Origin of the sequence: Alistipes sp. AF14-19 (genome assembly GCF_003461645.1) — a bacterium.
GTDB classification, from domain to species: domain Bacteria; phylum Bacteroidota; class Bacteroidia; order Bacteroidales; family Rikenellaceae; genus Alistipes; species Alistipes shahii.
Map to the genome: position 1 here is coordinate 1 of NZ_QTXM01000006.1, position 175,608 is coordinate 175,608.

The following is a 175,608-nucleotide window of genomic DNA, read 5'->3' on the forward strand; positions in this document are numbered from 1 at the left end:
AATGTTTATCTTTAATTATCAATCACTGTAAACCTTTTTCAGGACGGGACAAAGTGGATAAGGATGAAGCCGAGGTGCTCTTCTGGCAGAAGATGTTGGAACCGTTCGACCGATACGGGCGCATGGATGTCAATGCCTACATGGAGAGTTTCATTCGAGTATGATTTCATTTTCAGAGCCAAGTACAGAACTGTTTATTGTGACCCTAATTTCACTTCGGAGGCGGATTCTTTCTATTAGATAAAGATAATCGAGAAAAAGTCTTTCAATGCGCGACGCAACTTGGTAACTGCCTGTTGAAGTTGTTTGTCGACCTTTTTCTGCGGAATGCCAAATTGTTCGGCAATCTCCTTGTAACTCTTTCCCTCCAGCCGCCGGGCCTTGAATATCTGCTGCGTCAGTTCCGGCATTTGTTCGAGTTGGGCCCGGCATATTTCGAGAATTTCGTTCCGGAACAGGATGTCCGGGTCGCAACTCTCGATAGCTCGGGTATAGTAATCCATTGCGCTGCGCTCTTTGAGTTTGATCTGTTCGTATACGGCCTGTCCTATTTGCTGATTCCGGCGATACATCAGGCAATTGTTCCGGATGACTTTATACAGATAGGCTTCGATGTTCGCCCCGTTAATGTTGTCGCGATGTTCCCATACGGCCATGAAACTGTCGTGCACGATATCTTCTGCCGTTTTGGAATCCCGCACATAGCTGTTGGCTATGAGCAGGTATTTCCGCTTGTATTGACGGAATAGCTGCTCGAAAAGTTGCTGTGAGAACGACGAAGCTGTGTCCATAGAGAGTATTCTATACACAAAGATATAATATTTTCCCGGAAGAAATTCTGAAAATAAAATTACGCCCGTACGGACGGAATGCGAAGCGGTTCCGGAAAGCGCGGATCAGAGAAGCCGGAGCATGTGCTTAATTCACACCGTTTCAATGAATTGAACATATTGAAAAAAATATTTTCGTGATTTGTTGTTTGTTCATGGGGGAAAGAGGAGCAGTTATGCATCTTTATTATCAGATAGAGCCCATAAAAGATGAAAGAAGAAATTACAAACGCCCAGTTGTTTCGGTTCTGTGCCGGAGAAACGACAGTCAAAGAGAATGATCGAATTGCCGCCTGGCTGGATGAGAATCCCGAAGAGCATCAGCAACGGCTGAACGACGTGCATTCGATGTACCTTGTAAGCATTTTATGCGACGAATCCGAAGCTAAGCTGCCGACACGACGCTCTGCATGGGCCACTTCTTTCCGTCGGTATGCTGCCGGCATTGCCGCCGCCTTGTTGGTCGGATTTGCAGGCAGCTATGCATTCTTTGCCTTCCGGCTGAACGGCTGGGCCCAACAGCAGACCGTCATCGAGGCTCCGGCGGGCCAGCATGTCCGGATTTCACTCAACGACGGTTCGGAGGTCGATCTGAATTCCGGAAGCCGGCTCATCTACCCTTCGATTTTCAGTGGCAAGGAACGCCGGGTCAAACTCGTCGGTGAAGCCCGGTTCGATGTCAGCCACAACGAAAAACAGCCTTTCATTGTGGAGACCTTCGCCTACGATGTCCGGGTGTTGGGAACCGATTTCAATGTGATTGCCGACGAGGCGAAAGGCCGGTTCTCGACGGCATTGTTCGAAGGCCGTGTGTCCGTCCGCAACCATCGGACCAGCGAGCAGGTCGTCATGGAACCCAATACGGTCGTCCGGCTCGAAAACGGCTACTTGTATGTGGACGAACTTGAGAATTGCGACGAGTATCTATGGACAGAGGGTATTCTGTCGTTCCGGAACGACTCGTTCGATGAGGTCGTTGAGAAACTCAGGAAATATTATGACGTCGAGATTGAAATCCGATGCGCTACGCTTCCGAAAGTGGCCTATGGACGCCTCAAAATCCGCATTTCAGAGGGAATCGAACATGCTTTACGCGTGTTGCAGCTCGCCTCTGATTTTACCTACGAATACGATCACGACCGGAACAGAATTATCATCCAGTGATGGTTTCATAAAGTTTAATACCACCCCCAAACGAAAATTGCCTATGAAGAAATGACCGAACGATCCACCATTGCCTTTCCGGTCGGACGTGAAAAAACCTGCAGGCGGGCAAACACCTGCAGGCCGGAGTCCAATCGGAAAATGATCAACCTTTTCTCAAAATTGAACTTTAATTCAACAAAAGTATGAATAAAAAGATTATTCAGCGAATTAGTTTGTTAATTCTTTTATTCGTTCTGCCCATCGCATATCCCGTAACCGACATTCACGCGCAAGACGTTCGTGTGACTATTCGTATGGAAAAGGTTCGTATGGAGCAGGTTATGAATGAGATTGAGCGTCAGACGAAATATCTTTTCGGAAGCGCCGAGAACGTGGATGTGAAACGTATTGTTACGGTACAGGTCGTGAATCGTCCGCTGCAGGAGGCGCTTGACGCCATGCTCCGGGGAACAAATGTATCCTATACGGTCCAGGGCTCGAACATTGTACTGAAGAACGGACGCTCTGAAGCCGAGGCGAAGAAGCCTGCTGTGATTTCCGGTGTCGTACGCGATGCGGCCGGCAACCCGGTTGTCGGAGCAGCCGTAGTCGTGAAAGGTACGACGATCGGGATCAGCACGGACTCAGAGGGCCGGTTTTCGCTCCAGGTACCCCCCCCCGCTTCGCAGGCCGTTCTGGAAATCAACTATTTGGGGTATGCCCCGGCGGATGTTCGGGTCGGCAGCGCCACTCGCTTCGACATTACGCTCAAAGAGGATAGCCAACAAATCTCGGATGTGCTCGTTGTCGGCTATACGCCCATGCGCAAAAGCGACTTTACGGGCTCGATAGCGAGTGTCAAAGCCAGCGAACTGACGACAACGACGCCCACCATGGCGCAGGCGCTTGCCGGCAAGGTCGCCGGCGTGGAGGTCCGGCAGGCCGACGGCGCGCCGGGTGAGGGCGTGCAGATACGTGTGCGGGGTGTCAACTCGCTCTCGGCTGGCAGCGATCCGCTGTATGTTGTCGACGGTTATCCTGCCTCGGAGGATGTTTACATCAATCCGGGCGATATCGAGAGCATCGACATTCTGAAAGATGCCGCCTCGGCTGCAATCTACGGTTCGCGCGGCGCTTCGGGCGTCGTGCTGATTACAACCAAACGCGGCAAAGAGGGCGAGCGCGCCAAGATCAGCTATGATTTCTCTTATGGTATTCAGCAGCTCGAACGTAAGGTCGATCTGTTGGATGCGAACCAATTCCGGGACCTGTACATTGCTTCGCGCAACGATTCCTATCGCCGGAAAGCGACGGCCGCCGGCATTGCGTGGAGTCCCAACGACGACAATACGATTCGTTCGGCCAAGGGATTTTCGCTCGCCGATGTCGGTATCCACCCCATGTTCTACGATTTTACGACCCGGACGCCTGTCGAACAGCAGTACAATACCGACTGGCAGGACGAGGTGTTCGGCAACGCCGGAATGATGCGCCACAACATTTCGGTGACGGGAGGTTCCAAGGCTATTCGCTACATGGCCAGCGTCGGCTACATGGATCAGGATGGTATTATCGCCCCCTCGAATCACAATCGCATTAATGCCCGTCTGAATCTCGATGCACAGATCACCAAGCACTTTTCGGCCAGCCTGAGCTATTCGATGTACGACGTCAAAAACAAAGTGGTACAGGCGGAAGGGCGTATGATCAATGACGGTGTTATTCAAAGTATGCTCATGTATCTGCCCAACCTGCCGGCCTATGAGGAGAACGGCGATTACGCTCGTAGCGCCATGATCCGGATGGTGACGGACTGGGGCATCAATTTCCCCGAAAATCCGCTCGTCATCGCCAACGAACTGGATATTTCGGAGAAGACTTCGCGCCACAACCTGAACTTCAACCTGGTCTATGAACCATTGCCCGATCTGAAGATCTCGGCGCGACTGGGACAGCAGTGGTACAACTACCGCTATTTCTACTACCGGCCGATGAGCATAGGCCGAAACAGCACGCCCGCCTATGGGCCCGAACTGGCCTCCTACAATATCGCCCGCTCGAGCTCGACCTACGATATCGACCGGCTCGGGGAGTTCACGGCAAGCTACAAGAAACAGCTCGGACGCCATCACGTCGATGCGCTCATCGGCTATACGCTTCAGCGCAAGACCTACGACCGACTCGGTGTCCAGGCTACGGGATTCGCCGACGACCGCATCCACGAGGTGACAGCCCACGGCCCGAAAGATTCGGACGTATCGCTTTATGAAACCCGCAAAGCGGCTTGGTCGATGATGTCCTATCTGGCGCGTCTGAACTATTCGTTCGACGACCGTTACACCGTGACCGGAACGTTCCGCACCGACGGTTCGTCGCGTTTCGGCGTCAATAACCGCTGGGGATATTTCCCGTCGGTATCGGCAGGCTGGACGATCTCGAACGAACCGTTTCTGAAAGATGCGCTCGAAAACATTGCTACGGTCCGTATCCGTGCCAGCTGGGGTAAGAGCGGCAACAACGACATCGGCAATTATTCCAGCATTGCAGGTATCTCGACCGGAAGTTATGCTTTCGGCACGACGGCCGTATCCACTTCCCGTCTCGGCGGGTTTGCCGATTCGGAACTCGGATGGGAAACGACGACGCAGACCAACATAGGTCTGGACCTGGGATTTTTCAACAGCCGGTTGAATGTGATTGCCAACTATTACAACTCCATCTCGACCGACATCCTCTATAACGCACCGATCTCCGCGATTTCCGGGTTCACCTCTTCAACGACCAACATGACCGATGCGAAGATCCGCAACCGTGGTTTCGACCTGCAGGTCGACGCCCGATTGCTGACCGGCAAGGTAAAGTGGAATGTCAGCACGAATATTTCGATCAACCGTAACAAAGTGGTTAGTTTGGGCGGACTGGACGACATTCTCTCCACATCGGAGCGTTCCGTGCAATCGCATATTACCAAAGAAGGCTATCCCATTGGGTCGTTCTACGGCTACAAGGCCGTCGGCATCATGTCGGAACTCGATTACAAGAACGCGCTGAAGGACCGGGAGGTTTATCTGGCCAACGGCAGCAAGTTCCCTGCCGGCTACACGCTGCAAGGGCCTGCCGTACCCAGCTATGCGCTCGACGATCTGTCCTACGGCAATACGATCTGGAAAGACGTGAGCGGCGACGGCGTCATCGACACGAACGACAAAACGATTTTGGGGAACGCTTATCCCGACTTTACGGGCGGCTTCTCGACCAGCCTCTCGTGGAAAGGCTTCGATCTGGGAGCGAGCTTCACTTACTCGTACGGCGGTGAGGTGATCAATTTCCAGGATTACTATCTGTTCAACGTGGAAGGATCGTCGAACCAGTATGCGATTGCCGCCGACCGTTATGTGTCGGATACGAATCCGGGGCGCAACAACGTACCCATCGCCACGCGGATCTCGGTGACGAACCAATCTCTCAAACTCTCTTCGTACTATGTGGAGGACGCCTCTTATTTCCGCTGCTCGAACATTACGTTAGGCTATACGTTGCCCAAACGTCTGCTCCGGAAGATCGGGGTCGAATCGTGCCGGGTATATGTCAGCGGCGACAACCTCTTCACTATTACCGACTACCGCGGTTACAACCCCGAGGTTTCGTACAAGAGCAGCAACCTGATGCCCGGATTCGACTGGGGTTGCTATCCGCTGTCGCGTATCTACTCGGTAGGTTTAAATTTAACGTTTTAATCCGTTCTGTTATGAGAATCAGTCATCTGTTTATTCTTCTTGCAGCGTCGGCTATGCTGACTGCGTGCGATTTTCTCGACGAATATAATCCCAATTCAGTGACAGTCGGCAATTACTATACTTCCGAAGAGGACATTGTCGCATCGCTTAACGGCGTCTACACCTCGCTGACGCAAAGTTATGTTGCCGATAACTATCACTATTTTACCGATGTGCGCGCCAATGCGACCGTCGTAACCAACAGCGGCGCCAACAGCGGCATTCCCTATCAGTTCTACAATTATACGCTTACCGAGGAGAATGTCTATGTTTACAACCGTTATTCGCAGTTGTACAAGATCATTTCGCGCGCCAATACGCTCTTCGCCCATCTGGGGGATGTCAGTTATGCTACTCCTTCGGCCCGCGATACGTATGAAGCCGAAGCCCGGTTCCTGCGCGCTTTGTCTTACTACTGGCTGGTAACCGAGTGGGGTGACGTGCCATTGGTGCTCAAGGTTCTGGAGAGTACGGAAGAGGTTCGGGCCAACAATTACCGCCGCCCGAAGGCCGAAATCTACCAGGCCATTTTCGACGACCTGAAATATGTGACCGAAAGCCCCCTGCTTGATGTGCAACCTGCCTCGGCATGCGGCAAGGTCAGTAAGGCTGCCGCATGGGCACTTTGGGGCAAAGCCTTGTTGCAGCAGGCTTGCGATGAAGATTTCATCGGCTCGAAATCCGAATTGCTCGGACAGGCGATCGGGAAACTGACTGCTGCCTGGGATCTGCGCAAGTTCGGCGAACTCTCGTCGGTTTCCTATTCCTCCGTCTGGGACCTCTCTACGCAGAAGTCGTGTGCGGAAAATCTTTTCCAGGTCAACTATATTCAGGGGAACGCCGACCTGGGATCGGTGTGGAATTATATGTACGGTCCTGAGGGAGCGGGCGTCACCTCGCAGAGAAAAGGCGAGATGCAGAACGTCACGATACAGGCTGTCTATGATTCATTCGAGCCGGGCGATGTCCGCCGCTCTTTCCTGCGGGCAACGAACAAGGCGGGGCAGACTTACTATCACACCATGAAGTATGCCGATCTGGAATGCGGCGCCAACGGGTATGGAGGCAACAACTGGATTGTGCTGCGTTATGCCGATGTGGCGCTGATGCTGGCTGAAGCCTATTATTGGTCGAAAGAGGAAACATTGGCGAAAACCTGGCTGAACAAGGTGCGTGAGCGTGCCGGGCTGGGCGATTGGTCGGGGAGCGACCTGCGTCAGGGCATCTACGATGAACGCCTGCACGAATTCATGCAGGAGGGGCTCCGCTGGCAGGATTTGCTGCGTATGTACGATCGTATGGAGATGCTGGAGCACTTCAGCGCGATCAATTCCAATTTTTCGTTGAAAGACTTGTTACTGCCTATTCCCTACAACGAACGGATTCTCAATCCCGAAGGCCTTTATCAGAATCCGGGATACGGAAGCAATTAAACGGTTCGGGACATGAAAAGATTCTCGTTAATTCTTCAGGCATTCCTGCTCGGTTGCACGGGTATCCGTCGTAGAGAGGCAACCCGTTAGACATTTGAAAAATTTTAACAGACTGAAACCATGAAAAGAATCATATCGTTGCTATGCGTCGCATGTTTGGTTTTGATAACCGCATGTTCCGACGACAAAGAGGTGGGGCCGATTTTCGATTCGGTCCTTACCCCCGATTTCACGTTCGATGACGGCGCAGAGATTATCGCCGGCGTCGATGCCGTACAGTTTACCGACAATTCAACGGCCAAAGGCACGGAGATCAGCGGCTATTTCTGGCATTTCGGATTCGCCGGACTGGGAAACTGGTCGGAAGAGGCTGCTCCGGACCCTGTCATGTACAAGGAGGCCGGCGAATATGTCGTTACGCTGACGGTCTACGGCGCCGACGGCAACAGCAGCTCGACCAAACGGACCATTGTCGTCAAGGCCGCCAATCTGGCGCCCTCGGCATCCTTCACGTATACTCCGGAAACGGTGGTTGTGGATACCGAAGTAACCTTTACCGACACATCGGTCGATTCCGATGGCGAGATCGTCGCCCGCCGGTGGACCCTTCCCGATAATACGACCTCTACCGAAGCTTCGGTCAAATATACCTTCACGAAGGGCGGCACGTTCGATGTGACGCTTCAGGTGACTGATGACCGGGGTGCAAGCAGCGAGGTTTCGAAGAAAATCTTCGTAGCAGGCGACGAGGGCATCGGCTCCGGCAGCGAGAGCGACCCGTGGCAGATTGCCACCGCCGACCGATGGAACGAGATCGCGCAGTCGATCAACGGCACCCAGCCGGGCGATTATAAAGCCGGGGACTACTATCTGGTGACGAACGATATCGATTTCAGCGGTAAGAACTTCATCGCATGGGACTGCTTCTCCGGTCAGCTCACCGGCAACGGCAACTCGCTGAAGGGCATTACGGCGACCCGCACGGTTGCGGAGGCCGACATCGACGCGGATGCTGCCATCTTCGGCGTCATCCGCATTAATTCGGGTACGGTCAAGGATCTCAAAATCGAAGCTACCCTCACCTCGAACGGCAACCGGATCGGCGGCATGACCGGGCGCAACAACGGAACGCTCGACGGCGTATACTTCGTGAAAGGCACGCTCACGGGTGTGAAGCGTGTCGGCGGCATTGCGGGCGAAAACAACTCGGTTATCGTCAACTGCGCAGTGTTGGGCGGCAACATCTCGTCATCGGGCGAGAATGCCGGCGGCATCACGGGCGGCAACACCAATGCAAAAGCCTTCGTCATCAACTGTTACAGCTGGATGGAGTCGCTCGTTTCATCGGGGCCCAATACCGGCGGCATCATCGGTTACGGTGGCAGTGACTCGTTTGCCGTCAACTGCTATACGACAACGGCGACCGTTGTCTCCGGGGGCATGTACGGCGGAGCTGTCGGATACGTCAAGAAGAGCAACCTGCAGAACATCTACGGCAATTCAGCGGTCGGCGTCGCTGTGGGAAGAGCGAAAAACACCGGCAGCAATGTTCCTTCGGTATGGCCGACGCAGACTTCCAGAGCCCTCTCGCTCGGAGAGATGATGTCGGGCAGCGTGAGCGTACCCTCGAATAACACGGAGTACGGCAGCTTCGTCGAGGCGTTGAATGCCGGCGTGGATATTTTCAACAGTGCGACGTTCAGCCAGAAACCCGAAGGCGTGGTACTCCGCCGTTGGAAGAGTTCGGGCACCTACCCGGTTCTGGCGGACTAACCCTTCATTCATGTTTGTAAAACGGCCCTGGAGGGTGATCTTTCGGGGCCGTTTTTATCCATTTAAAATTGAAACCAATGAACAAGCGTATTTTTATTTTTCTATTCATTATCGGGGCGTTATGTCTGTGCGGTTGTGCGGACGACTTCGCCACAAAAATCAATTTGGACGGAAATTCGTCCGAGGGAGAATTTAACAGCGAGGCCGCGCTCTATGGTACGGTTCAGGACAACTACGGCAAACCGATAGCGGGCGTACTTGTCAGTGACGGCATGCAGACTACTGAAACCGATGCGAAAGGCAATTGGCAGTTGTTCAGCGACCTGAAGCTTCGTCGGTTCGTGTTCGTCACGATTCCGGCCGGTTATGAAGTTCCGTCGAAGAACGGAATTCCCCAGTTCTGGCAGCGGATTCCCGAAAACGAGAAGCAATTCAAGGCCGATTTTACGTTGATGAAGCGCGCCGGCTCGGGCGATCGGTATACGATTTTGATGACGGCCGATCCGCAGATCCGCGCCAAGACCGCGGGAACGGACAAATACATGTTCCATTCGATCGACATTTACGAGGACATGTGCAAAGACATGAAGGAGCTCGCCGCGACGATCACCGACCGTCCGGTATACAGCATTTGCCTGGGCGACATGGTGCACAACAACATGAGTTTGTGGGAAGACTATTGCGAGGGCCTCAAGGATTTTTCGTTCCCGGTGTTTCATGTGATCGGCAACCATGACCACATTCAGAATGCTGCGAGCGACGATTTGGCCGTGGCGGAATATGAAAAATACCTCGGGCCGACGAATTATGCCGTCGATCTGGGACAAGTTCACTACATTTTCCTCGACAATATCGAAATGGCGGATAATTCCGCACTCACGGCCAGCGCCACGGGCGCCTACAAGAACGGGCTTTCCGAAGAGGCTGTCGAATGGCTGTGCGGTCATCTGTCGCATGTCGACAAAAACAAGATCCTCATGGTTTGCGGACACACCTCGTTTTACAAGAAGATCGGTTACGATCCGTCGGTGTCGGACCTGAATGCATCCGTCTATACGGGATTGTTCTCCGCCTACAAATTCGTGCATTCATGGGCGGGGCACAACCACGATTATTATAACTATGCCTATGCCGCCGAGGAGACCAGTCCGAAATACCCCAATGTCGAGTCGCATATCCTGGGACGTTCGACCGGTATGTTGGGACTCAATGCGTCCGTTACGTCCGACGGCGGCCCGCGGGGTTATCTGGTGATCGATGTCGACGGCGAGAACATCACGTGGAAATTCAAGGCCTGCGGTTATGAGGAGGGCAAAAAGCTGGAAAACCTACCTGCCGACTGGCAGCTCCGTGCTTATGCGCCTAACGAGCAGGGCTGGTACACTTCCGGGAAAGTTTATGTCAACGTCTGGAACTACGACGCCCACTGGGGGCCCGTTTACTATTCGGATAGCGGTAAAACGAAGGTGGCGATGAGCAAGGACAAGACCCACGACGGTTACGCCAATTCACTCTACGAGCAGTATAAGGATCAGTATACGGTATTGGCATACACCACGACACCCCATATGTTCAGTATCGAACCGTCGGAAGGTGCCACTTCGGCGACGATCGAGACAACCGACCGGTTCGGCAACCGTTATACTGCCAGTGTAAGTTGGTAACCCCTCTCCTGCGTTCCGGGCCGCCGGGGATTTTACAATAGACAATGTGTGATCTATGAGATGTGATTTTGTATTTTGGGGAGCCGCCGCATTGGGCGGATTGGTCCCTGTTCACGGGCAGGATAATACGATGCGCCGTCCGAATATTCTGTTCTGCATCGCCGACGATGCCGCATGGCTTCATTTCGGGGCTTATGGCTGCCAATGGGTCTCGACGCCGGTTTTCGACAGTGTGGCCGCACGGGGTGTGCTGTTCGAGAATTGTTACACTCCGAATGCGAAATCGGCGCCTTCGCGTGCGTCGCTGCTCACGGGACGCTACTCGTGGCAGTTGGGCGAGGCGGGTAATCACATCTGTCATTTTCCCGAGGATGCCGGGGTCTTCACCGAGGCGCTCGAAGAGGCTGGGTACGACGTGGCCTTTACCGGCAAGGGCTGGGCTCCGGGCAATCCCGGCATGAAGAACGGCCGTAGACGGCAGTTGACGGGTGAAGCGTGGCAGAATCGGAAACTGACGCCTCCGACATCCGAGATGCTCGCCACGGACTATGCGGCGAATTTTTCCGACTTCCTCTCCTCGCGTGAGGATGCGTCGCGGCCGTGGTTCTTCTGGTTCGGCTGTCGCGAGCCGCACCGCCGCTATGAATACGGCAGCGGAGCGGCCAAAGGCGGACGGACGACCGGAGAGATCGATCGTGTTCCGGCTTTCTGGCCCGACAACGAGACGGTGCGTAACGACATGCTGGACTACGGGTTCGAGATCGAACATTATGACCGGCAGTTGGGGCTGATGCTGGCCCGGCTGGAAGAACTCGGGGAGTTGGACAACACGCTTGTCATTGTCACGTCGGATAACGGAATGCCGTTCCCGCGTGCCAAAGGGACGCAGTACGAGTATGCTCATCACATGCCTTTGGCCATGATGTGGCCGCAAGGAGTGAATAGTCCCGGACGCCGGGAGGCGGTTTACGTCTCGTTCGTGGACATCGCACCGACCATTCTGGAGATTGCCGGAACGGACCCTTCGGCGGCCGGGATGGCACCGCTTCCGGGCGGGAGCCTCGTGCCGCTGTTGCGGAATGAACCGGACCCTTGTGCAGCGTTGCGCGAACGGGCGTTGCTGGGCCGCGAGCGGCACGACAACGGACGCCCCGGTGACCAGGGTTATCCGATCCGGGGGATTGTACGGGGCGGTTGGCTCTATCTGTGCAACCTCAAACCGTGGCTGCTGCCCGGCGGCAATCCGGAAACGGGCTACCGCGACATCGACAGTTCCCCGACGAAAACAGCCATTCTGCAATTGCGGCGCAGCGGGCAGGATCGTCGTTATTATGACCTGTCGATGGGACAGCGTCCGGCGGAGGAGTTGTACCATGTCGAAACGGACCGCGAATGCCTCGCCAACCGGATCGGGGACGTTTCATGCCGGATTCTGGCAGATTCACTGCGGGCCGAGCTTTTCCGGACGCTGCGCGGGCAGGGCGATCCGCGGATGACGGGCGACGGCGACGTATTCGATCGCTATCCCTACGACAAGCCGGGAAAGGACAGCGTTTACGAACGGACCGTCAGTGGGGAGATCATTCCGTGGGAACAGTCGAACTGGGTGCTTCCGACCGATTACGAACAATACGAAACAGTAAAAAACAACTAACCCGAATATGATGATAAGATTATTGATTTTTCTTGCATCCCTTTTCCTGTTTGGTGCTTGTGCGAGTTCCGAATCCGTTTCCGGCACCCGTGCCGAACGGGTTGTTTCAGAGATTCACGACCCCGCCTCGAAAAAGGTGCTGGTCGCCTCCCATCGGGGCGACTGGCGCAACTATCCTGAAAATTCACTCCCTGCCATCCGCAGCGCTATCGAAATGGGAGTCGACATTGTAGAAATAGATTTGGCGCTGACCTCGGACAGCGTGCTGGTACTCTGTCACGACCGCACCATCGACCGGACGACTTCGGGCAGGGGACTTATTGCGGAAATTACTTATGATTCCATTCGGCGGGTGAATTTGCGTGCGGGGCAGAATGCGGTCACACATTGGAAAGTACCCACGCTCGAAGAGGTGCTCATATTATGCAAAGACAAAATTGTCGTCAATATCGACAAAGGATTTCAATATTACGGGTTGATACATCCGTTGCTTGAAAAATACGGCATGCTGGAACAGGTGCTCATCAAAAGCAATGTCACCGCCGACCGTGCCGCCGCGACTTTCTCGAAATATGACGACAATTGTCTTTTTATGCCCATTGTAAACTTCGGGAAGAAATCGTACCGAAAAATTCTCGAAAGCTATGAACGACTGAAATATCCATTGCTGGCTTACGAAATCTGCTGGTCGGAATACACGCCCGAGGTCGAGACCTGCATGCGCGAAGTCATCGCCGGCGGCTCGAAACTGTGGGTGAACTCCCTGTGGCCCTCCCTGAACGGCGGGCTTTGCGACGATGCCGCGGTAGAGGGCGACCCGGCCGAGGTGTACGGGAAACTGGTCGATATGGGCGCCACCATGATCCAGACCGACCGCCCCGAACTGCTGATCTCCTACCTCCGCTCGCGCGGACTGCACGACTGACGCCATGAGCCGTATTACGGAATTCTACCGCATCAGTCCTGCGGCTCCTGCCCGGGAGCAGGACGAAGCATCGCGCGACAAGTACTACCGCCGCCTGCGCCTGCAGGCATTCGTCGCCGCAACGCTCGGATACAGCCTCTACTACGTCTGCCGCACCAGTCTCAACGTCATGAAGAAACCCATTCTCGACAGCGGGTCCTTGGACGCATCGCAGTTGGGAGTCATCGGCTCGGCACTCCTCTTCGCCTATGCCATCGGCAAGTTCGTCAACGGATTCATCGCCGACTACTGCAACATCAAGCGCTTCATGGCCACGGGACTCATCGTCTCGGCCGCGGCCAACGCCCTGATGGGGCTCATGGGGCTCGCACATTCCGTAGTCCCGACAGCCGTGATATTCGTTGCATTCGCCGTGATGTGGGGTCTGAACGGGTGGGCGCAGTCCATGGGAGCGCCTCCGGCCATCATATCCCTCTCCCGCTGGTATCCCCTCAAGGAGCGCGGGACCTACTACGGGTTCTTCTCCGCAAGCCACAACCTCGGGGAGTTCTTCTCATTCCTTTTCGTAGGCTCCATCGTCTCCTTTGCGGGTTGGCAGGCCGGGTTCTTCGGATCGGCCGTGGCAGGGGCCATCGGCGTGGTGCTGGTACTCTGCTGGCTCCACGACACGCCGGAGTCGAAAGGACTCCCGCCGGTAGAGGCGCTGGCCCATGAAAAACCCGTCCCCGGAGCGGAGAAGTCCGTCAAAGAGATTCAGAAGCAGGTGCTCCGCACCCCGGCGGTATGGGTGCTGGCGGCGGCAAGCGCGTTCATGTACATATCCCGCTATGCCATAAACGGCTGGGGAGTGCTGTTCCTGCAAGAGGCCAAGGGATTCTCGGATGTAGAGGCGATTTCCGTAGTCTCGATAAACGCACTGCTGGGAATACTCGGAACCGTGCTCTCGGGATGGTTCTCGGACAAACTCTTCAAGGGAGACCGAAAGATACCCGCCCTGCTGTTCGGCATACTGAACTCCCTGGCCCTGGCACTGTTCCTGTACGGAGGAAATGCCATGTGGGTGAACGTCCTCTCGATGGTGCTGTTCGGAATAGCAATCGGCGTGCTGATCTGCTTCCTCGGAGGATTGATGGCTGTGGACATCGTGCCGCGAAAGGCCACGGGTGCCGCGCTGGGGGTCGTGGGAATAGCAAGCTACATCGCGGCGGGCATTCAGGACGTAGCATCGGGATGGCTTATCGACAGGCACATCACCGTAGCCGCCGACGGCGCGAAGCACTACGATTTCGGGCCCGTGGCACTATTCTGGATTGCGGCGTCAGTAATATCATTTCTGCTCCCGCTATTAAACCGGAAAAAAGATAAAGGCTAACTATTGAAACTATGACTTACAACCGAACTTAGAGCATCAGATACAATCCTATATGAAATAATATCAGGAAATGGAGCATTATCCTATCTGCAAGCCCTGGGACTTCTTGAAGTTCCGGGGCTTGTCGTTTCCGAATATCAAAAGATCCGAGGACCTCCTACGGATTTGCAAAGTAATGTAATAAACAAATTATATTGAAATTCAAAAAACAGATAGCCATGTTACGAAATACCCGATCTTTTGAAAAGAATAGTTTTATCCGTTTTCTGCGTCTTTCGCAAGTACGTTCTCTCTTTGCTTCGGAATACGAACAAGCACAAACAGCATACGAACGTTATATCAACTGTATTCAGCGGTTGTTCCGACCCGGAAAATTATCTCCTGCGGATACACTTCATATGATGGCAAAGTTAAAAATAAAGTTGATAGCAATCCAAGAAGAACCGGTAAAAGTGGCTCCGGAAATGGAATCGTTACTTCGGGCAGCCATTGCATTGACAAATTTCGAAATAAAAATGGTCTGGTTGAAAGTAAGCCATCCTGCGGTCATGGACTGTAGTAAGAAAGTCGCATTGCCGAAGTCTCCGATTTATTTGGCAGAACAATTTACGCCCACAGATCTTATGGAAATAGTAACTTCGATGCAGGGACTCGGAGTCGGACGATGTCTCGATGGTTCACAGGCTTCTTTGGATATGTTCGTAGAAAGTTTCTCGTGGATGTTCAATGTTCGGATAAACAATCCCAATCAGTGTAAGCATGCAATACTGAACCGAAAACTGCGGTTGACTCGTTTTTTGGACTTATTGAGAGGATATCTCATTGAAAGAAGCCAACAATGATAATCGGCAGCCCTCACTTAAGGGCTGTTTCCAATTCTGGAGAATATAATTTTATAGAATACAAAAAAGAAATTTGTTATACCTTTATCGTTTTCGACAATTTGCCTATTTTGAGAATTTTTCATATCTTGCGAGAGGTTATTTGAAATGCGGTATTTGAGCGCAAGTCGCTGAAAATAAGCCGTTGTCTTTTCGTTACCTATTCTCCTGTACAAAGATGTAACGACTCGATAAATCAAGTCGTTACATCTTTATAAACCCACACCGATGATTATTCGGTATTTTCCGATAGCGCTATTGTCGTAGCTTATCAGGCGTTTCTGTTTGCCCCTCTCCGGGCGGCGGATCGGAGGCGGGACGTCCGGTCGTGGAGTTCCGGCTGTTGTTATTCGTGCGCTTCGCGGATTAGTTCGCCCAGCACTTCGATGCTGTCGGCCGTGATATGGGGCTGCGGGTCGGCCTTGTCGGCCACGTCGAGCGTCGTTTCGCCCGAGAGCACCAGCACGCCCATCGCCCCGGCGTTGTGGGCCATCTGGACGTCGGTGTAGATGCGGTCGCCGACCATGGCGATCTCGTAGGGCTGCAACCCGTGGCGCGAGAGGATGCCCGAAAGCATGTTCGGGTCGGGCTTGCCCAACGTGATGTCGGGGCGGCGTCCCGTGGCGTGTTCGAGGCAGGCGCAGATCGAGCCGCAGTCGACCAATACGGTCGGCTGATCGGTGGGGCACACCCGGTCGGGGTTGGTGGCGATATAAGGCACTCCTTGTTTGATCCACCAGGCCGCGCGGCAGAGCCGTTCGTAGCGGAGCGTCATGTCGAACGCCGCCACGATCACGTCGGGCACGTCGTCGGCCGAGTCGGCGCACGACTCGAAGCCCGCAGCCTCGAATTCCGAGATCATCGACGGCGTGCCGAGCAGGAACAGCCGCTTGGCCGCAGGGTGATGGGTCTTGATGTAGTCGATCGTGGCCAGCGCCGTGGTGTACATCTCGTCGCGCGAAGCCCTGATGCCCAGCGTGTCGAGTTTATGGAGGTAGTCCGCGATGCTTTTCGACGGGTTGTTCGTCAGGAACGAGTAGCCGATCCCCTGTTCCTTGAGTCCGTGCAGGAAGGCCTGCGTGTAGGGGAACAGCGACATCCCCATGTAGATCGTGCCGTCCATGTCGAGCGCCACGTGGCGGATGCGGCGCAGGCGTTCCATCAGTTCGGCGTGCTCCCAGACGGAGCGGTACTTGTGAAAGGGTTTGTTTTCCATGTCGTTATTTGTTCTTTTTGTCGATGCGGTGTTGTTTGATCACGGCGCCCGCGGTGTTGACCACCTTCAGGTCGATGCCCTTCGCGTCGGCCGACACGCGGAGGCAGTCGTTGTTCGAGTTGACGAGGATCGGGAAGTCGACCCCGCGGCTGCCGTCGTCGATCCAGTGGTAGCGGTGGTAGTGGCCGCAGAGCATCAGGTCGATGCCTTTGCCGGCGAGTTCGGGTATGAACAGCCTGCGGATCTGCTGCTCGCCGTACCAGCTGTCCTCCTTGCCCGGGATCATGTGCATCAGCACGATGCGCACGGGGGCCGCCCGGAATTCGTCGCTGTTGACGACGCCTTTCAGCCATTCCGCCTGCTGCCGGCGGTATTCGTTCCAGTCGCCCATGCCGTAATAGCGGGGATCGTTGTCGGGCTTGTCTTCACAGCCGTCGAGCACGATGAAGAAGGCCGGGCCGCGGCGAAACGTGTAGTAGGTTTCGCCGGTCGGTGTGGGGAAATAGTCGAGCCAGTGCTGTGCATAGGCGCCGCGGTTCTCGTGGTTGCCGCGCGTCACGGCGAGGGGGATGCCCGCGGGCGTGAGTATCTTCGATGCCGACCCGAGGCAGGCGTCCCAGAGCGTCTGCTCGGTCTCGGTCTGGCTGGCCAGGTCGCCGTTCAGGCAGACGAAGTCCGGCTGGGCTTCGGGGGCCTCCTTGATCAGCAGCTGGAAAACGGAGTCGCGGGCGTGGATGTCGTTGACCATCCAGAAATCGACCTTTTCCTGTGCAGGGTCGAGGGTTCTGATGGTGTAGGGCTTGCGCCGGTACACTTCGCTGCCGTCCCCGTCGTCGAGGATGACGCGCCGGTTGCCCTCGTTCAGGACGATTCCCCGCTGCATGATGCGGTAGCGGTAGGTCGTGCCGGGTTGGAGCCCTTCGATCCGCACCCGGTGCATGCGTCCGACGCGGCAAAGTCCGAGATGCGAGTCGTAATACCTGGGCCGTTCGGCCGAGTAGAAGTGCGATCCGTCCATCGGGGCGAGTTCGACCCAGCCGATGGCGTCGGCCTTTGCGTCCCAGACGACCGTGAAGCCGTCTTCGGTGACATTCAGTACATAGGGTCCGTGTGCGATGCGTACCGTAGGCGGCACGGCGGTTTGGGCGAGGGCGGCGGCCGTCAGCAGGAGCGCGCCCAGCAGCAGGGTAAGTCGTTTCATGGTGAAAGTTGTATCGGTTCGAAATCCAAAGGTATGTTTTTATTTTCTTTTATCCAATTTTTCGTTTTATTAATCCGAAAAGAAATAAAATGCATTGTGAAAGGAAAATTTTTTCGTCGCTTTTGGCTGTCGAAAGGAAAATAATATCTATATTTGCCTTTGTTTTGGGAAACCCGGGAGCTTTCCTGCGGGTTTCGTTTGTGAAAAATTGGAAACGGTAAAATCAAGCAGATATTCTATGAATAAGGTAGAGAGCGCCCTTCAGCGCACGACCGACACCAAAGCGCTGGTGATCGGCGTCGGAACCCTTCCGCGGACGGCGGAGATGTTCAACGAGTTGTTTCCCGGCTGCCGCGCCGTCGTGGTCGCCGACACCAATACGTGGCGCGTCGCCGGCGGCGAGGTGCACCGCATCCTCGCCGATGCGGGGATCGGGCAGGACGAACCGCACGTGTTCGCCGATCCGAAACTCTACGCCGAATGGTCGTTCGTCGAGGAGCTGGACGGTGTGCTGGCTGCGACCGATGCCGTTCCCGTGGCCGTCGGTTCGGGCGTGATCAACGACCTGACCAAACTCTGCTCCCACCACAACGGCCGCCGTTACATGGTGGTCGGCACGGCGGCTTCGATGGATGGTTACACGGCCTACGGAGCCTCGATCACCAAGGACGGCAACAAGCAGACCTTCGACTGTCCTGCGCCGCTGGGCATGGTTCTCGATCCGTCGATTTCGGCGGCTGCGCCCGCCAGAATGTCGGCTTCGGGCTACGCCGACCTGATCGCCAAGATCCCTGCCGGGGCCGACTGGATGCTTTCCGACGCCGTGGGGTCGGAGCCGATGGACGATTTCGCCTTCGGATTGGTGCAGGACGGGCTGAAAGAGGCTCTGTCCGATCCCGCAGGCGTGCATGCGGGCAATGTGGAGAAGGTCGAACAGCTGGCCGAAGGGCTGCTGTTGAGCGGTTTCGCCATGCAGGCCACGCAGTCGAGCCGCCCGGCTTCGGGCGCCGAACACCAGTTCAGCCATCTGTGGGACATGGAGCACCTGAAATACAACGGCGCTTCGGTGTCGCACGGCTTCAAGGTCGGTATCGGCACGCTGGCCTCGACGGCCTTTCTCGAAATGCTGCTCGACGCCCCCGTGGAGCAGCTGGACATCGAGAGGTGCGTCGCTGCGTGGAAATCGTGGGACGAGACCGAGCGGGACATCCGGGCCATTTTTAACGACGATCCCGAATTCGTGGCCCGCGGCCTGAAGGAGACCCGCGACAAATATGTCGACAGGGAGGGGCTGCGCGACCAGCTCACGCGGCTCAAAAAGGCGTGGCCCGAACTGCGCGAACGCATCCGCCGGCAGATCATTCCTTTCGACGAGGTGCGCCGCCGCCTGGAACTCGTCGGGGCGCCTTATGAGCCCGAACAGATCGGCGTTTCGCGCACCCGTTTCCGCGAGGCGTTCGGGAAGATTCCCTACATGCGCAGCCGCTATACGGTCATCGACACCGCCTTCCGCTGCGGCTGGATGGAGGAGTGGCTCGACCGGCTGTTCGGCAAGGGCGGCGTCTGGGAGGTCGGAAGCCCTGCGCCGGGTTCTGGCGAACCGGCTCGCTCCGCCGCGGCTCCGGTCCCGGGCGCATAGAGCCGTGTGCGGCTTCCGGGCGATAAAACGGAAAAATCACGAAAATAATTTAGAATATCGCTCCGAAAGTTGTATATTTGGCTTCTGAAACTACTAACTTTCATTTCGAAATGACATCTGAACAAACCAAGCGCTTCAAGTATTGGCAGATGCGTACGATCATCGCGACGATGGTCGGTTACGCGCTCTTCTACTTCGTGCGCAAGAATTTTTCGCTGGCCATGCCCGGCCTGGAAGCCGATCTCGGCATTTCGAAGACGAGCCTCGGCATCTTCCTCACCCTGAACGGCCTGATCTACGGCTTTTCGCGTTTCGCCAACGGCATTCTGGCCGACCGCATGAACGCCCGCTGGTACATGGCCGTCGGTCTGGCGCTGTGTGCGCTGGCCAACTTCGCGTTCGGATTCGGCGAGGACGTCTCCTACTGGATCACGGGCGAGCATTCGGGCGACCAGTTCGGCAACACGATGATCCTCTTCATGGGCGTCATGTGGGTCGTCAACGGGCTGTTGCAGGGTACGGGATTCCCGCCCTGCGCGCGTCTGCTGACCCACTGGATTCCGCCTACGGAGCTGGCGACGAAAATGTCGGTGTGGAATACCTCGCACTCGATCGGCGCGGGCCTCGTGGTGATCCTCTGCGGTTACATCATGGGTACGCTGGGCACGAACATGGCGGGCGATCCCGACGCCGTGGCTTCCATCGCCGCCAACCTGGGCGTTTCGCCCGACGATGCTGCGGGCATGGAGCGCGTGATGACCTCCGCGGCGCATGTCGGGGCGTGGAAATGGTGTTTCTGGATTCCGTCGGCGATCGCTTTCGCCGGAGCCATCGGGCTGGTGGTTTTCCTGCGCGACACCCCGACCTCGGTGGGGCTTCCCGAACTGGAAGGAACCGAGACCAGGCAGGTGAAGACCGAAAAGAAGGGCGCCGAGCACAAGGCGTTCCTAATGAAATACGTCTTCAAGAATCCGCTGATCTGGATTCTGGGCTTCGCCAACTTTTTCGTCTACATCGTCCGCTTCTCGGTGCTCGACTGGGGGCCTTCGCTGTTGAGCCAGTCGAAGGGCGTCTCGATGTCGCACGCCGGATGGCTCGTGGCGATGTTCGAGATTGCCGGCATCCTCGGCATGCTCTTCGCCGGCTGGGCGACGGACAAGTGGCTCAAGGGCCGTGCGCACCGCACCTGCGTCTTCTGCATGGCGGGCGCCGCGCTGTTCGTCTTCCTGTTCTGGCAGCTGCCTGCCGACGCTCCGATCTGGCTGCTGTTCACGACGCTCTGCGCCGCAGGGTTCTGCATCTACGGCCCGCAGGCGCTGATCGGCATTGCCGCCGCGAACCAGGCCACGAAGAAGGCCGCCGCCACGGCCAACGGCCTCACGGGGCTGTTCGGCTACGCTTCGACGCTCGTTTCGGGCGTGGGACTGGGCTTCGTGGCCCAGCACTACGGCTGGAATTGGGCCTATGTCGGCATCCTGGGCATGGCCGTCGTGGGCATGCTGGTCTTCCTCCTGATGTGGGGCGCCAAGGCCGACGGCTACGAACCCGAGGCGGAATAAGGGAATCGAAGGTTCTGTTTTAGATGATGATACGGACTTCGGTCCGGAAGGGTCCGGCCCGTCACGGGTTGCGGACCTTTTTTTGCGAAATACGGAATCTTTTTTTATCTTTGGTGGCGTAACGATACTTTTATCAGTCGGAAGGTTTTGCCGAACCGTTAGGTAATCCGGGTGTGCGCCCGTCCGACTTTTTTTGTATCTTTGCTTTTGTAACACTTTAAATATCCGACCGATATGCTGAGCATTGCCGAACGGCACAAATACATTCTCGACAGTCTGAACAAGCACGGTTTCGTCCGGATTACCGACGTTGCCAACGAACTGGGCGTTACGAAGGTGACCATCCGCAAGGACATCAAGATTCTCGAAAGCAAAGGCCTGTTATATAAGGTGCACGGCAGCGCGCGTCCGGCCAATCCCCACGTTGCGGACCTCGACGTGCATGTGAAGGACAACATCAACCGCGACGCCAAGCGCCGCATCGCCCAGCGGGCGGCGGAGATGCTCGGCGAGACCGACTCGATCATCGTGGCCTCCGGCTCGACCGTCTACGCCTTCGCCGAGGAGATCAAGATGCGCATGTGGCATCACCTGAACATCGTCACGCCGTTCCTGCGGCTGGGCGTGCTGCTGAACGAGTCGGAGAACGTCAACGTCGTGCAGCTGGGCGGCTCGGTGCACAAGAAGTCGCTGTCGGTGCTGGGCGAAGAGGCCGCGCGCGAACTGGACGACTGCATCTGCTCGAAGGTCTTCTTCGGGGTGGACGGCATCGACCCCGAGCACGGCATCACGACTTCGACTATCGACGAGGCGAAACTCACGCGGCGGATGATGCACGCCGCCTCGCAGGTCATCGTGCTGGCCGACTCGTCGAAATTCGGACAGCGCGGTTTCGGCCGCATCTGCGCGCTGGAGGACATCGACGTGATCGTCACCGACGAGCGGATTCCCGAACAGATGATCTCGATCATCGAGGAGGCGGGCGTCGATCTGATCATCGTCCGATAGCCCGCTCTCCGGGGCGGGCGGTTCCGGGAGCCGGGGCCTGCCGCGCCGGAAATCCGCGGACATGCGCCTTCCGCCCCGCCGCATGCGGAGTGCGTGCGGCGGGGCGTATACGGCATGTTGAAAAATTTTTCCGGAAAAAGTGTTGCAGAGGCGGCGAAAATGCCCTATCTTTGTGCACAATTATAGCGACACCTGAATCCTATGAATTGTAAACCCAACATAGCATCGGCGCAAGCGTTCTGGCAGCAGGATTACTGGTCGGGTTTCCAGTCTCCGACGGATTCGGGCATTATTGTTTTATTAGGGTAACTGTTTTGGTTGCCCTATTTTTTTGTGTCCAGCGACGAATGAAGACATTTTACACCAACGCGAAGATTTTCCGCAACGGTCGTTTCGAACCGGGGCTGATCGCCGTCGAAGGGGGCCGCATCGCGGCCGCCGGGGAACCGCGCCCGGGCGACCGGGTGGTGGACCTCGGGGGGCGGCACCTCGTGCCGGGGCTGGTCGACGTGCATGTGCACCTGCGCGAGCCGGGCTTCCCGCAGAAGGAGACCATTGCGACGGGTACGGCCGCCGCGGCCCGCGGGGGGTATACCACGGTCTGTTCGATGCCCAACCTGAACCCTGCGCCCGATACGCCGGCGACGCTCGGCGAGCAGCTGGAGATCATCCGCCGCGACGCCGTGGTGCGCGTGAAACCCTACGGTACGATCACGATGGGCCAGCGCGGATGCGGCGAACTGGTCGATTTCGCGGCCTTGGCCCCGCAGGTCGTCGGCTTCTCGGACGACGGCCGCGGCGTGCAGTCGGCGGAGCTGATGGAGGAGGCGATGCGCCGGGCCGCGGCTGTCGGTAAACCGATCGTGGCTCATTGCGAAGTCGATGAACTGCTGCGCGGGGGCTATATCCACGACGGGGTTTACTGCCGCGAGCACGGACACAAGGGCATCTGCTCCGAGAGCGAGTGGCGGCAGGTCGGGCGCGACATCGCGCTGGCGGAGAAGACCGGCTGCCGGTATCACGTCTGCCACGTCTCCACGAAGGAGAGCGTCGAACTGGTGCGCCGCGCCCGGGCGAAGGGGCTGCGCGTGAGCTGCGAGACGGCGCCGCACTACCTGCTGCTGTGCGACGAGGATTTGCAGGAGGAGGGCCGCTTCAAGATGACCCCGCCGCTGCGGAGGCGCGCCGACCGCGAAGCGCTCGTCGCGGGCATTCAGGACGGCACGATCGAGGTCATCGCCACGGACCATGCCCCCCACACCGTCGCCGAGAAGGCGCGCGGACTGGCCGGGAGCGCCATGGGCATCGTGGGGCTGGAGACCGCTTTTCCGCTGCTTTATAAATACCTGGTGCTGAAGGGGGTGATCACGCTCGAAAAGCTCGTCGCCCTGATGTCGGCGAATCCCCGCCGGATTTTCGCGCTCGAAGGAGGCGTGGAGGAGGGCGATGCCGCCGATTTTACGGTGCTGGACCTCGGGGCGGAGTATGCCGTGGACCCCGGGACGTTCCTTTCGAAGGGGCGGGCCACGCCCTTCGCCGGATGGAAGGTGCAGGGCCGCGCCGTGCTGACGGTGGTGGGCGGCAAAGAGGTTTATGACGATAACTACGAATCAAACAGATAAGGATGAAAGCTTTTACGAAAAAAATTGTCTTGGAGAACGGTCGCGAGTTCTACGGATACGGTTTCGGCGCCGACCGCGAGGCCATCAACGAGATCGTCTTCAATACCTCGATGGTGGGGTATCAGGAGATCATGTCCGATCCGTCGTATACGGATCAGATGGTCGTGATGACCTACCCGCTGATCGGCAACTACGGTATGGCCGACGAGGATTACGAGACCAAAACGCCGACCATCGGCGGCATGATCGTGCGTGAGTACAACGACTCGCCGTCGAACTTCCGCTATACGAAGACGCTGAACGAGGTCTTCGAGGAGCACGACATTCCGGCCATCTGGGGCGTGGACACCCGCGCCCTGACGCGCATCATCCGCGACGAGGGGTCCCAGAAGGTGCTCATCACCGACGTGGCGACGCCGCGCGACGAGGCCCTGCGCAAACTCGGCGAATACGTCATGCCGCGCGACATGGTTTCGCGTGTGAGCTGCAAGAAGCGCTGGATGTCGCGTGTCCCCAACCACAAGTACGACGTCGTGGCCGTCGACTGCGGCATCAAGTACAACATCATCCGTCTGCTGAACCGTGTGGGGTGCAACGTGACCGTCATGCCCTACAACTCCACCGTGGAGGAGATCATGGCCTTCCATCCCGACGGGCTTGTGCTTTCGAACGGACCCGGCAATCCCGAGGACGTGACGCCGGTGATCGAACTGGTGAAGCAGCTCCGCGGCAGGCTGCCCATCTTCGGAATCTGCATGGGCCACCAGCTGATTTCGCTGGCCTACGGCGCCCGGACCTTCAAGATGAAGTTCGGCCACCGCGGCGCCAACCACCCGGTGAAGAATCTCGTGACGGGGAAACTCGAAATCACGAGCCAGAACCACAGCTACGCCGTGGATGTCGATTCGCTCGCCGGCACGGGGCTTACGCTGACGCACGTCAACCTGCTCGATGGCACGGCCGAGGGCGTGGAGTGCGCCGCCGACCGGGTTTTCTCGATGCAGTACCACCCCGAGAGCGCTTCGGGTCCGCAGGACAGCGCTTATTTGTTCAAGAAGTTCACAAAAATAATGGAGGAGCACAAAAATGCCTAGGAGAAAAGATATCAAGAAGGTTCTGGTCATCGGTTCGGGGCCCATCGTCATCGGACAGGCCGCCGAGTTCGACTATGCGGGTACGCAGGCGTGCCTCGCGCTCAAGGAGGAGGGTTACGAGGTGATCCTCGCCAACTCGAACCCCGCTACCATTATGACCGACACGCACATTGCGGACAAAGTCTACATGGAGCCGCTGACGCTGGAATACGTCGCCAAGATCATCCGCTTCGAGCGTCCCGACGCCATCGTCCCGGGGCTGGGCGGACAGACGGGTCTGAATCTCGCCGTGCAGCTGGCCAAGAAGGGCATTCTGAAAGAGTGCCAGGTCGAAATTCTGGGCACGTCGTTCGAGTCGATCGAGCGCGCCGAGGACCGCGAGCTGTTCAAGGAGCTGTGCGAGTCGCTGGGCGAGCCGGTGCTTCCTTCGCACATCGCCATGTCGATCGAGGAGGCCGTGGCGGTGGCCGAGGAGATCGGCTATCCGGTGGTGCTGCGCCCTGCCTTCACGCTGGGCGGCACGGGCGGCGGTTTTGCCGACGACGAGACCGAACTGCGCGAGATGATGCGCAACGCCCTTTCGCTCTCGCCCGTGCACCAGGTGCTCGTCGAGAAGAGCATCAAGGGCTATAAGGAGATCGAGTACGAGGTGATGCGCGACCGCAACGACACGGCCATCTGCATCTGCTGCATGGAGAATATCGACCCGGTGGGCATCCACACCGGCGACTCGATCGTCGTTGCCCCGAGCCAGACGCTCACCAACAAGGAGTTCCAGATGCTGCGCGACTCGGCGCTGAAGATCATCCGCGAACTGAAGATCGAGGGCGGCTGCAACGTGCAGTTCGCACTCGACCCGCTCTCGTTCAAATACTACCTGATCGAGGTCAATCCCCGCGTGTCGCGCTCCTCGGCCCTGGCGTCGAAGGCCTCGGGCTATCCCATCGCCCGCGTCAGCGCGAAGATCGCCGTGGGACTCACGCTCGACGAGATCCGGATCGCCAATACGCCGGCTTCGTTCGAACCGACGCTGGACTACATCGTGACGAAGGTCGCCCGCTTTCCCTTCGACAAGTTCTCCGACGCGTCGAACAAGCTCGGCACGCAGATGAAGGCCACGGGCGAGGTGATGTCCATCGGCCGCACGATGGAGGAGTCGCTGCTCAAGGCCGTGCGTTCGCTCGAAACGGGCGTCTGCCACATCTATCACAAGAAATTCGACAAGTGGTCGAACGACGACCTGCTCGCCTACATCAAGGGGGGAACCGACGACCGGCTCTATGCCATCGGCCAGCTGATCCGTAACGGCGTCGACCTGGCGCTGATCTACGACAAGACGAAGATCGACATGTTCTTCCTGGAGAAGTTCAAGAACATCGTCGAGTTCGAAAACGTCGTCCGCGCACACCCGATGGACGTCGAGACGCTCCGCGCTGCCAAGCGCATGGGTTTCAGCGACAAGTACATCGGTCAGCTGTGGGGCCTTTCGCAGAACGAAATGTACCGTCTGCGCGAGAAGAACAACGTCTTCCCGGTCTACAAGATGATCGACACCTGCGCCAGCGAATTCGCCTCCTACGTGCCCTATTTCTACTCGACCTACGAGGAAGAAAACGAGTCGATCGTCAGCGGGAAAGAGAAGATCATCGTGCTCGGTTCCGGCCCGATCCGCATCGGCCAGGGCGTCGAATTCGACTACTCGACCGTGCACGCCATCTGGTCGATCCGTGCGGCGGGCTACGAGGCCATCATCATCAACAACAACCCCGAGACCGTCTCGACCGACTACACCACCAGCGACAAGCTCTACTTCGAGCCGCTGACCGTGGAGGACGTGATGAACGTCATCCATCTCGAAAAACCGAAGGCCATCGTGGTGTCGCTCGGCGGACAGACGGCCATCAACCTCGCCGAACCGCTCGCCGAGCTGGGCGTGCCCATCATCGGCACGGACACGCAGGCGATCAAGAACGCCGAGGACCGCGGCTGCTTCGAGAGGATCATGGAGGAGCTGGGAATTCCGCAGCCCGAGGCCGAGGCCGTTACCGACATCGAGTCGGGCGTCCGGGCCGCGGCGCGCATCGGCTATCCGGTGCTGGTGCGTCCGAGCTACGTGCTGGGCGGCCGCGCCATGCAGATCGTCTCGAACGAGGAGCGCCTGCGCCACTACCTGCAAACCGCCGTGGAGATCGACGTGGACCAGCCGGTGCTGGTCGACCGCTATATCATGGGCAAGGAGCTGGAGGTGGACGCCATCTGCGACGGCAAGGAGGTCTTCATCCCCGGCATCATGGAGCATGTCGAGCATACGGGTATCCACTCGGGCGACTCGATCAGCGTCTATCCGACCTTCAGCGTGAGCCAGAAGGCCAAGGACAAGATCATCGACTATACGGTCAAGCTGGGCCTTCGGATCGGTATCGTCGGCCTGTACAACATCCAGTTCATCGTCGCCGGCGAGGACGACGTCTACGTCATCGAGGTCAACCCGCGCTCGTCGCGCACCGTGCCCTTCCTCTCGAAGTCCACGGGCGTGCCGATGGCCCACATCGCCACGCAGGTGATTCTGGGCAAGTCGCTCCGCGAGCAGGGCATCACGGAGGTCTACGGTCGTGAGAAGGAGCGCTGGTACGTCAAGGCTCCGGCCTTCTCGTTCGCCAAGATCCGCGGCATGGATTCGTATCTCTCGCCTGAAATGAAATCGACGGGCGAGGCCATCGGCTACGACGACAAACTGACGCGCGCGCTCTACAAGGCGTTGCAGGCCACGGGCATGCACGTCTCGAACTACGGAACGATCTTCGTGACGATCGCCGACCACGACAAGGAGCAGGCGCTTCCGCTGGTGAAGCGGTTCTACGACCTGGGCTTCAACATCGAGGCGACGACCGGGACCGCCGAGTTCCTGCGGGCGCACGGCATCCGCACCCGTACGCGCCGCAAGCTCAACGAGGGCAGCAACGAGATCATCGAGGCGCTGCGTCAGGGGCATGTCAGCTACGTGATCAACACCATCGACATCAACCAGCACAACACGCGCCTCGACGGTTACGAAATACGCCGCACGGCCGTCGAGAACAACGTGACGGTCTTCACGGCGCTGGAGACGGTGAAGGTGCTGCTGGATGTGCTGGAGGAGATCACGCTGCGCGTTTCGACTATTGATTCGAAATAAAATTCCGACAAGACGCCGGAGCCGTCAACGGAATGCGGACTAAAAGCGCGAGAAACGGGGCCGGTTTGCTTGCAAACCCGCGAATAGGCGCCCGTTTCCAGCGTTAGGTCGCATGAAGTAGGCGAAGGCGATCGTCGGGCCGGTTTTGGACACTTTTGCCGGATCAAAAGTGCTGAAAAAATTATGTATAAGAAAGGTATCTATAAGATTCTCACGAACGAGCCGCTGACCGACGCGGTGTGGCGCATGACCCTCGCGGGCGATACGCAGTGGATCTCGGCGCCGGGGCAGTTCGTCAATATTGCGCTGGAGGGCAAGTACTTACGCCGCCCTATCTCGATCTGCGATTACGATAACCGTTCGATTGCGCTGATCTACAAGGTCGTGGGCGGGGGAACGGAGCAGATGAGCCGCATGCTGCCGGGCGAAACGCTCGACCTGCTGACGGGTCTGGGCAACGGATTCTCGACGAAGAACGACGCGCGGAGACCCCTGCTCGTCGGGGGCGGCGTGGGCGTGCCGCCGCTCTACAACCTGGCGAAAAAACTCCTCGCCGAAGGAAAGCCCGTGCAGGTGGTGCTGGGCTTCAACACCGCGTCGGAGGTCTTCTACGAGGAGGAGTTCCGCGCGCTGGGCTGCGAGGTCGCCGTCTCGACGGTCGACGGTTCGCGGGGCGTCGGGGGCTTCGTCACGACGGCCATCGCCGAACGGGGGCTGGATTTCGATTACTTTTACGCCTGCGGGCCGCTGCCGATGCTCCATGCGCTCTACAACGCCGTGGAGCAGGACGGCCAGCTGTCGTTCGAAGAGCGCATGGGGTGCGGATTCGGCGCCTGCATGGGCTGTTCGTGCAAAACCAAATACGGCTACAAACGTATCTGCAAGGAGGGGCCGGTCCTTACCAAGGATGAAATCATCTGGTAAGAACAATTCACAATTCATAATTCAAAATTTACAATTATGACAGATACTTCGGTTGAACTCTGCGGCCTCAAATTGGACAATCCGGTCGTGCCGGCCAGCGGAACCTTCGGCTACGGCAACGAGTTCCGCGAGTTCTACGACATCAACATCCTCGGGTCGTTCTCGTTCAAGGGTACGACGCGCGAGGCGCGCTTCGGCAATCCCACGCCGCGCATCGCCGAGTGCGGTGCGGGGATGATCAATGCCGTGGGGTTGCAGAACCCCGGCATCGACGCCGTGATCCGCGAGGAGCTGCCGCGGTTGAAAACCTTCTTCCGAAAACCCGTCATCGCCAATATTTCGGGTTTCTCGGTCGAAGAGTACGCCTATTGCTGCGAGCGCATCGACAGGCAGGAGCAGGTGGGGCTGATCGAGGTCAACGTCTCGTGCCCCAACGTGCGGCACGGCGGCATGTCGTTCGGGACCTGTCCGGACGCCGCCGCCGAGGTGACGCGCGCCGTGAAGGCCGTGACGACGAAGCCCGTCTTCATCAAACTTTCGCCCAACGTGACGGACATCGTCGCGATCGCCCGGGCGTGCGAGGAGGCGGGGGCCGACGGCATCTGCCTGATCAATACGCTGCTGGGCATGCGTATCGACATTGCGCGCCGCCGTCCGGTCATCGCCAACACGATGGGCGGATTCTCGGGCGCCGCGGTCTTCCCCGTTGCGCTGCGGATGGTCTACCAGGTGGCCCGGGCGTGCCGGATTCCCGTGATGGGGTGCGGCGGCGTCACGACGGCCCGCGACGTGATCGAGATGATGATGGCCGGAGCCTCGGCCGTGCAGGTCGGGGCTGCGAACCTCGTGAATCCCTATGCCTCGAAGGAGATCGTCGAGGCGCTGCCCGGCGAAATGGAGCGGCTGGGCATTGAAAAGTTGAGCGACATAATCGGCTGCATCGAGTGATCGCGCGGCACCTTCGGCGTTTCCCTCGTCGGCTCCGACAGCCACATGCGTCGAATATGTTCTGCGAAACTCCGAATTTGCCGCACGCTGACCCGATGTGAAAAATAAATGCTAAATTTGTATATTATGCAACACGATGTAATCATAGCCTGCGACTTCAAGTCGGCGGAAGACACCTTCCGGTTCCTCGACCTCTTTAAGGACGAGGAGCGCAAACCCTTTCTGAAAATCGGCATGGAGCTGTTCTATGCCGAGGGACCCGCCATCGTGCGGGAGATCAAGCGCCGGGGACACCGGATTTTCCTCGATCTGAAACTCCACGACATCCCCAACACCGTGAAAAAGGCGATGGCCGTGCTGTCGCGGTTGGACGTGGACATGTGCAACGTCCATGCGGCCGGGACGATCGAGATGATGCGAGCCGCGCGCGAAGGCCTTACGCGCGAAGACGGCACGCGGCCCCTGCTGATCGCCGTGACGCAGCTCACCTCGACCAGCGAGGAGCGCATGCGGGAGGAACTTCTGATCGACGCCTCGATCAACGACACGATCGTGAAATATGCGCAGAACACCCGGGCCGCAGGGCTGGACGGCGTGGTCTGCTCGCCGTTGGAAGCCGGCATGGTGCACGGGGCGTGCGGCGAGGAGTTTCTGACGGTCACGCCCGGCGTGCGTTTTGCAGATGGCGACGTGGCGGACCAGGTGCGCGTCACCACGCCCGTCCGCGCCCGGGAGATCGGTTCCGACCTGATCGTCGTGGGACGCCCGATCACCGCGGCGGAGGACCCTGTGGCGGCTTACCGCCGGTGCGTCGCCGAGTTCGTCGGATAGACCGTGGTTCTGGTTGCCTTGTGGTCGCGATGCGACAAGCCCCGGCTTGAGGCAGGGGATCGGATTTGTAAACGCCGCCATAGGCGGCGAATACGGCATTCGGCTGCGTGAGATGGAACGATATTACAAAAATTGTTAATTCTATGAAACCGGTAAAACTTTTCTACCTGCGCTCGTGCCCCTTCTGCAAGAAGGCGCTGCGTTACATCGACGAGGCGCGTGCCGCCCATCCGGAGCTGGCCGCCGTCGGGATCGAGATGATCGAGGAGTCGGAGCAGCCCGAAGTGGCCGACGCGTTCGACTACTATTACGTGCCCACGTTTTACGTCGACGGCGTGAAGGTCCACGAGGGCGGCATTTATCCCGAGGAGGTGGAGAAGATTTTACGTTCGGCGCTGGAATAAATGAGTGTCTTGCTGCGTGTTCTGCCGCTTGTCGCGGCCGTTGCCGGGCTGTTGTTGCCTGCCGGGGCGCAAGTCCCGGTGAAAGGCGGCGAGGTCTCCGATTTCGACTTCGCCGTCGGCGTCGTGGAGCGCGCCTATGCGGGCTATCCGGACAAGACGGCGAACCGCGCGGCGGAGTACGGGGCGCTGAAAGAGCGGCTGCGGAGCGGGATCGCTTCGGGGCGCGACACGTATGACGCCGTTGCCGAGTATCTCGGCTGGTTCGACGATTCGCACCTCGGAACGGAGGGCGTGAGGGCTTACCGGCCCAAATCAATCCGCCGACCTTCGGATTACGCGGCACGGATGGAGCGTTATGACCCGCAGTTCACCCATTGTCGGGTGGACGGCGAAACGTATCTGATCCGTTTCCCGTCGTGCGACCTGAATGAAGAACAGACCGCTTGGGTGCGGACTGCCGTGCGGGCTTATCTGGCCTCGGGGTGTGAAAACCTGATCCTCGACATCCGCGGCAACGGCGGCGGGAGCGACAGCGCCTATGAACCGCTGCTCCGGCTGCTCTACGACCACGAAGGGGCGGAGGATGCCATGGAGTACCGCGTTTCGGACCTGGCCGTCGCCCACGTGCGGGAGTTTGCCGGAGATACGGAGCGTGGACGCGGGAAGATCGCACGGATGGAACGCACTCCGGCCGGGGAGTTCCTGACGGACGGACCGAAAACCTACCGGATACACTACGATTCCGTCTCGCCGCGGCCTCGCCGGGCGGGGCTGCTGATTGATGGGAAAGTCGGCTCCTCGGGTGAACAGCTGGTGCTCGAAGTCAGGGCCAGCAGTCGCCGCACGACCGTTTACGGGCAGGATAACACGCTCGGGTGCCTCGATTTCTCGAACTGCGAAATACTTTATTTTCCGCAGGACCCGACCCGGTGGATGATGCTCCCCACGACCCGTTCCTGCCGGGTTCCGGAAGGCCGCGGGATCGACTCCGCGGGCATCGCGCCCGATGTGCGCATTCCGCTGCCGCTGCCTGAAGTCCTGACCGACAACGTCGATACATGGACGTTGTGGGTCGCCGAAGATATGAAAACTGAAAAACGAAAAGAATAAATGGGTTTCCGCCCCGAAGTCTCCCTTTGCCAAAGGGAGATTTAGTGGGAATGTCAATATGAAATCGGCATCGCAGATGCCGTTAACGCAGGTTCGGCGGATTTCATGGTTGACACTCTTCCCATGGGGAGGGGAAAGAATGAAGAATTTTGCCGAACCTGCGTTCAAGTAAGATGGAGAAGAAAATTGCTAAAGACCTGCTGTCGATCGGCGCGGTGTTCCTGCGCCCCGAACAGCCTTTCACCTGGGCGAGCGGCATCAAAAGCCCGATCTACTGCGACAACCGGCTGACCCTGACGGCTCCTGTCGTCCGCGGCCATGTCGAGGCGGGCCTCGCCGAAATCGTCCGCACGAAATTCCCCGAAGCCGAGGTGCTGATGGGAACCTCGACCGCCGGAATCGCCCATGCGGCCATCACGGCCACGATCCTCGACCTGCCGATGGGCTATGTGCGCAGCGGCTCGAAGGACCACGGCCGCGGCAACCGGATCGAGGGCCGGCTCGAAAAGGGCCAGAAGGTCGTCGTGATCGAGGACCTCATCTCGACGGGCGGTTCGTGCATCGAGGTGGTTGAGGCCCTGCGCGAAGCCGGCGCCGAGGTGCTGGGCGTGGCTTCGATCTTCACCTACGGGATGCAGAAGGGGCTTGACCGCATGCGGGAGGCGAACGTCACGAATTACAGCCTTTCGAACCTCGACGCGCTGGTCGAAGTGGCCGCCGAGGAGGGGTATATCAAGCCTGAGGACAAGGCGCGGCTGATCGCCTTCCGCAACAATCCGTCGGACGAGAGCTGGATGCAATAATTCCGATTTTAGCGGGCGATTTTCGTCCTTCCCCGCTCGTCCCGAATGGGCAGTGCCTCATGTACAGCCCATCCGTGCCGATCACCGGGCAGGCTAAAAATCGCTCCCCTAAAATCAGAATCAGGGTTTGCCGCGATCGCCCGGCGCCTTCCGCCGATCCGTTGCGTGCCGCGAGCGGGAAATACCGACGGCGCAATGAAAGCGGAACAATGCGGATACCCGCGCAGCCAAAGTCTCCGCCGAGGCGGGGATTTAGGGGCGGGTCCGGTTTGCAAACACGGCGGAAGGCCGTGAATCGGGACCGACCGAAAAGAGGGACCGTTGAAGAATTTAAAATCCGAACTTCTATAAATAACTTATGCGACATTTGATTGATCCCACAGACCTCACGGTTGCCGAAACCGAGCAGATCGTAGCTCTGGCCGAGGACATTATCGCCAACCGCGCCAAGTACAGCGAGGCGTGCAGGGGCAAGAAACTGGCCACGCTCTTCTACGAGCCTTCGACCCGCACGCGGTTGAGTTTCACGGCGGCGATGCTCGAACTGGGCGGGCAGGTCATCGGCTTCTCCGACGCCAACTCCTCGTCGGTGTCGAAGGGCGAGACGGTGGCCGACACCGTGCGCGTGATCCGCTGCTTCGCCGACATCATCGCCATGCGTCACTTCAAGGAGGGTGCGCCGTTGGTGGCCTCGCAGTATGCGGGCATCCCGGTCATCAACGCCGGCGACGGCAGCCACGCCCATCCCACGCAGACGCTTACCGACCTCTTGACGATCAAGCGCGAGAAGGGCCGTTTCGACAACATGACGATTGGTTTCTGCGGCGACCTGAAATTCGGCCGCACGGTCCACTCGCTGATCAAGGCGCTGTCGCGCTATTCGAATATCAAGGTGATCCTGATCGCTCCGCAGGAGCTGCGCCTTCCGGACTACATGCTCGCCGAGATGGCCGAGAACTCGCATCTGGAGTTTCGCGAGGTCGAGACCATGGAGGAGGTGATGCCCGAATTGGACATCCTCTACATGACCCGCGTGCAGAAGGAGCGTTTCCTCGACGAGGAGGAGTTCGACCGCGTGAAGAACAGCTTCGTGCTCAACCCCGAGAAACTGAAGACCGCCAAGGAGGATATGATCATTCTCCACCCGCTGCCGCGCGTCAACGAGATCACGCGCGCCGTGGACAACGATCCCCGCGCGGCTTACTTCCGCCAGGTCGAGAACGGAAAGTTCGTGCGCATGGCGCTGATCTATACGCTGCTGCGCTGGGCCGACGAGAACAGGCCCTTCGAACGCACCCCGGTCTTCAGCGAACGGTATGTCGTGAACGAATACGAGTGCCCGAACCGCCGCTGCATCTCCGCCACGGAGGATGTCGACCGGCTGTTCCACCGTCAGGCGGACGGGACCTGCCGCTGTGCCTACTGCGAGGCGAAAGCCCGGTAGCTTGTCTTTTTACTCAATCCGGTAATTTGGAATAAAAAAATGAAGAACCTCATACTGTTGTTTTTTTCGGCTTTGGCCTGGGGCTGTTGCGAAACCCCGAAACACGAAATTTCGCTGCGCCCTTCTGAATACGTCACGACGCTCGTGGGCACACAGTCCGACTACTCGCTTTCGACGGGCAACACCTATCCGGCCGTGGCCCTGCCGTGGGGCATGAACTTCTGGACGCCCCAGACGGGCAAGATGGGCGACGGCTGGGCCTACACCTACGGATCGCACACGATCCGGGGCCTGAAGCAGACGCACCAGCCCTCGCCGTGGATCAACGATTACGGACAGTTTTCCATCATGCCCGTGCGCGGCAAAGACAAGGTTGATGAAAATGCGCGCCAGAGCTGGTTCTCCCACCAGTCGGAGACGGCGAAGCCCTATTATTACTCGGTCTATCTGGCCGACCACGATGTCGTGGCCGAAATGGCTCCGACGGATCGCGCCGCCGTGCTGCGCTTCACCTTTCCCGAGTCGGACGAATCGGGCGTGGTGATCGACGCCTTCGACCGCGGGTCGCAGGTCAAAGTCATGCCCGACAGCCGCACCGTCGTAGGATACACCACGCGCAACAGCGGCGGCGTGCCCGACAATTTCCGCAACTGGTTCGTCATCCGCTTCGACAAGCCGATCGAAAGCAGCAAGCTGTTCGATGGGGAGCGGGAAATCGCCGGTTCGTCGGTCGAAGGCGGCCATGCGCTGGCGGCGGTGTACTTCACCACCCGCCGCGGCGAGCAGGTGACGGCGCGCGTGGCCTCGTCGTTCATCTCCGAAGAGCAGGCTTTGCGCAACCTCGAAACCGAGGTCGGCGATGCCGATTTCGAGACGGTGAAAGCCCGTGCGCAGGAGCGCTGGGACGAGGTGCTGGGGCGGATCGAGGTCTCGGGCGGCACCGAAGAGCAGTACCGGACCTTCTATTCGTGCCTCTATCGCTCGACCCTGTTCCCTCGCAAATTCTACGAGATCGACGCCAAAGGCAATCCGGTGCATTACAGCCCCTACAACGGCGAGGTGCTGCCGGGCTATATGTATACCGACACGGGTTTCTGGGATACGTTCCGGTGTCTGTTCCCGCTGCTGAACCTGGTCTACCCGTCGGTCAACGCCGAGATTCAGGCCGGGTTGGCCAACACCTACCGCGAGAGCGGCTTCCTGCCCGAATGGGCCTCGCCGGGCCACCGCGGCTGCATGGTGGGCAACAATTCGGCTTCCGTAGTTGCAGATGCGATCCTGAAAGGAGTGACGCCCGCAGAGGATGTCGCCACGCTCTACGAGGCGATGCTTGCGGGACGCGACAAGGTGCATCCCACGGTAAGCTCCACCGGTCGCCTCGGACACGAATATTACAACACGCTGGGCTACGTGCCCTATAACGTGGGCATCAACGAAAATGCCGCCCGGACGCTCGAATACGCCTACGACGACTGGTGTATCGCGCAGACGGCGAAGATGCTGGGCAAGGACGAAGATGCGAAACGGCTGGAAAAGGCTTCGCAGAACTATAAAAACATGTTCGATCCCGAAACCCGCCTGATGCGGGGCCGCAACGAGGACGGCACGTTCCAGTCGCCGTTCAGCCCCTACAAGTGGGGCGACGCCTTCACCGAGGGCAACTCGTGGCACTACACCTGGTCGGTGTTCCACGATCCGGAGGGCCTTGCAACCCTAATGGGAGGCAAAACCGAATTCGGAAAAATGCTCGATTCGGTGTTCGTCGTGCCGCCGATCTACGACGACAGCTACTACGGGTTCCGCATCCACGAGATCACCGAGATGCAGGTGGCCAACATGGGCAACTACGCCCACGGCAACCAGCCGGCGCAGCACATGATCTACCTCTACAACTACGTCGGCCAGCCGTGGAAGGCGCAGTGGTGGACGCGCGAGGTGATGGACCGCCTCTATTCGTCGAAGCCCGACGGCTACTGCGGCGACGAGGACAACGGACAGACCTCGGCGTGGTATGTCTTCTCGGCTCTGGGATTCTATCCCGTGTGCCCGGGATCGGACGAGTATGCGGTCGGCTCCCCGCTGTTCCGGAAAGCGGCGATCCATCTGGAGAACGGCCAGACCGTGGAGATCGACGCCCCGCAGAACTGCGCTGAAAACCGTTATGTGGGACGGATGACCGTCGACGGCAAGGTCACCGGGAAGACGTTCCTCGAATACGGCGAGTTGCTCGGCGGCGCAAAGATCGCCTTCGGGATGCAGCCGGAGCCAGACAAAGACCGGGGCGCGAAGCCCGGGGATGCGCCCTATTCGATGAGCCGGGAGGATTGTCGATAAATTGTCGATAGAATCTGTCCGGGAATTTTGAAAGTATGTCGAAAAGCGCTATTTTTGTAACGTTGTTTTTACAACTGTTAGGTTAATTCCCATGAATTCAGGCTGCAATATCGACCAACGCGAACGAAAGAAACAGCAGGGCCAGGCCGCTGCCTTCTATTCGCGGGCGTGTCAGCAGCAGATGCGACGTGCAGCGTCCCTGGGGCAGCAGATGCCTGCTCGTGGGGTGCTTGGATAGATACCAGACCGCCATGACATGCGATGTCGTGGCGGTCTGCTTTTTTCACCCGTCCGAAAGACGGGATTCAGGGGCGGAGGCAGGTCGGGGCGTTCCGGCGCCGGTTCTCCGTCCGCTCAAGAGACGGGTTTTAAGTGATATAAAAAACGAATTCATATGAAAGTAGGCGTGATTATGGGCTCTGTGAGCGATTACGAGGTGATGGCCGAAGCCGTCGCTATGCTCGAAGCGTTCGGTGTCGATTTCGAAAAACGGGTGGTCAGCGCTCACCGCACGCCCGATCTGCTGTGCGAATACGCCAAGACGGCCAGGGAGCGCGGTATCGGCGTGATCATCGCCGGGGCCGGCGGCGCGGCGCACCTGCCGGGCATGGTGGCCTCGATGACTCCGCTGCCCGTGGTGGGCGTTCCCGTGAAGTCGCGCGCCCTGAACGGGCTGGACTCGCTGCTGTCGATCGTGCAGATGCCCGCGGGCGTTCCCGTGGCCACGACGGCCATCAACGGGGCGAAGAACGCCGCGCTGATCGCCGTGTCGATCCTCGCTTTGCAGGATGCCGCTCTGGCGGCGAAACTCGACGCCTTCCGCGCCAAACAGACCGCGGATGTGCTGAAGGCTGAAATATAGTTGGGAAATTTCCAACCGCGTGCGACAAGCTCCTCCCGAGAGAGGGGGTTGGGATGGGGCAGACTGGTAAACGCGGCGGCACGCCGCGAATGACAACGGTCGAAAGTAAAACAACGAATGACGAATAAACAACATAAAGGCGGATTAATGAAGACCATCGGTATCATAGGTGGCGGTCAGCTGGGGCTGATGATCGCCGAGCAGGCGCGGGAACTGGGCGTGCGCACCGTGTGCCTCGACCCGGCGGCCGACGCTCCGGCGTTCAACGTTTGCGACGATCATATCGTTGCGGCCTACGACGATGCCGCGGCGCTCGAGGAACTGTGCCGCCGCAGCGACGCGGTGACCTATGAATTCGAAAACGTACCGGGGGATATTCTGATTCCGCTGTGCGGGAAATACAACATCCCGCAGGGCTACAAACCCCTTTATGATTCGCAGGACCGCCTGCGCGAGAAGTCGAACGCCCGCGACCACGGGCTGCGCACGCCCGGTTTCGAGGCCGTGGACGACGAAGCGTCGCTGCGCGAAGCCGTGCGGCGGCTGGGGCTTCCCGCCGTGCTGAAAACCCGCACGCTGGGCTACGACGGCCACGGGCAGCGGGTGCTGAAGACGGAGGCCGACATCGCCGGGGCGCTGCCCCTGCTTGCGGTTCCCTGCATCCTGGAGGAGTTCGTGCCGTTCGATTCCGAGGCCAGCATCGTGATGGTGGCGGACGGCGAGCGGGTCGTGAGTTTTCCCGTGGGGCGCAATGTTCACCGCGACGGGATTCTGGATTTGTGCATCGTACCTGCCGAAGTCGATTCCGGGGTGCTGGCGCGCATGAAGGCCCAGAGCGAGCGTTTCATGCGCGATTGCGGCTATCGGGGCATCCTGGCCATCGAGTATTTCATCAAGGGCGGTGAAATCTACTTCAACGAGATGGCCCCGCGCCCGCATAACTCGGGTCACTACACCATCGAAGGCGCGACCACGAACCAGTTCCGCGAACTGGTCCGCTATCTGGTCGGGGAGCCTTTGCAGGAGCCGCAGCCGGTGGCTCCCACGGTGATGAAAAACATTCTGGGACAGGATCTCGAAGCCGCGGAGCGAATCGCCGCGGAGAACCTCCCGGGCGTATATGTCCACCTCTACGGCAAGACGGAGAACCGTCCCAAGCGCAAGATGGGCCACATCACGTTCGTGGGGATGGATGCCGCACGGTTCGAGGCCGAATGGGCCGGACGTTTTGTGAAATAACCGATCGAGCCGTCCCGCAGGCAAGTCCCCTCCGGGGAGGCCGCTTACGTACACGGCCAAAGGACGTGATAACGGCGTATTGAGCCGCTGAACGATGAATGAAATACAAACAGAGATAAATGAATAATACGACCAATTACCGCATTTTTGTCGAGAAATTACCCCGCTTCCGGGTCGAGGCCGAGAGCCTGCGCCGCGAGCTGAACACCAATCTGAACCTGTCGCTGGGCGAGGTGCGCCTGCTCTGCGTCTACGACCTTTTCGGCTTCAGCGAAGAGCTGCTGGAAAAGAGCCGCTATACGGTTTTCGGCGAGGTGGTGACCGACTCGGTGACCGACACGTTCGACCTCGCGGGGCGCAAGTATATCGCCGTGGAGTATCTGCCCGGGCAGTTCGACCAGCGCGCCGCTTCGGCCGTCGACTGCGTGCGGCTGATCGATCCCGAGGCCCGGGTCGACATCCGCTCGTCGAGGCTGCTCGTTTTCGATGACAAGACGACCGACGGGGAGCTGGCGAAGATCCGGCATTACTACATCAACGCCGTCGAATCGCGTGAGAAGGACCTTTCGGTGCTCAGCGACATGGAGCAGGCCGAAGTGAAGCCCGTCGGGGCGCTCGAAGGGTTCCGGGAGATGGCGGATTCCGAACTGGAGCCTTACTGCAAGACGATGGGTCTGGCGATGAACGCCGACGACCTGCGCGAGGTGGTGAAATACTTCCGTTCGGAGGGGCGCGATCCCTACGAAACCGAGCTGCGCATCCTCGACACTTACTGGAGCGACCACTGCCGCCACACGACTTTCACGACCGAGTTGGAGGGCATCACCGTCGAGGAGTCGTTCGTCAAGGAGGAGATCGAAGATTCGCTGGCGCTGTACCTGCGTATCCGCCGCGAACTGGGGCGTGAGCACAAGAGCCTCTGCCTGATGGATATGGCGACCATCGGCGCGCGCTACCTCCGGCAGAAAGGCCTGTTGGACGATCTGGAGGTCTCGGAGGAGAACAACGCCTGCTCGGTCTACATCGACGTCGATGTAGACGGGCGGACCGAGAAGTGGCTGTTGCAGTTCAAGAACGAAACCCACAACCATCCGACCGAGATCGAACCTTTCGGCGGGGCTTCGACCTGTCTGGGCGGCGCCATCCGCGACCCGCTGTCGGGCCGCAGCTACGTCTATCAGGCGATGCGCGTAACGGGCGCGGGAAACATTTACCTGCCTGTGTCGGAGACCCTTTCCGGAAAACTGCCGCAGAGCGTCATTTCGAAGAAGGCCGCGGCGGGCTATTCGAGCTACGGCAACCAGATCGGACTGGCTACGACCCATGTCCGCGAGATCTATCACGACGACTATGTCGCCAAACGCCTCGAAGTGGGGGCTGTGGTGGGGGCCGTGAAGGCTGCGAACGTCCGCCGCGAGCGTCCCGCACCGGGCGATAAAATCATCATGTTCGGCGGCCGCACGGGCCGCGACGGCATCGGCGGTGCGACCGGCTCTTCGAAGGAGCACGACGCCAAGTCGCTCGAAACCTGCGGCAGCGAGGTGCAGAAGGGCAACGCCCCCGAGGAGCGCAAGCTCGAGAGGCTGTTCCGCCGTCCGGAGGTGACGCGCCTCGTCAAGAAATCGAACGACTTCGGTGCGGGCGGCGTCAGCGTCGCCATCGGCGAACTGGCAGACGGGCTGGACATCTACCTCGACCGCGTGAAGACCAAGTACAGCGGTCTGAACTCCACGGAACTCGCCATCAGCGAATCGCAGGAACGCATGTCGGTGGTGGTCGAGGCGAAGGACATGGAGGAGTTCATGGGCTACTGCCGCGAGGAGAACATCGAGGCGGTGCACGTGGCCGACGTGACGGACACGGCGCGCATGCGGATGTTCAACGGCGACAGGAAGGTCGTGGACCTCAAGCGCGAATTCATCGACAGCGCCGGGGCGAAGCATTATGCCGAGGCGCGGATCGGCGCGGTGGAAAACCGCGATCCCTTTGCCCGTGAAGTGGCGGGGGAGACCCTCGCCGAGCGTTTTACGAACAACCTCAAGGATAACAATGTCGTCTCGCAGCGGGGCCTCGTGGAGATGTTCGACGCGACGATCGGCCGCTCGACGGTGCTGATGCCCTTCGGCGGCCGCATGCAGCGCAGCGAGACGCAGGTCTCGGTGCAGAAACTCCCCACGGACGGCTATACCGACACGGCCAGCATCATGGCCTTCGGCTACAACCCCTACGTGGCTTCGTGGAGTCCCTACCACGGCGCGGCCTATGCCGTCGTGGAAGCTGCGGCGAAGGTCGTGGCCGCGGGTGCGCGTTACGAGAGGATGCGCTACTCCTATCAGGAGTATTTCGAGCGTATGACCCGGAATCCCGAGTCGTGGGGCAAGCCGCTCGGCGCGCTGCTCGGTGCGCTGAAGATGCAGGTCGAACTGGGCCTGCCTTCGATCGGCGGCAAGGACTCGATGTCGGGCACGTTCCAGGACATCAACGTTCCGCCGATGCTGATGGCCTTCGGCATCACGACGGTCGACGCTTCGAAGGTCATTTCCACCGACCTCAAAGGCGCAGGACATCGCATTTACCTCGTCCGCCATACTCCGCTGGAGAACCGGATGCCCGACACGGCGCAGCTGAAGGAGAACTTTGCGTTCGTCAGCGGGCGGATCGAGTCCGGGAAAATCCTCTCGGCGTGGTCCGTGGGCTTCGGCGGCGTCGGAGAGGGCCTTGCCAAGATGGCTTTCGGCAACGGCGTCGGCGCGGAGATCACCCTCGACGAGCCGAAATTGTATGAATACGCCTACGGTTCGATCCTCGTCGAGTGTGAGGGCACGTTGGAATATCCGCATGCCGAACTGCTGGGCTTCACCGTCGCCGAGGAGGCGCTGACGGTCAACGGGGTGAAGATGCCGCTCGAAGAGCTTTACAAGGCCAATACGGAGAAATTTGCGGCCGTTTACCCCGACAAGGGCCGGAACTCGGCGGAGGTGATGACCTCCGCACCCGCCCCGAAAACGTTCGTTTATCCCGGCGAGGCGGTCGAGACCCCGGTGGTCTATATTCCGGTGTTCCCCGGCACGAACTGCGACTACGACACCGCCAAGGCGTTCCGCGCGGCGGGGGCCGAGGTCCGGACGAGCGTCTTGTGCAACATCGCCGGCGACGACGTTTTGCGCTCGATCGCCGAAATGAAGGAGCATATCCGCCGGGCGCACATCTTCGTGCTCGCAGGCGGTTTCTCGGCGGGCGACGAACCCGACGGAAGCGCCAAATTCATTGTCAATGTGTTGAACAATAAGGATATTCGCGACGAAATCCACGCTTTGACCGACCGCGGAGGCCTGATCCTGGGCATCTGCAACGGTTTCCAGGCGTTGGTCAAGTCGGGCCTTTTGCCTTACGGACGTCTGGGCATGGTCACCAAGGAGTCGCCGACGCTGTTCCGCAACGACGTCAACCGTCATATTTCGCAGATCGTCTCGACGCGCGTCGCGACGACCGCTTCCCCGTGGCTCCGCGGCTTCCGTCCGGGTGAACTGCATTCGATTGCCGTCAGCCACGGCGAGGGTAAGTTCGTGGTGAGCGAGGAGCTTGCCCGCGAGCTGTTCGCCAACGGGCAGGTGGCCTTCCAGTACGCCGATGCCGCAGGGAACCCCACGGCAGAGGCTCCCTGGAACCCCAACGGATCGTCGTACGCCATCGAGGGCATCATCTCGCAGAACGGGTTGATTCTTGGAAAAATGGGCCACACGGAGCGTTACGAAAACAACCTGTTCAAGAACATCGCCGGCAACAAGCAGCAGTCGTTGTTCGCCAATGCCGTGGCCTATTTCCGCAAAGTGCAATAACCTTAAAAAAACGATAACCGATGAAAACCTCCCTGTTCCGATTTTGCGGCGTGCTGCTTCTTGCGGCGATGCTCGCTCCGGTCTGCGTTCATGCCCGGAAAAACCCGAAGAACCCGAAAAACAACATGCGCCTGCTGTACTGGAACATTCAGAACGGAATGTGGTCCGGGCAGGGCGACAACTACGACAAGTTCGTGGAGTGGGTCAGGGCGTACGATCCGGACGTCTGCGTCTGGTGCGAGGCGCAGTCGATCTACAAGACCGGCACGGCCGACAAGATGGATGTCGCCGACCGTTATCTGGTCGGGAACTGGGGCGAACTGGCCGCCCGTTACGGCCACAAATACTGGTATGTGGGCGGACACCGCGACAATTACCCGCAGGTGATCACGTCGAAATACCCGATCGAGAACGTCGAACGTATCGTCGGCTCGAAACCCGACAGCGTGGTGACGCACGGAGCGGGCTGGGCGCGCATCGAGAAGAACGGCAAGACGGTCAACATCGTAACGCTTCACACCTGGCCGCAGGGGTATGCCTTCCAGGCTAAGGACCGCGATGCGAGCCGTGCCGAGAACGGCGGCGACAAATACCGCCGCATGGAGATGGAATACATCTGCAACCATACGATCCATTCGGTTCCGGGCGCCGAAAAGCAGTTCTGGATGATGATGGGCGATTTCAACGCGCGTTCGTCGCGCGACAACTGGTTCTACAAATATCCGGCGGGCGACACGCGTTTCCTGGTGCACGACTACATTCTCCGGCACACGCCTTATGTGGACGTGATCGCCGGGAAATATCCCGGGGAGTTCAAGACCACGACGGGCGGCAAGTCGCGCATCGACTTCGTTTACTGCACGCCGCCGCTCTACGAGCGCATCACGCATGCCGACGTGGTGACCGACGCCTACACCGAGCCGGTCCGCGACCCGGCCAAACTTTCGAATTTCTGGCACCCCTCGGACCACCGTCCGATCGTGGTGGACTTCAATATGAAATGAGACAACGAATCAAATAATCAAAAAACACCCAAACAACATGAAACAGCTCGAAATGCTCTACGAGGGCAAGGCAAAACAGGTTTTTCGCACGGACGATCCTGATAAGATCATCATCCACTACAAGGATGCCGCTACGGCTTTCAACAACATCAAGAAAGCTACGATCGAGAACAAGGGCGTGCTGAACAACGCCATTTCGACCCTGATCTTCAAGGAGCTGCATAAGGCCGGCGTGAAGACCCACTATATCGAGACGATCAACGACCGCGATCAGGTCTGCCGCCGGGTGACGATCATTCCGCTGGAGGTGATCGTGCGCAACGTCATCGCCGGTTCGATGGCCCAGCGTCTCGGCATCGAGGAGGGCACGCAGCCCTCGAACGTCATTTTCGACATTTGCTACAAGAAGGACGAGCTGGGCGACCCGCTGATCAACGACCATCACGCCGTTGCGCTGGGCGCCGCTACGTACGAGGAGCTGAACGAGATGTACGCCATGACGGCCAAGATCAACGAGGTGCTCAAGGAGCTGTTCCTGAAGATGAACATCAAGTTGGTGGACTTCAAGATCGAGTTCGGCAAGACGTCGGACGGCGAGATCGTGCTGGCCGACGAGGTGTCGCCCGACACCTGCCGTCTGTGGGATGCCACGACCAACGAGAAACTCGACAAGGACCGTTTCCGCCGCGACCTGGGCAAGGTCCGCGAGGCTTACGAGGAGATTCTGGCGCGCCTGCAAAAAATCGTCGGGTAGTATGATGGAAGTGATCCGCGACCGTGAATTGCACGAGGAGTGCGGGGTGTTCGGCATCTACGGAGTGCCGAACGCCGCGTCGCTGACCTATTACGGTCTCCACGCCTTGCAGCACCGCGGGCAGGAGGGGGCCGGCATCGTCTCGGTGGACGAGAGCGGCACGTTCCGCCGCATCAAGGGCGGAGGGCTGGTGACGGAGGTTTTCGACGAGGCGAAACTCGCCACGCTGAAAGGTTCCACGGCCATCGGCCATGTGCGTTACACCACGGCCGGAGGCGGCGGCATGGAGAATGTCCAGCCGTTCCTCTTCCGCCACAACACGGGCGACTTCGCGCTGGCGCATAACGGCAATATCGTCAATTCGGAGTTGCTGCGCCGCCACCTCGAAAACAAGGGCAGCCTGTTTCAGTCGACCTCCGACAGCGAGATCCTGGCCCACCTGATCAAGAAGGAGACGCGCTACCACGACCGGCCGCGCATCTTCTCGATCATCGACGCGCTGAACATGCTCGAAGGGGCTTTCGCCTTCCTGATTATGACGGCCAACCGCATCTACGCCTGCCGTGACAAGTACGGCCTGCGTCCGCTGTCGATCGGCAAGCTGGGCGACGGATGGGTGGTGTCGAGCGAAACGTGCGCGTTCGACGTGCTGGGCGCGGAGTTCGTGCGCGACGTCGAGCCGGGCGAGATCGTGACGATTGATAAACAGGGCATCCGCAGCCGCGACTACTCGATGTACAAGCGTCACGAAATGTGTTCGATGGAGTACATCTACTTCGCACGCCCGGACAGCGACATCGACGGCTGCAACGTCCACGCCTACCGCAAGGAGTCGGGACGCCTGCTCTGGAAGGAGGCTCCCGCCGAGGCGGACATCGTGGTCGGCGTGCCCGATTCGAGCCTCAGCGCCGCGATGGGTTACGCCGAGGCGAGCGGACTGCCGTATGAAATGGGACTTATCAAGAACAAGTATATCGGCCGCACCTTCATCCAGCCCTCGCAGGAGCTGCGCGAGAAGGGCGTGAGGATGAAACTTTCGGCCGTGCGTTCGATCGTCAGGGGCAAGCGCGTGGTGCTGGTCGACGACTCGATCGTGCGCGGCACGACCTCGCGGCGCATTGTCACGATGCTCAAGGAGGCGGGAGCCACCGAAGTGCACGTGCGCATCGCCAGTCCCCCGATGACCGATCCCTGCTTCTACGGCGTGGACACCTCGACACGCGAGGAGCTGATCTCGGCCCGCAAGAACACGGCGGGGGTCTGCGAGGAGATCGGCGCCGATTCGCTGGTGTTCCTCTCGCCCGAGTCGCTGTTGAAGGCGGGCAGCCGCAAGGAACTTTGCATGGCCTGCTTCACGGGGCAGTATCCCACGGCGCTCTACCAGTCGCCCGAGGAGGCCAACAAGGACGTAAAATGTTAGCGGACGCGAAGCGGTCATTGCGAGGAGGACGCAGGTCCGACGCGGCAATCTGAACCGGTGTTGTGACGTTACGGCATTTTTCCCGGATTGCCACGGCATCTGGCGATGCCTCCCAATGACGGGCCCGGAGAATGGGGATAAAAACAGGGAATTTAAATTATTTAAACCATATATTGCTATGGCTCAAAGTTATGAAAAGGCCGGCGTGAATCTCGAAGCCGGATACGAAGTGGTGCGGCGCATCAAAAAGCATGTGGCCTCGACCTCGCGTCTGGGTGTGATGGGCAACATCGGCGCCTTCGGCGGTATGTTCGACCTCTCGGCCCTCAAGGTGAAGGAACCGGTGCTCGTGAGCGGGACCGACGGCGTGGGAACCAAACTCAAGCTGGCCTTCGAGATGGACAAGCACGACACGATCGGCATTGATGCCGTGGCCATGTGCGTCAACGACGTGCTGGCGCAGGGCGCCGAACCGCTGGTGTTCCTCGACTACGTGGCCGTGGGGCGCAATGAACCCCAGAAGATCGAGGCCATCGTCGCGGGTGTCGCCGACGGCTGCCGTCAGGCCGGCTGTGCGCTGGTGGGCGGCGAGACCGCCGAGATGCCGGGCATGTACGCCGAGGGCGAATACGACATCGCCGGATTCACGGTGGGCGTTGTGGAGAAGTCGCAGCTGATCGACGGTTCGAAGGTCAGGGCGGGCGACGTGCTGGTGGGCGTTGCGTCGAGCGGCGTGCACTCCAACGGCTTCAGCCTCGTGCGCAAGATCGTCGCGGACAACTGCCTGAACCTGCGCGAGTCCTATCCCGAACTGTCGAACAAACAGCTCGGCGAGGTGCTGCTCACGCCGACGAAAATCTATGTGAAGCAGGTGCTGGAGGTGGTTCGCAACTGCGACGTGCACGGCATCAGCCACATCACGGGCGGCGGTTTCGACGAAAATATTCCCCGCATCCTCCACGAGGGGCAGGGGCTTGAGATCGACGAAGGGTCGTGGGAGATTCTGCCCGTGTTCCGCTTCCTCGAAAAGTACGGCAAGGTGGCCCACCGCGAGATGTTCAACATCTTCAACATGGGCATCGGCATGGTCATCGCCCTCGATGCCGCCGAGGCGCAGAAGGCCATCGGCATCCTCACGGAGCAGGGCGAGCGTGCCACGGTCATCGGACGCGTAACCGACACCGAGGGTGTCGTCATCCGATAGAGGGATGCGGCGCCTTGCGGTTTTCGCCAGCGGCAGCGGCACGAACTTCGAAGCCATCGTCACGGCCTGCGAGCGGGGCGTGCTGGATGCCGAAGTCGTGCTGATGGTCTGCGACAAACCCGGTGCGAAGGTGGTCGAAAGGGCTGCCGCTCACGAGGTCGGGGCGTTCGTCTTCGCGCCGAAGCAATATGCCTCGAAGGCCGACTACGAGCGGGAGATCGTCGCGCGGCTGGATGCCGCGGGCGTGGAGCTGGTCTGCCTGGCGGGCTATATGCGCATTGTGGGCGACGTGCTGCTGGGGGCCTACGGCGGGCGGATCATCAACATCCACCCCTCGCTGCTGCCGGCCTTCCGCGGGGCGCATGCCATCGAGCAGGCGCTGGAATACGGCGTCAAGGTCTTCGGCGTGACGATCCATTACGTCGACGCCGAGCTGGACGGCGGACGCATCATCGCCCAGCGGGCCTTTCCCTACGAGGGCGATGACATCGGGGAACTGGAAGCGATGATTCATGCCGTGGAATATCCGTTATACATTGAAACTATTAAAAAACTGATCGAATAATGCGCGCATTAATTAGTGTAAGTGACAAGACCGGTGTCGTGGAGTTTGCCAAAGGGCTGCGGACTCTGGGCTGGGAGGTGATCGCCACGGGCGGTACGATGAAGCTCCTGGCCGACAGCGGCGTGGAGGTAATCAACATCAGCGACGTGACGGGATTCCCCGAGATCTGCGACGGCCGCGTGAAGACCCTGCATCCCAACGTGCACGGCGGACTGCTGGCCCGCCGCGACGATCCGGAGCACCTGAAAGCCCTGAAGGATAATCATATCGAGTTCATCGACATGGTCTGCGTGAACCTTTATCCGTTCCGGGAGACGATTTCGAAACCCGGCGTGAAGATGGAGGACGCCATCGAGAACATCGACATCGGCGGACCTTCGATGCTTCGCTCGGCGGCCAAGAACTGGGCCGACGTGACGGTGGTGTGCGACCCCGCGGACTATGACGCGATTCTGGACGAGATTCGCGCCGGCGGCAATACCGAAAAGGCCACGCGCCTGAAGCTCTCGGCCAAAGCCTATACGCATACCGCCGAGTACGACGCGATGATCGCCGCCTATATGCGCGCGCAGGCGGGTCTGAACGAGAAGCTTTTCCTCGAGTTCGACCTCGTGCAGTCGCTGCGCTACGGCGAAAACCCCCACCAGTCGGCCAAATTCTACCGCGAGGGGAAGGAGGTGCCCTATTCGCTGGCATTCGCCAGACAGCTCAACGGCAAGGAGTTGTCGTACAACAATATCCAGGACGCCAACGCCGCGCTGTGCATCGTGCGCGAGTTCGACAAGCCGTTCTGCGTGGGCCTCAAACACATGAATCCCTGCGGCGCCGCGACGGGCAAGGATGTCGTCGAGGCATGGACGAAGGCCTACGAGGCCGACAAGGTGTCGATCTTTGGCGGCATCGTGGCGACGAACTGCACGGTGACGCGCGAAGCGGCCGAGCTGATGAAGCCGATCTTCCTCGAAATCATCATGGCCCCGAAATTCGACGAGGGGGCGCTCGAAGTGCTCTCGGCGAAGAAGAACCTGCGCCTGCTCGAGGTCAGCATGGACAAGGGCGACGTGGACCCGAAACAGTATGTGAGCGTCAACGGCGGCCTGCTGGTGCAGGACCTCGACGTGGCGACGAAGGCCGTTACGGCCGATATGTGCGTCACGAAGGCGAAGCCCGCTGCGGAGCAGATGGAGGATCTCAATTTCGGCTGGCATATCGTCAAACACGTGAAGTCGAACGCCATCGTGGCGGTGAAGGACGGCCGGACGCTGGGCGTCGGCGCCGGACAGATGAACCGCATCGGCTCGGCGGAGATCGCCCTGAAGCAGGCGCATGCCGCAGGCGTCACCGAGGGTCTCGTGCTGGCGTCGGACGGTTTCTTCCCCTTCGACGACTGTGTGACGCTGGCCGCCGAATACGGCGTGACGGCGATCGTGCAGCCCGGCGGTTCGGTCCGCGACGAGGATTCGATCCGGAAGGCCGACGAGAAGGGTATCGCCATGGTATTCACCGGTGAGAGGCACTTCAAGCATTAGTATCACCGGCGTTACCATGTTTGGGTAGTACAGAAATCCGACCGGATACCGGAGCCGTTGGCAAGGGACGGGCTAAAAGCGCGAGCGGAGGGGACGGTTTGTTTACAAACCCGCGAATAGTCGCCCGGAGCCAGCGTTAGACCGTTTCGGGCAGGCGGAGGTATCGTCGGAGAGTTTTTGTGGCACTTTTTGCGGAAAAAAGTGCCGGAATCTGCGGAGTTTATTCTGCGATAAAAAGGAATTTTGTTTATGAAGGTACTGGTTATCGGCGGCGGAGGCCGCGAACACGCCATTGTCGACGCGCTGTCGCGTTCGCCGCAGGTTGAAAAAATTTACTGCGCACCCGGGAATGCGGGCATCGCCCGGCAGGCCGAGTGCGTGGCCATTCGTGAAACCGAGGTGGAACGCCTGCGTGACTTTGCCGCGGAGCGGGGCATCGGCCTCACGGTCGTGGGTCCCGAAGTGGCGCTGGCGGCGGGTGTCGTCGACTGCTTCAGGGCCGCGGGGCTGCGCATCTTTGGTCCGACGAAGGCTGCGGCGCGCATCGAGTCGTCGAAGGAGTTCGCCAAACGGCTGATGGCTAAATATGCCATCCCGACAGCCGGATTCCGCGCATTCACCGACTATGCCGGGGCGCTGGCCTATGTGCAGGGGCGTCCTCTGCCCGCAGTGCTGAAATACGACGGACTGGCCGCCGGAAAAGGCGTGGTGATCGCCCGGACGATGGCCGAGGCCGAAGCGGCGTTGCGGGATATGTTGCTCGACGATAAGTTCGGCGAGGGCAAGGTGGTCGTCGAGGATTACCTCGAAGGTCCCGAGTTTTCGTTCATGTGCTTCGTTTCGGGACACAAGGTGTGGCCGATGGCGCTGGCGCAGGACCACAAGCGCGCCTACGACGGCGATGAGGGTCCCAATACGGGCGGTATGGGCGCCTATTCGCCCCTGCCGTTCGTGACGGCGGAGGACGAACGCTATGCCCTGGAGAAGATCATGCAGCCCGTGGCCGACGCGATGATCGCCGAGGGGTGTCCCTTCGAGGGCGTGCTCTACGGCGGACTGATGAAGACTGCGCGGGGTATCGAGGTCATCGAGTTCAACGCCCGTTTCGGCGATCCCGAGACCGAGGTGGTGCTGCCGCGCCTGAAGAGCGACATCGTCGACATCTTCTGTGCCGTGGCCGAGGGACGCGATACGCAGCTGGAGTGGCACGATTTCGCCGCGCTGGGCATCGTGCTGGCCTCGAAGGGCTATCCGGGCGACTACGAAAAAGGACACGAGATCAAGGGCCTGGACCGCGTCGAAGGGGCTGTTTATCACATGGGAACCCGGGCCGACGGCGGGCGGATTCTCACCAACGGAGGCCGCGTGCTGTTCGTGGTGGGCAAGGGCAGGGACCTGGCCGAAGCGCGGAGGAATGCGCTGGCCGACGTGGCCCGCATCGACTGCGACAATCTGTTCCACCGCACCGACATCGGCCACCGGGCTTTCGACGATTTGGAAAGATAATACGAGCGATATATGGCAAAAATAATCAGCGGAAAAGAACTTTCAGCGAAACTGAAACTTGAAATGGCGGACGAGGTGAAGACCTTCCCCGCGAAATACGGCCGTGTGCCCCATCTGGTTGTCATCCTCGTGGGCGAGGACCCCGGCAGCGTGAGCTATGTGACGGGCAAGGCCAAGGCTTCGGCCGAGGTGGGCATCCGCAATACCACGATCCGAAAGCCCGAGTCCGTTTCCGAGGCCGAACTGCTGGACATCATCACGGCCCTGAACCTCGACGACGAGGTGGACGGCATTCTGGTCCAGCTGCCCCTTCCGAAACATATCGACGAGGACAAGGTGATCGCCGCCATCGACAAACAGAAGGATGTCGACGGCTTCCATCCCCTGAACGTTGCGGCGCTGTGGCAGAAACAGCCCTGCACGCTCCCCTGCACCCCGAAAGGCATTCTCAAGATGCTGCGGGCCGCAGGCGTGGAGATCGCCGGCAAGCGCGCCGTGGTGATCGGCCGCAGCAATATCGTGGGACTTCCCGTGTCGAAACTGCTCTTGGACGCGAACGCTACGGTGACGATGGCCCACAGTCGTACGCGCAACCTCGCCGAAGTGACGCGCGGGGCGGAGATTCTGGTGGTGGCCATCGGTCGGCCGAAGTTCGTCACGGCGGAGATGGTGTCGCCGGGCGCCGTGGTGATCGACGTGGGGGTGAACCGCGACCCGGAGACGGGCAAACTGTGCGGCGATGTCGATTTTGCGGCCATCGAACCCAAGGCCTCGGTGATCACGCCCGTGCCGGGCGGCGTCGGGCCTATGACGATCTGCTGCCTGATGGAGAACACGATCGAGTGTTTCCTCCGGCGAGCGGGCCGGTAGCCGGCGGAACGGAGCGAAAACTTCGGTTTTTTTTGCGCCTCCGCTGAAAAAAATCAGCCGTTGACTCACGGGTCAACGGCTGATTTCGTTTTATAAGGTTCCTGTTATCAGAGTTTGATCGGTTCGGATATTTTGATATTGTCGAGGAACCAGCGGTTGGCTGTTCCGACTTCCCACTGCGTCTGCGTAATGGTGATCTTCGTATCCTTGTTGACCGTAATGCCCTTCAGGCTGACTTCGGCGCGAACCCATTCGAGCTTGTGACCATCCTCCCATCCCAGTTCGGGTATGTCGATCTGCACTTTGTCGCTGCCGTTCTCGAAGATGACGATCAGATTGACGGGGTCGATCTTGCCGGACCCCTGGCGCATTCCGCACCAGTCGAACGAGAGTGTCACATTGTCCTTTGCTTCGGGAACCCCGTCTATCGGAGGAAGAATGATACCTGCGTGATTGCCGGTCTTGCCGAATTTGAGGTAGTTCTGCTGGAGGTAGATGCGTTTGTTGTCGTTCTTGTCGTAGATAAACTTGTAACCGAGTTTTTCGACAGCGTCGAATGCAGTCACTCCATCGACAGTTATGGAGGTAAGCGCTGTCGCTTTTGCATCGAGGTTATCCGTCTCGACCGTTTGGCCGACACCGCTTGCTACGGACCACGGTTCGAGCCATTCGAAGTTCTCCAGGAAATAGACGATCTCGTTCAGGCCGTTGTCCTCGACATCGGTGGCCATGATGCGCTGTACAGGCTCGGCCAAACCGGCGTAGTAGCCCGTGACGGTTACGATATGGCCGGTCAGGGAGGAAAGGCCCAGACTCGACGGGGCGTCCACGACGCTGACCGAGTACTTGGCGTCCTCCGAAACGGTGAGGGTGCTGCCGTTGAAAACGCCCTTGACGGTGACGTAGCCCCGTTTGGAGGAGGTGTAGTCGTCGATCTTTGCGCTGATGTCCTCCGGTTCGGGGTAGTTCACCGCTCCGCCGGACAGAACCGTCACCTCGTCGCAGTCGATTACCGTAGCGAGTTTCTGCGAGTCGGACGACTTGGTGCCCAAGAGCGAAATCTTGTCGCCGACGGCAACCGTCGTGGCGTCCGAGACGAAGATATTGTCCGTGTTTTTGTCGTCGCTGATGACGAAGCCTTTGGTCGTCACGGCCACGACGATCGCCGACGGTACGGAAATGACCGTTTCGTCCGCCAGGGCGGCGAGTTCACCTGCCGTGTACTCCTTCACATCGCGGTATTTGTCTCCGTTCTGCGTGATGAGCACCTGTGCGCGGCTTGCAAGAGTCCGTCCCTTGAAGACGAGGGTGGCCTTGCGGGGGTTGTCCTCCGCGCCGTCGCGCATGTTGTCGGTCACCGAAACCGTCACGTCCATGACGCCGGTTCCCGAGTTGGGCGTGACCGTCACCCAGTCGGGGACTTCCGTCACCCAGTCGGCGTCGGCATAGATGGTGATGATCTTTTCCGCCGCTCTTTCCGCTTCGAAATTCAAGGTGTTGGCGCTCGCCAGAACAGCTTCGGAAAGGTGGTCCTCATCCTTGTCGCAGCCCCAGAAGGAACATAGGGCCGCCATGAGGATCGGGGCTGTCATATATTTTACAAATCTCATAATCTTGTTTTTTAGGTTATTTCCGACTTAAAAATCGAGTCCGTCGCTCCATCCCGGATTCTGCGTGAGGTTCGGGTTGAGCGAACGCTCGCCGCTGGGAATCGGGTAGAGGTAATCGCGTTCCTCGTTGAACGGAGTGCGCAGATTCTCTACGGTTTTGTGATAGTAGACATAGCCTTTGTCCCCCTCGGAGAGAATGATGTCCGAACCGAGTTCGTATACCGAAACTCCTTCGCCGGCTTGGGGTTTGGTCTCTCCTGCCTTATAGAGAATCAGATCGGCCGTTTCTTTGCCCGCAAGCTTGTATTCGCCGGGGCCCGGGAAATACATGCCGGAAATGGCCTGGTCGATGCAATAGCCGGCTTTCCAGCGATACAGATCCTGAAGGCGGAAACCCTCCTGGATCAGCTCGACGGTTCGTTCGCGGCGGATTTCCAGAATGGCGTTTACGATTTCGTTGGAGCCGGTCACATTGGGATAGCCGTACTCCTCGGACGAAAGATACCAGTCGGGTTGTTTGTCGAGATCCCTCATGGTGAGGGCCGGCATCCCCACCCGGCTTCGGATTTCGTTGACGGTGATATTCAGATCATCAGGCGAGAGCGATCCCAGTTCGGCCTTGGCTTCGGCATAGTTGAGCAGCACTTCGGCATAGCGGAAAACCGGCATGTCGCAGGTCGAACGGTCGTTGCGGTCGATCTGTCCTCCCGAGGCCGTCGTGTCCTGAACGAATTTGATGGGTTGGTAGCCGGTGATCGTGACGCCGAGATCGGGTCCCTGTACCCGCTTGGCGCCGATGCGCTTGTAACCCGGGGTGCGGATCGACTGCGCCAGGCGCGGGTCGCGGTCCTTCACCTCCTCGGTGAAAGGCATTGTTTGCCACTCTGTCTTAAATTTGTCGGTGAATGCCTTGCCGTCCTTCATCAGGTACATGTTGATGAATTTGCGGGTGTAGCCCGGGCGGCCCTGTGTCGGCAGCAGCGTGTAGGCCGTCGCATTGTGGTAGACCTGGGCCTCGTAGCTGTTCCGGATGGCGAGGATATACTCTTCGGTGCTGGCATTCTCCTGTGCGAAGAGCATCATGTAGTCCTTGTCCGGATTTTTGGTGGAGTAGAGCTTGTAGGGACCTTCGTCGATGATCGTTTTGGCGGCCTTGGCAGCTTCCTCCAGATAATAGGTGTAGTCATGTCCTTCGAGGTTGATGCCGTGGTATTTGCGGTAGGTTCCCTCGAAGAGGCAGAACCGCGCTTTCAGCGCCAGCGCCGCCCATTTGTTGACGCGGTAGGTCGATATATCCTCCGTAAGACCGCCGCTGTTGATGGCTTCGTCGATATCCTTGATCATATTGGTCATGATCAGTTCGCGTGAATCGCGCGGTTTGTAGAGCGCTTCGTCTGCCGAGCCGAGCTGCACCTCGTACCAGGGCACGTCGCCGAAGCGTTTCACCTTGTCGAAATAGAAGGCGGCGCGGAAGAATTTGGCCAGGGCCGTATATTCGGTCACGGCCTTCTTGTCCTCGCATTGATCGACATATTCCAGCAGGGTGTTTATGCGGCGCAGGTTGCCCCACGACCAGCCGCCGCCGGTGTTCGGAACGGTGCGCTTGTCGCCTCCGTAGAGAACATCGGAGAGGGTCATCTGAACGAGCAGGTCGTTCTGCTCATCGTAGGGCGTCTTGTCCAGCAGGTTGTCGTAAAAGGGGTTGGAGAAGAGTTCCAGATCGCTTCTCGTCTTGAAATAGTCGAACTGCGTCACCCGATCCAACGGTTCTTTGTCCAGCAGGGAGTCGCAGGCCGATAATCCTGCAATCAGCGTTGCTGCCAGTATGATTAATCGCTTCATGGTATTCGGATTTTGAAATTATTAGAAGGTGATGTCGATGCCGAACATGAACGTCTTGGCCCACGGATAGTAGGCGTTGTTGTTCACGCCGGAACGGTTGATAGCCGCTTCGGGATCGACGTACTTGGAGTTCTTTTTGAGCGGCGACCAGTAGCAGAGGTTCTCGCCCGAGAAATAGATGCGGATCTGGTCGATGCCGGCCTTCTTGGTGAGGGTCGCGGGGATCGTGTAGCCGACGGTCAGGTTTTTCAGGCGCAGGTAGCGGATATTTTGCAGGTAACGGTCGTTGACCTTGCTCAGATAACCTCCCGATGAAGAATAGGCTCTTGCGCGCGGGAAATAGGAGTTGGGATTGTCCTCCGCCCATACCTTGCCGAGGAAATCCGTCGGGAGGTAGGAGAGGTAGGGATAGGAATAGCAGCCCCAGAAAGGCATCATTTCTCCGTGGGGATACCAGTAGTGGTTGCCGGTTCCCTGGAAGAAGACCGAAGCGTCGAAGCCCATCCAGCGGATCGAGGCGTTGATGCCGTAGGAGAGCGTCGGGAGCGAGTTGCCCAGGATCGTCCGGTCGCCCGGCTTGTCGACGGTGTCGTTGCCGACTCCCCAGACGCCGTTGCCGTCTAGGTCGACGAACTTCAGGTCGCCGGCCTGCCAGCCGCCGGTCAGACGGCCCGTGCTGTAACTCAGGTCGACCTCTTTGGCATAGGCCTGCGCCTCTTCGGTGGTCTTGAAGAACCCGTCGGTCTTGAAGCCCCAGATTTCGCCGATCTCCATGCCGACGTAATAATCTCCCTTTGTCAGGTTGGTCAATGACTTGTTCGGGTTGTTGTCGTATTTGGTGATGACGCTCTTGTAGTCGCTGAGGTTGAAACCGACGCTGTATTCGAACGGTTTGCCGGCGAGTTTGAACTGGTCGCGCCAGCTGACGGAGAGTTCATAACCCTTCGTGCGCAGTTCGGCGGAGTTCATGCTGGGCGAATCGGCCCCGTATACGCCGGGCAGCGCCATTCCGTCGGTCAGCATGTCCTTCGTGTCGCGGATGTAGACGTCGCCGGTGAAGTTGAGCCGGTTGTTCAGCATGGTGAGATCCAGACCCAGGTCCCACTGCTGGGCGGTTTCCCAGGTCAGGTCGGAGGCTACGGGGGCGCCCAGCGAGGAGTATTTGCCCTTTATGCTGCCGTCGAAGGTGTAGTTGCTGAAATCCTTGTTCGTGATCAGGCGCATGTAGGTGTAGTAGGACGACACGTTCTGGTTGCCCAGGCTGCCGAACGAAGCGCGCAGCTTGAGGTTGTCCACCAGGTCTTTGGCGTTGCCGAAGAACGGCTCCTCGGAGATGCGCCATCCGGCCGATGCCGAGGGGAACAGGCCCCAGCGGTTGCCCGGTGCGAAACGCGACGATCCGTCGTAGCGTCCGCTCACCTCGAAGAGGTAGCGCCCTTTGTAGTCGTAGTTGATACGGGCGAAGAAGCCTGCCAGGGCGTATTCGTTCTGGCCGCCGCCGTAAGCGCCCTCCGTGGGAGATCCCGTTGCCAGATTCAGGTCGTCGAGGTTTATGGAGGAGAGGTTGATGCCTGCCACCGAGACGTTCTTGCTGGACCACGTTTCGTAGTTGAATCCGGCGGTTGCCGACACGTGGTGCGCCTCGCCGAACGTTTCGTCGTAGTTGGCGTAGACATTGGCCGAATAGTAGTTGCGCGTCTGAACCACTTCGTCGAGCTGGTTCATGCCGGCGCCCGTGTCGTAGGCGAGCAGCGGCCCGTCGGGGTATTCGCGGTAGTTCATTGCGGAACTGCGGCTCGTATTGCGGTTCTGGTAGAGGCGGTAGGTGAAGTCACCCGTGATGCTCAACGTCTTGAACGGCGTGATGACCAGGCGTGTCGTGTTCGAGAAGTCGTTCGAGCGGTCGACGTTGCGGTGCGTGCCCTCGTTGAGCAGGATGTGGCGTCCGTTGGCGATCTTGTAATCGAGATACGGCGTGCTGTAAAGCCACGATCCGTCGGGGTTCTTCATGGGGAAGTTGGCCAGTGCGTGGCGGGCGCTGTAAGCGATGGTGTTGTCTACGCTGCCGTCTCCCAGAGACTTGTAATTCGACGAGAAGAACGACGTGTTGTTCGAGAGCGTTGCCCACCGGTTGATCCGAAAATCGAGTTTCGCACGCAGGTTGTACTTGTTATACACGTCGGGATGTGCGCGCTGAATACCTTCCTGGCGGTCATAGGCGCCCGAGACGAGGTATTTGATGTCCTTCGTGCCGCCGCTGAGCGAGATGTTGTGCTGCTGCACGGGCCGACGCTGCTGGAAGAGCATGTCCCACCAGTCGTAGTTGCCGTAGTAGACCCACTGTTTGCGGCCGTTGCGGATCTCTTCGACGACCCACGGACGGTCGGGATGCTCGGTCCTGTCGTTCACGCGCGCCAGCAGCTGCTGCATGTCGTGATCGTTGTATTTGACATAGTTCGTTCCGGAGTCGGCCTGCCAGAACTTGTTGACCGTATAGACCGACCAGTAACCGCGGTTCTCGTAGTCGGTCGAGGTCGTGGCCTCCTCCCAGCCGAAACGGCCGCTGTAACGCACCGTCGCCTTGCCGTCCTGGGCCGAGCCGTTCTTGGTGGTGACCAGGATGACGCCGAAGGCTGCGCGGGCGCCGTAGACGGCTGCCGCCGAAGCGTCCTTGATGACCGAGATCGACTCCACGTCGTTGGGGTTGACGCGGTTCAGGTCGCCCACCACGCCGTCGATCAGCACGAGCGGGTCGGCCGAGTTGATCGAGTTGACGCCGCGGATGTTGATCGCCGGCGTGCTGCCGGGTTTACCCGAGGAGGTGGTGATGTTGAGACCCGCTACGGAACCCTGCAACATGCTGCCCAGCGAATGGGTGACGCGGTTTTCGAGCTCCTTGCTCCCTACGGTCGCAACGGCGCCGGTCAGGTTGACTTTTTTCTGCGTACCGTAGCCGATTACGACGGTTGCATCGAGCATGATGGCGTCCTCTTGCAGGTAGATCGTGATGCTGTTCCGGCTTGAGGGAACCGTCACTTTCTGGGGCAGGTAACCCAGGCAGGTGACCTGGAGAACGGCTTCTCCCGACGGAACCTGGATTTTGAAGGTGCCGTTTTCAGAGGTTGTGACGCCTTTGGTCGTACCATCGACCAGAACGGCTACACCCACGAGCGGCTGTTGATTGGCGTCGAGGACTTTTCCCGACACCTCCCTGTTCTGGGCCGAAAGGGCTGTTATTCCCCCTCCCAATACCAGAAGAAGAGATAGAACCAGTGGTCTTAATACTCTCATAAGATCTGTGTTTGTTGGTTAGTAAATGATGATTGTGGTTGGGTATGTAGCGAAAATCACTTGCGTCGGTAGGCATCCGTGGAGAATGCTTTCGGCCGCTGCATGTTTTCGGTCCACTCGTTTCCGAATTCGTCCTTGACGGTGATCACAAGGTCGGTGTCCGCATCGTCCGCCTTCACCTTGAAGAAGTGCGTGAACTTGTCGGTGATGAACGACGGGGTCGACTTGAGTCCCGCGTTGTTGAACCGCTTGACCGAGAGCGCCGCGATATGGAGCGGGTCGTAGGCCCAGACTTCGGTGTAGGGCAGCGTCTTGCGGTTTTCGTCGACGACGCTCAACGTCCAGTCCGAATTCCAGTTCCAGATGTTGATCAGCACCTCGTTGTCGTTGTTCTGCGGATAGGCGTTGACATATTGCATATAGGCGTTCTTGACCGAAGCGGAGATGTCGGAAGGCATCAGCGGAACGTCGGCCATCGAAAAATGCACGTTGTTCAGGTCGTAGCTGCGGAACTGGTACTCTTCGGGCCATCCGGTCGATTTGTAGAGACATTGGAAATCGGTTCCCGTGACATCCCAGATGCCGTAGCCGCCCGGAGTTCCGTCGGTTCCGATGTGGATTCCGGGCGTGAGGTTGCCGGACCACCACCACGAAGCGCATACCGAGCCGGAGTTATACTCCCGGAAGTTATGCCCGTCCACGATCGGAGCGTCGGGCGTCACGTTGAAAAGTTTGTGGGTATGCCCCGTCACGAAGCGGACGGTATATCCGTCGAGGATGTCGAAAAGCCGCAGGGTGTTGACCTGATCGTGGTCGATCTTGAATCCCGATGTGGTCGGATAGAACACCTGCGCATGCATGGCAACGACGACGGGGGTCGTCTTGGCCACGTGCGACAGGTCTTTCGCCAGCCAGTCCAGCTGCTCGGCGGAGAGGCTCTTGACATAGTTGCGGGATTCGGTTCCGTCGTAGCTGCTGCAATCGATGTCGTCCATGACGACGTAATGGACCTTGCCGATGTTGAACGAATAGTAGGTCGGGCAGATCTGATCCACATATTTGACCGCCGCATCGTAGTCCGACCTGGTCTGGAAGTCGTTGTCATGGTTGCCCATGGTGTGGAAGATCTGCAGATTCTTGATCTGGCTGTTGATGGTGTTCAGGTACTGGGGGAAATAGTAGCTGTTCGAATACCAGTAGAGGTCCCAGGTCATGTCCCCGAGGGTGAGCGCATACATCTTCTCGCCCTTGTGGCGGGTCATGTAGTCCGTAAGGTCGGAGGTGAACTGGGCGAACTGTCCCAGGTCGCCCGTTCGGTTGGCGAGGTGCATGTCGCCCAGCATGAAGATCTTGTAGGAGTCCTGTCCGTCGACCTTTTCGAGCTTGAAGTCGGCCCGTTCGACGACGTCGGCGCTGTTTTTGAGCGCGCGGTGGAACTGCGGGAGCACCCCGACGGACGGAACTTCGTAGCCGCTCGGGACGGAGATGAAGACATATCCCCACTTTTTGGCCGATTTGAGCTGGTAGATGCCCTTTTCGTTCGTGACGGTCACCTCCGCGCCGTCGGAGACCACGACGTTCTCCACGCCGACGCCGGCCGACGACACGATCCCGTAGACCGTGGTGCCTGCATCCGGTTTGAAATCTATGTCTTCGACGATGTTGATGTAGATTCTTCCGAACGATTTTTTGCGCGCGTCTCTTTTGACGAAGACTTTGTAGTAACCCGTTTCACACCCGTCGGCCAGGCGTACGGTGAAACTGTCGGAAGTGGTGTTGACGATGGGGCAGACGTAGGAGATGCCTGCGTCCGACTCAAGAATGAATGTGTCTGTGGTCAGGGGCGATTTCCCCCCCCCACTTACGGCGAAAGTGCACTCGCCGCCTTCGGTGACGTCTACCGACCCCGGAACCGTGAATTGCACGTCGAAATTATCCGCGGGGGTCTTTTCGTCATCGCTGCCGCCGCAGGCGAAGAGTTGCGAGACGGCGATGAGTGCCAGTAACAGATACTTTAATACGTTTTTCATTTTAAGTTCTTCGATTATAATTTTTTTATTTGTCCGCGTTTTGTAAATCCGGTTGTTTGGACACCTCGAAGGCCCGGAAAGACCCGGTCGGGGACTCCGTCCCGAAGTCTCCGTTTGCGGCCCTGCCGGCCTTCGCATCTTCCGTTATATATATGGTAACCATCTGTTTACCGTGTCGCTTCTGTCTGAAAAACTTTTCAAATATAACTTGTTTGTGTTTCGATTGTGTTTCGAATACATTTCAAAATTAAACTTATTTTATTAAAAAACAAAATCGGATGATTTTTTTTGCAAATAAAAAATTTTAATTTTTAGTCGTGTTTCGTTTGGTAGATTTGCCATTTCCCTTTCATTTCTTTTTCGTTGCCCTTGATTTGTGGAATGGTTGTGAAGCGAGACTGTCGGGCGTCTGTTTTTCGGCGACGGCAGTTCGGAAAACGGCATGGCGGAGAAGAGTGGCGGGCGGAACCGGAGGTGTTGTCGGAACCGGTCCCGGCCGCTCGGGGCGGGCTGTCGCCTGCGCCGGGAGCGGCAGTGTGGCGGACGGATTCCGGCGCAGGCCGAAAAGACGCTCGCGGAGGTGAGTTCCGGAGGCTATGAATGCCAGGAGGCGGTGAGCTGTTCGGGGAGCGGAACCGAGGAGTCGCGCCGCCAGACCATCGCCCGGTCGGCGGCCGCGTCGCCCGTGCCGAAGTCGAAGCGGTCTGCGGAAACGAACCTCGCCGGAACGTCGCCAGCGAACCCGAAGCGTCCGTAAAATTCCCGGAGCCACTCCTTGCCGGGCGTCGGGATGAGGAGCGCCGCATCGTCGCCGCGCTCCGCGATGAGCCGCATCGCTTCGCGCATCAGCTGCGAAGCCAGTCCGCGTCCCCGGAACGCCGGGTCCGTCGCTACGCCATAAATATAGGTCGTGCGGCCCAGCTCCGTCCGGAACGGCAGGAGGTGGAGCATCGCCGCCATGCGGCCTTCGGCCTCGGCCGTCAGCATCCGGCGGCGGGAGTAATAGCGCATGATGAACGAGTCGGCGAACTGCTCGTCGTCGCCGAAGGCCTTCATCCAAAGCTCTTTGCAGGCCACTTCGTCGGGGTGCATGCAGATCGCCGCGAATTTGTGCTGGAGGAACGCCGGGTGGTAGGAGAGTTTGGCCTGCCGCAGTCCGTCCAGCCCGAGGTCCTCCTCGCGGTTGATCAGCGTGAAACGTTCGGGGAGGTGCTGCGCGAAGAGTTTGTTGATGATCGTGAAAGCGCCGTCGAACTCCGTGTCGGCCTTCTCTACATGGGTGTCGAAGGTGTGGTCGTTGACCGCCGAGCCGTAGGTGAAGGCCGCGAGGCGGTCGCCGACGTAGATGCAACCGCCGATCAGCCCCAGTTCTTCGAAATGCTCGAAGGCCCGCTGCATGGCCCGCTGCTCGGCGCACAGCTCCGAGGTGTGGCCTTCGTGGGCCTTGCGCCATTCGCGCTCGAGGGCCATGCACTCCCCGAAGCGGTCGGGCGTCAGCTCTTCGTAGCGGTAGTCGGGATATTCGGCCGTGAAGCGGTTGATGTGGTTGCGCTTGGGCTGATAGCGGCGTCCGGCAAGGTTGCGAAGATCGTCGGCGTTGTAGACGTAATCTTCCAGCGCGCGGTCCGACTCGAACGCGAAATGGCAGGGAACGATCCGGCGGATCGTGTCGCGGCCTTCGTCCGTCAGGCCGATGATCCGCAGCCGCTGTCCGTGGGCGTGGGCGTCTTCGCGCAGGAGGGGGAGGATCGGGCCGAAGTCGCCCTCGCCGACGGGCTGCATGTAACCGATGCGCTCGCCGCCGTCGATCTGGAAGCGGATCACCAGGAATCCGCCGATCTCGGCCCACGCGCTGTGGAACACCGCCTGCCAGCAGTACATGTTGGCGAAGGCGAGGTCGCAGTTGCAGATGCCCGAGGGCATGGTATAACGCTCGATGACCGCCCGGTCCCCGAGGCGCACGGGTTTGAAATCAATCATTTGCCGTGTAATTCTTTTTCTCGATATGGGTGTAATACTGCTGGACCAGCGCCCGGAAATTCTGTGCCAGACTGTCGGCGGCCGGGGTGGCCGGGCATTCCTGCACATTCATGTCCGAATCGTCGAGCACGATTGCGCCTTCTCCGGTCAGCGCGCGGAACCGTCCGTCGTAGCTGACCGACCAGCGGGGCCGCTGCGGTTCGTTCAGCACGTCGCGCCCGAATGCGAAATAAGGCTCCCGGTTGCCCGTGAGTCCCAGCAGGGTGGGCATGATGTCCAGTTGCTGCGTGATCTCGCCGACCTCGCCCCGCAGGGCGCCGTCGGGGGTGTAGATGAAGCCGATGATGTGCATGTTGCCCGGGTAGGAGCGCGTCTCCTCCGCGAATTTCTCCGACGACACGTGGTCGGCCACGAAGACGAAGATCGTGCGGCGGAACCACTCCTCGCCGCCGAAACGCTGGAAGAAGAGGCGGAACGCCCGGTCGTCGTAGGCGACGCCCTTGTGAATCCGGGTGTAGCCCTCGGGCAGCGTCGCGGCGTACTTTTCGGGTACGACGAACGGGTGGTGCGACGAGAGGGTGAACAGCGCGGCGAAGAAAGGTTCGGGCATCGCCGTCAGCTCCTCGCCCGTGAATTGCAGGAACTCTTCGTCCCAGATGCCCCAGTAGCCGTCGAAATCCCTTGTTCCGTGCTTCGCCTCGTAGTCCTCGCGGCTTACGAGCCGCTCGACGCCTGCCGAACGGGCATAGGCCCCGAAGCCCATCGAGCCGCGTTCCGAGCCGCAGAAGAAGGCCGTCGCATAGCCTTTGTCCGCCAGCATGGCGGGCAGCTGGCGGCTCTCGCCCAACGATTGGGGCATCAGTACGAACGGCGTGCGGAACGAGGGGATGCTTCCCAGTACCGAAGGCATGGCCTGGATCGAACGCGAGCCGTTAGCGTACATCCGTTTGAATGTCAGTCCATTGCGCATCAGCGAATCGAGGAACGGCGTGAAACCTTTTTCCGGGAGGTCGGCGTAGAGTTCCGGATGGAGGAACGCGGAGTGCTCGGCCGACATGCTCTCCATGATGAAAATCATCACGTTGCGGCCCGTGAGATCGACCGCCGTGCTGTCGGCGGGCCGGTGCACGGGCGTGAAGCGCTGCGGCAATTCCTCCGGGGTGAAATATTTCCTGTATTTGACGCTTCCCGCGTTGCCGATAGTGCGCAGGATGCAGAACGGGTTGCTTAAAATCAGATTGGCTTTGCCGCTGTCCGCCGTGTAGAGCATGGCATTCGACAGCGTGATCGGACGGGTCATGCGGGTCATGCCGCCGCGCATCCCGGCGACGCTCAGCCCCGCCGCGAGGGCGAAGACGACCGTGCCGCCGGCATAGTAGGCCCAGCCGCGTCTCAAAAGGCTCTCCTCGCGCGTCCGGCGGCGGTAACCCCACGCCAGCAACGCCACGAGTCCCGCCCACAGCAGCACGAGATACCAGTTTTCGGCCATGAACTTTCCGGCCAGCTGCAACGAGTTGTCGTTGTCGGCGAAGAAAATTTCGTCGGCCGTGAAACGCTTCTGCGTGTAGCGGAAATAGACCGTGTCGGCGAGATTCGCGGCTGCGATCAGCACGGCGTTGACGATCACGTAATACCAGAACAGCATGCCCCGGTACCAGCGCCGTTCGCGCAGGTGCAGGGGCAGGAGCGACAGCAGGATGAACACGCCGTCGGCATAGACGACCGATACGGTGTCGAATTTCAGCGACCCGGCCACGAGCTGCCCCAGTTCACTCCACACCGGCGGACCGAGCAGGGCGGCGTTGTAGACCCAGAACGCCGCGCGGCAGAGCATCAGCGCCGCGTAGAGCAGTGCGATGCGCCACACGAGCAGCGCCAGCGGCGTATGGAGCAGGCGTTTCATCCTCTATTCGCAGGCTTTCAGCGACATGTCGAGCGACTTGATCTGGTGCGTCAGCGCGCCCACCGAGATGAAGTCGACGCCGCACTCGGCATAGTCGCGCATCGTGTCGAGCGTGATGCCGCCGCTCGATTCGGTTTCGCAGCGTCCGGCGACCTTCTCGACCGCCCGGCGGGTCATTTCGGGGGTGAAGTTGTCGAACATGATGCGGTCGACGCCGCCCGCCGCGAACACCTCGTCGATGTCTTCCAGCGTGCGGACCTCGCACTCGATGGGGATCGTCTTGCCTTTGGCCGCGAGGTATCGGCGCACACCTTCGATCGCGGGGCGGATGCCGCCGGCGAAGTCGATGTGGTTGTCCTTCAGCAGGATCATGTCGAAGAGGCCCATGCGGTGGTTCTCGCCGCCGCCGATCTTCACGGCCATCTTGTCCAGCACGCGCATGCCGGGCGTGGTCTTGCGCGTGTCGAGGACCTTGGTACGAAGTCCCTCCAGCCGCTTGACGTAAACGGTGGTCTGGGTCGCCACGCCGCTCATGCGCTGCATGATGTTCAGCAGGATGCGCTCGGCCTGAAGCAGCGAGCGCAGGCGTCCCGAGACGTAAAAGGCCACGTCGCCGGGCGCGACACGGTCGCCGTCGTGCAGGATCTGTTCGAATTTCATTTCCGGATCGAGGCGTTGCAGAACGAGTTGCGCGATTTCGATCCCGGCGATCGTGCCCTCCTGCTTGCACAGCAGGCGCATGCGTCCGTGTTCGTCGGCCGGGATGCACGAGAGCGACGTGTGGTCGCCGTCGCCGATGTCCTCCCTGATGCAGAGTTCGATCAATTCATCTACGAAAGGTTTGTATTCGGGTTTCATGGTTCGTGGATATTTATTCTTTGATAATCAGTCGTCCTTCGTATATTACCTGAAAAACGCCGGCGCAGGTGAAGCTGACCCGGCAGTCAACGCCGTCGATTGCGCCTGTGAGATTGGTGATTTTATAGCGTTCGACGGGCTGGTAGCTCGATCCTCCGCCTTCATTGTTCTCTTTGAGGGCGGAGGGAATGATCTCCTCCCTGACAAAGTTGAGCGACTTGTCGCCCTTCGGGGTGTAGGTGACCGTTTGGAGCCGCATTTCCACGCCCGGCATGTTGGCCGCGAAGCGCGTTTTGTGCATGTAGAGGGAGAAACTCTCCGGACCGCCTGCGAATTCGAACCAGGCTTCCGGGTCCGTAAACGTTTCGCCTTTGGCGTCGGTCACGGTCGAGGTGCCGTAAAAATGCAGGTTGGCACCTTGCAGGTATCCGTTTTCGATGCCGTCATTGGTTGTGGCGTAACGGACTTTGGGTTCGCCGTCGTCGTTGCAGGCAGCGAAAGCTGCGGCGGCGAAGAGGAGGAAGAGGATTTTTTTCATGTGTTGGTATTGTTAGATGTTTATATTCAGAGTGATGCCGAAGGTGCGGGGGCGTCCGCGCTGGACGAACTCGTTGCCGATCGACTTGAAATAGAAGACGTCGTAACGCGCTCCCCCGAGGTTGCGGCCCCAGATGTCGAGCGAATAGTGCTTGTGCTCGAACCGCACGGAGGCGTCTGCTAACGCATAAAAGGGCTGCGAAAGTGTGTTCTCCTCGTTCCACCAGATGCGCCCCGCGCAGCGGACTCCCGCTTGCAGGACCACGTCGCCGAGCCACTTGACGCCCGTGGGCAGGGTCCATGCCGCCTGGGCCGAGAGGGTGTGCTGCGGGGCGTAAGGGATGCGGTTGTCCTTGAAATCCTCGATGCCGTTGTCGTAACGCACGAAACGGGCGTCGGTGTATCCGTAGGCCGTGTTGATCTCCAGCGACCGCCACGGCGCGAATTGCAGGGCCGCTTCGGCTCCGACGCTGCGCGTGCGGCCCGCGTTGGTCATCATCCGGCCCGTGCTCTGTCCCTCCGGGAAGATCGTGAGCTGTTGGTCGCGGACATCAATGTAAAATACCGCGAAATCGCCCCGCACGGCGCCGTCCATGCACGAGAAGTGGCCGCCCAGTTCGTAGTTCCAGCTGTATTCCGGCTCGTAGGACATCAGGTCCGCTTCGTCGTACTGCGAACCGGCCATCCGCCATTTGAGCTTTTCGCTCAAGATGTCGGAGAACATCTGCGTGTTGAATCCCCCGGCCTTGTAGCCCTTGGCTACCGAAATATAGAGGTTGCGCACTTCGTCGAAAGCGTAGAGCAGCGAGACCTTCGGCAGCACTTCGCAGTAGGTGTGGGCGATGCGGTTCCCCTCGTCGATCGAGATGCGTTTCGGCGCGGGCGCGCCGCCCTCCTTGCTGACGAAATAATCCATGTCGGTCCGGCTGTGGTAGGCCAGCGACGTGTGTTCCACGTCGAAACGGATGCCGGCCGTGAGCCGCCAGCGGCCCAGCCGCAGGTTCGACTCGTGGTAAACGGCGCCTCCGTACACGGGCATACGGAAATCGGAGTAGAGCGGCAGTTCATCCGCGGAGATCGAGTATTCCTCGTTCCAGATCGCGCCCAGATGCTCGTTGGCGTTCTTGACGATCAGCTCCTCGATGCCCGTGCGTTTGAAGTGCACCGGGGCTTCCATCACGCCGTGGCGGTAGAAACCGAAGGCGCCCAGCAGCCAGCCGTAGCGCCGTCCGTCGTGCGAACGGAAAACGATGTCCTCGGTCAGGGCGTGTTCGCGCCGGGCCTGCCGGAGCGTGAACCAGGGTTCGGGCGTGAAGTCCTGGTCGAGCGTCATCTCGTCGTCGGAGTACTGGTACGAGGTGATCGACGAGACGGAATATTTCGCGGCGTCGTAGCGCACCGTGAGTCCGTCGCTGACCGTTGTGCGGCGGTAGGACGACGGGTCGTTATAGCTGATCTGGCCGTTGCGGATGACGGTCTTGCCGTCGCGCACGATGTCCTCGCCGGCGTAGGCGTAGGGATAACCTCCCTGGTCGAGCGCCGAGAACGAGAAGGTGTTGTCGATGCGCACTCCCCGGTTGTTGCGCCACTGCGTTTTCCAGCGTCCTCCGCCCAGACGCTCCCAGTCGCATTTCTCGCCCGTGCAGTCGTTGTCGAAGAAGCCGCCCGTGTGGGTGAAATAGCCCGTCACGGCCATTCCGAGGTCGGGCGAGAGCTTGTAGTAGGACGATGCCCGGAAGCGGTAGGAATCCCCGCTGCCGTATTCGGCCGTCAGCCGCACGCCCTCGTAGGTGAGCGGCGAGAGCGTGTAGACGTTCACCACGCCGCCCATCGTGTTGCGGCCGTAGAGCGTCGACTGGGGCCCGCGCAGGACCTCGATGCGTTCGGCGTCGGCCAGCTCCGTGTCGAAGTTGTCCTTGTTGAGCACCGGGACGTTGTCGATATTCAGCCCGATGACCGGCTGGTCGATGCGCGCGCCGAGGCCCCGCACGTAGATCGACGAGGTCATGCGCGAACCGTAGTCCGGAGCGTGGAAGTTGGGAACCGTTTGCGAGAGGTTTTTCACCGCCCCGATGCGTCCCCGTTCGATGGCGCGGCCGCCGACGATCGACGCCGCGACGGGCTGCGAACGCAGCACGAGGCCCTGTTTGATGGCCGTCACCTGCACCTTGTCCACCACGATCACCGTGTCGGCCGTCTCCGTGTCCGGCGTCGGGCCGTCGCCGCCCGCGGTGCGGGCCGCGGCCGCGGAGGCCAGCAGCAACAGGGGTATGACGAGCGATTTGCGGTGCATGTATCGGTTGCGGTTATCGGGAGTACAAAGTAACGGTTTTATTTCGGTCGGTGCAATCCTAATTTATGAGGAGGCGCGTCACATCCCGTCGGGATCGACGTAGCCCGCCGCCAGGGCGTAGACCACCAGCCCGGCGGTGGTGCGGATGCCGAGCTTCTCCATGATGTTGCGGCGGTGGGAGATCACGGTCGTCAGGCCGATTCCCAGCCGGTCGGCGACCTGCTTGTTGATCAGTCCGCCGGCGATGAGCGTCAGCACTTCGGCCTCGCGCTCCGTGAGCGGCTGCGCGGCCTGCGGCTGGACGGGCAGGGCGTGTTCCGGTCGGCGAACGCTGTGTTGCAGTCGCATGAGCGAGCGCACGAAACGCTCCTCGTCGGTCTGCACGTCGATGCAGTGCACCCCGGCGGGCGTCTGTCCGTTGGCGAGGACGATGGTTCTGTGGCTGCGGGCGCGGAAGAAGGCGTTGTGCGCCGCGAAGAGCTGCGCCGTGACGAAATAATGGATGAACCGCTCCGGATCGGCCTCCGCAAATTCCTGAAAGTTGCCGAACAGTTCCACGTCGGCGGCCGGGGCCGCTTTTTCGAGGATGGAGCGCAGCCCCACGCCTACGAGAACGTTGGCGGTCAGGATGGCTATGACGGGGCGCTGCTGCATCATTCGTGGTGGTAGGGTTCGTTGTTGAGGATGGTGAAGGCCCGGTAGATCTGTTCGGCGAAGATGGCCCGCACGATCTGGTGGGAGAAGGTCATGCGCGAGAGCGACAGCCTGCCGTCGGCGCGTGCGTAAACTTCGTCCGAGAAGCCGTAGGGACCGCCGATGACCAGTACCAGGCGTTTCACGCCGCTGTTCAGCCGCTTTTGCAGCCACAGCGCGAACTCCACCGAACGGTATTCTTCGCCGCGCTCGTCGAGCAGCGTCACGTAGTCGCCGTCGGCAAGCTGGCGCAGGATGGCCTCGCCTTCGGCCGTGCGCTGCTGTCGGACGGTCATGCTTTTGGTGTTGCGCACGTCGGGCAGCGCGGTGACGGCGAACCGGCAATAGTGATTCACGCGCCGGGCATACAGTTCCACCAGCGCGGCGATCTCTTTCGAGTCGGTCTTTCCTATGACGATCAGCTCTATGGTCATTGCGTTCCGCCTGTGCGTCGGTCGGGCACAGTACGGCGCAAAGATAGCCTTTTTATTCGGTTCGGGCAAATCGTTTTTCCCGTCCGGAAACGGCGATGCCGCGCTTCGGGGCGCGGCATCGGGGCTTCGGGGCCGGGGGTGCTATCCGAACAGTTCGTTCAGCACACGGGCAAGACGGTATCCGGCATTGCGGATCTGGCGCTCGATCAGCGGCAAGGCCTCGTTCAGGAAATCCTGTCCCAGCCGCTGGCCGGGCTTCGCCCATTCGAACTGCGCCTCGCACACGACGGCGTTGTCGTGGAGCCAGTCGCGCGGCGTTCCGGCTGCTACGGCCTGCCTTTCGGCCTTCGGAAGGCGGTCCAGCTCATCGGCCCACTCGCTGACCGACCAGATGCGCGTGGTGGTGATGATCTCGTTGTCCCAGACGCTGTGGATGGGGAATTTGTGCGGCTTGTGGTACTTGTCCTCGAACAGCACGTCGTATTTCGTGTCGTGCGTCGTGTACTTGATGTGCGCCGGGCAGTGCATGTCGCCCACCAGATGGATGATGTACTTGAGGTTGACCTCCACGGCCGAATCGGTGAGGCTGCGGTAGTTCTTCAGGTTCTCGATGGCCTGCTCCAGTCCGTAGATGGCGTTGCCGCCCGTCGCGAGCATCGAATCCTCGTAACGCAGTTCGGCGTTCACGGGCACGGTGTGCCAGTTGTTGGTGAACTTATACTCGGGGGTATGGCGGTATTCGTCCATCCACTTGGCGAAGTAGACGATCGAGTGGCCCCCGAGGTACTTCTCGATGCGCTTTTTGGCTTTTTTCGTCAGATTGCGTTCGGCGATCTTGGCGATCGTCTCGTGGCCTTCGCGTCCCCATCCGAAGACGCTCCCCGTGTTGAGCAGGCCGGCGAAGAGCAGCAGTAACAGCAGTTTTTTCATTGGGTTGTCGTATTTACAGGTCCGAATTCCACTCGCCGTCGGTGTCGGAGTAGATCACCGGACGGGACTTTTCGACCGATTTGAGCCACTGGTAGGCCTTGTACATATTGTAACCGTTGCCCGAAGGACCGCCCAGGGAGTAGGCGATGACGCAGGTGAAATTGCGCGAACGGTAGTACATCGCCTTCACGCGTTCGAGGTAGTCGTCGACAAGCCGAGGGTCGTTCGACGGCGTGCCTCCGACGGTGCGGTCGCCGCTCCGCTCCGGGGCGTTGATGTTGGCCCGGTCGATGACGTAAAGGCCCAGAGAGTCGCACAACTCGTAGAACCATGCGGGCTGCGGATAGTCCGGGCAGATGGTGTTCTTTCCCTTGGCCTTCAGGGCTTTCAGCTCCGCGAGCGTCGTCTTGCGGTCGGCGGCGGCGTTGTATCCGGCCTTGACGGGTTTTAGCTCCTTGCCCAGCCGCATGATGCGTCCGTCGACGAGTTCGGTCTTGCCGAAGCCGATCTTCAGGGGCATATACTCCTTGTAGACTCCGTTGCGGCGCGTGAAAAGCATCACCTTGTAGAGGGGCGGCGTTTTGCTTTCGGCCTCCCATTTGTTCTTGTAGGTGTGGTAGATGAACGGCGAGAAGCGCACCGTGTCGGTCGAGCGGCCCGGGATGGTGATTTCGGTCATGTTGAATTCGAGCAGCTTGCCCTGCGGTGAGTAGATGTCGTAGCCGACGGTGACGGGTTCCTCGTAGTTGTATGCGTTCTGCGTCACGATTTTAAGGTCGAGCATTCCGAAGTCGCGCCCCAGCGAGTCGGGCACCAGTCCGATTTCGAAATCGGCGATCGAGCGTTTGTTCTGGTAATAGAGGTAGCTGTTTTCGAAGGACTTGCGGACAACGGGGGCCGCGGCGTCGAGCTGCCGGGCGGGATTGTCGTTGCGCATCAGCAGTTTGAAGTCGTTGGCGCCCTCGCGGATGAAGGGGGTCAGGTCGAACTCCGCGGGCGTCAGCGGGTCGCTGACCTCGGCTACCTGGCGGTCGTTGAGCCAGAGCGAGTAGGCCGAACCGGGATTTTCCACGTGCAGGTAGACCATGCCGTCGGTCCAGGCGAACGGAATCTCGATCTCCTGTTCGAGAACGGCATGAAGAGGACCTTCGGTCGCAATCGTCACCTCGGGTTCGAAAGCCTTCCAGTAGCCTCCGGCTTCGCGGTTGCGGGCCTCGGCGTCGTGGCGCGCGTCGTAGGGGACGACCTCCGTACGGTAGACGCGGCCTCCTCCGGGCGTCATCGGGACCGGATTCCTCTCCTCCATGATCTGGGCCGTCGCAGAGAGCGCGCAGGCTGCCAGCGCAGCCGTCAATATCGTTCGTTTCATTGTTTACGGGGGTGTATAATCACGACAAAGGTACAAAAAAGTTGAATGGGTTCAAAACGGAATTGCATGCGGCCCGGTGAAACATTCCGACGCATGGAAGTGTCGTTACGGCACCAAAGGTACTTTTTTTTTGACAAATCGCAAATAATCGTTAACTTTGTCAATTCGGAAAAAACGACTGGAAACACAGACAAAATCGAGATATGAAAACGCAGAGAATCGTAGAAATCCTGAAATCGGACGCTGTCGATACCGACGTCGTCGTAAAAGGCTGGGTGCGCACCAAGCGCGGTAACAAGAACGTGGCGTTCATCGCCCTGAACGACGGGTCGTGCGTAGGTAATATACAGGTGGTGGTCGATCTGGCCAAAATCTCCGAGGAGCAGCTCAAGCCCGTGACCACGGGCGCCTGTCTCCGCGTCGACGGCCGTCTGGTGGCTTCGCCGGGCGCGGGGCAGGGCGTCGAGGTGCAGGCCGAAAAAATCGAGGTTTACGGTACGGCCGACCCCGAGAGCTATCCCCTGCAGAAGAAGGGGCATTCGCTGGAGTTTCTGCGCGAAATCGCCTACCTGCGTCCGCGCACCAACACGTTCGGTGCGGTGCTCCGCATCCGTCACGCCATGGCTTACGCCATCCACGAATATTTCAACAAACACGGATTCTACTATTTCCACACCCCGATCATCACGGCTTCGGACTGCGAAGGCGCCGGCGCGATGTTCCAGGTGACGACGCTCGATATGAACAACCTGCCCCGGACCGGGGAGGGGGCGGTCGACTACGCGCAGGACTTCTTCGGCAAGGCGTGCAACCTCACGGTGTCGGGCCAGCTCGAAGGCGAGCTGGGCGCACTCTCGCTGGGCCGCATCTACACCTTCGGCCCCACGTTCCGTGCCGAAAACTCGAACACCCCGCGCCATGCGTCGGAGTTCTGGATGATCGAGCCGGAAGCGGCCTTCTTCGAACTGGAGGACAACATGGAACTGGCCGAGGATTTCCTCAAATACCTCATCCGGTATGCGCTGGACAACTGCATGGAAGACCTCGAATTTATGAACAAGATGTGGGACAAGGGGCTGCTGGAGCGTCTGCACTTTGTGCTGGAGCACGATTTCAAGCGTCTCGACTACACCGAAGGCATCGAGATTCTGAAGGCTTCGGGCCGCAAGTTCGAATTCCCCTGCGACTGGGGCTGCGACCTGCAATCCGAGCACGAGCGCTACCTCGTGGAGGAGCACTTCAAGCGTCCGGTCATCCTGATCAACTACCCCAAGGACATCAAGGCCTTCTACATGAAGCAGAACGACGACGGCAAGACGGTGCGCGCCATGGACGTATTGTTCCCGGGAATCGGCGAAATCATCGGCGGTTCGGAGCGAGAGGCCGATTATGGCAAACTTCATGCAAGAGTCGCCGAATTGGGCATGAGCGAGAAGGAACTCTGGTGGTATCTCGATACCCGCCGCTGGGGTTCGGCGCCGCACTCGGGCTTCGGCCTGGGCTTCGACCGCCTGCTGCTTTTCGTGACGGGCATGACCAACATCCGTGACGTGCAGCCGTTCCCGCGGACGCCCCAGCACGCCGACTTTTGACGAAAGCCGTCCGAGTGCGGCGCCTTCCGGCCTTCCCTCGCCGTCCGCGACAGCCACATACTTGAGTGTGCTCCTGCCGCGCCCGACTTCCCGAAACCCGGAATCTGTCCGCCCTGAACGACTTTCGAAAACCCTAAAACCCGATAAATGAAGAGACCAAATTCGGAATGCTGAACAATTCTTAATTTGGACCCAATATGGCTATTAATCAGAAACAGGTACTTTCGCTTCAGCAGAAGCTCTCTCCGCAGCAGATACAGATGATCAAGCTGCTGGAACTGCCCGCCGTGCAGCTCGAACAGCGCATCAAACAGGAGATCGAAGACAATATCGTGCTGGAAGAGGAGGAGCGTTCGGCCGAGGACGAGGAGCAGCCTCCCCAGCAGATCTCCTTCGACGAATACCTCCGGGAGGACGACACGCCGTCGTACAAGAGCCGCATCAATAACTTTTCGAAGGACGACAAGCAGCGTCCGGTCTATCTGACCGAAGGACGGTCGTTGCAGGAATATCTCGTCGAGCAACTGGGCTACCGCAATCTTCCGGAGCGCGACTTGCGGCTGGCGGTCTACCTGATCGGCAGCATCGACGAGGACGGCTACCTGCGCCGCGACCTGGAGTCCGTGGCCGACGACATCGCCTTCACGATGGGGCTTGAAACGACGGCCGAGGAGCTGGAACGCCTGCTCGGAATCATTCACGAACTGGAGCCGGCGGGCATCGGCGCGCGCGACCTGCGCGAATGCCTGCTGTTGCAGATGGCGCAGATGCCGGTCAACACCCGTCCGCGGCGGCTGGCCAGGAAGATTCTGACCAGCTATTTCGACGAGTTCGTCAAGAAGCACTACGAGAAACTGATGGCGCGGCTGCAAATATCCGAGGACGATTTCCGCGACGCGATCGCCGAGATCCGCCACCTGTCGCCCAAGCCCGGCAACCTCTACGCCGAGGGCGGCACGGACACCACGCCCTACATCATTCCGGATTTCATCCTCGACTATCAGGACGGGCGGTTCAACCTCTCGCTGAACTCCTACAACGTTCCCGAGGTGCGCGTCAACCGCCGCTATATGGAGATGATCCGCGAAATGGTGGGTTCGGACGGACGGGTCAGGGAGAAGGACAAGGAGGCCATTCAGTTCGTGAAGAACAAGATCGACTCGGCGAAGTGGTTCATCTCGGCCATCAAGCAGCGGCACGACACGCTGATGCGCACGATGCAGACCATCCTGGACTACCAGCAGGAGTATTTCAAGGACGGCGACAAGTCGAAACTCCGGCCGATGATCCTCAAGGACATCGCCGACCGCACGGGGCTGGACGTGTCGACCATCTCGCGCGTGGTGAACAGCAAGTACGTGCAGACGCAGTTCGGGATCATCCTCCTCAAATCGCTCTTTTCGGAGGCCATGCAGACCGATTCGGGCGAGGAGGTGTCGAGCTACGAGATCAAGAACATCTTGCAGCAGTGCATCGACGAAGAGGACAAGCGGCGTCCGCTGACCGACGAGACGCTGATGGACATCCTCAATTCGAAGGGCTACCGCATCGCCCGGCGCACCGTGGCCAAATACCGTGAGATGCTGGGAATACCGGTGGCAAGGCTTCGGAAACAGATATAGCCCGCTTAAGAAGCGGGATTTAAGGGCGGCAGGCTTTCGGATATCGGATTCGGGTCTGCGCTGCCTGCCTTGAAAAACGTTTTTTAAGCGGGCGGGTCATTGCGAGCGAATGCAATGAGCGTGGCAATCCGATGGATAGTCGGGAGGTTCCGACATGATCCGCAGATCGCCGCGTCGGACTGAAAGTCCTCCTCGCAATGACGCCGTCTGAACGGCGGGCATTAAAGAATTGGAAATGAACTATAAAAAAATCGCTACCGGCATATCCTGGGTCCTGCATCCGTTCCTGCTGCCCGTCTACCTGATGGCGGTGCTGCTGACGATGACCGCCTTTTCGCACTATCCTCCCAATGTGAAGTTCTATTTGCTGTGGGTGGTGGCGCTCTACGCGATCGTCATTCCGCTGCTGTCGCTCGGGGTGCTGCGCTCGCTGGGCCGCATTTCGGACTACCGAATCGACGACCGCAGGGAACGCTTCCTGCCGCTGCTCGTCGGGGCCGTCTGCTACGTGCTGTGCGCCATCACCATCGCGAAGATTCCTTCGGCGATTTTCCTGCGTAAATTCATGGTCGCCGCGGCCTGCTGCGAGGTGCTGTGTCTCGTGGTGTCGTTCTACTGGAAGATCAGCCTTCACCTAACGGGCATGGGGGCCGTCGTGGCGCTGCTCGTGGTGATGAACGTCGTGGGCGTGGGCAACATGCTCGTTCCCCTCATGGTCGCCATCCTCTGCGCCGGGGCGCTCGCGTCGGCGCGCCTCTACCTCGGATGCCACAACGGCTGGCAGGTGCTGGCCGGATTCTGCGGCGGTTTCGCCGTGTCCGTCCTCGCGGTGCTTTTTCTGTAAATCGTCCCGAAAAAATGAAAACCGGCCGGAAACAGTTTCCGGCCGGTTTTTCGTAGTTGTACCGCCTGTTAGACGCAGCCCTGGGCGAGCATGGCGTTGGCGACCTTCATAAAGCCGCCGATGTTGGCGCCCACGACGTAGTTGATGTAACCGTCGGACTGGGTTCCGTAGCGCACGCAAACCGCGTGGATGTTCTGCATGATGGACTTCAGCTTCGCGTCGACCTCCTCGGGCGACCAGGTGAGGCGTATCGAGTTCTGGGTCATTTCGAGTCCCGAGGTGGCGACGCCGCCGGCGTTGGCCGCCTTGCCCGGAGCGTAGAGTAGCTTGTGCTGCTGGAAAATCCGGATGGCGTCGGGCGTCGAGGGCATGTTGGCGCCTTCGGCGACGCACATGCAGCCGTTGTCGACCAGCGCCTGCGCCTCGTCGCCGTTCAGCTCGTTCTGCGTGGCGCACGGCATGGCGATGTCGCACTTCACGCCCCACGGACGTTCGCCGGGGTAGTAGGTTGCCGACGGATATTTTTCCGCGTATTCCTTGATACGGCCGCGGAAGATGTTCTTCAGCTCCATGACGTATTCCAGTTTCTCGGGGCTGATGCCTTCGGGATCGTGGATGTAGCCCGACGAATCGGAGAGCGTCACCACCTTGGCGCCCAGTTCGGTGGCCTTCTGGCAGGCGTACTGGGCGACGTTGCCCGAGCCGGAGATGCAGACGGTCTTCCCTTTGAACGAGTCGTTGCGCGTGGCGAGCATCTCCTGCGCGAAGTAGCAGGTTCCGTAGCCCGTGGCCTCGGGGCGCAGCGGGCTGCCGCCCCAGTCGCGGCCCTTGCCGGTGAGCGTGCCGGTGAATTCGTCGCGCAGACGCTTGTACTGGCCGAACATGAAGCCGATTTCGCGGCCGCCGACGCCGATGTCGCCCGCCGGAACGTCGGTGTCCTGTCCGATGTGACGTTGCAGCTCGGTCATAAACGACTGGCAGAATTTCATCACCTCATTGTCCGACTTGCCTTTCGGGTTGAAGTCCGAACCGCCCTTGCCGCCGCCCATCGGGAGCGTCGTGAGGCTGTTCTTGAAGGTCTGCTCGAAAGCCAGGAACTTGAGGATCGAGAGGTTCACCGAGGGGTGGAAGCGGATACCGCCCTTGTAGGGGCCGATGGCGCTGTTCATCTGGATGCGGTAGCCGCGGTTGATTTCGATTTCGCCTTTGTCGTTGAGCCACGGCACGCGGAAAATAATCACGCGCTCGGGTTCGGCAATGCGTTCCAGCACCTTCATCTTTTGCAGGATCGGGCTGGTCACGATGTGCGGGGCCAGCGATTCGGCCACCTCGCGGACGGCCTGATGGAATTCCGGCTCTCCGGGATTGCGTGCAATCAGCCGGGCCATGAAGTCTTCGACGTACTGTTGGGCTTGTTCGTTCATAAGCGATTCGATTTTGAGGGGGTTTGTATTTGTTTCTCGCCCCTAAAAATAGAACATTTATCGGAGTTTTGCAACTTATTTAAGAATTTCGTAAAATATTTTATTTATCCGCTCCCCGAATTTGCTTACTGTCTGCGAGAAGGTTGGACTTCGGGAATGAAAATCCGTAACGAAAAATGACGGATTTGCAGTAAATCCGTCATCGAAATTTTTTCAAATTTTTTTCGGCTTTTCCCGCCGGGAAGCCCGTATTATTTCGAAAAGGCGAAGCCGACGTAGACGTTCTTGTATTTCGACAGCAGCGTCGTGGCCGTCGAAAAATAGGAGACTTTGCTGCCGAGCGCCGTGACGACCTCGACGAGTCTGGTGACCGGGAAGACCAGCACCAGTTCCTGCCCGCTGATGTAGGCGTGGCCGGGAACCGAACCCAGGTTGAGCTTGCCCTTGGCGAAATGGAGCGTCACGACGTGTGTCGGGGCGTCGTATTCGTAGGTTCCCGAGAGGGTGTGGGAGCCGAGCGTGGCGGTGAAGGCGTCGTCGTCCTTGCCGAAGGTGAACGTTCCGGCGCCGGGGCGGATGCCCGCCTTGGCATAGGCCTTTTCGAGCTGTTTGACGACGGCGGTTTCGAGCGCCGCGCCCCCGACCTCCGAAGCGATGTCGCCTCCTTCGAACTTGACGCCCGGACCCGTGTAGTTCCACGTTCCGGCAAGAGCATATTGGGTCAGCTTGCCGTCGGTGGCTTTGTCGGCGGCCGCCGTGGCGGCTTTTTTCAGGGCCTCTTTCCAGTCCTGCGCCGAGGAGGTCGTGCCGCCGAGCAGGAGCAGGGATGCTGTGAATAACAGGAGTTTCTTCATTGGGTCTATGTTATAACGTGTCGAGTTCGCGCAGCCATGCCGCTGCCGAGGCGTCGGAGGGCATGCGCCAGTCGCCGCGGGGCGAGAGCGTCACCGAGCCGACTTTCGGGCCGTCGGGCATGGCCGAACGTTTGAATTGCTGGGTGAAGAAACGGCGGACGAAGACCGTGAGCCACCGAAGAATCGCGGCGCGGTCGTAACTCCCGTCGAAGGCCTGTTCGGCCAGCAGTAGGATTTTCGCCGGACCGTAACCCGCGCGGAGGAAGTTGTAGAGGAAGAAGTCGTGGAGTTCGTAAGGCCCCACGAGGTCCTCGGTCTTCTGGGCGATTTTGCCGTTGTCGTCGGCCGGGAGCAGTTCGGGGCTGACGGGCGTGTCGATGATGTCGAGCAGCGTGGCGCGCGTCGCGGCGTCCTGTTCCGTCGCGGCGGCCCACTTCACGAGGTGGCGCACCAGCGTCTTGGGAACCGAGGCGTTGACGCCGTACATCGACATCTGGTCGCCGTTGTAGGTCGCCCAGCCCAGCGCCAGTTCCGACAGGTCGCCCGTGCCGATGACCAGTCCGCCCTCCATGTTGGCCACGTCCATCAGGATTTGCGTGCGTTCGCGCGCCTGGGCGTTTTCGTAGGCCGCGCCCCGGCAGCCGGGGTCGAGGCCTATATCCTGAAAATGCTGCGTGCAGGCGTCGCGGATCGGGATTTCGCGGATCGTCACGCCCAGTCCGCGCATCAGCTCCAGCGCATTGTTGTAGGTGCGGTCGGTGGTCCCGAATCCGGGCATCGTGATGCCGATGATGCCCGCGCGGTCGAGGTGCAGGAAATCGAAGGTCCGGGCCGTCACGAGCAGTGCGAGCGTCGAGTCCAGGCCGCCCGAAATCCCGACGACGGCCTTTTCGGAGCGGGTGTGAACCATCCGCTGCGCAAGTCCGTGCGACTGTATCCGGAAAATCTCCTCGCAGCGTTCGCTGCGGTCGGCTTCGTCCTTGGGTACGAACGGCATCGGGTCGATGTCGCGGTCGAGCGCCACGCCGCGAAGCCCCTCGGGAATCTCCATTTCGATCACGGTGTTCTCCGTGGCCCCTTCGTTCGCGCGGAACGAGGTGTTGCGGCGGCGTTCGAACTCCAGCCGCTCGATGTCCACGTCGGCGACGACCAGCTGTTCGTCGGGCGAGAAGCGCGCGGCTTCGCGCAGAATGCAGCCGTTTTCGGCGATGACGGCGTTGCCGGCGAACACGAGGTCGGTGGTCGATTCGCCGAAGCCCGCCGAGCAGTAGACATAGGCCGCAATCGCGCGTCCCGACTGCTGGGCCACCAACTGCCGCAGGTAGGCGTGTTTGCCGACCGATTCGGGCGATGCCGAGAGGTTGAAGATCACCTTCGCGCCGTTGAGCGCCAGCTGCGACGAGGGCGGTGCGGCGGTCCAGAGGTCCTCGCAGATCTCGATGCCGAACTCCGCGCCGTTGACTTCGAACGTGAGGTCGGCGCCGAAGTCGGCCTGCTGCCCCGCGACGGCGATATGCTCGTCGGAAATCCCGGCGCCCGACGCGAACCAGCGGTTTTCGTAGAACTCCCCGTAGTCGGGGATATAGGTTTTGGGAACCACGCCCAGCACTTTGCCTTGCGTGAAGACCACGGCGCAGTTGTAGAGCGTCGACCCGTGGCGCAGGGGAGCGCCTGCGATCAGCGTGAGGGGGAGTTTGCGCGTGGCGCGCACCAGGCGTTCCAGCGCCTCGTCGGCCGCGTCGAGCAGCGTCTGCTGCAACAGGAGGTCGCCGCAGGTGTAGGCCGTGACGCCCAGTTCGGGGAACGCCACGATCTCGACGCCCCGCCGGGCGGCCTCCTCGGCCATCGCCGCCATCCGTTCGGTGTTGTAGTCGCAGTCGGCGACCCGCACGTGCGGAACGGCCGCCGCCACCTTGAGAAAACCGAAATTGTCCATAGACTTCGTGATTTTTAATTGTTCTTCGGGCTATTCAGACCAAAGAACCGCCAGATTCAGGATCACCTGCTGGGCCTTGCGCATCGTCGTGAGCGAACAGTATTCGAACTTGCCGTGGAAATTCATGCCTCCGGTGAAGAGGTTGGGGCACGGCAGGCCCATGAACGAGAGGCGCGCGCCGTCCGTGCCGCCGCGAATGGGCCGCACGAGGGGTTTCACGCCGGCCATCTCCATCGCTTTCAGAGCCTTGTCGATCACCTGCGGGTGCGGCTCGACCATCTTGCGCATGTTGTAGTACTGATCCTTGAGCGTGAGGGTCACGACCTGGTCGCCGTATTTCTTTTTCAGCAGGTCGACTGCGGCCCACATGAAGACCTTTTTCTGCTCGAACTTCTCGGCGTCGTGGTCGCGGATGATGTAACTGACCGAAGCGTTCTCGACCGTGCCGTTCAGCCCTACGCAGTGGTAGAATCCCTCGTAACCCTCGGTGAACTGCGGACGCTGCGAGGCGGGCAGCAACCCCTGAAGTTCGCACGCCACGTCGATGGCATTGATCATTTTGTTCTTGGCGTAGCCCGGATGGACGTTGCGGCCCTGAATCTCGACCTTCGCGCTCGCCGCGTTGAAGTTTTCATACTCCAGTTCGCCCTCCATGCCGCCGTCGACCGTGTAGGCGAAATCGGCGCCGAAGGCCTTCACGTCGAAGAAATCCACGCCGCGGCCCACCTCTTCGTCGGGGGTGAAACCGATGCGGATCTTGCCGTGTTTCACCTCGGGGTGCGCCATGAGGTATTCCGCGGCGGTCATAATCTCCGCAACGCCGGCCTTGTCGTCGGCGCCCAGCAGCGTCGTGCCGTCGGTGTGGATCAGGGTGTGGCCCTTGAAGAAGGCCAGCTCGGGGAAGTCCGCAACCCGCATCGTCAGCTGGCCGTTCAGGGCGATGTCGCTGCCGTCGTACTCGTCGATCACGCGGGGTTTCACCTCCTTGCCGCTCATGTCGGGCGAGGTGTCGACGTGGGCGATGAAGCCGATGACGGGGGCGTTCTCGCACCCTTTCGAGGCGGGGACGGTGCCCATCACGTAGCCGTACTGATCCATCGTGACCTCGGTCATGCCCAGGGCCTCCATCTCGTCGCGCAGGGCCGCCAGGAGGACCTTCTGCTTTTCGGTCGAGGGGAATGTCGTGCTCTCCTCCGACGACTGGGTGTCGTAGGAGACGTATTTCAGAAAACGTTCTTTCAAGTCCATTGTCGTTGCAGATTAAATGTTATTCTTCCTTTTTGGCCCGCAGGGTGTGCCAGGCGAAGTAGCCGATCAAAACGAGGTACATCGCAAGGCCCGTCCATTCGGCGGCGTTTGACGAGGCCCAGCCGGAGAGGAACCAGTCCACGCCGACGAATTTCAGCACGGCGCTCACCACGCCCATCAGTGCGCCGCCGGCGATGAATCCCGAGGCGATCAGCGTGCCGCGGTCGAAGCGGGCTTTGTTCAGACCCTCGTCTTTCGAGCGGCCGGAGACGAACCAGGCCACCAGTCCGCCCACCACCAGCGGGGCGTTCAGCTCCATGGGGATGAACATGCCCAGCGCGAAGGCGAGGGCCGGGACGCCGATCGACGTGAGCACAAGGGCCAGCGCAGCGCCGCAGAAATAGAGCATCCACGGGGTCTGGCCGCCGGTCATCAGGGGCTGGATCACCGCCGCCATGGCGTTGGCCTGCGGAGCCACCAGCGCCCCTTCGCCCACGAATCCGTAGGATTTGTTGAGGATGATCATCACGCCGGCCACGGTTGCCGCAGCAACGAACGTGCCGAGGAATTTCCAGGCCTCCTGCTTTCGGGGCGTCGTGCCGAGCCAGTAGCCGATCTTGAGGTCGGTGATGAAGCCGCCGGCCATCGACAGGGCCGTGCAGACCACGCCGCCGATCACCAGCGCGGCGGTCATGCCCGTCGTGCCGCTCAGCCCCACGCTCACCAGCACCAGCGACGAGAGGATCAGCGTCATCAGCGTCATGCCCGAGACGGGGTTCGTTCCCACGATGGCGATGGCGTTGGCCGCGACGGTCGTGAAGAGGAACGCGATGATGAAGACGATCAGAATGGCCGTGACGGACTGCACCCAGCCGTCGAGCAGCCCGAAGTGGAAGAAGACGAAGACCGAAATGAGCGTGGCGATCAGGATCGTGAGGATGCGCTTTATCGAGATGTCGCGTTGCGTGCGCTCGGGGGCCGCGGCGGCGCTTTTGCCGCCTCCGAACTCCGAGACCGCGAGGCCTACGGCCTGGCGGATGATCTTCGACTGGCGGATGATGCCGATGATGCCCGCCATGGCGATGCCGCCGATGCCGATCGGCTTGCCGATGAAGGCGAAGAGGTTTTCGGCGGTGAAGATCGACTGCGGGTCGGCGACGATGTCGGCGCGCGTGACGCCCAGCAGCGAGAGCATCGCGGCGGAATCGACCGCTTCGGCCAGCGAGCCGACCACCGGGACGATCACGAACCAGACGAGGCACGAGCCGGCGGTGATGATCATGGCGTATTTCAGGCCGATGATATACCCCAGACCCAGCACGGCGGCCGAGGTGTTCAGCCCGAAGACCACTTTGAACTTGTCGGCGGCGACAGCGCCCCATTCGCAGATGCGCGTCGAGACCGATTCGGTCCACAGTCCGAACGTACCGACGACGAAGTCGTACAATCCGCCCACGAGTCCCGCGACGGCCAGCAGTTTGGCCTGCGAGCCGCCCTTCTCGCCCGAAACGAGGACCTCGGTGGTCGCCGTGGCCTCGGGGAAGGGATATTTGCCGTGCATCTCCTTGACGAAGTATTTGCGGAAGGGGATCAGCAGAACGATGCCCAGCAGGCCGCCGAACAGCGACGAGAGGAACACCTGCCAGAAAGCGGCGTCGAGGCCCAGGATGTAGAGCGCCGGGAGGGTGAAGATGGCTCCGGCGACGATCACGCCCGACGAGGCGCCGATCGACTGGATGATGACGTTCTGCCCCAGCATGTTCTTCTTGCCCAGCACCGAGCCCATGCCCACGGCGATGATGGCGATCGGGATGGCCGCTTCGAAGACCTGCCCGACCTTGAGGCCGAGGAAGGCCGCGGCGGCCGAGAAGACGACGGCCATGACGACGCCCATCGTGACCGAGTAGGGCGTCACCTCCTTCGGGTTGGACGAAGCCGGCATCACGGGCGTGTACTCTTCGCCCGGCTTGAGTTCGCGGTAGGCGTTTTCGGGCAGCGAAGTTTGGATTTTTTCGGGTTCCATGTATGATTATGAATTTTGAATTCTGAATTTTGAATTTTGAATTGCAATCGTTCGGTTTTGCCGAACGATTAGCGGTTGTCGCCGCTGCCCGTCAGGTGGTTGCGCTGCATGCGCGAGCGGAGTTTGTCTACGTTCATCTGCGCCACGTCGTCCAGTTCGTAGCCCAGGTCGCGGGCGAGGGTGGCGCAGTACCACATGACGTCGCCGATCTCCTTGACGATTTCGAGTTTCTTCTCGGGGGTGAACTCCTCGTGGGCGTCGCGGATCACTTTTTTGACCTTGTCGGCCACTTCGCCCGCTTCGCCCGTAAGTCCGAGCGTGGGGTAGATGATGCGGCGGTCGTCGGGGTAGATCGCCGTTTCGAGGGCGTGCTGCTGGTATTCGTTGAGAGTCATCGTTTGGGGTTTATGAGTTAAATCGGACAAAAATAACGATTTTTTCGCAAGAATGCACGAAAAGTCCCGGCAACCTGTCTGAAAATCGGGTTGTCGTGACCTCTTTTTATGCCGTATTGCGGACCGTCCGGCGGATCAGAGCGTATTCAGCGTCGCGCGGGCATTGCGCAGGGTCTGCTCCCAACCGTCGAAGGCGACCGACGAACGGAACGGCTCCAGCAGGTCGTGGAGGGTTTGCAGTTTCGCATCGTCGCCGCTGAATTCCGTTTTCAGCAACCGGATTTTCTCCCAGTCCTGGATGCCTTCGACGAGGCGTTCGAAACGGATCGACGAGCGGCCTTCGGGATAGACGAGGTAGGTGTCGCCGGCGGCCCATTTCCGGAACCGCGAGTCGCGGATCGGGTCCTCGACCCACGAGTTGTAGGCCCAGCGCAGGAATCCGTCGTAATCCTCGGCGGCGGCGTACCAGCTCAAATAGGTCGCCTCGGCCGGCGCCGACGAGGTGTAGGTGTTCGGGAATCCCGACGAACAGCAGACGTAGAAGGTGGTCGTCAGCCCCTTGCTGCGGCGCTGGACGATGTCCGTCTGTTCGATCGGGCCGAAGATGCTGGCGCACATGTCCTTGATGTAGGGATACTGTTTGAAGATCTTGTGGTTGTCGGCCAATGCGATGCCCAGTTCGGGCGCGACCTCCTTCAGCAGGGCGGTCGCGGCGGCCATCACCTCGGGCGAACGCTCGTCCATAGCGATGTTGGTGATGCCGAGCCATCCTTTTTCGCGGAGGTGACCGACGAAGGCGGGCAGGAACGGGCCCCACATTTCGCGGAAGGCCGGCGTGCCCGGATCGGCCTTGACGTCGACGAATTCGCCCGTCACGGCATCCTTGTAGTGGAGCATGTTGTTCCACGGCAGCATCGAATAGCAGTTGACGTACTTGCCGACGCCCAGGTCGAGCATGAACCGCACCCAGCGGTCGAAGACCGTGAAGTCATACTCCCACGTGCCGTCGGCCAGGCGCGTCCAGACGATCATATCGGCGTAGGCGTCGTAGCACTGGTTGTTCCAGGGGTCCTTGTTGAGCGTTGCCGTGATGACTTTCTGCCCGGCGTCTGCGAGTTGCCGCATCGTCGGCCGCATCCGTTCGAAATGCTCGTCGCTCCAGACCTCTACCCCTTCGGCGCGGGCCACGGCCGCCGGATGCTGCCACAAGTCGAGGTGGTAGGTCCACTCCGAGGGCGCGGGCAGGGTGCGTTCCGTGACGTTCAGGTGCAGCGTCAGCGTTTCGGCGACGCCTTCGCCCTTTACCGCAACCGGAGCCGTGTAGCGGCCGGGGGTGGCGTCGCGCGGGATATCTACCGTGATCCAGACGGGACGGGTCGACCGGGCGGGCACGTCGCATGAAGCCGCCTCGTCGAGCAGGTCCGCTTCGAGGTGCGCCGGGTTGTTCTCCGGCCGTGCGCCGCAGGGTTGGTCGGTCAGAAAGCGGTCGCTGACGACGTATTTGACGAAGCGTGCGCAGGCGATGCCGGGGAGCTTCGCGCCGTTGTCCGCGACGAAGTCGCCCACGGTGCAGGTCAGGCCGCCGACAGCCGCGGGAGCGGAGATGACAGCCTGGGCCGAGACCTTCTCGCCGCGCCAGCCCGTGAGGGTCGTTTGATCCGTCACGGCTGCTGCGCAGGGTGTCGCGCGGGGATAGCGGACATCCGTCGAGCCAAACGTGACGATCGGTTTTTCGACTCCGTTCCAGGTTTCGGGTTTCTCTCCCTGCGGATCGGCGGGTTCCGTCCAGTCGAAATGCGAGAGAGCATGCTGCGGGGGGATGCCGGTGCAGGAGAGCAGTGCCAGCAGGGGGAGAGTTGCGAGTAGTTTTTTCATGGTCCGTTTATTTTGGGTCGGTTTGTTTCGGTTGTTTTCGGGTGCGGTTCCGGGTGCGGTTCCGGGTGCAGTCTCCGGGTGCAGTCTCCGGGGCGGTTTCCGGGGACGATCAGAGCGCCTCCAGCGCCTGCTCCAGCCCCATGCCGTGCGAACCTTTGACCAGCACGAGGGAGTGCTCCACGGGGGAGACTTTCAGCAGCGAGATCAGGTCGTCGCGCGTGGGGCAGAGCGTGACGTTGGCCGGCTTTTCCGCGAGTCCGTCGTAGGCCTTGGCGAATTCCGGACCTACGAGCAGCAGTTCCGCTTCGGGGTCCTGTGCGGCCATCTCGATGATTGCGGCGTGTTCGCGTTCGGACCAGTCGCCCAGTTCGAGCATGTCGCCCAGAATCAGCACCCGGCGCTGACGCTCTTCGAGCGGCTCGGCGAGAAAATTCCCGACCGAAGCCCGCATGCTCGACGGGTTGGCGTTGTAGCAGTCGGCGACGAGCGTGTTGCGGGACGTTCCGATGCGCTGCGAGCGGTTGTTGTCGGGAACATAGCTGGCGATGGCGTGGCGGATGCGTTCGTCGGGAACGTCGAAATAGTGTCCCACGGCGACGGCGGCCGCGATGTTGAACCGGTTGTAGCTGCCTTCCAGATGGTTTTCGATGCCGTCGGCCAGCGATGCGGAGTAATATTCGGCGGCCAGCGAATCGCGTTCGGCGGCCATGCCCGTCAGGATTTCGTCGTCGGCCGGAACGAAGGCGTGGCCTCCGTTCGCCGCGAGGAAGTCGAACAGTTCGCCCTTGCCGCGGCGAACCCCCTCCGGTCCGCCGAAGCCTTCGAGGTGCGCCAGGCCGATGTTGGTCAGGATGCCGTAGTTCGGCTCGGCGACCGATGCCAGCAGAGCCAGTTCGCCGCAGGCGCTCGCGCCCATCTCCACCACGCCGAACTCCGTGTCGCGGGTCATGGCGAGCAGCGTCAGCGGCACGCCGATGTGGTTGTTGAGGTTGCCGCGGGTGGCGTAGACCTCGAACCGCTCGGCCAGCACGCGGCTGACAAGCTCTTTCGTGGTGGTTTTGCCGTTGCTGCCCGAGATGGCGAGGATCGGGATTCCGAGCGCCCGGCGGTGGCAGCGGGCAAGGTCCTGCAAGGCTTTCAGCGTGTCGTCGACGAGCACGATGCGCTGCCGCTCGTCGGAAGCGGCGACCTGCGGATCGTCGGAGACGGCGTAGGCCGCGCCTTTTTCGAGCGCTTCGGCGACGAAACGGTTGCCGTCGAAGGTATCGCCCCGCAGGGCGAAGAAGATGGAGTCCGGCTCGATCCGGCGCGTGTCGGTCGAGATACGGGGGTGCTGGCTGAAAAGTTCGTATAGTTCGCTCATGGAAGATGTTGGCAAGTATTGTTTTGAGATTATTCGGTCACATGCGATAAGTCCCCTCCGGGGAGGGGATTTGGAGGAGGAGCAGACTCGCAAACACGGCGGAACGCCGTGGATGCGAACGTTGGAATGCACAGTGACGGGCGATGGAAATCATAAGGTCTGGAATGATTTCATCAAGCACATCTGATCCAACGAATCAGATGTGCTTGTCGCCGTTGTGGAACTTGACTTCGTCGATGAATTTTTTGATGTTCTGCTCCTCGGAGCGGGGGCAGACCATCAGCACGTCGTCCGTGTCGACGACGATGTACTCCTTCAGTCCGCTGATCACGGCGATCTTGTCCTTTGGGAGCGAAACGATCGAACTGCGTGTATCGTAGAGGTAACAGCCCTCTTCGGGCACGGCGTTGGCATAGCGGTCCTTGCGCGAATGCTGGTAGACCGAACCCCACGTCCCGACGTCGCTCCAGCCGAACTCGCCGCAGCGGACGTAGACGTTGTCGGCCTTCTCCATGATGCCGTAGTCGATCGAGATGGCGCGGCACTCCGAAAAGGCGATCTCCACGACGTTGCGCTCGGCGTCGGTTCCGATGGCGCGCATCACGCCGCTGAAGAGCGCGTGGTGCTCGGGGAGGTATTTCTCGAAGGCCTCGACGATCGAGCGCACCTTCCACACGAAGATGCCCGAATTCCAGTAAAACTCACCGGATTGCAGGAACACCCGCGCCAGTTCGATGTCGGGCTTCTCGGTGAAGCACTTGACCTTGCTGATGGGCTTGTCGTCCGAGACCTGGATGTAGCCGTAGCCCGTGTCGGGACGCGTGGGTTTGATGCCCACGGTCATCAGCGCGTCGTGCTCCGAGGCGAAGTCGAGACACTCGGCGATGATCGCCCGGAAGTCGTCTTCGTTGAGGATCAGGTGATCCGCCGGGGTGACGATCATTTCGGCATCGGGATTGCGTTTCAGCAGCGTGTAGGCCGCATAGGCCACGCAGGGGGCCGTGTTGCGGCCCACGGGTTCGCAGAGCACCTGTTTTTCGCCGATTTCCGGGATGTGTTCGAGAACCAGGCTCTTGTATTTATCGTTGGTCACCACGAGGAAATTCTCCGCAGGAACCATTTTTGCGAAGCGTTCGTAGGTGTGGCGGATGAAGGATTTGCCCGTCCCGAGAATGTCGAGGAACTGCTTGGGCATCGACTGCCGGCTCTTGGGCCAGAAGCGCGTCCCGATGCCGCCCGCCATGATGACACAATATTTATTGCTTGACATGAGTTATTATATGGAGTTAATTTCGACAAAGATAAAAATATTTTAGTAACTTTGCCGCCTATTGGAAAATTAAATTTTCGCCCCGGCAATGAAAATCAAACTCTTCACGATACCCAATCTGCTGACTCTGTCGAACCTGTTCTGCGGTTCGGCGGCGGTGGTTTCGGCGCTGGTTTGGGGCGACCTGAAGCTGGCCTTCGGCCTGATGGTTCTGGCCGCCGTGTTCGACTTTTTCGACGGCTTCGCAGCGCGTCTGCTCAACCAGAGTTCGCCCATCGGGCTGCAACTCGATTCGCTGGCCGACGACATCTCATTCGGACTGGCCCCGGCGGCGATCATGTATTCGCTCTATCAATGGATGCCCGGCATCTGGCTGCCCGAAGGGTATCCGGGGCTGGTCGTTTTCGTCTTTACGGCCTGCGCCGCGTTGCGGCTGGCGAAATTCAATATCGACGACACGCAGCGCACGGAGTTCTGCGGACTGCCCAGCCCGGCGGCGGCGATGCTCTGCGGTTCGCTGGGGCTGTTGTTCGAGACCAGCGGACTGGAACTTCCGCGCGAGGCGATTTCTGCCATTGCCGTGGTCGTGGGACTGCTGATGATCTCGAATGTGAGGATGTTCGCCCTTAAATTCCACGGCTTCGGCTGGAAAGGGAACGAACTGCGCTACGGATTCATCATCGCGGCCGTCGTGACGGCCGTCCTCCTGCGCGGTTACGCCGTGCCGGCGATCATCGTGCTGTATATCCTCGTTTCGCTGGTGCGGGGGCTTGCCTGCCGGACAAAAGGCTGTGGGAAAGCCGAATAGTTGTATATTTAAAATTTTTTAATTACATTTGCCGCGGATTTCCGCTCTTTGGCTGACATGTCGAGATTTTCGAACCGCATATTGCTGACGCTCCTGCTCGGTCTGTTTTTTGCAGCGCCCGAGGCGGTGCGCTCCCAGGGCTTCGATGCGAAGACCTTGCAGCGCGCGCAGCGCAACGGCCAGACGGGTAACCTCTACGGCAGCAATCCCTACGAGCAGACCGAAGGCGAGGAGGGCGAGAACCAGCAGCCGCAGGACACCACCAAGAAGGAACGGAAAATCCGCAAGCCGCTCGAGTCCTATTTTTTCAATGACTCGATCCGCGCGCTGAACAACTTCAAATGGCACGTGAGCCGCGATTTCAACCGCGTCGAGATCGGGCCTTTGGACACCACGCTGACCGATTACCGGATCGACTATCCGTTCTACCGGGAGGACGTGGGCGACATCGCCCAGGGGGCTTTGGGCCAGACGTCGCTGCCGTTGAACTATTTCCGGCGTCCGCAGTTCTTTGACTTCAGTTTTGCGAGTCCCTACTACGCGTACACCTACAACATGGAGAACGTGCCCTTCTACAACACGAAGAAGCCGATGATCCGGATGAATTACGCGGAGTCGGGGCAGAAGCGTTTCCGTGAGGAGAATTTCGGCATCATGCATGCGCAGAACATCTCTCCGACGACGGGTTTCAACATCGACTACAAGGCGCGGGGCACGCGCGGCCAGTACGTCTGGTCGCGGACCAAGAACCACAACCTTGCGGTGGCCGTCAGCCACACGGGCAGGCGGTATTCGGTCCATGCGGGCTACTACAACAACCACATCGAGCAGCAGGAGAACGGCGGCGTGGTCGGCGAGTGGGCCATTGCGGACACGACGTTCGAGATGCCTTCGGGCGTGCCGATGCGGCTGGCCGACGCCGAGGCCAGGAACCTCTACCGCAACAACGCCTTCTTCGTCACGCAGTCCTACGGCATCCCGCTGCAACGGCTCACGGAGAGCGATTTCTCGATGGCGAACCTCTCGGCGGTGTATATCGGCCATTCGTTCGAGTACAGTTCGTGGAGCAAGGTCTACACCGACAGGAACGAGCCTTATACGAATGAACGGGACCACCGGGACGAGAACGGCGATTTCGTCTCCGCGAAGGGGCATTATTACGATAACTGGTTCATCAACCCTGCGGAGACGCGTGACTCGATCTACGAGCGGAACATTTCGAACCGCTTCTTCGTGCAGGCGCAGCCCTGGGACCGGAACGGAATCGTGGGGACGCTCGACGCCGGCATCGGCATCGACATGCACACCTACTCGCAATTCGAACTGAAAGATTACCTGACGGGGAAGTACACGAAGGTCAACAAGACGAGTTACTTCTTTTACGGCTCCGTCAGCGGAAAGATAAAGAAATATGTCGACTGGGACGGAAACCTCCGTTTCTACCCGTCGGGATACAGAGGCGGAGATCTCTCGATCGGCGCGCACCTCGCGCTGAAAGGCTATCTGCGCGGACACCCCCTGATTCTCGAAGGCCGGTTCTCGATGGACCGCCGCTCGCCGACCTACTGGCAGGAGAATCTGTTCTCTAACCATTATATATGGAACACTCCTTTAAGCAAGGAGAATGAAACTCGGTTCGAGGTCAAGTTTTCGGTTCCCGATTTCGCGTTCGAAGCGGGGGCATGGCAGGGAGTCGTCTCCGACAAGATTTACTATGCGTCGGACAGCAACGTCGCCCAGCACAGCGGCAACGTCAGCCTCACGAGTGTGTATGCTCGCAAAGATTTCCGTTTAGGCGGACTTCATTTGGACAACAGGGTATTGTTGCAGTGGAGCACGGATCAAGATGTTGTACCCGTTCCGCTTTTGAGCGCCTTCCTGTCGTATTACTACGAATTCTGGGTCGTGCGCGATGTGCTGCGCCTGCAGATCGGTCTGGACGGACGCTATAATACCAAGTATTATGCGCCCGGTTACAATCCGGCTCTGTCGGTGTATTACAACCAACGGGAGGTCGAGACGGGGAATTACCCCTATATGGACGCTTTCGTCATGGGAAAGTGGAAGAGAATGCGGATATTCCTGAAATATCAGCATGTGAACAAGGGACTGTTCGGTAACGGAGAATATTTCTCGGCGGCTCGCTATCCGCTCAATCCGGGCATGTTCAAAATCGGTATCTCATGGGGATTCTATGATTGACGTGCTGTTCTGTGCGGTGTAAGCTGCCCGCAAAACAACATTTTATGTTAAAAAAGACCGTATTAACGTTTGCGTTCTTAACCATTCTTACGACATTTTACGGCTTCAACGCCCAGTTCAGCGCACCCGCGACGGACGACGCACTGAACGCACTGGCCGAGATGCACCACTCGCTGCTCCCCGAGGGCAGTTACGTCATTTCGGCCTACGACAATCTGATTCGCAACATCAGCGAAGAGGAGGGCCACGACTGGCGCCTGATGAGCGCCATCGCCTACCACGAATCGCGCTTCACGCCCGACATCACCTCGCGCAGCGGGGCCCGCGGCCTGATGCAGATCATGCCTTCGGTGGCGCGTCAGTTCGACGTCCCCGCGGCCGAGATCACTGATCCGAGGACCAATATCTGGTTGGCCAACAAACTGATGTCGAAGATCATGTCGTCGCTCCGTTTTCCGGAAGGGACACCTGAAAAAGACCGCATGAGCATCATCCTGGCCTCGTATAACAGCGGTATCGGCCATGTGAACGACGCCCGCCGTCTGGCCCGCCTGAACGGAGAGAACCCCAACTCGTGGGAGGTCGTGGCCCGGTACCTTACGCTGAAGGCCGAGCCGGAATTCTACGAGAACGAAGTGGTCAGATGCGGACGATTCACCGGCAGCCGGCAGACGCTGGCCTATGTGAACGACGTGATAGGACGCTACGACAGATACTGCCGCATCGCCGGAAGGTGACGGCGGCAGGATAAATTAAAGGCAGGACCCGCAAGAGCGGTCCTGCCTTTTTTGTGCCTGTGCCCCGCGCAGCGGGGACAGGATGCCCTGCGGTGTGGAATCTACTCGAAGACGAAGATAGTTGGCGGCAGTCCAAATTTTGCAATTTCCCGAATTATCGCTATATTTGAATGATTCGGAGTATTCCGACATATTTTGAGAAAACTGTGGAAAACCATTCGGCGTATTTTCAGCAACTATTCCGCGATCACTATGAACCCTTGTGTGCACGGGCTTTTCAGATGGTCCATGACCGCAAGGCGTCGGAAGACATCGTGCAGGATGTCTTTCTTGCCTTGTGGGAACGGCGGGAGGAGGTGGACTTCGACCGGCCGCTGCTGCCGCTGCTGTTTGTCGCCGTGAAGAATCGTGCCATAGATTTGCTGCGCTCCAAAAAATGGCGGGGGGGGGGAATCCGGACTGGACGAGTTGGATGTCTGTATTCGTACGCTTGTCGCCGACCATATCGAAGAGGAGTTCCAGTTATCGCAGTTGAGCGAGGAGATCGACTGCTGCATTTCGGGACTTTCCGAGCAGTGCCGCCAGGTGTTCCTGTTGAGCCGCACGACAGGCCTGAAAAACCGGGAGATCGCCGAGCGGCTCAACATCAGCGTCAAGACCGTCGAAAAGCATATTGGGGCGGCGCTCTCCCAGCTTCGGCTCCGGCTCAGCCGCAGCGGATTTCTGCGGCTTTTCCTCTGAAAAACAGAAGATGCCCTGCACCGTTTCGGTGCAGGGCATTGTTTTTTCCGCCTCGTTAGCGGAGTGGGAATTCGTGTGTGTGTGCGACGCGTCCGCCGGGACCGACGATTCGGATCGCGATTCGGTCGCCCGTCATGTCGCACCGTATGTAGCTTTGATTGCCGTTGACCACGACCGGGAACCGAACTTCGTCGTTTGCCGGGTGGAAGCCGTAGCGGTGCGTGTGGCCGGAGAACATGATATTGATGCCGGCCTCGTTGAGGATCGGCAGGAACAGATTCCGGAGGTGGTTGCTGCCGTGCCACGTTCCGCCGTCGAGCGGAATATGGAGGAAGACGACGCGTGCCGAGGCGTTGCGGAAGGTTTCGGAGGCCACCGCCCTGCGGAGCCATTCGCACTCTTCGCGGCGATAGGCGTCGTAGTCGGCAAGCCCTCCGTATTCGATGTCCGTGTCAGGCTTGTCTTCGCCGCAGTCGAGCAGCAAGAAACAGACCGATCCGACTTTGCAGAGTTGGTAGTGGCGGCCGTTACGCGTCGGGAAATAGTCGTGCAGACGGTCGGCGAAGACGCCGCGCGTCTCATGGTTGCCGCGGTTGTAGAGTATCGGGGTCTCCGAGGCGTAAAGGTTTACCGAGGCGTCGATGAAATCCCGGAACAACTGCTCCTCATTTTCAATGCTGCTGGACATGTCGCCGTTGAGCATTACGAAGTCGTGTTTGCCGAAATTGATTTCCCGGCACAGTTCGGTCATGTCGTCGGCGCGTCCGTGGATGTCGTTCAGGATGACGAACGAACAGTCGGTTCCCGTTGCCGGGAATGTCCGGAACCGGAACGGCGCGCGTTTGTAGACATTGCTGGCAACGGTCCTGCCGTAGAGGACGTTGTCTCCGTGTTTCCATTCGAGTACCTCCTGCGAGAAGATGCGGTAGCAGTATTTCGTTCCGGGACGCAGGTTGTTCAGCCGCACGGCGTGCAGTGTCTTGTGCGCCTGTTTGCGGCCCGCGACGGTTTCGTAATGGCGGGTATGTTCGGCGGCGTAGAAACTGCGTCCGTCGTCCTCGGTTGCCTCGACCCATGACAAAGCGGGTTTGTTGGTAGTCCACAGGACGGTTACGCCGTCTTCGGTCATGTCGCACAGCCACGGGCCATGCGTGATCTTGAAATCCTGGGCCGGCAGCGTCAGTGCCGCTGCCAGCCCGAGGAGTGTGAATAGCAGTTTTTTCATCTTCCGAACGCTTTATTCCTGATTCTCCGGGAGGTCTTCCTCGGTCTGGAACCGGATGTCGGCCACGACGGGGCGGTGGTCCGAGGCGTCGACGCCGTCGACCTGCTGGTCGCTGCGCGAAACCACTGTGCAGTTCTGTACGCCGAAGTGTCCGATCGGGGCATACAGTATGTAGTCGATCTTGCGGGTGGGATTCTCCGACGGGAAAGTGTATTGGTCGATCGTTCCGACATTGGTCAGGAACGCGGTCATCGTGGCGATGACGTTCGAACTGGGAATGGCGTTGAGGTCGCCCGCAAGGATGAGGTCTCCGTCCAGTTCCGTGTCGCGGATACGGCGGATCTCATTGGCCTGCACCAGGCGGCTCGCATCGCCCGAAAGATGATCGAGGTGCGTCGAGGCGACATAGAGGTCTTTGCCGTCGATCTCGACGCGGATGACGCACAGCGAACGGTCCTCGCCCGGTTGCGAAGCGGCGCAGGGGAGCCGGTAACTGCGGGTCTCTATAATCGGGTGTTTCGACAGCACGGCGTCGCCGTATTCGCCTCCGTCGCGGTCGATGGCTTTCGAGAAGTGCCACTCCATACCGAGTTTGGCTGCCAGGTCGCGGGCCTGGTGTACGTCTTTTCCCGTGCGGTTGGTGAAGACATCCACCTCGTTGAGGGTTACGAAGTCGGGGTCCTGCCGGCGGATTACCTCGGCCAGCGCGTCCAGATCGGCTGCATTGGCGGGGCTTGTGGCGCGTGCGCCGTAAATGTTGTAGGTCATTATGCGGATGATCCTGCCTTTGGGTGGAATGACTGCCTTGTCTCCGTGCTCGTCGTTGTAATTGTCGTCGTTGGTGCATGAAACGACAATCAGGAGCAGCGCCCACAGACATATAGTCTTTTTCATAGTCTTTTGTTTGGTTTAAAAATTTGTTAGTCGGATCAGAATGCCCATACTTCGGCGATGCAGGTCTGGTAGAGGTCGGCCTGCGTGGCGGTGACGAAGATACGGAAATAGCGCCCCGTTGCCTTGTGGTCGAGGTATACCGTGTTCTCGATCCGGTTTTCGACGGTAAAGGTCCCTGCATGGGTCCAGTTTTGGTTGTCGTCGCTCACGTCGATGTTGAAGATACGCGGGTTGCCGCTGCTCTTGGGAACGTCGGAGCCTTCTTTGTCAGACCGTCCGCGGATTGTGAGTCCGTGCAGTTCCTTGGGTGCGCCCATGTCGACGGCGATCCAGTGCGGCGGGCCGGGTTTGGCGTTGCGCCACTGCGTACCCCAATAGGTGTTGTTTTCGCCGTCGATGATCGAAACGGCCAATCCGCGGTTGGGGTAGGTTGATGTCGCTTCAGCCTCCTGCGTCGAGAACCCGGCGATCGACCAGCCGCTCCTGTCGTATCTCGGGAACGGATTTTCGGTGTAGTAGCCGTTGATGCGCAGGTAAGCCGTCTGCAACGATTCGTTGACGGCCAGGTCGGGTGTCACATTCTCGATCCGTACCGGCAGCAGGAAGACGCCCACGCCGTCGAACGCCTGGCTGTTGATGGCGATCCGGATGGGCGAGGAGATGTATTTCCCGTTAGGAATCACGGCTTCGAGGTTCTCGATCGTGTAGCTTCCATCAAGCATCATCGGGTAGTTGCTCTGGTGCTTCTGATTGTAGGTATCCACCAGTTCGGGGGCGACGCGAAATTTGACCGTCACATCGCATCCCGGGTTGCGGATTCCGCTCAAGTTGGCGTAGACCATGAGCGACGTGTCGCGTTCGAGCGGGAATGAGAGTGTGTTCTTGGAGGCGTCGTCGACGGCGTTGACCGTGTAAATACGCGTATAGTTCTCGGGGTTGTCCACGTTCAGGTCGTCCTGAATCGGGTTTTCGCAGGCTGCGAAGAGCGTTCCGCAGCAGAGGACAGCCAGGTATTTCGTAAGTTTCATAGTCGTTATTCGTTTTTACGGTTACCATCCGGGATTCTGGACGATCTGCGGATCGCGGTTGATTTCGGACTGGGGAATGGGGAAAAGGTAGAACTCGGGCCGGAACACGCGGGTTTCGAATACGGTTTTCTCGTAGAACGCCTCGTCGGTGAAGCTGTTGCCTGCGTCGACGTTCATGCCGTAGAAGGGTCCTCCGTCGGTCTGGTCGGCGATCAGCCAGCGGCGGGTGTCGAAATAGCGCAGTTGCTCGAAGCAGAGTTCGATGCGGCGTTCCAGCCGGATCTGCTCGCGCATTTGACTCTGGTTGAGATCGCTTTGGACCGGTCCCAGGCCGCCGCGCTCGCGGATTTTGTTCAGGTAGGTTTCGATGTCCGCATTCCCGGGATCGTATTCGTTGAGCGCCTCGACGTAGTTGAGCAGTATCTCGGCGTAACGCATGATGACGAAGGGACGCTTGATGTAGTTGCCGTTCTTGGGATTGGACGAGGGCGAAACGTTTTTGATGGCGATGTATCCCGAACGCGGGAAGTCCCACGTGCCTTTCTTTCCCGATCCTCCGGTGTAGTAGAGCTGGATGCGGGTTTTCTGATCGCCGATCCAGTAGGCGCCGTTGAAGCAGATGTTGACGTAGAAACGCGGTTCACGATTGACGAACATGTTGCGCGTACCGGCGGGAGCGAATACCCAGCCCGATTTGGGGTCGGAGTAGTTCGCCTTCGAATAGCCGCTCTCCTTGTCCGGGGTAATGGCCGTGCCGTCTTTCATGCGGAAAGCGTCGACCAGTTGCTGGGTCGCCCCCATGCTTTCATAGCCGCTGAACTGCCGGGGTGAAGCCGACCGTTCCCAATGTTTGAGGTAGTTGCTGATGCGGACCATCATCACCTCGCTGTTCCAGTTCTCCAGGAAAACGTTGCGGCAGGACAGGTAAGGGTCGAGCGTTCCGTCGGTGTGGTACTCCTTGTAGAGGTCGAAAATTCCCAGGTCGATGACATCTTTTGCAGCCTGGGCGGCCTTGTTCCACTTTTCGGGGTCTTTTCGGGTCGAAAAAAGGTGTTTGCCGTCCGTGTTGACCACGTTGGCGTAGGCCGGGTTGCCGTTGAACTGGTCGCTGGCGGCCAGCAGCAGTACGCGGCTTTTGAGTCCCATGCACATGGCCAGTGTCGCCCGGCCGTAATCCTTGTCGGCCTGCACGGTGAAGTGCAGCGGCAGGCGGTTGTTGTCGATCATGTCGTCCAGTTCGCCGACGATGTAATCCACGCACTCGTCGTAGGAACTGCGCGGCAGGTTCATCTTCACATCGTCGCGGTCGAGGTCGCCCGGAAGGACTTCGTCGCCCAGCAGTACGCACGGACCGTACTGGCGCAGCAGGCAGTAATAGAACCAGGCACGCAGGAAGCGGGCTTCGTTCTTGTATTGTTCGACGACGATCGGGCCGCGCGTAGGATCGTCGAGCATCTCCTGGTTCGAGCCGATGTGCTGGATGAAGTAGGTTGCCGAGCGGATGCCCCGGTAGTAGTGCGACCAGTACTCGTAGTAGTTCGACGATGCGCTCCAGTTGCCGAGGTTCATCTTGAAGGAGTTGTAATCCTCGCGGTCGTAGGTAACGTCCAGGTCGTCCGAACACGGGTCCCAGGGCACGCCGTTGGTGCGGTGCGACTCGTCGCGGATGTAGCTGTAAACGGTAGCCAGGTATTTCTCGGAGTAGGAGGTGCGCTGGAATACCTGCTCGATGGTGATCCGGTCGTCGGGAACCTGGTCGAAGAAGTCGTCGTTGCAGGCGGTCAGGATGCCGAGGGCGGCCAGTAAAGTGAGTATTGTTTTAAGTTTCATAGCTTGTCGGGGATTTTAGAAGTTGAAATTGATACCCAGGCTGACGGAACCGATGTTGGGATATTTTGCGCCGCGGCCGTCGCCCAGTTCCACGTCCCACAGTTTGAATTTGCTGAATGTAAGCAGATTGACGCCCTGTATGAAGATGCGCGCATTGTTGATGTGGATGCGTTTCATCCAGCGGTCGGGGAGCGTATAGGAGAGTTCGATGTTTTTCAGACGCAGGTAGCTGGTATTTTTGAGCCACCACGTGCTGGCTTCGTAGTTCATGTTCATGTTGCCGATCGAGAGGCGCGGGTAGAAGACATCCTGGCGGGGATTGGCCTCGGTCCAACGGTCGGTGATGTTGCTCTGCAGGTTGCCGCGGCTCGATCCCTGTGCGAAAGGCAGTACGCCTTCGCCGCTGAGGATCGCGTCGACGTGTGCGGCGCCCTGGAACATGGCCGACAGCGAGAGGCCTTTCCAGCCTACGGAGAATCCGAAGCCGTAGACGATTTCGGGGACACTTCCCCAGCCGATGGGCACTTTGTCATATTCGTCGATTTTGCCGTCGCCGTTGATGTCCTTGTAGCGGATGTCGCCCGGGCGCGTGTCGCCGACCTGTACAGGCGCTGCGGCGATCTCCTCCGGACTTTCGAAGAGTCCCAGTGCGATGAGCCCGAACCGCTGGTCGACCTTGTTGCCGATGGTTTTCTGCCAGGGATAGGCCACGGTGCTGTCGTCTTCGAGGACCTTGTTTCGGTTGAACGAGTAGTTACCCATGACGCTCAACGACCAGTCCCGCCACGAATTGGCATAGCTGACCGACATTTCGATACCTTTGTTCTCGACTTTGCCGATGTTGCCGTAGGGGTTGTTGATCATACCGAAATAGGACGGAATGCTTGTGCGGCGCAGGTAAATGCCTTTGCGCGACTCCTTGAAGGCGTCGAATTGCAGGTTGAACTTGTTGTTCAGCAGGCGCATGTCCAGTCCGATGTTGGTTTTGTCGGCGATCTCCCACGTTACGTCGACGGCATATTCGTCGATGGCCGTAGTCCCGTAGGTCTGGTCCATGTTCTTTCCGAACTGGTAACTGGTGTCGTTGGTGTCCTTGACCGTAGCCAGGTAGGCGAAACGGCGTCCGCTGATCTGGCTGTTGCCGACACGACCCCATGTGCCGCGCAGTTTGAGGTACTGGATCACCTCTGTGGCGCCTCTGAAGAAGGGTTCGTTGCTGATTACCCAGCCAAGTCCGACCGACGGAAAGAAGCCGTAACGGTTTTTCGGGGCGAAGTTCTCCGAACCGTTGTATCCGAAGTTGAACTCCCCGAAATAACGGTCGTCGAACGAGTAGGTGAAACGTCCTGCCAGGCCGCGGAAACGGTAGGGCAGCGCCTCTTCGACGTTGGTGGCTTTGGTATTGATTTCGTCGCTCTGGTTAAAGAGCATCATGCCCGATACGGTGTGCCTGCCGAAAGTGTTGCGGTAGTTGACTGCGGCTTCCAGATAGATGGCGCGGTTACCCTTTGCACTGAGGCTGTAGGCCAGGTTCTCGGTTCCCTGGCGGGTTTGCTCGTAGAGCAGGTTGCCGTTGGCGTCGCGTCCTGTGGCGTGGTAGGTGTTCGGGGTTTTGGTGAAACGGTTGCTCGTGTAGTTGTAGGTGTCGAACGAGAACATGCCTGAAACCGAGAGCCCTTTGTAAATCTGCTGCGTGATGCGCAGGTTCGAATAAACCTGGCTGCGCCACTGGTTGGCATAGCCCGTTGCGCCGAGCTGTGCCACCGGGTTTATATCGCCGCCCGAGAAGGCGCCGAGCTTGCCGTCGGGGTAGAGCGGCGCGATATAGGTCGGAGGTGTGAAATAGGCCGATTCGAAGATGCTTGCCTGCGAAGATGCCGGATAGTTGGCGTTGGCCAGGTAGCCCTGGATGCCCAGTTTGATTTCGGTGGTGCGGAACGGGTTGAGCGTGAGGTTCGAGGTGACGTTGTAACGGCGGTAGAAGGTGTTCGAGTTGTAGTCGGCCAGTTTCGTGTCCTTGTACATGCCGTTCTCGTCGTAGTAGGCCAGGCCGATGTAGTAGACCGCCTTGTCGGAACCGCCCTGCACGTTGACGTTGGCCGAGCGGTTGCGGCTGAAGTTACGCAGGATCTGTTTCATCCAGTCTACGTCGGGATAGAGATAGGGGTCTTCCCCGCGGCGGGTCTTATCAATGATCTCCTGGCTGTATAGTTTGCCGCCGCCGCGGGTGAGCGACGCTTCGTTCGACATCTCCATGTAAGTCGCGCCGTCGGCGAAATCGGTGATCTTGGTCGGTTTGGTGAGGCCTTCGGTATAGCGTACGCTGAATTTGGGGCGTCCTTTCAGACCGCTTTTGGTATTGATGATAATGACGCCGTTGGCGCCGCGAACGCCGTAAACAGCAGTTGCAGAGGCGTCCTTCAGGATCGAGAAACTCTCGATGTCTTCGGGGTCGACGTTGGAGAACGAGCGGGGAACGCCGTCGACGAGCGTCAGAGGGGCGCTCATGCTGGCTGTCAGCGTTGAGATGCCGCGGATGTAGATGTTCGCGTCGTCGAAGCCCGGTTCACTGGTTCGCTGTACCGAGACCAGGCCCGATACGCGGCCCGCAAGGCCTTGTGTGAGGTTGGCGACGGGAACTTTCAGTTCCTTGGTCGCTATGGTCTGCTGCGAGCCGATGACGCTGATCTTTTTCTGCACGCCGTAGCCCACCACCTCCACGGCGTCGAGGATGGCGTCGTTTTGCAGCATAACCACGTCGACGATTTCCTGCCCTGCGACCGAAACGTCCTGCGATTTGTAACCTACATAGCTGAATTCCAGTACTTCGTCGGGATAAACGTCGAGCAGGTATTTGCCGTTGATGTCGGTGGCTGTACCGATGTTCGGACGGGCCTTGATGCGGATCGTGACGCCGATGAGCGGATCGTTGTTCTGGTCCCTGACGACGCCTGTGATGCGTGTGATCTTCCGGGGTGTAGCTGCGGCCGCAGTTACGGAGCGTCCGATGACGATCTGCCTTCCCGAGAGTTTCCAGGTGTTGTCGGTTCCGGCGAACAACTGTTTCAGTACAGCCGAAATGGGCTGATTCGTTACTTTCAGGGTGACTTTGCGGTGGATGTCCAAGATGTTGTCGTAGTAAACGAAGATGTAGTCGCTTTGGCGTTCGATCAGTGTGAGGACCTCCTTGATGGGGCGGTTCTGTACGTTGAGCGTGATGGTTTTCGCCGCCTCTGCCGTTTGTGCACTGACGGGCCGGATGAACCCGATTGTTGCCAGCAAAAACAGGAATGTTATCCGGAATAGGTGGAATAATCCCCCATTATCGGCCTTAAAAAGACCGATTTTACCATTTTTGTTGTACATTTGTAAAGATTTGAAGTTTAAAAGGCTATTTTAGATTTTCAATCGCTCCGGATGTCGTTGAGGGACGACATCCGGTCTTTTTTTGGAGGGATACGGGCTGTTACATAGGCAGGTCAGTTTGGGTTGTTGGTAGTCGGGTTATAGTCGATTCGGAAATTCCCGGATCCGGTGATTTGCAGGTTGATGGGGGCTGTTGCGCTCAAGATTTTCAGCACTTCGGCCGGATCGTCTTTGAGTTCGAGTTTGCCCGAGAGCGTCAGCGCTTCGGCTTCGGGCGTACACTCGATCCGACAATTGTAGTAGCGGGAAAGGCGTTCGAGGATGTTCGACAGCGGGTCGTTGTCGAAGGGCAGGTATCCGTGAATCCAACTGATGTAGCTTTCGGCTTCCACTTCGCGGACCTCCAGCGATTCCGAGGTGCCGAGGATGGCTTGTTGGCCGGGAACGATGCGAATTCCGCGGTCGGATCGTCCGGCAGGGGCTACGCTGACGGAGCCGGAGAGCAGGACGACCTCCTGCGTGCGATCGCGGCCGTAGGAGGATATGTAGAATTTGGTTCCCAAAACGCAGACATCCATTTTGCCTGTGTGTACCGAGAAAGGCCGTTCGGCATCGTGCGCCACTTCCATGTAGATTTCGCCTTCGACGTATATTTCGCGCTTCTGCTTTTCGAATACGACGGGGTAGACCAGCCGTGATCCGGCGTTGATCCAGACGCGGGTTCCGTCGGCGAGCGTCAGCGTCGTCTGCTTGCCGTAGGGAACGACCAGCTGGTTGAACGTCGCAGCCTCTTTTTTGGGAATGGTTTTTTCGGCGTTGTTGATCCGGATGGCGGTCGAATCGTAACGGATTGTCGATTTTTGGGTTTCGAGCAGGAGGGTTTTCTGCTCGGACAGCACCAGTTGCACCTCTTTCTGGGTGAATACGGGGGTGTCGGCCTGCCGGATAAACATTTCGATGTCCGGGACGGTCGACGGTTGCAGTCGGTAGTAACCGACAACGGCCAGCATGACGCAGGCTGCCGCTGCGATGCCGATGCCCAGACGGCGCAGTTGCGGCCGCAGGAAAGACCGGGGTCTGGATGCTTCGGCAATCCGGGCCATGACGTTTTCGAGGGCTTGCCCGGTGTTGAACCGGGTTTCCGCAAGGCGGGCGTTTCCCCAGGCTTTGTAAGCCCGGAGAAAGGCGTCGCGGTTGGCTTCGGATGCTTCGAGCCACTCCTGCAGTTCCCGGCGTTCCGTGTCGGTGAGGGGTGTGCCGTCCAGTTGGCGGGTTATCAGATCTTCGATGATATGTTCGGGTCTCTTCATTCTATCTATATCACGGATGAAAGCGCTGAAACCCTACCTCCTCCGGTGTTTTTTTTCGGACCGCCAGGGTAAACAAAAAGCAGAACCGGTGAGGCTCTGCTTTTTGCGGGTTGCGAAAATAGGCATTGTCAATAGACCCACTCGAAATTGTCGACGTAGAGTATGTTCGACTTGCAGCCTGCCATGAAGTCGCCGTAGGCGCTCGTCGAGCAGGAGATCACGATCTGGTACAATCCGGAGGGTTTGGCCTTCGTGTCGTAGAAGTTGAGCGGAAGCTGTACGTCGATCATCTTGCCGCCGGTCGAACTTTGGTCGATGAAAAGCGAGCCGTAGGCGATGATCGGTCCCTCGTCGACCGAAGTGGTCTCTTCCGGATCCCAGGTCCCGGTGGGGGCTTCCGTGCCCGATCCGACTTCGCGGCGGGTGTTCCAGTCCACGATGGCGACCATGATGCGGGCCTTGTCCCGGTCCCCTTCGTGAATCGGGGCGCCGAAATTCTTTTCGATGTCGACGATGCCGATATGTTCTGCATAGTATTGCAGTTTCAGCGCCTTGGGACGGGCTTTCCAGGCGTAAGGCTGGCCGAACGACACGACACCCCGGGTCAAGACGTCCTTCTGGAACAGCCCCGAGAAGAGGTTGCCCGAAGCGAGGACTCCCACGGCGGACGTAGCCTGGAGTTTGGCGCGCGTGCCTCCGTCGAAGGAGGCCTGCGTGCAGAGTCCCCTGGTGAAGGTGTTGTTGCCGCTGCCCCAGAATTCTGCGGTCTTGTTGTTCTGGGTCCAGCAGCTCAGCGAGCTGTCCTCCAGGTCGCCGTTGGGAATCGTGTTGCCCGCGGGGGCCGCATATTCCATCAGCTGGGTCTGCTCGCCCCCGACTGTCAGGCGGAATTCGTAGGTGTGCCCTGCGAAGAGACCCTTGTCCGGCACGAAGTTGTAGACGGCAAGCCCGTGGGGGTTGGTCGACGAGCTCCATTCGGGCGCGAGCGTTGCCGTCAGGATGCCGGCCTCGTAGCTGCTTTCCGCCATTCTCTGCCACTCCGTGGCGCCCTTGATCCGGTATTCCAGCGCGGCGCCGGCCGCATACTCCTCGGCAGAGACGAGAGCGGTGGCCGTGGCCGTATTGTTCCACAGGTCGGTTGCCCGGAGGGCGACCTTCACATTGGTAGGCTCCACGTAAAGCAGCCACCGTTCGGTGATTCCGTGGCAGGTGACGTCTACGAAACGCACCGATTCGAAGCTGCTGCCCGAAAGCTCTTCGAGCGAGGGCGAATAGGTCGTGATGTCGGCGGGGCCGAGTTTGAGTTCCGTGACCTCGATATGTGCCAGATCGGTGTCGCTGGGGACGAGGACCCGGGCGATGCGGTTTTTCTCCTCGATCTCCGTGGCGCCGATCTGCCCCGTCACGCTGAAACGGCGCTCGATGGTCTGTGTGGCGCGGATCGTCCATTCGTAATCCTGGTAGAGCGAAAGCGTGGTGTAGATCGGCGAACGCAGGTCGAACGTGCCGGTCAGCTCCCGGGAGCTGCGGATCTGTTGCAGGACCTCCTCCTTGTCGAGCTGGATGCTGTGGATGACGGCGTCGTAACCCACGGCGTCGATCCGCACGTTGCGGATGTCGGTCGCTTCGTCGAGCGAGAGGGTGACTGTCCGCGACGTGACGTTGTTTTCCGAGACCGAGAAGCCCTGGCCTTCGACGCTCGCGATGCGGAGTTCGACGACCGGATAGGGGATGTCGTTGTGGATGCACGACGCGAGGAGCGCCGCGGCTGCAAGGAGTGCTGTTTTCAGGTATCTGGTCATAATTTATTTCTTTTTCTTGTCCCACAGGTGTACCGTCATGCCGAAGTTGATGGCGGCGACGTTGAGCCTGAAACGCATGTTCGAAGCCTTGCGCGTTCCGATCTTGTTGCCGGCGTCGTCCTTCTGCGTGACGGAGGTGTACTGGATGCCGCCCAGCCCGAACGACAGCGTGGCGCAGACGTTGGGGAAGATATAGACGGCAGCTCCCGGATTAAACGCCAATTTGAGCTGCGTATTGTCGCTGAACGTGGTTTTCATGTTGTCGCTGGCGGTGTCGGGCTGGTAGGAGAGTTTCGACGTTCCGGTCGACAGCGAGAGTTCGAACTCGGCGAACAGTCCGAAACGGCCCTTCGGGTCGAGTCCCGCGTAGGAGCGGTGGAAAATGCCGAACGAGTAGTTGTCGCTGTTGAAATTGACCTTCGGAATGCTGCCCGAGGCGTCGTTGCTTTCGCCCAGGTCGTAGCGTGCGGCATCGAGGTTGCCGTCCATGTGGCGGTAGCCGAAACGCACGCCCAGACAGTTGTTGTCGCGGTAGAAATAGCCGATGAAGGGTTTGACGGTGGCCACCGTGCCGTCGGCGTCGATGCCGTCGAGGATGAGCATGATGTCCGTGTCGTCGCTCGACATCGTGCCGTAGGAGGCCGTCAGACCCATGATCACCTCGCCCTTGTAGGCGAACTTGAGCTTGTTGATTTCGCGGTCGATACGCCGGCGTGTGGGCAGGAACTGTTTTTTGCCGCGGATCGGCGACTGAACTTCCGCGGCCTTGAGTGCCTGCAATTGCTTCTGTCCGTCGGCCGGGACTGCCGCTTCCGAGGCCGGCGCTTCGGCGGCCGGCGCATTTCCGGTTGCCGGGGCTTCTTCTTCGGTGGAGATCGTTCCGGCTGCGGCGGGTGCGATTGCGGCTGCCGGAGCGGCTGTTTCCTTCGGATTCCCGGTTGCGGCGGTTTGCCGCGCCAGCGCGTTGCCGCACGAGATAATTATGATCAGCAGGGTGCAGAGTATGCTTCGTGTCATAGTGTGCCGTTTTTAGAGATAGAAGGCCATGCCGAGGCCGATCGAGAAGATATTGACCTTGAAGTTCATCATGCTCGTGTTGCGTTTGCCCACGGTGACCTGATTGTGAACCTGTTTGGTATGGGTATAGCTGATGCCCATCACGCCCACGTTCACTTCGACGGCCATGTTGTTGGTGGCGAAGGCTACGATGCCCGGCGAAATGCCCAGCGAGAGGGTGTAGCCGGTTTCGTAGGTTCCCTTCACGGGCGAGTCGTTGGCGAAGCGCGCCTGCGTGCCTCCGGCCGCGAGCGACATCTCGTTGAACAGCGCGAAGCGTTTGTTGCGTCCCAGCGGGATGTACTGCCGCCAGATCGCCGCCGCCGAATAGGTCTGCTTGAGCGAGTAGAAATCCCTGGCCACGATGTTCGTGCCCGTCTCCTCGTTGCCGAAATGCAGTTCGGCGTTGTCCAGCTTGAGCAGCGTGCGCGAATAGATGAAGCGTCCTCCGAGGGCCATGTTGTCCCGGAAGGCGTAGGCGATCATCGGGCTGACGCGGAAGGTGTAGCCTTTCGAGTTGATTCCCTCGATGACGAGGAACTGATAGCCTTTGTTGGTATGGGTCGAGTAGGAGGCCGTACCGCCGAAAATCCACTGTCCTTTCGGCACGAACAGGTTGTGCGTGTCGGTAAGTCCGCGCTCCTGGCGCATTTCGTTGATTGTTTTCGGACGCTGGTCGGCTGCCGCCGCAGTTTGGGCGGCGGTTGTTTCCTGTGCGCGCAGCGCCTGCGCCGTGCCCGTGAGGCACAGCGCGAGGGCGAGCGTGCGGATGAATAGCTTGCGCATCTGCTTGCGTTTAGTGATTAGTATACCCATTCGAAATCGTCTACGTACATGACATTGCCCAGACAACCGACCTTGAAGTCGCCGTAGGCGCTCGTCGTACAGGAGATGACGAGTGTATATGCACCCGTAGGTTTGGTCGTTCTGTCGTAATATTCGATCGGAATCTCCACGGTCGTCATCGCGTCGCCTGGTGTGGTTTCGCCGATCAGCAGCGATCCGTAGGCGATGACGGGGCCTTCGGCGGTTTCGGCGGTTTTGGCGGGGTCCCACACGCCTGTCGGCGACCCCATGCCGGCGACAGTCGCGTGACGGCTGTTCCAATCGACGATAACGGCGAAGATACGCGAACGGTCTTGGCCGTCCTGAATGTATTCGTGCTCTTCGGTGACGGTTCCCTTATTGACGGCGCCCACGGTGGCGTGGTATTTGAGCCGCAAGGCCGTCGGACGCGCTGTCCACTGGTAGGGCATTCCGAAACTGGCCGTTCCCGAGAGACTCGCAAAACGGAACGTTGCCGAGAAGAGATTGCCCGCGGCGAGCAGGCCGAACGCCGGCTGCGATTCGAGCTTGGCGCAGTAGCTGCCGCCCATGCCGGGTTTGGTCGACTGCGCACACAGTCTCGAAGTTGCGGCATTGCCGCTGCCCCAGAACGTCGTGGATTCCGACGTGCTTTTGCCGAAACAGGGGAGTGATCCGCTTTCCATATCCCCGTCGGGGATGACCTGCCCGGCAGCGGCCTGAAACTCTGCCGAGGAGACGGTTTCGCCATCGAGCGCCGCCCGCGCCTCGTAGCTGTTGCCGGCGAAGACGCCGGTGCCTGCGACGGGGGTGTGGACGGTCAGGCCCGCGGCATTGACCGATTCCTTCCATTGGGCCGTGAACGTGGCCGTATAAATGCCCTCGCCGGCGTTTACGCCCTCGGCGTCGGACCACTCGCCGTCTTTGACGCGCAGCCCGAAGGTCGCCGTCGTGACGTTCGGATCGAGGACCAGCGCGCGCAGCGTGAGGCTGTTCGTCCAGAGGTCGTAATCCGTCTTTTCAATGGGCAGAAGGCCTTGCAGACGGTATTCCGAGATGGCGGTGGCTTCGGCGCCGGCCGAATCCGTGACGCGGATGCTCACCGGATGGCTGCCGCCCGGACGCCCTGCGAAGAAGGCGTCGGAAAGGGTGACCGTCAGGCTCAAGTCGCTCTCCCTGGTCACCTCGACGCCCTCGGTCGTGCCGTTCAGCGCTTCGTAGCTGTCGTCGCCGATGCCTATCACGACGCTCTTTACGGCGGCCATCGTGGTTATCATGTAACGTTTCGGGGAGGTTGTCCCGGGGATGAAATCCTGCGGCTGGTCCATGTCGAAACCGTCGCTTTCGATGCTCGGCTCGGGGCTGAACGGGAACGTGTCGTCGTAGTCGTCGGTCGAGGTGTCCACCTTGACGACGAAGCATTCGATGAAGCCCGGCAGGTCTTTCGAGAACCGGAAGGAGACGCTGTATTTGCCGCCGGTCTGCACGCCTTCGAATCTGGCCTCCCTGACGATGACGCCGCGGTCGGGGTGCGTGCCCTCGAAGCGGGTCGTGAGCGTGGTCGCACCCTCGGGCATGGTGAAGTAGCCCGTGCCGTCGGCCGTGTAGTTCAGCGCCGGGACGCCGCCCTGCTGAACCTGCCCTTCGTCGAACGCGTCGGCGGCGACTACCCACGCATGGAAATTCTCGCCGAAAGCGGCGGAAACCGTGGCGTCGAATTTCACTTCGGCGACGACGTTCTGCCGTTTGCACTCCACTTCGGCTACGGTCGTCTGTCCGGCTGCCACCGTAAAGGTCTTCTCGCCTTTGTAGAAACGTTTGGTGAACGACGCGGGGACGGCTTCTCCCGCATCGACCTCCACGCGGTATTCGCCCGCGAGCAGCTCCAGCCGTGAGGGGAGCGTCTCTGCGGTGTATTGGCGCAGCAGCTCGCCGCTCGCGCGGTAGATGCGTACGGCAAGGCGTTGCAAGGGGTCGTATTCCCCGTCGGCTTCGGCCCGCGTGGCCGAAACCCGCATTTCGAGCGCACCCGTGTCGCCTGTGTCGGCGCTCCCGGCCGTCTCTTTCGAGCAGGCGGCCGTCAGCGCGGCGCAGAACAGCAGGGCGGCGGTAATGTATTTTTTCATAATTCGTCAGCCTTAATTCGCCGGTACGTAATACTTCAGGGTCTTGGTCGTGCTGAGACCGTTGTTCTCCGTCACCGTGAGTATGAAATTGTTGTTGCCGGGGAAGCCTGTCAGCAATCCGGTGAACATCTTGTCGATCTTGAGCCGAATGGACGGTTTGTCCTTGACTGCGTCCTCGATGGGGAATCCGAGGGCTGAAATCGCCTCCCGGACATCTTCGGCCGGATGCATGGTTCCGTTCGTATCTTCGAAGCCTTCGATATTGCAGAGATCGAACCGGGCCGGGATGCCCATCGTGCCGAGTTCCTTGGCGTCGAGGTTGTCGCAGTCGATGGTCACGTCGAGCGATTTGATGCCTGTTTGCGCCGTGATGTCGATCTCCGTGTCGCGGTCTGCGGACGGCGTTTGCGTTTCGTCGATATTGAAATCTACGCCGACAATCGAAGGGCCTTCGTTGGCCGGATCGACCGTGAGCGTCAGCGACGCCCGGGCCGAAAGCCCTTTGGCGTCGGTTATCTCGAAGGCGAATGCGTGCGTGCCCTCGTATGCGGGATAGAGCAGTTTCATGGCTCCTGCGATGTCGAAACTCTTCGAAGTCGCCCCCTTGAGATCGTCGCCCAGCGGGAAGCCGAGGCCTGCGAGAACCGTGTAGGCGGGGTCCGACGCCCCGATTGTGCAGAGGTCGAATTCCGGACCGCCGATTCCGGACACCATGCCGGTCAGCCGGGAGTTGTCCGACGTGATTTTCACCGCGAACGACCCGATGCCGTTGGACGAGGCGAGATTGAATGCGAACGGCCGGGTGTAGTTGCCCTGGGCGTCGAACATCGAGGCCAGAAGCTGGAAGGGTTTCGTGAGGTCGTAGCCCGGACATTCGAGGGTCGGGGCGACGGGAAGTCCGGGTTCGCCGGGGTTGTCGGGATCGTTGACCGGGATTTCGTCGTCCTCCATGAAGTCGTTGACGTCGATGTCCAGTTTGATGTCTCCCTTGTCCGAGTAGGTGATCACGATCGAGAGCTTGCGCCATTGTCCGGCCTTGACGCCCGAGATGCTCTTGTTGATCCGGACGGGTGCGTCGGGCGTATCGGCGAAAGCCCCTTCGAGGTGCAATTTGAGCGTGTTGGTCTCGCCCTGCGGCATGAAGTAGGCCGCGCGGGTTTCATCCTTCAGGAAGGTCATCGTCGTTTCGCCCAGCGTGACGGTCGACTTGGTGTCGGCGGTGAGCTGGTCGGCGAGGTCTTTCGAACACATCAGCGTCACCTTGATGTTGTTCAGCGTGCAGACGACCTCGTTGATGGGCGTGGTTTGGTTCTTCTCGATGACGAACTCCTGCGAACCGAAATAGACGGGGTGTTCCCATTCGGCTGCCGGCGTCGTGGCGGCCTCTTCCGAACGGACCTCCATCGTGTAGCCGCCCACCGGAAGCTCCAGCCTGCCTGCCTCGCCGATCGAGACCTTCAGATCGCCGTAAGTCTCCTGGAGCGCCAGCTTGCCCGTTGCGTCGCGAATTTCGATGATGAATGTGTCGACGTCGGGCTGCGCCTCGTCGGTGCGCGTCTGGGGCTTCGCCGTCTCGTCTGACGTGTCGTCGGGGCGGGTTTCGGTATCGGTGTCGACCACGACGCGCATGCTCATGTCCGCCAGCGTCAGGTAGCCTTTGGCGTTGGGATCGGGCGGAGTGCCCGGCTCGTTGTTCTTATAGGCGGGATCTTCGTTCACACAGCCGGTCGCGAGCAGCGCCGTCGCTGCCGCAGCCGTCAGAATCTTGGTAAAGGTTTTCATATCTCGGTGTTTTTATTTGCGTTATTCGGTGGCCTCGTCGTTGAGTTCCACGTCGAGTTCCACGGTCTCGGTGTATCCTTCGCCGAGGGTGACGGTCAGCGTCGCGCTGCCGGCCTTCTTGGCGTCGAGCGTGAAGATGTGGCGCGTGGCTGGGCGTGCCGCTTCGAGCGGCTCGGGGGTGAAGGTGTAGAGCGGCCCCTCCGACGTGCCGTCCTGGCTCTGGCCCCGGGCCGTACCCTTCAAGGTGAGCGGCTTTCCGGCCTGCACCCAGACGGCTTCCGCTTCGGCCTCGTCGCAGGGACGGAACGTGAAGATGCCGCCCGCTCCGGTCGTCACGGTGAACTCCGCGTTGTTGTAGTATTTTTTGAACGACTCGGTGGCGCGTACCAGGGTCTGCGAATTGCCGATCGTCGCCGTGATCTGCGCGGTGCTGGTGCGGCGCGCCGCGACCTCCACTTCGGTCGCGCCTGCGTAGTAGGGTTTGTCCGCGCCTTCGGCTTCGGGATCGCCGTAGGTGACCGTGATCGTGTAGCGGCCTTCGGGGAAGGAGTAGGCGGTCTCCTCGGCGTTATACGCCGCGACCGTCGCCCAGCTTTTGTCGAAATTTTCACCCCGGATGCGGAGCGTGAAATCTTTGCCGTCGGGTTTTGCCGCAGCGCGGGTCGCGCCCTGAACCGCGGCCATCGCCGCAGCGGCATCAATCGTGGCGTCGGCCTCGCAGGCGATGCGGATGGTTCCGCAGCCCTCTCCGGCCGGGGTCTCTTTCTTTTCGGAGCATCCTCCGGCCATGACAGCCGCCGATGCAAGCAGGTAAAGCAGTTTTCTCATGGCGGTTATTCGTTGACGATGGATACTTTGATGTTGTCGAGGTAGAGGTAGTGATTGCCGTTGGCGCCGAATATTCCGGTCCAGGACGATACGTTGCCGATACGGTTGACATTCACCTTCCATGAGATTCTGTGGGCGCTGTTAAAGTCGGCCAGGAATGTTTTGGTGTTCCAATTCGAAAGCGGGGTATTCCACGATTTGTCGGTTTCGAGGGCTATGTCTTCCGCTTCGACGGGGTTTTCAAGATTGTCTCCGCCGTTGGGCTGGCCCGAATTGGTCGTGTAGCCGTAATTGAACGTAGGATTGCCGTATGTTCCGCCCTTATTTTTGTTACTGTCCATCATCCAGGAGTCCTGTCCTCCGACGTAATCGAATGAAACCCGGACTCTGACTGTTTTGCCGGATTTGATACCGCTGACGGGCGGCGAGTCGATACGTCCCGGGTAGCGGGCATACGATGAAGCCTTGCCGGCTCCTCCGCCTTCGAACCGGCAGGAGCTTCGGATACATTTCCCGGTTTCCCCGCCCACACGAGCCGCCGTCCATCCGATGGCGCCCTTGTCGGACAGCAGGTGCGCATCCTTGTTTCCGGCGCTGCTGCTGCTTGTTCCCGTTCCGACGTTGCAGTCGTAGTCGAACTGGATGATATTGCTGAAATCCTCCGCCAGCAGGTAGGGGACGCTGAGCGTGATGTCGTTGTTGCCGAATTCGGTGATCTGCGGCATTGTCAGCGTGTTCGATACGACAGCGCTTTCCGATTCGTACTGTACCGTGACGGCTTTTCCCGAGAGGTTGTCGGTCCACGAGGGTTTGAGCACCATCGTGTATTTGCCCTCGGCGTCGGGCGTGAACTGGCAGATGTTCGTGCCGTTGTCGAACAGCGAGCCTTCGGGGGCGGTGAGGGTGATCTTTCCGACCGCCTCGCCCAGCGTCGCCGTACCCTTGTCCGCAGGCAGCGAGAAGTTCAGACGCGTGTAATAGCGGCCGATGGCGGGAATGTGGTAGGCGATCGGGGTGGTGTGGCCTTCGGAGAAGTGTTTGCCGGGGATGTTGCGCGGCTCGGATTCCCCGGCTTCGCAAATCGCGGTGATGGTCACCGGCTGCTCGGCGGTGAGTTCCACCGGTGCGATGACGGCGAAGACCACGTCGCTCGCATCCTTCGGAGTGTCGAAACGCAGCGTCAGCGTGTTGTTGCTGCCGGTGAGCGTCGGCGCGGCATCGGGGTCGGCGGCATCGACCGTCATGCGCCCCGTGACGGGCTGCGGAAATGCCAGCGTGATCTCCGAGACCTTTTCGCCCAGGTCGTTTTTCGGAATGCGTATTTTCAGCACGTGAACTTTGTGGCGGAACTGGAACTGCACCGTCTCGCCGGTGTCGTTCTTCTCCAGAGCCGGGGCCTTGACCGGATCGGCCACCATCACGTCCCAGTCGCCGTTGAAGCCGCCGTCCTGCACGTCAGGGATCAGGTAGGTGGCCTGCGTGCCGTCGCTTTCGGACGGAACGGGCGACACGGCATAATAGGTGTAGGTGTCCGCGGGCATTTGCGGGATGTCTCCCCTGAACTTGGCCGTGTTGTAGTCGGTGTTGTAGTGGTAGAGTTTGAAAGCCTGTTTGCTGAAGACGGTCTCGGATCGGGAGTTGACGGCCCAGAGTGCGATCTGGTCGTCGGAAGCCCATTTGACCGACACTCCGTCTTCGCCGAGCTGGGTGCGGGACCTGTCTTCGGATTCGATGTCGATCTTCGGACCGGAGCCTACCGATACGCTGATTGTTTCGGTCGCGGGCCGGGTGTCCGCATCCGAAGAATCGGAGCATGCCCCGAAGACCAGAGGCAGCGCGAGCCAAATAATCCGGAAATTAATTCGCATAGAATAGATTCTTTTATCTGTAATGTGTACAAAAATAGGTACAGGTTCCCGTTCGCGGAAATAAATTCAACGAACGCCGGATTTTTCATCACGAACAGCCTCCTTTTTATCCTCACGGATGCGCCTTTCCGGCGGTGCGGAGCGCAAAAAACCTCCCTGCCCGCCGGCAGGGAGGTTTTGCTTTCACCGGAGCGCAGTTCCGGTCCGGGTGGCCCTCGTTCGCTGTCGGGTCGGCTATTTTACGTACTTGTCGAGCCAGCCGAAGAATTCGCGGTTCCAGACCAGCGAGTTCTGGGGCTTGAAGACCTGATGCGCCTCGTTTTCGAACGCCACGAGCCGCGCCGGAATGCCCAGCGTGCGGGCCGCCGTGAAGGCTTCGAGCGACTGGGTGTAGGGGATGCGGAAATCCTTCTCGCCGGTGATGATCAGGATCGGCGTGTCCCATTTCGAGACGAACTTGTGCGGCGAGTTGGCGTAGGAACGCTGCGCCGTGGCATTCGCCGTGTCCCAGTAGGGGCCTCCGTAGTCGTTGTTGACGAAGAACAGCTCCTCGGTTTCGCCGTACATCGAGTCGAAATCGAAGATGCCGCAGTGGGAGATGAAGGCTTTGAAACGCTTCTCGTGGCATCCGGCGAGGAAATAGACCGAATAGCCGCCGTACGACGCCCCGACGCAGCCCATGCGCTCCCGGTCGGCCCACGGTTCGCGGGCCACGTCGTCGATGGCCGAGAGGTAGTCGCGGATGTTCTGGCCCGAGTAGTCGCCCGAAATCTGGTCGAGCCACTCCTGTCCGAACGAGGGCAGGCCGCGGCGGTTCGGCGCGACGACGATATATCCCTGTGCGGCCATCAGCTGAAAATTCCAGCGGTAGCTCCAGAACTGCGATACGACGCTCTGCGGGCCGCCCTGGCAGTAGAGCAGCACCGGATATTTTTGCGACGGGTCGAAATCGGGCGGCAGGATCACCCACGTCAGCATCTGCTTGCCGTCGGTGGTCTTGACCCAGCGTTTCTGCACCTCGCCCATCCTGATATTGTCGTAGACCGATTTGTTGATGGCCGAGATTTGCGCCAAAGAGCCGTCCTCCGGATTTATCTCGAAGAACTCCGTGGCCATCGAGATCGTGCACATCTCGGCGGCGATCCGCTCCCCGGCCATCGTGAAGGCGTTGATGTCGTGGTCGCCGCGGGTGATGACCTCCACCTCGCCGACCGACGGCGCGACGCGGCAGATCTGGTGCGTCGCCTCGATCGGGGCGATGAAATAGATCAGGTCGTTGCCGCTCCAGACGACGTTCTGGGCGTTGTAGTCGAAGTCGGCGGTGAGGTCCTGCATTTCGGCGGTGTGGCAGTCGTAGACGAACAGGCGGGCCTTGTCCGACTCGTTGCCTGCGCGGCGCTGCGAGAGGAAGGCGATCTTCGAATCATCGGGCGACCAGACGGGATATTTGTCGTAGCCGACCATGGCCGCCTGATCGTTGACGGGTTTGCCGGTATTGAAGTTGGTGGGCTTGCAGATGTTTTGCGTCGCGCCGCTTTCGAGGTCGTAGACGAAGATGTCCGAATCGGTCGACACGGCGTAGGCGGTGCCCGTCAGCGGTTTGCAGGTGTAGGCCAGCATCGTCCCGGCGTTGTTCCAGGCGATCTCGGCCATGTCGAAATAGGGCGCCAGCGGGGCGTCCCACTGCGCGTCGGGCATGATGTCCCTGCCGCCCGTCACGACTCCCTTGCCCAGCTCGCCGACGAAGATGTGGCGGTATTCGCCCTCGTCCCAGTAGTCCCAGTGGCGGGCCATCAGGTCGTCGTAGATGCGGGCTTTCGATTTGTCCATGTCCTTGTAGATGTCCGACGAACGGCGGTCGGCCGTCCGCACGGTCTGCACCCACCAGATGTGCTTTCCGTCGGGGCTTACGCCGAAGCCCTCCACGTCGGGAACGCCCTCGCCGTCGCCGCTGCCCGTGATCTGCGTCGCGTCGCCGCCCGAGGCGTTCATCCGCCACACCTGCATCGAACCGCCGCGGTCCGAGAGGAAATAGATGTGCCGTCCGTCGGCGCTCCACTTCGGCGAGAGGCTGTTCGACGTGAAGTCCGTCAGGCATGTCACGGCCTTCGAGTCCATGTCCTCGACCCGGATCGTCGTCACGCCGCGGTTCTCGGCCATGTTGTAGTCGGTCTGCTGGTAGAGGAGCGTCCGGCCGTCGGGCGAGAGCGACGAGCCGCCCGCGCGGCTCATCTTCCACATCACCTCGGGGGTGAGGCGTCCGGCGGCGATCTCTTCGGCCGTCAGCGCATTGTCGATCTTCAGAGGCTCGGGACGCTTGTCGCATCCGCCGAGGCCCATAGCTGCAATAGCCGTCATCAGGAGAATTTTTTTCATTTTTTGAGGTTTCTTACGTATATTTGTTCACAAATTTCCGATGAAAAGATGAACCGTACCGTTTATTTCGCCGACAGGGCCGTGGCGTTCACGGCCGAAGCTCCCGGCGGGGCGTGGTACGCCGTTGCGGCCGAAGCCTGCGGCGGCATATCACGGGCCAAGATACTCAATTTTCTCGAATCGCACAACTCCGTGGCCGTCGTTTCGGACGATCCCGACAGGGCTTTCGCGGCCTTTGCTGCGGAGTTCACGCCGGTCGAGGCGGCGGGCGGCGTGGTGGTGAACGACTGCGGCGAGTGGCTGATGATCCACCGCAACGGCCGCTGGGACCTGCCCAAAGGGCATCTGGAGTGCGGGGAGCGCATCGAGGAGTGCGCTGCGCGTGAGGTCGAAGAGGAGACGGGCGTGGCGGCTCGGGTCGTGCGGCCGCTGTGCGAGACGCTGCACGCCTACTATTTTCCGAAAACTGCGCGCTGGGAACTGAAACGGACCCACTGGTACGAACTGCATGCGTCCGGGTGCGCCGGTCTGACGCCCCAGACCGAGGAGGGGATCGACTCCGCGGTGTGGTGTGCGCCCCGCGAGGTGGCAGACAATCTGCGCGACGCTTTCCCGACGATCCGCTGCGTGGCGGCGGCTATGGGCCGAAATTAGGCGTTTGCGGCCTGCTCTGTGAGCTGTCGGCGCGCGGCCTCCCGGTATTTGCGCGAAATCTCGATGGTCATTCCGCCGATCTCCACGTGTGCCGGGCAGCAGCGGTCGATGCGCGCCGTGTTGACGATGAACGAGCGGTGGATGCGCAGGAAACGGCTGTCCAACTGTGTCTCCCATTGCGAAATGCGGGTTTTGGTGCGGTAGGCGAGGCCCCCGGCGGTGTGAATCCACACTTCGCTGTCGTTCGATTCGACGTAGCTGATTTCCGCGGGGTCGAGCGTGATTTTGCGGCGGTCGGAGACGAAACTGATCGAACGGGCGTAGGGACAGCGGCGTTCGAGGTGTTTTTCGAGAGCTATTTCCGGAGCGATGAGGGCCGTCAGGACCAGCAGGATGAAGGGCGGGTTGAGCAGCAGCCCCGGCATTCCGCCTTCGTCGGCGCCGAGCACCACCGCATGGCCCAGCATCAGCGAGAGGTATTCGATGCCGAGGATCGCCAGCGCAAGGTAGACGGTGTCGAGGATTCCCTGCCGTCGGTTTTCGAACGACAGCTGCGGCACGAAGTAACGCGCCGTGAGCATTCCGGGCAGGAACAGCACTCCGAGCAGGAGGGCGTCGGCGAAGAGATACCCCAACCCCACGAGGACAAAGGCGATGACGAGCGTGGCCGTGAGCCACCAGACGACGGGCAGAAACTGTTTCATGCGGAATTTCCGTTTTTACAAATATAGGTAAAATCAGTCTCCGGTGTCCCCGCCCGGTCCCGCAAAAAACGCTCCCGGGGCCGATCGGCGGGATTCGACGGCGTAAGAACGGGATTCGACGGGCGGTTTTTTTGTGGTTTCGGCCTGCGGCAGCCTATCTTTGCCATACGGGAATGGTCCCGCGATGACTTAAAACTTTTGCGTTATGTTCGATTTGTTTCTTCAGGGCGGGACATGGATCATGTCGATCCTGACCGTGGAATTGATTTGTCTGTTGTTTGCCGCGTGGAAAGCCCCGGCATGGGTCAGAGAGATCGGCCTGCTGGTGTTGGTGACCGACCTGATCTGGCAGTTGAAAGGGATGTTCAATGCCGCTGAAGTCGTGCAGCAGGTAGGCGACGTTCCTTTGACGCTGGTTGCCGGCGGCTTGAAGGTATCATTCATATCGCTGATTTACGCCCTGCTGATCTATGCCGCCTCGCTGGTGATCCGCATGTTGCAGAAGCCGCGGATATAGCCCGGTTAGGAACCGGGGCGTATGGGCGGAAGATGGCAGCCGGGCTTCCGGTCCGGTTCTGCGCCCTTTCCGGTTTCTGAACGGATCGCGCCCGGTTATAAAACGGGCGCGATTTAACCGTTGCCGAGCAGTTTCTGCTGCGTGTCGTACGCCTCGGCGATCAGTTCGGGCGGGTAGTCGTACAGCTCCAGAATGCGGATGGCGTTGCGCGTGGTGAGGGGACCGGTGTGCAGGCAGTAGTCGAATACCAGCCGCCCGTCGGCCACCTCTTCACGGAAGTGGTGCAGTTCGTAGCCGTCGCCGCGCAGCAGTTCGGCCAGTTCGATGTCGTGCGTGGCGGCCAGCACGATGTGCGGCCCGCGGTTGAGGCGCGCCAGCACGGCTTTCCCGGCCGCGATACGTTCGGTGGTGTTCGTGCCCTTGAACAGTTCGTCGAGCACGAAGAGGCACGCCGCGGGCCGGTCCGCGTCTTCGAGCAGCCGCTTGACGGTGAGCACCTCCTGCAAATAGTAGCTCGTCCCTTCGGTGATGTCGTCCGAAATGCGGATCGACGAGTGGAGCCGCATGTAGGGCGCCGTGAACCGCTCCGCAAAACAGGTGCAGAGGGTCTCGCCCAACAGGGCGTTGAGCATCACCGTCCGGATGAAGGTGGTTTTGCCCGACATGTTCGACCCGGTGAGCAGCAGCCCCGTGCCGTCGAGCGTCAGGGTGTTCGCTGTGCAGCCCTCGATCAAAGGATGCACGACCTGCACGGCTTCGAGGTATTTGCCGTCGGTGAACGTCGGGCGGCAGGTCTTCGCGGCGCGGCGCAGGCGCATGACCGAGATGGCCGCGTCGGTCCGGCCGATGAAGCGGAACACGTCGTGGATGGCGTCGCGGTGAGTCGCGATGCTGCCGGTGAAGCGGTGGAAAAGAATCACCTCGATGTTGAACGCGATCTTCACCAGCTCGAATGCCAGCCATCCGACGGCCGCCAGTTCGTTGCCTCCGTCGCCCTGCGTGCCGACGATGCGGCTGCGGTGCTCGACCTCGGCGACCCGGCGGATCGGCCGTGCGGCTTCGTCCGAGCCGGGAACCCCCTCTGCCGCAAGGTGCCGCGCGGTTTTCAGGGCCGTGGAAAGCTGCTTTACGGCCGATGTGTAGAGGGAGATGTTGATTTTGTTGCTGTAATGAATATACATGTTGACCGCGTAGATCGCCATGAAGAGCAGCAACAGCGCCGGATAAAACGGCGCGAGAAGCAGCGCGGCCGCGGCCGCAGCGGTCAGCGCGTAGATCAGTCCGATGCGGCGGACCCGGACCGGGGTGTCGAAGATCAGCCGGCAGAGGTCGTAGGCGTCGTCGCCCGCGAGGCGTGCAAGGTGTCCGGCGCACCGTTGCGTCAGTTCGTCGTCGTTTTCGAAAGCACCGACCCGGCGGTCGAAATCCGCGGCGTCCTCCTCGCCCCGCAGCGTCCGCAGCCGGGCGTAGAGGTATTGCTGGCCGACACGTGAGGTCGTGCGGTCGATCTTTTCGAACACGGCGTTCAGGTCGAGGTCGGCCGTCGTCTCGGCGTCGACGATCTGAAAGACTCCCTCTTCGGCCGGGCAGTTGTAGAAATAACTGCCGATCGGATCGAAGTCATATGCCGCAGACTCCCCTCCGGGACCTCCGGAAGGCTTGAACAGCGAAGCGATGTAGTCGGTCGGTCTCATATCTGCGGTTGTCTTCTGAAAATTTTTACGCTGCGGAAGCGGCGGTCGGGGTCGGAGGCCGTGTCGTCCTGCGATTGCTTTTTTAAGCAGGCGTCCTACGCTGCGAGTGCAATGGTCGGGATCGGAGGCCTGTCGGCCTGGGGTCGCCCCTGAAGCAGGCGTCCTACGCCTGCGCCTGCATCGCGCGGGCGATGCCTTCGGCGATCTGGTCGATGGCGCCCTGGAGCTTGCCGCCGATCATCATCTTCATCATCATGTTCAGCTCGATGTGCAGCACCAGCCGCATGCGGGTGTCGGTGTCGGAGACTTTGTGGAGCTGAATCCAGAAGGCGAAATCCATCGGGATTCCCCCGTCGTCGCCCACGATCTTGACGTGGCGCGGTTCGATGCGCTCCTCCATGCGGAGACGGACGGTGAAGCCTTTGGCCTTGAACGAACAGGTCTCCTCGGTGGCCTGCCACTCCTCGACGCGGTCGGCGACGGCCGGGGTGAGGTTGTCGAAGCGGCTGATGACGGCGTAAATCTGTTCGGCGGGACGTAAAATCCGGTGTTGTTTCGAAATGTATTCCTGCATATTGCGCGTTGAAAATTATAAGTTGAAAGTTTTGCGGGTCCGGATCATTCCGCCGGCTGCGGGGCGGCCCAGAAACGGTCGGCGTCGGAGGTCCGGACGGTGGATTCATCCAGCGAGAATCCCTCGAACCCCGGGGGCAGCAGGGCGATGGCGCGGCCTTCGTATCCGACCTCCTTGTCGTATCCGGTCTGCTCCCAACAAGTGAACCAGTAGAGGTTCTTGGCCCAGTAGGAGAGGTAATTCTCCGGGTCGCGTGTTCCGAGAAGCCGGTGTACGGTCATCGGCTCTCCGGCGACGGTACGCTGCCGCATCTCTTCGAGTGAGAGCGCTTCGCCTTCGGGCGAGGCGACGTAGGATTGCATGTCCGAGTCTATCATCGCCCATTTCTCGCATTCGGGCAGCCAAACGAGGTTGACCACGTGGCAGTCCCGATCGAGCGAGTCGGCCGGAAGGCACGTCACGAAGCGGTTGACGATCCCTTGCGAGAGCAGCAGCTCGTGGAGCAGGATCGAGTGCAGGCGGCAGTTGAAAGCCGGTTCTACGGTACGGGTATACTCCCACAGTCCGATTGCGTTGCGCGTTTCGGGCTGGACTTTCTGATTGGCGTGGGGAATGTTCCGGGCGACGAACTGCGCCAGCGCGCGGGCGTTGTCCCAGGTCGTCGCGGCGGGATTCACGAGGGTGTCGAGCCGGAAGTATTCGCGGATTTCACGGGCGCGGACGGTGTCCTGTTTATAGGTGAAGCGATACTGCACGGTGTCGGCGGCGTAAGGGCCTGCGGCGCGGAGCAGCTCCACGCGCTGCTGTTTTTCGAGACCGGTCAGATAGTCAATGGCCTGTTCGCGGAAGACGAAACGGGCCAGCAGAAAGATTGCCAGCAGCAGGCCGATGAGCGAAAGCAGAGCGATACCTGCGATTTTGAAGAGTTTTTTCATGGGCGGCGATTATGTCCGCTGCAAAGATAGGGATTTTTCCGGTGGCGGCAAACGAACGGGACGAACCTTTGCGGGGTTCGTCCCGGGATGCGGTTGCGAAGCGGCAGGGGCCTTGCGGAAACGGGGGCGGGGCCTTGGAAAAACGGGCCGGCGATATGGGGGCTGCGCGCGGACAGCTCCCGACGGCGTGATCCGGGGTTGGCGGTCTTTGAATCCGGCCGGTTCTGAATCCGGCTTTTCAAGCCGGCGGTCAGTCGATCTCGAAGGTGCGTGCCGTGTCGCTGTCTACGGTGATGCGCACCGTCATCGTGTTGTCGGGCAGCAGCTGTTCGATCTTCTCGGGCCACTCCACCAGACACAGGTCTCCCGAGTAGAAATACTCCTCGTAACCGAAGTCGAAGGCTTCCCGCAGGTCGTTGATGCGGTAGAAATCGAAGTGGTGGATGCGTCGGTTGCCCTCGCCCTTGTATTGGTTGACGATGGCGAACGTGGGGCTGGTCACGGTGTCGGCGGCCCCGAGTTCTGCGGCGATTTCACGGATGAGCGTGGTTTTGCCCGCGCCCATCTCGCCGCGGAAGGCGACCACCGTACGGCGGCCCAGCGAGCCGATGATCGCCCCGGCGACCTGCGGAAGCTCGTCCTGCGAGGTGATGTGAATGGTTTTCATCTATTGTTTTGGCTTTAGAACGATATACGGTACGATCATCTCCTCCATCGAAATTCCGCCGTGCTGGAACGTGTTGCGGTAGTAGCGGATGTGGCGGTTCGCGTCGTTGTTGTAGACGAGGAAATCGGTGTTGTAGGCGAAGATGTAGCTCGACGTGAGGTTGCTCGACGGCAGCTGCACGTCCTCGGGTTTCAGGATTTCGTAGACTTCGCGGGAGTTGTACGCGAGGTTGCGGCCCGTCTTGTAGCGCAGGTTGGCCGAGGTCTCGCGGTCGCCGGTCACCTTCACCGGGTTGTCCACGCGGATCGTGCCGTGGTCCGAGGTGATGACGACGGTGTGTCCCCGCTCGGAGAGGAGCTTGAGGATGGTGTAAAGGTCCGAGTGCTCGAACCACGAGCGCGTCAGCGAGCGGAACGCCGCGTCGTCCTCCGTGAGTTCGCGGATGATGTCGGTCTCGGTACGTGCGTGCGAAAGGATGTCGAGGAAGTTGTAGACGATGACCGAGAAATCGGCGTCGTAGACCTTCTGGATGTTGTCCACCAGCTTGCGCCCCTGCTCCGGGCGCACCAGCTTGTCGAACGAGAACTTCCAGTTCTTGCCGTTCTGGCTCATCAGCCGCTTCAGAAACTCCTCCTCGTACTGGTTCTTGCCGCCCTCCTCGTTGTCGTTGAGCCACTTGTTGGGCATCAGGCGGTCGATGGCCAGCGGCATAAGCCCCGCGAAGACGGCGTTGCGGGCGTACTGCGTGGCGGTGGGGAGGATGGCGCAGTAAAAGTCGTCCTGCGCCACGTCGTACCAGCCCCGCAGCAGCGACGAAATCGACCGCCACTGGTCGTAGCGGAAGTTGTCGATCAGCAGCAGCGTGGTCTTGGGGTTCTCGTCGACGACGGGGAAGATGTTGGTGCGCATGAGCGTGTGCGACATCACGGGGGTGTCGTCCGAGCGCTTGTTGATCCAGTTGTAGTAGTTGCGGCGCACGAACTTGCAGAACTCCTGATTGGCCTCGCTTTTCTGGTAGGTCAGCACCTCCTTGATGCTCTGGTCGGTGGATTCCGCCAGTTCGACCTCCCATGCGGTGAGCTTGCGGTAGAGCGCGCACCAGTCCTGGAACGTGTCGGCCATCTGGAGCGAGGACGAGATGCGGCCGAACTCCGAACGGTAGTCGGCGGTGGTCTGCTCGGTCACCAGCTGTTGCTGGTGCACGTTCTTCTTGATCGAGAGCAGCACCTGGTTGGGGTTGACGGGCTTGATGAGGTAGTCGGCGATCTTCGACCCCACGGCCTTGTCCATGATGTTCTCCTCCTCGCTCTTGGTGACCATGATCACGGGCGTCGTGGGGCGCACCTCCTTGATCTTGGGAAGGGTTTCGAGTCCCGTCATGCCGGGCATCATTTCGTCGAGGATGATCAGGTCGTAGGCTCCTTCGGAAGCCATGTCGATCGCGTCGTATCCGTTGTTGCAGGTGTCCACTTCATAGCCCTTCTGCTGGAGGAACAGCACGTGGGGTTTCAGCAGTTCGACTTCGTCGTCGACCCAGAGTATTTTGACCATACCGTTATCGGATTTAGAATTTGCAAAATTAATGTTTTTATCATCAAACGCAAAAACCCCGCGGTTTATTGGCCCGGCTGCCGATTAAATGCTACCTTTACTCCGAAAAAAACAAAATAACGGTCATTGTGCTTAAAACAGAAAAATCCCGTATCGACGCGGTGGATGCTTTGCGCGGCTTTGCCGTGATGGCGATCCTGCTCGTACACAGCCTCGAACATTTTATCTTTCCGGTTTATCCGGCTTCGTCGCCTGCGTGGCTCGCGGCCCTCGACGAAGGTGTCTTTGCGGTCGTGTTCGCGCTTTTCGCAGGCAAGGCCTATGCGATCTTCGCGCTGCTTTTCGGCTTCACCTTCCATCTGCAATACGCCTCCCGGCAGAGCCGCGGCGAAGACTTCGGAGGCCGCTTTCTCTGGCGGCTGCTGTTGCTGGTGGGGTTCGCCACGCTCAACGCCGCCTTTTTTCCCGCGGGGGATGTGCTGCTGCTGTTCAGCCTCGTGGGCGTGGTGCTGTTCGCCGTCCGGCGTCTGAACGACCGGACCGTGCTGGCGCTGGCCCTGCTGTTTCTCGTGCAGCCCGTCGAATGGTACCATTGCTTCCGTGCGCTGGCCGACCCGGGTTTCGCTCCGCCCGATCTGGGCGTCGGAGCCATGTACGGCGAGGTTGCGGCCTATACGAAAGCCGGGGATTTCTGGCAGTTCGTCGCCGGGAACGTCACGCTCGGGCAGAAGGCGAGTCTGCTGTGGGCCGTCAATGCCGGACGGTACAGCCAGACGGCGGGCCTTTTCCTGCTGGGTCTGCTGCTCGGCCGTCGAGGGCTTTTCTCGGATTCGGCGGACAATGCGCGCTTCTGGGTGCGGACGCTGATCGTCGGGGCCGTTGCCTTCGTGCCGCTCCAGGCCCTGCACGGGCTTTTCGGCGAAGCGACGGCGGCCCGCATGGCTGCGACCGTGCTCGACATGTGGCAGAAACTTGCCTTCACGGCGGTGCTTGCGGCTTCGTTCGTGCTGCTCTACCGCACGGCCCGTTTCCGCCGGGTGACCGACGGCCTGCGCTTCTACGGGCGGATGAGCCTTACCAATTATATCGCGCAGTCCGTCGTCGGCGCCCTGATCTTTTTCCCGTTCGGACTCGGTCTCGCCTCCCGGTGCGGATATGCGCTGAGCCTGGTGATCGGCGTTGCGGTCTTCGTTTTGCAGGCGGCTTTTTGCCGTTGGTGGCTGCGCGGCCACCGGCAGGGACCGCTGGAAAGTCTCTGGCACCGTCTGACGTGGCTGGGCGCGAAGTGATGCGTAACGTATTGTTTCGCAGCTTTTTGCCGATTGTCGGGGCGGAAGAGGCGCAGTGCGGAATAAATAACTGATATAGAATATTTTAATTTTGGCCCGGGTTTTGCCCGATATTTGTTATCGTGTTGTGAACGTGCAGACTACACTGCCGCGGGAAAAAAGTGAAAAAAAATTGCCGATTATTGGCGGATATGTAAATAAAGCGTATATTTGCACTCCGAATCATTTTGGATGAACTTAATTTTAAATACTATATAAACATGACAAAGGCAGATATCGTAAGCGAAATCGCTAAAAGCACCGGCGTTGAGAAGGTGCAGGTGCAGGCTATCGTCGAGGCTTTCATGGAGAGCATCAAGACGTCGCTCACCCAAAAAAATAACGTGTATCTCCGTGGTTTCGGCAGCTTCATCGTGAAGAAGCGCGCCAAGAAGGTTGCCCGCAACATCTCGAAGAACACGACGATCACCATTCCCGAACACAACATCCCCGCTTTCAAGCCCGCAAAGAGCTTCGCAGCGAAGGTGAAATAACGGATAATAAGAACCTCTTAAAATTTAAGGACTATGCCAAACGGAAAGAAGCATAAGCGTCACAAGATGGCTACCCACAAGCGGAAAAAACGTCTTCGTAAGAACCGTCACAAGAAAAAGTAGGGTAGCACCTTTGTGCTAACGATAGATAAAGCTAAAGGGGCCAAGGGGTTCTTTTAGCTTTACCTATTTTCGGGTTTCCGATTTTTCGGGCGGTTTTTCCGCCTTTTTCGCGGGTTTTCCGGACGCCGGGCCCCGCGTTCTGCCGGACGTTTCCGGCATCCATTTTTCCCTTTGGAGTTCGCCGCCACTTCACAGCAAAACGCGGCTTCAGTACTAATTTCAGCCATACCGCGCCCGGTTTCCCGGAGCGCGACACACGATAGATGAACAGAGAATTAATCGTAAACGTAACCCCGACCGAGATATCAATCGCCATGTGCGAGGACAAGGTGCTCGTCGAACTGAACAAGGAGCAGTGCCAGACGGGCTTCGCCGTGGGGGACATCTACCTCGGGAAGGTGCGCAAGATCATGCCGGGACTGAACGCGGCATTCGTCAACATCGGACACGAAAAGGACGCCTTTATCCACTACCTCGACCTGGGGCCGCAGTTCCCCTCGCTGCAGAAGCTCGTCGCCTCGCAGCAGCCCGGAAAACGCGGGTTCCGCGTCGAGAGCATGAAACTCGAACCGCCCGTCGAGAAGACCGGGAAGATCGGCGAATACCTCCAGGTGGGGCAGCAGATCATGGTCCAGGTGGCCAAGGAGGCCATTTCGACCAAAGGTCCGCGCCTGACGGCCGACATTTCGCTGGCCGGCCGCAACGTGGTGCTGGTTCCCTTCACCTCGAAGGTTTTCCTTTCGCAGAAAATCCGCTCGGCGGACGAGAAGAAGCGTCTCAAGCGCATTGCCGCGGCGGTGCTGCCGAAGAATTTCGGCGTCATCATCCGCACGGCGGCCATGGAGGCCAAGGACGAGGACATCGAGCACGACATCCAGACCCAGATCGACCGCTGGCGCAAGACCTGCGCGGCGATCAAGAAGAACGCGGCGTCGGCCCCGGCGCAGCTGATGAGCGAGATGAACCGCGCCAACACGATCATCCGCGACTCGCTGAACGGCTCCTTCTCGCAGATCGCCGTCGACGACGAGGCGATGTACAACGAAATCCGCGGCTACATCCGCCAGATCGAACCCGAGAAGGAGAAGATCGTCAAACTCTACAAGGGCAACGTGCCCATTTTCGACAACTTCGACATCTCGAAGCAGATCAAGTCGCTCTTCGCCAAGTACGTGTCGCTCAAACGCGGCGCCTACCTCATCATCGAGCGCACGGAGGCCATGAACGTCATCGACGTCAATTCGGGCAACCGCACCAAGGCCGAGGACAACCAGGAGCAGACCGCCATGGACGTGAACCTCGCCGCGGCGAAGGAGATCGCCCGCCAGCTGCGGCTGCGTGATTTGGGCGGTATCGTCATCATCGACTTCATCGACCTGCACAAGGCGCAGAACAAGCAGGCGTTGTTCGACGAGATGGTGAAGCTGATGGCCACCGACAAGGCCAAGCACACGGTGCTGCCGCTCACGAAATTCGGCCTGATGCAGATCACCCGCCAGCGGGTGCGTCCCGTGGCCGTCGAGAGCGTTTCGGACGTCTGCCCGACGTGCAACGGTTCGGGCAAGATCGAACCTACGGTGCTGCTGGACAAGAAGATCGAGAACCAGATTTCGTTCCTCACGCAGGACCGCGGACACAAATTCATCAAGCTGGTCGTCAGTCCTTACGTGGCGGCGTTCCTCCGAAAGGGCCTTTGGTCGCTGCGCCGCCGCTGGGAGTGGAAGTACAAGGTGCGCCTTGAGATCGCCGAGGACCAGAGCATCGGGATCGTCGAGATCCACTACCATGACAAAAAGGATAACGACCTTATAACCAAATAAGGCATGGCAACCGCCCGCGAGCAGCTGGCGCAGTTCGCCGCCGGGTCGAAAGCCCTCGGCAGACTGTGCCGCGAATATAAAAACAGGAGTGCTACCGTCCACCTCGAAGAGCTGGTCGGCGGCGCTCTTTCGTTTTATGCCGCGGCGGCCGTGGCCGAATCCGGGGGCGTGCATGTCTTTGTCGCCGAGGACCGTGACGCCGCAGCCTACCTTCTGAACGACTTCTACAACCTGCTGGACGAACGGCAGGTTTACTTCTTTCCCTCGTCGTGGAAGCGTTCGGCGGCCTATGGCGCCGAGGATGCGCAGGGCGTGGTGCAGCGCACGGCGACGATGCACGCCGTGCGGAATTTCACGGGGAAGGGCTACCTGGTGGTCTGCACCTGCCCCGAGGCGCTGGCCGAGCGGGTCGCCGACGCCGAAGCCCTGCAACGGGAGACGATCACCGTGAGGGTCGGCGACCGGATTTCGATCGAGGTGCTGGAGCAGGCGCTCGTCGATGCTTCGTTTACGCGCGTGGATTTCGTCTACGAACCCGGCCAGTACTCGGTGCGCGGCGGTATCGTCGACGTCTTCTCCTATTCGGAGAGCAAACCCTACCGACTGGATTTCTTCGGCGACGAGGTCGACTCGATCCGGCGGTTCAACATTTCGAGCCAGCTGTCGTCGGACAGGCTGGAGCGCGTGGAGATCATCCCCGACCTGAACGCCGGGACGCCCGCCGCGGCGAAGGTCTCCTTCGCGCGGTTTGCGGGCGCGGAGGCTTCCTGGTGGTTCTACGACGCCGATTTCGTGTTGCGGAGGGTCAACGACATCCGCCGCAGGACGCTCTCGGACATGGAGCATCCCGATGAGATCGACTCGCTGCTGACGAGCCGCAACTCGCTCGTGGCCGACCTTTCCGGAAGCCGGATTTTCCTGCTGCGCGACAATCTTCCCGAGCGGCCCGCGGCCGCAACGGTGAAGTTCGCGACGTCGCCCCAGCCGAAATTCAATAAAAATTTCGAGATGCTGGCCGACGACATGATCCGGGGTGCGCTGCGGGGTTACGATACCTATATACTTTCGGAGAACAAGGCGCAGGTCGAGCGTCTCGAAAATATTTTCCACCAGATCGGCCGCGGACAGGCCGTCGTGCGGTCGCTGTCGACGACCCTGCACGAGGGGTTCGTGGACAACGACCTGAAACTGTGCCTCTACACCGACCACCAGATTTTCGACCGCTACCAGCGTTACCGCATCAACGGCGAGATCCGGCGCGACGAGCAGATGACCGTCGCCGAGCTGAACCAGCTGCGCCCGGGCGACTACGTGGTGCATATCGACCACGGCGTGGGCCGTTTCGACGGGCTGGTGAAGATCGCCGCGGGCGATGGACGCATGCAGGAGGCGATCAAGCTGGTCTACAAGGACGGCGACGTGCTGTTCGTCAACGTGCACTCGCTCCACCGCATTTCGCGCTACAAGTCGGGCGACGGCGAGCCGCCGAAGGTCTACAAACTGGGCAACGGCGCCTGGCAGAAGCTGAAGAACGCCACCAAGAAAGCCGTCAAGGACATTTCGCGCGAACTGATCGCCCTCTACGCCAAACGCAAGGCCTCGAAGGGCTACGCCTTCTCGCACGACAGCTATTTGCAGCACGAGCTGGAGGCGTCGTTCCGCTGGGAGGACACTCCCGACCAGCAGTCGGCCACGGCGGCCATCAAGAAGGACATGGAGTCGGATCAGCCGATGGACCGGCTGGTGTGCGGCGACGTGGGCTTCGGAAAGACCGAGGTGGCGATCCGCGCGGCGTTCAAGGCCGCTGTCGACGGCAAGCAGGTCGCCGTGCTGGTTCCGACGACGATCCTCGCCTTGCAGCACTACCGCTCGTTCACTGAGCGTCTGCGCGATTTCCCGGTGAGGGTGGAGTACATCAACCGCACCAAATCCACGAAGGAGGTCAGCCAGATCCGCGAGGACCTCGCCTCGGGGAAGATCGACATTCTGATCGGCACGCACAAGATGCTGGGCAAGCAGATCGTGTTCCGCGACCTGGGGCTGCTGATCATCGACGAGGAGCAGAAATTCGGCGTCGCCGCCAAGGAAAAGCTCACCGAGATGAGCGTTTCGGTCGATACGCTGACGCTCACCGCCACACCGATTCCGCGCACGCTGCAATTCTCGCTGATGGGTTCGCGGGACTTGTCCGTCATTTCGACCCCGCCGCCCAACCGCCAGCCGATCCTCACCGAGTCGCACGTATTCTCGGAGGAGATCATCCGCGATGCCGTCGAGGCGGAACTCGCCCGCGGCGGCCAGGTCTATTTCGTCCACAACCGCGTCGAGGACCTGCTGGCCCTCCAGGGGCTGATCACGCGCCTCTGCCCGAAGGCCCGTGTGGCCGTCGGGCACGGCAAGATGCCGGCCGAGCAGCTGGAGAAACTCATCATGGACTTCATCTACGGGGAATTCGACGTGCTGGTGTCGACGACCATCGTCGAGAACGGCATCGACATTCCCAACGCCAATACGATCATCGTCGACAATGCCCAGAACTTCGGTTTGAGCGACCTGCACCAGCTGCGCGGTCGCGTGGGGCGTTCGAACCAGAAGGGCTACTGCTACCTGCTTTCGCCGCCCGACGAACTGCTGTCGTCCGACGCGCGGCGGCGTCTGCGGGCCATCGAGGAGTTTTCCGACCTGGGTTCGGGGTTCAACATCGCCATGCAGGACCTCGACATTCGCGGCGCGGGCAACCTGCTGGGCGCCGAGCAGAGCGGGTTCATCGCCGACATCGGTTTCGAGACCTACCAGAAGATTATGAACGAGGCGGTGGCCGAACTGCGTGCCGAGGGGCTTCATGTCCCGGGCCTGAGCGACGGGGAGCAGGAGGTCGTGGAGCAGATGCGTTTCATCGACGACGCGCACATCGACATCGAGGTCGAGGCCGCGCTGCCCGACGCCTACGTTTCGCAGCAGGCCGAACGCCTGAAACTCTACCGCGAACTCGACTCGACGAAGGACGAGGAGGCTTTGCAGGCCTTCGAGAGCCGTCTTGCGGACCGTTTCGGTCCCCTGCCGCGCGCCGCGAAGGAGCTGTTGAACGTCGTGCGCCTGCGCTGGGAGGCCATTCGTCTGGGCATGGAGCGCGTGAAGGTCAAGAACGGGCTGATGATCGTGCATTTCGTGGGCGAGGAGAACTCGCCTTTCTACAAGAGCGAGGCCTTTATGACCCTGTTGCAGCGGGTTACGCAGCGGCCCGACCGATTTGTGCTCAAACAGCACAATAATCGGTTGGCGATGACCGTTAGGAATGTCAAAGACGTGGAAGACGCATACAAAACGCTGCAGCAGCTTTGAATCTGATCGTAGACATAGGCAACACCCTTGTCAAGTTGGCCGTTTTTGACGGCGGACGGATCGTCGCCCAGCGCTGCGTGGAGCGGCTGCATCCGTCGATGCTCGGCGAGTTGCTGGAGGGCCGCAGGGCCGCGAAGGCCGTCGTCGCTTCGACGCGCGGCGAAGCGGACGACGTGGTCGAAACGGTCAGGCCCTATGCGGATTACCTGCTGGAATTCACCTCGCAGACCCCCGTGCCGGTTGCCAACGCTTACCATACGCCCGAGACGCTGGGCCGCGACCGGCTGGCCGCCGCCGTGGGCGCCACGGTGCTTTACCCGGGGCGCAACGTGCTGATCGTCGATTTCGGCACGGCCGTCACGATCGACCTGGTGACGGCCGACAACACGTTCCGCGGCGGGTGCATTTCGCCGGGGATGAAAACCCGTTTTCGGGCGCTCCACGACTACACGGCCTGCCTGCCGCTGTGCGGTCCGACCGAAAGCGGGGAGTTGCAGGGGCTCACCACCGAAGAGGCCATCCGCCTGGGGGTGATGAACTCGCTGACCTTCGAAATTGAGGGCTATATGGCCCGGATGGAGAAAAAAATCGACGATTTATGCGTAATTTTTACCGGCGGGGACGCGAAATACTTTGCGAAAAGAATTAAAAACACGATATTTGCAAATTGTAATCTGGTCTTTTGCGGATTGGATCGAATTTTAGAGTACAATGCAAGTGAAGAACACCTTGATTAAGCTGGTTGTCGCGGCTGCAGCGATGTTTCCTTTTGCCGTTTCGGCCCAGACAAGCAGTATTAACGCATTCTCGCCCTATACGATGTACGGCATCGGCGAACAGAATACCCCCGGTACGCTGCAGATGCGCTCGATGGGCGGTGCGGGTGTGGCCATGCGTTCGGTGAGTACGGTCAACCTGCTCAACCCCGCGGCTTACAGCGCGGCTCCGCAGAAGACTTTCCTTTTCAACTTCGGGTTGGAGGGGCAGAACTACTACAACGCCCAGACGGTCGGAGGCGTCGGGAAACGGACGGCCTACAACACGTTCAACTTTCACGACATCGCTTTCCAGATGCCGGTGGCGAAGCGGCTGGGACTCGGTTTCAGCCTCACGCCTTACAGTTCGGTGGGTTACAGGACCAAGTATTATCACGAATACGATCCCGAAGACCCCATTTACGCCAACGTCGGCAATATTCAGTACAACTACCAGGGCGAGGGCGACGTGACGGAGGTCAAGGTCGGCCTGGGCTGGGAGCCGTTCAAGAATTTTTCGGTGGGTATCGCCGCACAGTATTACTGGGGCGACATCGACCGTACGTTCGTGATGACCCCGACCGCCATTACGGGCGAGGGAACCTTCACCTCGACGGTGGGGCAGGACAATTACAGCATTTCGAGCATCAAGGGGCAGGTCGGCGTGCAGTGGAACGCGATTCTGAACGCGAAGCGCATCCTGACCTTCGGCGCGACGTACGACTTCGGCGGCGACCTGAACCCGGAGGTGACGAAAAAACTCTATATCGGCGACCTGTACAACACGGTCGTCAAGGGCGATACGACGCACCTGAAGCTGGTGCTGCCCCGGCAGCTGGCCGTGGGGGCCTATTACCAGACCGGCAGGTGGGCCGTCGGCGTGGATTATGTGTTCCAGAACTGGGGCGGTCGCAACTCGGGCTACGAGATGACGGGAACCAGCGGCAGCGGGGAGAACAAGACGGAATACAAGGTGGCCTACACCAATACGAGCACGATCAAGATGGGTGTGGAATACACCCCGAACCGTTACGATGCGCGTCACTTCCTCAAACGCTGGTCCTACCGTGCGGGTTTCCGCTACGGGGCCTACAACCAGACGTTCAACGGGGACAAGCTCGCGCAGTACGCCGTGACGGCGGGCATCGGCATTCCGGTGAGGCGCGGTGCCTTCTCGGCCATCGACATCGGTGTCGAGTACGGTCGCCGCGGTTACAACATCGCCGACCGCCTGGGGCTGGTCCGGCAGCAGTATTTCAAGTTTGCGATCGGCTTCACGCTCTTCGCGGGACAGATGGAGAACGGCGAATATTGGTTCATGCGCTCCAAGTTCGATTGATGTGACAGGCAAGCAAAAATAAAAGATAGAAACACAAAAATTAATCTGACCGATGAAAAACGTTAAATTCCTGCTTTCTGCTGCGTGTGCGCTTTTTGCAGTCGCAGCGATGGCACAGCAAGATTTCAGTGATCCGAAGTACGCGGTCTGGGGTGACACTCCTCAGGAGCGGGAGCAGAACATTCTGAACAGCAACTTCCTCAAGGAGTCGCTCGACAACAAGGATTACAACGCTGCCGCGCATTACCTCAAGGAGCTGCTCGACAAATGTCCGAAGGCTTCGCAGAATACCTTTGTGCGCGGCATCACGCTTTATAAGAACAAGATCGCGCGCGCCAAGAGCATCGCCGAGAAAAACACCTACACCGACTCGCTGATGATCGTTTACGACCTGCGCAACGAGTATTTCGGCGACCATCCCAAGTACGGCACGCCCTATATCCTCGACCGCAAGGCCCGTGAGTATCTGATGTACAAACCCGCCGACCGCAAGGGTATCCGCGAAGCGTTCCGCGCAGCCATCGAGGCCGGCGGCGACAACACCGATCCCGAGACCGTCGTGGCCTATTTCTCGAACCTCTGCGACGATTACAGGAATACCGACGAGGTGATGCCCGACGAGATCATCGCCGAGTACGACCGTCTGACGCCATTCTTCGAGAAGAACCCCGCTGCCGCCGAGTACAAGAGCCAGTTCGACGCTGCGTTCGGATTGAGCGGCGCCGCAAGCTGCGAGAATCTCGAAAGACTCTTCAAGGGCAAGCTGGCCGCCGCTCCCGACGACGAGGCGCTGCTTTCGCAGGCCGTGGCTCTGATGTCGCGCGCTAAGTGCGACGGTGATTTCTACTTCTCGATCGCCGAGAAATACTATCAGGTGAAGCCTTCGTCGGAGACGGCCATGTTCCTGGCCCAGGCTTTCCAGAACAAGAAGGACTATGTAAAGGCGAAGACCTACCTGAACGAGGCGCTGGATGTCGAGAAAGACCCCGCCGAGCGTCAGAAACTGCTCGTGCGCATCGCGCTGGTGGGCCTCGTGTCCAACGACATTCCGGGCGCTGCCGCCGCTGCGCGCCAGGCCCGCGACCTGGATCCCGAGGACGGCGTTCCGTACTTCATCCTGGCGCAGTGCTATGCTTCGTCGGCAGGTTCGTGCGGCGGTTTCGCCGGTCTGGCGACCTATTGGGCCGCTTACGATACGATGGCCAAGGCGGTCGAGCTGCTCCCGGCCGATTCGGAGTACATGGAGCACGCCAAGAGTTCCCTCGGCAAGTTCCGTTCGGTTTTCCCCAGCTCGGAGGAGTGCTTCTTCAACGAGTTGCAGGAGGGTGCGCGCTATACGGTGACCTGCGGAACGGCCGCCGGTATCACCACCACCGTCCGTGCCCGCTAAAAAACACGCTCCCGACAGGCTTCGATGGGAAAACGCATGACAAGAACGATCAGGGTAGCACTCTCCGTGACGGGGAGTGCTATCTTGCTATTCTCGTGTGCGGACAAGGATGCGGGCCGCGCGTCGGCTTCCGAGGAGACGATGATGACCGAATACAGCGAGGACCTTTCGGTCGTGATGTCGCAGAACGGCCGCCGGTCGTACCATTTCGTCACGCCGCTGCTCGAAGGTTATTCGCTGGCCCGCGAACCTTACCGCGAATTCCGCAAGGGCGTGAAGATCACTACCTACCAGAACGATTCGCTGACCACGGTGGACGCCGTGCTGACGGCCAACTACGCCATCTATTACGAGAACCGCGAACTGTGGGAGGCCAAGGGCAACGTCGTCGTCGAGAAATCCGACGGCAAGACCCTCTACACCCAGCAGTTGTTCTGGAATGCGCGGACCAAGAAAATCTATTCGAACGTCGATTCGAAGATCGTGCAGAACAACGGCCGCGATGTCTTCATCGGCGAAGGTTTCGAATCGGACGAGGAGTTCAAGGACTGGCGTTTTCGCCGCATGAAGGGCCGTATGGAGGTCGAGATGAAGCAGAGCGCCGACTCTGCGGCCACGGATTCCACGTCCGTGCGCCCGGTTCCGAAACCCTCCGACAGCCGGCCCTCCGACAGTCGGTCCGCCGTCCGGACGTCCGAATCCGGGAGGGCCGCTCCGGCCCGGGAGATTCCCGCCGGACCGGCTGAAAGGCAGGTCGGAAGACCCGAGGCGGAAGTTGAGCGCCGGCCGCTGAAAATGCTGGACGGCTCCCGGGAGGAGCAGGTTTCCGTCGAACCCAAACTCAAAAACTGAAAGCGATGCTCACCACCGTCGTCCTGATTGTCGTAATGCTGTTGCTGTCGGCTTTTTTCTCGGGGATGGAGATTGCCTTTACGAGCAAGAACCGTCTCAAGCTGGAGATCGACCGCAAGCAGAACCGCATGTTCGACCAGATTGCCGAGGTTTTCGCCCGCCATCCGGGGCAGTATATCACCACGATCCTCGTGGGCAACAACATCGCACTGGTCGTCTATTCGCTGGCGATGTCGCTGCTTCTGCGCAGCATCTATGCCTCGCTGGGGTGGGAGCAGCTCGCCCGGAGCGGCTCGGTCGCCGTGGACACCGCCGTTTCGACGGTCATCATCATCTTCTTCGCCGAGTTTCTCCCCAAGTCGATTTTCAGGAACAATCCCAATTTCTATTACCGCGCGCTGGCGCCGGTGATCTATTTTTTCTACATCGTACTCTATCCGGTGGCGCGTTTCACGACGCTGCTTTCCCACGGCATTCTGCACCTTCTGGGCCGCCGCGTCGAGGAGCGGAACATCACTCCGAGTTTCGACCGCGAGGACCTTGCGGCGCTGCTCGACACGAACAGCCCGGAGCAGCATTCGGAACCGGACAACGAGCTGAAACTCTTCCAGAACGCGCTGGATTTCGCCGACCTGCGCGTCAGGGACTGCATGGTTCCGCGTGTGGACGTCGAGGCCGTGGACATCGACGACACCTCGATCGAACAGCTCACGGCGCGTTTCGTCGACTCGAAATATTCGCGTATCTTCGTCTGGCGCAAGTCGATCGACAACATCGTGGGCTACGTCAATTCGAAAAGCCTTTTCACGCGGCCCCGGCAGATCGCCGACGTGATGATGGAGGTCAATTTCGTGCCCGAGACCATGCCTTTGCAGCTGATGCTGGAGAATTTTATCAAGCACCGTTCGAACATCGCCGTTGTGATCGACGAATTCGGCGGCACGGCGGGCGTCATTTCGCTCGAAGACGTGCTGGAGCAGATTTTCGGCGAGATCGAGGACGAGCACGACATTCCGGACCTCACCGAAAAGCAGGTCGGCCCCGACGAGTATGTTCTCTCGTGCCGCCTGGAGGTGAAATACCTGAATGAAAAATACAACCTCGGCATCGAGGAGAGCAAGGAATACGACACGCTGGCCGGTTTCATCATCTTCAATTACGAGGGTATTCCCACCGCCGGGGAGACGGTTTTCATCGGCGGCCTGCAATTGCGGATTCTCCGTACGACGCGTTCGCGCATCGAACTGGCGCGGGTGAAGAAATTGTAGCGTGGGCCGGATTCCGCCGCCTTTCCGGTAAATTCCCGTCCCGGCGGGGATTAGGGGGGGCGAAGCGTGCGTATATTTTTACTTTTATTCTGTTCTTTTTACAATTAATTTTACTACCTTTGGCTGATAATTCGAAACAATACGAATAATTAACAATTTATATGGCAAGTTTAAACACTTTACGAACCAAGTTCGGCATCGTGCTTTCGATCATCATCGCACTGGCCCTCTTGGCATTCATCCTCTCTCTGAAGACTGAAATGGGCTTCTCGGGCAACGACCCGCGTGTCGGTGTGATCGACGGCGAGAAGATCAACTATTCGGAGTACTACGACCAGTACGAGACGATCAAGTCGCAGAACAACATGCCGGAGAGCGACGAGCAGCAGTCGGCCATGCTGGCCAATGCCGCCTGGCAGGCGCTGATCGCCAAGCACGTGCTGACGCCCGGTTTCGACCGGATGGGACTTCGCGTCACCGAGCCGGAGCGTCTGGCGATGGTCAGCGGACAGCATCCTTCGCAGGCTTTCTACAATGCTTTCGCCGATCCCCGCACGGGCGAGTACAGCGTGGCTGCCATCAGCCAGTTCCTCGCGCAGGCCGAGACCAACCCCGAGGCGGCCAATGCCTGGGCGCAGCTCAACGAGCAGGCCCGTCTGGAGCGCGAGGTGCAGAAGTACTTCGGACTGGTGAAGGGCGGCGTTTACGTCAATTCGCTGGAGGTCGCCCGCGGTGTCGAGGCCGCCAACAAGTCTTTCTCGGGCAAGTGGGCCGGCAAGAAGTTCTCGGCCGTTCCCGATTCGCTCGTCAAGGTGTCGTCGGGTGATGTGAAGGCTTACTACAACAGCCATAAGAACCAGTTCAAGCAGACCCCGTCGCGTACGATTTCGTATGTCGTATTCGAGGTCTCCCCCACGGACGACGACCTGCTGGCGCTTGAGAAGAGCGTGACGGAGGTGGGCCGGGAGTTCGCCGCCGCCGAGGAGGTGAAGACCTTCGTCCGCGCCAACCGCAACGGCAAGATCGCCGACAGCTACGTTTCCGCCGCACAGCTCTCCGACGAGGAGGCCAAGGCGCTGATGGCGGGCGAGATGTACGGTCCCGTGCTGAAGAACAACGAGTGGACGATGTCCCGCGCGCTCGATTCGAAGATGGTTCCCGACTCGGTGGGCGTACGTCATATCGTGCTGCCCTATGCGCAGGAGGCGCTTGCCGACAGCCTGCTGACGGTGCTGAAGAAGGGGGGCGATTTCGCGCAGACCGCTGCCCGTTATTCGGTTTACGACGCTACGGCCGCCAACGGCGGTGAAGTGGGAGTGCTGCCTTTCTCGGCCTTCACGGGCGAGTTCGCCGCCGCTTTGGCCAATGCCAGACAGGGCGACATCGTGAAGATCGCTTCGGGCGACGCCATCCAGCTGATGCAGGTATACCGTGCCGACAAACCTTCGAAACACGTGCAGGTGGCTACGATCACCTATCCCGTGGAGGCTTCGGCCGCCACGCGCCGCGACGTGCACAACCAGGCCGGTTCGTTCATGGTCAACGCCAAGGGTTCGGCCGCCGCATTCGCAGATGCCGCTTCGACGGCTGCCGTGACGCCCCGCGTGGCTGCGATTGCCCAGGGCGACCGTACGATCCGCGGCCTTGAGGATTCGCGCGAGGTGGCCCGCTGGGCCTACGGAGCGAAGGAGGGCGACCTTTCGGCGATCTTCAATGTAGGCAAGGACTACGTGATTGCCACGCTGACCGAGATCGACGACAATGAGTACGCACCGCTGAATAAGGTTTCGGCCCAGATCCGTTCGCAGCTTCTTCGCGACAAAAAATACGATTATATCGTCAAGAGCCTTTCGGGTTCGACCCTCGCCGAACAGGCTGCAAGTCTCGGCTCGGAGGTGGAGGACTTCTCCGATGTGACTTTCGGTTCGTTCTACGTGAACGGCGTGGGCATGGAGCCTCGTCTGGTGGGCGCCATCGCATCGGCCGAGAAGGGTGCCCTGTCGGCTCCCGTGAAGGGACTTTCGGGCGTCTATGTCTTCGAGGTCGGGGATGTCAAGACCGACGACAAGCAGACCGCCGAAGGCGAGAAAGTTCGCGCCCAGGCCATGGCCGAGGGCATGGCCCAGCAGTTCGCCATCCCGGCTATCCAGCAGATGGCCAAGATTCAGGACCTGCGCGGCAAGTACTTCTAAACGATTGATTTTACGGTGCATCTTTGCACTTGCTCCTGCAGGGCGCGAATGGGACGTACTTCGGTACACCCATCCGCGCTCTGCTTCGTTTAAGCACAAACCGGCAGCTCTCACCGCAAAGATTGAAAATTAGCGGAGAATTCTCTGCGCAGTCCGGCTTTTTTCGTATCTTTAGAGGCGTAACGGCTCTTTTAACAGCCGGAGGCCCTGTCAAACCAGGTGCAATCCGGTTTCGGAGCCGTCCGGTCATTCATTCTCTTCGTAATAGGATAAATAAATATTCGCCATGAACAACTTCATCTATCACAATCCGACCAAACTGGTTTTCGGCAAGGGCCAGATCGCCCGTCTGCCGAAGCTCATTCCCGCCGGAAAACGCATCATGCTGACCTTCGGCGGCGGAAGCGTCAAGCGTAACGGCGTCTACGATCAGGTCGTCGCCGCACTCGAAGGCCGCGACCTGGTCGAGTTCTGGGGCATCGAGGCGAATCCGTCGGTCGAGACCCTGCGCGAAGCCATTGCGCTGGGCAAAGAGCGGAAGGTGGACTTCCTGCTGGCTGTCGGCGGCGGGTCGGTCATCGACGGTACGAAACTCATCGCTGCGGGCCTTCTCTACGACGGCGATGCATGGGACATCGTGCTCAAGGGGCAGGCCGGCAAGACCGTGCCGCTGGCTACGGTCCTCACCATGTCGGCCACGGGTTCCGAGATGAACTCCGGGGCGGTCATTTCGCGCTACGAGACCAAGGAAAAATATGCTTTCTACGGCGATTATCCGGTCTTCTCGATCCTCGATCCCGAGACGCTCTATTCGCTGCCGAAGCGTCAGGTAGCCTGCGGACTTGCGGATACTTTCGTGCATGTGCTGGAGCAGTATATGACTACGCCCCATCAGTCGCGGCTGATGGACCGCTGGGCCGAAGGCATCCTGCATACGGTGGTCGAAATCGCTCCCAAAGCGCTGGCGGACGAGCGCGATTACGACACGATGTCGGAATACATGCTTTCGGCGACGCTGGCCCTGAACGACATGATCCGTATGGGCGTGACGCAGGACTGGGCGACGCACATGATCGGCCACGAGCTGACGGCGCTGCACGGCTTGACGCACGGTGCGACGCTGGCCATTGTCATCAACGGTACGCTGCGCGTGCTGCGCGGGCAGAAACGCGGCAAACTGCTGCAATACGGCGAGCGTATCTGGGGCATTGCCGGCGGTTCGGAGGAGGAGCGCATCGACCGCACGATTGCGGCCAACGAGGCGTTCTTCCGTTCGCTGGGCCTCTCGACACGCCTTTCGGAGGAGGGTATCGGCGAAGAGACCATCGCCGAGATCGAACGCCGCTTCACGGCTGCGGGCGATCGGTTCGGCGAGGCGCAGAACGTCGACGGCGCCATGGCCCGCCGGATTCTGGAGGCCTGCCTGTGATCCCATTGCCGGCTGCCGAAAGAACAATCCCCGCAACCGAGGTTGCGGGGATTGTTTGTCATGGAACGCGGGTTTATTCGTCCACCCCGAATGTCGAAACGTTGAGACTGCCCAGCGCATCGACCGTGATGCCGTATTCTCCGGTCTCGACGCCTTTCAGGATGATGAGGTAGGAGCTGCTTCCGAACCGGCGCGAGGTGAAGGGCTGCCGTTCCAGCGTGTTGCGCTGCTGGTCGCCGAAGGTTCCGACCGACGCGTATTCGGCGATCCGCATCTTCTTCTTGACCTTGAACCGGAAGACGCTGATCACCGACATCGGGTCGATCAGGTTGTCCGGAACGCGGATGATAAAGGCGATGCCGTCGCTCTTCCGGAGCCGGACGGGGGACTGCGCGCCTTTCAGCGTCATTTCGTCGATGTGGTTCTTTCCGATGCCGAACAGTTTCTGCCCGGTGGACGAACGGTGGCGGGGAGCCAGGCTCTCCTGAACGAGCTGCTCGGTTCTGTTGTCGGGCCGGATAGCCAATGCCTGGCCGATGAATTCAGGTTCGGGGAATGTCAGGGTGCTGTCGGTCCGGGTTACGGAGGGTTCCGGTGCGGCGGCTGCCTCCGGAGTCTGCGCCTGCGACCGGATGCAGGCACAGCAGGCAAGCAACAGAATGAGGGTTTTCTTCATGCGAATGGAACGTTGGAATGAATGAATTTGTGTATTTCAGTCGTAAAGATAATGCAAAAACTCCCGTTCCGGTCTTTGGCGGGTGAAAAAAGTCCCTCCCGAAGTGCTCCGGAACAAAAAACGCCCCGGTCTTGCGACCGCGGCGTTTCTCTTGTCGGAGCCGGGAATTTACTCGGCGAGCAGGATTTCGAGGATCTTGATGGCTGCCGTGGCGATCGGCGTACCGGGGCCGAAGATGGCGGCGGCGCCGTCGCGGTAGAGTTCATCGTAGTCCTGCGCGGGGATCACGCCGCCGACGATGACGATGATGTCCTCGCGGCCCAGCTTCTTCAGCTCGGCGATGATCTGCGGCACGAGCGTCAGATGGCCGGCGGCCAGCGACGATACGCCGACTACGTGCACGTCGTTTTCGACGGCCTGCTTGGCGGCCTCCTCCGGAGTCTGGAACAGCGGACCCATGTCGACGTCGAAGCCGATGTCGGCATAACCCGTAGCGACCACCTTGGCGCCGCGGTCGTGTCCGTCCTGGCCGAGCTTGGCGATCATCACGCGCGGCTGACGGCCCTCTTTCTTGGCGAATTCGGCGCACAGCTCCTTGGCGCGCTCGAAGGATTTGTCGTTTTTCACTTCTGAAGAGTAAACACCTGAAATGGAACGGATAACAGCTTTGTAGCGGCCTACGACCACTTCGCAGGCATCGGAGATTTCGCCCAGCGAGGCGCGGACCTTGGCGGCCTCGACGGCCAGTTCGAGCAGGTTGCCCTGCTTGGTCTTCACGCACTCGGTGATGGCGGCCAGCGCCTTCTTCACGGCAGCTTCGTCGCGGTTGGCGCGCAGCTCCTTGAGTCGCTTGATCTGGCTCTCGCGCACGGCCGTGTTGTCCACGGCAAGAATGTCGATCGGGGCCTCCTTCTCCAGACGGTATTCGTTGATGCCGATGATCTTCTCCTCGCCGGAGTCGATGCGGGCCTGCTTGCGGGCCGAAGCCTCCTCGATGCGCATCTTCGGAATGCCGGTCTCGATGGCCTTGGCCATACCGCCCAGCTTCTCGACCTCCTCGATGCGCTCCCAGGCTTTATGGGCGATCTCGTTGGTCAGCGTCTCGATGTAGTAGGAACCTGCCCACGGGTCGACCTCGCGGCAGATGTTGGTCTCCTCCTGAATGTAGATCTGCGTGTTACGCGCAATACGCGCCGAGAAGTCGGTCGGCAGGGCGATCGCCTCGTCCAAGGCGTTGGTGTGCAGCGACTGGGTGTGTCCCAGCGCGGCGCCCATGGCCTCGATGGCCGTGCGGGCCACGTTGTTGAACGGGTCCTGCTCGGTGAGCGACCAGCCCGAGGTCTGCGAGTGGGTGCGCAGCGCCAGCGACTTGGGGTTCTTGGGGTTGAACTGTTTAACGATCTTGGCCCACAGCATACGCGCGGCGCGCATCTTGGCGATCTCCATGAAGTGGTTCATGCCGATGGCCCAGAAGAACGACAGACGCGGTGCGAAGGCGTCGATCGACATGCCTGCGTTGACGCCGGCGCGCAGGTACTCCAGACCGTCGGCCAGCGTGTAGGCCAGCTCGATGTCGTTCGTGGCGCCCGCCTCCTGCATGTGGTAACCCGAAATCGAGATTGAGTTGAACTTGGGCATGTTCTTCGAGGTGTACTCGAAGATGTCGGCGATGATCCGCATCGAGAACTCGGGCGGATATATATAGGTGTTGCGCACCATGAACTCCTTGAGGATGTCGTTCTGGATCGTACCGGCCAGCTGGTCGAGCGTGCAGCCCTGCTCCAGGCCCGTCACGATGTAGAAGGCGAGGATCGGCAGCACGGCGCCGTTCATGGTCATCGACACCGACATTCGGTCGAGCGGAATGCCGTTGAAGAGCACCTTCATGTCCTCCACCGAGCAGATCGACACGCCGGCCTTGCCCACGTCGCCCACCACGCGCGGGTGATCGGCGTCGTAACCGCGGTGCGTTGCCAGGTCGAAGGCCACCGACAGACCTTTCTGTCCGGCGGCGAGGTTGCGGCGGTAGAATGCGTTGGACTCCTCGGCGGTCGAGAATCCGGCGTACTGACGGATGGTCCACGGACGCATCACGTACATCGTCGAGTAGGGGCCGCGCAGGAACGGGGCGATGCCTGCCGCGTAGTTCAGGTGCTCCATGCCTTCGAGGTCTTCGGCCGTATAGGCGCCCTTGACGGGGATGCGCTCGGCCGTCAGCCACGGCTCCACCTGTCCGCAGCCTTTCGAGGCGCAGCAGCTCTTCTGCCCGCCTGCTTCGTATGTCAGTTCTGAAAATTTAGCTCTCATGATCAGATGCCCATTTCTTTAAGATAAAACTTCAGAGTCTCCAGGACGTTCGACTTCACCGAGATGAAGTTCGTGATGCCTTGGGCCTCCAGTTCGGGTGCGCATGCGGGAGCGCCTGCGACTACGAGAATGGCTTTGCCGGCGAGCAGCTCCTTCACCTTCGGTGCGGCCTCTGCGTAATCGTCGTCCGAAGCGCAGACCACCACGATCTCGGCTTTCGATTCGAGTGCGGCCTTCACGCCCTCCTCGATCGACTTGAAGAAGGTGTTGTCCTGCACGCGGATTCCGGCGCAGGCGAAGAAGTTGCACGAGAACTGGGCGCGGGCGCGGGCCATCGCCAGGTTGCCGCAGGTGAGCATGAACGCCTTGGGCTGTTTGCCCGAGCGGTCCACGTGCAGGCGCATCGCCTCGAAGGCCATGGCGCCGCGGTAGGGCGTGAGGACGTTGCCTTCGGCAGCGGGACGGGTGACGGCTTCGGCGGTGATCTCCTTCGGGGCCACCTCCGTGAAGTTGGGGAACTGGTTGGCGCCGAGCAGCGTCTGGCGGCGCGTTGCGATGGCCTTGTCCTTGGCGGCGGCCGAAGCCTCCACGCGCTCCTTGATGAAGCCGGCCTTGTAGGCCTCGGCGTAGCCGCCCTTCTCCTCGATTTCGAGGAAGAGCTTCCAGGCCTCGGCGGCGATCGACTGCGTGAGGTTCTCCACGTAGTACGAGCCGCCTGCGGGGTCTACCACCTGGTCGAAGTGCGATTCGTGCTTCAGGAGCAGTTCGACGTTGCGGGCGATGCGCTTCGAGAACTCCGTGGGGCTTTCGAACGCGGCGTCGAACGGCGTCACCTCCAGCGAATGTACGCCGGCGATGGTGGCCGACATGGCCTCCGTCGTGCCGCGGAGCATATTGACATAGGGATCGTAAACGGTCTGGTTCCAGTCTGCCGTGCGGGCGTGGATGTGCATTTTGCAGGCGCAGTTCTTCGAGGGGTTGTAACCCTTGACGATGTTGGCCCACAGCATGCGCGCCGCGCGGAACTTGGCGATTTCGAGGAAGTAGTTCGAGGTGACCGAGAACGAGAAGCGCAGCTTGCGGGCCGCCAGCTCGGCGTCCACGCCGGCGTCGGTCAGGCGCGCGATGTAATCGTTACCGGCCGAGAGGGCGAACGCCAGCTCCTCGACGATGGTCGATCCGGCGTTCGAGAAGATGCCGGCCGAGACGGTCACGATACGGATGTGCTTGTACTCGCGGGTCTTTTCGATCAGCGAGGCGATCTTCGCGAAGCACTTTTCGCCGTTGGGCGAGCAGAAGTCGCCTTTCTGCGACAGTCCCTTGACCAGCGGGTCGATCGAGAAGGCCACGTGCGCCTCGGAGGCAGTGCCTTCCTTTTCGAGCTTGGCGATCACCAGTTCGGCGATGCTGCCCGTCTGCGCGCCGCAGAAGACCATTTCGATGGCCGGGATCGAGATTCCGGCGAGCAGCTGATCGAGTTCTTCGGCCGTGAAGCCCTCCTTCGCGATTGAGAAGCCCAATGAATCGACGCCCGAGTTGAGGAGTTTCAGCGCCTCGGCGTTGGCCTCCCTGGGACATTTTACCTCGACGGTCTGATGCACGCGCCAGCGATTGTGGCTGCGCGTACCTCTGACGTACGGGAACTCGCCTGCCTGCGAGCCCAGAAAACGGATGCCTTCGAGGTTTTCGGCGCGGTAGTAGGGGCGGACGTTGAATCCTTCTCCCGTACGCCACACCAGCTTGCGCTCGTAATCGGCTCCTTTCAGGTCGGCTGTAATCACCTCTTCCCACTTTTCGGTCGGGACCGGCGGGAACTCGGTGAACAGCTTTTCACGTTTGGTATTTGCCATGACTATTTAGAGATTAGTATGTGTGTAGTTTCGTTCTGTTTCAAAATTGCACGTAAAGTTACAAATTAATTACCGAATTGTAACAAGAAATTGTTACGAAAATAACAGTGCGGCGGAATTTTTCCGGATTTCGCCGCCCGCCGCATTTCCGGACGGCCCGGCGCGGATGCTGTCTCCGGTGTGGTTGAATGGTTGAAAAATGGTCTTTATTTCTGCTTATTTTTGGGAAAACGGGAAAATGCATTTTGGGGATTTTTCGTGAAAAATGAGGCTGTTTTTCGGGAAATGACTGAAAATTTCGGGTGTGTGTGGCGAAAAATGGTTGTTTTTTCGGGAAAATGATGAAAAAAACAGCTGTTTTTTGAAAAAACGGTGATTTTGTAAAAACAACGTAACGGAATAATTCGTACATTTGTAGCCGGAACGAAAGATGTACCGCAGCGGGGGAGCGGCCCCGGGTTAGTTAGGTCGGCAGGTCCTGCCGGGAGGCAGTTGTCCGGTTGAATTTCAGGTTAGGTTTTAGTTTGCAATTATCGGGTCCTTCCCCGCGCGGTTTTTTCTACGAACACTAAACCCTTAATCAGTCAGGTATATGTCATCATTACTCAGATTCAAGATGGTCGATGCGGCCATAAATCACACGGCCGTCGAGGTGAAAGTTCCCGAGGGACGCTCGTCGGACTACTTCGGAAAGAAGGTATTTGGACGTGCGGCTATGCGGAAGTATCTCGACAAGCGCACCTATGCGGCCCTGCTCGACACGATGGAAAAACGCACGCCGCTTACGCGCGAAGTTGCCGACAGCATCGCGGCGGGTATGCGCCAGTGGGCGCTGGAGCACGGTGCGGACCACTATACCCACTGGTTTCAACCCCTGACGGGCGGTACGGCCGAGAAACACGACGCCTTTGCCGAGCCGGACGGTCAGGGCGGCGTGCTGGAGGAGTTCTCCGGCAAGCTGCTCGTGCAGCAGGAGCCCGACGCCTCGTCGTTCCCCAACGGCGGCATCCGCAATACGTTCGAGGCCCGCGGCTACTCGGCCTGGGACCCCACGTCGCCCGCCTTCATCGTCGACACGACGCTCTGTATCCCTACCGTCTTCATCGCCTATACGGGCGAGGCGCTCGACTACAAAGTGCCCCTGCTGCGCTCGCTGACGGCCATCGACAAGGCCGCCACGGAGGTGTGCCGCTATTTCGACAAGAATGTCGAGAAGGTCTTTTCCTACCTGGGCTGGGAGCAGGAATATTTCCTCGTGGACGAGAGCCTCTGGGCCGTGCGTCCCGACCTGATGCTCACGGGGCGTACGCTCATGGGACACGAGTCGGCCAAGAACCAGCAGTTGGAAGACCACTATTTCGGGGCGATTCCGACGCGTGTGATGGCCTTTATGAAGGACCTCGAATACGAGTGCCTGAAGTTGGGAATTCCGGTCAAGACGCGCCACAACGAGGTGGCTCCCAGTCAGTTCGAGCTGGCTCCGGTTTACGAGGAGGCCAACCTGGCCAACGACCACAACCAGTTGCTGATGACCATTATGGACAAGATCGCCCGCCGTCACCAGTTCCGCGTGCTGCTGCACGAAAAACCCTTCAAGGGGATCAACGGATCGGGCAAGCACAACAACTGGTCGCTGGGAACCGATACGGGCGTGAACCTGCTCGGTCCGGGCAAGACCGCTTCGGAGAACCTCCAGTTCATCACTTTCCTGGTGAACGCCATTTCGGCGGTTTACAAGCACAACGGCCTGCTGAAGGCGTCGATTATGAGCGCGACGAACGCTCACCGGCTGGGCGCCAACGAGGCGCCTCCCGCCATCATTTCGACCTTCCTCGGAACGCAGGTGTCGGCCGTGCTGGACAAGCTGGCCGCATCGAAGGGCGACGATGCCATCCGTTTCGACGCCAAGAACGTCTTCAAGATGAGCGGCATTTCGCACATCCCGACGCTGCTGCTGGACAACACCGACCGCAACCGCACCTCGCCGTTCGCCTTCACGGGCAACCGCTTCGAGTTCCGCGCCGTGGGTTCGTCGGACAACTGCGCCGAGGCGATGATCGTGCTCAACTCGGCGATGGCATACGAACTGACCGAGTTCAAGAAGGCCGTGGACGCCAAGATCGAGGCCGGGGCCAAGAAGGAGAGGGCCATTTACGAGGTGCTCAAGCAGATGATCAAGGCCTGCAAGGCCATCCGGTTCGACGGCAACGGCTATTCGGACGAGTGGAAGGCCGAGGCGAAGCGGCGCGGTCTGGACTGCGAGACGTCGACGCCGCTGATCTTCGACCGCTACCTGGACAGGGAGAGCCTGAAGATGTTCGGCGATATGGGGGTTTTCACCAAGGTCGAACTCGAAGCCCGCACCGAGGTGAAGTGGGAGACCTATACCAAGAAAATCCAGATCGAAGGCCGCGTGCTGGGCGACCTGGCGATGAACCACATCGTGCCGATCGCTTCGAAATACGAGGCGCAGTTGCTCGACAAGGTCTATAAGATGCATCAGATCGGAGGGCTGAACGCCTCGTCGGACATTCTGCTTATCAAGAAGATTCAGGACCATACGGCCTCGATCCAGAAACTCACCGGCGAGATGATCGACGCCCGCAAGGTTGCCAACCGGATCGAGGACCCGCGTGAAAAGGCCATTGCCTACCACGATACCGTGGCTGTCTGCTTCGACGAGATCCGCCGCCATATCGACAAGCTGGAAGAGATCGTCGACGATCAGATCTGGCCGCTGCCGAAGTATCGCGAACTGTTGTTCCTGCGCTGATCGGGCTGATTACGGCATAGAAAAACCGGGAACATTCCTTTCGGAGTGTTCCCGGTTCTGGTTTCATATCTTGCGGAAATTATTCGTCGTCGCGGTACATGTGTTCCACGTAAATGGCGTGCTGCATCGCCTCGCGCTTCGCGATCGAAGGCTTGGTGAAGTACTGGCGGCGGCGAAGCTCCTTCAGGACGCCCGTGCGCTCGTATTTACGTTTGAACTTTTTCAGGGCGCGCTCGATGTTTTCGCCCTCTTTTACCGGCATGATAATCATAATATTCTTTGTTTTTTGTTGTTTTGAATCTGTTTGTTCGTTCTGAAAACTGCGGGGTGCGCATCCTCGATGCATCTTCCCCAAAAACGGTCGTTTTATTCGTCGGCAGGTCCGCTGTCCGACCCGAATTGCAGATAAGGAGCCAGCCGTGCTGCCTCCTCGCGGGTCAATATGTTCTGTTCCACCAATTCTCCAGCGGTACTCCAACCTCCTTTCAACTGTCTTGCTTTCAGCAATTTTCGTAATGCCTGCGGTGCTATGTAGGGGTGTTTCCCCAGCACTTTCGGACTTGCAAAGTTAATATCAATTTTCCGAATTTTGCAACTATCGCAGTAAATTTGTTTCAAAATTTTTTCATAATTGCGTTCCCGCACTCCCGGAACCTCTGCGAGTTGCTCCGCGCGGACGAATCCGCCGAGCCGTTCGCGGTAGTGCATGATCGCCACGACGGTCCTGGGACCGATGCCCACAACCGAGCGCAGCGTCGCCGAATCGGCCGTGTTCAGCTCCACGGGCTGTTCGATCGGCCGCGCCTTCCGTTCCGGGAAGATGACGTAGGGTTCCAGCGCCGCGGCCACCGAGTCGCTCACGACGTAGCATTCGCGCAGGTCCTCCATGTCGTAGATGCCGCTCAAATCCCGCCAGCGGATGAACGCCTCGGCCTGACGCTTCGACAAGGCCCCGATGGCGCGCAGGTAGCGGGCGCTCACGGTGTCGATGCGGAACGGCCCGGGTGCGAGCGGTTCGGGGAGAATGCGCCCCGTGCGGTATTTTTCGGGTGCGATGGCGTATTTGCGGCCGATGCGCACCCAGGGTTCGAGCCGCCGGTAGAGCGAGTCGCTGATGCCGTAGCAGAGCGTCAGGTCCTCGGGTATGCGGAACACTTTGCCCGCGGCGCGGTATTTCAGCAGGCTCACCGCTTCGTGCTTCGTAAGCCCGAGTCGCCGCAGGTCGTCGAGCGAGGCCGTGTTGGGGTCGAAATGCGACATCACGACGCTGTCCGCGGGCAACGCCTCCTCCATCTCGGCCTCGGCGCGGCGGGCCGCTTCGGGGTCGGCTGCCGGGCGTACGAGCATCAGGGCTATGATCAGCAGCCCGGCCAACGGCAGGAATACCGCAATGGCGCGTATTTCGCGGTCGGAAAAAAGTTTAGCCATTGTTCTGTTTATGCGGTCATATGCTTTATCGTTTCAACTGCCGGGAGCATGCGTCGTCTCCCTTCCGGAGGGAGGCCGGGGCGGGGCCATGCTTGTAGATGGCTCCGCAGGCGGCAATGACGGCGGTCGAAAGCGATTTGTACGTCGAAGTGTGTATTCGTTTTGTCTATTTTCCGATCTCCTCCAATGCCCGCTTCACCGAACCCCAGCGCAGCAGCAGTTTGCGGGCCTCGGTTTCGTCAAGCCCCGACGCTTCGGCGACCATCCGCGTTCCGCGGGCCACGAGCTTGTCGTTGGTCAGCTGCATGTTGACCATGCGGTTGCCCTCGACACGCCCCAGGCGGATCATCACGGCTGTCGATAACATGTTGAGCATCAATTTCTGGGCCGTTCCGGCCTTCATGCGCGTCGATCCGGTCACGAACTCCGGTCCTACGACCGCTTCGAGCGCATACTCCGCTTCGGCAGCTACGGGCGACGCGGGGTTGCAGGTGATCGAGCCGGTCAGCAGTCCGTGGCGCCGCGCCGCGCGCAGTCCGCCGATCACGTAGGGCGTCGTTCCCGATGCCGCGATGCCGATCAGCACATCGCCGGCTGTGGGGTGGTAGGGCGCCATGTCGCGCCAGGCTCCTTCGGTGTCGTCTTCGGCGTGCTCCACGGCCCGCCGCAAAGCGCCGTCGCCTCCGGCGATCAGCCCGATCACCCGGTCGAACGGCACGCCGTAGGTCGGGGGCAGCTCCGAGGCGTCGGTGACCCCCAGCCGGCCGCTCGTCCCGGCGCCGATGTAAAACATCCGGCCTCCGCGCTGCATGCGCCCGACGATGCGTTCGACGAGTAGCTCCATGACGGGGATGGTCTGCCGCACGGCTTCGTGCACACGGGCGTCCTCGCGGTTGATGCCCGTCAGGATGTCGTGCACCGACATCCGTTGCAGGTCGTCGTAGGCCGAATCCTGTTCGGTGATTCTATCTTCCATAGTGGTATTTCAAAAGCCCTTCGGCGGGCGATTCTACAATGGTTTCCACGCGGCGGCCCTCCGCTTCCAGCGCCTCGCGCAGCAACGCCTCGAAGTGGGCCGCCACGCCGCCCAGCAGCGATACGGGGAGTTCCGCCGGATAACGGCTCAGGTTGCGGGACGCAAAGTCGCGGAACGACCGGAGTACCAGCTCCCGGATCTCCGGGCGGTCGATATGCGCGCGTATGAAAGGTGCGAACGAGGCCAGAAAGCGGTTGGCGTAAGGCTCGCGGTAGACGCGGCGGATGATCTCCTCGTAATTCAGCCCGTGCGCCGCGAGAAACTCCTCTTTCAGCGGAATGTGCCCCTTGAAGATGCCGTTCACCAGGTTGCGCCCCAGCACGGCCCCGCTGCCCTCGTCGCCCAGCACATAGCCCAGCGGTGGGACGTTTTTCAGGATTTCGCCGTCGCGGCACAGGCAGGAGTTCGATCCCGTGCCGAGGATGCAGGCGATGCCCTCCCCGCGGCCCCAGAGCGCCCGCACCGCGCCCAGCAGGTCCGATTCGACCGTAATGTCCGTCGTTCCGAAGTGCGCTTCCAACTCCCGGCGCAGCTTCTCGCTCGCTTCCGGGAAGGTCTCGCCGCACCCCGCGCCGTAGAATCTCACGCTCGTCACGCCGTCGCATGGCGGCAGTTCCGCGAGGGCTTCGCGTATCTGTTCGGCCGAGTGCTGCACGGCGTTGATCCCCTGCGTGCGCACGTTTGTCGTCCGTGCGCCGTCGCTGGCGATCCACGTGCATTTGGTCGATCCGCTGTCGGCTATAAGTACCATAATTCAAAGATACGGATTAATCTTCAAATTCCGGAAAAAAGTCATAACTAAATTTTTTAGTTTAAAAACTATGTAAAATAGTTGCATGTGAATTTTTTTTAGTTACCTTTGTTCCCGGGTGCATGAAAAAGGACCGATGAAGCGATGGGCGGCTGTTCCGGAGGGAGCATTGCCGGCCGGGCGTGTCCGGGAAGTCGTGGGACGAATCCGGCGTCGGTCGGACGCCTTCGGCAGGATCGTCGGCCGCGAGGGCGCCGTTCGCCGCATCGGGACCGGACCGGGCGTTTTGCTGCGCCGCCGTATGCTGGAATGCCTCCGTTTCAACTGAAAACGATACCTGATAAAGCTTGTTTGAGTGAAATATGAAAGAGAATCCTGAAAAACTGACACGCAGGGAAGAGGAGCTGATGCGCTGCTTCTGGGAGCACGGTCCGCTGTTCGTACGCGAACTGGTGGCCCTTTCGCCCGATCCCAAACCCCATTTCAACACCCTTTCGACGATGGTCCGCGCGCTCGAAGCCAAAGGCTATGTCGCCCACAACTCCTTCGGCAGCACCTACCAATACTATCCGGTGGTGAGCGAGGAGGAGTTTTCGCGCTCGACGCTCGGCAGCGTGATCAGCCGCTATTTCGAGAATTCCTACCTCGGGGCGGTCTCGGCACTGGTCGAGGAGGAGAAGATCTCGCTCGGCGAACTGCGCAGCCTGATCGACCGCATCGAAAATCAAAACCGATAGCGCCATGTACGACCTGATGATTTACAGCCTGAAAGTCGGCGTCTGCCTGGCTGTCTTCTACCTCTTTTTCAAATTGCTGTTGAGCCGTGAGACCTTCCACCGCTTCAACCGGATCGTGGTTCTGGGGGCGATGTTCCTCTCGTTCGTGCTGCCGCTGTGCGTGATCACGGTTTACCGCGAAATCCCCGTCCTGCCGGAAATCCCGGACGGGGAGGCTGTTGCGACGGCCTTCGCCGAACCGCTTTCCGAACCTTTTCCGTGGGAGATGCTCGCCGGGGCGGCATTCCTGCTCGGGGCGGCCGCCACGCTGCTGTGGACGCTTTGTTCGCTCATCGGAGTCCTGCGTCTGATCCGCGGCGGACGTCGCGAACGGCTGGAGGACGGGGCTGTGCTGGTGCGCACGGAACGGCCCGTGACGCCTTTCAGCTGGGGACGCTATATCGTGATGTCCGAGAGGGACCTGGCGGAAAACGGCGGGGCGATTCTGCTTCACGAACGGGCGCACCTGCGGCTGCGTCATTCGCTCGATTTGATCGTGACCGACGTTGCGGGCTGCCTGCAATGGTTCAACCCCGCGATGTGGCTGCTGCGCCGCGAACTGCGGGCCATCCACGAATACGAAGCCGACGAGGCGGTGCTCGACAGCGGCGTCGACGCCCGGAGTTACCAGATGTTGTTAATAAAGAAAGCTGCCGGCGGGAGGTGGTACTCGATTGCCAACAGCTTTAATCACAGTAAACTTAAAAACCGTATTACCATGATGTTGCGTAAAAAATCGTCGCGGTGGGCCGGGGCCAGGGCGCTCCTGCTCCTGCCGCTCACGGCCGTCGCCCTGGGGGCTTTCGCCGAAACCGCTTATGTCTTTCCGGAAGACAAAGGTAAAAAAGAAACCAGTACGATTTACATTCGGGGGTCGAAATCTTTTTCCGATGGGCAACAACCGCTGATTCTGGTCGACGGCCGGGAGGTGAAGTCGATGGACAGCCTCGCTGCCGACCGGATCGAGGCGATCACCGTGCTCAAGGATTCCGTTTCGATGGCTGTGTACGGCGAAAAGGCCGCCGACGGCGTGATTCTTGTAACGCTCAAAAAGACCGGAGAACCGGGCGATGGGGCGCAGGTCCCGGGACTGAAAGGCAAAGTCGTGACGGTCACCCGGGCGGACAGCGCCGGGACGAACGAGTCGACAACCGTGCGGGTGATCGGTCACGGTACGAGGCCGAAAGACGGAACGGTTGTGGTGAATACGGCCGGAATCGCGAAATCGTATCGGTTCAAGGTCGAGAACGGCTCGTCGGTCGAGTCGAATCCTGTATTTATCGTCGACGGCGTACAAGTGTCTGAAATCGAATCGCTCGACCCGGATCAGATTGAAAGCATGTCGGTGATCAAAGGCACGAATCTCCCCGGGGAGTTTGCCGACAAGGGGTATGAGGGCGTGATAACGATTACGACCAAACAGGCGGCTGCCGCGCAAAGAGCCGCCGCGAAGTCGGCCCGGGAGGGTATCGAAGCCGGGAGAGCCGGGATCGAAGCCGCCCGCGAAGGGTTGAAACTGGCCCGCAAGTATATGAGTTCCGATGACTGGAAGCAGGCCCAGAAAGCGCTCGACAAGGCCCAGAAGGAGCTTGAAGCGGCCCGCAAGGAGACTTCGGCACAGCTTTCCGAAATGCAGAAAGCGGTGGGAACGTCGCTTAAACTTTCGGCGGACGCCGGGCATGCCGATAAGGTGACGATCCAAGGAACGCCGGAGAGTTCGATGTCGGTTTATAAGGGAAGGGTGACGCTGAAAGGCGGATTTCCCGACGGCATGCTGATCCGTATCAACGGCAGGGAGGCCTCGAAAGAGGATGTTGAACGGCTGGAATCCGGGAAGATCAAGCGCATGGAGGTCTACAAGGGCGACGAGGCCGTGAAGCGTTACGGCGAGAAGGGGCGCAACGGCGTGGTCGAGATCCGCGCCCGCAGGTAAAGGCTTAAAGGAAAAACCATAAGCAGATAAAAAGTTCACGAAGGCGGGGGATTCCACGGAATCCTCCGCTTTTTTGTGCGTGCCTATTTGAATTCGACGATCTCGGGCCGCGTCGGTCGGTAGCGGTACTGCTCCATGCGTGTCGGGTTCGAAAGGCGGAAATATTCGCTCTCGACCAGTCCGCGTTTGCCGAAGGCCACGCCCAGCCGGATCTGGATCGTGTTGAACACCAGCCGTTCGTTTCGCAGCCGCACGCCCAGTCCGAACGAGGTGAAGAAGTCGTTTTTGAAGATATTGGGCGAATAGCCGATCAGCCCGAAGTCGGCGAACCCGAAGACGGCGATGCGGAATCCCAGCGGCTGGTAGGGGGTGAATACCACCGTCTCGGTGTTGAGGATCATGCGGTTGGTTCCGATGATGTACTCCTTGAGGGCTTGCAGGCCGTCGGTGCGCGTGAAGCGGATGCTCTCGTCGCTGCCCGTCGCACGGTTCCAGCCCTGCGTGTAGTTGAAGGCGAGGAACTGGCGGATGCGGCTGCGCTTGAACAGGAAAAGGTTGGAGAACCACCGCAGGTCGACATCTACGGCGCTGCGCTGCCACATGCCGTTTTCGAGGTCTATGTAGCTTCCGAGCGTGAAGCCGCCCATGATGTAGCCCAGTCCGCGGAATCCACCCGTTTCGTAGCTCGCGCCGAGGTAGAGGGCGTCGTTGAATTCGCCCCACGAATAGCCCGTCGTCACTTCGGCCTTGTAGCCCGTCGCGAGATACTCGCGCGTACCGAATCCGTAGATCATGTTGGCCGTGTAGAATTTTTCGCGGTAGAGACCCCCGCCGACCAGCAGGGCGTCCTGGTCGTGCAGCGCGGGGTTGTAGTCCGGGGCTACGAGGGGCCTGCGGCTCACGCGCCGGTAGTTGTAGCGTCCCGAGAGATAAACGCTCGATTTGATCCCGCGCAGGTAGTGCGAGTAGCCGCCCCAGACGTCGAGGTTGCGCTCCTTCACCAGCAGCGACGTGTCCTGTTCGATCATGTAGCGCTTGGCTTTGATGTCGCTGTATGTAAGGCCTATCTCGTAGTCCGTCGGTTTGAGGAACTCTTTGCGCAGCCCCATGTTGAGCGTCGAGTTGTAGAAGTCGCGCCCTCCGCCGATCTCGGCGGTGTAGAAGGTCCCGAGCAGGTTGGGGATTTCGTATTCGACCATGTTGCCGCCGTAGGAGAAGTCCTTGCGGCTGAAGTTGGTCATAAATTTGAGTTTGTTGCCCGATCCGAAGATGTTGGCGTCGGAAAGCCCCACCATCGTCCGGCCCTCGGAATGCCATCCTCCGTCGACGGAGATGGTCCAGCTGTCGCGCGTGGTGATCAGGAGGTTCACGCGTGTCGAGTCCACCGCGTCGGGGAGCACCGTGACGTCGATGTCCGAGATGTAGTCGCGCGAGCGGATCAGCTGCTTGTTGCGCACGATGAGCTGCGGGTCGAGCTTGTCGCCCGAGCGGAACAGCAGGTCGCGCCGGACGACGCGGTCGCGGGTGAGCATGTGGGTTTTGTTGGCCATGCGTTCGAGCCGGTTGCCGCCGGGGTCGAAAACCTGCTGGCGTTCGATGGTGATGTCGCCGATGGTTTTCCCGGCGTAGGGTTCCAGCAGGCGGCTCTCGTCGGTGACGCGGCCGCTCATCGTGGTGTCGAGCACGGGTTTTACGAAGAGCATTCGGTAAAGCATGCGCGGCACGGCGCGCCGGCTGGTTTTCGACTGGATGCTGTCGTAGAGGCGCTGGTTGCGCGCCGATGCATCGGGATTCGCCACGCGGGCGCTGTCGGGCGTGAACCGGTCGGGGGCGTGCGTGCCGGGTCCTGCGGCACGGACCGAGAGGACCGTTGCCGCCCCAATCAGGATCAGGGAAAATATGCAGAACCGGGCGAACATTGTGTCAAAGATAACGGATTTTTTCGGCAAAAAGTGCGACACAGGGGCCTAAATTGAGGATTCGATACCCATATCCCGATTATTCCGTCTCGGCGGCGGGTGCAGCTCCCCGCATGGCTTATAATCGGTGTTTTCCATCCCTCTCTTTTCTTTGCCGCGACGCCCTCCCCCGGAGAAGACGAAAAAGACGGCCCGAAGGTCGTCTTTTTCCATTTTCCGTTCAGCGTGGAATGGGGGTCATCCCTTCCCCGCCTTATCTGCGGCCCTCTTTGGCCTCGATGCATTCCGTGGCGTGGGGCACTTTCATCAGCCGCTCCTTGGGAATGAGCTTTCCGGTCGTTTTGCAGATGCCGTACGTCTTGTTCTCGATGCGTACGAGCGCCATTTCGAGGTTGCGGATAAATTTCATCTGATGGGCAGCCAAACGACCGCTTTCCTCTTTGGAAAGAGTTGCAGCGCCCTCCTCCAGCACCTTGAACGTCGGCGATGTGTCTTCCGTATCGTTGTCGGCGGTATGGGTGATCGTGGCGCGCAGCAGCTCGTAGTCCGCACGCGCGTTCTCAAGCTTTTTCAGGATAAGCTGCCGGAACTCTTCGAGTTCGGCGTCGCTGTATCTGGTTCTTTCGTCTGCCATAATAATCTCCTCTCTTTTAAGGTTTACTGTAAAATTAAGCAATAATTCCGATATTACCAAATTTTACCGGAATATATCAAGGGGCTATATCCGCGTCACGGCGATGCGCAGCGGTTCGTCGTCCACGTCGGTTTCGACGACCGTTTCGCCTGCCGGTTCCGCTGCCGGACGGACCTCCACGGCGAGGGTCTGCGAAGCGATGTAACCGGCGAATCGGGCGATTGCGTCGGCCACCAGGGGCTTCTGTTCGATCTCTGCGCGGATCTTGTCCGTGACCTCGAATCCGGAGTCCTTGCGGATATTCTGGATGCGGTTTATCAACTCGCGTGCCACACCTTCGGCTTTCAGCTCCTCGGTGACGGTAATGTCGAGCGCCACGGTGAGTTTTCCCTCCGAGGCAACGAGCCATCCGGGCATGTCTTCCGAGGTGATCTCGAAGTCGGCGGGCGTCACGGTGATCCGCTCCGCTCCGAGGTCGAGCACCGTTTCCGGCGCGGCCTCCACCTCGGCGATACGTTCCTGCGAGAACTCCGCGACGAGGGCGGCGATCTGCTTCATCCACTTGCCGTAACGCGGCCCGAGGGTCTTGAAGTTGGGCTTGATGCGTTTGGTAATCAGCCCCGTGGTCTTTTCGATCAGCTCGATCTCCTTCACGTTGACCTCGTTCATAATGAGGTTCTTCACGGCCGAAATATGCTCCGCCGTCGCGGGGTCGAGCACCGGGATCAGGATTTTGGTCAGCGGCTGGCGCACCTTGATCGACACTTTGCGGCGCAGGGCCAGCACCATCGACGAGACCTTCTGCGCCAGCGACATCATCTCTTCGAGGCGGGCGTCGATCAGCCGTTCGTCGGCCGTCGGGAACGCCGCGAGATGCACCGATTCGTCCTTGTGGCGGCCGCTCACGGCGTTGAGGTCCGTGAAGATGCGGTCGGAGATGAACGGTGCGAACGGCGCTGCGAGCATCGTGACGGTCTCAAGACAGGTGTACAGCGTCTGATAGGCCGCCAGTTTGTCTTCCGACATGCCGCCTCCCCAGAACCGCTTGCGGTTGAGGCGCACGTACCAGTTCGAGAGGTTTTCGCCCACGAACTCCTGAATGGCGCGGGCCGCCGGAGTGGGGTCGTAGTCTTCGAGAGATTCGGTAACGTTCTTCACCAGCGTATTCAGGAGCGAGATGATCCAGCGGTCGATTTCGGGACGCTTCTCCATCGGAACCTCCTCTTCACGGCCCGTGAAGCCGTCCACGTTGGCGTAGAGGGCGAAGAACGAGTAGGTGTTGTAGAGCGTTCCGAAGAATTTGCGGCGCACTTCGTCGACGCCGTCCCTGTCGAACTTGAGGTTGTCCCACGGCTGCGAGTTGGAGATCATGTACCAGCGCGTCGCGTCGGCTCCGTAGGTGTCGAGCACCTCGAATGGATCGACGGCGTTGCCCAGGCGTTTCGACATCTTGTTGCCGTTCTTGTCCAGCACCAGACCGTTCGAAATGATATTCTTGAAAGCCACCGAGTCGAAGAGCATCGAGGCGATGGCGTGCAGCGTGAAGAACCAGCCGCGCGTCTGGTCGACACCCTCGGCGATGAAGTCGGCGGGGTAGACCTGGCCGAAGCCCTCCTTGTTCTCGAACGGGTAGTGCACCTGCGCATAGGGCATGGCGCCCGAGTCGAACCATACGTCGATCAGGTCCGATTCGCGCCTCATCGGCTCGCCCTTCGACGAGACCAGCACGATCGAATCGACATAGGGGCGGTGCAGGTCGATGTTCTCGGTCGAGTAGTTCTCCTTCGACATGTCGCCGACCCTGAAATTCCTGTACGGGTTTTCCTGCATGACGCCCGCCGCTATCGAACGCTCTATTTCGGCCATCAGCTCTTCGACCGAACCGATGCACTTCACCTCGGAGTAGTCCTCCGTGGCCCATACGGGCAGCGGGGTTCCCCAGAAGCGCGAACGCGAGAGGTTCCAGTCCACCAGTCCTTCGAGCCACTTGCCGAAGCGGCCCGTTCCGGTCGATTCGGGTTTCCAGCGGATCGTTTTGTTCAGTTCGATCATCCGCTCGCGCAGCGCCGTGGTGCGGATGAACCACGAGTCGAGCGGGTAGTAGAGCACGGGTTTGTCCGTGCGCCAGCAGTGGGGGTAGGAGTGGGTGTGCTTCTCGATCTTGAAGGCCTTGTTTTCGGCTTTCAGCATCACCGCGATGTCGATGTCCAGCGTCGGGTCGGTCTCGCTCAGCCGCTCGTCGTAGGCGTTCTTCACGTAGCGGCCCGCATACTCCCCGTATTTCGCGGCGTCGACGTGCGTCTTCACGAACTCCGGGTCGAGCTCTTCGATCAAAAAGAATTTGCCCTGCCTGTCGACCATCGGCTGGTTCTTGCCCGCGCGGTCGACCATGAAGAGCGGCGGGATGCCGGCGGCCTTGGCCACACGGTCGTCGTCGGCGCCGAACGTCGGGGCGATGTGCACGATGCCCGTACCGTCCGAGGTGGTCACGTAGTCGCCGACGATCACGCGGAAGGCGTCGCCTTCCGGCTTCACCCACGGGATCAGCTGCTCGTAGCGGATGCCTTCCAGCTCGGGACCTTTCCAGCTCCCCTCCATGATCTCGTATGTGCCTTCCATCTTCTTGGTGAAGTAGGAACCCAGTAGCTCTTTGGCCAGAATGACCGTCTGCGGCCGGTCGGTGTAGGGGTTGCGGCACTTGACCTTCACGTATTCGATCGCAGGGCCTACGGCCAGCGCCGTGTTCGAAGGCAGCGTCCACGGCGTGGTGGTCCAGGCCAGGAAATAGAGTTCACCTTCGATTCCTTCGAAGAGTTTCTCGCTCTTCGCGTCGCGGATCACGCGGAACTGCGACGTGCAGGTCGTGTCCTTCACGTCGCGGTAGCAGCCGGGCTGGTTCAGTTCGTGGGTCGAGAGACCCGTTCCGGCGGCGGGCGAGTAGGGCTGGATGGTGTAGCCCTTGTAGAGCAGCCCCTTGTCGAAGAGCTGCTTCAGGAGCCACCACAGCGTCTCGATGTATTTGTTGTCGTAGGTGATGTACGGGTCGTCCATGTTGACCCAGTAGCCCATCTTGCGCGTGAGGTCCTCCCACTTGCCCGTGAACTCCATCACCGCCTCGCGGCACGTGCGGTTGTACTCCTCGATGGAGATCTTCTTGCCGATGTCTTCCTTGGTGATGCCGAGCTTCTTCTCGACGCCCAGTTCCACGGGCAGTCCGTGAGTGTCCCATCCGGCCTTGCGGTGCACGAGGTAGCCCTGCTGCGTCTTGTAGCGGCAGAATACGTCCTTGATCGTGCGGGCCATGACGTGGTGGATGCCGGGCATGCCGTTTGCCGAGGGGGGACCCTCGTAGAATACGAACGTGGGATGGCCCTCGCGGGTCGTGATGCTTTTGTGGAACGTGTCGCGTGCGTCCCATTCGCCGAGCACGTCGGCGGCTATGCCTGCCAGGTCGAGGCCTTTATACTCCTTGAACTTCATATCGGTAGAAATTTCTTCGCTAATTTTCTGACAATTGGCAAAGATATAAAAAAGATTTGAAAAACGGGTCTGAAGCGTTCGATTTATGGATGTCCGTTCCGGGAAGCGGGGTCTGCGGGGGCCTTCCCTTCGTCGGGGCTGTCCGCGTCCGGCTTCGGGGCGATGACCGTCCCGGTCGTTTCCCGTCCGGTTCTGCGCCCGGGACGGACGCGGGTTTTGGGGATTACTCCCCCGCGGGAATGTCGATCCGGAAACAGGAGCCTTCGCCCGCCACGGAGTCGACGCCGACCGAGCCGCCCAGCTGTTCGGCGATCGACTTGCAGATCGACAGCCCGAGCCCGGTCCCCTGGGTGAAGGTGTCGAGTTTGACGAAACGTTCGAAGATGCGTTCCCGGTCTTCGGGCGCGATGCCGATGCCCGTGTCGCGGACGTAGAAACGGATGTGGCCGGGAATCCGGCGGAATCCGATCGTTACCGATCCTTTTTCGGTAAATTTCAGTGCATTGCGCGTAAAGTTGTTCAGCACCTGGGCAAGCCCCTTCCTGTACTCCGTGACGGGGAATTCCGGCAGCCCTTCCTCGACGCGCAGTTCCACGCCCGGCCGGCGCTGGAGGCGGAGCGAGTCGGCGACCTCCCGGCATAAGTCCCGGGCGTCGAACTGCGTGCGCTCGATGTCCGTGCGTCCCGACTCGATGCGCGCCAGATCCAGCACGTCGGAGATGATTTGCAGCAGCAGGGTGTTGTTGCGCAGGATGATGTCGGTGTACTCCCGGCGGGTTTCGTGCCTGCTTTCGTCTGCCAGCAGCTCCGAGAATCCGACGATGGCGTTCAGCGGGGTGCGGATTTCGTGGCTCATGTTGGCCAGGAACGCCGACTTGAGTTTGTTGGACTCCTCGGCGCGCTTCTTCGCTTCGCGCAGCTCCTCCTCCTCGGTGCGTTTGAGTTCGCTGATGTCGTAGTTGACGCACGCCAGGTCGATCACGCCCTCCTCCGGACGGTAGTCGCGGCAGAGCAGGTGGATTTTGATCCAGCGCATCGGCTCCTGATCGCTCACGATGCGCACTTCGTTGACGAAAGTCCGGATTTCTCCGGTTTTGAGGCGTTCGAACTCCTCCTCAAGGTGTTGCCGGTCGTCGGGATGGACCTGCCGCCAGTGGCCGAGAATCTGTGAGGCGGGCGTGTTTTCCGCTTCGCCGTAATTTTTGGCCCAGGGACCCTTGGTGTAACCCTCTCCCGTAAGGGGGTTGTAGCTGACGCAGCCCACGTGCGCGAAGTCCGAAACCAGGTTGAAGAGATGCTCGAAATCGTCCAGCTGTTCGCGGCTGCGCGTGGCGTCGGTGATGTCTTCGAGCAGGATGACCAGTTCGTCGTCGTCGCCCGGCGTGTTGTAGATCAGGCAGCGGCAGGTGCGTTTGCCGTCCGGGCTTTTCCCGGTCTGCTCCCAGAAGGAGCAGGAGGGGATGTGCTCGAATGTGGGGATGTGTTTCAGGGGATCTATTCCCACCTCGCGGGCCGTCTTTCCGGCATGGCCCTGCGTGTGGATGCCCAGTATCCTGCCGGCCTGCTGGTTGATGTACGAAAGCAGGTAGTCGACCGCTTCGCCCGATTTGTCGCGCAGGATGTTGACGCGCAGGTAGCCGATCGGCAGGTGTTCGATCAGTTGTGCGAGGTGGCTGTAATTGCGTTGCGTCGCCTTGTAACTCTGATTGATGGAGGCTAGTTCGGCATTTTCGGGAGTGCCTTCCGTAACGCGGCGGACGGTTCCGAAAACCGAGCGGACGCCCGTCAGCGGATCGTTGGCGGCAGCCACGGCTCTGACTTGCAGGCATCTGTCGCCGTTGGCCGTGACGAACGTTTCGTCGAGCGAGTCGGAGACCTTGAGGGCGGCGCAGCGGGTGTAAATGCGCGCCCGGTGCTCCTCGCCGGGCAGCAGGTAGACCTCCTCGAACGAAATGCGGGTGCGATCTGCGCCGAAAAGGTCCGCCGCCAGCCGCGAACAGGTCATTTCGCGCTGTCCGAAGTCGAGCTGCCACCATCCGACGCCGGAGGCGTCGAGTGATTTTTGCAGCAGGTCGGGGGCGGCTTGTTCGGAGTGCATGGCAGAAATACCCTTTTTTCGATGTTTCTGCAAAAATAGAAAATTTCGGGAGAAAACGAATTTTGTCCGGATGATTTTTTGCGCGGCGGCGCTATTCGGTTTCGTCCTGCCGCGTCAGCGTGCGGATCACGCGCGCCGGGTTTCCCACGGCCACCGAGTCGGCCGGGATGTCGCGCGTCACGACGGCTCCGGCGCCGATGACCGAACGGTCGCCGATGGCGACGCCCGGGCAGACGATCACCCCTCCGCCCAACCAGCAGTCGTCGCCGACGGTGATCGGACGGCCCGCTTCGAGTCCAGTGCGGCGCTGTGCCGCGTCGAACGGATGCAGGGCGGTGAGCAGCTGCACTTTGGGCCCTATGAGCGTGTGGCGGCCGATGCGGATCGGCGCCAGGTCGAGGAACACGCAGTCGAAATTGACGAACGACCCTTCGCCGATTGAGATGTTGAGTCCGTAATCGCAGCGGAACGGTTCGCGGATGAATCCTTCGCAGCCGGGGCACAGCTCGCGCAGTGCGGCGCGGTAGGCGTCGTCGTGGCCGCAGAGTTCGACGTTGAGGCGGTGCATCAGGCGCGTGGCGTTGTCCCGGATGGCGGTGAGTTCCGCATCCCGGGGGTCGAACCACCCGCCGGCGAGCATCTTTTCCCGCTCGGTCATTTTAGTCGAAGGATTGCATTTCGATCAGCTTGGCGTAGATGCCGTTGCGTTCCATCAGCTCGTTGTGCGTGCCCTGTTCGGCGATGCGGCCGTGGTCGACGACAACGATCAGGTCGGCGTTGTGGATGGTCGACAGGCGGTGGGCGATGACCACCGACGTACGGCCTTTGAGCAGGTTGTTGAGGGCGTCCTGCACGAGTTTTTCGCTCTCGGTGTCGAGTGCCGAGGTGGCCTCGTCGAGGATCAGGATGTCGGGGTTCTTGAGCACCGCGCGGGCGATCGAGAGCCGCTGGCGCTGGCCGCCGGAGAGTTTCACGCCCCGGTCGCCGATGTTGGTCCCGTAACCGTCGGTGCATTCGCGGATGAAGCAGTCGGCGTTGGCGACCTTCGCCGCCTCGACCACCTCTTCGTGCGTGGCGCCGCGCTTGCCCATGCCGATGTTGTTTTCGATGGTGTCGTTGAAAAGCACGGTGTCCTGCGCCACGACGCTCATATGGGCGCGCACGCTCTCCTGCGTGTAGTCGCGCAGCGAGATGCCGTCGATGAGTATTTCGCCCGCCGAGGGGTCGTAGAAGCGGGGCAGCAACTCGCTCAATGTCGACTTGCCGCCTCCCGAGGGACCGACCAGAGCCACGGTCTGCCCGCGGCGTATCTCGAACGAAATGCCGTCGATCACTTCGCGCTCCCCGTCGTAGGTGAAGTGCACGTCGCGGAATTCGATTTTCTCTTTCAGCCCCGTGAGTTCCCGGGCGCCGGGTTTGTCCTGTATTTCGGGTTTCGTGTCGATGATCGAGAAGATGCGCTCTCCGGCGGCGATTCCCTGGTTGATGTTGGCGAACTGGTCGATGAAGGTGCGCACGGGGCGCGTGATCTGCGAGAAGATGGCGATGAAGGCGATGAATCCGCCGGGGTCGAGCACGCCTTTGGCCACGAGCGAACCGCCGAAGACGAGGATCACGCCCACGGCCGTGATGCCGAGGAACTCGCTCATCGGCGAGGCCAGCTGCTGCCGGCGGGCCATCGAGAGGGTCAGGCGCGCCAGGTCGGCGCTGATGGCGTAGTATTTCTGCTTGATATATTCCGTGGCGTTATAGCTCTTGATGACCTTGATGCCCGAGAGCGACTCGTCGAGCGTCGAGACCATCTCGCCCATGCGCTGCTGGTTGGTGCGGGCCGGGTGGCGGAGTTTCTTCACGATGCTGCCGATCAGCAGGGCCACCACCGGGAGGAACAGCACCGAGAAGATGGCCAGCTCCCACGAAATGGCCACCATCATCACGATGTAGCCGATGATCAGAAACGGTTCGCGGAACGACACCTGGAGGGTGTTGGTGATGCAGAACTGCACCACGCCCACGTCGGAGGTGATTTTCGAAATGATGTCGCCCTTGCGCTGGTCCGAGAAATAGCCCACGTTCATGTCCATCACGCGCGAGAACATTTCGTTGCGCATGCGTTGCAGGGTCCGCGTGCGCATGTTCTCCATGGTCCATGCGCCGAGGTAGCGGAACAGGTTGCTCATCAGGCTGATGCAGATGGCTACAATGGCCAGCAGCATCAGTACGTTCTGGCGGTCGTATTGTTCGAAGATGTGCGAATAGGCGAAGTTGAAAAGTGTTGCGAGGTAGTCCTGATTGAGTTCCAGGGGAGGCAGCTTTTCGACGTATTCGAAGGAGTAGTTCGCGTCGAACATGGTGTTCAGGATCGGGATGATCAGCATGAACGTCAGCGAGTTGAACAACGCGTAGAAAAGCGAGTAGAAGAAGTAGGGGATCGCGTATTTCTTGATCGGCCGGGCAAAACCCAACAGCCGCATGTATGTTTTGAACATTCGGAGCGTATGTTTGTTGGTTACGCAATTAGCGGCGTAAAGATAGGAATAATAACCCGAAAAGCGAAAAATGTACGATAATTCGATGGATTATGGTGGACTTTGTGCCGAAAAAACGGTGCGGCGGCCTTCCTTTTTACCGCTCTGCGGGATCGTAGCCCGTGTCTTCGAGCCAGTGCGCCTTGTCGTTGGCCGCCGCCACGGCCAAACAGTCGCAGCGGTTGTTCTCGACTGTTTCGGCGTGGCCCTTGACCCAGACGAAACGGACGTTGTGGCGGTTGTACACGCGCAGGAAACGCATCCAGAGATCGGGGTTTTTCTTGCCCGCGAATCCCTTGCGGACCCAGCCGAAGACCCAGCCTTTCGAAACGGCGTCGACGACGTATTTCGAATCGGAGTAGATGACCACGTCCGAACCCTCGAACTTGAGCGTTTCGAGCGCCACGCACACGGCCATCAGCTCCATGCGGTTGTTGGTCGTGAGGCGGAATCCCTGCGACAGCTCCTTGCGGTGGTGTCCCGAGAGAAGCACTGCGCCGTAGCCGCCCGGCCCGGGGTTTCCGAGGGCCGAGCCGTCGGTGTAGATGGTGATCGGAGACAAAATATTCGTAGATTAGAGATCAAACATAGAGTTTATGACGGGATGTTCCGGTCCGGTTTTCCGGGGCTTGCGCCTGCCGTCCCGCCGCCGGCCGTTTCGCGGTTCATTCGGCGGCCGTTCCGCCCAGTTCCTTGTCCAGAATCTTTTTCGCCTGGTAAAAGGCATTCGTGTAATTGCGTGCCAGTATGGTGCCGTCCGGATCGATCAGAACGAAGAACGGCCAGCCTTCGATGGCATACGTTTCCATGATCTGCCGGTTTTCCGGATGACCGGTTTCCAGTTCCGCTTCGATCCATCCGTGTTCCAGCATGCCGGCCAGCACGGGGCGCATGTCGTCCACACCCGGCGACGGCGTTTTTTTGCCTGCGGGCAGACTTTCGTATACGCTCCGGATATCGGCGATGGATTCGGTCAGACCCACCACCTGCAACCCTTTGTCCTTGTACTTTTCGAACAGATCGCTCACCTGCCGGTCGATATGGATCGAGCCGGGACACAATCCCCAATGGTAGAGCAGCAGGTATCGGCCTTTGAAATCAGCCTTGGCGACAGTACGGTCTTCGGTCGTTGCCAGTGTGAAATCCGGCGCCGGTTTTCCTTCGGCGAGTTGTTCCATTCTTGCCATGCAGTCTGCGTACATCTGGCCGAAATAGCTCGTTTTCAACCCTTCGGACAATGTCTTGTAAAACTTGTGCGCCTCCTTGGCTGGGGTGTACGACAACTTGGGTATCCTGTCGATCAACAGGTACAGGCTTCCGTGCGGATTGGCCGCTTCCAGATAACGTCCCCGGACCCGGCCGAGCGAATCATCGACCGCCAGCAGGCTCGACAGCATGGGCTCGTCGTAAATTCCTCCGCCGAGACGGCAATAATAGATCGCATCCGTCGAGCCGGTCATGCCGATCCTATCGCCGGGCCTGACGATGACGGGTTTGCCTCCGCGATCCCCGGCTGCGGCTCTTCCGGCTTTCGGGCGGTAGGTCATCAGGTAGTACTGGTCGTGTTCCGACTTCCCCCGATAGCGGAATGCGCCCGGTTTGCGGACCACGACGTCGAATCCCGGGCCGTACTTCCATGAAGGCAGGAGAATACGCTCGAAACGGAGGGTGTCTCCGGCTTGCAGTCCCTCAATCCTTCCCTCCAGTCTGAATCCCCGGGCATAGGCACAGGCTGCCGTCATGGTCAGGGCGCAGCATGACAGGAGGAGTTTGTATCGTAGGGCCATGATAGCTGTTTTAATGCTTATTTGCCGGATTCGAGCGCCGCCAACTGTTCGCGGATCGCCGTGATCTTGGCTTCGGCGTCGGCCTGCTTGGCGCGCTCGTTGGCCACCACCTTCTCGGGCGCCGAGGCGACGAACCGCTCGTTCGAGAGCTTCTTCATCACCGAGGCGAGGAATCCCTCGTAGTAGGCCAGATCGTCCGCGAGTTTTTTGCGCTCGGCCTCGGCGTCGATCTTTCCGGCCATCGGCACGAAGTACTGCGTCGTCTTGACGATGAACGCCGCGGCCGCCGGGTCCTTCTCCGCCACGGTCTCGATGGCCGTGAGGTTGGCCATCTTCATCACGACGGGGGCGAACTCCGCGGGATAGTTCTCATCGGCGATGACCCGGAGCGTCAGCGCCTCTTTCTGCGGCAGGCTCTTCTGGTTGCGGATGTTGCGCACCGAGGTGATGATCTCCTTCGCCAGTTCGAAGCGCGCCAGCATCGCGGCGTCTTCGGCCGCAGGCTCGGGCATCTGCGCCACGCAGATCGAAGCGCCTTCGGCGCGGGGCGCGAGGTCCTGCCAGATCTCTTCCGTGACGAACGGCATGAAGGGGTGCAGCACGCGCATCAGGGCGTCGAAATAGCCCTTCGTCGCCTCCATCGTCGGGGCGTCGATGGGCTGTCCGTAGGCGGGCTTCGCCATCTCGAGGTACAAGCCGCTGAAATCGTCCCAGAAGAGGCGGTAAGCCTCCTTGAAGGCCTCCGAGATGCGGTATGACTTGAAATCCTCGGCGATCTGGCGCAGCGAGCGGCCCAACGCCTGCCCGAACCACGCCACGGCCAGACGGTTGTTCTCGCTTTGCGCCGCTGCGGCGTCCACCGCCCAGCCGTTCAGGAGGCGGTAGGCGTTCCAGATTTTGTTGCCGAAGTTGCGGCCCTGCTCGCACAGCGCCTCGTCGAACATCACGTCGTTGCCGGCCGACGACGAAATGAGCATGGCCATACGCACGCCGTCGGCGCCGTATTGGGCAATCAGGTCCAGCGGATCGGGCGAGTTGCCCAGCTGCTTGGACATCTTGCGGCCGATCTTGTCGCGCACGATGCCCGTGAAGTAGACGTTCGAGAAGGGCTTTTCGCCGCGGTATTCGTAGCCGGCCATGATCATGCGGGCCACCCAGAAGAAGATGATGTCGGGACCGGTCACCAGATCGTTGGTGGGGTAGTAGTAGCCGATCTCCCTGTTGTCCGGGAAGCGGATGCCGTCGAATACCGAGATGGGCCACAGCCACGACGAGAACCACGTGTCGAGCACATCCTCGTCCTGCCGCAGGTCCGTCAGCTGCAACGAGGCGTCGCCGGCCTTCTCGCGGGCCTTTTCCAACGCCTCTTCGGCCGTCAGGGCCACCACGAAGCCGCCTTTGGGAAGATAGTACGCCGGAATGCGCTGGCCCCACCACAGCTGGCGCGAGATGCACCAGTCCTTGATGTTCTCCATCCAGTGGCGGTAGGTGTTCTTGTATTTCTCGGGCACGAAACGGATCGCATCCTCCATCACGGCCTTCGTCGCCGGTTCGGCCAGCTCCTGCATCGAGAGGAACCACTGCATCGAGAGTTTCGGCTCGATGGCCACGCCCGTGCGCTCCGAATAGCCCACGTTGTTGGTGTAATCTTCGGTCTTTTCCAAAAGGCCCGCCGCGTCGAGGTCCTTTTCGATCTGCCGGCGCACGTCGAAGCGGTCCTGACCCACGTACATGCCCACCTTGTCGTTGATCGTGCCGTCGTCGTTGAAGATGTCGATGGTCTCCAGCCCGTATTTCTCGCCCAGCATGTAGTCGTTCACGTCGTGGGCCGGAGTCACCTTCAGGGCGCCCGTTCCGAACTCGATGTCGACGTATTCGTCGCGGATCACCGGGATCGACCGTCCCACCAGCGGCACGACGACGCGGGCGTCGGCGGGCAGGGACTTGTAACGCTCGTCATTGGGGTTGACGCACAGCGCCGTATCGCCCAGAATGGTCTCGGGGCGCGTCGTGGCGACGATGATCGCCCGGTCGGTTCCCTCGACCTTGTAGCGCAGGTAGTAGAGCTTGCCGTGCGACTCCTTGAAGACCACCTCCTCGTCCGAGAGGGCCGTCTGCGCCGCGGGGTCCCAGTTGACCATCCTTACGCCGCGGTAGATCTTGCCTTTCTCGTAGAGGTCGCAGAAGACGCGCAGAACGCTCTCCGTGCGGGCTTCGTCCATCGTGAAGCACGTGCGGTCCCAGTCGCACGAGGCGCCCAGCTTGCGCAGCTGTTTGAGAATCACGCCGCCGTATTTCTCCTTCCATTCCCAGGCGTGGCGGAGGAACTCCTCGCGCGTGAGCGACGACTTTTCGATGCCCTTTTCGCGCAGCATCGCTACCACCTTGGCTTCGGTGGCGATCGACGCGTGGTCCATGCCCGGCACCCAGCAGGCGTTCTTTCCCGACATGCGGGCGCGGCGCACCAGCACGTCCTGCAACGTGTTGTTGAGCATGTGCCCCATGTGGAGCATGCCCGTCACGTTGGGGGGAGGGATGACGATCGTGTAGGGTTCCCGCTGGTCGGGTTCCGAGTGGAAAATATGCTGTTCGATCCAGTAGTCGTACCATTTGGATTCGATCTGCTGCGGTGCGTATTTGTCTGCGATTTGCATGGCGCGTTGAATTTTACTTTGTTTTCAGGGATGCAAAGTTATTAACATTCTGTCAAAGATAAAATAAAATTTCTAAAAAATCGTTATATTTGCACCATTATATATCTGTATATCCTATGAGCAAAAAAGATAAGATCAAAACCATCGAAGTAGACGACGTGAATCTCGTCCCCGAGCTGCTCGACGGCAATCACCGCGTGATCCCCATCGTGACCGGCGGCGACGAGCCTGTGGAGGAGGTCGAAGTGCCCGAAATCATACCCATTCTCACGCTGCGTTCGTCGGTGCTTTTCCCCGGCGCCATCACGCCCATCACGGTGGGCCGCGACAAGAGCATCAACCTCGTGCGCGCCGTGAATGCCGAAGGCGGTATTCTGGGCGCCGTGTTGCAGCGCGAAAGCGACGTCGAGGACCCCGCGCCGGACGACATGTACAAGGTCGGCACGGCCGCGCGGATCATCAAGATCCTCGAAATGCCCAACGGCAACCTCACGGTGATCCTGAACGGCCTGGAGAAGGTCGAGATCACGGAGTACATCACCACCGAACCTTATTTCAAGGCCCGGGTGACGGCCCTGCGCGATTCGACTCCCGATGTGAAGAGCATCGAGTTCGAGGCTCTCGTGGACTCGATCCGCGACGTGGCGCTGAACATCATCAACGTGTCGCCGTCGATGCCCAAGGAGGCGGCTTTCGCCATCAAGAACATCGACTCGAAGCGCGGTATCATCAACTTCATCTGCTCCAACATGGAGCTGACGGACGAAGACCGCCAGTCGCTGCTGGAGGCCCCCGGCCTGCTGGCCCGCGCCCGCAAGCTGCTCGAAATCCTGATCCGCGAGCAGCAGCTGGCCGAGCTGAAGAACCAGATTCAGGAGCGCGTCAAGCAGGAGATCGACAAGCAGCAGCGCGACTACTACCTCCAGCAGCAGATGCGTACGATCCAGGACGAACTGGGCGACGGCGCCGATGCCGACATCGAGAAGATGCGCGAGGAGGCCAAGAAGAAGAACTGGCCCGCGGAGGTGGGCGAAACCTTCGAGAAGGAGTTGCAGAAGGTCGAGCGGCTGAATCCCGCCGTGGCCGAATATTCGGTGCAGATGACCTACCTGCAGCTGCTGCTGGAACTGCCGTGGAACGACGTGACGAAGGACAACCTCGACCTCAAGTGCGCCCGCGAACAGCTCGATCACGACCATTTCGGTCTGGACGAGGTGAAGGAGCGGCTGCTGGAGCACCTGGCCGTCATCAAGCTCAAGGGCGACCTCAAATCGCCGATCCTCTGCCTCTACGGCCCTCCGGGCGTGGGTAAGACCTCGCTGGGTAAGTCGGTGGCCGCGGCGCTGGGCCGCAAGTTCGGCCGTATTTCGCTGGGCGGCCTGCACGACGAGTCGGAGATTCGCGGACACCGCCGCACCTACATCGGCGCCATGCCGGGCCGGATCATCCAGACCATCAAGCGGTGCGGCTCGTCGAACCCCGTCATCATCCTTGACGAGGTGGACAAGGTGACCGTTTCGAACCACGGCGACCCGTCGAGCGCCCTGCTGGAGGTGCTCGATCCGGAGCAGAACACCACGTTCCACGACAACTACCTCGACATGGAGTACGACCTGTCGAAGGTGCTGTTCATCGCCACGGCCAACAACGTGGCCAATATCGCCCCGGCGCTGCGCGACCGCATGGAGATGATCAACATCGCCGGTTACCTCCTGGAGGAGAAGGTGCGCATCGCGCTGGACCACCTGCTGCCCAAGCAGCGCGAGGCCCACGGCATCAAGGAGCAGGAGATGACGATGACCCCGGAGGTCGTCGAGAACGTCATCGCCTGCTATACGCGCGAAGCCGGCGTGCGTTCGCTGGACAAGAATCTGGCGAAGATCGCCCGCGCCCGCGCCAAACAGATCGCTTTCGACGAGGCTTTCGCGCCCGAGATTTCGATGAAGGACGTCGAGAAAATCCTCGGCATGCCCAAGTTCCTCAAGGAGGAGTACGAAGTGGGCGGCATGACGGGCGTCGTGACGGGCCTTGCGTGGACCGAGGTCGGCGGCGACATCCTCTACATCGAGTCGGTGCTGACGCCCGGCAAGGGCAAGGTGAGCCTCACGGGCAACCTGGGCGATGTGATGAAGGAGTCGGCGACGATCGCCCACGAGTGGACGATGGCCCACTACAAGGAGTTGGGCATCGACCCCAAGCTGTTCGAAACGAACGACATCAACATCCACGTTCCCGAGGGCGCGATCCCGAAGGACGGTCCTTCGGCCGGCATCACGATGGTCACTTCGATCGTGTCGAGCTATACGGGGCGCAAGGTGAAGGAGCGTATCGCCATGACGGGCGAGACCACGCTCCGCGGACGGGTGATGCCCGTGGGCGGCGTGAAGGAGAAGATCCTGGCCGCCAAACGCGCCGGCATCACCGAGCTGATCCTCTCGGAGGAGAACCGCAAGGACATCGCCGAGATCAAACCCGAATATATCGCGGGCCTCACGTTCCATTACGTGAAGACCAACGAGGAGGTGTTGCAGCTGGCTCTGGAATAGTTTTTTCGTGATGGCGGCGAACTCTGGCGCTTCCTTCGTCGGCTTCGGCAGCCACATACCCCGTGTATGCTTCTGCCTTGCCGGTTTCACGAAGTCCCGGATTTCATCCGCCCTGACGAAAAAACGGGAGGCTGTAATTATGAATTTTGAATTCTGAATTATGAATTTTTTGGCAATCATCCCCGCGCGCTACGCTTCGACGCGCTTTCCCGGGAAGCCGCTGGCGCGGCTGGGCGGCAAGCCCGTCATCCAGCGGGTCTACGAGCAGGTCGCCGGCGTGCTGGACGATGCCGTGGTGGCCACCGACGACGAGCGCATCCGCGACGCCGTGCGGGCCTTCGGGGGACGGGTCGAAATGACCTCCCCGGACCACCGGAGCGGCACCGACCGCTGTTGGGAAGCCTACTGCAAGCAGGGCCGCGAATACGACGTGGTGGTCAACGTGCAGGGCGACGAACCTTTTATCCGTCCCTCGCAGCTGGAGGCCGTGAAACGCTGTTTCGACGATCCCGCGACCGACATCGCCACGCTCGTGAAACCCTTTACGGAGGCCGACGGACTGGCGGCCCTCGAAAATCCCAACTCGCCCAAGGTGGTCCTCGACGCGCAGTCGCGGGCCATCTATTTTTCCCGCTCGGTGATTCCCTACCTGCGGGGCGTTCCGCGCGAAGAGTGGCTCGCGCGCCACACGTTCTACAAGCATATCGGGCTTTACGCCTTTCGCGCCGACGTGCTGCGGGCGGTGACGGCGTTGCCGCAGTCGCCGCTTGAGCTGGCCGAATCGCTTGAACAGCTGCGCTGGCTGGAGAACGGTTACAAGATCGGCGTGGGGATTTCGGAGGTCGAGACCATCGGCATCGACACGCCCGAGGATCTGGAGAAAGCGGAACGCTTTCTCCAATTAAAAATTAAAAATGAAGAATGAAAAATTAGGGATTGAAAATTCTCCGGAATTCTTAATCTTTAATTTTTAATTTTTAATTCGAATTTTATGGCAATAAAATTTATCGCAGGTCCGTGCGTCATTGAATCGGCCGAACTGCTGGACGCCGTGGGCGAAAGGCTTGCGGCCATCAACCGCACCCTCGGCACGGAAATCATCTTCAAGGCCTCGTTCGACAAGGCCAACCGCACTTCCATATCGTCGTTCCGCGGCCCGGGACTCGAAAAGGGGTTGCAGATGCTTTCGGACGTGCGGGCGAAGTGGGGACTGCGTCTGCTCACCGACATCCACGAATCGTGGCAGGCCGCACCCGTCGGCGAGGTCGTCGACGTGATCCAGATTCCGGCGTTCCTCTGCCGCCAGACCGATCTGGTGGTCGCCGCAGCCCGGACCGGCAAAACGGTGAATGTCAAAAAGGCCCAGTTCCTTTCGGGCGCGGACATGCGCTACCCCTACGAAAAGGCCCGCGAGGCGGGGGCCGGTGACATCTGGCTGACCGAGCGCGGCAACTCGTTCGGCTACAACAACCTCGTCGTCGATTTCCGCAATATCCCCGACATGCTCAAAATCGCCCCTACGGTCGTGATGGACTGCACCCACTCGGTGCAGCGCCCTGGCGCGGCGGGCGGCAAGACGGGCGGCAACCGCGAATTCGTGCCCGCCATGGCGCATGCGGCCAAGGCGTTCGGGGCCAACGGTTTCTTTTTCGAAGTGCATCCCGATCCCGACAAGGGGTTGAGCGATGCGGCCAACATGCTGCGGCTCGACGATCTGGAGACCCTTGTGAAAAGCCTGCTGTAAAATACCCATCTAACTCTCGTTAAGCATGACAGATACGACCAAGGCGCAGATTCTGGAGGTTGCCCGCAAGGCGATCCATACCGAAATGCTGTCGCTCAAACGCATGGAAGACACTCTCGGCGACGAGTTTGCCACGGCCGTGGAGATGATCCTCGGAAGCCGCGGCAAGTGTATCGTTACGGGCATGGGCAAGTCGGGCCTCGTGGGGCGCAAGATCGCCGCGACGCTCGCTTCGACCGGAACCCCGAGCTTCTTTCTCCACCCCGGCGAAGCCTTCCACGGCGACCTGGGCATGATTTCGAAGGAGGACATCGTGGTCGCGCTCTCCTATTCGGGCGAGACGGACGAAATCCTCAAGATCGTCCCCTTCATCCACTCCAACGGCAACAAGCTGGTTTCGATGACCGGAAACCCCGACTCGGCGCTGGCCAAGAACTCCGACGTGCATCTCGACGTGGGGGTGAAGGAGGAGGCTTGCATCCTGCATCTCGCACCCACTTCGTCGACCACGGCGCAGATCGCCATGGGCGACGCGCTGGCCGTGTCGCTGATGCAGATGCGGGGTTTCACGAGCGTCGATTTCGCGCGCCTGCACCCGGGCGGAAGCCTCGGGCGGCGTCTGCTGATGACCGTAGGGAACGTCATGCGCGACCACGATCTGCCCGTCGTGGCGCCTGACTGCCCGGCTGCGGAGATGATCCACGCCATTTCGAAGGGCGGATTGGGGCTGATCGTGATCTGCGAGGGCGAGCGGATCGAGGGCATCGTCACCGACGGCGACGTGCGCCGCGCGATGGAGCGCCTGCGCGGGGAGTTCTTCAATATCAGGGCTTCCGACATCGCCACGCGCAATCCCAAGACCATCTCGCCGGACGAGAAACTGATCGAGGCCGAGAAGATGATGACCCGCAACAAGGTCACCTCGCTGCTCGTGACGGACGCCGCCGGCAAGCTGACCGGAGTGATTCAGATTTACGACATCAAGTTGTAGCAATGCCACCGGTTTCGGACCGTTTCCGTAAAACGAGGGAAGGTTTTCAAAAAACCTCCCCTCGTCTATTTATTTCCTTATGTAGTGCGGCATTTCGTCCGGCAGCTCCATCGAGATTTCCACCAGCCCGCGGATTTCGCCGCGCTCCCTCCACGCCGTCTGGTAGATCATCTTGCGCACGCCCTGCTTTTCGATGGTGTAGGCGTTCGTGCCTCCCGATGCGAGCATGCGGCGGATCGTTTCGCGCGACCGTTCGTTGTGGCAGTCGAACAGGTTCCGGCCGATCAGGTCGCCGTGTTGGGCGAAGGTCGCACGCGCCTTTTCGTTCATGTAGAGGATCACGCCTTCGGTGTCGCACACCGTGACGGCGCAGTCGGCCTCTTCGGCCCAGGGAAGGGCATTTTCCGTTGTCATTGCTGTATTTTTACGAGTTGTTCGCGGTATGCGTTCAGAATGCGCGACTTGGAGATGAATCCCAGGTAGCGGCCTTGCTTGTCCACGACGGGCAGCATCCAGGCGTGCTTGTCCTCGAATTTCTCCATGACGCTCAAAATCGCCTCGTGTTCGATGATCTTGTCCGGCGGCGGAATCATGTAGTCCGAGATCGGGTGCCCGTACTTCTCGTGTTTGAACATGTCCTCGCGCAGGTCGTCCAGCTGCACCACGCCGATCAGCCGGCCGAAGTTGTCGATCACGGGGAAGATGTTGCGGCGGGCCGTCGAAATGATGTGCACGATGTCGCCCAGGGTCATGTTCTCCTTGATGCGCAGGAAATCGGTTTCCATCAGCTCTTCGAGTTTCAGGAAGACGAACACCGACTGGTCCTTGTCGTGGGTCAGCAGTTCGCCCTTCTGGCGCAACTGCTTGGTGTAGATCGAGTCGGGGTCAAGGTAGTAGTCCACGGCGAACGAGATGCAGGCGGTGATCATCAGCGGGATGAACAGTCCGTAGCCGTTCGAGAGTTCTGCGATCAGGAAGATCGAGGTCAGCGGGGCGTTCATCACCCCCGACATGACGCCCGCCATGCCGACCAGCGTAAACGAGACGATCGACACCTCCCATCCGAACAGCGTGTTGCACACCAGCGCCAGCGAGGCGCCCGTGAAGGCTCCGACGAACAGCGACGGCGCGAACGTACCGCCCACGCCTCCCGCGGCGTTGGTCGTCGACATGGCGATGACCTTGAAGAACATCGTGGCGATGACGAAGAGGATGATCACCCAGTCGATGTCGCGGAAGCGGTAGAAGAGCGAGTTGTTGAACAGCTCCTGCGCGTTGCCGTGCATCAGGGAGGTGAATCCCTCGTAACCCTCGCCGTACAGCGGCGGGAAGACGAAGATCAGGATACCCAGAATCGCACCGCCCCACAGCCATTTCTTGTACTGTTTGTCGATGCTCTTGAAGAAACCTCCGACCCGCGAGTTCATCGACGTGAAATACCACGCCATCAGCCCGCACAGCACGCCGAGCAGGATGAACAGCGGTATCTGCCACAGCTCGAAGGCGTCCGCGGGGGCCAGCGTCACGGCCAGAATCGGGTCGAAGCCGCGCAGCATGAAGGCCATCGTCGTCGCGGTGATCGAGGCGATCAGCAGCGGGATGACCGACCCGGCGGTGATGTCGAGCATCAGGATTTCCAGCACGAAGACCACGCCCGTGATCGGGGCTTTGAAGATCGCCGCGAGGGCGGCGCCCGCGCCGCAGCACAGCAGCAGCGTCGTGTGTTTGTAGTTGAGGCGCGCCAGCCGTCCGATGTTCGAGCCGATGGCCGCTCCCGTGAGCACGATCGGGGCCTCGGGTCCCACCGAACCGCCGAATCCGATGGTCGTCGCACCGCCCACGATCGAGGTCCAGCAGTTGTGCCGGGCGATGCGCGAATTGCGGCGCGACATGGCGTAGAGGACGCGCGTCACGCCTTCGGAGATGTTGTCGCGGACGATGTATTTGACGAACAGCGTCGCCAGGATGATGCCCACGGCGGGGTAGATCAGGAAGAGGATATGTGCGCTGTCCACCGGGAACCAGCGTATCAGCCCGCTCTTGATGCCGTGCAGCAGCATTTCGAACAGGTAGGCTCCCAGCCCTGCGAGCACACCGACCACCACGGCCAGCAGCATCATAATCTGCTGGTTGGAGAGTCTCCGGGTCAGCCGGAGGAACTCGAGGTAGATGCGGTCGGCGCGGAAGGACATAAAAAGTTAAAAGTTAAAAGTGAAACATTGCGATTGACCGAGACCGGGCGGTTTGATTTCATCCTGTACGATGCCCGGTGTGCAAGTCAAATGCCTTTGATTTTCAATTTTTAATTTTCCGTTTTCAACTTGAAATGCTCGGTCTGGCCGTCGATCAGCTCGCGGTCGTCGAAATAGTTGATTTTCATGGCCGCACGGACATCCGCCAGGGTTTCGGCGGCCGCTGCGCGGGCCTTGGCCGAGCCTTCGCGGAGAATGTCGTACACCTCGCCGATACGCGTCTCGTAGTGGCGGCGGCGTTCGCGGATCGGGTCGAGCATCTCGTTGAGAATGGCGATCAGCAGGCGTTTCACCTTCACGTCGCCCAGCCCGCCCCGGCGGTAGTGGGCCTTCAGCTCGTCGAGCGAAGCGTATTCGGGCAAATATTTCGAAAAATGCTCGGGGCGGCTGAAAGCGTCGAGGTAGGTGAACACTGTGTTGCCTTCGACCTTGCCCGGGTCCTCCACGCGCAGGTGGTCGGGGTCGGTATACATGCCCATCACCTTCTTCTTGACCTCCTCGGCCGTGTCCGACAGGTAGATGCAGTTATTCAGCGACTTGGACATCTTGGCCTTGCCGTCGGTTCCCGGCAGGCGCATGCAGGCCGCGTTCTCGGGCAGCAGGATTTCCGGCTCGACGAGCGTTTCGCCGTACACCGCGTTGAATTTGTGGACGATTTCGCGCGTCTGCTCGATCATCGGCTCCTGGTCCTCGCCCACGGGCACGGTCGTGGCCCTGAAGGCCGTGATGTCCGACGCCTGGCTGATGGGGTAGGTGAAGAATCCGACGGGAATGCCCTGACGCTGGGTCGTGTCGCCTTCGGCGGCGCCCTCGGCGAATCCGCGCAGGGCGATCTCGGCCTTCACGGTCGGGTTGCGCTGCAAACGCTGCACGGTGACCAGGTTCATGTAGTAGAACGCCAGTTCGCACAGTTCCGTCACCTGCGACTGGATGAAGAGCGTCGATTTCGCGGGGTCGAGACCCACCGAGAGGTAGTCCAGCGCCACTTCGATGATATTCTGACGCACCTTTTCCGGGTTGTCGGCATTGTCGGTGAGCGCCTGCGCATCGGCGATCATAATGAATATTTCGTCGAACTCGCCCGAGTTCTGCAGCTCGACGCGGCGGCGGAGCGAACCCACGAAGTGGCCCAGGTGGAGCCGGCCCGTGGGACGGTCGCCGGTAAGGATGATTTTTGCCATATTTTTAGAGAAAGTACATTTGGTGTGCAAAGTTACTACAAAAAAGTGAAATGCGGAAAGATATAGTGATAGAATTGAG

Annotated in this window: 126 protein-coding genes and 1 pseudogene; 63 read left to right on the forward strand and 64 right to left on the reverse strand. The window is 59.9% G+C overall.

Features of this window, described 5'->3' with window-relative positions; genetic code table 11:
* Window positions 1–236 precede the first annotated feature (236 nt).
* Window positions 237–809, reverse strand: a complete 573-nt coding sequence (locus tag DWW03_RS06840) for an RNA polymerase sigma-70 factor (protein WP_231839942.1) — start codon at window positions 807–809, stop codon at window positions 237–239.
* A 231-nt stretch (window positions 810–1,040) separates the two neighbouring features.
* Here DWW03_RS06840 and DWW03_RS06845 point away from each other — a divergent pair, with 231 nt between their 5' ends.
* From DWW03_RS06845 to DWW03_RS06885, 9 genes are all read left to right on the forward strand, one after another.
* Window positions 1,041–1,994 carry a FecR family protein gene (locus tag DWW03_RS06845; RefSeq protein ID WP_044054601.1) on the forward strand — a complete coding sequence of 318 codons (954 nt, stop codon included), beginning with the start codon at window positions 1,041–1,043 and terminating at the stop codon, window positions 1,992–1,994.
* A 296-nt stretch (window positions 1,995–2,290) separates the two neighbouring features.
* On the forward strand, window positions 2,291–5,713 hold the full coding sequence (locus DWW03_RS06850; protein WP_229028790.1) for a TonB-dependent receptor: 3,423 nt from the start codon (window positions 2,291–2,293) through the stop codon (window positions 5,711–5,713).
* An 11-nt stretch (window positions 5,714–5,724) separates the two neighbouring features.
* Window positions 5,725–7,185, forward strand: a complete 1,461-nt coding sequence (locus DWW03_RS06855) for a RagB/SusD family nutrient uptake outer membrane protein (RefSeq protein ID WP_229095964.1) — start codon at window positions 5,725–5,727, stop codon at window positions 7,183–7,185.
* 120 nt (window positions 7,186–7,305) lie between these two features.
* Window positions 7,306–8,958, forward strand: coding sequence for a PKD domain-containing protein (locus tag DWW03_RS06860; RefSeq protein ID WP_118406546.1), 1,653 nt, complete (start codon window positions 7,306–7,308; stop codon window positions 8,956–8,958).
* A gap of 77 nt (window positions 8,959–9,035) precedes the next feature.
* Complete coding sequence (locus tag DWW03_RS06865; protein WP_022061331.1) at window positions 9,036–10,622, forward strand: calcineurin-like phosphoesterase C-terminal domain-containing protein; 1,587 nt, start codon at window positions 9,036–9,038, stop codon at window positions 10,620–10,622.
* A gap of 55 nt (window positions 10,623–10,677) precedes the next feature.
* Window positions 10,678–12,276 (forward strand): sulfatase, encoded by a 1,599-nt coding sequence (locus tag DWW03_RS06870; protein WP_259301982.1) that lies wholly within the window; start codon window positions 10,678–10,680, stop codon window positions 12,274–12,276.
* Window positions 12,277–12,286: 10 nt separating this feature from the next.
* Window positions 12,287–13,201: a glycerophosphodiester phosphodiesterase family protein gene (locus tag DWW03_RS06875; RefSeq protein WP_044054887.1), complete on the forward strand. Its 915-nt coding sequence runs from the start codon at window positions 12,287–12,289 to the stop codon at window positions 13,199–13,201.
* Between the two features lie 4 nt (window positions 13,202–13,205).
* Window positions 13,206–14,573, forward strand: a complete 1,368-nt coding sequence (locus DWW03_RS06880) for an MFS transporter (RefSeq protein WP_015547990.1) — start codon at window positions 13,206–13,208, stop codon at window positions 14,571–14,573.
* 218 nt (window positions 14,574–14,791) lie between these two features.
* Entirely contained in the window at window positions 14,792–15,415 is a 624-nt protein-coding gene (locus tag DWW03_RS06885; RefSeq protein ID WP_229095962.1) for an RteC domain-containing protein, read from the forward strand.
* Window positions 15,416–15,800: 385 nt separating this feature from the next.
* Here DWW03_RS06885 and DWW03_RS06890 read toward each other — a convergent pair whose 3' ends face one another.
* Both DWW03_RS06890 and DWW03_RS06895 read right to left on the reverse strand, forming a co-directional pair.
* Entirely contained in the window at window positions 15,801–16,670 is an 870-nt protein-coding gene (locus DWW03_RS06890) for an HAD-IIA family hydrolase (protein ID WP_015547988.1), read from the reverse strand.
* A 4-nt stretch (window positions 16,671–16,674) separates the two neighbouring features.
* Entirely contained in the window at window positions 16,675–17,871 is a 1,197-nt protein-coding gene (locus tag DWW03_RS06895; protein WP_015547987.1) for an FN3 domain-containing metallophosphoesterase family protein, read from the reverse strand.
* Between the two features lie 238 nt (window positions 17,872–18,109).
* Here DWW03_RS06895 and DWW03_RS06900 point away from each other — a divergent pair, with 238 nt between their 5' ends.
* The 25 genes from DWW03_RS06900 (at window position 18,110) to folD (ending at window position 51,558) form a co-directional block, all read left to right on the forward strand.
* The gene (locus DWW03_RS06900; protein ID WP_015547986.1) at window positions 18,110–19,510 is read left to right on the forward strand and encodes a sn-glycerol-1-phosphate dehydrogenase; all 1,401 of its coding nucleotides are present in this window, start codon (window positions 18,110–18,112) and stop codon (window positions 19,508–19,510) included.
* Window positions 19,511–19,620: 110 nt separating this feature from the next.
* On the forward strand, window positions 19,621–21,069 hold the full coding sequence (locus DWW03_RS06905; RefSeq protein WP_044054598.1) for an MFS transporter: 1,449 nt from the start codon (window positions 19,621–19,623) through the stop codon (window positions 21,067–21,069).
* A 234-nt stretch (window positions 21,070–21,303) separates the two neighbouring features.
* Window positions 21,304–22,077, forward strand: coding sequence for a DeoR/GlpR family DNA-binding transcription regulator (locus DWW03_RS06910; protein WP_022061323.1), 774 nt, complete (start codon window positions 21,304–21,306; stop codon window positions 22,075–22,077).
* A gap of 347 nt (window positions 22,078–22,424) precedes the next feature.
* The gene (locus DWW03_RS06915; RefSeq protein ID WP_118406550.1) at window positions 22,425–23,699 is read left to right on the forward strand and encodes a dihydroorotase; all 1,275 of its coding nucleotides are present in this window, start codon (window positions 22,425–22,427) and stop codon (window positions 23,697–23,699) included.
* A 2-nt stretch (window positions 23,700–23,701) separates the two neighbouring features.
* Complete coding sequence (gene carA, locus DWW03_RS06920) at window positions 23,702–24,793, forward strand: glutamine-hydrolyzing carbamoyl-phosphate synthase small subunit (RefSeq protein ID WP_022061321.1); 1,092 nt, start codon at window positions 23,702–23,704, stop codon at window positions 24,791–24,793.
* A complete protein-coding gene (gene carB / locus DWW03_RS06925; protein ID WP_022061320.1) occupies window positions 24,786–27,968 on the forward strand; it encodes a carbamoyl-phosphate synthase large subunit in 3,183 nt (1,060 codons plus the stop codon). The genes carA and carB overlap by 8 nt, the downstream gene beginning before the upstream one ends.
* A gap of 183 nt (window positions 27,969–28,151) precedes the next feature.
* Complete coding sequence (locus DWW03_RS06930; protein ID WP_015547980.1) at window positions 28,152–28,892, forward strand: dihydroorotate dehydrogenase electron transfer subunit; 741 nt, start codon at window positions 28,152–28,154, stop codon at window positions 28,890–28,892.
* Window positions 28,893–28,928: 36 nt separating this feature from the next.
* Complete coding sequence (locus DWW03_RS06935; RefSeq protein ID WP_015547979.1) at window positions 28,929–29,840, forward strand: dihydroorotate dehydrogenase; 912 nt, start codon at window positions 28,929–28,931, stop codon at window positions 29,838–29,840.
* Between the two features lie 126 nt (window positions 29,841–29,966).
* Window positions 29,967–30,671, forward strand: a complete 705-nt coding sequence (gene pyrF, locus DWW03_RS06940) for an orotidine-5'-phosphate decarboxylase (protein ID WP_022061319.1) — start codon at window positions 29,967–29,969, stop codon at window positions 30,669–30,671.
* 143 nt (window positions 30,672–30,814) lie between these two features.
* The gene (locus DWW03_RS06945) at window positions 30,815–31,075 is read left to right on the forward strand and encodes a glutaredoxin family protein (protein WP_022061318.1); all 261 of its coding nucleotides are present in this window, start codon (window positions 30,815–30,817) and stop codon (window positions 31,073–31,075) included.
* Window positions 31,076–32,185: a S41 family peptidase gene (locus DWW03_RS06950; protein ID WP_118406551.1), complete on the forward strand. Its 1,110-nt coding sequence runs from the start codon at window positions 31,076–31,078 to the stop codon at window positions 32,183–32,185. It abuts the gene before it with no gap.
* A 173-nt stretch (window positions 32,186–32,358) separates the two neighbouring features.
* Window positions 32,359–32,988 carry an orotate phosphoribosyltransferase gene (gene pyrE, locus DWW03_RS06955; RefSeq protein ID WP_015547975.1) on the forward strand — a complete coding sequence of 210 codons (630 nt, stop codon included), beginning with the start codon at window positions 32,359–32,361 and terminating at the stop codon, window positions 32,986–32,988.
* A gap of 358 nt (window positions 32,989–33,346) precedes the next feature.
* Complete coding sequence (gene pyrB / locus DWW03_RS06960; RefSeq protein WP_118406552.1) at window positions 33,347–34,432, forward strand: aspartate carbamoyltransferase; 1,086 nt, start codon at window positions 33,347–33,349, stop codon at window positions 34,430–34,432.
* 39 nt (window positions 34,433–34,471) lie between these two features.
* The gene (locus DWW03_RS06965; RefSeq protein WP_022061314.1) at window positions 34,472–36,766 is read left to right on the forward strand and encodes a GH92 family glycosyl hydrolase; all 2,295 of its coding nucleotides are present in this window, start codon (window positions 34,472–34,474) and stop codon (window positions 36,764–36,766) included.
* Window positions 36,767–37,154: 388 nt separating this feature from the next.
* Window positions 37,155–37,628, forward strand: coding sequence for a 5-(carboxyamino)imidazole ribonucleotide mutase (gene purE / locus DWW03_RS06970; protein WP_204846776.1), 474 nt, complete (start codon window positions 37,155–37,157; stop codon window positions 37,626–37,628).
* Between the two features lie 147 nt (window positions 37,629–37,775).
* Window positions 37,776–38,867 carry a 5-(carboxyamino)imidazole ribonucleotide synthase gene (gene purK / locus DWW03_RS06975; RefSeq protein ID WP_022061313.1) on the forward strand — a complete coding sequence of 364 codons (1,092 nt, stop codon included), beginning with the start codon at window positions 37,776–37,778 and terminating at the stop codon, window positions 38,865–38,867.
* 119 nt (window positions 38,868–38,986) lie between these two features.
* Window positions 38,987–42,706, forward strand: a complete 3,720-nt coding sequence (locus DWW03_RS06980) for a phosphoribosylformylglycinamidine synthase (RefSeq protein WP_118406553.1) — start codon at window positions 38,987–38,989, stop codon at window positions 42,704–42,706.
* 20 nt (window positions 42,707–42,726) lie between these two features.
* A complete protein-coding gene (locus DWW03_RS06985; protein ID WP_118406554.1) occupies window positions 42,727–43,710 on the forward strand; it encodes an endonuclease/exonuclease/phosphatase family protein in 984 nt (327 codons plus the stop codon).
* Window positions 43,711–43,747: 37 nt separating this feature from the next.
* The gene (gene purC / locus DWW03_RS06990) at window positions 43,748–44,464 is read left to right on the forward strand and encodes a phosphoribosylaminoimidazolesuccinocarboxamide synthase (RefSeq protein ID WP_015547969.1); all 717 of its coding nucleotides are present in this window, start codon (window positions 43,748–43,750) and stop codon (window positions 44,462–44,464) included.
* 1 nt (window position 44,465) lies between these two features.
* The gene (gene purF, locus DWW03_RS06995; protein ID WP_015547968.1) at window positions 44,466–45,884 is read left to right on the forward strand and encodes an amidophosphoribosyltransferase; all 1,419 of its coding nucleotides are present in this window, start codon (window positions 44,466–44,468) and stop codon (window positions 45,882–45,884) included.
* Window positions 45,885–46,062: 178 nt separating this feature from the next.
* On the forward strand, window positions 46,063–47,088 hold the full coding sequence (gene purM, locus DWW03_RS07000; RefSeq protein WP_022061309.1) for a phosphoribosylformylglycinamidine cyclo-ligase: 1,026 nt from the start codon (window positions 46,063–46,065) through the stop codon (window positions 47,086–47,088).
* Between the two features lie 4 nt (window positions 47,089–47,092).
* A complete protein-coding gene (purN, locus tag DWW03_RS07005) occupies window positions 47,093–47,653 on the forward strand; it encodes a phosphoribosylglycinamide formyltransferase (protein ID WP_022061308.1) in 561 nt (186 codons plus the stop codon).
* Window positions 47,653–49,182: a bifunctional phosphoribosylaminoimidazolecarboxamide formyltransferase/IMP cyclohydrolase gene (gene purH / locus DWW03_RS07010; RefSeq protein ID WP_022061307.1), complete on the forward strand. Its 1,530-nt coding sequence runs from the start codon at window positions 47,653–47,655 to the stop codon at window positions 49,180–49,182. The genes purN and purH overlap by 1 nt, the downstream gene beginning before the upstream one ends.
* Window positions 49,183–49,431: 249 nt before the next feature.
* Window positions 49,432–50,688 (forward strand): phosphoribosylamine--glycine ligase, encoded by a 1,257-nt coding sequence (gene purD / locus DWW03_RS07015; RefSeq protein ID WP_022061306.1) that lies wholly within the window; start codon window positions 49,432–49,434, stop codon window positions 50,686–50,688.
* A 12-nt stretch (window positions 50,689–50,700) separates the two neighbouring features.
* Window positions 50,701–51,558, forward strand: coding sequence for a bifunctional methylenetetrahydrofolate dehydrogenase/methenyltetrahydrofolate cyclohydrolase FolD (gene folD / locus DWW03_RS07020; RefSeq protein ID WP_015547964.1), 858 nt, complete (start codon window positions 50,701–50,703; stop codon window positions 51,556–51,558).
* Between the two features lie 107 nt (window positions 51,559–51,665).
* On the opposite strand, the gene DWW03_RS07025 is transcribed toward folD, so the two are convergent.
* From DWW03_RS07025 to DWW03_RS07085, 13 genes are all read right to left on the reverse strand, one after another.
* On the reverse strand, window positions 51,666–53,168 hold the full coding sequence (locus DWW03_RS07025; protein WP_229095961.1) for a BACON domain-containing protein: 1,503 nt from the start codon (window positions 53,166–53,168) through the stop codon (window positions 51,666–51,668).
* Between the two features lie 27 nt (window positions 53,169–53,195).
* Complete coding sequence (locus DWW03_RS07030) at window positions 53,196–55,010, reverse strand: RagB/SusD family nutrient uptake outer membrane protein (protein ID WP_118406555.1); 1,815 nt, start codon at window positions 55,008–55,010, stop codon at window positions 53,196–53,198.
* A gap of 21 nt (window positions 55,011–55,031) precedes the next feature.
* Window positions 55,032–58,301 carry a SusC/RagA family TonB-linked outer membrane protein gene (locus DWW03_RS07035; protein ID WP_022061302.1) on the reverse strand — a complete coding sequence of 1,090 codons (3,270 nt, stop codon included), beginning with the start codon at window positions 58,299–58,301 and terminating at the stop codon, window positions 55,032–55,034.
* Window positions 58,302–58,357: 56 nt separating this feature from the next.
* The gene (locus tag DWW03_RS07040) at window positions 58,358–60,331 is read right to left on the reverse strand and encodes a calcineurin-like phosphoesterase C-terminal domain-containing protein (protein WP_118406556.1); all 1,974 of its coding nucleotides are present in this window, start codon (window positions 60,329–60,331) and stop codon (window positions 58,358–58,360) included.
* A 594-nt stretch (window positions 60,332–60,925) separates the two neighbouring features.
* Window positions 60,926–62,311 carry a GNAT family N-acetyltransferase gene (locus DWW03_RS07045; RefSeq protein WP_022061300.1) on the reverse strand — a complete coding sequence of 462 codons (1,386 nt, stop codon included), beginning with the start codon at window positions 62,309–62,311 and terminating at the stop codon, window positions 60,926–60,928.
* The gene (locus DWW03_RS07050) at window positions 62,304–64,214 is read right to left on the reverse strand and encodes an LTA synthase family protein (RefSeq protein ID WP_118406557.1); all 1,911 of its coding nucleotides are present in this window, start codon (window positions 64,212–64,214) and stop codon (window positions 62,304–62,306) included. The genes DWW03_RS07045 and DWW03_RS07050 overlap by 8 nt, the downstream gene beginning before the upstream one ends.
* Window positions 64,215–64,217: 3 nt before the next feature.
* Window positions 64,218–65,072, reverse strand: a complete 855-nt coding sequence (nadC, locus tag DWW03_RS07055; protein WP_022061298.1) for a carboxylating nicotinate-nucleotide diphosphorylase — start codon at window positions 65,070–65,072, stop codon at window positions 64,218–64,220.
* Window positions 65,073–65,085: 13 nt separating this feature from the next.
* The gene (locus DWW03_RS07060; protein ID WP_022061297.1) at window positions 65,086–65,610 is read right to left on the reverse strand and encodes a hypothetical protein; all 525 of its coding nucleotides are present in this window, start codon (window positions 65,608–65,610) and stop codon (window positions 65,086–65,088) included.
* Window positions 65,611–65,622: 12 nt separating this feature from the next.
* A complete protein-coding gene (locus tag DWW03_RS07065; RefSeq protein WP_022061296.1) occupies window positions 65,623–67,902 on the reverse strand; it encodes a TonB-dependent receptor in 2,280 nt (759 codons plus the stop codon).
* A gap of 78 nt (window positions 67,903–67,980) precedes the next feature.
* Window positions 67,981–68,556, reverse strand: a complete 576-nt coding sequence (locus DWW03_RS07070) for a helix-turn-helix transcriptional regulator (RefSeq protein WP_118406583.1) — start codon at window positions 68,554–68,556, stop codon at window positions 67,981–67,983.
* Complete coding sequence (rlmH, locus tag DWW03_RS07075) at window positions 68,556–69,029, reverse strand: 23S rRNA (pseudouridine(1915)-N(3))-methyltransferase RlmH (RefSeq protein WP_022061294.1); 474 nt, start codon at window positions 69,027–69,029, stop codon at window positions 68,556–68,558. The genes DWW03_RS07070 and rlmH overlap by 1 nt, the downstream gene beginning before the upstream one ends.
* A 141-nt stretch (window positions 69,030–69,170) precedes the next feature.
* Window positions 69,171–69,959, reverse strand: a complete 789-nt coding sequence (locus tag DWW03_RS07080) for a S1/P1 nuclease (protein ID WP_118406558.1) — start codon at window positions 69,957–69,959, stop codon at window positions 69,171–69,173.
* Between the two features lie 13 nt (window positions 69,960–69,972).
* Complete coding sequence (locus DWW03_RS07085; RefSeq protein ID WP_118406559.1) at window positions 69,973–71,328, reverse strand: glycoside hydrolase family 2 TIM barrel-domain containing protein; 1,356 nt, start codon at window positions 71,326–71,328, stop codon at window positions 69,973–69,975.
* 203 nt (window positions 71,329–71,531) lie between these two features.
* Between DWW03_RS07085 and asnS the strand changes: the two genes are divergently transcribed.
* From asnS to DWW03_RS07100, 3 genes are all read left to right on the forward strand, one after another.
* Entirely contained in the window at window positions 71,532–72,920 is a 1,389-nt protein-coding gene (gene asnS, locus DWW03_RS07090) for an asparagine--tRNA ligase (RefSeq protein ID WP_118406560.1), read from the forward strand.
* Between the two features lie 197 nt (window positions 72,921–73,117).
* Entirely contained in the window at window positions 73,118–74,542 is a 1,425-nt protein-coding gene (gene rpoN / locus DWW03_RS07095; protein ID WP_118406561.1) for an RNA polymerase factor sigma-54, read from the forward strand.
* A gap of 235 nt (window positions 74,543–74,777) precedes the next feature.
* Window positions 74,778–75,386, forward strand: a complete 609-nt coding sequence (locus DWW03_RS07100; RefSeq protein ID WP_015547950.1) for a hypothetical protein — start codon at window positions 74,778–74,780, stop codon at window positions 75,384–75,386.
* A 68-nt stretch (window positions 75,387–75,454) separates the two neighbouring features.
* Here the strand turns inward: DWW03_RS07100 and gdhA are convergent, their stop codons facing one another.
* The 9 genes from gdhA to DWW03_RS07150 form a co-directional block, all read right to left on the reverse strand.
* Window positions 75,455–76,810, reverse strand: a complete 1,356-nt coding sequence (gdhA, locus tag DWW03_RS07105; RefSeq protein ID WP_015547949.1) for an NADP-specific glutamate dehydrogenase — start codon at window positions 76,808–76,810, stop codon at window positions 75,455–75,457.
* A gap of 251 nt (window positions 76,811–77,061) precedes the next feature.
* A complete protein-coding gene (locus DWW03_RS07110; protein WP_015547948.1) occupies window positions 77,062–77,664 on the reverse strand; it encodes a DUF4923 family protein in 603 nt (200 codons plus the stop codon).
* A 10-nt stretch (window positions 77,665–77,674) separates the two neighbouring features.
* Window positions 77,675–79,600, reverse strand: a complete 1,926-nt coding sequence (locus DWW03_RS07115) for an NAD(+) synthase (protein ID WP_022061289.1) — start codon at window positions 79,598–79,600, stop codon at window positions 77,675–77,677.
* A 30-nt stretch (window positions 79,601–79,630) separates the two neighbouring features.
* A complete protein-coding gene (pepT, locus tag DWW03_RS07120; protein WP_022061288.1) occupies window positions 79,631–80,848 on the reverse strand; it encodes a peptidase T in 1,218 nt (405 codons plus the stop codon).
* 19 nt (window positions 80,849–80,867) lie between these two features.
* The gene (locus DWW03_RS07125) at window positions 80,868–82,871 is read right to left on the reverse strand and encodes an OPT family oligopeptide transporter (protein WP_118406562.1); all 2,004 of its coding nucleotides are present in this window, start codon (window positions 82,869–82,871) and stop codon (window positions 80,868–80,870) included.
* A 68-nt stretch (window positions 82,872–82,939) separates the two neighbouring features.
* Window positions 82,940–83,266 (reverse strand): nucleoside triphosphate pyrophosphohydrolase family protein, encoded by a 327-nt coding sequence (locus DWW03_RS07130; RefSeq protein ID WP_015547944.1) that lies wholly within the window; start codon window positions 83,264–83,266, stop codon window positions 82,940–82,942.
* Window positions 83,267–83,401: 135 nt separating this feature from the next.
* A complete protein-coding gene (locus tag DWW03_RS07135; RefSeq protein ID WP_022061285.1) occupies window positions 83,402–85,141 on the reverse strand; it encodes a DUF4091 domain-containing protein in 1,740 nt (579 codons plus the stop codon).
* Window positions 85,142–85,250: 109 nt separating this feature from the next.
* Window positions 85,251–86,504 carry a UDP-N-acetylmuramoyl-tripeptide--D-alanyl-D-alanine ligase gene (locus DWW03_RS07140; protein WP_118406563.1) on the reverse strand — a complete coding sequence of 418 codons (1,254 nt, stop codon included), beginning with the start codon at window positions 86,502–86,504 and terminating at the stop codon, window positions 85,251–85,253.
* Window positions 86,505–86,700: 196 nt separating this feature from the next.
* Window positions 86,701–87,774: a mannose-1-phosphate guanylyltransferase gene (locus DWW03_RS07150; RefSeq protein ID WP_022061283.1), complete on the reverse strand. Its 1,074-nt coding sequence runs from the start codon at window positions 87,772–87,774 to the stop codon at window positions 86,701–86,703.
* Window positions 87,775–87,862: 88 nt separating this feature from the next.
* On the opposite strand from DWW03_RS07150, the gene pssA reads away from it, so the two are divergent.
* The 5 genes and pseudogenes from pssA to DWW03_RS16580 all read left to right on the forward strand — a co-directional run bounded on the left by pssA (window position 87,863) and on the right by DWW03_RS16580 (window position 92,262).
* Window positions 87,863–88,582, forward strand: coding sequence for a CDP-diacylglycerol--serine O-phosphatidyltransferase (gene pssA, locus DWW03_RS07155; protein ID WP_022061282.1), 720 nt, complete (start codon window positions 87,863–87,865; stop codon window positions 88,580–88,582).
* 57 nt (window positions 88,583–88,639) lie between these two features.
* The gene (locus DWW03_RS07160) at window positions 88,640–90,784 is read left to right on the forward strand and encodes a putative porin (RefSeq protein ID WP_022061281.1); all 2,145 of its coding nucleotides are present in this window, start codon (window positions 88,640–88,642) and stop codon (window positions 90,782–90,784) included.
* Between the two features lie 44 nt (window positions 90,785–90,828).
* Window positions 90,829–91,521, forward strand: coding sequence for a transglycosylase SLT domain-containing protein (locus DWW03_RS07165; RefSeq protein ID WP_015547937.1), 693 nt, complete (start codon window positions 90,829–90,831; stop codon window positions 91,519–91,521).
* A gap of 281 nt (window positions 91,522–91,802) precedes the next feature.
* Window positions 91,803–91,904: pseudogene (locus DWW03_RS17060) on the forward strand (RNA polymerase sigma-70 factor); the annotation flags it as partial.
* Window positions 91,905–91,938: 34 nt separating this feature from the next.
* Window positions 91,939–92,262 carry a sigma-70 family RNA polymerase sigma factor gene (locus DWW03_RS16580; protein WP_118406564.1) on the forward strand — a complete coding sequence of 108 codons (324 nt, stop codon included), beginning with the start codon at window positions 91,939–91,941 and terminating at the stop codon, window positions 92,260–92,262.
* 55 nt (window positions 92,263–92,317) lie between these two features.
* On the opposite strand, the gene DWW03_RS07180 is transcribed toward DWW03_RS16580, so the two are convergent.
* The 14 genes from DWW03_RS07180 to DWW03_RS07245 all read right to left on the reverse strand — a co-directional run bounded on the left by DWW03_RS07180 (window position 92,318) and on the right by DWW03_RS07245 (window position 114,557).
* Window positions 92,318–93,487 (reverse strand): FN3 domain-containing metallophosphoesterase family protein, encoded by a 1,170-nt coding sequence (locus DWW03_RS07180; protein ID WP_022061279.1) that lies wholly within the window; start codon window positions 93,485–93,487, stop codon window positions 92,318–92,320.
* Between the two features lie 12 nt (window positions 93,488–93,499).
* Complete coding sequence (locus DWW03_RS07185; RefSeq protein ID WP_015547934.1) at window positions 93,500–94,381, reverse strand: endonuclease/exonuclease/phosphatase family protein; 882 nt, start codon at window positions 94,379–94,381, stop codon at window positions 93,500–93,502.
* A gap of 35 nt (window positions 94,382–94,416) precedes the next feature.
* Window positions 94,417–95,409 carry a BT_3987 domain-containing protein gene (locus DWW03_RS07190; RefSeq protein ID WP_015547933.1) on the reverse strand — a complete coding sequence of 331 codons (993 nt, stop codon included), beginning with the start codon at window positions 95,407–95,409 and terminating at the stop codon, window positions 94,417–94,419.
* 21 nt (window positions 95,410–95,430) lie between these two features.
* Window positions 95,431–97,239, reverse strand: a complete 1,809-nt coding sequence (locus DWW03_RS07195; RefSeq protein WP_015547932.1) for a RagB/SusD family nutrient uptake outer membrane protein — start codon at window positions 97,237–97,239, stop codon at window positions 95,431–95,433.
* Window positions 97,240–97,254: 15 nt separating this feature from the next.
* Window positions 97,255–100,521, reverse strand: coding sequence for a TonB-dependent receptor (locus DWW03_RS07200; protein WP_118406565.1), 3,267 nt, complete (start codon window positions 100,519–100,521; stop codon window positions 97,255–97,257).
* A 197-nt stretch (window positions 100,522–100,718) separates the two neighbouring features.
* Complete coding sequence (locus DWW03_RS07205; RefSeq protein ID WP_022061277.1) at window positions 100,719–101,915, reverse strand: FecR family protein; 1,197 nt, start codon at window positions 101,913–101,915, stop codon at window positions 100,719–100,721.
* Between the two features lie 128 nt (window positions 101,916–102,043).
* A complete protein-coding gene (locus DWW03_RS07210) occupies window positions 102,044–103,717 on the reverse strand; it encodes a PCMD domain-containing protein (protein WP_118406566.1) in 1,674 nt (557 codons plus the stop codon).
* A gap of 3 nt (window positions 103,718–103,720) precedes the next feature.
* Window positions 103,721–104,734: a hypothetical protein gene (locus DWW03_RS07215; RefSeq protein ID WP_022061275.1), complete on the reverse strand. Its 1,014-nt coding sequence runs from the start codon at window positions 104,732–104,734 to the stop codon at window positions 103,721–103,723.
* 12 nt (window positions 104,735–104,746) lie between these two features.
* Window positions 104,747–105,559, reverse strand: coding sequence for a hypothetical protein (locus DWW03_RS07220; protein ID WP_015547928.1), 813 nt, complete (start codon window positions 105,557–105,559; stop codon window positions 104,747–104,749).
* A gap of 17 nt (window positions 105,560–105,576) precedes the next feature.
* The gene (locus DWW03_RS07225) at window positions 105,577–107,703 is read right to left on the reverse strand and encodes a DUF4493 domain-containing protein (RefSeq protein WP_118406567.1); all 2,127 of its coding nucleotides are present in this window, start codon (window positions 107,701–107,703) and stop codon (window positions 105,577–105,579) included.
* A gap of 12 nt (window positions 107,704–107,715) precedes the next feature.
* Window positions 107,716–109,485 carry a DUF4493 domain-containing protein gene (locus DWW03_RS07230; protein ID WP_022061273.1) on the reverse strand — a complete coding sequence of 590 codons (1,770 nt, stop codon included), beginning with the start codon at window positions 109,483–109,485 and terminating at the stop codon, window positions 107,716–107,718.
* 21 nt (window positions 109,486–109,506) lie between these two features.
* Window positions 109,507–110,313, reverse strand: a complete 807-nt coding sequence (locus DWW03_RS07235; RefSeq protein ID WP_022061272.1) for a DUF4493 domain-containing protein — start codon at window positions 110,311–110,313, stop codon at window positions 109,507–109,509.
* Window positions 110,314–110,318: 5 nt separating this feature from the next.
* On the reverse strand, window positions 110,319–112,181 hold the full coding sequence (locus DWW03_RS07240; protein ID WP_118406568.1) for a fimbrillin family protein: 1,863 nt from the start codon (window positions 112,179–112,181) through the stop codon (window positions 110,319–110,321).
* Window positions 112,182–112,415: 234 nt separating this feature from the next.
* Window positions 112,416–114,557, reverse strand: coding sequence for an alpha/beta hydrolase family protein (locus DWW03_RS07245; RefSeq protein WP_118406569.1), 2,142 nt, complete (start codon window positions 114,555–114,557; stop codon window positions 112,416–112,418).
* Window positions 114,558–114,605: 48 nt separating this feature from the next.
* Here DWW03_RS07245 and DWW03_RS07250 point away from each other — a divergent pair, with 48 nt between their 5' ends.
* Window positions 114,606–115,211 (forward strand): NUDIX hydrolase, encoded by a 606-nt coding sequence (locus DWW03_RS07250; protein ID WP_022061042.1) that lies wholly within the window; start codon window positions 114,606–114,608, stop codon window positions 115,209–115,211.
* Here DWW03_RS07250 and DWW03_RS07255 read toward each other — a convergent pair.
* Window positions 115,208–115,915: a LytR/AlgR family response regulator transcription factor gene (locus DWW03_RS07255; RefSeq protein ID WP_022061043.1), complete on the reverse strand. Its 708-nt coding sequence runs from the start codon at window positions 115,913–115,915 to the stop codon at window positions 115,208–115,210. The genes DWW03_RS07250 and DWW03_RS07255 overlap by 4 nt on opposite strands.
* Before the next feature lie 205 nt (window positions 115,916–116,120).
* Here DWW03_RS07255 and DWW03_RS07260 point away from each other — a divergent pair, with 205 nt between their 5' ends.
* A complete protein-coding gene (locus DWW03_RS07260; protein ID WP_015547921.1) occupies window positions 116,121–116,432 on the forward strand; it encodes a hypothetical protein in 312 nt (103 codons plus the stop codon).
* Between the two features lie 113 nt (window positions 116,433–116,545).
* Here DWW03_RS07260 and DWW03_RS07265 read toward each other — a convergent pair whose 3' ends face one another.
* The 5 genes from DWW03_RS07265 to DWW03_RS07285 form a co-directional block, all read right to left on the reverse strand.
* Entirely contained in the window at window positions 116,546–118,126 is a 1,581-nt protein-coding gene (locus tag DWW03_RS07265) for a MutS-related protein (protein ID WP_022061044.1), read from the reverse strand.
* 163 nt (window positions 118,127–118,289) lie between these two features.
* A complete protein-coding gene (locus tag DWW03_RS07270) occupies window positions 118,290–118,700 on the reverse strand; it encodes a hypothetical protein (protein WP_015547919.1) in 411 nt (136 codons plus the stop codon).
* 44 nt (window positions 118,701–118,744) lie between these two features.
* Entirely contained in the window at window positions 118,745–119,635 is an 891-nt protein-coding gene (locus DWW03_RS07275; RefSeq protein WP_022061045.1) for a transglutaminase domain-containing protein, read from the reverse strand.
* Window positions 119,636–119,885: 250 nt separating this feature from the next.
* The gene (tsaE, locus tag DWW03_RS07280; protein WP_015547917.1) at window positions 119,886–120,302 is read right to left on the reverse strand and encodes a tRNA (adenosine(37)-N6)-threonylcarbamoyltransferase complex ATPase subunit type 1 TsaE; all 417 of its coding nucleotides are present in this window, start codon (window positions 120,300–120,302) and stop codon (window positions 119,886–119,888) included.
* Entirely contained in the window at window positions 120,303–121,853 is a 1,551-nt protein-coding gene (locus DWW03_RS07285) for a response regulator (protein ID WP_015547916.1), read from the reverse strand. It abuts the gene before it with no gap.
* Window positions 121,854–121,978: 125 nt separating this feature from the next.
* Here DWW03_RS07285 and DWW03_RS07290 point away from each other — a divergent pair, with 125 nt between their 5' ends.
* The 11 genes from DWW03_RS07290 (at window position 121,979) to DWW03_RS07340 (ending at window position 138,185) form a co-directional block, all read left to right on the forward strand.
* Window positions 121,979–123,142 carry a DUF418 domain-containing protein gene (locus DWW03_RS07290; RefSeq protein ID WP_240046558.1) on the forward strand — a complete coding sequence of 388 codons (1,164 nt, stop codon included), beginning with the start codon at window positions 121,979–121,981 and terminating at the stop codon, window positions 123,140–123,142.
* Between the two features lie 260 nt (window positions 123,143–123,402).
* The gene (locus DWW03_RS07295; RefSeq protein WP_015547910.1) at window positions 123,403–123,675 is read left to right on the forward strand and encodes an HU family DNA-binding protein; all 273 of its coding nucleotides are present in this window, start codon (window positions 123,403–123,405) and stop codon (window positions 123,673–123,675) included.
* 386 nt (window positions 123,676–124,061) lie between these two features.
* Complete coding sequence (locus DWW03_RS07300; protein WP_044054590.1) at window positions 124,062–125,618, forward strand: Rne/Rng family ribonuclease; 1,557 nt, start codon at window positions 124,062–124,064, stop codon at window positions 125,616–125,618.
* Window positions 125,619–125,621: 3 nt separating this feature from the next.
* Window positions 125,622–128,960: a transcription-repair coupling factor gene (mfd, locus tag DWW03_RS07305; RefSeq protein ID WP_022061047.1), complete on the forward strand. Its 3,339-nt coding sequence runs from the start codon at window positions 125,622–125,624 to the stop codon at window positions 128,958–128,960.
* A complete protein-coding gene (locus DWW03_RS07310; RefSeq protein WP_022061048.1) occupies window positions 128,957–129,697 on the forward strand; it encodes a type III pantothenate kinase in 741 nt (246 codons plus the stop codon). Before mfd ends, DWW03_RS07310 begins: the two co-directional genes overlap by 4 nt.
* Complete coding sequence (locus tag DWW03_RS07315) at window positions 129,672–131,054, forward strand: OmpP1/FadL family transporter (protein ID WP_229094850.1); 1,383 nt, start codon at window positions 129,672–129,674, stop codon at window positions 131,052–131,054. Before DWW03_RS07310 ends, DWW03_RS07315 begins: the two co-directional genes overlap by 26 nt.
* 52 nt (window positions 131,055–131,106) lie before the next feature.
* Window positions 131,107–132,444, forward strand: a complete 1,338-nt coding sequence (locus DWW03_RS07320; RefSeq protein WP_022061050.1) for a tetratricopeptide repeat protein — start codon at window positions 131,107–131,109, stop codon at window positions 132,442–132,444.
* A gap of 36 nt (window positions 132,445–132,480) precedes the next feature.
* On the forward strand, window positions 132,481–133,296 hold the full coding sequence (gene lptC / locus DWW03_RS07325; RefSeq protein ID WP_022061051.1) for an LPS export ABC transporter periplasmic protein LptC: 816 nt from the start codon (window positions 132,481–132,483) through the stop codon (window positions 133,294–133,296).
* A 5-nt stretch (window positions 133,297–133,301) separates the two neighbouring features.
* A complete protein-coding gene (locus tag DWW03_RS07330; RefSeq protein WP_022061052.1) occupies window positions 133,302–134,564 on the forward strand; it encodes a hemolysin family protein in 1,263 nt (420 codons plus the stop codon).
* 161 nt (window positions 134,565–134,725) lie between these two features.
* Window positions 134,726–136,756 carry a peptidylprolyl isomerase gene (locus DWW03_RS07335; protein ID WP_118406570.1) on the forward strand — a complete coding sequence of 677 codons (2,031 nt, stop codon included), beginning with the start codon at window positions 134,726–134,728 and terminating at the stop codon, window positions 136,754–136,756.
* 286 nt (window positions 136,757–137,042) lie between these two features.
* Window positions 137,043–138,185 carry an iron-containing alcohol dehydrogenase gene (locus tag DWW03_RS07340; RefSeq protein WP_015547901.1) on the forward strand — a complete coding sequence of 381 codons (1,143 nt, stop codon included), beginning with the start codon at window positions 137,043–137,045 and terminating at the stop codon, window positions 138,183–138,185.
* Window positions 138,186–138,258: 73 nt separating this feature from the next.
* Here the strand turns inward: DWW03_RS07340 and DWW03_RS07345 are convergent, their stop codons facing one another.
* The 3 genes from DWW03_RS07345 to DWW03_RS07355 form a co-directional block, all read right to left on the reverse strand.
* Window positions 138,259–138,861, reverse strand: coding sequence for a hypothetical protein (locus tag DWW03_RS07345; protein WP_022061054.1), 603 nt, complete (start codon window positions 138,859–138,861; stop codon window positions 138,259–138,261).
* Between the two features lie 168 nt (window positions 138,862–139,029).
* Window positions 139,030–141,168 (reverse strand): methylmalonyl-CoA mutase, encoded by a 2,139-nt coding sequence (scpA, locus tag DWW03_RS07350; RefSeq protein WP_118406571.1) that lies wholly within the window; start codon window positions 141,166–141,168, stop codon window positions 139,030–139,032.
* A 2-nt stretch (window positions 141,169–141,170) separates the two neighbouring features.
* Complete coding sequence (locus tag DWW03_RS07355) at window positions 141,171–143,018, reverse strand: methylmalonyl-CoA mutase family protein (protein WP_015547898.1); 1,848 nt, start codon at window positions 143,016–143,018, stop codon at window positions 141,171–141,173.
* Window positions 143,019–143,634: 616 nt separating this feature from the next.
* Here DWW03_RS07355 and DWW03_RS07360 point away from each other — a divergent pair.
* On the forward strand, window positions 143,635–145,791 hold the full coding sequence (locus DWW03_RS07360; RefSeq protein ID WP_022061144.1) for a glutamine synthetase III: 2,157 nt from the start codon (window positions 143,635–143,637) through the stop codon (window positions 145,789–145,791).
* A 79-nt stretch (window positions 145,792–145,870) separates the two neighbouring features.
* On the opposite strand, the gene rpsU is transcribed toward DWW03_RS07360, so the two are convergent.
* The 4 genes from rpsU to DWW03_RS07380 form a co-directional block, all read right to left on the reverse strand.
* Window positions 145,871–146,062, reverse strand: coding sequence for a 30S ribosomal protein S21 (gene rpsU / locus DWW03_RS07365; protein ID WP_015547895.1), 192 nt, complete (start codon window positions 146,060–146,062; stop codon window positions 145,871–145,873).
* 95 nt (window positions 146,063–146,157) lie between these two features.
* Window positions 146,158–147,219: a helix-hairpin-helix domain-containing protein gene (locus DWW03_RS07370; RefSeq protein ID WP_118406572.1), complete on the reverse strand. Its 1,062-nt coding sequence runs from the start codon at window positions 147,217–147,219 to the stop codon at window positions 146,158–146,160.
* A 166-nt stretch (window positions 147,220–147,385) separates the two neighbouring features.
* The gene (gene murQ / locus DWW03_RS07375) at window positions 147,386–148,195 is read right to left on the reverse strand and encodes an N-acetylmuramic acid 6-phosphate etherase (protein WP_118406573.1); all 810 of its coding nucleotides are present in this window, start codon (window positions 148,193–148,195) and stop codon (window positions 147,386–147,388) included.
* Entirely contained in the window at window positions 148,185–149,006 is an 822-nt protein-coding gene (locus DWW03_RS07380; RefSeq protein ID WP_118406574.1) for an ATPase, read from the reverse strand. The genes murQ and DWW03_RS07380 overlap by 11 nt, the downstream gene beginning before the upstream one ends.
* A gap of 136 nt (window positions 149,007–149,142) precedes the next feature.
* Between DWW03_RS07380 and DWW03_RS07385 the strand changes: the two genes are divergently transcribed.
* Genes DWW03_RS07385 through DWW03_RS07395 form a run of 3 tightly spaced genes read left to right on the forward strand, consistent with a single transcriptional unit; the run spans window position 149,143 to window position 151,715 of the window.
* A complete protein-coding gene (locus DWW03_RS07385) occupies window positions 149,143–149,334 on the forward strand; it encodes a hypothetical protein (RefSeq protein ID WP_118406575.1) in 192 nt (63 codons plus the stop codon).
* Window positions 149,335–149,368: 34 nt separating this feature from the next.
* Window positions 149,369–149,743, forward strand: a complete 375-nt coding sequence (locus DWW03_RS07390; protein WP_015547891.1) for a BlaI/MecI/CopY family transcriptional regulator — start codon at window positions 149,369–149,371, stop codon at window positions 149,741–149,743.
* 4 nt (window positions 149,744–149,747) lie between these two features.
* Window positions 149,748–151,715, forward strand: a complete 1,968-nt coding sequence (locus DWW03_RS07395) for a TonB-dependent receptor plug domain-containing protein (protein ID WP_118406576.1) — start codon at window positions 149,748–149,750, stop codon at window positions 151,713–151,715.
* Window positions 151,716–151,798: 83 nt separating this feature from the next.
* On the opposite strand, the gene DWW03_RS07400 is transcribed toward DWW03_RS07395, so the two are convergent.
* From DWW03_RS07400 to DWW03_RS07440, 9 genes are all read right to left on the reverse strand, one after another.
* Window positions 151,799–153,634, reverse strand: a complete 1,836-nt coding sequence (locus tag DWW03_RS07400) for a hypothetical protein (protein ID WP_022061138.1) — start codon at window positions 153,632–153,634, stop codon at window positions 151,799–151,801.
* Between the two features lie 253 nt (window positions 153,635–153,887).
* Window positions 153,888–154,268: a TraR/DksA family transcriptional regulator gene (locus tag DWW03_RS07405; RefSeq protein ID WP_015547888.1), complete on the reverse strand. Its 381-nt coding sequence runs from the start codon at window positions 154,266–154,268 to the stop codon at window positions 153,888–153,890.
* Window positions 154,269–154,352: 84 nt separating this feature from the next.
* The gene (ileS, locus tag DWW03_RS07410; protein ID WP_118406577.1) at window positions 154,353–157,748 is read right to left on the reverse strand and encodes an isoleucine--tRNA ligase; all 3,396 of its coding nucleotides are present in this window, start codon (window positions 157,746–157,748) and stop codon (window positions 154,353–154,355) included.
* A 223-nt stretch (window positions 157,749–157,971) separates the two neighbouring features.
* Entirely contained in the window at window positions 157,972–159,846 is a 1,875-nt protein-coding gene (locus DWW03_RS07415) for a PAS domain-containing sensor histidine kinase (RefSeq protein ID WP_022061136.1), read from the reverse strand.
* 91 nt (window positions 159,847–159,937) lie between these two features.
* Window positions 159,938–160,504 carry a sugar O-acetyltransferase gene (locus tag DWW03_RS07420; RefSeq protein ID WP_015547885.1) on the reverse strand — a complete coding sequence of 189 codons (567 nt, stop codon included), beginning with the start codon at window positions 160,502–160,504 and terminating at the stop codon, window positions 159,938–159,940.
* Window position 160,505: 1 nt separating this feature from the next.
* Window positions 160,506–162,335: an ABC transporter ATP-binding protein gene (locus DWW03_RS07425; RefSeq protein WP_118406578.1), complete on the reverse strand. Its 1,830-nt coding sequence runs from the start codon at window positions 162,333–162,335 to the stop codon at window positions 160,506–160,508.
* Between the two features lie 136 nt (window positions 162,336–162,471).
* Entirely contained in the window at window positions 162,472–162,936 is a 465-nt protein-coding gene (gene rnhA / locus DWW03_RS07430; protein WP_022061132.1) for a ribonuclease HI, read from the reverse strand.
* Between the two features lie 103 nt (window positions 162,937–163,039).
* On the reverse strand, window positions 163,040–164,161 hold the full coding sequence (locus DWW03_RS07435) for a peroxiredoxin family protein (protein WP_022061131.1): 1,122 nt from the start codon (window positions 164,159–164,161) through the stop codon (window positions 163,040–163,042).
* A 17-nt stretch (window positions 164,162–164,178) separates the two neighbouring features.
* Complete coding sequence (locus tag DWW03_RS07440) at window positions 164,179–166,815, reverse strand: valine--tRNA ligase (RefSeq protein WP_118406580.1); 2,637 nt, start codon at window positions 166,813–166,815, stop codon at window positions 164,179–164,181.
* A 116-nt stretch (window positions 166,816–166,931) separates the two neighbouring features.
* On the opposite strand from DWW03_RS07440, the gene lon reads away from it, so the two are divergent.
* From lon to DWW03_RS07460, 4 genes are all read left to right on the forward strand, one after another.
* Complete coding sequence (gene lon, locus DWW03_RS07445) at window positions 166,932–169,361, forward strand: endopeptidase La (RefSeq protein ID WP_118406581.1); 2,430 nt, start codon at window positions 166,932–166,934, stop codon at window positions 169,359–169,361.
* Between the two features lie 160 nt (window positions 169,362–169,521).
* Complete coding sequence (gene kdsB / locus DWW03_RS07450) at window positions 169,522–170,286, forward strand: 3-deoxy-manno-octulosonate cytidylyltransferase (protein WP_022061466.1); 765 nt, start codon at window positions 169,522–169,524, stop codon at window positions 170,284–170,286.
* 66 nt (window positions 170,287–170,352) lie between these two features.
* Window positions 170,353–171,105, forward strand: a complete 753-nt coding sequence (gene kdsA / locus DWW03_RS07455; RefSeq protein WP_022061465.1) for a 3-deoxy-8-phosphooctulonate synthase — start codon at window positions 170,353–170,355, stop codon at window positions 171,103–171,105.
* A 25-nt stretch (window positions 171,106–171,130) separates the two neighbouring features.
* On the forward strand, window positions 171,131–172,096 hold the full coding sequence (locus DWW03_RS07460) for an SIS domain-containing protein (protein WP_015547878.1): 966 nt from the start codon (window positions 171,131–171,133) through the stop codon (window positions 172,094–172,096).
* 69 nt (window positions 172,097–172,165) lie between these two features.
* Here DWW03_RS07460 and DWW03_RS07465 read toward each other — a convergent pair whose 3' ends face one another.
* The 3 genes from DWW03_RS07465 to trpS form a co-directional block, all read right to left on the reverse strand.
* Window positions 172,166–172,510: a PAS domain-containing protein gene (locus tag DWW03_RS07465; RefSeq protein ID WP_015547877.1), complete on the reverse strand. Its 345-nt coding sequence runs from the start codon at window positions 172,508–172,510 to the stop codon at window positions 172,166–172,168.
* Window positions 172,507–174,288 (reverse strand): chloride channel protein, encoded by a 1,782-nt coding sequence (locus DWW03_RS07470; protein WP_015547876.1) that lies wholly within the window; start codon window positions 174,286–174,288, stop codon window positions 172,507–172,509. The genes DWW03_RS07465 and DWW03_RS07470 overlap by 4 nt, the downstream gene beginning before the upstream one ends.
* A 110-nt stretch (window positions 174,289–174,398) precedes the next feature.
* A complete protein-coding gene (trpS, locus tag DWW03_RS07475) occupies window positions 174,399–175,529 on the reverse strand; it encodes a tryptophan--tRNA ligase (RefSeq protein ID WP_022061463.1) in 1,131 nt (376 codons plus the stop codon).
* Between the last annotated feature and the right edge of the window lie 79 nt (window positions 175,530–175,608).

Coding starts and splice junctions, on each gene's coding strand:
- DWW03_RS06845 (WP_044054601.1), top strand. CDS start 1,041: ATGAAAGAAGAAATTACAAACGCCCAGTTGTTTCGGTTCTGTGCCGGA.
- DWW03_RS06850 (WP_229028790.1), top strand. CDS start 2,291: ATGGAAAAGGTTCGTATGGAGCAGGTTATGAATGAGATTGAGCGTCAG.
- DWW03_RS06855 (WP_229095964.1), top strand. CDS start 5,725: ATGAGAATCAGTCATCTGTTTATTCTTCTTGCAGCGTCGGCTATGCTG.
- DWW03_RS06860 (WP_118406546.1), top strand. CDS start 7,306: ATGAAAAGAATCATATCGTTGCTATGCGTCGCATGTTTGGTTTTGATA.
- DWW03_RS06865 (WP_022061331.1), top strand. CDS start 9,036: ATGAACAAGCGTATTTTTATTTTTCTATTCATTATCGGGGCGTTATGT.
- DWW03_RS06870 (WP_259301982.1), top strand. CDS start 10,678: ATGAGATGTGATTTTGTATTTTGGGGAGCCGCCGCATTGGGCGGATTG.
- DWW03_RS06875 (WP_044054887.1), top strand. CDS start 12,287: ATGATAAGATTATTGATTTTTCTTGCATCCCTTTTCCTGTTTGGTGCT.
- DWW03_RS06880 (WP_015547990.1), top strand. CDS start 13,206: ATGAGCCGTATTACGGAATTCTACCGCATCAGTCCTGCGGCTCCTGCC.
- DWW03_RS06885 (WP_229095962.1), top strand. CDS start 14,792: ATGTTACGAAATACCCGATCTTTTGAAAAGAATAGTTTTATCCGTTTT.
- DWW03_RS06890 (WP_015547988.1), bottom strand. CDS start 16,670: ATGGAAAACAAACCCTTTCACAAGTACCGCTCCGTCTGGGAGCACGCC.
- DWW03_RS06895 (WP_015547987.1), bottom strand. CDS start 17,871: ATGAAACGACTTACCCTGCTGCTGGGCGCGCTCCTGCTGACGGCCGCC.
- DWW03_RS06900 (WP_015547986.1), top strand. CDS start 18,110: ATGAATAAGGTAGAGAGCGCCCTTCAGCGCACGACCGACACCAAAGCG.
- DWW03_RS06905 (WP_044054598.1), top strand. CDS start 19,621: ATGACATCTGAACAAACCAAGCGCTTCAAGTATTGGCAGATGCGTACG.
- DWW03_RS06910 (WP_022061323.1), top strand. CDS start 21,304: ATGCTGAGCATTGCCGAACGGCACAAATACATTCTCGACAGTCTGAAC.
- DWW03_RS06915 (WP_118406550.1), top strand. CDS start 22,425: ATGAAGACATTTTACACCAACGCGAAGATTTTCCGCAACGGTCGTTTC.
- carA (WP_022061321.1), top strand. CDS start 23,702: ATGAAAGCTTTTACGAAAAAAATTGTCTTGGAGAACGGTCGCGAGTTC.
- carB (WP_022061320.1), top strand. CDS start 24,786: ATGCCTAGGAGAAAAGATATCAAGAAGGTTCTGGTCATCGGTTCGGGG.
- DWW03_RS06930 (WP_015547980.1), top strand. CDS start 28,152: ATGTATAAGAAAGGTATCTATAAGATTCTCACGAACGAGCCGCTGACC.
- DWW03_RS06935 (WP_015547979.1), top strand. CDS start 28,929: ATGACAGATACTTCGGTTGAACTCTGCGGCCTCAAATTGGACAATCCG.
- pyrF (WP_022061319.1), top strand. CDS start 29,967: ATGCAACACGATGTAATCATAGCCTGCGACTTCAAGTCGGCGGAAGAC.
- DWW03_RS06945 (WP_022061318.1), top strand. CDS start 30,815: ATGAAACCGGTAAAACTTTTCTACCTGCGCTCGTGCCCCTTCTGCAAG.
- DWW03_RS06950 (WP_118406551.1), top strand. CDS start 31,076: ATGAGTGTCTTGCTGCGTGTTCTGCCGCTTGTCGCGGCCGTTGCCGGG.
- pyrE (WP_015547975.1), top strand. CDS start 32,359: ATGGAGAAGAAAATTGCTAAAGACCTGCTGTCGATCGGCGCGGTGTTC.
- pyrB (WP_118406552.1), top strand. CDS start 33,347: ATGCGACATTTGATTGATCCCACAGACCTCACGGTTGCCGAAACCGAG.
- DWW03_RS06965 (WP_022061314.1), top strand. CDS start 34,472: ATGAAGAACCTCATACTGTTGTTTTTTTCGGCTTTGGCCTGGGGCTGT.
- purK (WP_022061313.1), top strand. CDS start 37,776: ATGAAGACCATCGGTATCATAGGTGGCGGTCAGCTGGGGCTGATGATC.
- DWW03_RS06980 (WP_118406553.1), top strand. CDS start 38,987: ATGAATAATACGACCAATTACCGCATTTTTGTCGAGAAATTACCCCGC.
- DWW03_RS06985 (WP_118406554.1), top strand. CDS start 42,727: ATGAAAACCTCCCTGTTCCGATTTTGCGGCGTGCTGCTTCTTGCGGCG.
- purC (WP_015547969.1), top strand. CDS start 43,748: ATGAAACAGCTCGAAATGCTCTACGAGGGCAAGGCAAAACAGGTTTTT.
- purF (WP_015547968.1), top strand. CDS start 44,466: ATGATGGAAGTGATCCGCGACCGTGAATTGCACGAGGAGTGCGGGGTG.
- purM (WP_022061309.1), top strand. CDS start 46,063: ATGGCTCAAAGTTATGAAAAGGCCGGCGTGAATCTCGAAGCCGGATAC.
- purN (WP_022061308.1), top strand. CDS start 47,093: ATGCGGCGCCTTGCGGTTTTCGCCAGCGGCAGCGGCACGAACTTCGAA.
- purH (WP_022061307.1), top strand. CDS start 47,653: ATGCGCGCATTAATTAGTGTAAGTGACAAGACCGGTGTCGTGGAGTTT.
- purD (WP_022061306.1), top strand. CDS start 49,432: ATGAAGGTACTGGTTATCGGCGGCGGAGGCCGCGAACACGCCATTGTC.
- folD (WP_015547964.1), top strand. CDS start 50,701: ATGGCAAAAATAATCAGCGGAAAAGAACTTTCAGCGAAACTGAAACTT.
- DWW03_RS07025 (WP_229095961.1), bottom strand. CDS start 53,168: ATGAGATTTGTAAAATATATGACAGCCCCGATCCTCATGGCGGCCCTA.
- DWW03_RS07030 (WP_118406555.1), bottom strand. CDS start 55,010: ATGAAGCGATTAATCATACTGGCAGCAACGCTGATTGCAGGATTATCG.
- DWW03_RS07035 (WP_022061302.1), bottom strand. CDS start 58,301: ATGAGAGTATTAAGACCACTGGTTCTATCTCTTCTTCTGGTATTGGGA.
- DWW03_RS07040 (WP_118406556.1), bottom strand. CDS start 60,331: ATGAAAAACGTATTAAAGTATCTGTTACTGGCACTCATCGCCGTCTCG.
- DWW03_RS07045 (WP_022061300.1), bottom strand. CDS start 62,311: ATGATTGATTTCAAACCCGTGCGCCTCGGGGACCGGGCGGTCATCGAG.
- DWW03_RS07050 (WP_118406557.1), bottom strand. CDS start 64,214: ATGAAACGCCTGCTCCATACGCCGCTGGCGCTGCTCGTGTGGCGCATC.
- nadC (WP_022061298.1), bottom strand. CDS start 65,072: ATGAAACCCGAATACAAACCTTTCGTAGATGAATTGATCGAACTCTGC.
- DWW03_RS07060 (WP_022061297.1), bottom strand. CDS start 65,610: ATGAAAAAAATCCTCTTCCTCCTCTTCGCCGCCGCAGCTTTCGCTGCC.
- DWW03_RS07065 (WP_022061296.1), bottom strand. CDS start 67,902: ATGCACCGCAAATCGCTCGTCATACCCCTGTTGCTGCTGGCCTCCGCG.
- DWW03_RS07070 (WP_118406583.1), bottom strand. CDS start 68,556: ATGCAGCAGCGCCCCGTCATAGCCATCCTGACCGCCAACGTTCTCGTA.
- rlmH (WP_022061294.1), bottom strand. CDS start 69,029: ATGACCATAGAGCTGATCGTCATAGGAAAGACCGACTCGAAAGAGATC.
- DWW03_RS07080 (WP_118406558.1), bottom strand. CDS start 69,959: ATGAAAAAACTGCTGTTACTGCTGCTCTTCGCCGGCCTGCTCAACACG.
- DWW03_RS07085 (WP_118406559.1), bottom strand. CDS start 71,328: ATGAAACGAACGATATTGACGGCTGCGCTGGCAGCCTGCGCGCTCTCT.
- asnS (WP_118406560.1), top strand. CDS start 71,532: ATGAAAACGCAGAGAATCGTAGAAATCCTGAAATCGGACGCTGTCGAT.
- rpoN (WP_118406561.1), top strand. CDS start 73,118: ATGGCTATTAATCAGAAACAGGTACTTTCGCTTCAGCAGAAGCTCTCT.
- DWW03_RS07100 (WP_015547950.1), top strand. CDS start 74,778: ATGAACTATAAAAAAATCGCTACCGGCATATCCTGGGTCCTGCATCCG.
- gdhA (WP_015547949.1), bottom strand. CDS start 76,810: ATGAACGAACAAGCCCAACAGTACGTCGAAGACTTCATGGCCCGGCTG.
- DWW03_RS07110 (WP_015547948.1), bottom strand. CDS start 77,664: ATGAAGAAACTCCTGTTATTCACAGCATCCCTGCTCCTGCTCGGCGGC.
- DWW03_RS07115 (WP_022061289.1), bottom strand. CDS start 79,600: ATGGACAATTTCGGTTTTCTCAAGGTGGCGGCGGCCGTTCCGCACGTG.
- pepT (WP_022061288.1), bottom strand. CDS start 80,848: ATGGACTTGAAAGAACGTTTTCTGAAATACGTCTCCTACGACACCCAG.
- DWW03_RS07125 (WP_118406562.1), bottom strand. CDS start 82,871: ATGGAACCCGAAAAAATCCAAACTTCGCTGCCCGAAAACGCCTACCGC.
- DWW03_RS07130 (WP_015547944.1), bottom strand. CDS start 83,266: ATGACTCTCAACGAATACCAGCAGCACGCCCTCGAAACGGCGATCTAC.
- DWW03_RS07135 (WP_022061285.1), bottom strand. CDS start 85,141: ATGAAAAAACTACTCGCAACTCTCCCCCTGCTGGCACTGCTCTCCTGC.
- DWW03_RS07140 (WP_118406563.1), bottom strand. CDS start 86,504: ATGAGCGAACTATACGAACTTTTCAGCCAGCACCCCCGTATCTCGACC.
- DWW03_RS07150 (WP_022061283.1), bottom strand. CDS start 87,774: ATGTCAAGCAATAAATATTGTGTCATCATGGCGGGCGGCATCGGGACG.
- pssA (WP_022061282.1), top strand. CDS start 87,863: ATGAAAATCAAACTCTTCACGATACCCAATCTGCTGACTCTGTCGAAC.
- DWW03_RS07160 (WP_022061281.1), top strand. CDS start 88,640: ATGTCGAGATTTTCGAACCGCATATTGCTGACGCTCCTGCTCGGTCTG.
- DWW03_RS07165 (WP_015547937.1), top strand. CDS start 90,829: ATGTTAAAAAAGACCGTATTAACGTTTGCGTTCTTAACCATTCTTACG.
- DWW03_RS07180 (WP_022061279.1), bottom strand. CDS start 93,487: ATGAAAAAACTGCTATTCACACTCCTCGGGCTGGCAGCGGCACTGACG.
- DWW03_RS07185 (WP_015547934.1), bottom strand. CDS start 94,381: ATGAAAAAGACTATATGTCTGTGGGCGCTGCTCCTGATTGTCGTTTCA.
- DWW03_RS07190 (WP_015547933.1), bottom strand. CDS start 95,409: ATGAAACTTACGAAATACCTGGCTGTCCTCTGCTGCGGAACGCTCTTC.
- DWW03_RS07195 (WP_015547932.1), bottom strand. CDS start 97,239: ATGAAACTTAAAACAATACTCACTTTACTGGCCGCCCTCGGCATCCTG.
- DWW03_RS07205 (WP_022061277.1), bottom strand. CDS start 101,915: ATGAAGAGACCCGAACATATCATCGAAGATCTGATAACCCGCCAACTG.
- DWW03_RS07210 (WP_118406566.1), bottom strand. CDS start 103,717: ATGACCAGATACCTGAAAACAGCACTCCTTGCAGCCGCGGCGCTCCTC.
- DWW03_RS07215 (WP_022061275.1), bottom strand. CDS start 104,734: ATGACACGAAGCATACTCTGCACCCTGCTGATCATAATTATCTCGTGC.
- DWW03_RS07220 (WP_015547928.1), bottom strand. CDS start 105,559: ATGCGCAAGCTATTCATCCGCACGCTCGCCCTCGCGCTGTGCCTCACG.
- DWW03_RS07225 (WP_118406567.1), bottom strand. CDS start 107,703: ATGAAAAAATACATTACCGCCGCCCTGCTGTTCTGCGCCGCGCTGACG.
- DWW03_RS07230 (WP_022061273.1), bottom strand. CDS start 109,485: ATGAAAACCTTTACCAAGATTCTGACGGCTGCGGCAGCGACGGCGCTG.
- DWW03_RS07235 (WP_022061272.1), bottom strand. CDS start 110,313: ATGAGAAAACTGCTTTACCTGCTTGCATCGGCGGCTGTCATGGCCGGA.
- DWW03_RS07240 (WP_118406568.1), bottom strand. CDS start 112,181: ATGCGAATTAATTTCCGGATTATTTGGCTCGCGCTGCCTCTGGTCTTC.
- DWW03_RS07245 (WP_118406569.1), bottom strand. CDS start 114,557: ATGAAAAAAATTCTCCTGATGACGGCTATTGCAGCTATGGGCCTCGGC.
- DWW03_RS07250 (WP_022061042.1), top strand. CDS start 114,606: ATGAACCGTACCGTTTATTTCGCCGACAGGGCCGTGGCGTTCACGGCC.
- DWW03_RS07255 (WP_022061043.1), bottom strand. CDS start 115,915: ATGAAACAGTTTCTGCCCGTCGTCTGGTGGCTCACGGCCACGCTCGTC.
- DWW03_RS07260 (WP_015547921.1), top strand. CDS start 116,121: ATGTTCGATTTGTTTCTTCAGGGCGGGACATGGATCATGTCGATCCTG.
- DWW03_RS07265 (WP_022061044.1), bottom strand. CDS start 118,126: ATGAGACCGACCGACTACATCGCTTCGCTGTTCAAGCCTTCCGGAGGT.
- DWW03_RS07270 (WP_015547919.1), bottom strand. CDS start 118,700: ATGCAGGAATACATTTCGAAACAACACCGGATTTTACGTCCCGCCGAA.
- DWW03_RS07275 (WP_022061045.1), bottom strand. CDS start 119,635: ATGAAAAAACTCTTCAAAATCGCAGGTATCGCTCTGCTTTCGCTCATC.
- tsaE (WP_015547917.1), bottom strand. CDS start 120,302: ATGAAAACCATTCACATCACCTCGCAGGACGAGCTTCCGCAGGTCGCC.
- DWW03_RS07285 (WP_015547916.1), bottom strand. CDS start 121,853: ATGGTCAAAATACTCTGGGTCGACGACGAAGTCGAACTGCTGAAACCC.
- DWW03_RS07295 (WP_015547910.1), top strand. CDS start 123,403: ATGACAAAGGCAGATATCGTAAGCGAAATCGCTAAAAGCACCGGCGTT.
- DWW03_RS07300 (WP_044054590.1), top strand. CDS start 124,062: ATGAACAGAGAATTAATCGTAAACGTAACCCCGACCGAGATATCAATC.
- mfd (WP_022061047.1), top strand. CDS start 125,622: ATGGCAACCGCCCGCGAGCAGCTGGCGCAGTTCGCCGCCGGGTCGAAA.
- DWW03_RS07315 (WP_229094850.1), top strand. CDS start 129,672: ATGCAAGTGAAGAACACCTTGATTAAGCTGGTTGTCGCGGCTGCAGCG.
- DWW03_RS07320 (WP_022061050.1), top strand. CDS start 131,107: ATGAAAAACGTTAAATTCCTGCTTTCTGCTGCGTGTGCGCTTTTTGCA.
- lptC (WP_022061051.1), top strand. CDS start 132,481: ATGACAAGAACGATCAGGGTAGCACTCTCCGTGACGGGGAGTGCTATC.
- DWW03_RS07330 (WP_022061052.1), top strand. CDS start 133,302: ATGCTCACCACCGTCGTCCTGATTGTCGTAATGCTGTTGCTGTCGGCT.
- DWW03_RS07335 (WP_118406570.1), top strand. CDS start 134,726: ATGGCAAGTTTAAACACTTTACGAACCAAGTTCGGCATCGTGCTTTCG.
- DWW03_RS07340 (WP_015547901.1), top strand. CDS start 137,043: ATGAACAACTTCATCTATCACAATCCGACCAAACTGGTTTTCGGCAAG.
- DWW03_RS07345 (WP_022061054.1), bottom strand. CDS start 138,861: ATGAAGAAAACCCTCATTCTGTTGCTTGCCTGCTGTGCCTGCATCCGG.
- scpA (WP_118406571.1), bottom strand. CDS start 141,168: ATGAGAGCTAAATTTTCAGAACTGACATACGAAGCAGGCGGGCAGAAG.
- DWW03_RS07355 (WP_015547898.1), bottom strand. CDS start 143,018: ATGGCAAATACCAAACGTGAAAAGCTGTTCACCGAGTTCCCGCCGGTC.
- DWW03_RS07360 (WP_022061144.1), top strand. CDS start 143,635: ATGGTCGATGCGGCCATAAATCACACGGCCGTCGAGGTGAAAGTTCCC.
- rpsU (WP_015547895.1), bottom strand. CDS start 146,062: ATGATTATCATGCCGGTAAAAGAGGGCGAAAACATCGAGCGCGCCCTG.
- DWW03_RS07370 (WP_118406572.1), bottom strand. CDS start 147,219: ATGGCTAAACTTTTTTCCGACCGCGAAATACGCGCCATTGCGGTATTC.
- murQ (WP_118406573.1), bottom strand. CDS start 148,195: ATGGAAGATAGAATCACCGAACAGGATTCGGCCTACGACGACCTGCAA.
- DWW03_RS07380 (WP_118406574.1), bottom strand. CDS start 149,006: ATGGTACTTATAGCCGACAGCGGATCGACCAAATGCACGTGGATCGCC.
- DWW03_RS07385 (WP_118406575.1), top strand. CDS start 149,143: ATGAAGCGATGGGCGGCTGTTCCGGAGGGAGCATTGCCGGCCGGGCGT.
- DWW03_RS07390 (WP_015547891.1), top strand. CDS start 149,369: ATGAAAGAGAATCCTGAAAAACTGACACGCAGGGAAGAGGAGCTGATG.
- DWW03_RS07395 (WP_118406576.1), top strand. CDS start 149,748: ATGTACGACCTGATGATTTACAGCCTGAAAGTCGGCGTCTGCCTGGCT.
- DWW03_RS07400 (WP_022061138.1), bottom strand. CDS start 153,634: ATGTTCGCCCGGTTCTGCATATTTTCCCTGATCCTGATTGGGGCGGCA.
- DWW03_RS07405 (WP_015547888.1), bottom strand. CDS start 154,268: ATGGCAGACGAAAGAACCAGATACAGCGACGCCGAACTCGAAGAGTTC.
- ileS (WP_118406577.1), bottom strand. CDS start 157,748: ATGAAGTTCAAGGAGTATAAAGGCCTCGACCTGGCAGGCATAGCCGCC.
- DWW03_RS07415 (WP_022061136.1), bottom strand. CDS start 159,846: ATGCACTCCGAACAAGCCGCCCCCGACCTGCTGCAAAAATCACTCGAC.
- DWW03_RS07420 (WP_015547885.1), bottom strand. CDS start 160,504: ATGACCGAGCGGGAAAAGATGCTCGCCGGCGGGTGGTTCGACCCCCGG.
- DWW03_RS07425 (WP_118406578.1), bottom strand. CDS start 162,335: ATGTTCAAAACATACATGCGGCTGTTGGGTTTTGCCCGGCCGATCAAG.
- DWW03_RS07435 (WP_022061131.1), bottom strand. CDS start 164,161: ATGGCCCTACGATACAAACTCCTCCTGTCATGCTGCGCCCTGACCATG.
- DWW03_RS07440 (WP_118406580.1), bottom strand. CDS start 166,815: ATGCAAATCGCAGACAAATACGCACCGCAGCAGATCGAATCCAAATGG.
- lon (WP_118406581.1), top strand. CDS start 166,932: ATGAGCAAAAAAGATAAGATCAAAACCATCGAAGTAGACGACGTGAAT.
- kdsB (WP_022061466.1), top strand. CDS start 169,522: ATGAATTTTTTGGCAATCATCCCCGCGCGCTACGCTTCGACGCGCTTT.
- kdsA (WP_022061465.1), top strand. CDS start 170,353: ATGGCAATAAAATTTATCGCAGGTCCGTGCGTCATTGAATCGGCCGAA.
- DWW03_RS07460 (WP_015547878.1), top strand. CDS start 171,131: ATGACAGATACGACCAAGGCGCAGATTCTGGAGGTTGCCCGCAAGGCG.
- DWW03_RS07465 (WP_015547877.1), bottom strand. CDS start 172,510: ATGACAACGGAAAATGCCCTTCCCTGGGCCGAAGAGGCCGACTGCGCC.
- DWW03_RS07470 (WP_015547876.1), bottom strand. CDS start 174,288: ATGTCCTTCCGCGCCGACCGCATCTACCTCGAGTTCCTCCGGCTGACC.
- trpS (WP_022061463.1), bottom strand. CDS start 175,529: ATGGCAAAAATCATCCTTACCGGCGACCGTCCCACGGGCCGGCTCCAC.